The organism is Corynebacterium incognita, from assembly GCF_014217255.1.
GTDB classification, from domain to species: Bacteria; Actinomycetota; Actinomycetes; order Mycobacteriales; family Mycobacteriaceae; genus Corynebacterium; species Corynebacterium incognitum.
This window is the reverse complement of sequence record NZ_CP059404.1, coordinates 1,321,117-1,547,926: the sequence shown is the minus strand read 5'-3', so window position 1 is coordinate 1,547,926 and position 226,810 is coordinate 1,321,117. Positions and strand designations below refer to the sequence as shown.

The following is a 226,810-nucleotide window of genomic DNA, read 5'->3' as shown; positions in this document are numbered from 1 at the left end:
TGACCATCGCGTCGCGCCAGGAGGCGCGCTTTAAGCAGACCGACGCCGACGTCGGCTCCTTTGACGCCGGTTACGGTTCCGCCTACCTGGCCAAGATGGTGGGGCAAAAGTACGCCCGCGAGATCTTCTTCCTCGGCCGCACCTACGACGCCGAGCGCATGCAGCAGATGGGCGCGGTCAACGAGGTGGCCGATCACGGCGATCTGGAGAAGGCAGCCATCCAGATGGCCCGGGAGATCAATACCAAGTCCCCCACCGCGCAACGCATGCTGAAGTTCGCTTTCAACCTCACCGATGACGGGCTCATGGGCCAGCAGGTCTTCGCCGGCGAGGCCACCCGCCTGGCCTACATGACCGACGAGGCCGTCGAGGGCAAGGAGTCCTTCCTGGAAAAGCGCGAGCCCAACTGGGACCAGTTCCCGTACTACTACTAGGCCCGCGGCCGCCACACCCCACTGCGCCCCACCAACCTTGTGCTGACCACAAGGATAAGCAACGCCACGACGAACTGGAGGGAAAGTTTCCACGGGACCGCCTCCAGCCAGCCAGGCGTGAACGGGTCGCCGGTGAGGAAACCTGTGGTGACCAGGATGCCGGTCAACGTCACCGCCGCAACCAAAATGACAATGAAGGCACAGATACCGCTGGCCTCCGCTACGGCGGCACGCCACACGAATCCGGGTGGGGCACCCGCCATCACCAACGCGCGATCATCTCCGCGCACTCGCGGGAGGATAACCAGTGTGCTGAAAAGCCCGGCGACGATATTCGGTACCAGCGCCGGCGCGATCAGAAGCAGCACGAGTTCGGACTCGCTTGTCGACGCCCCTTCCATCCAACGGTCGCCTACAAGGATCACCGCCCACGTGCTCACCACGAACACTCCCGTCACCACCCACGGGAGAATGACGGCGCGACTAAAGAGCGAATAGCGGCGCAGATTAGCGAGAGCGACGAGCACCGGTACCGGTAGGCGCCACTTCGCAGGCACACCCCCAACGGCTACGGTGGCTACGATCAACCAATCCATAAGGAACAGAACAGCGCACACCAGCAGCATGTGCATACCGAAAACGCTGGACGCTAGCTCGTCACCGGCATCAAAATTGCCGCGGCGCGCGGTTTCAAACAGCGCGATATAACCGCCGAGTGCGCCTAAGCCGCACGCGGTGGACCAGAAGCCGGGCTTCGCGCGCGGCAAGGTAGCCTCCCGCAATGCGCGCAGCGGGTGCAGGCGATACACCCGCCAGAGCTGAGGCAAGGCGGAACCCAGTGTGGCCGCCAGCACCGTCCCCAGCGCCCAGGCCACCGCCGGTATGCCGTAACTCGGGTCGATAGCAAGTAGCGCATCATCGAGAACCTTTTTCGTTGGTCTCAGCAGGATGGGCGCTACAAGGAGTCCAGCCACCGCTCCTAGGCTTACTGCGCTCAGCACCTGTGCCAGCATCAACAGCGAACACAGCGCGTCGGGCATTCCCGCGAGTTTCCACTTCGCCAACGTGCTGCGGCGTTCGCTTACGACCAGTCCACTCAGCGTCCCCACGGCGGTGAGCACACCGATCACCGCAAAACCGATGACCGTGCCGGTCAAAGACTCAATGCCCTCCACGGTGCTTTCGCCGAGCAGAAAAGCATAGGCCACAGCGAGGCAGCCACTGGCGACGAAAGAAGTAGCAACCAGCGCGGCCCACGCGACCCGAGTGGACCACATGTCTGTTCCCGCGATCGACACTGCGCTCCACAACGCCCGTAAGGCACTTCCGCGAGACCTCTTCCCCTGCAGGGAAACCGGCGTGTACACCTGCTTCTTCACCCTCTTACCCTCATGCTGCATGGGCACCCCCTAATGCCACGCGGGCATCCGCGTAGTCGAGCGCTTGCGCATCGTGGCTGATGAGCACCACTGCGGTTCCGGTATCGGCCGCACTGCGGAGGGCACCCATGACGATGCGAGCGCTCGTCCGGTCCAGCGCGCCTGTGGGCTCATCCGCGAAGATATACGGGGTCCGCGCGAGCAACACTCGCGCCACGGCGACTCTCTGTTGTTGTCCGCCCGACAGCTGGTGCGGCAGCAGCTTTTCTAGCCCGTCAATGTTGAGGTAGGCAAAGGTATCTTGCACCGCGGCGATGGTTGGGCTCTTCCCTAATAGACGTGCGGTCAGCAACGCATTCTCCACCGCGGTCATCGTGCCGACGAGGTTGTAGTTTTGAAAAATAACACCACGTTGCGTGCGGCCAGGTGCCTCCACGACGCCCTGGGAGGGCTTATCAATACCGGCTAGCAAGGACATCAACGTCGACTTACCCGAACCGCTGGGGCCGGTAAGAGCCACTATGCTGCCGGTGGGGACGCGAACATCAAGCCCGGAGAATACGGTCTTACGACCAAACTTCTTGGCCACCCCAGTAGCCACGATGTCCTCGCCGCTTTTCAGGGTGCGAATCTTGTTCTTTGTCATGCTTCTCATTGCACGCGACGTGCCTGCTGAAAGAAATGCACTCAGCTGCCCACTAGTGGTGGAGCTAGCTCTACTGTGTTTCCGGTGCCGTTCGCCTTAAGCTGAAGTCATCATGACGCCCACACGAGCCTCCGCCACGGAATCCGCAGCAGCACCAACGCGCTATTGGCCCAGTGGATTCTCCCGCAACCCGTTGCGGTTGCTGCGGCGCCGCCAGCATTGGCGGGTGATGGCTTGGTCCTTCGTCTTGGCGTTGTTGTGCATTCCGACTGTTGTGGTTTCCCTTGTTCTTTTAGCATGGGTGCCGTGGGTGGCCCGCGTAGTGGACAACGTCGCGGTCTCTGGCGCCTCCTTTGTGGGCGTTTCCTGTGCGGAGCGTCGGGCCATTAAAATTTTCGATGGCCCGCAGGCCCTCAATCTCCTGGCCCACATCATCCTCATGTTGCTCGCGCTGATCGCTTGGACGGTGGCCCTCATCGTGTTTGTCGTCTGGATGGCCACCCCGATCCTCGCTGTCACCGATCCCGATTTTTCGGCGAATTTTGGCAACTACCGAACCAACAACATCGGGATCATCTGCGCGTTGTGCCTTCCTTCCGCCGCGATCCTGGTCACTATCCACAGCTACTTTTGTTGGCTGATTACCGGGGCGAGCACCGCAGCCACGGTCGCCGCGCACGGCGCCAACGCACACAAGGTTCAGGAACTGGAATCTTCTCGTGCCACGATCATCGACGCGTTTTCCGGTGAGCGCCGCCGTATCGAGAGGGAGCTTCATGACGGCGTGCAGCAGTATCTCACCGCGGTCCAGCTCAACATCGCTGCAGCACAACTACATGCCGCCAACAATCCCGAGCACATGGCAGATTCGTTGGAACAAGCCCGCCAGAATTCCAACAAGGCCCTGGAAGCACTCCGGTCCACGGTGCGGGGCATTTACCCCCAGGTTCTCCAAGACCATGGTCTAGTAGAAGCCATCAATGAACTAGTGCATTCTTCCGGCCTCGCCGGCGATGTGGAGGTAGACGCAGCTGCTGAGACCAATGCTCTGACCGACACCCAGGCCTTGCTGCTCTACCACGCGGTATCCGAAGCCCTCACGAATGCCTCTAAGCATGGCCATGCCTCCCACGTCCTGGTTCGCGTACACGGCCGTAGCCGTGACTACAGCAACGACAAGAGCACCAGCGCCATAACCGTCACCATCAGTGACGACGGAACGGGCCCCGACCTGCAACGCAGCGTTGCCGCATCGCCATCCCAGCCCGCAGTCCCGGACTTGAACGCCGAACAGTCCTCGGGTACTGGAATCGCGGGCTTGCGCGAACGAGCGCGCAGCTTGGGCGGCGATGTTGAATTTGGCAGCAGCAACGAATTCTCCGGTGCGCAGCTCACCATCTCACTTCCACAGAAAGGGGCACGATGAAGATCATCCTCGCAGAAGACTCCGCACTGTTGCTTGCGGGTCTCAGCGAAGTACTCCGCGCCGCTGGCCACAACGTCGCTAAAGCACGCGACGCCGACGAATTACGGAGTCTTGCGGAACAAGCACCCGTGGATCTCGTGATCAGTGACGTGCGCATGCCGCCGGATATGACCGATGACGGTGTCCGCGCAGTACGGGATATTCGTAGTAACGGCACCAACCGAGGCGTGCCGTCTATCATCCTGTCACAGTATGTTGCCGCCGCCTACCTCGACGAGTTCTTGGACCAGGGTGGATTCGGCTACTTGCTCAAGCAACGCGTCAGCGACATCCAAGAATTCCTCCACGCTATGGACAAGGTGGCAAGCGGGGACACCGTCGTTGACCCGGAGGTCGTGTCCTCGCTCCTACGCCGTCAGCACAACGAGCTCTCCCAGCTCACATCCCGCGAGAAGGAAGTGCTTCAGCTCATGGCGGAAGGCATGTCCAATTCGGACATTGGACAAAGACTTTTTCTCACCGCCGGAGCTGTGAGTAAACACATCGCCAATATCTTCCTCAAACTCGGCTTCACGCCGCAGGATGACAACCGCCGCGTCCGCGCCGTGCTGACCTGGCTGCGCCACCACGCCCACAACCCCTAGTATCTAATGGCGTGAACACCATCCTGCGACCGCTGCACGTTGACCCGCACGACCCGGCCGGTATCCTGCCCGCGCTGGAGGAGGCCATCGCGGGTAACTACGCTTACCTGCCTGTCCCCGGCAACGGTCCGGCTAAGGCAGAACTCTTGCGCGCCTCGCAGCGCGCGGGCGCGGACATCGACAGCGACGTCGCACTGGTGGTGCCCACGTCCGGGTCCACAGGCACGCCGAAGGGTGCGATGCTCACCGCCGTAAACCTCGTGTCCAGCGCTGACGCCACCCACCAGGTGCTCGGCGGGCCGGGACAATGGTTGCTGGCCATGCCCGCCCACCACATCGCCGGCATCCAGGTGCTTATCCGCTCGCTTATCGCGGGCGTAGATCCGTTGTGTGTGGATGTCTCCCAAGGCTTTAACGTCGCCGCCTTCGGCGCCGCGGCCTTCGAGCTGGACAAGACCGGCGACCGCACCTATACCTCGCTCGCGCCGATGCAGCTGGCCAAGGCGATGGACACCATGCAGGGCATCGACGCCCTGCGCACCTTTGATGCCGTGCTCGTCGGCGGTGCCGCGATCAACCCGCAGCTGCGCGCAGCCGCCGCGGAACTGGGCATCACCGTCGTGGCCACGTACGGCTCCTCGGAAACCTCCGGCGGGTGCGTCTACGACGGCCGCCCCCTCCCCGGCGCGCAGGTCAAGCTTGTCGACGGCCGCGTCCACCTCGGCGGCCCCATGATCGCGCGCGGCTATCGCAACGCCCCCGACCACGAGGCGTTTGCGGAACCCGGGTGGTTCATCACCTCCGACGGCGGGCAGCTGCGCGACGGCACGCTCACCATCACCGGCCGCCTGGACAACATCATCAACTCCGGCGGACTGAAGCTCCACCCGGAAAACTTGGAGCAGCACCTCCTGGCGGTGAAGGGCGTGCGCGGCGCCTGCGTCGTCGGTCTACCCGATGCGCGCCTGGGTCACATGATCGTCGCTGCCTACGAGGGAGACGCCGACCCCGGCGACATCCTCATCGCCCTCGACGACGCCGCCCTCCCCCGTTGGCAACGCCCCAAGAATCTCCTCCACGTCGACGCCCTGCCACTCACCGGCCCAGGCAAAGTGGACCGGCAAGCCGTGAAGACCCTTTTCACTCAGTAACCAGCACCGTGTCGACTGTGGAGAACGTCGCGCCCCGAGAGCTCTTGCCCGGCCAGTCCTTGCGCCCAGTGTTCGGGCATGGGTTTCAGCAGCTAGTCCTCCACAAATGACAGGTGTTTGTCCGTGTAGCGCTTGCCAGCGATGGTGGCGGCGTCGAAAAGCTGATTGACGTGGTCGACCTCGTCGGGGCGCAGCGCGGTGGTCTCGGCGTTGGCAATGATGCGGCCGGGGTTGGTGGAACCAGCCACGGGGAAGACGAAGTGGCGTTGGGCCAGCAACCACCCCAAGGCCAGCTGCGCCGGGGTGCGGTCGAGGGTCGCGGCGTAGTCCGCGAGCTGTTGGGCAAAGCGCTGGTTGGTGGCAAAGTTCGCCGAGTGCAGGCGCGGTGAGGAGGCGTCGTCGTTGGCCTGGGCCGTGCCCGCCAGCATGCCCTTGCCCAGCGGGGAATACGCCATGAACGCGATGCCGAGTTCGTCGCAAAGATCGAGGAGCTCTTTCTCCGGCTCGCGGGACCAGATGGAGTACTCGTACTGCACCGCCGACACCGGGTGCACGGCGTGCGCGCGGCGGATGGTGTCAGGCGAAGCCTCGCACAGGCCCAGGCGTGCGACCTTGCCCTCCGCGACGAGTTCGCCGACGGTGCCCGCGACGTCCTCGATGGGGACTTCCGGGTCCACGCGGTGCTGCATGAGGACGTCGAGACGCTCGCGCTGCAGGCGCCGCAAGGAGCCCTCGGCGCTGGCGCGGATGACCTCCGGACGGGAGTTTAAGTTGCCCGTCGGGGTGCCGTCGGCAATCTCCCAGCCGAACTTGGTGCACACGACGCCGCGGTTGCCCAGGGCGTCGCCAAGCATCTGCTCGCCGGTGTGCGGACCTTGGATCTCCGAGGTGTCGAAGAAGTTCACGCCGGCGTCGAACACCGTGCGCAGCGTCCGGATCATCTCCTCGCGCCGCGGGGAGTCCGGGTAGGAATGCGGCGTCATCGACGTGCAGCCCAGCGCTACCGCATTCACGGTGGCAGCGACGTGCTCGTCACCACCGGGACTGGCTGTGGTGAGGTGTTCTGACAGCGTGCGACGTTCCATGCCCACCAGAGTAAACTCAATCCCCATGACTGATCCACGCCACTACCCCGCAACCTACAAAGACTGGCTCGACGGCGCCCGCCCGCACACGTGGGCCAATGCCTTCGCCCCCGTGGTGGCGGGCACTGGCGCGGCCGCGGCTATCGACGGCGCGCACCTGGGCCGGGCACTGCTCGCCCTGGTGGTGGCGTGGGCGCTCATCTGTGGCGTGAACTATGCCAATGACTACTCCGACGGCATCCGCGGCACTGACGACGATCGCACCGGCCCGCAGCGGCTCACCGGCGGCGGGCTAGCCAAGCCCGCACACGTGAAATACGCGGCGTTCGCGTGCTTTGGCGTGGCGGGGATTGCGGGCATCGCGCTGTCGCTGCTGTCCGCATGGTGGTTCATCCTCGTGGGCGCGGTATGCATCGCGGGCGCGTGGTTTTATACCGGCGGCAAGAACCCCTACGGCTACCGCGGACTGGGTGAGATCGCCGTGTTCGTGTTCTTCGGCCTCGTGGCCGTTCTCGGCACACAGTTCACACAGGCCGGCCGGGTCACCTGGGTGGGCCTGGCGCTGGCCGTGGGCGTGGGCGCGATGTCCGCGGGTGTGAACCTGGTGAACAACATCCGCGATATCCCCTCGGACTCACAGACGGGCAAGATCACCCTTGCGGTGCGCCTGGGCGACGCGAAGGCCCGCAACCTCTTCACCGCGCTGGCGCTGCTGCCGTTCGCGCTCACCATCGCCGTGGCGCTGACGGCGTGGCCAGCGTTGATTTCACTGTTGGCGTTCCCCCTGGCACTCATGGCGGTGCGCACCGTCAACTCTGGTGCCCAGGCCGGCGCGCTCATCCCGGTGCTGGGTCTCACGGGCCGCGCGATGCTCATCTGGGCCGTGCTCATGGCCGCGGGGCTCGTGTTCGCCTCGTGATGTAAGTGCCGGGTCCCGGGCGCGTTAGCGGCCGGACAGCTCTGCCTGAATCCATTCCTTGCGCGCCTTGCGCTGGCGGGATAGCTCCGCCACGGAGTTAGTGGCTTCCAGACGCCACTTCGTGAACACCAGCATGGACAGCGGGAAGGCCACGATGAGCGCCAGTAGCGCGGACATCATGAGCGGCACCATCGCGCCGATAGCCACGGCGAGAAAGTGGATGACCGCCGTCAGCACTAGAAACAGCCCGAACCGGGCAGCACCGTACTTGAAGATGGCCACACGGGTCTTGCGCTTGAGCGCCGGATCCGGCTCCGGCGGGGCGGTCTGCTTGTCATTCACGCTGGTCAATTGTACTCCCTCACTATGGACGTTTTAAACTGATGGACATGGGTCGCCTGCTTCTAATCTTGCTTGTCCTTCTTGCCATCTACTTGGTGTGGAAGGCCTTCGGCCCGTCCTCGTGGGCGAAGAACCAACCCGCCGAGCCCGAGCCCCGCGCCATCAAGGGACCCGATGATGACGAGGAATTCCTGTGGAACCTGGAGAAGGAACGCTTCAAAGCCGAGCGCGAGAAGCAGCGCCGCGAACAGCAGGCACGCGACAAGAAGCACCGCGACAACCCTGGCGAGCAATCCGACGAGAACTGATAAGGGTGCGCGCCTGCGTTCTTAGTCCTTGGGCGTAAAGGACATCTCCATACCTAAGGCGTCGGCCACAGCAGCGACCTTTTCCCACCGCACGCCGCTACCGCCGTGCTCGATGGTGTGCAACGTCGAGCGGGACACCCCCGCCTTGGATGCCAGGTCCTGCTGCAGGACGCCGAGCTCGCGGCGTCGAGAAGCAAGGGCCTCCCCCAGCGCCACAATCATCGGATTATCGCTGGCTGGCTTGCCCTGCTTGTTCCGCGTGCGGTTCGGGGCGTTCGTCTCATCGCTCATGCGGGGTGGCCTCCACTTCTAGTGCGTGCGTTGTGGTGCATGCGGTGCGCTGCACATGGTGTGCTGTGTGCGTGATGCGTGGCGGCCTAGTTCAGGCCCGCGTAGGAGTGTAGGCCGGAGACCACCATGTTGATGAAGAATAGGTTGAAGATCATCGTGGCCAGGGCCAGGATGTTGATCCACGGCGCGGCCTTGCGGAACATCGGCGTCGCGCGCGCGTGCAGGTACGCGGCGTAGAGCACCCAGGTGGCAAAGGACACGGTTTCCTTCGGGTCCCAGCCCCAGAAGCGGCCCCACGCGGACTCGGCCCAAATGGCGCCCAGGACGATGCCGACGCCGAGAACCGGCAGGGTGATCACGGCGGTACGGTAGGCCAACTGGTCCAGCTTCACTGCCGACGGCAGCGGGCGCGCGATGGCGCCGAAAAACCCGGACTCGCGCCCCTTCGGCTGCCATACACGGAGCATGTGCAGCAGCGAGGCGATACCGGAGACGATGCCGATGGACGCACCAGTGGAGACCACGGAGACGTGGATCGGCATCCAGTGGGACTGCAGCGCCGGGACCACGGGCGCGGACTCAGCGTAGAGCTTCGTGCCGCCGTAGAACATCAGCACCAGGATCGGGGTGAGCAGCCACGGCCACAGCGTGCGCCATTCCTTGCGCTGGATGGCAATCGACGCCGCCACCATGGTGATGCCGGTGACCATGAGGACGTACTCGTAAAGGTTGCCGAATGGGAAGCGGCTGGTGGCCAGGCCGCGCAGCACAATCGCAGTGAAGTGCAAGATGATGCCCAGCCAGATCACCGACTGGGTCATGCCGCCCCACTTGTCCGCCTTGGCCTCGTCGGCCGCGAGCGCCTGCTTATCGACGCCCGCGTCCGTGGCGTGGCCGATGCCGGCGGGGAGGTCAGTGGCGCCGTCGGAACCAGCAAAGGCTGTGGTATCGACGTCCGCGCCGGCGCCGCCAACGGTGACGAGTTCCTTCGCGGAGCTCTCAGCCGTAGCGTCAGCCTGCAGTGCACGGCGGCGCGCCACAATGCCCTGCACGCGGCCGTAGTAGACCAGCGACAAGATCAACGCGATGACGTAGATGATGAACGCGGTCTGGAAGGAGATGTCCGAAAAATTGGACAGGGACTGATTGACCAGCATCTTGGTTCAAACCTCACATACTGTACTGAGTACGACAAAACGTGCGCATTTCACGGCGGCCACGTGGGGGCAAGTGCCCATTAGGCTACTACTGACCGCTGGGTTATCCAACTTTTTATTGATACACGGCGGCGGCTGAGTACCACCGGCGGCTGGGCCGGGTGCCCCGGCTAGTCGTCGGTGTAGATCTCGTCTTCCTCCACCTCGTCCGGATCGGGGAGGTCGTGGAGACGGCGGTGCAGCTCGTCGAATTCCTCGCCCCAGCCGGCGGAATCGGTGCGCGCCAGACCGGCCATCTCCACGACGGTAGCGGTCGCGATGCTGGTGTTGGCACCAGCACCGTCGGTGACCGGGCGCAGGCGCACCCAGATGCGGCGGCGCTTGATCACCAGGGAGCCCACGAGCGAGGCCAACATGATGACGGTGGAGACCAACACCCACTTCTGCATTGGGTCGTGCGAGATCTGGTAGTTCGCGTACTCGCTGGCGCCCTCGAACGTGATCTTGGTGCCGTCATCGAGCGTGACCTTGTCGCCCTGCTCCAGGTTGACGCGCTCAATCTTCTGCAGCTGACCGGAATGGATGAGCGACTGATCCAGGGAGAAGATGCTCTGGGCCGTGCCGGTGTCCAGTCCCGCGTCGCCGCGATAAATGTCCACCGCGAGCGCCGGGTTGTTCATCGCCGGGTGCGAAGAAGCCAGGATGTTTTCGTTCTCACCCGTCCACTGTGCGGTGGGCGCGAACAGTCCTTGGATGGCCAGCTGGTTTTGGCGGCGCTCGTACAAATCTGGGTGCATGCCCGCCGGCGGGTCGAAGCGCATGACGCCCGAGGACAAGAAGAAGGTCAGATCATCCGGGCGGAACTGCATGGTCTGCGTGCGCTTTTCCCGGTTGGGCCACTCCACCGTGATGGTCGGGGCGTAGCCATGACCCTGCAGGTACACGCGGTCGCCGGCCAGGCGCAGCGGGTGGTTCACCTTCAGCTCGTAGTCTTCCCACGACTCGGAATCGGTGTAGATGTCATCGCCCTCAGCAAAGGAAACGTTGGAGGTGAACATCTTCGCCTGACCATTGGGCAGGTATTCCGCAGCGAAGTCATGCGCAACGAAGCAGAAGGGGTTGAGCCCCGTGCCGTCGAAAAGCGCGCCGGCGCGGAAGGAGTCGAAGTTGGAGGTAGACGTGTTGCAGAATTCCTTGGACTGGTCCACATCCACGGCGTGATCGTAGGAACCGGACTCGGTGACCACGATGACCTGGCCCTCGTAGTGCAACAGCTTGCCTGCGGCGATGGTGAGCAGCATGGCCACCAACGCGATGTGGAAGATGAGGTTGCACAGCTCGCGGGCATAGCCGCGCTCCGCGGACAGGCTCACCGCGCCCGCGCGATCCTCTTCTGCCGAGTATTCCGCCACGCGCCAACCCTTGAGCAGGGTGCGCACCTGGGCCTTCGCGCCGTCGAGGTCGGTGTCCAGGGTTTCCTCCGCGTGCTGCGGCATGCGCGCCAGGTAGCGCGGGGCGCGGGTGGGCTTGGTACGCCAGGCCTTGTAGTGCTCCCAGGAACGCGGGATGATGCAGCCCACGAGCGAGATGGTGAGCAGGGTGAAGATGGCGGCGAACCAGCTGGACTCGAAGACGTCAAAGAGCTGGAGTTTGTCGTAGATCTCCGCCACCTTGCCGTTATTGGCCAGGTACTCGTTCACGTTGGTTTCGTTGAGCGAGCGCTGCGGCAGCAATGATCCCGGGATGGCGGCAATGGCGAGCAAGAACAGCAACGCCAACGCAGTGCGCATGCTGGTCAGCCAGCGCCACGACTTCTTCAGCCACGTCCACACAACAGACAAGTAAGACTCCTTATATAAATGTCGCGCCGTAGTCGACGGTCCACTGGCGAATCCAGTTAATGAAATAGCCCCACGCGCCAGAGAGCAAGGCCACGCCGACGAGGATCATGAGCACGCCGCCGGTGATCTGCACCGCGCGGGAGTGCTTGCGCAGCCACTCCACGGTGCGCATGGCGCGGGCGGAGCCGAAAGCTACGAGAATAAATGGCAGGCCCAGCCCCAGGCAATAGCCGACGATGAGCAGCGCGCCACGCAGCGCGGTCATGCCCTCAGTGCCGGCGGAGACGGAGATAATGGCCGCCAGTGTAGGCCCCAAGCAGGGGGTCCAGCCCAGGGCGAAGACCCCACCAAGCAGCGGCGCGCCCAGCCAGGTGGTCCAGCGCTTCGGCGCCATGCGGGTATCACGCTGTAGGGCGGGCACCATGCCCATGAACACTACGCCCATGAGGATGGTGATCACTCCGCCGATGCGCATGAGCAGGTCCGCGTTGAGCGTCAGCGCGGAAATCGCGCCGAAGATCGACACGGTGGCCAGCAAGAACACCACAGTGAATCCGAGGACAAACAGCAGCGCGGAACCCACCACGGCCCACTGGCGACGCTTGCCGACGCCCCCGTCGGCCCCGGCCTCGTCTACCTCGCCCCCGGCGTTCGTTGCGGTGCCGTAACCGGCCTCGCCACCGACGATGGAAGCAAGGTAGGAGATATAGCCGGGCACCAGCGGCACGACGCAGGGCGAGGCGAAAGACACCAGCCCCGCCGCGGCGGCGGCGAGCATGCCGAGCAGCAGCGGGCCGCTGACGGCGGCGTTGGCGAAGGTGTCGCCGATGCTGGCGAGCATCATGGTCTCGGCGCTCGCCAGATTGAAGGTTTGCGGTGCGAGAAGGGACTCGGAGGTCATGGCTGCCTAGCTTTCCTGCGCGAGCTTGTCGGTGACCTCAAGGACGTCCTTGGCTGTGACCTCGCGGAGGAACACCGCCGCGGGGCGGTGCTGCGTGTCCAAGACGATGGTGGTGGGCACCACGGACGTCGGCACGCCGCCCAGCGCCGCGGCCGTCTTGAACGGCGGATCGTAGATGGACGGGTATTCCAGGCCGTTGTCTTTGAGGAAGTCTTGGGAGATTGTCTTGTTGAAGTCACGCACGTTGATGCCCAGTACCGTGCCGGTGCCATCGTTTTGCAGCGACTCGTGGATCTCCTGGAGATCATCGGACTCAGAGCGGCACGGCGCGCACCACTGCCCCCACGAGTTGAGCACGACGATCTGGCCCTTGAAGTCGTCCAAAGCGATCGTCTTGCCGTCCTCGCGGACGGACTCTCCACTAAATCCCTTGAGTGGCTTGCGCTCGGACTCGTCGTAGGTGATGGTCTTTTCACCGCCGGGGGTGTGGAACTCAAACTGGCCGCCAGACGCCACGGCGTTCTGGGAGCTTTCTTTGTCCAGTCCGCAGGCGCTCATGAACAGCGCGGCGGTGGCCAAGACCGCGGCGAGCGCGGCCCGGGCGGGGCGGTTGTTGTTCATAGTTGAGCTAAATCTCTCGTGCTGGGGTGGAATAGGCAATATCGGTGATCTCATCGGGCGCGGCCCCGTCCGCACCGAAAACGATGGACGTCACGGACGCCAGGTCGCACTCGCGATCCCACGGCGCGTGAGCCAGGCGCAGATCCATGACGGTGCGCTGCACGGTCACGATGGGAAGCTGGTGGCTGACCAGGATGGCCTCGTGTCCCTCCGCGGCGGCGCGGGCGCGCTCCACGGCGTCCATCATGCGGCTGGCGATCTCGGTAAAGGGCTCACCCCAAGACGGCTCAAGCGGGTTGCGCATGAGCGGCCACCGCACCGGGTTCCACAGCTGGGAGCGCCAGCCCTTGGTGCGCAGCCCCTCGAAGCGGTTGCCGGACTCGATGAGGAAGCGATCCTCCTGCACGTCCAGCCCCGTGACCTTGGCGATGGGCAGCGCGGTTTCCTGGGCGCGCTGCAGCGGCGACGCCGCGAGGTAGGTGACGTCATGATCCCGGAAGGATTCCGCGGTGCGCGCGGCTTGCGAGTGGCCGCGGGAGGACAGGTGGTAGCCCGGGATGCGTCCATAGAGGATCTTGTCCGGGTTGTGCACCTCGCCGTGGCGCACCAGGTGAACGATGGTGGTCATGAATGCTCCTATGTTGTCCGGGTTTTGGGGTGTGCGGATCGTGGAAGTGCGGGCCTAAGCGGTGGCCTGTGCTGCGGCGGCCGCCGCAGGCTTGAGGGCCTTCTCGATGACCTCAAAATCATCGTCCGTCAGCGCGTCGGAGACAAACCAGGTCTCGAAAGCGCTTGGTGGGACGTACACGCCGCCGTCGAGAAGCGCCGCGAAGAAGGGCGCAAAGCGGAAGGTGTCCGCGGCCTGCATGTCCGCGAAGTTGCGGCCCTCGCCCTCGGCGAAGCGGATGGAGAACATGGTGGCGGCGCGCTGGATGTGATGCGCCACCCCGGCGCCGGTCAGCGCTTCGGAGATGAGGCCGCTGAGCTGGTCCGCGCGCTGCATGAGGCGGGGGTACAGGGACTCGTCGGCCAGGCGCAGGGACGCCAGGCCCGAAGCCATGGCCACCGGGTTACCGGACAGTGTGCCCGCCTGGTAAACGGGGCCCTGCGGGGCGAGGTAGTCCATGACGTCCGCGCGGCCGCCGAACGCGGCGGCGGGAAGCCCGCCGGAGACGACCTTGCCGAAGGTGGTGAGGTCGCCCGCCACGCCGTCGACGCCAAACCAACCCTTGTGCGAGGTGCGGAAGCCCGTCATCACCTCATCCAGGATGAGCAGGGCACCGTTGGCGTGCGCAATGTCCTTGAGGGCCTGGTTGAAACCCTCCGCGGGCGCGACGGTGCCCATGTTGCCCGCGGCGGCCTCAGCAATGATGCAGGCGATCTCGCCGTCGTTGTCCGCGAAGGCCTCGCGCACCGCGTCTAGGTCGTTGTAGGGCAACACGATGGTGTCTTGGGCCTGCGCGCCGGTCACGCCCGGCGAATCCGGGAGGCCCAGGGTGGCCACGCCGGAACCAGCGGCGGCGAGCAGCGCGTCCACGTGGCCGTGATAGCAGCCGTCGAACTTAATCACCTTGGAGCGACCCGTAAAACCGCGGGCCAAGCGCACGGCAGACATCGTGGCCTCGGTGCCGGAGTTGACCAGGCGGATCTTCTCCACCGAGGTGCGCGCGATGATGGCCTCGGCCAGCTCGGTCTCGGCGGTGGTGGGTGCGCCGAAAGACAGGCCATCGACGGCCGCCTTCTGCACGGCCTCCACAATCTCCGGGTGGGCGTTGCCGTGAATCATGGGCCCGTAGGAGCTCACCAGGTCCACGTATTCGTTGCCGTCCACGTCCCACAGGCGCGAGCCCTGGCCGCGGGCGATGACCCTCGGGTGGCCGCCGACGGAGCCGAAGGCACGCACCGGGGAGTTCACGCCGCCCGGCGTGGACTGCTGCGCGCGCTCGAACCAGGAATCGGAGGAAAGGTGAGACGAAGCGGAAGACCCAGAAATAGACATGGTCTACATTGTACGGATTCCCGCCCTATACAAAAGTTTGAGTCCTTCAGGGGCGTGGCGGGCGGCCGCGCGGCACGATGACGGGAGACACCGCGTCGTCCCAGACCTCGGCGTCCATGCCGTAAACCTCTTTAAGGTTCGTCGGCGTGAGCACGTCTTTCGGGGCGCCGGTGGCGTGGATGAACCCGTCGTGCATGAGCACGAGCTCGTCGGAATATTGGCCCGCCAGCATCACATCATGCAGCACCATGATGACGGTGCGCCCGGCGCGCGCCTGCGCGCGGGCTAACTCCAGCATGTCCATGGCGTGCGCCGGGTCAAGGTAGGTGGTGGGCTCGTCCAGCAGCAGCACGGGGGCTTCTTGCGCCAGTGCCATGGCCAGCCACACGCGCTGGCGTTGCCCGCCGGACAGCTGCTCGACGGGGGTCTCCGCCAACAGTGCGGTATCCGTGGCGTCCAGCGCGGCTTCGATGGCCGCAAGGTCCTGCGGGCCGTTGCCACCGAACCGTCCACGATGCGGGTGCCGCCCGCGCGAGACCAGCTCGTAGACCAACAGGCCCTCGGGCGCCACGGGGCTTTGCGGCAACAGCGCCACGTGTTGCGCGATCTCCCGCGGCTTCATCGCCGCTACGGCCTTCTCCCCCACCCGGACCTCGCCTGCCGACGGCGCGAGGAGGTGGTTCACGGTTTTAAGCAGCGTGGACTTGCCACAACCATTGGGTCCGAGCAGGCAGGTGACGGTGCCGGGTTGTGCGTGCAGGGTGACGGGATCGTGCTTGCCGACGATCGTGGGTCCGCCGCGGTATCCGGCACGCACGGCGTCGATGGCAACGGGCAGGCCGGAGGTCATTCCGGAGGGCTTTCCGGAGCGGGTTTCTGCGGCGACGGCAGCGTTCTTCTGATTCATCACGTGTTTCCTCATGCCCTATTTCAGGCGGGTTCGGCGGGCTTGGTGAAGGACAATGGCAACGAGTACGGCGCCACCGATGACGGAGCTGACCAGCCCCACCGGCGCGAGGCGCCCCACGTTACCGGCGATGACGGCGCATCCCGTCAGTAATGCGGCGCCGGCGGCGGCAGAAGCCAGCGGTGGCGGCATTGGCGCGCCGGCCACCAGCCGTGCAAGGTGCGGGGCGATAAGCGCGACGAAGCCGATGGGGCCGACTACTGACACCGTGACCGCGACCAGCCCAGTGGCCGCGACAAGCAACTGCACTCGGCGGGCGCCGAGGTTGACGCCGAGGGAGCGCGCGGTGGCATCGTCATGCGCCAGAAGGTCCAGGTCCCGGTGGGCGAAGGCGCCGAGAAGTGCGAAAGGTAGCAACGCGAGCCCGAGCGGGGGGATGGCTTCCCAGCGCACCATGCCGGTGTTGCCCGCCAGCCAGGTCTGCGCCTCGGCCACACTGCGGATGTCGGCCTTGAGCAGCAGCCACGACACCGCGGCAACGCACAGCTGAGACAGCGCGAAGCCGATGAGCACCACCTTGTTGGTAGTTCGTCCGCCTGAGAGCACCAACAGCAGTGCCACGATAGCGGCCGCGCCTATGGCTGCCAGCCCGGCGCGCCACCACCACTCGGGGATACTGTCCGCGAACGCGGGTGGCGCGAGCACCGTCCCGGCCACCACGGCCAGCGACGCGCCACTGCTGACACCTAGGAAGTCCGGGGAGGCCAGCGGGTTGCGGGTCATGGTCTGTGTCCAGGCCCCGGCGGTGCCCAGCGCCGCGCCGATGAGCAGCGTGGCGATGGCGACTGGAAGGCGCAGGTCCCACACGATGCTGATTTCTTGTGCGGTGCCGCCACCGCTGAGCACCGACAGTACCTTCGCCGGGCTCAGCTCCACCGCGCCCTGCCCCAGCAGCAGGCAATACGCGAGTGCGGCCAGGGCTACGAATATGACAAGCGTCACGACGCCGCGAGTCCGGCGGCGGCGCAGCGCAGAAGGCAGGGCCATCATGCCGGCGCCTTCCTAACCACCCACATGAGCAACGGCGCGCCCACGACGGCGAGGATAATCGACATCTCCAATTCGCCGGGATACAGCACGAGACGCCCGAGAATGTCCGCGAGCAAGGTGAGCGCGCTGCCCAGCAGAGCCGTCGGCACCACTGTGGTGCGAACGTCGGGGCCGAGCACGAGCCGGATGGCGTTGGGCGCGGCGAAGCCGACGAACGCCACGGGCCCCACCGCCGCGGTGGCGGTACCGGCCAGCACGATAACGGCGAGGGCGGCCAGGCTCCGCGTGCGGGAGGGTGAAGAGCCCAGCGCTATCGCGGTGGTCTCCCCCATGGCCAACAGATCCAGCCCGCGGGCGCAGAGCAGGGCGACGCCCATTCCGAGAACGAGTCCGGCGGCGGCGATGCCCACCTCGGTGTAGCCACGCCCGAAGGTGGAACCAACCGTCCACTGCCGCAGGCCGTCGAGTACAGCGGTGGCGTTGAGGGATAACAGGGTGGTCACCGCCTGGAGGCACGCAGTAATACCGACGCCGGCCAGCACCAACGTGGTGGCGTCCGGGGCGACGCGAGCGAGGAGGAAGACCAGCGCAGTGGCCGCGGCGGCGCCCAGCATAGCCAGCGTCGTCACGCCCAGTGCCCCGAGAGTGGAGCCCGCTGCGATGGCGATGGCCACCGCGAAGGCCGCGCCCGCGGTGATACCAATGAAACCCGGATCCGCCAGCGGGTTGCGGGTCAGTGTTTGGGTAATCGCGCCCGCCACCGCCACATTGGCGCCCGCCGTCACAGCCAACACGGTGCGCGGCAGGCGCAGCTGCCACAGGATGTGGTTGGCCTCGGAGTCGGTAGCGGAATCTGCGGCGCCGCTAGCCACGGGACCGTCGAGAAGCTGCGCCCACACCTCCCCAATGCCAAGCCGGTGGGAGCCCAGGAACAGCGACGCTGCGGCCACCACCAGTAGCGCGACGGCGAGGCCGCCGGTAAGGGCGGCACCGCTGAGGCGCTGCGGGGCGGGGGTGGGTCGCAAAATCGTCATTAGTTTCGTCTGTTGGGGGTGATGTGCTGTGGTGCGGGCTTAGAGTGCGGCGTCGACCTTATCAACGGCCCACGGGATGGTCACGGGGTTCGGCATGGACATGGCGTTGCCGGTGTCAGTGTCGAGGTAGCGAACGCGGCCGTCCTTGACGATGTCGAGGCCGGTGAAGGTCTTGTCCTTCTTCAGCTCGTCCACGGCGCCGTTGTAGTCGAGGACGAAGAGGTAATCGACGTCGTTGAGCTTGCTGTAGTTTTCGGGCGCGAGGTCCACGAAGAAGGAATTACCGTCGCCCTCGAGCTCGTCGGGGATCTCGAAGCCGAGGTTCTCAATGAACTGGCCCCGGCCGTCCCCGGAGGTGTACAGGCCCAGCTTGCCGGAATACGGCATGACCATGGCGGCGGTTTTACCCTGGACGTCCTTGTGATTATTGCGGAATTCCTCGAAGGCTTCCTCGGTCTTGGTGATAAGTTCCTCCCCTTCGGATTCCTTGCCCACCGCCTTCGCGATGGCTTTGACCTGGTCCTTCCACGGGATCTGCCAGTCGGTGGTGCCCTCTGGTTTCACTGTGGTCGGCGCGATAGCTTCCAGCTCTTCCTTGGCCTTGGCGTCGATGGCCTGGTTGACTGCGATGATCTTGTCCGGGTTGGTCGCGGTCACCTGCTCAACGATGTCAGCGGACACACCCTGCGCAACGTTGAAGATCTTCTCCGGCTGGGCGTCGCCCAGCATCTCCGTCGCCCATGGGCCCACGCCCGACGGATCGGTGTCCGCCTCAGCGCCCCACGGCGCGACGGCCACCGGGGTGATGCCCAGCGCCAGCAGGGTATCGGCGTCGCCCCAGCCCAGTGCGGCGATGCGTTCGTCCGCCACCTGCGCGCTTGTCGACGCCCCGTCTGCCGCACCGTTGCTGTCTCCGCCATCACCCCGGGAGCACCCGGTGAGGACGAGGGAACCGGCGAGGACGGCCACGCCAACGCGCAGGAGATTGTTTTTCATGCTGGTAAGCGCCTTTCAGTTTTACAATTCCAACCTAGTAAGGCTAACCTTACAACAAACATTTTTAATTAAGCAACATTCGCATTGCGTAAATCAACCCGTCGTGAGGGGAGTTAACCCTAGCATGCACAGTCTGTTCCGCGTCACCGTGCAGACCACGGAATCCCTAGCACCCCACCTGCAACGACTCACTCTCCACGCCCCGGAGTTTGCCGACTTTCAGCTCACGGGGCCCGATGAATTCTTCGGCCTAGTGATGCCCCAGCTCGGCGAAAACTTTGCCCCCTTCGATACCGCGGGCACGAATATCCGCGCCGCGGTCACCGCCATCCCCGAGCCACAGCGCCCAGGCCTGCGCTGGTACACGATTCGCGGGCACCAACCAGAACGCGCCACCGTGACGATGGATGCGGTCACCCACGGCGACAACGGCCCCGGCTCCGCATGGATCCGCCGCGCGCAGCCCGGCCAAGAGGCGGGCTTCTTCCGTTGCCAGGCATTATGGGTGCCGCCGCAGACTCACGACGGCACTCAACACGGACGCCCAGGTGCGCGACAGCTGCTCGTCGCCGATGCCTCCGCGCTCCCCGCGCTGCGCCACATCCTGGAATGCCACGCCGCGGGCCGCCCCACGGATCTCGGCCAGGCAGACCCTGCGGACTTGGCACGCACCGACGTCATCGCAGTGGTGAGCTCAGAAGACGAAGTCGAACCGGGCCTGATCCAGGAATGGGAGGCGCAGGTGGGAGGCCTGCGCGTTGTGACGGCACCTGCGGAAGTGGGCCGCGCGATGGATGAGCTGTACGCGGAGGGACCTGAATTGCTGGGTAGCGTATGGGCCAGCGGCGAGGGCGGTATGACCAAGGCTGTGCGCTACCACGCGATGCAGCGCTACGACCTGGACAGCGACGCCATATTCTGGTGCCCCTACTGGTTCGTAGGCAAGGCGCGGCCCTAGTTAATAGCGGTTTACCAGCCGCGCTCGGCCATGCGCATCGGCTCCGGGATGGCGTCGACGTTGATACCCACCATGGCCTCGCCCAGGCCGCGGGAGACGCGAGCGATAACGTCCGGATCGTTGTAATTCTTGGTGGCCTCCACGATGGCCTTGGCACGCTGCTCCGGGTTGCCAGATTTGAAGATGCCGGAACCGACGAAGACGCCGTCGGCGCCCAGCTGCATCATCATCGCGGCGTCGGCAGGCGTGGCGATGCCACCGGCAGTCAGCAAACCGACGGGCAGCTTGCCGGTCTCCGCAACTTCCTTGACCAGCTCGTACGGGGCCTGCAGTTCCTTGGCGGCGACGAAGAGTTCGTCCTCCGGCAGCGCGGACAGGCGCGCAATCTCGGCGCGGATGGTGCGCATGTGGGTGACCGCGTTAGAAACGTCGCCGGTGCCGGCTTCACCCTTGGAGCGGATCATGGCCGCACCCTCATTAATGCGGCGCAGGGCCTCGCCCAGGTTGGTGGCGCCGCAGACGAACGGGGCGTCGAAAGCAAACTTGTCAATGTGGTGGGTGTAGTCCGCCGGGGTGAGGACCTCGGACTCGTCAATGAAATCGATGCCCAGGGACTGCAGAACCTGCGCCTCGACGAAGTGCCCGATGCGCGCCTTGGCCATGACTGGGATGTCCACGGCGTTGATGATGCCCTCGATCATGTCCGGATCGGACATGCGGGAAACTCCGCCCTCGGCGCGGATGTCCGCGGGCACCCGCTCGAGCGCCATGACGGCGGACGCCCCGGCGTCGGCGGCAATCTTTGCCTGCTCCGGGTTGACGACGTCCATGATGACGCCGCCGAAAAACTGCTCCGACACACCGCGCTTGACGCGGATTGCCTGGGTTCCTGACTCCTGTGACACTGGTGAATCTCCTTCCACATCGAATTGCTATATGGATTAAGAGGTTACCGTTATTGCAGGTGGGGCGGGGCGTTTTATTCAACGACGTTCAATTATCTGAGGGGACTGGGGGTGGGTAGACTCCCCCAACGTGTCTGAATCTGAAGAAATTACCTCATCAACGCTGACCTCCCGCGCCCGCACCATCGTGACCGTGGTGGCACTCATCAACCTCGTCGGCTGCTTAGGCGAGGTCGTGGTGGCGTCCATCATTGGTTCGGCGTCGCTATTCGCAGACGCGGCGGACTTCCTCGAGGACTTCCTCATCAACCTGCTCGTGGTCACGGCGCTCGGCTGGTCCGTTGCTAGCCGACGGAAAGCCAGCTACCTGCTGGCCGGACTGATCTTGATTCCGGCGGTGGCAGCACTGGGTATGGCGGCGTGGAAAGTGGTGAGCGGCGAGATCCCAGAACCGATGACGCTGTCCGCGACGGCGTTCGTGGCGATGGTGCTCAACTTCATATGCGCAGTGCTGTTGCTGCAGCTGCGCGCGGGCAACGCCCTCATGCGTGGCGCGTGGCTGGCGGCACGCAACGACGTGGCGGCAAACCTGCTCATCCTGGGCGCGGGCGTGCTCATGATGTTCTGGGCCAGCGTGTGGCCGGACGTTATTGTGGGCGTGGCAATTGGCATCATCAACCTCTCCGCAGCGAAAGAAGTGTTTGAGCAGGCGAATGCGGAGGATCCAGAGCTGGAAGACTAGCTGCGCGCGCTGACAGTGCGGATGCCTGGGGGTCGGGCTATGCTGTGAGCGAGAGATTGTTGATCGGGGGATGACAATGGGGAAATACTTGGGCTGCGCGGGGGCGTGTGTGGCGCTGTCGCTACTACTTGTTGGGTGCGAGGACGCGGAGTCTGCTGTGGCGCCGGTTCCGGAGGTGAGCGCTGGGGCGAAGTCGGCGACTTCAGCTGCTTCGGTGCCACCGTGGGTGCCGCGGGCAGCGCCGAGGCCCGTGCGTGCGGAGAAGCCAACGCCGGTGACGACGGCGCGCCAATCGACACCCGCTGCGCCATCACCGACTCCCGGGACTTCTGCCCCACCGACACCCCATACTCAGGCACCTACGCGGGACCGAGTAGCGGCGGTACCCGCGCCGCCGAAGCGACGGCAACCGGCGGCGGCTCCGACGGTGAGGAAGAACAAGGGTGGGACTCAAGGGGCGTCGAGAAGCAAGGGCGTGTTCCGCGGGCCTGTGGTGGACGGCAAACTTATCTTGCCGCCCGGGGTGCCGACGCTACCTTCGCGCGCACCGAATCTGGCGCAGGAGGCGCTGGATGAACTGGAGAAACACCTGGGTTAGGCAGTGAATTTCAGGCCAATGATGCCGCCGATAATCATGAGGAGGAAGAGGATTTTTAGCGCGCTGGCGGCTTCCTCGCCAGTTATGAAGGAGTAGAGGATGGTGGCGGTGGCGCCGACGCCAACCCAGACGGCGTATGAGGTGCCGACGGGGAGGGACTTCATGGCCCACGCGAGGCCACCCATGGAAATAGCGCAGGAGATGACGAATACGAGGCTCGGCATGAGGCGCGTGAAGCCGACGGAGCGATCGAGGGCGATGGCCCACACGGCCTCGAAGGCGCCGGAGAGAACAAGGATAAGCCAGGGCATGGTGATGCTTTCCGGCCGTCTTGTCATCGTTCCGGGTACGGCTCCCTCGTCCGGGCCCGCGCTACTGGCGGGTCTGAGGCTTGATATTAATTCGCACAGGGCACGTTTTCAAGTGTCGAAATCTTTTTCTAAAAAGGTGTTGACAGGTGCTGGTTTAGGTGTATTATCGAACATGTAAGCGATGGAATATCAGGGTTCGGACACTTTCATGAGACTGTGGAAAGGGGGAAGCCATGAACCAAGTCACCAGGCTGGTTGCCGCGATGTCAGCAGCGATGGCGGAGCTGCGCTCGGTCATGGCGGACCCGGACGCGGTACGTTTCTCGGACGTGCACGAGGCGTTCATTGAGCTGGAGCGCGTGTGGGCAGGAAAAGCTGCTGTGGACGCCGCTTTTGCCTACGTCGCGGACCGTGATGACGCCGGCCGCCTAGTGGGTTCCTCGCAGGCGCAGGACTACCTGGTGAAGAAGCTACGCCTTTCTCAGGCGGACGCGCACGCCCGAGTGCGCGAAGGTCGAGAGCTTTTTGCCCCGCGGAAGGCGGAGCCAGGTCTGCTCGGTGGGCTGGAAGCGGTGCGCCGCGAGGAGGCTGAGCGACAGGCGGCTGCTGACAACAAGTCGGCGATTGCGCGGGGCGCGCAGGTGTCCTTCGCGGTGCTCAATATGATCGCGGCGGAACTACAGCACCTCAATGAGCACGCGGTACCAGGGCGCGAGCAGCTCAAGAAGATGGCACTGGACAAGCAGGAAGAACTGCCGCTGGATGAGCTGCGGGCGTGGCTACGCAATGAGATTTCAGCTGCGAATAAGAAGGCGCTGCGCCCGGACGGTACCAAGGACGAATACGCGGCGGTAAAGAAGCGCCGGTTGAGCATCAGCCGACCTGACGCGGACGGCGGTGTGCACCTACACGGTTACGTGGACGCGGCAACGGCGGCACTGCTGAAGGCTGCCTTCTCCCCTGCGCGACATTCCGGAAGCGCGGGCCTGACTCCGGAAGAGGATAAGCGGACGTACCCGCAGCGTATGGCTGACCAGCTGGCGGCGATTGTGGGGAACTACTTGGGATCGCAACAGGCGGCGCGCTACGGACTGGGCTCGGTGATGATCGCGACCACGCTGGAAGAACTGGAATCGTTGACGCCGTCGAGCCGGTTGGCCACCACGGTGGGCGTGGAGCTGCGTCCGCTGGATGTGCTTCGGCTGGGCGCGGCGCAGCATGACTTGCTGTGCGTCGTGAACGAACAGGGCCAGCCGCTAGAGCTAGCTCGGGCGGCGCGCACAGCGACGCTGTGGCAAAAAGTAGCACTGGCAGCCTCCGAACTGGTGTGCACGCACCCAGGATGTGACCGTTCGTGGCAGGACTGCGATGTTCACCACCTGCAGGCGTGGGCGCACGGCGGGGCGACGGACCTGAAAAACCTCACGCTGCTGTGCCGGCGTCACCATGTGGACAACAATGACCGGCGCGATGGGGTGCGAAACATGGGGTATGCGGAACGATGTCGCGAGACAGGACGGGTGGGGCTCAAGAGACCGGGAAGCCACCGGCTGAAATTCAACGATCACCCGGCGGCGGCGCGGGCGCCGGGGCGGAAACTGGCGCGGGCGGCGAATGATCCGCCGGACGTGACGCTGGCCGGTTAAGGCTAGTGATGGTGGGGATTGATGTGCGGGAATGCGCGGTGCCGCCCGCGGGTTGTGGCGCGCCCGCAGGCGGCATTGGGGTGCCTGGGTGAAAATGTGGGCATGGTCTTAGCACCGGATTCGTGGCACGCTAGAGATATGAAAATCGCATTCTTGGGAACCGGACGCATGGGAACCGAACTGGCGCGACACCTGCTTCGCGACCACGAGGTCACAGTATGGAACCGCACGGCAGCAAAGGCGCAGCCCCTGTTGGACGAGGGCGCGGCATGGGCCGACAGCCCCGCAGCGGCCGTGGCGGCCGGGGATATCGTGTTCACGAGCCTGTTCGGCCCAGATGACGTACGCGAGGTGATCATGGAGCCGGAGCTCATCCCGGAGGGCATGACGTGGGTGGACACCACGACCGTGTCGCCGGCGGCGGCCGCGGAGTTTGCGGCGGTGCCAGGCTACGTGCACGCCCCGGTCGTCGGGTCGTTGGGCCCGGCGCGCGCGGGCGAGCTAGGCGTGTACGTGGGCACCCCGGACGCGTCGCGTCGCGAGACCGTGCTGGACCTAGTGCGGCCGTGGGCGGGCGCCGAAAAACTCATCGGGGTGGATTCGGCCCCGAAGGCCGCCACGGGCAAACTGCTGGCCAACCTCGCCCTGGCGGTGACCGCCGAAGGTGTACTGGAGGCCCTGCGCCTGGGCACCTCGAACGACCTGAGCGAGGGAGAGGTCTTGGACATGCTCTCCATCACGGGCCTGGCCTTCATGAAGAACATGAAGGAGCCGTTCATCCGCGGCGAGCGACCGACGGCGCCGGGCGACTTCACCGTGGACGCCCTGTGCAAGGACTCCAAGCTCATGGTGGACTCCACCGCGGGCGGGGCGGAGGCGCTGCCAGCGGTGGCGGCAGCCATCGGCGAATTTGAGAAGCAGCAAGACCTCGGCCACGGCAACGAGGACTTCTCCTCCATCTTCGTGTACCGCGAGGACTGACTATGCACGCGGTGGAGCGCAGCTAGCCGACGAAACCCTCGCCCGCGCGCCAGGTCTTCGTCACTGCGACCTGGGTCACGGACTCCTTGTGCTCGACGTTGGCCACGCGGACGAAGTCGGCACGCACCTCGTCGCGGCGCAGGGTGGCGCGGGTGTAGCCGTGCGCATCGAAGTCGAGGTGCTTGACCCAGGGGTTGGCGTCGCGAAGCAGGCGCTCCACGAGCCGCGAGGTGCCGTTGTTGGGCGTGTGCTCGATGCCGGTCCTTTGGGTGAGCAGGTCGTCGACGTTGGGCGAGGTCACCGACGTGCAGACCAGCTCGAGGCCGATCTCTTTGCGGCCATGGTAGAGGGAATTGGCCCACTCCGAGTGGATGTCGCCGGTGAGGAACAGGACGTTGGATCCGTGGTCGGCAAGCAGCTTGAGCAGGCGGTCGCGCTCGGCGTCGTAGCCGTCCCACTGGTCGGAGTTCAACGCCACCCCGGACGCCTGTTGCTTGAGGAAGGCCAGGGCCTCGTTGGCGTCGCGGTTGTCCGGGGTATCCGGCAAGGTGAGCAGCTTGAACGGCGAGACCATGACCGAGTTGCCCAGCAGGTTCCACCTGGCCGTCGACCGGCCCACCGTGGCGCCCACCCAGTTGAACTGCTCCGCGCCCAGCATGGTGCGGTCAGGGTCGCCGAAGTTGGCGGTCGAGGTCTCAGCGTCGCGGTAGGTGCGCAGGTCCATCATGGTCAACTCAGCGAGGTTGCCGAAGGTGAAGGTGCGATAGAGCCGCCCCTGCTCCGAGGCGGTGGTGCGCCGCATGGGCTGCCACTCGAAGTAAGCCTGCATGGCCGCCGCGCGGCGGGCGTCCCAGGGGCCCTCGCCGGAGCCGTGGTTCTCCGCGCCGCCGCGCCAGGAGTTGTTGGCGGTCTCGTGGTCGTCCCACATGACGATCCAGGGCGCGGCAGCGTGTGCGTCCTGCAGGTTCTGGTCGGTGCGGTACTGGCCGTAGCGGATGCGGTAGTCCTCGAGGGTCAGGATCTCGCGCTCCGGGTGGCAGGCTCGCACCACGCCGTGCTTGCCGGCGTACTCGCCGGTGCCGTATTCGTAGATGTAGTCACCGAGGAAGGCGACGAAGTCCAGGTCGGCGCCGTGATCGGCCATGTGCCGGTAGGCGGAGAAATAGCCGGCCTCCCAATTCGCGCAGGAGGCGAGGGCAAAATTGAGCTTGTCGACGTCCGCGTCCTTGGCCGGCGCCGTCTTGGTGCGCCCCACAGGCGAGACTGCACCCGCATGCGGGCCATCGGTGACGGTGAAGCGGTAGTAGTACTCGGTGCCGGGCCGGAGGCCGCCGGCGTCGATATGGAGGGTGTGGTCTGACTCGGCGCTGGTGGTGGCCTCGCCGCTGGCGGCGACGGCGGTGAAGGCGCGGTCGGCGGCCAACTCCCAGCGCACCGCGGTGGCGGCGCCCAGGGTGGATCCGGGCAGCGCGTCGCGATCCGGGGTGACGCGGGTCCACAGGATGACGGAGGTGGGCAACGGGTCGCCGGAGGCCACGCCGTGCAGGAAGGGCAAGTCGCCGGCGGGTTGGCTCTGTGCCCCAGTGGCTGCGGCAGGAAGGGCCACCGCGGTGGTGGCGGCCGTGGCGGTGGTGGCGGCGAGGCCGCGGAGCAGGCTGCGTCGGGAAAGTTCGTGAGACATAGCTTCGATGGTCTGCTCGGGCGGGCACGTGCGCAATCGAAGGGCGCGGGGGTTCACCAAGGTTTTACTTTCTCGAAACAACTACTTCAGGTGGTTCTCTCTTTTTTAACCGCGCGTGCACACAGGCGTTACCCGCGGGTGGTTTCATGGCCGGGTACTTCAGGCAAAATTTAAATCAGTTAAGGACAACTCCACAATGCTCAAGAAGGTCGCGCTCACCGCCGCACTGACCACCGCGCTCGCCCTCACCCCCGCCGCGGCCACGGCCGCCGACTCCCCCATCTACCGTCTTGTACTCGGCGTGGGCGCCACCGCGAGCGACGCCACCTTCTCCTGGCGCACCCACCACCGCGGGGCGGAGGCCGTGGAGATCTGGGAGACCACCAACCCCGAGTCCCGCCGCCGCATCGAGGCCCGCGAGCAGGACAACGGCGCCCTGCTCTACGTCTCCAAGGAGGCGAACGTGGGGGAACTGGAGGCGTCGACTAGCTATACCTACCGCGTGGGATCCGAGGCCGGGGGCTGGTCGCAGGAACAGACCTTCACCACCGGCGACGGCGACGACACCTGGGACTTCCTGGCGCTGGCCGACGCCCAAATCGGCGTGAACCTAGACAACGCCACGCAGGGGAAGAACTGGCGCAACGCCGTGGCCGCCGCCACCGCTGCGCGCCCCGAGGCGGAGATGCTGCTCAGTCTCGGCGACCAGGTAGACGGATGGGGCGCCATCCAGCCGCAGTACGACCAGTTCTTCTCCGCCCCGCAGCTGCGCACCCTTCCCACCGCGGCCATCCCGGGCAACCATGAGACCTATGTGTCCGGCATGAAGCACTTTAGCGAGCACTTCTCCCTGCCCAACGAGCAGCGCGGCACGGGCAACTACTTCTACGAGCGCAACAACGTGCTGTTTATTTCGCTGAACTCCAACGAGTCTGACCCCGCGGACATCGCGAACCACAAGGAGTTCATCCGCGCGACGGCCGCCAAGCACGGCGCGGACAAGGACTGGATCGTGGCCACCTACCACCACGGCCCCTTCGCGCAGGGATCGCATACGGCGGACGCGGACGTCGAGGCGCTGCGCCGCGAGCTGACCCCGGTGCTCTCCGAGGCCGGGGTGGACGTGGTGCTCTCGGGCCACGACCACATCTACAGCCGCTCGCACCTCATGCGCGGGACGGAGCCGGTGGTGCCGGACAAGCGCGCGGAGCGCGGCGATCGCCTGCGCCCGCAGGACGGCGAGGTTTTGTACATGACGGCCACGACGGCGGGCGCAGGCAAGTTCTACGACTTCCACGATCGCTTCGGCACCAAGCACCCGGACGCGCGCCGCGAGCTCATCGACCAAGACCTGGAGCAGCCGTGGACCGCGTATTGGAATCAGGACTACACCCCGGACTACACGGCGGTGTCGGTGAGCCCCACCGAGCTGACGTTGACCACCTACAACGTGAACACGCCGTACGTGGTGGATAAGGTGACGCTGGAGAAGTAACCCCCGAATCCACACGGTGGTTATTACCACCTGGCGTGCGCGGCGGGTTAAGCTGGATCCATGTCGAAGTCGAGCGAGAAGAAGCACTCCAAGAAACCCAAGAAGCTAGACCGCGAGGCCTACGAGGACGAGCTCAAGCGCCTGCAGGCCGAGCTCGTCGAGATGCAGCAGTGGGTGGTGGAAACCGGCGCCCGCGTGGTCATCATCATGGAAGGCCGCGACGCCGCCGGGAAGGGTTCCGCCATCAAGCGCATCACCCAGTACCTCAACCCGCGTACCTGCCGCATCGAGGCGCTCCCCGCCCCCACCGAACGCGAGCAGGGTCAGTGGTACTTCCAGCGCTACGTGGAAAAGCTCCCCACCGCGGGAGAGATCGTCATCTTTGACCGCTCCTGGTACAACCGCGCCGGCGTCGAGCGCGTCATGGGCTTTTGCACCTCCGAGGAATACCGCCGCTTCTTAAAGCAGGCGCCGATCTTCGAGCGCTTGCTTATCGACGACGGCATCATGTTGCGCAAGTACTGGTTCTCCGTCTCGGACGAGGAGCAGCTCAAGCGCTTCAAGTCCCGCCGCAACGATCCCCTGCGCCGCTGGAAGCTCTCCCCGATGGACATGGAGTCCATCCACCGCTGGGAGGACTACTCACGCGCCAAGGACGCCATGTTCGTGCACACCGACATCCCCGAATCCCCGTGGTACACGGTGGAATCCGAGGACAAGAAGCGCTCGCGCATCAACGTGATCAGCCACCTGTTGGAGACCATCCCCTACGAGCACATTACCCAGGACGTGCCGGAGATCCCGAAGCGCCCCGAGGGCAACGGCTACACCCGCCCGCCCCGCGATCTGTTCAACTACGTGCCAGATCGGGCGGCGAAGCTGGAGAAGCAGGACTAACTCTCAGCGAGGCGCTGCGCCGCCGCGCGGGCGTCCGCGATGACGGCGGGCACCCCCACGCCGCCGGCCCAGGCGCCGGTGACGTCGATGCCGGGGGCGTCGGCAAGCAGGGTGCGGACGGTAGCCACGGTGTCTAAGTGGGTGGCATCGAAGCGCGGGATGCCACCGAACCAGCGCTGGGTGTAAATCTCAGCGACGCCCGCGTCACGGCCATCGAAGCCCGTGATGGTCTGGAGATCATCGAGGGCGTAGTCCACGAGATCGTCCTCCTCGGCGCGCACGATGGCGTCGTCGCCGAAGCGGCCGAAGCTAGCGCGCACGATGAGCCCCTGCTCCGCGAGATGGGGCCACTTGCGGGAGGCGAAGGTAAACGCCTTGGTTTTTAGGCCGGGCTCGTCCAGGGCGACGAGCACGCCGGAGTTGTCCGGAATCGTGTTGCCGTGGGAGTCTTGGTCGTTGTCAAAGCGCAGCGCCACCACCGCGGAGCTGGCCAGTTTGACCTGCTTGAGCGCGGCCGCGGCCTCCGGGGCGACCTGGGGCAGCAGTCGCGCCGTGGTGGGCGCCGGGGTGGCCAGCAGCACGCGATCGAAGGGGGCCTCGCCCTTATCGCCGCTGCCAGCGAGCGTGAAGCCCTGCTCGGTGCGCGCGATACCGGAGATGAACGAGTCGATATGGATGGCGGCGCCGGATTTCTCCGCGAGGGTTTCGTAGAGCTCGGCGTAGCCGCCGCGGAAGGCGCCGAACACGGGCGCAGGCTTGGCGGTGGAAGGGTTCGCGTCACGCTGCTGCGCGCGGTGCTGTTCTACATTGCGCACCGCGGCCGACAACGTGACGGGCTCCCCCGCCTCGGCGAGGTCGTCGAGGGCCTCCGCCAGGTGCGGCACCGTGGCGCGCAGGCCAAGGTCTGCGGCCGCGCAGGAGTACACGCCGCCGAGCAGCGCGGACACGACGCGGTCGGAGACCTCCTGACCGTAGCGCTGCGACACCAGCTCGCCAACAGAGACGTCCTGGCCCACCTTCCAGTCGATAGGCGTGGCGGTGGACTCGGCGTCGATAAGCGCCTGGGTGTCGGCGGACACCAGGTCCGCGAGCGCCTCTGAAGAGGACGGGATACCCATGACGCCGGTGGCCGGAATGGGGTGCGCGGCGCCCTGGGAGTAGATGAGCGAGCGCAGGCCGGAGGGCGCCACGACCTGCTCGGACAGGCCCAGCTCCGCGAAGAATTCCTGCGCCGCGCTATGGCGAGCGAGGAAGGCCTCCGCACCCACATCCACGCGGCCATGCTGAAAGGGCACGGTGTGTAGCTTGCCGCCGATGCGGTCGGCGGCCTCGAAGACCTCGACGTCGTGGTCGCGCAGCTCGTAGGCGGCGGTCAGCCCCGCCAGGCCCGCGCCGATGATAGCGATGCGCATGGTTTTATCCTTCCTCGTGGATGATGGCCACGGCTCGGGTAATGGCCTCAGCGTCGGTGGTGGGCAGCACGCCGTGGCCCAGATTCCAGATGTGGGAGGTGACTTCGCCGGCCTGGCGGGCGGCGTCGACCTGCGCGCGGATGGCGCGCACGGCAGAACGCACGGCGTCGTCGCCGGCAAACAGCAGCGCCGGATCCAGGTTGCCCTGCAGGACCTGGGCCTGCACGCGGGTGGCGGCGGCGTCCATGCGTACGCGGTAATCCACGCCCATGACCTCGGATCCGGCCTCGGACATGGCGCCGAGCAGCTCGCCGGTGCCGACGCCGAAGTGGATGCGCGGGATCTCCCCGGCCACGGTCTCCAGGATTTCGGTGGAATACGGCAGGACGAACTCGCGGTAGTCGGCCTCGTTGAGGTAGCCGGCCCAGGAATCGAACAGCTGCATGGCGTCGATGCCCGCGTCGACCTGGGTGCGCAGGAACGCGGTGATGGTGGGCACCAGGCGACGCATGAGCTTGTGCCAGGTCTCCGGCTCGGCGTGCATGAGGGCCTTGGTGCGCTCGTGGTTCTTGGACGGGCCGCCCTCAACGAGGTAGCTGGCCAAGGTGAACGGCGCACCCACGAAGCCGATGAGCGCCTGGGCGTCGGTGAGCTCGTCCAGGATGATCCCGATGCCCTGGGTGACCTCGGTGATGTCGCGCTCGAGCACGGGAAGCTTGTCGACGTCGCTGGCGGTACGGATGGCATGCTCCATCACGGGGCCACGGCCGGGGACGATGTCTACCTTGACGCCGGCGGCCTTGAGCGGCACGACGATGTCGGAGAACAAGATGGCGGCGTCGACGTCGTGGCGGCGCACGGGCTGCATGGTGATCTCGGCGAGCAGATCGGGATCAAAGCAGCTGTCCAGCATGCTGATGCCCTCGCGGACCCGCTTGTACTCCGGTAGGGAACGACCCGCCTGGCGCATGAACCACACGGGTGGGCGGGATGGTGCCATAGGCCGCGTCCACGATGGGCAGAGTGCAGTGAGCGTCGTGACATGCCCTCCATTATGAATCAAAAGTTTGATCAACGGGTAATGCCGGGCCTAGCGGGGCGCGGGCAGCTCCGGGTCAAAGAGGTCTTCGATGGCGCAGCCGAACTCGCGGGCCAACAGGAACGCGAGTGGCAGGGAGGGGTCGAAGCGCCCCTTTTCCAGGCTGATGACGGTCTGGCGGGAGACGCCGAGGGCGTCGGCAAGCTTTTGTTGTGAGAGCCCCCGCTGTTCACGGTGGAGGCGGATGCTATTTTTCACGGCGCTTCACTACTTGGTAGCAAATACCGAAGACGACCATCATGGTGGCGGCCACGATCATGGCGGCGGTGGCCGCGGAGATCTGGACGTCGACCCAGGTAAAGATCATGCACGCGGCGCCGCTCGCTACCAACATGAAGTGGAACGTGCTACTCACCGCTTGGTCGTACCACTGGGATTCGACGGACAGCTCCGGTTCGGGGGTGGCGCCGTCGATGGTGTCACGATCCACGAGCACTAGCCACCCGGCCATGATGCTCATAGGGAGGGTGCAGGCGAGGAACACGCCGACGAAGAGCGCGACCTCATCGGGCTGGCACACCCAATAGGAGATACCGGTGATAGTCAGGGAGAGCGCGAGCCCGATGCCGATGGACTCCGCCACGAGCGCGGCGGTGCCGCCACCGTGGCGCGGGCGCCCGACCTGTCCGGCAATCTTGTGTGCGAGAGTCATGACGACCCCTTCCTTAGTCAAGCAAACTTTACATACGGAATCATATGTCAAGCACGCTTGACTGTCAAGGTTGCTTTACAGGTGGTGCTTTAGCGCCAGGAGATCTCGTCGTGCTCGCGGATAAAAGCACTGGATGCTGGGCGGTACATAAACAGGCCCGCCAGCGCGGCAAGCACCACGATGAGAAGGAGGGTAAGCCCGCCCACGCGCAGCAGAACGGCCACGATATTGACGAAGGCGACCAGTGCAATCACGGCCGCGAGCACGCGTCGGGAGGCACGGTGACCACGGGAGAGCTGCGGCGCGAACAGCCCGATAAGGACGGCGCCGACCACATTCACCCCGGCCACCACCAGGCGGTTGCGGGTGAAGAATTCCCAGCCCGCACTCCCCCTCGTCTCAGCGGGGACCTCAGGGGCGAAGAAGCCCAACAAGGCGCTGACCACCATGAGCACGGACGCCGCGAGCAGCAGGTAATACGACCACTGCAACTGCTGCGGCCACGCCGCGCCGGCGGCCGTGGAGGCCTCACGGCCTGCGGAGGAACGGTTGTAGTCCACCGGGCCGGGGCGGCCGTCGGGGGTCTCGCGGCGCTTATCCGGATGACCGTGCCCGGGGAACATGCTGGTCATTTTTTGTCAGCCTTTTCTTTTTCTTTCTCGGCCTCTTCCTTCTCCAGCTGCTTCTGGCGCATCTCTTCCTCGAGCTTGCGCATCTCCTCCATCTCGCCGGTGTAATCCAGGGTCTCCTGCTTCATGGAGAAGATGAGGCCCATGACGGCAGCGACGCCGATGAGGATCTGGAGGGCACCGTCGAGGAGGTAGAGCGCGTCCGGGACGTCGCTGGCGCCCACCTGGGCGGCAAACAACAGGCCCGCACGGATGCCGTAATAGATGGAGAACGCGAACCACATGCGGCGCCCGTTGCCGGCCCACTTGGTCTTGCGGGCCAGGCAGTTAAGCATCCACGCCAGCAGACCCAGAATGGCGAAGGCCAGCAGCGTCATGACGATGATGCCACCGGTGGCGCCGATGGTGGCCAGCGCGTCGTTCATGGGCCCACCGGACTCCTCGGCCTGCTTCGCAGCCGCCGCCTTGAGCACCTCGATGTCCATGAACGACATGGTGGTGCTGAGAATCTGGTGCAGAACCTCGCCCGCCAGCACGCCAGCCCAGAGCAGGAGCATGTAGCGCACCGCTTCCGGCCACTCCGGCTGGTGCTTGGTAGATGTCGAGGCAGATTGAGTGTGAGTAGTCATGAGTATGGCCAGTCTATCCTCTAGCGCTGGTTCAGCAGGCGCGCGGCGTCCACCGCGAAGTACGTGAGGATCTGATCCGCGCCCGCGCGCTTGATAGCGGTCAGCGATTCCATCATCACGCGCTCCTGATCCACCCAGCCGTTAGCGCCGGCCGCCGCGATCATCGCGTACTCGCCGGACACCTGGTACGCGGCCACCGGGACCGGCGAGGACTCCGCGATCGCGGACAGCACGTCCAGGTACGGCAGGGCCGGCTTCACCATGACGAAGTCCGCGCCCTCCTCGATATCCAACTGCGCCTCCAACAGGGACTCGCGAAGGTTCGCCGGATTCTGCTGGTAGGTGCGACGATCGCCCTGCAGCGAGGACCCCACGGCCTCGCGGAAAGGCCCGTAGAACGCCGAGGCGTACTTGGCGGAGTACGCCATGATGGCGACGTCCGTGTACCCGGCGTCGTCAAGCGCGGCGCGGATGGCGGCCACCTGGCCGTCCATCATGCCTGAGGGCGAGACAATGTGGGCGCCGGCGCGAGCCTGGGCCACGGCCATCTGCTCGTACAGCGGGAGGGTCTCGTCGTTAAGCACGTGGCCGGAGTCATCCACCACGCCACAGTGCCCGTGATCGGTGAACTCGTCGAGGCAGGTATCGACCATGACGAGCACGTCGTCACCGAAGCGCTGGCGCACCGCCGCCACCCCGCGGTTCAAGATGCCGTCCTCCTTGAGGGAGACGGAGCCGGTCGCGTCCTTATCGGAGTCCAGCGGCACGCCGAAGAGATCGACCACGCGCACGCCCTCGTTGGCGGCTTCCTCCACCGCGCGCAGCAGGGAGTCCTCGGTGTGCTGGTACACGCCCGGCATGGAGGTGATCGGGTTGGGCTCAGTGAGCCCGTCGGCGATGAACATGGGCAGAATGAAGTCCTGCGGGCGCAGGGCAGTTTCCGCCACCACCTCCCGCATCACCGGATTCTGACGGAGGCGACGGGGGCGGCGCTGGGGGAAGGTACTCACTGCTCTAATTCACTCCTGGTTAGTTTGCCTAGGCGGTCTTCTTGCGGCTACGGCGCTTCTTGCGTGGAGCCGGGAGGTTGCCGGCCGCACGCAAGGCGGCGACGTGGGCCGCGAGGGCGTCGATAAGCGATGGTACATCGGCCTGCTCGGGGACAACATCGACGCGCAGGCCCATCTCCTCGGCGGCGGCCTTGGCCATGGGGCCGATGCACGCGATGATGGTGCGCTGGTGCGGCTTGCCCGCGATGCCCACGAGGTTGCGGACGGTGGACGCGGACGTGAACGCCACGGCGTCGAAACCGCCGGTCTTGATCATGTCGCGCACCTCCGCTGACGGCGGGGCGGCACGCACGGTGCGATAAGCGACGACGTCGTCGACCTCCCAGCCCAGCTCCTCCAGGCCGTCCACGAGGACATCGGTGGCGATGTCGGCACGCGGCAACAGGACGCGGGAGACGGCGTCGATGTCCTCAACATAGTTGGGGAAGACCTCCACCAAGCCGGCGGCGTTCTGCTTGCGCACGTCCGGCAAAAGTTCCGGGATCATGCCCTTTTCCCGGATGGCGTCGGCGGTCTTGGTGCCCACGGCGGCCAAGTGCACGCCAGCGAAGTCGCGGGCGTCCAGGCCCAGCTCGGCGATCTTGTCCCACACCGCCCGCACCGCGTTGGTGGAGGTGAACACGACCCATTTGTAGCGCCCCTCCACGATGCCCTTGATGGCACGGTCCATCTGCGCCGGGTTGCGCGGCGGCTCCACCGAGATGGTGGGCACAGACTGCGGGATGGCACCGTAGCCGGCCAGGTGCGCGGACATCGCCGCGGCCTGTTCCTTGGTGCGCGGCACGAGCACGCGCCAGCCGTACAGCGGCCGGTTTTCCCACCAGGAGTACTTGGAGCGATCGTCGATACTGCGGCCCAGGGTGACCACCAAGTGGCCGGGGAGCTCCGCGTCGAGCTTGCTCAGGGTACCCAGGGTGGCCTCGTGGGTGCGCTGCAGGCGCGTGGTGCCGTGCACCGTGACGTACGCGGGGGTCTCCGCAGGCATGCCGCGGCTGCCGAGCTCTTCCGCGATGACCGCCAAGTGCTCCGCGGTGGCCTGCAGCACGATGGGCTGGGTGGCCACGGCGAGCTGATCCCAGTTGACCTCGCCGGAGGTGATGTCCGCCTCGGTGTAGGTAGACCCCAACGCCAGGCCCGCGAAGGAAGGGACGGTGGACGGCAGGGACATGCCCGGCACGACCTGGAATTCCACGCCCGAGGCGGCCACCGCGGAAATCTCCGCCTTAATGGACTCGCGGTTGAGCGGGTTACCGGCCACGAGGCGGATGACGTCTTCGCCTTCGGCCTCCGCGAGGGCGGCCAAGACCTGTGCCACGGGTTCCTCGGTGGCGGCGCGCACGTCGCCCGCGGTGGGGGCCGCCGGGCGCGGCGGCTTGCGGCGGGCGCCCTGCTCCTTGGCGCGGGCGCACATCTCGGCGTATTCGGCCTCGGCGGCCTCGAGCTTCTCCTGCGGGACCGGGAGCGCGGAACCGACGATATCGCGCACCCCCATCAGGACCTCGGAATCCGTAATAGAGATCGCGGTGTGAGCTAAAACTTCCCGGGCCCGGACCGTCAACAGGTCAGGGTTTCCCGGGCCGGCGCCGACAAAGACGACTTTCCCCTGCATGTCCTTCGGCTGCGAATCGGGGGCCTCCCCGGAAGTCGGCGTCGAAGGTGCGGGCACAGCTTTGCTCATAAGGTTCTTTTCTAATGTGGAGAGTCTAAGGCGGTGGACCCCTAAAGGGGGACCACATTATTGTCAGAAAAATCTCGTGTGGTAGTTACACCTTAAATTAGAATGTCAGGGAAACAAAAAATCCCGTTGCCTATCCCAGAAGCTCGGTGGCGCCGGCGGCGAACAGGGCCTCGGCCACGGCGTCGCCGATAGCGAGGGCAGCGGAAAGCGGGCCCGTGGATTCCTTGACGATCTGGCGGGAGCCGTCGAGGGCGAACACGCCGCCGCGCACCGTCAGCTCATCGCCGTCCACCACCGAGGTGGCGGCCACCGGGGCGGTGCAACCAGCCTCCAGGCGAGACAGCACGCGGCGCTCGGCGCCGGCCGCGGATTGGGCGACCTCGTCGCGGATGGAACGGATGGCCGCCACGGCGTCGGCGTCCGCGACATTAGCCTCGATAGCCAGCGCGCCCTGGGCGGGAGCCGGCATGAACTCCTCCGGGTCAAAGACCTGCGTGGCGCGCGCCGCGTAGCCCTCTCCCGCGCGCACCAGGCCGGCGTACGCCAACACGACGGCGTCGAGCTCGCCAGAGGTCACCTTGCCCATGCGGGTATCAATGTTGCCGCGCAGCGGACGGATGTCCAGATCGGGGCGCATGGCCTTGAGCTGCGAGATGCGGCGCGGCGCGGAGGTACCCACGCGCGCGCCCTCGGGCAGCTCGGCCAGGGTGAGGCCGTCGCGGGCCACCAGCGCCTCGCGGGAGTCCTGGCGCTGCGGCACGATGAGCTCGAAGCGCTCGTCAGCCGCAGTGGGTAGGTCCTTGAACGAGTGCACCGCCACCCGGCACTGACCGGCCTGCAGCGCCTCGCGCAGCGCCTGGGTGAACACGCCAACGCCGATGCGCTCCACGGGCGCCATGTTCACGTCACCGGCGGTGGTCACGATTTCCAACTCGGCGGGATAGCCCTGCTCCTCCAGCCACGACTTCACGTGCCCGGTCTGCGTGCGCGCGAGGACGGATCCGCGGGTGCCAAGTTTCAATGTCTCGTTCGGGGCAGTCACTGTTATTCGGAGTCCTTTCCGGTGGCGCTCATCGCGATCATGTCTGTTTCTTCGGGCAGCTGCTCAACATCTACTGAGACTGAAGTGCCCTCCAGCTGCAGGCCAAAGAGCTCCTGTAGGGCGGTCTCATGGCTTACCGTACGCGAATCCGCGGCGAGCTTCTTCGCGCGCACCGTTGGCTCGTGGAGGAGCTTGTCGACGACCCGTTTGAGGGCGTGGCGCACCTCCTTGACCTCGGCGCCGGAAAGCTCGGGCGCCTTGTGCTGCAGGCGGCCCATCTCGCAGTCGACGAGATCGTTGGCGCGCTTGTGCAGCGCGGAAACCGCGGGGACGATATCGCGCACACGCTGTTCAGAGGCGAAGCGCTGCACCTCCTCGTTGACGATGGCGCGGGCCTCAGCATGGCCGGAGCCCTCCTGGTCTTCCAACGACTTGTGCAGGCGCTCAATGTTGACGAGGTGGACGCCCTCGCGCTCGGCGGTGGCGTCGTCGATGTCGCGCGGGAGGGAGAGATCCACCAGTGTGAGGGGGCGCTGCGCCGTGCTGGCGGGAAGATCGGCAGCGGTGATGGTGAAGTTGTCTGCGCCGGTGGCGGAGATAGCGATGTCCACCTCGGCGAGCTTCGCGGCGCGGTCCTCGAACGGGACGGCCTCGGCAGGAACCCCGGCCTCCAGGGAGTGCTCCACCACGCGCTCGGCGCGCTCGAAGGTGCGGTTGGCGATGATGAGCTTGTCCACGCCCAGCTTGCCCGCGTGCGTGGCGGCGAGCGACGCCATGGCGCCGGCGCCCAGCACGAGGGCCGTCTTGCCCTGCAGGCTGTCGGTCCCCATGTGTTCTAGGGCCTTGCCCATGGCGAAGGTGACCATGGAGCCGCCAGCCTCGTCGATGGAGGTCTCGGAATGGACGCGCTTGCCGGTGTGCAGCGCCGCCTGCGCCAGGGCGTGCAGGCGCGGGCCCACGGTCCCCTGCTGGCTGGCCTTGTCGTAGGAGCTGCGCACTTGACCGATGATCTGTTGCTCACCGACGACCATGGAATCCAGGCCGGAGGCCACGACCATCATGTGCTCGGCGCCGGCATCTGCGTAACGGACATAAAGGTAGCCGCGCAGCTCGTCTTTATCCACGCCGGACACGTCGCTCAGTACGTCCACAACGTCGCGCACGCCGGAGTGGAAGGAATTAGTCACGGAGTAGACTTCGAGGCGATTGCAGGTGGATACAATCATGGCCTCGGAGAGCGAGGGCGTGTCCACGAGCTTGAAGCACGTCGTGTTCTGCACGGTTTCATCCATGCTCAGCCGCTCAAGTAGCGCCACCGGCGCCGACCTGTGGGACATCCCTACGACAAGCACACTCACGAATTAAACACTTCCTCCGATTTGGGACGCGTGGCTCCACCGATCGAACGATGGCAAATCAACCAAAAGGATAGCCCGTCCACAGACAATTTACGAAACGGCTAGCTCCGCAGCCAGCTCGTCGTTATCCACTTCCCAGCACGCGAACTCTTCGCCGTCGATCACCACAACAGGAACCCGGTCCCCGTATTCCATGGCCAGCTCCGCGTCCTCGTCCACGTTACGCACCTGAAACTCGGCGCCCGCCGCCGCGACCACCGGCCGGATCTGCTCCCGCACTCGCTCGCACGATCCGCACGTGGTGCGCACCATCAGCTCCACCACGGGTGCCGCCTGTGCCGATTGTTCAGACACGCTGTCCTGCCTCCTGTCTGTGACACGTTTACTATTGAACACGTTACCCCGACCCCTAGCGATTCCAGGAAGGCTGCACGCTTCAACCGTGGCGACTCTACCTGACGGCATGCCCGACTCCCCGCACGAGTTCCTCGCCTACTGGGCGACGACCCGGGGCAACCTGCGCAACTTCATCGAGAAGGCGGCGCTGCCCCCGCTGGACGAGCAGGCCCAACGCGCCGCCGGCGAGGCCGCCGCGGAGGCCGCCGTGGCCGAGGTGTTCGGCCTGGAGCTCAAAGATTTCAGCTCCGGCGTGGACTCCGTCTCCGGCGCCATCAACAACGCGGGCGGCTTCCGCATCACCGCTCCGGAGCCGCACGTACCCCAAGATGTGGGCGCGGCCGCGTTCTTCGACGTGGACAACACGCTGATCCAGGGCTCGTCCATCGTGTTGTTCGCGATGGGTCTATTCAAGCGCCGCTTCTTCCGCGTGCGGGAGATCCTCCCCATCGCGTGGAAGCAACTGAAATACCGGCTGTCGGGCTCGGAGAACGCTGCCGACGTGGCCGCGGGGCGCGTGCAGGCGCTCGAGTTCATCAAGGGCCGCCGCGTGGACGAACTAGTGGACATCTGCGAGGAGATCGTCGCCACCCAGATGCAGCACCGCGCCTACCCCGGCACACGCGAGCTGGCGCAGATGCACCTCGACGCCGGACACCAGGTCTGGCTGGTCTCCGCCACGCCGGTACAAATCGCGCAGCTGTTGGCCAAGCGCTTCGGCTTCACCGGGGCTCTCGGTACGGTGGCGGAGGTGGAAGACGGCCGGTTTACCGGGCGCCTAGTGGGCGACATCCTGCACGGCCCGGGCAAGAAGCACGCGGTGGCGGCGCTCGCGGCCGTCGAGAAGCTGGACCTTAAGAGGTGCACCGCGTACTCGGACTCCGCGAACGACGTCCCCATGCTCTCCATGGTGGGTACCGCGGTGGCCATCAACCCCGACCGCCGATTGAAGAAGCTAGCGACGCAGCGCGGCTGGCTGGTGCGCGACTATCGCAGTGTGCGCAAGGCTGTGCGGACCTATGGGCTACCGACGCTCGTCACCACAGCGTTGTCCGCACGGGCCTGGATGCGGTGGCGCCGCCAAACACAACACCCCACCGGCTGACCTGGGGCCAGCGGGTGGGGTGGAGGGCGAAGAGGCTTACTTGCCGAGCTTACGACGCTGCACGCGGGTGCGGCGCAGCATCTTGCGGTGCTTCTTCTTGGACATGCGCTTGCGGCGCTTCTTGATAACAGAACCCATAGTAGGTTTCCTCGCTTTCGAGCTTTTAAAGGTTAGTACGTACTAGACCTGCCGGCGCACGTGGGAGCTAACGCCCCAAGGGCGCAGCTGTTGGTGCACTTCAACGCTGCGCGCACAAGCCGACACGAATGGTGACCATCATACCGAGGACGGTGGTGATCCCAAAAATTCCACGGCGCTGCTCACCTGAAATGCGCAACGCCCATCGGAAGCGACCAGAACTGATCGACACCGATGGGCGCTGCTGCGCATTCGAGTCCCTAAAGAGGTCTCCTAGCCTACGTTGTAGGTGGAGTCATTCAGGTACTCGTCCACGGCGGACTCGTGAACCCGGAAAGAACGGCCAACACGGACGGCTGGCAGCTCACCGGAGTGAACCAGACGGTAAACGGTCATCTTGGACACGCGCATAATCTCCGCGACCTCAGCAACCGTGAGAAAGGTTCCCTTTTCTTCATTAGCCATATCTTTATCTAACCTTTCAGCCCGTGGCGCGCTGTAGGCTTCCCCTCCCACAGGACGAACACGCACGTGCTTGAACAAGCCTATCGTGAAACCTGTGACTAATGCGACTTGAGTGCAAAAATTTTCGCCCTTGTTGCGGCCTTGTCCCCAATGCCCGCGCAAAACTCCCATGCAACTTCCCCACCACCCGCCACAGGCGGCCCTCCCCTACCCCCGCGTGGGGGGGAGTAAACCGGTAAGAGAACTAGTCGCCGAGTTCCCTGGAGCGATCCGCGCAGGCCTGCGCGGCCCGGAAGAAGGCACCGCGAATGCCCGACTCCTCCAGCTCGCGCAGCGCGGCCACGGTCGTGCCACCCGGCGAAGACACGTTGGCCCGCAGCGTGACAGGATCCTTGCCGGAGTCCTTGAGCATGGCGCCCGCGCCCGCCGCGGCGGAGGTTGCCAGCTGCTGCGCCACGTCGCGGGTAAGACCGAGGTTCACGCCGGCGTCGATAAGCGCCTCGGTAACGAGGAAGAAGTATGCGGGCGAAGAACCCGACAACGCCGTAACCGCGTCCATGTCCTTCTCCGCCACCACGACGACGTCGCCCACGGCGCCCAGCAGCTCCGCCACGCCGTCCATATCCTCCTGGGAGGCCGCGGTGCCCGGCACGCAGGCGTTCATGCCAGCGCCAACGAGCATCGGCGTATTAGGCATGACACGAACCACGGCGGTATCGGCGGGCAGGGCTCCCTCCAGCGCCGTGAGGGTTAGGCCGGCGGCCATGGAGACCACCACGGCGTTCGGCTCGAGGTGCTCGCCGACCTCTCGCAGGAGATCCTCGATGGCATAAGGCTTTACGCAGGCGAAGACCACCCCGGCCCCCTTCACGGCGGCGGTGTTGTCTGCGGTGGTGGGCACGCCGTAGGTGTCGGCAAAGTAGTTCTGCTTCTCGACGGACCTGTTGGTCACCGTCAGCGTCTGCGGATCGCGGCCCCCGGCCAGCACACCGGCGATGAGGGCCTCGCCGATCTGTCCCCCTCCGAGGACGGCAATGTTGGTTGCATCAAAAGTGGAATTCTTTGCGTCAGTCATGCTCTCCACACTGCCACAGCGGCCGCGGGCGTACCACGACGAAAGGCGCCGCCCCCGGAGGGGCGACGCCTGTTGCGAATGCAGGTACGGCGGCTGTTACATGACGATAAGCAAAGGCTACATGACGATAAGCAAAGGCCCAAAGGTAAGTACGAGGCCGACGATACCGGCGAGCACCATGGAGAAGGTGTCGCGCTCGGTGCGCAGGGCGTGCACGATACCCACCATGATGCCGGTGACGGCAACGGCCAGGACGCTGACGACGGGGACAGTCATGCGCTCCCACAGGAGCTCGAAGCCCTTGAACACCACTGCGCCGAGCACGATGCCAACGACGGCCAGGAGGATGACAGCCATGACGTTGACCTTCTCGCCGTCGTCCTCGCCCTCTTCGGTGCCGGTGGTACCAGCGGCGTCGGGGTTGTCGGTGTTGTCGCTGGCGCGGAGAGCCTTAGCAGAGTCCTGCGGTGGCATCTGCTGAACCGGGCGATCCTGCGTGGATGCCGACTTCCCTGCGCCAGGGGTCGCGGCCTTGTCAGCGGCCCCTGTGGTGGTCGCGCCTGCGGCAGCAGCGCCCGCGGTGCCTGCGGCGGCGCCAACGGTGGGGATGACACCGGTCTCGTCCGGTTTCGCTGCGGACTTCGCAGCTGGCTTAGCCTGCGGCTTCGGCTTAGGCGCGGTGGTCGTCGGCGTGGCTGCCGGGGCCGTTGACGCGGCGGGCTTGGGAGTGGACTTGGACTTAGGTGTGGGCGCCGGGGCGTCCTTGACCTTGTCGATGACCGAGGTGTCCTCATTGTCCTGAGCAGACTCAGCCTTCTTCGCTGGCTCAGCCTTCTTTGCGGGCTGGACCGCGGCCTCCGGGGCCTGTCCCTCCTCGTCGGGCTTCTTCGGCGCGGGGATGACGGGGGCGGTCTCGTCGATGTCCACGCTGGAGTGGCGGGACTGCTCCGGGGTGGCGTCCACCCGACGGATGGAGCCGGTCAGCTCCGCGACGGAGATACCGCCGTCGTCGAGGCTGCGGCGGCGCCGGCGGCGCGGGCGATCCTTCGCGGCGCCGCCACCGCTTTGTGCCAGCAGCTCAGCCACTGTCAACTGTTTGTCTTCAGCCATGATCCGTCCTATTCCAGTCCTTTGTCGATGCGCCGCAGGATAACACCTTCGCGCAAAGCCCACGGGCAGATTTCCAGCTTCTCAATACCCAACGCACGCATGGACGCCTCCGCGACCAATGCGCCCGCCACAATCTGATGCGAGCGATCCGAGCTCACGCCCTCAAGCTCCGCGCGATCGGAAGCTGTCATGCGTGAGATAAAGTTTATAATCTGTCGCAAACCGGGCGCCGTCAAGGTGCGCTTGACGTACGGGCCCGCCGACGACGGCGCCGCACCGGTCAGACGCGCCAGGGTGCGGAAGGTCTTTGAGGTACCCACTGCCAGACCCGCAGGGCCCAGGGCCTTCATCTGCTCCGTGGCGTCGACAAGCTCAGCGTCGATGTAGTCGCGCAGCAGGTTGACCTTCTTCTTCCCCGGAGGATCGGTGTCGAACCAGTTGTAGGTTAACCGGCCCGCGCCCAGATCGAGAGAAAACGCGACGTCCGGTTCCTCATCCGTGCCCGAGGAGAGTTCGAGGGAACCGCCACCAATGTCCAGGTTGGTGATGCGACCCGCGGACCAGCCGTACCAGCGACGCACCGCCAGGAAGGTCAGGCGCGCCTCTTCCTCTCCGGAGAGGATCTGCAGGCGCACGCCCGTTTCCCTCTCCACCTCATCCAGGACCTCTTCCGAGTTGGACGCCGAACGCACCGCCGACGTGGCGATGGGGAGGAATTCCACGCACCCGAGCTTCTCGCCCAGCTCCGCGGCCTCGCTCCCCGCCGAGATGAGCTTCTTACGGCCCTTGGAATGGATCGCGCCGTCGTCATCAAGCTGCTCAACCAGCCGCAGCGGCGTCTTCCAATCGCTCATCGGGGTCGGCTTACCGCCACTGGCGGCATCCACCGCCACCAGATGGACGGTATTGCTGCCTACGTCTAATACACCTAATCGCACACCTACAGGGTAGTAGGTCTACGGTGGGTTAGTGTGAATCGCCCACAATCCCATCCCCACAACGACCCCGGGCGCAAACCCGTGCATTTGGGTTTCCCAGCGTCCTCACCTGCGGGACAATCCATTTCCTCTGGGCGCGAAGTGGCCCCAGATTTCCCCCGCGAATGGTTCGAGTTCACCAACCCGGACGATCCCCTGCATGTGTTTTCCATTGATCTCACCTGGGTGGAATCGCACTATTCCTGCGCCTTCGGCACCAGCGCCTGCCCCGGCATCGACGCATCGCAGCCCGACGTGGGGTGCTGCGTACACGGCGCCTACATGGCCGATGAACAAGACCGAGACCAGCTTTGCGACGCCGTGGCATCCATGCCGGCGAAGTACTGGCAGCACCGCCCCGACTCGGTGGACTCCTACCTGGCCGCCGCGGATCCTGTGGAATTGGAACCGTGGCTGGCCTGGGACGAGCTAGACGGCGATGACGGCGAGCCAGAGCCCGCACTGAAGACCCCGGTAGTGGGTGGCGCATGCATCTTCGCTAATCGCGAAGGCTGGCCCACCGGAGCGGGCTGCGCACTGCACCAGTGGGCGCTCGACGCCGGGGAGGAGCTGACAGTAGTCAAGCCCGAGGTGTGTTGGCAGCTGCCGCTGCGCCGCCACGAGGAGTACGAGGAGCGCCCCGACGGCCAAGAGATTCTGCGCACCACCATCGGCGAGTACGACCGCCGCGGCTGGGGTGGGGGCGGCGAGGACTTCGACTGGTACTGCACCGGCGATTCCGCGTGCCATTCCAACCCGGAGCCAGTCTGGAGCTCGCACCGCGCCGAACTCGTGGCCCTGTTAGGCCAAGAGTGCTACGAAATCTTGGCGGAGCACTGCGCGGCGCGCGAGCAGGCCCGACAGGCCGGGGTGGCGTTCCCGCAGCACCCGGCGACGGTGAAGGCCCGCGAGAACTAGAGGTCGAACTTATAGCCCAAGCCACGCACCGTGACTAGGTGCTGGGGGCGGGAGGGCTCGGCCTCAATCTTGGAGCGCAGGCGCTTGACGTGGACGTCGAGGGTCTTGGTGTCACCGACGTAGTCGGCGCCCCAGATGCGATCGATGAGCTGCCCGCGGGTGAGCACGCGACCCGCGTTGCGCAACAGATACTCCAAAAGGTCGAATTCCTTGAGCGGCATCGGCACCGGCTCGCCATCCACGGAAACGGTGTGGCGCTCGACGTCCATGCGCACGCGGCCGCCCTCGAGGATCTGATCGTCGGGCTCGTCCGCGGTAGCGTCCTGTGATTGGTCACTGCCGCGGCGCAGCACAGCGCGGATACGGGCGATGAGCTCGCGGGAGGAATATGGCTTAGTCACGTAGTCGTCCGCACCGAGCTCGAGGCCCACGACCTTATCGATCTCCGAGTCGCGGGCGGTCACCATGATGATGGGCACCGAAGAAGTGGAGCGGATCTGCTTGCACACGTCCGTGCCGGACATGCCGGGCAGCATGAGGTCAAGGAGGACAATATCAATGTCGTTGCGCTCGAATTCCCGCAGCGCCGTCTGCCCGTCGGGGGCGAGGATCGGATCGAAGCCCTCCTTCCGGAGCAAGAAGGCGAGGGGGTCCGCCAACGACTCTTCGTCTTCGACGAGCAGGATGGTGGTCATGATGCTTTGTCCTTTCGACGTGCTGCAACCCGCCCCACGGCAGTGCGCAGGGCAGGCGCCTTCGGCGCCTCAGTATCAGTGTCGGCCACGCCCGCAGTCGGAGTGGGCTCCTTTTCATGATAGATCGGCAGTTCAATCGTGAACGTCGACCCCGTGCCTGGGCGCGACCATAATTTGATATTACCGCCATGGTTGGCCACCACGTGCTTGACTATGGCCAAGCCCAGCCCCGTTCCGCCCGTCTGGCGGGAACGCGCCTTGTCCACGCGGAAGAAACGCTCGAACACGCGCTCCTGATCCTCCGGGGCGATACCGATGCCGCGGTCGGTCACACGGATGAGCACGATGTCCGCGCCGACCTGCTTCTGCGAGATGGACACGGGGGTGGCATTCGGCGAATAGTTGATGGCGTTGGCGATGAGGTTGGAAATCGCGGTCACCAACAAGGGCTTGTCCGCCCGCACGAGAATGTCAGTAGGTTCGGAGACGGTGAGCTCGATGCCGTGGGTATCGGCGGCCACCTTGTTACGGGAGACGGCCTCGCCGATGATGTCGTCGATGGGAACCGGCTCCGTGTCCGGCAGCGCCTCAGCGCCCTGCAGCTTGGACAACGCGATGAGCTCGTTAACCATGTCCGCCATGCGGTGCGCTTCCTTCTGCAGCTTGGTGCCGAAGTAGTTGACGTGCTCCTGGTCGTCCGGGGAATCCAGCAGCGCCTCGGCCAACAGCGCAATGCCGCCCACCGGGGTCTTGAGCTCGTGCGAGACGTTGGCCACGAAGTCGCGGCGCGCAGATTCCATCCGCACGTGCTCACTTTGGTCGGTGCCGTAGACGATGACGAAGCGATCGTCGACGAGCGTGAGGGGTTTGATGACGGCCTGGACGTGGCTCACACGGTTGCCGGTCCGTCGCTTAGCGATGGACGTGTCCAGGGTGCGCGTCTCCTTGTCCTCAAAAACCGCGTTGGCCACCCGGCGAATGTCCGGGTTGATCGCGCGGTCGTGCACGAGCGCCATCTCGTGGGCGGACTGATTGGACAAGATGACCTCGCCTGCCCGGTCAATGACGGTGATGCCCGTGGGCGATCCCTGGATGGCCAGGTGCAACACTTGGGACACGGTGTTGACCTGGTTCGCCTCAATGGTCGCGGAGGCGCGGCGCCGCTGGATGCGGGCGCGGATGCCACGGATCGCCAACAAGGCGAGGCCACAAAAAGCCACGCCTGCAAGAAAAGCGAGTGCGGAGGACAAAAACTACTTGTTCCCGCCCTGCGCCGCCACGGCTGCGGCGCCTGCCGCCGCCGCTTCCGGATCCAGGTAGGTGCCACCTGGGTTCACCACGGTGCCCGCGGCATCAATCTCGTAGACCAGCGGGATGCCGGTCGGGATGTTCAGGCCCGCGATGTCCTCGTCGGAAATGCTATCCAAGTGCTTGACCAGGGCGCGCAGGGAGTTGCCGTGCGCGGCCACCAGGACCGTCTGGCCATCCTTGACGCGCGGCAGGATCTCCTCTTCGAAGTACGGAACCAGGCGCTTGACGACGTCGAGAAGGCACTCGGTGCGCGGCACTTCATCCAAGTCAGCGTAGCGAGGGTCGCCCACCTGGGAGTACTCGGAGGAGTCCTCGAGCGCTGGCGGCGGGGTGTCGTAAGAACGACGCCACGCCATGAACTGCTCCTCGCCGTACTTATCGCGGGTCTCGGCCTTGTTCAGGCCCTGCAGCGCGCCGTAGTGGCGCTCGTTGAGGCGCCAGTCGCGCACGACCGGGATCCAGTGGCGGTCCGCCGCGTTGAGTGCGATGTTGGCGGTGCGAATCGCGCGGCGCAGGAGCGAGGTGTAGAGCACCTCAGGCAGCAGGTCGTTCTCGGCGAGCAACTCGCCGCCGCGCTTGGCCTCGGCCTCGCCCTTGGCGGTCAGATCGCAGTCCACCCAGCCTGTGAACTGGTTGGATTCGTTCCACTGGGACTGGCCATGTCGAAGGAGAATGAGCTTTCCGTTAGTCATACCTCTAAGTGTGCCATTATCCACGCGGTCGCGCGCTATATCCCCCGAATGAGTAAACACCGCGCGAGCTCCCCCTGTGGCGTTTAGACTTTCCCACGTTATGAAAAAGATTCTCGCTTCACTCGTCGCCGCCTGCGCCCTCGTGTCCACCGCCGTCGTCCCCGGCACGTACGAGGCTGAGGCCGTAGGTACGTTCCGCACCAACCCGCACTACCCCGCCACCCGCGCCCTGGCCGCGCCCGGCGCGCCCATCCACGTCACGGAAGTCAACCCGTCCCCATATCGCCGCGCGGACGGCTCGGTGATGGAGCTACCCGCCAACTTCTACGTCTCCACCTGCTCCCAGGGCCCCGTGGGCACCGTGTATCGCAAGGGCAAGAAACCGCGGCGCGTCATGTTCACCGCGGGGCACTGCCTGCAAAACCTGGAGAAGGACACCGCGATGCGCGGCGAGGTTTATGCCCCGACCCGCAGCGGCGAGTTCTACATCGGCTACCGGGATCGCCTGGGTTACGACGATTTGCTTGCCGACGACGAGCCGCTGGTCCGCACCCTTCACGACGCGTTTAACGCCGCCGACTGGGCGTCGGTGAAACTCGATCCGCGGGTGCGGACGACCAACAAGTCCTTCAGCCGCGACGAAAACGGCAAGGCCCGCGGCCGCGCCGTCACCCTGAAGGGCGTCGACGATCGCACGCGCCTCTACCCCTTCCAGGTCTCAACCGATAACTTCGGCGACCCCATCTGCAAGGACGGGGCGCGCACCGGCCGCTCCTGTGGCTACCAGATGTTCCGCACCGCGCACGGCGTGTGGAGCTGGGGCATGAACATCCAAAAGGGTGACTCGGGCGGCATCAACTACAATCCGCGCACCAAGAAGGTTGTGGGCATCTCGTCCATGAGCATGGGGCCGGTCAGCCGCACCCAGCCGGCCGACCGTGCTATTGAGGACGCCTACGGCATCAAGTCCGGGACGGTCAACCGTCACTTCAAGGTGACCAACGAGGCCACCCCGCGCGCCCGCTTCTCCACGGGCAAGGAGTCCCGCGAGAAGCTGGAGGGCTATATTGATGCCCACTCCGGCCCCGGCACCAAGGCCACCAAGGCCACCGCGCAGACCGCGCGCCCGGGCGCGAGCATGCAGGCGGCAGACACCGCGCAGACTTCACAGAACGCGCAAGCCCCGAGCCTCGAGCAGGCCGCGCACAAGGTGGCAGCGTCCGCCGACAAGACCGCGCGCGCCGCGCACGGCATCCCGCAGGGCGACACCACCGCCTTCTACGAGGCGTCGACGCAGTTCCACAAGGACGTCGCCGCCGCGCAGAAACTGGCCGAGCGCGAGATCAATAACGTCGTCTCCGCGGCGATGACGCCGCACCGCAGCCGCTAGCTACACGCCCGCGGGCTTGCGGTCGTGACACTCGGGCACCGCGATAGCACGCGCCCGGTCGTAAATCTCCATGAGCTTGGTCGCGGCGGCGTCCCACGAGAACTTCGCCGCGTGCCCCACCGCGGCCTCGCCCATGGCGATGCGCTGGGCGTCGTCGTCCAGCAATTCCGCCAGGGCGTCTGCCCACGCGGCGTCATCGTGGCCGTCGACAAGCAATCCCGTCTCCCCTTCGGCGACCGCAACAGGCAAGCCGCCCACGCGCGCCGCCACCACCGGGGTGCCGGTGGCCTGGGCCTCCAACGCCACCAGCCCGAAGGACTCGTTGTAGCTGGGCACCGCCACGATGTCCGCGGCCTGGTAGACCGCCACGAGCTCCTCCGGCGGGCGGGGCTGCAGGAAGCGCACGTGCCGGTCGACGCCCAGCTCCCGCGCCAGGTCGCGGTACGTCTCCGGGGTGGTGTTCGCCCCCGACGGCCCGCCGCAGATCACCACGCGCAGGTTGCGGTACGGGTCGCGGCACAGCAGCTCCGCGGTGGCGCGGATGAGAACGTCCGGGCCCTTGAACTTCTGGAGGCGCCCCACGAATGCCACGACCTTGGTGTGCTGCGGCAGCCCCAAGAGGCGCCGGGACATCTCCGTGTTGCGGTTGGTGCCCGGGCAAAACAGCTCGACGTCGGCGCCGGGGTTGACCACCACGATGCGGGAGGCGTCGGCGTCGTAATGCTCCACAAGGTCTTGGGTCTCGGCGTCAGTGTTGACCACAAGGAGGTCGGCGTTGTCCACCAGCTGCTGCTCGCAGATGCGGCGCGCCTCAGATTCTTGGGTGTCCTCCGCCGTGCGGTGCAAGTTCTTCACCGCCGCCAACGTGTGAGCGGTATGCACGAGTGGAATCTCCCACAGGTCCTTGAGCAGCCACCCCACCTGGCCGGACAGCCAGTAGTGGGAGTGGATGAGGTCGTAGCTCACATGGTGACACTTGACGTACTGGACGATGCCGCCCGCGAACGCCGCGAGCTGCGTGGGCAGCTCCTCTTTGTCCAGGCCCTCGTAGGGGCCGGCCTCGATGTTGATGACCCGCAGGTGCGGCTCCACGTCCACCACCTGCCGCAGGCTGCTGGTGGCGCGGGTATAGATATCCACGTCGATGCCGTGGCGCGCCAGATGGGTGGCGATGTTGAGGATGTAGACGTTCATGCCGCCCGCGTCGCCGGACCCTGGTTGCTGGATGGGCGAGGTGTGCATGGAGATCATCGCGATTTTCATGCCCCAAGTCTAGCGACTTACGGAAGGCGTATAGTTGCACTACGAAACAAACCTACGCGCGCGAAACTTACGGGAAGGTAATGATGTCCGCTTTCGAAACCAAGGCCTGGCTGCAGTATTACCCGGACTGGGCAGACGCGCAGTTGCCGTACGGTGAGACCACGCTGTTGGACGTCTACGAGGAGAACCTCACCCGCAACGCGGACAAGCCAGCCACCTATTTCTTCGGCCGCCAAATGACCTTCGGCGACATCGACGTCCAGGTGCGCCGCGCCGCCGCCGGCCTGAAGGCTTTCGGCGTGCGCCCCGGCGACCGCGTGGCCATCTTGCTCCCCAACTGCCCACAACACATCATCGCGTTCTATGCGGTGCTCAAGCTCGGCGCCATCGTCGTGGAGCACAACCCGCTATACACCGCGCACGAGCTCGAAGGGCCCTTCCGCAACCATGGGGCCCGCATTGCGATTGTGTGGGACAAGGCGGCACCGACCGTCGAGAAGCTTCGTGAGGACACTGCACTGGAGACCATCGTCTCCGTCAACATGGTGGACGCGATGCCCCGCCTGCAGCGCGTTGCCCTGCGCCTGCCGGTGCCACAGCTGCGCAAGATGCGCGCGCAATTAACTGGCGACGCCCCGAACACCGTGCCGTGGGACGCCCTCACCTCGCAGGCCATCGGCGGCCTGGGCCGCAACCTGGCCTCCCCGGAGGACATCACCAAGGACACCACCGCGGTCATCCTGTATACCTCCGGCACCACCGGCGCACCGAAGGGCGCGGAGCTCAGTCACGGCAACCTGTACGCCAACATCGTGCAGGGTAAGGCCTGGGTCAAGGGGCTGGGCGATCAGCCCGAGCGGATGCTGGCGGCCCTGCCGCTGTTCCACGCCTACGGGCTCACATTCTCTGCCACCCTGGCTTTCCTCATCGGCGGCGAGCTCATTTTGCTGCCCGCACCGAAGATGGACCTGGTCATGAACGTGCAGAAGAAGCACCCGATTACCTGGATCCCGGGTGTTCCCACCTTGTACGAGAAGATCATTGAGGCCGCGCGCGAGAAGAACGTGGATCTCTCCAGCGTCCGCAACTCCTTCTCCGGCGCCGCGTCCCTGCCGGAGGCCACCGTGGCGGACTGGGAATCCATGGCCGGCGGGCTCCTGGTGGAGGGCTACGGCCTCACGGAGTGCTCCCCGATCCTGGTGGGCAACCCCATGACCACCGACCGCCGCCCGGGCTATATCGGCGTGCCCTTCCCGGATACCGAAGTGCGGATCGCCAACCCGGAGAACCTGGACGAGACCATGCCGGACGGCGAGGCCGGCGAGCTGGTGGCGCGCGCCCCGCAGATTTCCAAGGGCTACTTCAATGACCCGGAGGCCACGGCGGAGGTCTTCCACAACGGCTGGTTCCGCACCGGCGACATGGCGATCATGGAGCCGGACGGCTACATCAAGATCGTCTCCCGCATCAAGGAGCTCATCATCACCGGCGGCTTTAATGTCTACCCCGGCGAGGTGGAATCCGCGATGCTGGCGCACCCGGACATTGAGGAAATCGCCGTGGTGGGCCGCCCCCGCAAGGACGGTTCCGAGGACGTCGTGGCGTGCGTGACGCTTCGCGACGGCGCGGCTCTGGACCCGGAGGCCTTGAAGGATTACGCCCGCGAGAAGCTCACCCGCTACAAGGTGCCGCGCACCTTCTACCACTTCGAATCCCTGGCCAAGGACCAGTTGGGCAAGATCCGCCGCCGCGAGGTGCAGGCGGACTTGCTGGAGCGCATGGGCGAAAACTAGCGCCTTATCGTGGGCTCGGTCCCCGATTGTGGATAAACTTTGTTTGGATAACGAAATTTCTTGTATCGGAGGCACCCCATGACGAGCCCAGCAGAATCTGGCGCACACCCTAGCCACGCGGCGTCGACCAAGGCCTGGCTAGAGCACTACGCCGAATGGACCCCACACACCCTGGACTACGGCGACAACACACTTCTCGACGTCTATGACCAGAACCTGGTCAAGAACGCCGACAAGCCGGCCACGTGGTTCTTTGGCCGCCGCCAGACCTACCGCGAGCTGGACCAGCAGGTCCGCGCTGCCGCGGCGGGCCTACGCGCCTTCGGTATCCGCCCGGGCGACAAGGTAGCCATCGTGCTGCCGAACTGCCCGCAGCACATCGCGGCGTTCTACGCGGTGCAGAAGCTCGGCGCGGTCGTCGTGGAGCACAATCCGCTCTACACCGCACCGGAGCTGGAGGGCCTGTTCAAGGACCACGGCGCGCGGGTGGCGATTTCCTGGGACAAGACCGCGCCGACGTTGGAGAAGCTGCGCGGCGTCACGAACCTGGAGACCATCATCTCCGTCAACATGATTGAGGCGATGCCGCGCATGCAGCAGCTCCTGCTGCGCATCCCGGTCCCGCAGATTACTGAAAAGCGCGACCAGCTCACGGGCAAGGCGCCGAACACGGTGAGCTGGAACTCGCTCATCTCCCCCGCGATCGGCGGCGACGGCGAGGGCTTCCAGCCGGCAGCGGACATCACGCCGGACGACACCGCGATCATCATGTACACCTCGGGCACCACGGGCAAACCCAAGGGCGCGGAGCTCAGCCACGGCAACGTCTTTGCCAACGCCCACATGGGCAAGCACTGGGTCCCGGGCCTGGGCACGACCGACGAGCGCATGCTGGGCGCCCTGCCGATGTTCCACGCCTACGGGCTCACGCTCATCGGCGTGCTCGCGGTCTACATCGGCGGCGAGATCATCTTGCTGCCGGCACCGAAGATGGAGCTCATCATGCCGGTCATGAAGAAGCACACCCCGACCTGGGTGCCGGGCGTGCCCACCTTGTACAACAAGATCATCGAAGCCGCCCAGGAGAAGGGCGTGGAGCTCAAGGGCATCCGCAACGCCCTGTCCGGCGCGGCGACGCTGCCGGTGTCCACGGTGGAGGAATGGGAGGCACTCACCCACGGCAACCTGGTGGAAGGCTACGGCCTGACGGAGACGTCCCCGGTGGCCATTGGGAACCCGATGGACGGCGGGCGCCGCCCGGGCTATATTGGCCTGCCCTTCCCGGATACCGAGGTACGCATCGTGGACCCGAAGGACCCGGACACGGTCATGCCGGACGGCACGGAGGGCGAGCTGCTCATCCGCGGCCCGCAGGTATTCAAGGGCTATCTCAACAACCCGGAGGCCACCGCGGAGTCCTTCCACAAGAACTGGTTCCGCACGGGCGACATGGCGGTTATGGAAGAAGATGGCTTCATTCGCCTGGTCTCCCGCCTCAAGGAGGTCATCATCACCGGCGGCTTCAACGTCTACCCGGCGGAGGTGGAAGAGGTCATGCGAACACACCCGGACATCGTGGACGTGGCCGTGGTGGGCCGCCCGCGCGAGGATGGTTCGGAGGACGTGGTCGCCTGCATTACGCTGCGCGACGGCGCGGCGCTGGAGCCGGAGAAGATGAAGGAATTCGCGCGCAACAATCTGACCCGCTACAAGGTCCCGCGCACCTTCTACCACTTCGAGCACCTCGCCCAGGATCAGCTGGGCAAGATCCGCCGCCGCGAGGTGCAGGCGGAGCTGCTCGAGCTACTCAAGGACGGCAACGGGCACCAGGCGCAGGCTTAAATACTCCACATCCTCACCGAGGAGCACAGCTTGTTACCCACTGCGGCGTGATGACACCGATGACCATCGCGCCTCTCTGCGCAGGACGGACAGCGGCGCAAATCCGCGCGGAATCACTACTATGCATACCGCTCACAATGCGGGCGCTCACGGCACGAGCAACAAGGCGCCTACCTGGTTCAGCCCAGATATCACAACTGTGGATTTATGAAAATGAAATTAGCCTCAGATTGGCTCAAAGAATTTCTATACATCGTAGTCGAAGTAGAAACGCCCAGCGGGACATCCCTCGCAGGGTTTGAAACCATCTTTCAGCCTTAGGGAACTTTCCAAAAATACTCGGTCGAATATGAAAATGTCCACGACTTATGGGTATACGACATTGCTGGCGAATCAATTCTTGACAAACTGGATTTTGAGAATTCGGATCACATCACGTGGTTACGAGAAAATCGGGAAAATTTCGCGCCCTCTACCTGCCGGGACTTGCTCGTTTTCACTTCTGGATCAGATCACATATGGGTGCGTGACCAAAGGTAGACCGTTAAGACACGGTGATATAGGAACTTGTCCGGAGATAGCCCGAACTCACCAACAAGCCGCGGAAAACAATGGCTCGGAGCTCGAGAAACAGCACGCATAATCGCTTGATATTGATGAACCATTCCGCTTCTTTGACACGTGATCCAAGGTTCAAGCTGGAGTAGATGTTCCTCTCCCTGGCGCAGTCGCGCAGCTCGCCTGCCCCGGCCGGGGGCAGCGAGAAAAATTCTTACCTCGCCACAACCTACTGAGCCGTAACTTACTGTATCGTAGGTCGGGTATGTGTTTGTCCTAGAAACTATCTGCCGGATGGTGAGTTCTGGGGCGGCGCTTCGCACGTAACCGACGTACACGTAAAAAGGTGACCTAAGAAATCATGACTCTGACACCGCTCACGCAGCTCTCCTCCGCCGGCTCCGCGCCGGCCATCCTGTTCGCGGGACAAGGCTCGGCCTGGCAGCGCGCCATCGTCGACGGCGCCGCCACCAACCGCGGCGCAGCCGACCTCACCGCACTGCTCACACAGGCCCGCACTACCACCGGACCGGTGGCACGCACGATCGCCTCCACCACGCCGGGCGTGTTCGAGCGCCTGGAGGAGCTCGCCGGCACCAGCGCCGACAAGAACCCGGAGGCCACAGTGGCCGACACCTTCCCCGCGATCTCTATCCCGGGCATCGTCTTGGGGCAGATCGCCGCGCTCAACCAGCTGCGCGAGCTCGGCCTCAAGGTCGAGGACGCCGAGCTCATCGGACACTCCCAGGGCGTGCTCGGCGTCTTCGCGGCCACCGCGCCAGACAAAGCGCTGAGCCTCGCCGTACTCATGGGCACCGCCGCCGCGGTCGTCCACGGCGCGAGCGACAACCGCTCCCACATGCTGGCGGTGCGCGGCCTGGACCGCGAGGACGTCGAGAAGCACCTGGCCGGCGACGCCGCCATCGCCGTCACCAACGGCCGCCGCGCCTTCGTCGTGGCCGGCGCCCCGGAGTCCCTGGAGCGCACCCAGTCCGCGCTGCAGAACTTCGCCGAGGCCCACAACGAGGCCCTCGAGTCCGCCGAATTCGGCGGTTCCGATCTCAGCCCGCGTTTCGACTCCCTGCCCGTCGCGCTGCCCTTCCACCACAAGAGCCTGCGCGCCGCCGCGGACCTCACCGTGGACTACGCACAGCGCTGCGGCCTGGACACCACCCGTGCCCGCGAGCTTGCCGACGCCGTGCTGGTCAACCACCACGACTGGCTCGCGGTCGTCGCCACGCTGGACGCCGAGTACCTGCTCGCGCTCGATAGCTCCCTGGCGCGGTTGACCTCCCCGCTGCTCGTAGGCACCGCGAAGGCGCTCGTGCCCGCGGCCACCGCCGCCGAGCGCGACGAGCTGGCCACCCCCGGCGCGCAACTGCCCGAGCGCCGCGACTGGTCCCGCTTCGCCCCGCGCCTGGTCACCCTGCCGGACGGCAAGACCTACACCCAGACCCGCTTCTCCGCGGCCACGGGCTTCTCCCCCATCATGCTCGGCGGCATGACGCCGACCACCGCGGACGCCGACATCGTCGCCGCGGCAGCCAACGCCGGCTACTGGACCGAGCTGGCCGGCGGCGGCATGTACTCCGACGAGGTGTTCACCGGGCACAAGGATCGTCTAGAAGCCCAGCTGGAGCCGGGCCGCACCGCGCAGTTCAACACCATGTTCTTCGACCGCTTCCTGTGGAACCTGCAGTTCGGCCAGGCCCGCATCGTACCCAAGGCGCGCGCGGCCGGGGCGTCGTTGAGCGGCGTCACCGTCTCCGCCGGCATCCCGGAGGTCGACGAGGCCACGGAGCTGCTGGCGCAGCTGCACGAGGACGGTTTCCCCTATATTGCCTTCAAGCCGGGCACGTCCAAGCAGATCCGCGACACCCTGAAGATCGCGGCGGCCAACCCGGAGACGCTCATCATCATGCAGGTCGAGGACGGCCATGCGGGCGGCCACCACTCCTGGACCGAACTTGATGACATGCTGCAGGACACCTACGCGGAGGTCCGCGAGCACGACAACATCCTGCTCACCGTAGGCGGCGGCATCTACTCCCCGGAGCGCGCGGCCACCTACATCACCGGCTCCTGGGCGCATAAGTACGGCCTGCCGGATACGCCTGTCGACGCCGTGTTCATCGGCACCGTCGCCATGGCCGCCAAGGAGGCCAAGGCCACCGATTCCGTCAAGGAGCTGCTGGTGAACACCCCGGGTATCTCCTACGACGACAACAACGGCTGGGTAGGCCGCGGCACCGGCAAAAACGGCGTCGCCTCCTCCCAGTCGCACCTGCTGGCTGATATCCACGACCTGGACAACTCTTTCGCGGCGGCGTCCCGCCTGATTACGTCCATGCCTTTAGAGGACTACGAGCCGCGCCGCGACGAGATCATCGCCGCGCTGGCCAAGACCTCGAAGCCATTCTTCGGCGACGTGGAGACCATGACGTACGCCGAGTGGGTCAACAAGTTCGTGGAGTTGGCTTATCCGTTCGCCGATCCGACGTGGGATGACCGCTTCCTGGACCTGCTGCACCGCGTGGAGGCCCGCCTGGCGGACGCCGACCACGGCGAGATCGAGACGCTGTTCGCCTCCGTGGACGAGGTGGCCGACGCCCCGGCCGCGGCCGCCCGCCTGCTAGAGGCCTACCCGGAGGCGCACCGCCTCACCGTCTCCCCGCGCGACGCCGCGTGGTGGATCAAGCTGCACTACAAGCACGTCAAGCCCATGCCGTGGGTCCCTGCCATCGACGGTGATCTGAAGACCTGGTTTGGCAAGGACACCCTGTGGCAGGCGCAGGACGAGCGCTACACCGCGGACCAGGTGCGCATCATCCCGGGCCCGGTGGCCGTCGCGGGTATCACGAAGAAGAACGAGCCCATCGCGGAGCTGTTGGGGCGCTTCGAGTCCGGTGCCACCCAGGCGCTTGCCGACGCCGGGGTGCAGCCGGAGTCGCGCTACTCCCGCCTGGCAGACGCCGCGGACGAGGAGGCCTTCATTCGCAACAGCCCGCACATCGTGTGGCACGGCCACCTCATGGCCAACCCTGCGCACGTGATGGAAAGCGACGCCTTTGACCTGGTGCGCGACGAATCCGGCTGGTCCATCCGCATCAACGCCGACTCCTACTGGGACAACCTGCCCGAAGACCAGCGCCCGTTCTACGTGCGCGAGGTGACCGTGCCGCTGGATCTGCCATCAGGCGCGGGCACCGGCGCCTGCCCGGTGGTCTCCGACGAGCGCCTCCCCGATTCCGTCTTTGCGCTGCTCGAGGGCCTGGCGGGCGTGGGTTCGGTGAGCGAGAACGGCGACCACATCGAGTCCATGCCGCGCATCATCGAAGGCTCCCAGTCTGCGGACGCGCCGTTCGGCGTGGCCGAGTACTCGTTCACCTTCCCGGCATCCCTGCTGTCCGCCCACACCAACGTCACCGGCGCGGGCCTGGGCGAGTCCGTGAGCGAGAAGGCCGGCGACCTACCGGTGGGCACCCCTGACGTGCTGGTGGGCCCATGCTGGCCGGCCATCTACACCGCACTCGGCTCCGGCTTGCTGGAGGACGGCTACCCCGTCATCGAGGGCCTGCTCAACGCGGTGCACCTCAACCACGTGGTGGACGTGCGCGTGCCGCTGCACGAGCTTGCCGACGGCCGCACCATCGACGTCACCTCCAAGTGCACCGCCATCGACGAGTCTGTCTCCGGGCGCATCGTCACCGTGGAACTGGAGCTGCGTAGCGGGGACGAGATCGTCGCCACGCAGATGCAGCGCTTCGCCATCCGCGGCCGTGCCCAGGGCACCGCGGTGCCGACCCCGGCCCCGGAGTTCGGCGGCGGTAAGTCCTCGACCAAGATCGTGGACACCCCGCGCTCCTTCATCGACCGCGCCGAGGTCACCGCGCCGAGCGACATGACGCCGTTCGCGCTAGTCTCCGGCGACTACAACCCGATCCACACCTCCACCAACGCCGCGCAGCTGGTGAACCTGTCCGCGCCGCTGGTCCACGGCATGTGGCTGTCCGCCACCGCCCAGCACCTGGCCGCCAAGCACGGCACCGTGGTGGGCTGGACCTACTCCATGTACGGCATGGTGCAACTGAACGACGTCGTGGAGATCACCGTCGAGCGCGTTGGCCGCAAGGGCATCCACGCGGCCCTGGAGGTCACCTGCCGCATCGACGGCGAGGTCGTCTCCGTCGGCCAGGCGCTGCTCGCACAGCCCAAGACCGCCTACATCTACCCAGGCCAGGGCATCCAGGCCGAGGGCATGGGCGCGGGCGACCGCGACGCTTCCGCTGCAGCGCGCGAAATCTGGCGCCGCGCGGACGCGCACACCCGGGACGCTTTGGGCTTCTCCATCCGCCAGATCATCGACGAGAACCCGACCGAACTCACCGTGCGCGGCACCACCTTCCGCCACCCGAACGGCGTGCTGCACCTGACGCAATTCACGCAGGTGGCGCTGGCTGTCGTGGCGTACGCGCAGACCGAGCGCCTGCGAGAAGCTGACGCAATCGCTTCCGGGGCCATGTACGCCGGCCACTCGCTGGGTGAGTACACCGCGCTGGCATCGCTAGCGAATATCTTTGACCTGGAAGCGGTCATCGACGTGGTCTACTCCCGCGGTTCCGCCATGGGCTCCCTGGTACCACGCGACGAGCACGGCAACTCCAACTACGCCATGGGCGCGCTGCGTCCGAACATGATCGGCGTGGGCGCGGACGACGTGCAGGGCTACGTCGACGGCGTGGCCGCCGAGACCGGTGAGTTCCTGGAAATCGTCAACTACAACATCCCGGGCCAGCAGTACTCCATCGCGGGTACCAAGGCAGGGCTTAAGGCCCTGCAGGCCAAGGCCGCGGCGGTGCACGAGCGCGCGTTCGTCATGGTGCCGGGCATCGACGTGCCGTTCCACTCCGCGGTCCTGCACCCCGGCGTGGAGGACTTCGCGGGCAAGCTGGACGCCCTGCTGCCGCGCGAGTTGGACCTGGATGCACTCGTCGGCCGCTACGTGCCGAACCTGGTGGCCCGCCCGTTCGAGCTGACCCAAGACTTCATCGACGCCATCCTGGAGGTCGCGCCGTCCGAGCGCCTGCGCGGCGTCACCGCCACCGACATGGACGACCAAGAACTGGCCCGTCTCCTCATGATCGAGCTGCTGTCCTGGCAGTTCGCGTCCCCGGTGCGCTGGATTGAGACCCAGAAGGTGCTTCTCGACGCCGTGGATCAGCTCGTCGAGGTCGGCCTCGCCGCCTCCCCGACGCTGACCAACATGGCCAAGCGCACCATGTCCGCATTGCGCTCGACGAACGGCTCGCAGGCCGGGGTCGAGCTGCCGGTGTTCAACGTCGAGCGCGACCAAGACCAGGTCATGCTCGCCGACGTCACCGCCGCACCCGCCGCTCCAGAAGCAGCGGCCGACGGCGACTCCGAGGCCGGGGACACCCCGAACGCCCCAGAAACCCCAGACAACCCAGAAGCGGGTGGGGTGACCGAGGCCACTGCCCCGGCGGAGCCTGCGGCTACTCCAGCGGCTGCGTCGGCTCCCGCGGCCGGCGGCTCCGGCGCTGACGCCCCAGCCCTGCCGTTCAAGGCGGCGCAGGCCATCATGGTGCTGTTTGCCTTCCAGAACAAGATCCGCATCGAGCAGATCGCGGACTCCGATACCGTCGAAGAGCTCACCAACGGTGTGTCCTCGCGCCGCAACCAGCTGCTCATGGACATGTCAGCCGAGCTCGGCGTCTCCGCTATTGATGGCGCCGCGGACGCGGACGTTGCCACGCTGCGCGAGCGCGTCAACGCCGCCGCCCCGAGCTACGCGCCGTTCGGCAGCGTGCTGGGCGAGGCCATCACCGCACGCCTGCGCCAGCTCACCGGCCCGACCGGCGTCAAGCCCGCCCACATCGGCGAGCGCGTCACCGGCGCCTGGGGCCTAGACGCGTCCTGGGTCTCCCACGTCGAGGCCGAGATCCTGTTGGGCACCCGCGACGAGGACTCCGTCCGCGGCGGCAGCCTCGCCACCATCCCGACCGGCGCCACCAGCAAGAAGGACCTCGACGCGCTCATCGACGCCGCCGTCGAGCAGGTCGCGGCCGCCCACGGCGTGTCTGTCTCCCTCAACGCCGGCGGTTCCGGCGCAGGCGGTGCCGTCGTGGACTCCGCGGCCCTCGACGCCTTCGCCGCCACCGTCACCGGCGAGGACGGCGTGCTGGCCACCGCGGCCCGCACCGTCCTGGACCAGCTCGGCCTGACCCCCGAGGTCCCGGAGCAGGAGCTGCCGGACACCGAACTCTTCGACGCCGTCGAAGCCGAACTCGGCGCCGGCTGGCTGAAGACGGTCACCCCGTCCTTCGACGCCAAGCGCGCCGTGCTGTTCGACGACCGCTGGGCCTCCGCCCGCGAGGACCTCGCCCGCGTCGCCCTGGGTGAGACCGAGCTGCCCGCCACCCGCTTCACTGGCACCGGCGACACCATCGCCCGCCAGGCGCAATGGTGGGCGACGCAACGCCCCGAGCAGGCCACCGCACTCAACGAGATTGCTGCCGCCGCGCAGCAGACCCCGGGCCTGGAATTCGTCGACGACGTCGCACTGGTCACCGGTGCAGCCCCGGGTTCCATCGCCACCGCGTTGGTCGAGCGCCTGCTCGAAGGCGGCGCGACCGTCATCATGACCGCCTCCCGCGTCAGCCAGTCGCGGAAGGAATTCGCCCGCACGCTCTACGCCCGCCACGCCGCCCCCGGCGCGGCCCTGTGGCTGGTGCCCGCCAACCTCACCAGCTTCCGCGACGTCGACGCGCTCATCGACTGGATCGGCACCGAGCAGAAGGAATCCGTGGGCAACGAGGTGAAGATCCTCAAGCCGGCGCTCACCCCGACACTCGCCTTCCCATTCGCCGCCCCGAGCGTGTCCGGCGCACTTGCCGACGCCGGCCCCGCCGCCGAGAACCAGGCCCGCCTGCTGCTCTGGTCCGTCGAGCGCACCATCGCGGGTCTCTCCGAGCTGGCGCAACGCGACGTCGACACGCGCTGCCACGTGGTGCTGCCGGGTTCCCCGAACCGCGGCATGTTCGGCGGCGACGGCGCCTACGGCGAGACCAAGGCCGCCCTCGACGCCATCCTGGCCAAGTGGTCCGCCGAAGCCGGCTGGCCGCAGGGCGTCACCCTGGCCCAAGCCACCATCGGCTGGGTCGCCGGTACCAACCTCATGGGCGGCAACGACGCCCTCATCCCAGCCGCCGAGCAGGCCGGCATCCACGTCTGGGACCCGGAAGAAATCTCCGACAAGCTCATCTCCCTGGCTTCCCGACGCTCCCGTGAGGCCGCCGCCACCGAGCCCCTCACCCTGGATCTCACTGGCGGCCTCGGCAGCAGCCCGGTCTCCATCTCTGCGCTCGCCGCGTCGCTCGATGAGGCGGACGCTGCGGCAGAAGAGGCGTCGGAAAGCCCGGCGCAGATCCGCGCCCTGCCGAGCCCGGTCCAGCCGGTACAACCAGAACGCATCGAGGTGGGCGAGGTCACCACGAAGCTTGCGGACATGGTGGTCATCGCCGGTGTCGGCGAGGTGTCCTCCTGGGGCTCCGGCCGCACCCGCTTCGAGGCCGAGCACGGCCTGCAACGCGACGGCACCGTGGAACTCACCGCCGCCGGCGTGCTCGAGCTGGCCTGGATGACCGGACTCATCACCTGGGCCGAGGATCCGCAGCCGGGTTGGTACGACGCCGAAGGCACCGAGATCGCCGAGGAAGACATCTACGACCGCTTCCGCGACGAGGTCGTCGCCCGCGCCGGCGTGCGCCCCCTCACCGACAAGTACCACCTCGTGGACCAGGGCTCAATCGACCTGACCACCGTGTTCCTGGACCGCGACATCACCTTCACCGTGGCCACCGAGGCCGAGGCGCGCGACATCCTCGACGCCGACCCGGAGATGACGCGCATCCACGAAGAAGACGGCGAATGGGTAGTCACCCGACTTCAGGGCGCGACCGCCAAGGTGCCGCGCAAGGCAACGCTCACCCGCACCGTGGCCGCGCAGATGCCGGACGACTTCGACGCCTCCAAGTGGGGCATCCCCGCCAATATGCTCGACTCGCTCGACCGCATGGCGGTGTGGAACCTCGTCACGGCCGTCGATGCGTTCACCCAGGCTGGCTTCAGCCCCGTGGAACTGCTGCAGGCCATCCACCCGGGCCAGGTGGCAACCACCCAGGGCACCGGCATCGGCGGCATGGAATCCCTGCACAAGGTGTTCGTGACCCGCTTCCTCGGTGAGGAACGCCCGTCCGACATCCTGCAGGAAGCGCTGCCAAACGTCATCGCGGCGCACACCATGCAGTCCCTGGTGGGCGGCTACGGCTCCATGATCCACCCGATTGGCGCCTGCGCGACCGCCGCGGTCTCCATCGAGGAGGGCGTAGACAAGATTGCCCTGGGCAAGGCCGACGTCGTGGTCGCCGGCGGCATCGACGACGTCCAGGTGGAATCCCTGACCGGCTTCGGCGACATGAACGCCACCGCCGAGACGAAGAAGATGACCGACCAGGGCATCGACGACCGCTTCATCTCGCGCGCCAACGACCGCCGCCGCGGCGGCTTCCTCGAAGGCGAAGGCGGCGGCACCGTGCTGCTGGTGCGTGGCTCCCTGGCCGCCGATTTGAGCCTGCCGGTCTACGGCGTGGTGGCGCACGCGGCATCGTATGGCGACGGCGCGCACACCTCCATCCCGGCGCCGGGCCTCGGCGCGCTCGGGGCCGGACGCGGCCGCGAGAACTCCCCGCTGGCCCGTGGCCTGCGCGGGCTGGGGCTGACGCCAAACGACGTCTCGGTCCTGTCCAAGCACGACACCTCCACCAACGCCAACGACCCGAACGAGTCCGAGCTGCACTCCATCCTGTGGCCGGCCATCGGGCGGGACGCTGACCAGCCAATGTTCGTGGTCTCCCAGAAGACGCTGACCGGCCACTCCAAGGCGGGTGCGGCGCTGTTCCAGACGGGCGGCATCATCGACATCTTCCGCACCGGCGTGGTGCCGGCGAACGTGTCGCTGGACTGCGTGGACCCGCTCATCGAGCCGAAGGCCAAGAATCTCGTTTGGCTGCGCAGCCCGCTCAACCTCGGCGCAGCAGGCAAGCCGGTGAAGGCGGCGGCGCTGACGTCGCTGGGCTTCGGCCACGTCTCGGCGCTCATCGCCTACGCGCACCCGGGCGTCTTTGAGGCCGCCGTCGCGCAGCAGCGCGGCGAGGACGCAGCACAGACCTGGCGCGAGCAGGCCAACGAGCGACTGCGCCGCGGCGCGGCCCGCTTCGAGGCCGGCATGGTGGGCCGCACGGCACTGTTCGAGACCATCGAATCCCGTCGCCTGCCCGCCGCCAGCGGCACGGTGACCATCGACGGCTATGGCGCCGTGGACGCCGACAAAGCAGCGGAAATCAACATGCTCCTCGGCGACGACGTCCGCCTGACCGCCGACGGAACGTACCCCGCTATCGACTAAACCCCATAGCGGGTGGGACGCCGCCGCCCCCGGCGCCTTCGCTTCGCGCGGTGGTGCCGGGGGCAGCGTACTTGTCTAGTGTGCTGTGCTCGAGGGGTCTAGGCAGCGTGCAGCGGGAAACGCACCCACGGCGAATTCTGCGCCAGCAGGGCGGTTTCCAGATCGCTTGCGAACGTGCCCATGTCGGCGAGGTACTCCTCCATCGTGTCCTCGTCGCTAGCCCAGATGGCGCGGCCGTACCAGAAGCTCGCCGCGTAATCCGCCCAGCTGGTGAAGTACTTGCGTGTCTCCACGAGCGCGCGGCGTTGGATGTCAGCCAGCTCCTCCGGCTTGATCATGTCCCCAGCACCGCCAAGGACGAAATATTGACGCCACGCGCGATGTCCCAGGCGCGGGTGGTGCGCGGAATCATCGGCGCCATCGCGAGAAAGCGCTCATCGTTGTAGCGTTCCAGCCACTTCGCGAAGAATGTCGGCCTGTCACCGGTAAACAGCGCCGTCGGGTTTTCTAGCGCCGCGTTTTGCACCATTTCATTCTCGTAGGCGAGCCACTGCGAGAGCTGATCATCGGTCATCTGCCCCGCCCAATCCAGCCGCGACGCCTCCCGGGCGCATTCCGTCAGCCCGAGGATGAGATCAAAGCCGGGCGTGTGCATGTCGCCGGCCAGGAGCTTGTTCACGGTGTCGCGAAGCTCCTCAGCGATGGAAATCCCCCACTGCGCCTGCAAAGACTTCCGCGCCAACCCTGCAATCAATTTGTTGCGCGCCGGCGGGCCGCCGCATTCGTTGACTGCCGACGCACCAATTCAGGATCTAGCCCCCTTTTCGCCCACGTGTATCAACCTTCCAGGGCGACGCCATAAAAGGCATTCAGCACTTGAATCATGGGAAACAGACGACGAAAAGTTAACGGCGTCCGCAGAGTTTCCCACAAACACAGCGAAATATATTGGATATTGCTGGCCTACAATTTTATGACTAGCTCCACTTCACAGGAGTTCCTCGACGGCGCCCTCGACAGGGCAGGAAACAGCGACGTCCTCCACAGTTTCACCACAACTGTGCTCCCCATCCTCGCCGCCAACGAGGTCATCCTCGAAGCAGCCGAGACCACGGGCCTTTTGTCACCAACCAGAGCCTGCTTTTGGTGGAGAACCTGCAGACCTGCGTCTCGACGCCCTGACCCTCACCAGCCCCAACTTCGAGGACGGTTCGCCGTCGTTGCAGGTTTTGGGCAAGACGGTCACCTGGCGCGGCTTCGGCGAACGTGGGATCGAGCGCGTGCGCCACGGACTGTCGTGGGCGCTGACACAGTACAACCCGAACCGTGTGCGCCTGGAACCCGAAATCCGCGTCGGGGGCCTACTCATGCAGTACATGGAGGTCCGCCCCCAAAAAACGGCGAGGATCCCGAGACCATTCGTAACGTCCTCAGCAACAAACGGTGGTGGTAGACATGACTTTCCCGCTTCTCGACGACGGCCACGGTTACCCACCCGCTCCCCCTACCGGCCCATGGGCGCGACGTACTCAGTGAACCGCCCGCGGACCGTGCCGGGCAGTACCGCGCCAACACCGCAGCTCCGGCTGCGGCACCGACACCTTCACCTACATGAAAGTAGACACCACGCCCGAGATCGTGGAGAAACTCCGCAACAAGGACTTCATCACCGGAGAAGAAATCGAGCTGAACGTGAAGCCGGGCCCCGGCCACAAGCTCGTTGCGGTGGAGGTGGGAGGAGTCGCGTCGGTTTTTGGCCTCATCAACGACGACACCGTCGCCCAGAACATGCTCACCTCTGACCCCGACTCCGCGCCGGCGGTGCTCAAGACTCTCACAATCGCCTAAAGGTTCCTCCACAGGACACCTGTTCTAAAGCGCAGGTAGTAGCCCCGTGCGCCCGGCACAGAGGCGCCGCGGCCCCGCAACAGCCTAAGTTATCCACAGGCCGTGACACTCGCCCTTTTGGCACCCGCTATTGCGATATCCCGTGAGCGCCATGGACATCTTCGACGTGCTCCCGCAGCTCTCCCGCCACGGCGTCGCCGTGCTGCGGGCCTGTCGTGAGCGCTCGCCGTACGACGTCGCCTCGACGCTCGGCATCTCCCGCAACCAGGCGAAGGCCTGGGCTCGGGTGGCAGATGCCTTCCTCGGCCCCGCTGACTCCCCGCGCAAACAAGCGGAAGCGATTCGGCATAGTGAGGCTGCGGGCCACAGCGTCGAAAGGCTGGTGATGATCGACCGCCACGCCCGCAAACTCCCCGGCCGGGGGCTGGCGTGGGCCCTACGCGCCGAGCTAGTGGCGATGGAGGGCACCTTCGAGGAAGTGAACAAGCATGGGCACAAGCGGGTGGCGGAAATCTTGCGCGAGGATGCCCCGCAGCCCCCGCGACCGAGCGTGCGCATCAGCGCCACTCACGATGGCATGCGCACCATGTTCATCTGCGATACCGAGCGGCGTATCACGGACCTGGAAAAGACCCTCGACGCACTCCGTAACCCCGAGCTCCCCCGCGCCGCGGGAATGTCAGAAGCGTTTTGGAATGCGCTGTCTGACGGCACCACCATCACGCCGCAGTACCGCACCGTCATAGCCGTAGAGCTTTCCGACGCCGCCGCCATCTGGCGCGGCGAGGGCGACGACGTGCGGCTCGGGCTTTCCGACGGCACGACCATGACCGGCCGCGAATACCTGGAGGCTGCCGCCAAGAAGCAGCTGGGCGACGATATTTTTGCGGGCCTGTTCCACCCGGAGCGCGGGCCGGTGAATTTGTACCGGGAGCGGCTGGCGTCGTTTAAGCAGCGAGTGCTGGCGATGGCGGAAAACCTCATCTGCCCGTGGCCTGACTGCAAGGTGCCGGCGGACCGCTGCCACATCCACCACATCACGGCCCACCACCACGGAGGGCTGACGGAGCCGACTAACCTCACCCCGCTCTGCCCGCATCACAATAGCGCCAACGATGATGACCCCAACGCCCCGCCGCGGCGCGGTCGCATCACGCGGGATGGCGGGCACGTGAGATACCGTTCCCCGGGAGGACGAAATTTCCGCAACGAAAGGGACGTCGCCGAGCTAGGAGCCATGGAGATTATTAAGCGGCTAGAATAAGCGGCGATGGAACCCGCTCCCGATATTCGAGTCAGTGACCACGACCGCGCCCACGCCATGGATCGTCTGGGCGCATACTTCGCCGACGGCTACCTTGACATGCCCGAATTCGAGGAGCGCACCTCCGCGGCAATGGTGGCCACCTACCGCAGCGATCTTGCGCGACTTTTTGCGGATCTCCCCGAGGAATCTGAGCAGCTGCCCGTGGACCGCACCTTCACTGGTGCCGGCGCTCCCCCAGGGGCGATGGAGCTCGAAGACTACGAGGCCCAACTCGAGTTGGAGCGCGCCATGGATAACGCCAGGATGGTGACGGCGATTGACTCGATCGTCGCTATCGGCGCCACAACGTTCTTTTTGGGATCCCTTTTCATCTATGACATCCCCTACGCCTGGCTGGCGTTCTTCCTTATCCCCATCGCTTCCGGCATAGCCCGCATGGTGTTCCGCGTCAACGACGAAGACGAGGAGCTCTACAACGAGCTCAAGGGCGACCTCGCCGAGACCCGCAAGGCGCGCCTGCGCCAGGCCGCCAAACGCCGCAAGGAGCTCGGCGGCTAGCGGCTTGAGTTAGAGCCAGGGGCTTAGTCGATAGCGCACCCTACCCACACTGGCTCCGGCACAAGCGCTATGCCAAAAGCGTCCCGCACTCCGTCGCGGATGGTGCGCGCCAGCTTCACGACGTCCGCGGTCCCCGCCCCACCCCGGTTAGTCAGCGCGAGCGTATGCTTCGTCGACAGTCCAGCAGGCTCCCCGGCGCTCACCCGATAGCCCCTGGGGAAGCCCGCGCGTTCAATCAGCCACGCCGCCGACAGCTTCGCCGCCGGCTCCCCGGCGCTATCGACGGCGTCGAATAGCGGCATCCGGTCCGCATCGGCATCGCCGCGCAGCCCGCGCACGGTCTCCCGCACCCGCTCCGCGTCCGCCAGCGGCACCACGGGATTGGTGAAGAACGATCCCGCCGACCACGTGTCGTGATCGCTGTCATCCAGCACCATCCCCTTCGACGCGCGCAGCTCCAGTACCTTCTCACGCACCTGCGCCACCGGCAGCCGCTCCCCCGGATTTTGCGTCAGCTGCCCGAACCGCAACGGCTTGGACAAACCATCCGTGCTCAGTGTCAGCTCAATCTCCAGCACCACGGCCCGGTTGGTGAACTTCAAATTCGAGTACCGATACGCCAACTCCAGGTCGCTCGCCGGCACCCATTCGTCCACCCCGCTCTCGCGGTCGTACAGACGCACCCGGGTGAGCACCTCCGAAATCTCCGCCCCGTACGCACCGACATTCTGCACCGGCACCGCCCCCGCCGATCCGGGAATCCCTGCCAGGCACTCGATCCCGCCCAGGTCTGCCTCCACGGCCTGCTTGACGACGTCGTCCCACACCGCACCCGCTTCCGCGCGCACGATCCCTTCTTCCGCGTCGATGTCTACGCCGTCGCATTCCATCACCACCGCAACAAGGTCCAACTCCCCGGCCCCCAGCGTGTCATCCGCGATGACCAGGTTGGAACCGCCACCAATGACGAGCAGTGGGACGCCCGCGGCGTCGAGAAGCTCCACCACGGATGCCGCGGCTTCCGGTGTCGCGCACCGCGCAGCTAAGCGCGGGGCTCCTCCCACGCGCAGGGTGGTCATCTCCGCAAACGTCACCGAATGGTCCACGCGCACACCGCCGATAGCGGCCAACTTCTCCGTCACAAGTTCATTCATCACATTAACCAAGGTAGTCTGTTTGGTATGTCAACCCGTAGTGAAAACACCGTAACGATCAACCAGCCCGCAGAAAAGGTCCACGAGGCGTACTTGAGCGCTGATTACTGGACTTTCATCGTCAAGAACCTTTCCCCGGAGCCCGGCGAGGTTCACGAGTTTGCCGACAACACCGCCACCCTCTACGAGGTTTTGCCCACCACCCTGCTGCCGGAGGCCGTGCGCGCCATGGTGTCTCAGGCGCTGAAGGTCAAGCGCGTGGTCAAGATCGGCGAGCTGGAGGGCAACGCCGCCGACATCAACTACACCGCCGATGTTAAGGGCACCCCTGTGGATTTCAAGGGCGACATCGCTATGACCGGCGAAGGCGAGATGACCAAGCTGAGCTACATCAACGAGGTGTCCGTGAACATCCCAATGATGGGCGCCGCGATCGAGCCGAAGGTGGGCGAGGCTTTGGGCGAGCTGTTCGCCAACGAGGGCAAGCTCACTGAGCAGTGGATCTCTGAAAACCTCTAGTCCCACCCGCTATTAATGGCCGATCACGCGCATAACCTGAAGGCTCAGGCCGGCGCGGGTCGGCCTTTTGGCGTTGTTACCCGCGGGACAACGAACACCAACCGCCTCCGCCGCTGCGACCGCTGGGCCGTAGCGCACCCCGCTATCCGCTCAACCTTAAAGCGGGTTGGTGAGCCCCTCGCCCTCGACGTAGGCTACGGCGCCGCCCATTTCACCACCGTCGAGTGGGCGCGCTGGCTCCGTACCGTCAACCCCCGCGTCCAGGTCAAGGGCCTGGAAATCTCGCCGGAGCGGGTGCTCCCGCCCCGCGATGGTGTCACCTTTGAACTCGGCGGCTTCGAGCTCGCCGGCTACCGTCCGCAGCTGGTCCGCGCGTTTAACGTGCTGCGTCAATACGACGTCTCGCAGGTTCGCGATGCGTGGGAGACTGTCTGTTCGCGTCTGGCACCCGGGGGCTACTTCATCGAGGGCACCTGCGACGAGCTGGGGCGTCGTTCCGCATGGCTGCTTCTCGACGCAGCGGGCCCCCGCACGCTGTCGCTGGCGTGGGATCCCATGGACGTCGAGAAGCCTTCGGACGTGGCGGAGCGCCTGCCGAAGATCCTCATCAACCGCAACGTCCCCGGGGAGGCAATCCATGCTTTGCTTTCCGACGCCGACGACGCCTGGGCCCGCGCCGCCGGCTGGGCGCCGCACGGGCCGCGGGTGCGGTGGCGGCACGCACACGAGGACTTGCGGCAGCGGGGGTGGCCGCTCGACAGGCAGCATAGGCGCTTTCGCGATAGCGGGTTCACCGTTGCGTGGGAGGCGGTTGCACCCCCTACAATCGAAGGTTCATGACTACGAAGGGAAACTCATGGCTGTGAAAACTCGCTCGGCTGCGTCGACGGCGTGGAAAATCGTGGTGGGCGTGCTGGTCGCACTGCTCATCCTGGTGCTCCTCGTGGAGTTCGGGCTGCGTTGGTTCCTGTCCAAGCAGATGGTGGACCAGTTCCACGCCCAGGCGCAGGAGCAGGGCGTGACGGCCCCGGCGGACCCAGAGGTTTCTTTCGGCTCGGTGCCCCTGGTGGTGGGTTTGGCCCAGGGCGAGCTCAACGAGATGACCATGAAGACCCCGTCGACGCTGCAGATTAACGGCACGGAGATTAAGGGCCAGCCGGAGTCGGAGATCCTCATGGAGGGGATGACGGTGTCCAAGGACCCGGTGGCGCGCCGACTGGTGGCCACCACGAACGTTCCGGATGATTTCCTGCTGGCCACGGTCCAGGCGGGTATCACGCAAGAGTCTGGGATGGAGGCCCTGGGCAATAACGTGATCACCGATATTCACGCCGCCGGCGCGACGTCCACGCTGGACGTGCAGTTCGCGGGCGGGCTGGCCACGCTGTCGCTGCTGCCGTCGATGGTGGACGGCGCACTGCAATTCGAAGCGGCGAAGGCGGAGATTTTCGGCTTCGAGCTGCCGGAGCAAGCCACGGCCGCGATCACGGAATCGCTCACCAAGGGTATGAAGGACCAGTTCGTGACCGGCAACATGAAGATCCAAGAATTCACCGTGAACGACGGCTCGTTGCGCATCACGATGGTGGGAAACGACGTCAAGCTCAGCGAAGCTGGCCAGGTGGCCTAGTCCACCGCGATGACGTCGAGCGGTGCGTCGCTGATATCGCCGAGCATCGCAGCTGGCGCTGCCACCGCGTCACAGCCCGCGCGCCGCGCCACGACCGCCGCGGCGGCCCACCCCCGCTTCGGCGCCAACTCAATAGCGGGGGTGAAAAGGACCAGGCGCGCCGGCGCCGGGATGGCCTCGCGCAGCGTCACCACGTCGCCGAGCAAAGCGTTATCCGCTTCCTCCGGATCCGAATAGCGGGTGTGATCTACGCACGCCCACACCTCGTGGGCGCCGGATTGGACGGCGAGCCGCCCTTCGGTGGCGGTGACGAGGGGGTGGTGGCGGCCCGTCGGGTAGCCTGCGAGCGCCGCGAGCACCACCCCGTCAGCGACGTGGGGCGCCACCGCGTCCACGTAGGACGGCGGCACGACTATCCGCCCGCTGGTTGTCGAGCGGGCGGATGTGAGGACGTCGGCAAGCGTTTGTTGCGCTGTTCCCAGCAGGTGGGTTTTACCAGCCGCCATTGCCGTCCATCAGGGATTTCACTTCGGGCCGTACGTCGAACCAGAACAGCCCGATGACCACGACGCCGATAATGGCGAGCATGGATACCATCGGGTAGCCCACGCACGCGATGGCGGAGACGAACAGCATCGCCGCCCAGGCTAATTTGGGCTGCCGGTTGTTGAAGTCGAAGGCCTGGTCGTTCATCGTCAGCGCTATCCCGGCGCCGACGATCCCCGCCACAGCCACGAGCAGAAACAGACCGTATTCAAACCATCCTACGAGATTTAACAGAATGAATAGGTCCATGTCTCACGCTGCTTTCTACTGCGGGTTGTCGGGGTTGATGACTTCTCCGTCGATAATATCGTTGTCCTGTGGCGGCGTGGTATTCGGCGCGTCCTTCTTCTTTACCTTCTCCTCGACGGTGGACTTGGCCTCGGTAAATGCGGTGCCAATCTTGTCCTTGGCGTCTGCAAAAGCAGGGGTTGCCCTAGTTGCTTCTGCCGCGCGGCTCACGGAGCCTGCCATGTCTTTAACGAATTCGGTAGCGCGGTCAACCAGGTTGCCGGTCTGCTCCGTGGTGCCATAGTTGGCGGCGGTCGACGGGGTCGTCGCGGCGCGGTCTTCGCGGAAGCGAGTAGCAAATTCCTCAACGACCTCGCGCGCGCTCAGGCCCGCGCCCTTCAGCATCGCGACAAGAGCCTTGTTGTTGTTTTCGGTGGTCATTGTTGCCCCCTTCACTCATCGTTTTTGTTTATCCGTCCCCCAAAGTACACAAAAGTCAGAAGAGCACGTTGGCCACCGTGTAAATCACGAGTCCCGCCAGCGCGCCCACGATCGTGCCGTTGAGGCGGATAAACTGCAGGTCCTTGCCCACCATCAGTTCAATTTTTTCTGATGCTTCCGCGGCGTCCCAGCGTTCGATTGTTTCCGAAATGATATCGGTGACGTCGCTGGCGTGGTTCTCCGCGATGAACCCGACGACGGCCATGATGCGCTCGTCGAGTTTGGCGCGCAACTCCGGGTCGCGCTGTAGGTTGGTCCCCCAGTCAATGCAGAGTTGTTGGAGTTTGGTGCGGAGGAAGGATTCTTCGTCCGCCGCGGCATTGCTTATCGACGCCTCGATGGTTGCCCACGCTGCCTCCGCGGCGCCTTGGACTTGGGTGGAGCCGAGGATGTCGGCCTTGAGCCCCTCGACGCGGTCGTGCATGGCGGGGTCGTGTTGCAGGTCGTCGGCAAGCGAGACAAGGGTGCGCCGGATGGCGCGGCGCGCCTCGTGATCGGGTTGGGTGTGGATTTCTTCCATGAAGCCGACGAGTTCGGCGTAGACCTTTTCGCCCACAAGGCTGCGGGCGAAGCGGGGCGCCCAGCCGGGCATACGCTCGTCAATGAGCTCGACGACGGCGTCTTCCATGGTGAGGACCTTGCGGTAGGCCCATTCGATGAGGTCATCGACGACGGGGTCGACTTTGCCGTCGTCGATGAGGTTGGCCAGCAGTCGGCCCAGCGGCGGCGCCCAGTCGGGTTGCCCGATGCGGTCGATGACCTGTGTGTTGATGAAGGCGATGGCTACGTCGTCGTCGAGCGCGCGGGCGGCGTTGGCGATGAACTTTGACACCTCTCGCGAGGCCAGGTGGGCGTTGCTGGGCTGTGCCAACCAGGCGGCGATGCGCTCAGGAACGTTGGCGGCGGCGACCTTGGAGGTGATGAGCTGCGGGTTGAGGAAGTTCTCACCCACGAATTCACTGAGCGCGTCGCCTACTTGATCCTTCTTCTTTGGCAGCAAGGCCGTGTGGGGGATCGGGATGCCGAGCGGGTGACGGAAGAGCGCTGTGACCGCGAACCAGTCTGCCAGCCCACCCACCATGCCGGCTTCGGCTGCGGCGCGGACGTACCCTACCCAGGCGGCGTCGGGGTGCCGGGATTGCCACCAGGTGCAGGCGATGAAAATGGCGGCCGCCAGCACCAGGAGGGCGGTGACGAAGAACTTGTATTTCCGCAGCGTTGCGCGGCGCTGGATGTCGGGATCGAGGTGCACCTGGGTTGTCCTTTAGGGGTTGCTAGAAAAAGCGCTAAGCCTTGCTGCACTAAGGATAGTCCCTAGCCCAGCAAGGCTTAGTGATGCTTCACGCGGCGTTAGTTCACGCGGCCGGTTTCCGCCTTGTACTTGCGGTAGTTCGCACGACCGGAGTGGATCATGCCGAAGCCAACGACGAGGCACACCACAGCAGCGATGGCGCCGATGACAATGAACCACATGGGGTCAGCGCCGACGGTGCCGTCGCCCCACAGCAGCACGCCCAGGCCCCAGATGAGGGTGCCAAAGCCCGGCAGGGAGCCCAGCACGACGCCCATTCCAGTCCACGTGGAGGTGCGGATGAGGGAGGAGTGCGGCGCGTGGAGGGATACAGGATCGTAGCCGTCAATGTAGCCGTCCTGGATCTTCGCCTCATAGGCCGGGTGAGTTTCAGACGCGAAGTCTGCAACTGCCGAGGAGTGGTCGCTCATAGTGGGTGAACTCGCTTTCGTCGATCTGCGTTGATCTGAGTTGATTATAGCCTAGTCAGCCTTACCGCGGAAAGCAGCGCGGGCGCGCTCGCGGGTGACTGCACCAACGGCGGTCAGCGGGACGCCTGCCGGGCAGACGTCGGCGCACTCGCCGTATAGGGAGCAGTGGCCGAAGTTGGTCTCCAGGTCGTCGACCATCTTGCGGGCACGCTCGCCGCGCTCGTGCTTGCCCAGCGGCATGAGCGACAGGTGCACCAGCTTGGCGCCGGTGAACAGGTGCGCTGCGCCGTTCGGGCAGGCCGCGACGCAGGCGCCGCAGCCGATGCAGGCGGCGTGGTCCAGGGCGTACTCTGCGGTCTCGTGGTTGAGGGTCAGGTGGTCAGCGTCCGGCGCGTTACCGGCGTTGATGGAGACGAAGCCACCTTGTTCCATGACGTGGTCGAGAGCGGAGCGGTCGACGACCATGTCCTTAATGACCGGGTATGCCGCGGAGCGGAATGGCTCGATCTTCAGGGTGTCGCCGTCCTTGACCTGGGTGAGGCGCTGCTGGCAGGCCGGGGTGTTCTGACCAGGTCCGTGCGGGCGGCCGTTGACCATCAGGCCACAGGTGCCACAGATGCCCTCGCGGCAGTCGGAGGCGAATGCGAATGGCTCCTTGCCGGCTTCGACCAGGCCGGAGTTGACGTGGTCGAGGAGCTCGAGGATGGACATCTGCTCTACGGCGTCGTCCACCTGAACGGTTTCAAACTTGCCTTCTTGGGTGGGTCCGGCCTGACGCCAGATCTCAAGTGTCAGCTTCATTACTTGTAGTTCCTTGTCATCAGCGGGATCGAATCAAATTCCAGTGGCTCTGCGTGGCGAATGAACTCGCCCTCTGCGGCACCCGGCTCCCACGCGGATACGAAGCACCAGTTCTCGTCGTCGCGCTCTGCCTCGCCGTCCTCGGAGAGGTGGTCCTCGCGGTAGTGAGCGCCACAGGACTCGTCGCGGTCGGCGGCGTCCACGCACATGAGCTCGCCCAGGTCCAGGTAGTCGGCGACACGGAGGCCGTACTCGAGTACCTGGTTCATATCATCGGCTGCGCCGGTGATGCGGACGTTAGCCCAGAACTCACGACGCAGCTCGCGGATCTTCTGGATAGCGACCTTGAGGTCTTCCACGTTACGGGAAACACCACAGCCCCAGTAGAGGATGTCGCCGAGCTGGCGGTGGTAGTACTCCGGGCCGTGCGGGTCGTTGCCGCGCACGCTCATGAGGCGGTCGATGCGTGCCTGCGCGCGCTCAACAGCTGCTGCTGCCTCAGCGGAGTCCTCGGCCAGCTTGTCCTGCCCCAGCTTGCCGGCCAGGTAGTTCGGCACGGTGAACGGCAGGGTGAACCAGCCGTCGACGGATGCGGACAGCAGCGAGTTTGCACCCAGGCGGTTAGCGCCGTGGTAGGTCCAGGAGCACTCGCCAGCGGCGAACAGGCCCTCGATGGAGGTCATCTCGTTGAAGTCGGTCCACAGGCCGCCCATGGTGAAGTGGCAGGTTGGCGCGATGCGCATCGGTGCGGAGTAAGGGTCCTCACCGATGGCCTCTTCGTACATCTCGAAGAGGTTGGAGTAACGCTCCTCGATGGTCTCCTTGCCCACGTGCTGGATGGAGTCGCGGAAGTCGAGGTACACGGAGTTGTGCAGCGGTCCTACGCCCAGGCCCTTGTTGATCTGCTGGGAGATGGCGCGGGACGCGACGTCGCGAGGCACCAGGTTGCCGAACGCCGGGTAGCGGCGCTCGAGGAAGTAGTCGCGCTCCTCCTCCGGGATGGAGTTCGGGTCGCGGTCGTCCTTCGGCTCGATGGGCGACCAAATGCGGCCGTCGTTACGCAGGGACTCGGACATCAGAATGGTCTTGGACTGCCATTCGGAGTTGACCGGAAGGCCCGTCGGGTGGAACTGGATGAAGGACGGGGACGCAAGGAATGCACCCAGGTCGTAGGCGCGCATCATGGCCGAGGCGTTGGAGTTCTTCGCCAGGGTGGACATGTGGTAGACGTTGCCGTAACCACCGGTGGCCAGGATGGTGGCGTGGCCGGTGAAGGCGCGCAGTTCGCCGGTGATCAGGTTGCGGGTCACGATGCCGTCGCAAACCTTCTTGCCGTCTTCCACGCGAGTGATGAAGTCCTGCAGATCGTGGTGCGAGAACAGCTCCACGTTACCCAGGCCGATCTGGCGGTACAGCGCAGAGGTCATGGACAGCTGCAGCTGCTGGCCGGTCTGGCCGCGGGTGTAGAACGTACGGGACACCTGCACGCCGCCGAAGGAACGGGTGGCCAGGGTGCCGCCGTACTCGCGGGCGAAGGGGGCGCCGATAGCGTTCATGTGGTCGATGACGCGGACGGATTCCACGGCCAGGCGCCAGCAGTCGGACTCGCGGCAGCGGAAGTCGCCGCCCTTGACGGTGTCCTTGGTGTGGCGGGACGCGCCGTCGTTGTCCATCTTGCGGGCACGGGAAGCGTTGACGCCACCCTGTGCGGCGATGGAGTGCGCGCGGCGTGGGGAGTCATGGTAGGTGAATACCTTGACGTTGTAGCCGAGCTCGCCGAGAGCTGCCGCGGCGGCGCCACCAGACAGGCCGGTGCCGACAACGAGAACCTCGAACTTGCGGCGGTTCAGCGGGGACACCAGCTCCATGTGGTCCTTCTGGTAGTCCCACATCTCACGCATGGGAACGCCCTTGGGCTCGTGGGAGTCAAGGACTGCACCGGCGGTCACACCTTCGACGACGGACTGCGGGTGGTTGAAAGCAGTTTCAGTGTTAGTCATGGTCACTCTTTTCACTCAGTCCTGCGGTTAGCTTACCCAGCCGAAGAGGATGGACAGTGGCATCACGATGTTGCCGATGACGACGATGGCCGGGATAGCGTAGGCCAGGATCAGGAATACCTGGCGCCACTTCTTACCGGTGATACCGAGGTCGAAGGCAGCGAGACGGATGCCGTGGGTCAGGTGCATAAACAGGCACAGCATGGCCAGGACGTAGAACAGGGTTACAGGCCAGCGGCTAAACGACGCCAGCATGTTCGCGCGCACTTCACCGTGGACGAAGGCGTCCGGAGCGGCCGGGGCAACGCCCATGGTCAGGTCCAGGATGTGGAACACCACGAAGAACAGCAGCACCAGGCCGGTGACGATCATCGTGCGGGTGGCGAAAGAGTCCATGCCGCCCATCAGGTTGGTGCGGGCGAACTTGCCGCGGGACTGCTTGGCACGACCAGTGAGCACAATCGCACCCCAGACGTGGCCAATCAGCGCGGCCAGCATGACCAGGCGGAAGGCCCACAGGAATGCGCCGTGCGGGAGCAGTGGCTCACCGAAGGAACGCAGGAACTCGCCGTAGACGTCGAGCGCGGGCTCGCCGTCATGGTCCGGCAGGTAAAGCTTCAGGTTGCCGGCCATGTGGCCGAGAACGAATACTGCGAACAGCAGGCCGGAGACGGCCATTACAAGTTTGAGCACCCACGTCGGCGTGGATGGCTTCGGGCGAAGCGGTTGATCGGTAATACGGCCGTGAGCGATTGCCTCACGGTCTGGATTTTTTACAGTCATGACACCTCCATTGTCGCTATTACCATACGACTAATCCACGCCCCGTGGCCATCTAATTCACAACCTCTATGCAGGCATATTGGAGCACATGCCAGATAGGTCACACCTACAGAGGTTAGCGTTACCTAAGTCCCATTTTGCAAAACTAGCCACATGCACGTGCTGCAGTTTTTACGCAACATCAATGTTTCCAAAAGAATCCCTGTTGTGAAGTTGGTCACCAGGGGTCCATGATTCCCCCAATTTCACCCCATAATGCGTCAAACTTTCGCTTTCGACCCCGTAGAAAATCTTCACACGGACCACCTCACCTCGGCATTCACACCCGGGCAAATATCCTTCACACAAAGTTTGCAAAACTCGTGTTATAGGCCCGATCCACACGGTAATCTAGCGCGCATGGGTAAAACTTACGTAGGCTCCCGGCTGCGGCAGCTCCGACGCGAACGCGATCTCAGCCAGGCATCGCTGGCCACCACGTTGGGTCTTTCCGCTAGTTACGTCAACCAGATCGAGCACGACGTCCGGCCGCTGACCGTGCCGGTGCTCATGCGCATCACCGAGGTATTCGGCGTCGACGCCACGTTCTTTTCACGCGACGACGACTCCCGCCTGCTCGCCGAGCTCCAAGACGTCATCTCCGATCAGGAACTGTGCCCCTCCCCCGTTGAGCTCCAGGAACTCTCGGAGCTGGTGTACAACCACCCCACTGTGGCGCGCACCCTGGTGGACATTCATCGCCGCTACCGCAACGTGCGCGACAAGCTCTCGCTGGCCACGGACACCCGCCGCATCGCACCCGGCGCGCAGGCGCTGTCCATGCCCCACGACGAAGTGCGGGACTTCTTCTACGAACGGCAGAACTACCTTGATGCCCTCGACCACCACGGCGAAGCCCTGTCGCAGGAACTCGGCGTCGCACAGTTCGGCATCCGCGATACCCAGCGCGCGCTCGCCGAGCGCCTGCGCGACAAGCACAACGTGCTGATTCTCACCACCGATCAGATGGACGGCACCCTGCACCGTTTCGATCAGGAATCTGGAGAGCTACACCTAGCCTCCCGCCTCACGGAGGGCCAACGCGCCTTCCGCATGGCCGCGGAGCTCGCGATGTTGGAGGCCGACGAGGAGATCACCGCGCTCACCCGCGACGAACGCTTCACGTCGGATGCCTCACGTAACCTCGCGCGCCGCGGCATCGCCAGCTATTTCGCCGCCGCGACCGTGCTGCCCTACGACATGATCCACTCTGAGGCCGAGCAATCCGGCTACGACGTGGAGTACCTGTGCCATGTCTTCGGCGTCGGCTACGAAACGGTGGCTTCGCGCTTGTCGACGCTCCAGCGCACCAACCAGCGCGGCATCCCCTTCACCTTCGTTCGCGTGGACCGCGCCGGCAATATGTCCAAGCGGCAGTCCGCCACAGGCGTGCACTTTTCCAACTCCGGCGGCACCTGCCCGCTCTGGAATATTTACGAGGCGTTTAGCCGCCCCGGCATCATGACCCGGCAGCTGGCGCAGATGCCGGATGGCCGGAACTATTTGTGGGTAGCCCGCGCGGTGCGCCACCACCGCGGTCGCTACGGTGACACGAACAAGCTGTTTTCCATCGGGCTGGGTTGTGAGGCCCGCCATGCTGATCGCACGGTGTACGCCGAGGGCCTCGACCTGGGCGATATGTCCGCCGCGACTCCGATTGGTGCCGGCTGTCGCATTTGCCCGCGCGAGAATTGCGCGCAGCGTGCGTTCCCGCCGATTAACGAGGATCTGGACATCGACGCACACCGCTCCGCCGTCGCGCCGTACTAACAAACACAACAAAAAGTCCCCAACCGCGACAGCGGCTGGGGACAGTCATGCGCAACCTAAAGGTTAATCATGTGACCTTCAATGCCTTCGGCGGCTTCCTTCATCGCCTCGGACAGGGTCGGGTGCGTGTGCACGTTACGGCCAATCTCACCAGCGGTGAGGTCGAAGCGCTGCGCCAGGGTCAGCTCCGGCAGCAGCTCGGAGACGTTGGCGCCCACCATGTGACCGCCGAGCAGCTCGCCGAACTCGCCGTCGGCCACGAGCTTGACGAAGCCCGCGGTCTCGGCCAGACCAGCCGCCTTACCGTTCGCGGAGAACGGGAAGGTCGCCACCTTGATCTCGCGATCCGGGAACTTCTCCTTGGCCTGCTCCTCGGTGTAGCCGAAGGAGGCGACCTGCGGGTTGCAGAAGGTCGCGCGGGGCATCATCATGTAGTCGCCCAGCTCCTGGGTCTCGGCGCCCGCGATGGTCTCCGCAGCAACGACACCCTGTGCCTCGGCCACGTGCGCCAGCTGCAGTTTGGCGGTGACGTCGCCGATAGCGTAGATGCCATCGACGTTGGTGCGCATGCGGTCGTCGATAGCAATAGCGCCACGCTCAGTGAGCTCCACGCCGGTGTTCTCCAGACCAAAGCCCTCAGTACGCGGAGCGAAGCCGATGGACACCATGCAGCGATCCACGGTCAGGGTGTCGGTCTTGGAGCCGTCCTTGGACTCGACCTCAACGGTGACGTTGTCGCCGTTGTCCTTGATGGCGGTGGTCTTGTAACCGGTAAGCAGCTTAACGCCGAGCTTCTTGTACTGCTTGGCGATTTCCTTGGACACGTCCTTATCCTCGTTCGGAAGGACGCGGTCCATGAACTCCACGATAGTGACGTCCACCCCGTAGTTAGCCAGGACGTAGGCGAACTCCATGCCGATAGCGCCAGCGCCGACGATAACCATGGACTCTGGAGCATCCTCCTTGAGGATCTGCTCCTCGAAGGAGACGATGTTGCCGCCGATTTCGACGCCCGGCAGGGAGCGCACTACGGAGCCGGTGGCGATGATGCAGTTATCAAAGGACAACACCTTGCCCTTGTCATCGCCATCGGCGATCTCAATGGTCTTGGCGTCCTTGAAGGAGCCGAGGCCGTTGATTTCCGTAATCTTGTTCTTCTTCATCAGGTAGTGAACGCCCTTGACGATGCCTGCGGACACCTGGCGGGAGCGCTTGTGCGCAGCGCCAAAATCGAAGGACACGTCACCGGAGATGCCGAAAGTCTTGGCTTCGTGGTTAAAGATGTGGGCAACCTCGGCGTTCTTCAGCAGTGCCTTGGAAGGAATGCAGCCAACGTTGAGGCAGACGCCGCCCCAGTACTGCTTCTCCACAACGGCTACCTTCTGGCCGAGCTGTGCTGCGCGGATGGCGGCGACATAGCCACCAGGGCCAGCGCCGAGTACTACGAGATCAAAATGTTCATTAGTCACGCCACTAAGGATACGGATCTTTACCCACGCTGTCTCGCATAGGGCGCAACGAATTCACGGGCGTCGACAAGCATGCACAACAAAAGCCCGCACCGAGGACACTCGATGCGGGCTTTTGCGGACGGTACTTAGAACATGCCCAGCGCCAGAGCGGCGTTGGAGGACATGGAGGAACCCTGGTGAATGAAACCACCCAGGAACTCGTTGAAGGCGACGATCAGCATTTCGATGGGGCTCATAGTTAAATCTCTTTCCAGTAGCTTTAGTGGGTTTATCCGTATCTCCCACAGCGGGCGTTACGCGGCATAAGCCTAACCCATGGCGCGTTTGTTGTGGAAGTCTGAACGATAACATTTTGGATTATGACACAGAAGTCACTTGCGCACCATCTTTAACATCTGTAACTTTGTCCGTGGCTTTTGCTATATACACATGAAGAAAGTCGCGTGCTCCACTCTCCCCGCCACTAAGCTGACGGAAAGAATGCCCACAGGCACACTCGAAACTGCGAAGGAAACCCATGAACATTCGCCGCACTGCATCCTCAGCCGCCGCCGCCATCGCTGTGGCACTGGGCGCGAGCCTAACCCCCGTGGCCGCGATTGCCGCCGACGTCACCCCGGCCCAGGTCGCTGGCGACGCCGCGCTCTCCACGGTCTCCGAGTTCGATCCGGCGGCGTCCGAGTACGCATCCAAGCCCTGGTACAAAAAGACCGCCAGCAACCCAAAGGTGAAGTACTTCGAAGCCACCTCGCCATCCATGGACATCACCGTCCCACTGCAGGTCATTACCCCGACCGGAAACTTTGACGAGTCCCGCCCGACCCTCTACCTACTCAACGGCGCCGGCGGCGCGGAGCAAGACATGGACTGGGTGACCATGTCCAAGGTCGTGAGCTTCTACTCCGACAAGGACGTCAACGTGGTAATCCCGCAGGCGGGCGCGTTCAGCTACTACACCGACTGGCAGGAATCCCCACGCTCGGGATACCTCAAGCAGGACAAGATTAAGTGGGAGACCTTCCTCACTAAAGAACTGCCGGGTCCCTTGGAGGAAGCGCTGAACGGTAACGGTAAGCGCGCCATCGCAGGCATGTCGATGTCCGCGACATCATCGCTGCTGCTGGCGGAGCACAACCCGGGCTTTTACGACGCCGTGGGTTCCTACTCCGGATGCGCCGCAACTTCGACTCCGTTGCCACGCCTGTACACGCAGCTCACTGTAAACCGCGGTGGCGGCAACGCTAACCAGATGTGGGGCCCTATGGGCGGCGAGGTCAACCGCTACAACGACGCCCTGGTAAACGCGGAGAAACTACGCGGGACAGAGCTCTACATCTCCACGAACTCCGGCCTGGCGGGCGACAACGACCTGCTGAGTTCCCAGCTAGAATCCAAGGGCCTGCTGGGTGCCTCCTCTGCGTCTTCTGAGCTGGTGGTTTCCGGTGGCATCATCGAGGCCGCGATGAACTCCTGCACCCACGACTTGAAGGCGAAACTGGACCACGAGGACATTGACGCCACGTACAAGTTCCGCAACACCGGCACCCACGCCTGGTCGGGCTGGCGCCAGGACCTTATCGATTCCTGGCCGACCTACGCCCGGGCGTTTGGGCTCGCCGAATAAACACACTAAACTTATACGCTGACCGACTCTACGCTGAATGGGAATGTATAAAACCATGAAGATTTTCCGTAACCTTGCGGCCTCCGTTGCTGTGGCCACCGCCGTTGTCGCGGCACCCATCGTTGCCTCTGACGACGCCGGTATTCAGGCCACCGCCGAAGCGGCAACCCGCAAGTCCACCATTTCTCCAATGAAGGTGACCTCGGACATCGCCAACAAGAAGTGGTACAAGAAGGCTAAGGCGGACCGCCGCGTTAAGCTGCTGCAAGCTTCTTCCCCGGCGATGAATGGCCGCCAGGTCCCGCTGGTTGTCATCCCGGCGAAGTCCGCCAACCGCCCGACGGTGTACCTGCTCAACGGCGCAGGCTCCGGCGACCAGGACACGGACTGGGTCAGCAACTCTGGTGTCGTGGACTTCTACTCCAAGAAGAACGTCAACGTGGTCATTCCCATGACGGGCGCATTCTCCTACTTCACTAACTGGAAGCACACCCCGAACGGCACCTACTTGAAGGGCCCGCAGAAGTGGGAGACCTTCATGACCCGCGAGTTGCCGGGCCCGATTGAGGACAAGCTCAACGCCAACGACAAGCGTGCGGTGGCGGGCATGTCGATGTCCGCCACCTCCGCGCTGCTCTACGCCCAGCACAAGCCGGGCTTCTACGACGCCGTAGGTTCTTTCGCCGGCTGCGCTGAGACCTCCTCCCCGCTGGGCTACACCGCCCTGCGTGTGACGACGCAGCGTGGCGGCTCCACCCCGGAGAAGATGTGGGGCCCCATGGGCTCGCGCACTAACCGCTACAACGATGCACTGCTCAACGCGAAGAAGCTGCGTGGCCACAAGCTGTATGTCTCCTCCGCTTCTGGCCTCGCAGACGAGTACAGCATGCCGGGCTACTGGATGTCCCGCGGTGTCCCGCCGGTCCAAGCTTCCTCCGGCGTGATTGCTCCGACCATCGAAGGCGGTGCTATCGAGGCAGTGGTGAACGTCTGCACCCACAACCTGAAGGCGAAGCTGGATAAGTACGGCATCAAGGCGAACTACAACTTCCGCAACGCCGGCACCCACTCCTGGCCGGGCTGGCGCGAGGACCTGGAGAAGTCCTGGCCGACTTTCGCTGCTGCGTTCCGCTAAAAATCCTCCTCACTCCCCCAACCTCCCGCTTGAGGTTGGGGGTTTGTTGATCTATTTACCGCTGCTAGGGATAGGATGACTATTCGTTATGTTTAAGCTGAGCTCTTTGAACCCGTTTTCACACCCCGACCGCGATGCCTACACCGGCATCGACTTCAACTACGGGTTTTCGGTATCCCACTACAATTTGGAGCTCACTTACCGGGTAGAGCCTAACCTCCTACAAGGCCAGGCGACGCTCACGCTGACCACTGTTGATGAGCCGCTCCGGCAATTGACCTTGGACCTGGCAAATAACATGGTGGCGCGCCGAGTCACTTGTTCCGGGGCGCCACGGGTAACGAAGTTCCGCCAATCGAACAACAAACTGCGCCTGAACTTCGCAGACGACATTCCGCCCGAGACGGAGTTCACGCTGGTCATCCGCTACGGCGGCAACCCGCAGCCGCTTCGAACCCCGTGGGGCGATATTGGCTGGGAAGAAACCGAGTCTGGTGCGCTGGTGGCTTCCCAACCAAACGGTGCGCCTAGCTGGTTCCCTTGCGATGACACGCCTGGCGAAAAGGCGTGGTACGACATCACCATCACTGCTGATAATCCTTTCACTGTGGTGAGCAACGGCGAGCTCGAGTCTCGTAAATCTCAGGGCGCGACGACCCGCTGGCACTATCGCCCGACTGCCCCGATGGCGACGTACCTGGCTACGGTTCAAGTCGGCGAATTTACACAATCTGCGCTGGGCGACAACACGCGCGCGTGGTACCCGGCGGAGCTGAGCGCTCCGGTCCGCGAGGAATTTTCACGGCAGCAAGAAATGCTGGAGTTCTTGGAATCACGCTTTGGCGAGTACCCCTTCCCCCACTACGGCGTTGTGGTGACCGCTGACGAGCTGGAAATCCCCCTCGAGGCCCAGGGCCTGTCGATCTTTGGCTCCAACCACGTGAGGGGCGACCACGCGTTTGAGCGCCTGATCGTTCACGAGCTGTCCCACCAGTGGTTCGGCAATGCCTGCGGCATCGATGATTGGCAGAATATCTGGCTCAACGAGGGCTTCGCGTGCTACTCCGAATGGCTGTGGCTCGAACACTCCACCGGCACCCCGGCGCACGACACGGCGCGCTCGCACTACAACGTCCTCCGCCACAAAGCCCAGGACATTGAGGTGGGCAATCCCGGGCCTCGGGACATGTTCGACGACCGCGTGTACAAGCGCGGCGCCCTCACGGTGCATTCCCTGCGACGATTGCTTGGCGACGCCGCGTTCTTCCCCGCCATCCAGGCCTACCTGGCGCAGGGCCGGCACGGGACGGTATCACCCGCGGGACTAACCAAGCATCTGCACACCGCGGCGGACCAGGTCGGGGTGCCCCACGAGAGCGTCGACAAGCTCCTCGAAGCATGGCTTGACGCCAAGGAACTACCGGAGTTCCCGGCCTAGAACCGCCATGAAAACGCGGAATCACCGCTGGCCGGGCCGCGACGAAGCGAAGGCGCGGTGGGGGCATACTGAGGAATGGGAGCAGTCCCGCGAGCAGGTTGCGCGCATGACGGACGAAGAGTTGAAGTCTGTGCGTCAGGAACATGAAGATTTTGCCTCTGTTGTACTGAAGGCTGCCGAGGCCGGTACTACACCTGGTTCCCCGGAAGCGACGGACCTGGTCGAACGGCATCGCACACTCATTGCGCGATGGTATGAAGTTTCGCGCGCCCAACAGGTTTTGCTAGCGCGCATGTACGTAGACGATGCGAGATTCGGACGGCTATACCGCGGACAAGCTAACTATTTACTGGAACTCGTGGAGGCCCAAGCCTCAAAGGAATGCCTTGATCTTGATTCTCTAACGTGGAAATAGGTCGGTCGAAAAGACTTTCGGTCCCCCCTTGACAACGTTTGTAGCACAGCTATACTTGGCCATGCAAGTCGAACACATTATCGGGGAGGTGAATCATGGACCGTACTAGCGAAGCGATTGGTAGAGAGGTGGCGAACGTCGTTGCGGCCATGAATCGCCTACGCACACTCGTACAAAACGTCGATGGCGTTGAGTTTTCCACCACGCATCAACATTTCGAAGAATTAGAACGGACACTCGACACAAAGGCGACTATCGACGCCGCGTTCGCTTTCGTCGCGGACCGCGCAGATGCCGGGCGCATGGTGAGCTCCTCGCGGACAATTGACTACCTTATGAAGCGGCTCCGGCTCACCCACCATGAAGCGACTGCGCGACTGAGCAATGGCAACCGGCTGTTTGCTCCCGCACCAGAGCCGGAACCGGAAGACGACGCTGCCGTGGAAGAGCACACGGCGCTGCTCGAGCTGCGGCTGAAGGCCTCCAAGGGTGACGCCGTACCCGAGAAGATGGCCACGATGATTGAACGTGAACTGAAAAACCTCAGCCCGAAAGCGCAGCCCGGCCCCCACCGATTGCGGGTGCGGGCAACCGACCTCGGCAAAGAGAAGTCCTATACATTCGTGAGAGACTGGCTCCGTCGCCAGATTAGGCAGGCCAATGAGTCAGCCAGGGAGAACAATCCTTTCTCAGCACTTGCTAAGCGACGTCTCGCGTTCTCGCGCCCGGACGCCGACGGCGGGATCTTCATTAATGGCTACGTGGACGCGGCGACCGCTGCAATGCTCAAGTCGGCTTTCGCACCAGCACGGAATGCGGGCAGCGCGGATCTATCGCCAGCCGAGGACTGCCGAACTTTTGAGCAGCGGATGGCGGACCAGCTCGCGCACATTGTGGGGTCGTTCCTATCTGCCAGCCAGAACCCACAGCACGGTATCGGTTCCGTAGTCATGACGACAACGCTTGAGGATGTGGAGAACCTGAGCCCGAGCACTCGCTTGGCGACGTCCGCTGGCGTCGAGCTCAACCCGCTGGACGCCCTCCGCATCGGGGCGGCCCGCCACGATTTCCTGTGTGTGGTTGATGAGCAGGGCGTTCCACTGGATTTGCGCCGCACAAAACGTACGGCCTCCGTATGGCAGAAACTGGCACTAGCGGCGTCGGAGTTGGTATGTACGCATCCGGATTGCTCGAGACCGTGGGTGGAGTGCGATGTCCACCATCTACAGGCCTGGAGTTTCGGCGGGATGACGGACTTAAAGAACCTCACACTGCTATGCCGGGCGCACCACGTCAACAACAATGACCGACGGAACGGGGCGAACAATATGGGACATGCGGAGCGATGTCCGATCACCGGACGGGTGGGCTTCCGGGATCCCACAACCGGCAGAATCTTGCTTAACGATCACCCGGCCGCGAAGGACGCGGCGGGGCAACGGGCTGTGCGCCGCATAGCTTAAACTGGGGTGCCATGATGAAGACAATGGTGGTGACGGGCGGTGCCGGGTTCATCGGCACCAATTTCGTGCGCCTCGTGGCGGCGACGCGGCCAGAGTACCGGCTGGTAGTCCTGGACAAGCTCACGTACGCGGGCAACGAGGCGAACCTCGCGGGTGTGGACGTGGAGTTAGTGCGTGGCGACGTCGCGGACGCCGGCACCGTCGAACCATTGGTTGCTGGGGCCGATGTGGTCGTTCACTTCGCCGCAGAGTCACATAACGACAACTCGCTGCGCGATCCCTCGCCGTTTGTGATGACCAACGTCGTGGGCACTTACACGCTTTTGGAAGCGGTGCGCAAGCACGATGTGCACTTCCATCACGTGTCCACGGACGAGGTGTTTGGGGACCTCGAGTTGGGGGCTAACACCAAATTCACGGAGTCCACGGCCTACCAGCCGTCGAGCCCCTATTCCGCAACAAAGGCGAGCTCGGATCACCTGGTGCGAGCATGGGTGCGTTCCTTTGGTATTCGGGCGACGCTGTCCAACTGCTCCAACAACTACGGCCCCTACCAGCACATTGAGAAGTTCATCCCGCGGCAAATTACGAATATTCTGGACGGCCGTACGCCAAAGCTATACGGGACGGGCGAACAGGTTCGTGATTGGATCCACGTGGATGACCACAACCGGGCGGTGTTGGACATCATCGCGCGCGGGCGCATCGGCGAGACTTATAACATTGGCGCGGACCAGCCGGAGGTCAACAACAAACAGGTCATGGAGTTAATCTGTGAGCTCATGGGCGCAGGCGGCTACGAGCACGTGGCAGACCGCCCCGGACACGACCAGCGCTACGCCATGGATGCCAGCAAGCTGCGCCAGGAACTGGGATGGGAACCCCAGTTCACGGATTTGCGTGCCGGCTTGGCGGATACTATCGAGTGGTACCGCGCCAACGAGGACTGGTGGCGCGCCGACAAAGATTCTGTGGAAACCGCTTACGCGGAAAGGGGCCAGTAATGCAGGTGGACAACACTACCATCCCCGGGCTATTGATTGTTCGCCTGGACGTCCACGGCGACAACCGCGGTTGGTTTAAGGAGAACTGGCAGCGGGAGAAGATGGTCGCGGCCGGGCTTCCTGATTTTCATCCGGTGCAACAGAACATCTCGTTTAACGCGGAGAAGGGCGTTACGCGTGGGCTGCACGCGGAGCCGTGGGACAAGCTAGTCTCCGTGGCCCACGGCCGCGTGCACGGCGGGTGGTGCGATCTGAGAGAAGGTTCAGAGACTTACTGCGAGACTTTCGCGCTGGAACTCGATGAGTCGGTGGCCGTGTTCGTGCCGCGGGGTGTCGCCAACGGTTTCCAAGCCCTCGAACCTAATACGAGCTACGCCTACCTGGTCAACGCGCACTGGTCTCCGGACGCGGAGTATGCGGCGGCCAGCCTGGATCTCATCGACTGGCCCTTGGAGCCCACCGAGGTGTCGGAGAAGGACGCGGCGAAGCCGGAGCCCACGCCGATGGCGCCGCGTAAGATCCTCGTCACGGGTGCAAACGGTCAGCTGGGGCGCGCGCTGCGTACGATCCTCACCGGCGCTCATGTGGAGTTCTGCACCCGGGAGGAATTCGACATCACGAGCTCCGAGCGTGACTGGAGCCAATACAGCATCATCATCAACACCGCGGCGTACAACGACGTCAACGGTGCGGAGTCGGACCGGGCTGGGGCGTGGGCGGTCAATGCGGCCGCGCCGGCGCGGCTGGCGCGCATCGCGGCGGAGCACAACCTCACGCTCGTGCACGTGTCCAGCGACTATATCTTCGACGGGGAGCACTGCACCGCCAAGGTTGGCGGCGTCCCGGCGCACACGGAGGAGGAGCTACCGAGTCCACTGTCTGCTTACGGTGCGTCGAAGGCAGCCGGAGACACCGCCGCGCAGACGGCGCCCAAGCACTACGTCATCCGCACCGCGTGGGTGTTCGGGGAGGGCAGCAACTTCATGGCCACCATGCGGGATCTTGCGCTGCGCGGGGTGGAGCCGTCCGTGGTTCACGACCAACGCGGCCGCCCCACCCACGCCGCCGACCTGGCCGGGGCCATCAAACACCTGCTGGACACCCAGGCGCCATACGGCGTCTATAACGTCACCTCCGGCGGCGACGCCGTGGGGCGCGACGAGATCGCGATGGCCGTGTTCATCGCGATGGGCAAGGACCCTTCCGCGGTCACACCGGTATCCACGGAGCAATACGGCCAAGACGCGGCAGCGCGGCCCGCGGAGTCCACTCTGGACCTGAGCAAACTGGAGGCCACCGGCTTTAAGCCCCGCAACTGGCGCGCCGCCCTCGCGCTGTACCTGGCCTAGTCCTCGGGGTCGGAGGGTGGTGGTCCATGTTGACCACGCCGAGCTCCTTGAGGAAGCGGCGGGCAGGGCGGATGAGGTCGCGCTCGCCCGCCACCCACACGAAGCCTTCCGTGTCCGGGAAGGCGTGTGCCGCCAACGCCTCCGCGAGGGTAAGCCAGTGGACGTCGAGAAGCGCGGCGGTCGGCAGCGGGTAGTCGCGGGATTCGCCCACGATGTACGCCGTCGCTTTGACGCCCGCGCGCAGTCCCTCAAGCCAGCGACCCAACGCCGCCTCGTCCACCGCGAACACGTCGCGCACGTGCCGGGATCCTCGCAGTCCCACGCAGCCCACCTTGGCACGCAGCGCCCAGGATCCCGCTACCCCGTGCTCGTGGGTCACGAAGTCTACGTCCACGACCGTGAGCGTCCGGGGCGTCAGCCCGAAGAAGTAGGCTCCCCGCGTATCAGTAATTTCCTTGGGTTCAGAGCCAGTCTGCAGCCAGCCTCGTGGTTCACTGTTAATCAGCTAGCATAGACAACATGAAGGGAATCATTCTCGCGGGAGGCTCAGGGACCCGGCTTTACCCCATCACCAAGGGCATTTCCAAGCAGCTCATGCCTGTCTACGACAAACCGATGGTCTACTATCCTCTTTCCACCCTTATTGAGGCGGGCATCCGCGAGATCCTGATCATCACTACCCCGGAGGACGCCGCGTCGTTCCAGCGCCTGCTGGGAGACGGCTCCCAGTGGGGCATCATGCTGGATTACGCCGTGCAACCCCGCCCGGAAGGGCTAGCGCAGGCTTTCATCATCGGAGCGGACTTCATTGGCGATGATGACGTCGCGCTGGTGCTCGGCGACAACATCTTCGACGGCCATGGCTTCTCCACCGCGCTCACGGAGTGCAATCGCCCTGATGGCGGCATCATTTTTGCCTACGAGGTCTCCGATCCGCAGCGCTACGGCGTGGTCGAGTTCGCCGACGATGGCACCGCGCTGAGCATTGAGGAAAAGCCCGAGCGACCGCGCTCTAGCCACGCCGTGGTGGGCCTGTATTTCTACGACAATTCGGTGGTGGAGATCGCGCGGTCGATTACGCCGTCGGCACGCGGGGAACTAGAGATCACCGCAGTGAACGAGGCGTATCTGCGTGAGGGCCGCCTGAGCGTGAAACGGCTCCAGCGCGGCGACGTGTGGCTGGACACCGGCACCATCGATTCCATGAGTGAGGCCTCCGCGTACGTCGAGGTGCTGCAGAAACGCACCGGCACCGTGATTGGCTCCCCCGAGGTCGCCGCGTTCGAGCAGGGGCTTATCGACGCCCCGGCCCTGCGGGCGCTCGCTGAGCCGTTGCGCAAGTCCGGCTATGGTAGTTACTTGCTCACCGCGGCTGAAACGGAGGAGTACTAATGCCTCGCAAGTCGGTGTTGGAGAGCATTCCTGCCATCGTGTGGGTGCTCATCACCGTGATTGCCGCACTGGCGATGCTGGTGGGCTACCTGTTGGCTAGTCCCCGGGAGATCGCCGCGCCGGAGCAGGCCCCCTCCCCGTCTGCCGCGGCGCCGGGCACGAACTTCCAGAAGCCCACCACCAACAACGCTCTCATCGGCGCGCCCGACAAGCCGGTCACCAAGGCCTCCGATGTGCACCGCCGCCGCGCGGATGATCCGTTCGCCATCGGCGCCCTGGACGCGCCCGTGGTCATCGCCGAGTTCTCGGATCTGGAGTGCCCGTTCTGTTCCCGGCACGCCAACAACACCGAACCGCAAATCATTAAGAACTACGTAGACAAGGGCCTGGTGCGCCTCGAGTGGAACGACCTGCCCATCAACGGGCCGAAGGCGGTCGCGGGGGCGAAGGCGGGGCGCGCCGCCGCGGAGCAGGGCAAGTTCTTTGAGTTCAAGGCGGCGGCGTACGCGGCGTCGGCAAGCGTGAGTGGCCACCCGGAGCACGATCTGGAGGATTATATGCGCTTCGCCGAAGAGGCCGGGGTGCCGGATCTGAAGAAGTTCAAGGCCGATGCCACGAGCACCAAGTACGACGCTACGGTGCAGGGCGCGAAGCTGTACGGTTCCGCCATCGGGATTAACGGCACCCCGGGCTTTATCATCGGCGAGCAGTTTGTGGCCGGCGCCCAGCCGTGGTCGGTGTTCCAGCAGGTTATCGAGCAGGAGTTGCAGAATGGATAAGCGCGCCTGGCCGTTGCTCATCTTGATTGTGGTGTCCGCGTTCTTGGGCGGTTTGGTGGTGGGCGGCGCATGACTATTGGTATGTTTGGCGCGCTGGTCGCAGGCGTGCTGTCCCTGTTGAGCCCGTGCTCGGCGCTGCTGCTCCCGGCGTTTTTTGCTTATGCGTTTACGTCCCTACGCCAGCTGGCTACCAAGACGCTGTTCTTCTTTCTGGGTCTGGCCACGGTGCTGGTGCCCATCGGCACGGGGCTGGGCGCGATTGCCGCACACCGCGATACGGTGATCATGGTGGGCGGCTGGGTGATGATTGCGCTGGGCGTGTTTACGTTTTTCGGCGGCGGGTTCTCCATCCCGGGCCTATCCGCGCTCAGTGCTAAGGCGCGCGGACACGTGTTTTTGCTGGGCACGGTGTACGGCTTCGCGGGCTTCTGCGCGGGCCCCATGCTGGGCGCAGTACTGACCACCGCGACGGTGAGCGGCTCGGCTCTGTACGGCGCGGCCATCATGGCGTTGTACGCGCTGGGGATGACGCTGCCGCTGTTTGTGCTTGCGCTGCTGTGGGACCGCTTCAACTTGGCGGACGCGGCGTGGCTGCGCGGGAAGTTCGCGCAGCGCGCGGCGGGCGTGCTCTTTGTGGTTATCGGCGTGCTGTTCCTCACCACGCACGGCACGTCCGCCCTGCCAGGCATCCTGAGTACGGACACCCAGTTCGCTATTCAGGAGTGGGCGCAGCGGATGTCCACGGGGCTTTCCGACGCCACATTATGGTTCATCGTCTCCGTGACTGCGACGTTCCTGCTGGCCATCAAGCTGGCGCGGACTAGTAGCCGCGCTTGATGTACTCGTCCATGCGCGCCTTCTCGGCGCCCACGGTGGTCTCGTCGCCGTGGCCGGGCAAGACGCGGACGCCTTCGGGCAGGGTCATGACCTTGGTCTGGAGGGACTCCACGATGACATCAAAGTCCGAGTACTTGCGGCCAGTGGCGCCGGGGCCGCCGGAGAACAAGGTGTCGCCGGAGAGCAGGACGCCCTCGTCCGCGGCGTAGAGCACCACGCAGCCCGGGGAGTGACCTGGGGTGTGCAGGACCTCGAGCTCGCCGAAAGTCATGCCCTCAGCCAGTTCCTCGTAGGGGGCGTCGCCGTTGGACTCGCGCCAGAGCATATCGTCTTCCGGGTGCAGGTACATCGCCACGCCAAAGTGGTCGGCGACCTGCGGGGCGATGTCCACGTGGTCGCTGTGGCCGTGAGTGAGCAGGATGCCGTCGACCTGCGTGTCACCGACAGCCTCGACCACGGCGTCGAGATCGTGGGAAGGATCCACGATGTAGCAGTGTTTGTTCTGGTCGTCGGCGACGATGTAGACGTTGTTGTCCACGTCCCACTCGCCGCCGTCAAGCTTGAATTTGCCGGAGGTAACAATCTTCGTGAGTTTCATGTTTTACAGCTCCACTACGGATCGAAGGTTGGTGTGCATGGAGGCGAATGCGCTCTCGACGTCGCCAAGCCCGATGCGGTTGGTCACGAAGTCCTGCAGCGGCAGGCGGCCCTGGAGTGAGAGGTCCACGTACATAGGAAAGTCGCGCTCCGGGAGGCAGTCGCCATACCAAGAGGACTTCAGGGCGCCGCCGCGGCTGAAGAAGTCGATGGCAGGAATATCAAAGCGGTCGGTGAGGTTGGGCACGCCCACCATGACCATGCGGCCGGCCAGATCCCGGGCGTAGAAGGCCTGCTCGATGGTGGTGGGAATGCCCACGGCGTCGATAGTGACGTCGGTGCCGAATTCGGTGATCTCGCGGATGGCTTCCACGGGGTCCTGGTTCTTGGAGTTGAGGGTGTGGGTCGCGCCGAATTTCTTGGCTGTTTCGAGTTTGGCGTCGTCGATGTCCACGGCGATGATGGTGGTGGCTCCGGCGAGCCGGGCGCCCGCGATGGCCGCCATGCCGACGCCACCGACGCCGAAGACGGCGACGGACTCGCCGCGCTTGAGCTCCGCGGTGTTCAGCGCGGCACCCAGGCCGGCCATGACGCCGCAGCCCAAAAGGCCCGCGACGGCCGGGTCAGCGTCAGGGTTGACCTTGGTGCACTGGCCCTCGTGAACCAGGGTCTTTTCGGCGAAGGCACCAATGCCCAGTGCGGGCGTGAGCTCGGTACCGTCCTCCAGGGTCATCTTCGCGGAGGCGTTGTGGGTGTTGAAGCAGTACTTGGGCTCGCCTTTGAGGCAGGCGCGGCACTCGCCGCACACGGCGCGCCAGTTCAGCACCACGAAGTCGCCTGGGGCCACGTGGGTCACTGCCTCGCCCACTTCTTCGACGACGCCCGCGGCCTCATGCCCCAGCAAGAACGGGTACGCGTCCTCGATGTCGCCGTCGCGGTACGCCATATCTGTGTGGCACACGCCGCAGGCCTGGATGCGCACGACAACATCGTGGGCACCCGGATCGGGGACAACGATGGTGGCCTGCTCTACTGGGGCGGCTTTGGTTCGGGCAATGATGGCATTTACTTTGTGCATGCCCCTAGTCTACGAGCGGGCAATGACATTGGCCACGTGCTCGTGGCCGCGCTTGTTGATGTGCACCGGCAGATTGCCTGGTCCGGCGTAGAAATCAATGAGTCCCGCCCAGTAGCGCTTGTGGTCCGGGGCGCACATGTTGTTGTCGCGGGTGGAGCGCTTCAGGTCCAAAAACTCGGTGCCGGTCGCACGGGCAAGTCCGATCTGCATGGACTGGGCGCGCGCCTCCCACTGGCCGATCTGCGGGAAGTGGGTGCGGTCGTAGACGTTCGGCGCGACGTGGAACAGGCACACCTTGTCGCCGGCGGCGATGTCCGGGTAGCCCACGATCTGAATGCGGGCATTGGGGGCCTTGGCCTTGATGCGGCGGATCTGCGGGGCGGTGTAGCGCACCCAGCGCTTGGTCAGCTGAGATTTGCTGAGGTGGCGGTTGTTGTAGGTGTCGTTGAAACCGGTGGACACCACGACGCGGCGGGTGGAGCGGTTGAGCGCACCAGAGCCGATGGCGGCGGAGACCTGCTCGGCCAGCTGCGGACCCTTGGACATGGACACGGCGCCGGCGCAAGAGAAGTCGCGGACACGCAGACCCATCTTGCGACCGGCGCGCTTGCCAAAGTTGTCAGGAGAGCTCGGGCAGTTGGTGCCGCGGGTCTCAGAGCTGCCGGAGGCGACGCGACCTAGGAGGTAGGCGGGCGACGAGGGGTCCGCCAGGACGGAGTCCCCGAACAACACGAGGTTGCGCTCGGCGGCTGCCGCCTGCGGAGCACCTACGATGGCGATGGACAAAGCGGCAACTAAGCTAACAAACTTCCGGAACACGCAAACCCTCCAACTATATTACTGGACAAAACTACACTATATTGTCACTCCAGAAACAATCGCAACAATCCCAAGGAACATTTCATGAAAAAGTCCCTCAACGCCCTGGCCTTTAACGCCAAGGCGCTCGCCAACTTTGTTCCTTCCCTTTTTAAGGCGGGCATCGTCGGGCCGCAAGCCCCGCTCGCCACTGCGGCCGCCCTCGCCCGCTACCGCTTCACCACCGCCCGCGAGGTCGAGCAGGGTTACACCGTCTGCCCCGAGCGCATCGCGCTTATCGACGACGAGGGCACCCTCTCCTACCGCCAGTTGCGCGAGGACTCCCGCAGCTTCGCGCAGTACCTCCGCGACCTCGAACTGCCCGAGCTTCGCCTGGGCATCATGGCCCGCAACGGCCGCGGCATGCTCATCCCGCTGGCCGCCAAGGGCTACGCCGGCGGCACCGTCTTCCTCCTCAATGTGGGCTCCTCCCCCGAGCAGCTGGCGGGCTGCATCGCGGAGAACAAGATCAACGTGTTGGTTTTGGACAGCGAGTTCATCGACCGCCTCCCGGACCTGGAGGACCTGCACGTGGTGGTGGGTCACGGGGCGTCGGAAAGCTTGCCCACGCTGGAGGGCATCCTCAAAAGCCCACGGCAGGTCGCGCTGCCGTACTGGCCTCAGCACGGCCACATCGTGCTGATGTCCTCGGGCACCACGGGCATCCCGAAGGGCATCATGCGCCCCGAACCCACGCTGCCGCTGGTGCTGGCCAGCATCATCCAAACGATGCCCTGGCGCGCGGACCAGAAGATCCAGCTCACTGCCTCGATGTTCCACACCTGGGGCTGGGCGGCGCTCAACATCGCGCTCGGCGCGCGCAACACGATTGTCACCCGACGCGTCTTTGACGCTGAGGCTGCGCTCGACGACATCCAGCGCTACACACTCGACGGCCTCATTTCCTCGCCGGTGTTCTTCAAGCAGATGGTGGACGTGGACCCGGGCAAGCGCTATGACACCTCCAGCCTGCAGTTCATTGCCTCAGCGGGCCACGCGCTGACCCCGCACATCGTGGCGGAGACCCACAAGCGCTTCGGCCCGATCCTCTGCAACGTCTACGGCTCCACGGAGCTCGCCTTGGCGACGGCCGCGTCCATGGAGGAGATCACCGCCGAACCGACGGTGGCGGGCAAGATCGCCTCGGGCACGGTGCTCAAGATTTTCGACGGGGACCACAACGAGGTCCCGCGCGGCCAGGTGGGCGAGATCTTCATGACCAACTCCACCGCCCTCATCGGCTACACCAACCCGGACATCCCGCTGCGCAAGGTCGACGGCCTGATTTCCATCGGCGACCTGGGCTACATCGACAACAACGACCGCCTGCACGTGGTGGGCCGCGCGGACGACATGATTATCGTCGGCGGCGAGAACGTGCACCCGCGCTCGGTGGCGGAGGTCCTGGAGACCATGCCGGGCGTCGCTGACGTGCATGCCGGCGGCGTGGAGGATGAGGACGTGTTCCAGCGCGTGGCGGTGTGGGTGGTGCGCACTGCCGACGCCGTGGGCGCCGCCGTGACTGCGGACTCCGTGCGCGAGTGGGTGCGCGACCGCCTGGCGGACCACTCCATCCCGCGCGACGTGCACTTCCGCGAGGAGCTGCCGCGCAACGCGACGGGCAAGGTCGTACCGCGGATGTTGTAGAAAAATTGGAGCCGCCTGTGGGAATCGAACCCACGACCTTCTCATTACGAGTGAGACGCTCTACCGACTGAGCTAAGGCGGCGCTGCGTTAATAGATACTAGCCCAGCGGGCGCGGGGGATAAAAATCACCCCGCCGATAGCTGACGCAGGCGCCCCACCATGCCGTCGAAGGCGATCTGCGGCGCCACTGAATACGAGATGTGCTCGCGGCACGTCTTGATGGCCTCCTGCGCCGCCACGAGCTGCGCGTCGCCCATGCGGCCCGCGAGCTCCTGTGCCAGGCCTGCGAAGTCCGGGTGGGTCGGCGCGATGTCCGTTCCCGCGAGCAGCGCGTCGCGGTAGATGCCCGCCAAATCCACCAGCGCGAGGTCCAGCAAGTCCCGCAGGCGCCGGGTCTCCCGCTTCTTCTGCGTCTTCTGGAGCTCCTTGACCGCGGCCTCCATACCCTGGGTGGCCTTGCCCGCGCCTTTGCCCTTGCCGCCGGCGCCCCACGACTGCCGCAGGCGCTCCACCTCATCCTCGTCTTGTTCCTTGAAGCCGTCCTTCGCCAGCTTGGTCACGGCCTTGAGCAGGTTGCTTACGGCGTGGAAGCCACCGGAGCCCTGGAAGACGTCCTCGGCGAGGTTCACGCTCATCGCGCGCAGCTTCTGGCTGTCCGCGTTGAACACCAGGTGGCGCGCCCGCCCCACGTTCCGCATGGAGGCCTGGGCCGCCAGTCGCGCGTGGTCCTCCGAGGCGCCTTCGGCCACGAGGATGCGCACGATCTCCTCCACCGACGGCGACGGGATATAAAGGTGCCGGCACCGCGAGCGCAGGGTCTGCGAGAAGTCCTCCGGGTCCGCCGAGGGCGCGCACATAATGATCACGGTGCGCTCCGGTGGCTCCTCCACCGTCTTGAGCAAGGCGTTCGACGCCGAGTCCACCATGCGATCGGCGTTGTCGAAGATCACCACGCGCCACGGCGCCACCGTCGGGTACGTGGCCGCACGCCGGATCACCTCGCGCGCGGTATCGACGGTGATCGAGAGTTCCTGCGGCTGGATAAACACCAGGTCGGTGTGGGAGCGCGCCTCCAGCACCGCGCGGCAGTTCGCGCACTTCCCGCACCCCAGCTCGTCGCCGTCGCACATGAGCAGCGCGGCGAAGGCCAGCGCCACATGAGACCGGCCCGAGCCCGGCGGGCCGGTGAACAGCCAGGAGTGGGACATGGCGGACGTGGGGGCGTCGGAAAGCCCACGCGCGGAGCGGGCGGCGGCAAACAAGGCGTCACGAACGTCGGGGACGTCGGCAAGGCGCTGGTAAATGCTCACCTGTCCTAGCTTAGCGGTTAAAGTATGAGGCATGGATAGAGTGGTGCGCGCCATCAAGTGGCTCTGGGGAACCTCCTGGCCGCTGTATTCGACGATGGTGCTGGGCGCCAACATTTCCGCCGCCGTAGCCGTCATGTTGTTCGTGCGGTTCTTCCTTCCCATGCCGGAGATCGCGGAGCTCTCCCGCAGCACCGTCAACCTGCCGGCCATCGGCGTGGCGTACGTGGCCTTCGCCGTCATCGTGGGCGTGCTGGTCACGCTCATGTTGTTCCGCCCCGTGCTGGATTGGCAGCGCAGCCCGGACGACCACGACCCGAATATGGTGCGCAACCTGGTACTCCGCATCCCCGTCTACCAGGCCGGGGTGGCGGCTTTCGTGTGGCTCGTCGGCATCGTCATCGCCGTGGTGATCGCCGCGAATATCTCCGGGCGCCTCGCCCTGGTGGTCGCGGTATCCACGGGCCTGACTGGCGCGCTCACCGTGCTCATTACCTACCTCCAGGCCGAGCGCCTCGTACGGCCCGTGGCCGCCACCGCGCTGGCGCGGCGGTTCGAGGACTCCCCCCTGGAACCGCCAATCAAGCAGCGGCTTATCTTCACGTGGCTCATGAGCTCCGGCGTGCCGCTGGTGGGCATCGTGCTGGTGCTGTTGGCCCAGCGCTCCGGGTTCTTCTCCACGGACGCGGACCTCACCCCGGCGCTGCTGGCGCTGGCGATCACCGCTATCGGCACCGGACTCATCGGTACCTTGTTCGCCGTGATGAGCGTGGTGGATCCCATCCTCGAGCTCCAAGACGCCATCAATCGTGTGCGCAAGGGTGAGGCCAACGTGGAGGTAGACATCTACGACGGCTCCGAGCTCGGCGTGCTGCAGGCCGGCTTCAACGAGATGATGCGCGGGCTGCGCGAGCGCCAGCGCGTGCGCGATCTGTTTGGCCGTTACGTGGGCACGGAGGTCGCCCAGCGCGCGCTCGAGGAGCGTCCGGAGCTCGGCGGCGAGGACCGCAAGGTGGCCGTGCTCTTCATCGACGTCATCGGCTCCACCAACTTCGCCGTGGACAACTCCCCGGAGCGTGTGGTGGAGGAGCTCAACCGCTTCTTCGAGCACGTCGTGGAGGTGGTGCACCGCAACAAGGGCATCATCAACAAGTTCCAGGGCGATGCCGCCCTGGCAGTATTCGGCGCGCCCCTGCAGGTGACAGACTCGACCTCCCTGGCACTCCAGGCGGCGCGCGAACTGCGCATCGAACTCCAGGGCCTGGAGCTGCAGGCCGGCATCGGCGTGGCCGCGGGGCACGTGGTGGCAGGCCACATCGGCGGCGCGGATCGCTTCGAGTACACGGTCATCGGCGACGCCGTCAATGAGGCCGCCCGCCTCACCGAGCTGGCCAAGGATACCCCCGGCGGAGTGCTCACCAACGCCTCCACGCTCAAGGGAGCTAACGAGGTTGAGCAGCGGCGATGGACGTTCATGAAGTCCATCGAGCTGCGCGGGCGCCGCAAGATGACGCAGCTGGCACGCCCCATCAGGCCTACGATGGCCGACCGTGCCTAGCCCGGCTATTATTCTCGTTCATGACAACGTTTTCCAACGAACTGACCTCGCAGGGCACACCCCGCCTCATCGCCCCCGACGTCGCCCGGGGACTCGCACTCCTGGGGATCTCCGCCGCGAACGCCACCACCGCCTGGTTCACCAACACCGAGATGGACCAGGCGGCAATGTTGGGCGGCATCAGCGCGGCTCACCCGGCGCTGGACAAGGTCGTCGCTATGCTCGCCGCGCTGTTCGTGCACAACCGCGGCCTGCCCATGTTCTCCACGCTGCTGGGCGTGGGCGTGGGCTTCATCGCGTTGAGCCTGTGGCGCCGCGGTTACCCGTTGGCTGCGGCGCGCGGGAGGCTCATCCGCCGGTACCTGTTCCTGGCGCTGTTCGGCGCCATCCACATGGTGTTCTTGTTCTACGGTGACATCATGCTCTTCTACGGCTTCGCCGGCGTGCTCCTAGCGTGCATGCTGGGGTGGAAGGACTCCACGCTGCTCAAGGTGGCCTACTGGCTCCTCGGCGCGGTGTGCACCGTCGGCCTACTGTTGGCGGCGGCCATGGCCTTCCTCTTCACTGACCCGGCCGTAGCGGAAGGGATCGCGCAATCAATGAACCCGTCGGCGTCCATGGAGGGCATGCCCGGCGCGGAGATGACGAACACCTACCCCGGCCTCGTACTATTCCAGGCATTCATGCTGCTGTTCACGTTGTTCTCCCTGCCCTTCATCGGCCTGGCCTACATGCCGCTGATGATGATTGGCTTCGTGTGGGCCCGCCAGGGCCGAATGGCCAACGTGGCCCAGTACCGCAAGTCCTTCCAGACGTGGGCCGCCATCGGCATCGCAGTGATGATCCTGGTGGGCCTGCCGTGGGGACTGAGCGCCATCGGGGTGCTGCCCACCCGCCTCGAGCCAGTATTTGCGATTATGAACTTCAGCGTGGGCATCCTCACCGGCCCGGCGATTCTGGCCATCTTCGTATTGCTTCTCGACGCCGTCCCCCACCCCGCTCCCCTATGGTTGCGGGTCCCGGCCGCGCTGGGCAAGCGCTCCATGAGCGGCTACCTGTTCCAGTCGGTGGTCTACCTCATCCTGGTCAGCCCGTTCGCACTGAACGTCGGCCATAACACCGGCGCCGCCGTGCAGCTGGGCATCGCGTTCACCATCTGGGCGGCGTCCCTGGCGCTGGCCTGGGCGCTAGAGATGGCAAACAAGCCGGGGCCGTTCGAGTGGCTGCACCGCCGGCTGAGCTACCCTACTTCTTCTTCGCCCCAGCCTTTACCACGCGCTTAGTGCGCGGGCTGGGCTTCTTCGCCGTCTTCTTGGTGGCCTTCTTCGGCTGCCCGGCCTCCTTGGCGCGGCGCTCCGAAAGAAGCTCGTTGGCGCGCGCGTCCGTCATGGCCTCTGGCTTATCGCCCTTGCGTAGCGAGGCATTGGTGACGCCGTCGGTGACGTACGGCCCGAAGCGGCCGTCCTTGACGGTCATGGGCTTGCCGGAAACGTCGTTATCGCCCAGCTGCTTCAGCGGCGGCTGCGCGGCCTGGCGGCCGCGGCGCTTCGGCTCCGCATAGATGCGGCGCGCCTCGTCCAAGGTGACCGTGAAGATCTGCTCCTCGCTAGCCAGCGAGCGCGAGTCCGAGCCCTTCTTCAAGTACGGGCCATAGCGACCGTTCTGGGCGGTGATGACCTCGCCGTCGGAAGGATCCACACCCACCTCACGTGGCAGGGACAAAAGCTTGAGCGCCTCCTCCAAGGTGACCGAGGAGGGCTCCATTCCCTTGAACAGTGACGCCGTCTTGGGCTTGAGCTTGTCCTCGACGTACTCGGCGATGCGCTTATCCTTTTGCTTCTCCGCCGTCTTGGTCTCCCAGTTCTTTTTGCGCTTGCCCTCGGCGGCGCGCTGCTCGTCCTCGGCGGCGCGCTCGCGGGCGACGACCTCGAGGGCCTCGGCCTCAGCCTTTTCGCGTTCGTCGTCACGCACCTGCTCGGTAACGTACGGGCCGAAGCGCCCCTCCTTGGCCACGATCATACGACCGTTGTCTGGGTTCTCGCCCAGCTCGCGCCCACCCTGCGGGGTGGCGAACAGCTTCTCCGCCACCTCCAGGGTGAGCTCGTCCGGGGTGGTGGCCTCGGAGATGTTGGCGCGCTGGTACTCCGGCTCGCCGTCCTTCACACCCACCTGGCGCTCGATGTAGGGCCCATAGCGGCCGACACGAACGAAGACGGGGCGGCCCTCGGCGTCGTCGAAAAGCTTCAGCGAGTTCACCGCGCGGGCGTCGATCTGCTCGAGGTTGACGTCAATGAGCGACTTCAGGCCGCCGTGGCGCGCAATCGACGCCGCCTTGTGATCGTTGTGCAGCTCCGCGTTGCCGAAGTAGAAGCCGTTGAGCCACTGCGTACGGTCCTCGTTGCCGGCGGCGATGGCGTCCAGCTCATCCTCCATGGACGAGGTGAAGTCGTAGTCCACGAGCTCGGTGAAGCTGTTTTCCAGCAGGCCCACCACGGCGAACGCCACCCAACTGGGCACGAGTGCGTTGCCACGCGAGAGCACGTAGCCGCGATCCTGAATGGTCTTGATAATCGAGGCGTAGGTGGACGGTCGCCCGATGCCGAGGTCCTCCATCTTCTTCACCAGGGTCGCCTCGGTGTAGCGCGCCGGCGGGTTGGTGGTGTGGCCGTCCGCGGTGATCTTCTCCACGTCCAGCGCGTCACCTTGAGCCAGCTGCGGCAGGCGCGCCTCACCCTTGTTGTCCTGCTTGCCGTCCTCGTAGGCACGCAGGAAGCCGGGGAAGTCAATGGTGCGGCCAGTGGCGGAGAACTCCGCCTTCTCGCTGGTGATGGTGACCTTCATGGAGGTGCCCTTCGCGTCCTCCATCTGGGAGGCAACGGTGCGCTTCCAGATGAGGTCGTAGAGCTTGTACTCCTCGGTGTCCAACTGGCTGGACAGCTGCCCCGGGGTGGCAAAGGACTCGCCCGCGGGACGGATGGCCTCGTGAGCCTCTTGGGAGTTCTTCACCTTGCGGTCGTAGGTGCGTGGCGACGCCGCGACAAACTCCTCGCCGTAGATATCCCGCGCCGCCGAACGAGCCGCGTTGAGGCCCTGCTTGGACAGCGAAGTGGAGTCCGTACGCATATAAGTAATGTGGCCGTTTTCGTACAAACGCTGCGCGATGCGCATCGTACGCTCGGAGGTAAAGTGCAGGCGCTTGCCCGCCTCCTGCTGCAGCGTGGAGGTCATAAATGGCGCGTAGGGGCGGCGGGTGTATGGCTTCTGCTCGACGGCCGCCACCTGCATCGGCTTGCCCTTAAGCTCTGCCGCCAGCGACTCGGCGCGCGCCTGATCCAACACCACTGCGTCGCCCTTGAGCTGGCCGTCGTCGCCGAAGTCGCGGCCCTGGGCCACGCGGCGGCCCTCCAGGCCCACCAGGCGCGCCTCGAAGGAGGTGGCCTCCTTGAGCAGCTCTGCGGACAGGTCCCAATACTCGGCGCGACGGAAGGCCATGCGCTCGCGCTCCCGCTCCACGATGACGCGGGTGGCCACGGACTGCACGCGGCCGGCGGACAGGCGCGGCATGACCTTTTTCCACAGCACGGGCGAGACCTCGTAGCCGTACAGGCGGTCCAGGATGCGGCGGGTCTCCTGGGCGTCGATGAGGTTCTCATCCAGCTCGCGGGTATTCGCCGCGGCCTCCAGGATCGCAGACTTGGTGATCTCGTTGAACACCATGCGACGCACCGGCACCTTGGGCTTGAGGACCTCGAGCAGGTGCCACGCGATGGCCTCGCCCTCGCGGTCGGGGTCTGTTGCGAGGTAGAGCTGATCGCACTGCTTCAGCTTGGCCTTGAGGTCCGCGACCTTCTTCTTTTTGTCGGCGCTCACCACGTACAGGGGCTCGAAGTCCTTCTCCGGGTTCACGCCCAAGCGCGCCCACGACTCCTTCTTGTACTTGGCAGGCACGTCGGCAGCCCCGCGTGGCAGATCCCGGATATGGCCTACGGAGGCCTCCACGATGTACCCATCGCCCAGATAAGGCTGAATCTTCTTCGCCTTGGTAGCCGACTCTACGATGACCAGGGTTTTTCCCTGACCGTTTGTACCTGCCACTGTGAGTTTCCCGACCTTTCGCCGTTGCGCGGTGATTGAAAGATTCCTGTATATATCATGACATCCTCGCACCCCGGAGGTCACAGATGCCACTTTCGTTGACACTAGCCTACATACTCCGCCGATTTTTATTGAATGGCATTATTTAATAGGAGTACCGACAGCAAAGGAGGCAAGGCCATGGTGGACCAGATCACCGCCTGGGTGGAATCGATGATGTCCACTCCGCTCATCTACCCGCTCGTCGGCTTCTTGGTGTTCATGGACTCGCTCATCCCGGCATTCCCCAGCGAAACTGTCCTCAACATGGTGGGCGCCTGGTCCGGTGCCCGCGGTATCCCCGACGTGCGCGCCATCATGGCGATAGCGGTGACGGCGGCCATCGTGGGCGACAACATTGCGTTCTTCTTGGGCACCAAGCTGGTGGGCTTCATCGAGCGCACGCCTAAGGGCACCAAGCGTTACGACGCCCTGTTGTGGGTCAGGCGCAACATGCGGCGCGGCGCCGGCGCGGCGATCATCATCGCGCGTTTCATCCCGTCCGGTCGGTGGTTCATGACGATCCTGCTGGGATCGGTGCGCTATCCGTGGCTGGCGTTCTTCTTCTTTGACTCCATCGGCGTACTGCTGTGGGCGGCACAGGCGGTGTTCATCGGCTACGTGGGCGGCATGCTCTTTTCGTCCAACCCGCTCATCGGCATGCTCTTTGGCCTGCTCGGCGCCTTCGTCATCGGTTTTGGCATCCAGTGGCTGCAGAATAAATACACCGAGTGGAGCAATATCCGGCACGGGTATGCGGAGACGCCCTAAAGGATCGCAAAAGCCGCGCCCCCGAACTGGGGAACGCGGCCTTATTTATATGAAAGCTTTAGAGAGCGGTCACGCCCTGAGCCTGCGGCCCCTTGGCGCCCTCGCCGATCTCGAACTCGACCTTCTGGTTCTCCTCGAGGGTACGGAAGCCGTTGCCCTGAATCTCGGAGTAGTGAACGAAGACGTCTGCGGAACCGTCGTCCGGAGCGATGAAGCCGAAGCCCTTTTCAGCGTTGAACCACTTAACGGTACCTTGTGCCATGATGTAAAACCTTTGCTTGAATATGTTGAAAACAACGGCCAACGTTGTGCTGGACGCTGGGCCGCCAATTTCGAACTATCCCGAAGATTTCACTCTTGGGCGCCCGCTTGTCTATCCTTTGCGAGCGCAAACACACTGCGCTAAGAACCACGTCAAACTGTGCGACCATGACCCAGTGTGTCACGTATTTTCCCCGTGCGGTACCCTGAGGGGATTTTCTTATAAAATCAGAGTGCTTCCTAACCACATACGGGGGTAGATCATGAGCGCGACCAACCCACTCGGCGACGAACTTTTAGGGTTCATCCAGCGCCGCCTGCCGGAATCGACGCTCACCCACGCCACCACCATCCCCGCCCGCCAGTCCCAGCATGCCCCCTGGCCGGAATGGGTCTTACCGGCGCTGCGCGAGCGGCTTATCGACGCCGGGATCACCTCCCCCTTCATCCACCAGGCGGCGGTGGCCAATGCTGCCTGGCAGGGGAATGACGTGGTGGTGGCCACCGGGACGTCGTCAGGCAAATCCTTGGGCTACCAACTGCCGATTCTCACAGCCCTGGCCGCGGACCCGAAGGCCTGCGCGCTGTACCTGACGCCCACGAAGGCACTGGGCAACGACCAACTGCTGGCGGTGGAGCGCTTTATCCGCGACATCGAAGAGCTGCGCGGGGTCCACCCCTCCCCCTATGACGGGGATACGCCGCAGGAGGCGCGCGCCGGGATTCGGGAGCGCTCGCGGTTCATTTTCACCAACCCGGACATGCTGCACATGTCGGTACTGGCGGCGCATGAGCGCTGGCCGCGGCTGCTGCGCAACCTGAAATACGTGGTCATCGACGAGTGTCACTCGTACCGCGGGGTGTTCGGCGCACACGTGTCACTGGTGGTGCGCCGCCTGCTGCGGCTGTGCGAGCTCTACGGTTCGCATCCGGTAGTCATCTCGGCGTCGGCGACGATGCACGACCCGGCCGTGCACGCCCGGCGGCTGACCGGGCGCGGCCACATCACGGCGGTGACCGAGGACGGCGCCCCCACCGGCGCGCGCACGATTGCGCTGTGGGAGCCGGGCTTTATCGAGGGCGCGGAGGGCCACGACGGTGCGCCGGTGCGCCGCGGTGCAACGTCCGAGGCGGCGGAGATCATGGCCAGTTTTGTTGCCGAGGGTGCCCGGACGCTGACGTTCGTACGTTCCCGGCGCGCCGCGGAGGTGGTGGCGCTGCGCGCGGCAGAAGACCTGGTGAGCATGGGTCGGCGCGACTTTTCTGCCCGCATTGCCTCCTACCGCGCGGGTTACCTGGCGGAGGACCGGCGGCGCCTCGAGCAGGCGCTGGATGACGGTTCGCTGCTTGGCGTGGCGACGACCTCGGCGCTGGAGCTAGGCATCGACGTGGGCGGGCTGGACGCGGTGGTAACCGCCGGCTTCCCGGGCACGGTGGCGAGCTTTTGGCAGCAGGCCGGGCGCGCGGGACGACGCGGCCAAGGCTCCGTCGTGGTGTTGGTGGCCCGCGACGAGCCGATGGACACCTACCTCGTCCACCACCCGGAGGCATTGCTGGGACGGCCGGTCGAGGCCAGCGTGTTCAACCCGGAAAACCCGTATATCCTGCACGATCACCTGTATTGCGCGGTGGTTGAGGCCCCGCTGACCGAGGAGGACTTCACCCGCTTCGGCGAACCGGATCACGTAGCAGCGCTGCTGCAGCAACTCCAGGAGGAGGGCCTGGTGCGGAAACGGCCGCGGGGCTGGTTCCCGGTCCCCCTGCTCGGCGCGTCGGACACCCCGCACTCTCAGGTAGCGCTGCGCGGCGGCACGGGCGATGACGTGATGATCGTCGACGGCACCGACGGTCGCCTGCTGGGCACCGTGGACGCGGGCCGGGCGTGCGGGCAGGTCCACGGCGGCGCGGTACACCTGCACCAGGGCGACAGCTACGTCATTGACCAACTGGACCTGGAACAGGGCGTGGCCGTGGGCCACCCGGAGGCCCCGGAATATACGACGATGGCCACTTCGTCCACGGACATCCGCATCCTCGCGGCGGCCGAGCTGCAGAACCTAGTGAACTACGCCCCGGGCCTGTGGGTCTCCTATATCGACGTCGAAGTCCTCGACCAGGTGACCGGCTACAGCAAACGCTATCCGGACGGATCCACGGGCGAGCAGGTCCCGCTGAATCTCCCCGAGCAGCGCCTAGTGACCAAGGCCGTCGCCTACACCATCGATCCGCTGATCCTGCGCGAGCTCGGCATCCCGCTGGGCGACGTCCCCGGTACCCTTCACGCCGCCGAGCACGCCGCCATCGGATTGCTCCCGCTGCTGGCGACCTGCGACCGCTGGGACATCGGCGGGGTATCGACCGCCTTGCACGGCGACACCCAGCTGCCCACCGTCTTTGTCTACGACGGCCACCCGGGTGGCGCCGGCTTTGCCGAGGAGGGTTTCCGGCGCTTCCACGAGTGGATGAACGCGACGTTTGAGGCCGTGCGCTCGTGCCCGTGCGCCACCGGCTGCCCCTCGTGCATTCAGTCCCCTAAGTGCGGCAACGGCAACAATCCGTTGGATAAGGCCGGGGCCATCACGTTGCTCGGGGCGCTGGTGGCCATGACCGCCTAGATTGGCCCGGCACGGGCAGTGACCTCCACCCCGCGCACCTGCGCGTGTACCACGACGTCCTCGCCCTCCGGGGTGCAGGCGGCGACGCTCCCGCCGTTGTGCGTGGCGACGTCCCGGGCCACGGCGCAGGGATCGCTGTCGCCATGAGCGAGCGCGGTGGCCGCTGCCACGGCGGCAAGATCCGCGGCAACTTGGGCTTCGTGCCGCGCGGCGACGCGGGAGAATATCGCGGTGACCGCTAGCGCCACGGCGACGACCGCCACGATGATCCCCAACGCCGCGATGGTGGCGTAACCGTCGTCATATGAAATTGTGCGACGCACCCGCTGCCAGCGTCTCATTGCTGTCCCCGTTCTTGGGGAAAGACGGCTTGCGCGCTGCGGGTGCCGAAAGTGGCGGGAACCGTCGCGGTGACAGTCACCAATCCCCCGGACTCCCGGACGCTTAACTCCACGTCCGGATTGTCGGGCACGAACTCCACGCCGATAGCGTGCGAGCGCGCCGCCGCGCCCGCGATATCGACGGCGGAAAGGTGCGCCGCCATCGTGGCCACGGCGGTGATAATGCCGCCGGCCACGAGGACAAGTACCGACAACGCCAGCGCGGCTTCAATGGTGACCGAACCCCGATCGTTTCCCATGATGTTTCTCCTTTTTAACGGGCTGTTTTAGCCCGGGGTGTTGGACAGGGCGTCGCTGATGATAGACTCCATCGCCTCAGAGACGTTGCCGCCGTTGATGACCATGTAGAGCACCGCCGCTAGCGCTGCTGCCGCTAGTGATCCCATGGCGTATTCGATGGTGGACATGCCGTTGTCGTTGTCCACGCTCGCCTGGGCGCGGGACAGGAGGTTGATGAGTTGGGTGTTCATGATTGTCCTTTCAGGATTAGTTGAGGTTGTTGGTGTCGGGGGCTCACAGCATCTGTGAGCCCACACTGATAACGATGGGCACCAGGCCCAGGATGATGAACGCCGGCAGGAAGCACACCGCCAGCGGCAGTGAGATGAGGACCCCGGCGCGCTCCGCACGCGCCGTTGCCTGCGCCTGCGCATCCTCGCGGAGTGTGTCTGTCAGGCGCGCACACCCGGCCGCGATGGCCGCGCCGGAATCTTCCGTGCGCACCACCAGGCGAGCTATCTCTGCGAGCCCGGCGACGTTCTTCATTCCTCCCCACGCCCTGTCGGCCCGCGCCCCGACCCCCAGCAGGGAGGCAGTCTCAGACCAGTAGCGTCGGGTATCCGGTCCCGCCACGCTCGCCACGGCCTCCGCCGCAGCGTGGGTGGACAGTCCCGAACTCAAACACGCCGCAAACAAATCGATGTCCGCGGCCACCTGCACCGCGTCGATGGCAGGTGGGGTGCCGCGCCACCAGGAGCGAGGAGGACTCCCGGTGGCCGGCGATGTCTCCGCGGTCGGGAATGAGGGGTGGGGCCCGTCCCGCGGAGACTGTCCCAACCGCTCCCGAGGCGCGCATCCGGCGACCACCAGCGCCCCGGCCAACAACAGCAATGCCACCATCACGCCGCTCCCTTCGCGGCGCCGGAGATGATCGCGGACGACCACACGAATCCCCCGCAGCTGAGACACACGCCCACCACCAACAAGACGCCGCCCAGTCCGCCGCCGAGCAAGAACTCCAGGGGCGCGGCTCCCATGAGCGTGCCCATTCCAATCCCGGCTCCGGGCAGCAAGGTGAGCACCACGGCCGTGGCGTGCGGGCCCTGCAGGCTGGCGGTGATGGAGGCTGCGTGACGACGTCGCGTGTCCAGCCGCGCCTGTGCTTGTTCCAGCAGGCCCGCGAGCGGGATGCCATAGCGCGCGCCAATAGCCCACATGCGCACGAGTACCGCGGTGGGATCGGTATCACGAGATTCCGGCAGCGCGGGTTGCCTGCCGTTATTCGCCGCTGCCATCACTGCACGCAGCCTCCCTTGTAGTGATTCCGGGATGGTGTCATCGAGCGCGTAAGCCAGGGCACGCGGGAGGGGTGATCCGGCCCGGACATCCGCGACGACCGCACCGTAGTAGTGCGCCATCGCCTCGGATTCTTTCTTGAGTCGGCGCGCCTGCCGGGCGCGTTGCACCGCGCGCGCCGCCGTGGCGAGCACGACAGCCCCGGCCACGGCGGTAGTGACCGTCCCGATGGACAGCAGCAGCGCGGCGCCTCCCACAGCGGCCACGCCCGCAACCAGCACCTTGGGCGGCAGACTGCGACCGCGCGGGCGGGTACGCGGGGGCCGCCCCGCAGCACACACGGCCCCGGCGAGCAGCAGCAACGAGAGGCTCGCATCAGTCAGCATGGCCCGCCACCACCTCGTCGTAGAAGGGGTAGTCCCACTCTGATGTCTCGCTGTCGCGCAGCGCGTGGCGGGGTGCAGCGCCCATACCGAGACGCTCTGTGAATGCCTCGAAGCCTTCCTGCGGGCCGCCGTCCGCGGACCACACCACGGTGGCGGACACGGGATTACCTTGTAAGAGCCCCACCTGCTGGAGGCGACGCTGCCCGCTGGCGTCGCGTTTCATGCATAGCACCACGTCCACGGCGGCAGCAAGCTGCGAGTGGAGGGCGTCCCGGCCCATGCCGCCAAGCGCGGCGAGGGCCTCCATCCGGGCAGGAACCTCCGCGATCGAGTTGGCGTGCAAGGTACCCGCGCCGCCGTCATGGCCGGTGTTGAGCGCGGCCAGCAGGTCCACGACCTCGCCGCCGCGGATTTCGCCCACCACGATGCGATCCGGGCGCATGCGCAGGGATTGCTGCAGCAGCGCTGACATAGTGATGTCGCCCGTTCCCTCGGCGTTCGCGCGCCGGGCGACCATCGTGACTACGTGCGGGTGCTGGGGCTTGAGCTCCGCAGTGTCTTCAATGACCACGATGCGCTCCGTGGCAGGCACCTGCGCCAGCAGCGCGGACAGCAGCGTCGTCTTGCCCGAGCCAGTACCCCCAATCACCACAAATGACACGCGCTGGGCGACCATGGCGCGCAACAGCTCCGCGATATCCGCGGGGATGGTACCGCCGGCCACCAGGTCGGGCAGTGACGTAGTGGCCTGGCGCAGCACGCGGATGCTCAAGCACGTGCCGTTTTCCGCCGGTGGTGCCAACAACGCGTGGATGCGCAGGCTGGTGCCGTCGTCGCGATGCAGGCGCCCGTCGGCGAAGGGCTGTGCGTCGTCAAGGCGCTGCCCGCTGGCGATGATGAGCCGCGTGGCGAGGCGACGCACCTGCTCCTCATCGCCGAGATTCACCTCCACCGGTTGCAAACCCTGGCCAGAGTCCACGAACACCGCGCCGGGCCCATTGACTACGACGTCTGTGACGCCGGGGCGCGCCAGCAAGGTCTCGAGCGCTCCGAGCCCGGTGGTTTCGTTGCGCAGGCGGCGCAGCAGGTCCATGACCGCCACGTCGCTAATAACGCCCGCGTGTTCGCGGATGCGGCGCACGAGCGCGGCTGGGTCCTGCGCTAAATCGGGGTGGTGCGCGATCTCATCTTGCAGCACCTCGAGGGTGTTATCAGTCATCGTGGTTCACCCGCTTCCGCAAGGATCGCGGCGCACGCCGTGCGCAGAGGCTTGGGCAGCCGGGCAGGTAACCCGCCGAGTTCCCCAGCGCGCGCGAGTCGGGCCACAGTGCCCACCTCCGCGAGCACGTCCGAGCGCGTCATGCGCTCGACGTCGGCAGCCTCTAACCCCGACCAATCGCGGTGGCGCAGAATGATCCCCGCAGGAGTGCCGCGTTGTCGCAGCTTCGCCAAGGTTGCAGCGGCGCACCCCACTGGTCTCACTTGGGCCGCGGTGACGACCGCGACGAAATCCGCCTGCTCGGGAATCTCGTGGCGCAGGCAATCCACGACGGTGGTGCCCTCTCCTGCCCGGGCGCCGTTGAGCACGGTGTCCAGCACCGTCCGCGACAGCGCGTCGGTGGCGATATTGCTGCGCTCGCAGGTGAGCACGGACACTCCCCCGGTGGTGGTCGGCACTGCGGCGCGCACGTCCCCGGCGTCCAATAGGCCGCCATCGGCCTGGATGTCTGGCCAGCGCGCGCCGGGGTGGTCCTCTAGCCCGAAAATCAGGTCCGCTCCGCCGGAATCGGCCACAGCGTCGACGAACAACGCGCCGCCTTCTCGTTCCGCGACGGTGGCAACCAGCGCGGCGGCCACCGTGGTGGTTCCCACCCCACCGCCGGCGCCGGTGACTGCGATGATGCGCCCGCGACCGCGGCCCGGCGCAGTCTCTTCAGGTCCCCGCAGCGCTGCGCCGAGCGCCGCGAGCAGCTCGCGGGATTGGGCGGGAAGCACGAAAGAGACCCCGGCGCCTGGTTCCGGTGCCACCACAAAGACGTCGTGGCGGTGTGCGAGTGCGCTGAGCTGCGGCGCGGTCTGCGCGTCTGCAATGACCGCGGTGGCCTGCGCCGCGTGGCGCGCGATGAGGCGCGGGTCCGTGGCGGAGACCAGCGCGCAGCCAGTAGCGGCCGCGGCGTGTTCCGCCTCGGCGTGCAAGGCCGTATTGTTCACCGCGATGAGGACGAGGCCCTCAGGCGAATTGGTGGTGAGTAGGTTGTGGTTCATGGCCCCTACTCTCGCCCGCCCACGACGTCAACGAAAGCGCTACGCCACCCCTCCTGTGGATAACTTAGCTCCGGCGCGCGGCGTCTGTGGATAACTCGGGTCTTGTGCCAACACCCTCTTGCGCGGACAAGGATTTTCGACTATAGGGGGCGGAAGAAAAATAGGTGTGACCCGCGCCTCGGGGGGGTGTGCGCGGGTCACGGTAACCCGGCCTCGGGGGGGTGAGCCGGGGCAGGCCACGCACATATCAAAGATACGGGGGCCTTGCACGAATCATTATGGCACGTGTTAGCGACAAGGACAATACCGGCCTAAGATTTTTCTGCTTTCGCCCGTCGGCACGCTACCGCGGGACGGGATACACTGGGCCAGTATGACAAACCGTGATGCAGCCGAGGAGCGCGCCCGCCGGGGTGGCAGCCTCGTGCCTACACACACGACGGCCGCGTTCTTCGATCTGGATAAGACGATCATCGCCACGTCCTCAGCGTTCGCCTTCGGCCGCGAGTTCCTCAACAACGGGCTCATCTCCCCCACCGAGGCCCTGCAGTTGTCTCTGGCCAAGGCCAGCTACATGGTCGCCGGGCAGACCAGCCAACAGATGGACTCCACTCGAGATCAACTCACGGACATGATCCGGGGCTGGTCCGTGGACGAGGTCAAAGACATCGCCCGGGAGACCATGAACTCCGTGGTGACCCCGGCGATCTACGCTGAGGCCCGCGAGCTCATCCGCTACCACCGCGCCGCGGGACACGAAATCGTCATCGTCTCCGCCTCGGCCGCGCCGCTGGTAGAGCTCATCGCCGAGGAACTGGGCATCGACAACGTCGTGGCCACCGAGTTAGAGGTCGTCGATGGCAGGTTCACTGGGCAGATCACCCGCTACCTCAAGGGCGCCGAGAAGGCCGCCGCCGTCCTCGATATCACTGCGTCCCACAACATCGACCTCGGCGCCAGTTTCGCATATTCGGACTCGGCCACAGACATCCCCATGCTCGAGCTCGTCGGTAATCCCGTGGCCGTCAACCCAGACCGCGGTCTCAAGAAGCATGCCGCCGACCACGGCTGGGATGTCCGCGCTTTTAAGAACCCGGTGCCGCTTTTCGTCATGCCGGGAGCCAAAGAGGTGGGCATCGGCGCGAGCGTGGTCGCCGGGGTGGCCGCGTGCATCGCCGGTGGCCTGTGGCTGGCGCAGCACCACGGCCTGCTGAAGCTCCCGAAACCCTAGACGGCCTGGGTAATCCCGTCGGCTTCCTTGGCCCCGGCCACGAGAGCGCGCAGGAGAAACCGCAGGGCGTCACCAGGCTGACCGGCGGCAAAGTCCCGCAGCGCCGCCTGGTACTGCGCCTTGTGTCGCAACAGGTAGGGCTCTGGTACCGCGAAGCCGCGCGGATCCAGGCCGGTGTGCACGGCCGCGGTGCGTAAGACGACGCGGCCGAGGGCTTCGCTGCGCTCCCCAAACAACTCCCGCGAAGCAATCTCTGCGTGCACCAGCACCGGCAGCAACGCATCGCGGCCCGGAACGTGCCCGGGGGCGTCGGCAAGCAACGCCCCCAGCCCACTGACGCGCGGGCCAGCCCCAGCAGCCGGGGTACCATCGCCACCGAGGACCACATCCAGGCGCGAGAAGAGGTGCAGCGGCGCGCGGGCGAAGTCGCGCACGGTCGCCTCATCAACCGCTGGCGCCAGCACCGAATAAGCACTCAGGAGCTTGTCGACGCCGCCTCCCGACACAGTTGCAGAATTGATATCTTCCGCCGATGCCACGCCCAAAAACAGCGCCGTCGAGCGCGCGCCGCGGGCCAAAGACTCGGCTGATATGACGTCATATTTCCGCAAACCAGCAGGTCTGCGGTGCACGCGCGCGATAGCGGCGGTCGCAGATTCAACGAGGTCCGCCACCCCATCCAGGGCCAATAACGCGGGGAACAGGTCGGTTCTCGGCATATCAACTACAATAGCCTGCGTAAAAAGTGGCACTATGGATAGTGTGCCCCAGAGCAACCTCGGGGCACGGAATAAGATTTAGACCAACAAAAGATTTTCGCGAAGCAGAAAGGTTTCCACTGTGAGCAACGACGGCCTGTACACGGACGGCTCCAACCAGTTCGGCGGGAAGGTGAACTCCATCCCGCTCTCTGATGCGGACGCTACCCACGCTGGCGCTTCCCTGGGCACCCTGGTGTCCAACGCCACGGAGCAGATGTCCAGCCTCATTCGCTCCGAGGTGGAGTTGGCGAAGACGGAGCTCGCGGATTCCGCGAAGAAGGGCGCCATCGGCGGTGGTATGTTCGGCGTGGCCGGCACCATCGCCCTGTACTCTTCCTTCTTCTTCTTTTTCTTCCTCGCGGAGCTGCTGGATCTGTGGCTGGACCGCTGGGCAGCCTTCCTTATCGTCTTCTTGATCATGGTGGTCTTGGCCGCCATCATCGGCTTCATTGGCTTTAAGAACATCAAGAAGGTGAAGAAGCCGGAGAAGACCATCAAGTCCGTCTCTGAGATGAAGAAGCTTGTCCCGGGTTCCGCTACCAAGCGCGTGAACGGCAACAACGGCCTGTACACCTAGTCTTCTCCATGCCTGCACAACCGCCGGTATCGCCAAATGTGGTAGAGCTGGACGGGCCGTTTGAGCACGAGATGCTCCACGCCCGCGGCATTCGCCTGCACGCAGCGGTGGCGGGGTCCCCGGAGGATCCCCTCATCGTGCTACTTCATGACGCGTACGGCGGTTGGCACGATTTTCGGGACTGTATCGCGCCTCTAGCTCAGGCCGGGTTCCATGTCGCCGCGCTGGATCTGCGCGGCTTCGGTATGTCTGACAAGCCCCCGGGGGAATCGGGGCAGGACATCCGCACGTTTATCGGGGACGTCGTGGGCGCCATCCGGGCGCTGGGACACGACGACGCCGTTTTGGTGGGCGCAGACTCGGGCGCGGCGCTGGCGTGGGGCGTGGCCTTGCAACACCCGGCGATGACGCGGGGGTTGATGTCCGTGTCCGGCGCTTTCCCAGTGGATATGCGCCGGGCTATTGCGGCGCGCCCCTGGGACTTTGGCTGGATCATCCTCCGCGCGCTGTGGTTCCGGATGCCGTCGCGCTTGGTCCGCCTCAAGCCGGGGTTTAATGAGGGCGCGATTCACCGCCATCTGCTCCTGAATACTGCGTCGCGCTACCACGGGACGGAGCACTGTGCGCGGACGCTGCGATTGCGTGCCGACGCCGCGCTCATCCCCCACGCTGCCCGGGGCATCATGTGGCATAACCGCCTGCTCACCGCCGTGGTGCCGGTGCAGTGGTTCAACCTCAAGGTGCAGTGCCCTACCCTGTTTATCCACGCCGACCAGGGGCTGTGGCGGCCGGTGGTGCGCCGCGCTGCGGCGCGTGTGGAGGCGCCGTTTTCCTCCCGCCATATCCGCGGGACCAAGAATCTGCCTCACGTGGAGGCGCCGGGGGATTTTGTGGACACGCTGTTGGGCTGGCTGCGCCAACACTAGTGACCACCCCCCATTTTGGGGCAATTATGTGCGAGCGGTCACTTTAAATATTCATTTTATGCACACCACAAATAGTGATGACCCCTAGGTTAACGACAGGTAAACCCCTATCAACCTGCATTTTTGCTGAAATGCCTACGCAAACCGCCCGATGAATAATGGGAACCGTTTTCTGAATTTTAGAAAACTGCTTGTATGTTAGCTCGCACACAGGGTAATTTTACCGTTAACCGATTCACACTTGATCGGGAGTTTGTACATCATCTCTCCGGAAGGTCCCTCAATGAAGGCTGTAAATACGGCGAAGAAGGCTCTAGCATGCACCTCTGCACTTGCATTAGCGCTAGGCCTGGTTTCCTGCTCCGACTCCAGCGATTCCGCGTCTGGGGGCGGCGACAACTACGTCTTGGCTAACGGCTCCGAGCCACAGAACCCACTGGTCCCCGCCAATACCAACGAGACCGGCGGCGGCCGCATCGTGGACATGATCTACTCCGGTCTCGTCTACTACGACACCGAGGGCAAGATCCACAACGAGGTCGCCGAGTCCATCGAGAAGAAGGGCGACACCACCTACGAGGTGAAGCTGAAGGACTGGAAGTTCTCCGACGGCTCCCCGGTGACTGCCAACTCCTTCGTGGACGCTTGGAACTTCGCGGTGGAGAAGTCCATGATGTCCTCTTACTTCTTCGAACCCATCAAGGGCTACAAAGACGGCGCCAAGGAAATGGAAGGCCTGAAGGTCATCGATGATAAGACCTTCACCATCGAGCTGAACCAGCCGACCGCGGACTTCGAGACCCGCCTGGGCTACTCTGCGTTCTTCCCGCTGCCCGAGGTCGCCTTCGACGACATCGAGGCCTTCGGCGAGAATCCGGTCTCCAACGGCCCTTACAAGTTGGAAGAGTGGGCACACAACCAGTCCGCCACCATCGTTGCCAACGAAAACTACGACGGCCAGCGCAAGGCGCAGAACGACGGCGTGAACTTCGCCTTCTACGCGCAGCAAGACGCCGCCTACACCGACCTGTTGGCCGGCAACCTGGACGTCCTCGACGCCGTTCCAGACTCCGCGTTCTCCACCTTCGAGGAGGAGCTGGGCGACCGCGCTGTCAACCAGCCAGCAGCCGTATTCCAGTCGTTCACCATCCCGAACACCTTCGACCACTTCAAGGGCGAGGAAGGCAAGCTGCGTCGTCAGGCCATCTCCATGGCCGTCAACCGCAAGGAGATCACTGACACCATCTTCCAGGGCACCCGCACCCCGGCTACCGACTTCACCACCCCGGTCCTCCCGGGCTACTCCGAGGACCTCGAGGGCAACGAGGTTCTGGAATACAACCCAGAAAAGGCCAAGGAGCTGTGGGAGAAGGCCGAGAAGATGGGCAAGTACGAAGGCCCGCTGGAGATCGCCTACAACGCCGACGGCGGCCACAAGGCATGGGCTGACGCCACCGCGAACTCCATCAAGAACACCCTGGGCATCGAGGTCACCGGCAAGCCTTACCCGGATTTCAAGTCCCTGCGTGACGAGGTCACCAACCGCACCATCAAGTCCGCTTTCCGTACCGGCTGGCAAGCAGACTACCCAGGCCTAGGCAACTTCCTCGAGCCGCTGTACGCTACCGGCGCCTCCTCCAACGACGGCGACTACTCCAACAAGGAATTCGACGCCAAGTTGAAGGAAGCGGCGAAGGCCGACGACGCCGAGAAGGCCAACGAGATCTACCTCGAGGCACAGGAAGTCCTTCTCGAGGATCTCCCGGCCATCCCACTGTGGTACTCCAACGTCACCGGCGGCTCCGCGGAGACCGTGTCCAACGTGACCTTCAACTGGAAGTCCGTGCCGGAGTACTACTCCATCACCAAGGAATAATTTCCAGGCATAGTATGCGGCCCCTCCCCGCATCTCACTGCGCGAAACCCCGGATGCTCACCAGAAATGAGCGACCGGGGTTTTGGCCCGTTTAGCAAACTTTGCTAATTTTATACTTGACACTCATTTTATAACACTAAAGGACTCTTTATGTTGCGCTATATTGGCCGACGCGTCCTCCAAATGATCCCAGTATTTTTGGGAGCCACGCTGCTGATCTACGCGATGGTCTTCCTCATGCCCGGCGATCCCGTGGAGGCCCTGGGCGGTGACCGCGGGCTTTCCGACGCCGCCCGCGAACGAATCATGGTCGAGTACAACCTGGACAAGCCCTTCCTGGTGCAGTACCTCCTCTACCTCAAGGGCATCCTCACCCTAGACTTCGGTAAAACCTTCTCCGGCGTGGCCGTCACCAAGGTGATGGCGTCCGCCTTCCCCGTGACCATCAAGCTCGCCCTCATGGCGATCGTCTTCGAAATCTTCTTTGGCATCCTCTTCGGCGTGTACGCCGGCATCAAGCGCGGCGGCTTCTTCGACTCCACCGTGCTGGTGATGTCCCTGCTCATCATCGCCGTGCCGTCTTTCGTTATTGGCTTCGTCTTCCAGTACGTCGTGGGCGTGAAGTGGGAGTTGCTGCCGGTGACCGTGGGACCGAAGGAAAGCTTCGTGTCCCTGCTCATGCCCGCCATGGTGCTAGGAGCGGTGTCGCTGGCCTACGTCATCCGCCTGACCCGCCAGTCCGTCAGTGAGAACATGCGCGCGGACTACGTGCGCACCGCGCGCGCCAAAGGCCTGTCCGGCAACACCGTGATGGGCCGCCACGTGCTGCGTAACTCGCTCATCCCCGTGGTCACCTTCATCGGCGCCGACCTGGGCACCCTCATGGGCGGCGCGATTGTCACCGAGGGCATCTTCGGTATCAACGGCGTCGGCGGCACCATGTACCAGGCCATCTTGAAGGGTGAGCCCACCACCGTCGTGTCGTTTACCACCGTCTTGGTGCTCGTCTACATCATCGCCAACCTGTTGGTAGACCTGCTCTATGCCGTACTGGATCCGAGGATTCGCTATGCCTAATACAGAATCGAACTTCACCGCCGCTTCCGCCTTCCCAGGCCAGGAGCACTTCATCGCCGAGACGGACGAGACCGGCCTCGGCGCCGTCGACGCCGTCAAGGACGACTCCGCACCTGCCTCCCAGTGGGCCGAGGCATGGCGCTACCTGCGCCGCCGCCCGCTGTTCTGGGTCTCCGCGGTGCTCATCGTGTTTGCACTGGCCATGGCGCTCGTTCCGCAACTGTTCACCAGCACGGACCCGCGCCTGTGCGAGCTGTCCAACTCGCTGGGCGATCCGCGCTCGGGCCACCCCTTCGGCTTCGACCGCCAGGGCTGCGACATCTACGCGCGCACCATTTACGGCGCCCGTGCCTCCGTGGCAGTCGGCGTTTTGGCCACCGCTCTCGTCGTGGTGCTGGGCGCCACCATCGGCTCCATCGCCGGCTATTTCGGCGGCTGGGTGGACTCCATCCTGAGCCGCCTCACCGACGTCTTCTACGCCATCCCGCTGGTGCTGGCCGCGATCGTCGTCATGCAGATGTTCAAGGAGCACCGCACCATCGCGACCGTGGTCTTGGTCCTGGGCCTGTTCGGCTGGGTCAACATCGCGCGCATCACCCGCGGCGCCGTGATGAGCATCAAGAATGAAGAATTCGTCACCGCCGCCCGCTCCGTGGGTGCCAGCACGTGGCAGATCATCACCAAGCACATCCTGCCCAATGCGGCCGCCCCCATCATCGTCTACGCCACCGTGGCGCTGGGTACCTTCATCGTCGCGGAGGCCACGCTGTCCTTCCTGGGCATCGGCCTCCCGCCGACCATCGTGTCTTGGGGCGGCGATATCTCCGCCGCTCAGGCCTCTCTGCGCACCCGCCCCGGCGTGCTCTTCTACCCCGCGGGCGCACTGGCTTTGACCGTGTTGAGCTTTATCATGATGGGCGACGCCGTGCGCGACGCCCTCGATCCGAAGGCGAGGAAGCGTTAAATGAATCAACCACACACGCCTACCCCATTGCTCGAGATGAAGGATCTGAAAATCTCCTTCACCTCGTCCACCGGCGTGGTTGAGGCCGTCCGCGGCGTCAACCTCTCCATCTACCCCGGCCAGTCCGTAGCCATCGTGGGCGAGTCCGGCTCGGGCAAGTCCACCACCGCCATGAGCATCCTGGGCCTGTTGCCAGGCACTGGCAAGGTCACCGGCGGCCAGATTTTCTTCGACGGCAAGGACATCACCAACCTCAGCGACAAGGACTACGAGGCGCTGCGCGGCTCCGAGATCGGTTTGGTCCCGCAGGACCCGATGTCCAACCTCAACCCGGTGTGGAAGATCGGCACCCAGGTCGAGGAGTCGCTCAAGGCCAACAACGTGGTGCCGGGCTCCGAGCGCCACCAGCGCGTGGTGGAGCTGCTGGAGGAGGCCGGGCTTCCCGACGCCGAGCGCCGCGCCAAGCAGTACCCCCACGAGTTCTCCGGCGGCATGCGCCAGCGCGCACTGATTGCCATCGGCCTCGCCGCGCGCCCGAAGCTGCTCATCGCTGACGAGCCGACCTCCGCTCTGGACGTCACCGTGCAAAAGCAGATCCTGGACCACCTGGGGACACTCACCAAGCAGCTGGGCAACGCCGTCCTGTTCATCACCCACGACCTGGGTCTGGCCGCCGAGCGCGCCGATCACCTCATTGTGATGCACCGCGGCCGCGTCGTGGAGTCCGGCCCGTCCCGAGCCATCCTGGACGATCCCCAGCACCCCTACACCCAGCGTCTCGTGGGCGCCGCCCCGTCCCTGACGTCCACGCGTATCTCCGCAGACCACTCGGACGCAGTGAAAACGGGCAAGGAGATCATTCGAGTCGAGAACCTCACCAAGCGCTTTGACATCCGCGGCTACCGCGGGGAGAAGAAGGAGCTCATCGCGGTCAACAACGTGAGCTTCGGCCTGCGCAAAGGCACCACCCTGGCGCTGGTGGGCGAGTCCGGTTCGGGCAAGTCCACCGTGGCGAATATGGTGCTGGGCCTGCTCGAGCCGTCGGAAGGCAAGATCTTCTACGGCAACACCGACATGACCACGTTGAACAAGAAGCAGATGTTCGACATGCGCCGCACGATGCAGGTGGTTTTCCAGAACCCCTACGGCTCCCTGGACCCGATGTACTCGATTTACCGTTGCATCGAGGAGCCGCTGGCCGTGCACAAGGTGGGCACCCGCAAGGAGCGCGAGGCCCGCGTAGCGGAGCTGCTGGACATGGTGGCCATGCCGCGCTCCGCGATGCGCCGCTACCCCAACGAGCTCTCCGGTGGCCAGCGCCAGCGCATCGCCATCGCGCGCGCCTTGGCTCTCAAGCCGGAGATCCTCGTGCTGGATGAGGCGGTGTCCGCCCTCGACGTGCTGGTGCAGAACCAGGTGCTGAAGCTCATGGCCGAACTGCAGGAGGAGCTCGGCCTGACCTACTTGTTCATCACCCACGACCTCGCGGTGGTCCGCCAGACCGCTGACGACGTCGTCGTGATGCGCAAGGGCTCCCTGGTGGAGCACGGGACCACGGAGGAAATCTTCAGCAACCCGAAGGAAGATTACACCCGCAACCTCATCGAATCCGTCCCTGGTCTGGGCTGGATGGAGCAGGCAGGCCGCGCCTAAACTGCCCCGCTACGTGGCGACGCACTTCCCGGTATCGACCTTCTCGGTCAGGGAGGTGTAGTCGCCAACATGCTTTTTCACCTCGGCGGCGGTCAGCGCATAGCCGGTCTCGGTCTCGTCCACGGACGCACCGAAGACCAAGCCGAGCACATCACCTTCGGGGTTCATCATGGGCCCGCCCGAATTACCTTGACGGATGCTGCCGCGCACGGGATAGGCCTCGCGCTCCACACGCCCCTTGGCGTAAATGTCCGGGCCGGCGATGATGAGGCGCTCGCGGATGCGCACGGGGGTGGCCCGGAAAGGTCCGGAGTTGGGGAAGCCCATGACGATGGCGTCATCGCCCGTCTCTGCGGTGCGCTCCGCCCACGGCAGGGCAGGCAGGTTGAGATCCGGACTGTGCAAGACCGCGATGTCCACGTCAGGGTTGTAGTAGACCACCTTGGCCGACTTCATCCCCAGCACTGTGTCCAGGTAGACCTTGTCCGTGCCGGCCACCACGTGGGCATTAGTGAACACGTAGTCTTTGTCCGCCACGAAGCCGGAGCCCATGAGGCGGCGGCGGCAGCCGTCGGCGTCGCCCAGCACATGGATGACCGAGGGGCGCACCCGATCCAGCATCTCCTTGTCCGCGACGTCCTCGGCGGGAGCGTCCACCTCGGCGGCGGCCTGGGTGCCGTCGAAAGGCGCAACCAGCGGCGGCAACCCGGACTCCGTGAGCTGCGCGGCGATGCCGGTGGGCAAGTCCGCCAGCGCGGGCGGGGCCATTGAGTTGAGGCGTGAAAGGATCTCCGAGCCACGCAACCCACGGCCGGCTTCCCCCGGCAACCCGGAGGCCAGCGGGATGGATACGAGCCACACCACCAGCAGGGTGGAAATGGTCTGGAAGATGGCGCCGAGCACCGAGTCCACGCGCTGAGAGTCGCGCTGTTTCATCCGGTCGCGTAGGCTCGCGCCCACCGCGGACCCCGCCATTTGTCCCAAACCTACAAACAGTACCAACACAGCGACGGCCAGGATGAAGCGTATGGCCACGTCCTCAGTCAGCCGCATGAGCAGCGGTGCGGTCACCATGCCGATGATCAGGCCCGCAAGGATGCCCACCACGGACAGGATGGAGGCGATGGCTCCTTGGCGCCAACCCGTCCACAATCCCAGTGCGACGATGAGCAGAATCAACCCGTCCACCACGAGTGACGACGTCACGGTGTCCCCTACTTTCTCATCGCTGTACAGTCTTCACAGTTTTCACTATCGAATCACTTCATTATTGCGCGAGCGCCCGACAATTTCCGTCACATCCGCCACCGTGTCCCGATCCCAGGGATCTTCCCAGCCTGCGTACTCGATGAGGCTGGACAGCACCACCCCCGTGAAACCCCAGATGAGGTAGCCGCGGTGCCAGAACGCCGGCCCCGCCCAGCCGCCGTAACCCACCATGAGTCGGTTCGTGGGCGCTATGAGATCGGGCAGCGGCGCCAAGAATACGTCGTCAGTTTCGTCGGGGCTGGCCACACCCACCTCGGCCGGGGTGTGCCAGTGGGCCAGGACCGGGTAGACGGGGTTGCCCGTCACCGCGATATACAGTTCCTCGAACGTCACCAGCGGCGTGACGGCCGCGCGGTCCAGGCCGGTTTCCTCGGTGGCTTCCCGCAGCGCCGCGTCCACCGGGCCAGTGTCCCTGGGATCGATGCGCCCGCCCGGGAAGGCAATCTGCCCCGAGTGCGATCGCATGCTCGGCGAGCGATGGGTGAGCAAGACCTCGGCCTCATCTAGCGAGTCGCCCGTCATGGCGATGAGCACCGCGGCCGCCCTCTTCGCGCCCGCGCGCGGTCCCCGCCCCCGTAACAGCTCATTCATGTCTGATCCGGCAGCGCCCAGCGCGGGCCGCAGCCAGTCCGGCGCCGCACTCGGGCGCAGCGTCGTGTTCTCGCCTGCCATCAGGCCTTCCCCACGGCAGCGCGCACGGCGCCCTCGAGCTCCGCCACGCTCTCAAAAGTCTTGGGGTACATCTTCACCATCTCCCCGTCCACGGCCACCACGGTCACCGGGATCACCCCCGGCAGCCCGAGCTGCCCCGCGAACGTCCCGGAATCATCCTGGTAACTGGGCAGGTCCGCCCCCACCTCAGACAGGAACACCGCGCCGGAGTTGCGATTGGGATCCGCATGCACGCCCACGACGGTCCACTCGGGGTGCTGCGCACGCAGCTCGGCCACCAGTGGAAGCTCGTCCCGGCAAGGCCCGCACCACCAAGCCCACACGTTGACCACGGTCACGGACTTCTTCTCAGTATCATCGGTCTCCCCCAGGCACGGCAGCTCCACCCCGGCCACCGGGCCCGCCGGGCACCGTTTCAGTCCCGCAGCAAGCTGCGGGTCCACGCTTTCCGACGCCCGCTGCTCCGCAGCGTTGTCTTCCGCCGGCGCAGGATCGCGCAACACGAACACGGCCGCGGCCACGACGGCGATAGTCAGCACCACGGCCGCCACGACGCTGCCGATGACCATGCGGCGCATCCCCGGATCCACGTTGTCCCCTGCTTCCATAATGCGTCTCATCTTAGTCCGCGCTTGGACACAGACTCGCGAGCACGCATTCCCCGCAGCGTGGCGAGCGCGCCGTGCACACCCTCCGCCCGTGAAGAATGACCCGGTGCGACCACACGGTCCACTCCTCCCGGTCCACCAGTGCGCACAGGTCCTTTTCAATGCGCAGCGGAGTGCTGCCCGAGCTCAGCCCGAGCCGCCCGGCCAGCCGGGTGACGTGCGTGTCCACCGTAATGCCGGGCTGCCCGAAGGCGTTGCCCAGCACCACCAGCGCGGTTTTGCGCCCCACGCCAGGCAGCGCCACGAGCGCGTCTAGATCCGCGGGCACCTCGCCGTCGTGGTGGGCGGTGAGCTGCTCGCCGATGCCGAGGAGGTGCCCGGCCTTCGCGCGCTGAAACCCCAGCGGGCGCACGATCTGCTCGAGGTCGCCACGCTCGGCGCGAGCGAGGTCACGGGACGTCGGAAAGCGGCGAAACAGCTCCGGCGTGACCTGGTTGACCCGGGCGTCGGTGCACTGGGCCGACAAGACGGTGGCCACCAGCAGCTCCAGCGGCGTGGAAAAATCCAGCTCACAGCGCGCATCCGGGTACTCCGCAGCCAGGCGGGCGGAGATCTCACGGGCTCGTTCTACGGTAGTGGGCATAGGCCACCATGATAGTGCGCTAGAATGAAACTTATGATTTCGGTAGTGGTACTCTTCCCCGTTGGCCTGGCACTTTTTGCCATGTGGATGGAAAAGCTCGAGACCAAAGTCCTCAACTAACGTGGCGCAAAACTTCTCAGTGTAAGTGAAGTATCGGCACTGAAGTACCAATCGTGATGAATTACACTGTAGAATAAAAGTCGTTATCTTGCTGCACACGTTTGTTCAAAGGAGTGACAAGTGGAAGGCGTTCAGGACATCCTCTCCCGCGCAGGCATTTTCCAGGGAGTAGACCCGGTTGCCGTCAACAATCTCATCGAGCAGATGGAGTCGGTGCGCTTCCCGCGCGGTACCACCATCTTCGAAGAGGGTGAGCCGGGCGACCGCCTCTACATCATCACTTCCGGCAAGATTAAGCTGGCTCGCCACGCCCCGGACGGTCGTGAGAACCTGCTGACCGTGATGGGCCCGTCCGATATGTTCGGCGAGCTATCCATCTTCGATCCGGGCCCCCGCACCTCCTCCGCCGTGTGCGTGACCGAGGTTCAGGCCGCCACGATGAACTCCGACATGCTCAAGCAGTGGGTCGAGGATCACCCTTCCATCGCCCAGCAGCTGCTGCGCGTGCTCGCTCGTCGTCTGCGTCGCACCAACGCTAACCTGGCGGACCTCATCTTCACCGACGTCCCGGGCCGCGTGGCCAAGACCCTGCTGCAGCTAGCCAACCGCTTCGGTGTGCAGGAGGGCGGCGCGCTGCGCGTCAACCACGACCTCACCCAGGAGGAAATCGCCCAGCTGGTCGGCGCTTCCCGCGAGACCGTAAACAAGGCGCTGGCGACCTTCGCCCACCGCGGCTGGATCCGCCTGGAGGGCAAGTCCGTGCTCATCGTGGACACCGAGCACCTGGCCAAGCGCGCCCGCTAACCGCACCCTGAACGCAACAAAACCCGCCCTCGGGCGGGTTTTTGCTTATTCCGGCAGGAGCGCGCGGGCTTAAGCCTGCGCCTCCAGGTACTTCAGCGCGGTGCGGGTGGACTGCTCGGCAGCGTGGCGCAGCACCGGGTCGACGTCGTCGTACATCTCGTCCACCAGAGTCTTCACATCCACGTCCTCGCCGTGCTTCGCACGCAGCTCCCGGATCTGGGAGAGGCGGAACTCGCGGCGGTCCAGATATTTGCGTGCCAAGACCGACACATCATCGGTGTCTGGGCCGTGGCCCGGCAGCAGGGTGATGTCCTTGCCGCGCTCTTCCAGCATCGTCAGCGACTCCAGGTACTGGCCCAGGTCGCCGTCGGTTTCAGAGAGCAGCGTGGTGTGGCGGCCGGCGATGGTGTCGCCGGTGACGATGCCCTCCAGCTGGGACTGCTCCGGCTCGCCGCTCCACACGAAGAAGGAGGCGGAATCCGCGGTGTGGCCCGGGGTGAGCGCCACGGTCAGGCGCGGGGTAATGCCCTCGACCGCGATGACCTCGCCGTCCTGCAGGGCCTCGGCGCCGTTGCAGTAGCTGGCGTCCACCGCGCGGATGGGGGCGCCGGTGAGCTGGCGCAGGCGCTGCGCGCCGTCGGCGTGGTCGTCGTGGCGGTGCGTGAGCAGAATCAGCGCCACCTCGCCGGCCTTGGCGTGGACGACGTTGAGGTGCCCCTCATCCTCAGGGCCCGGATCCACTACGATGGCGCGGGAGTCTTCCCCCGCGCGGACGATCCACGTGTTAGTGCCCTCGAGGGCGGTGTACGAAGGGTTATCGCACAGCACCACGCCCACCGAGCGGGTAACTGGACGAAGCTGACTATATGCAGGATGCTCCATGACCTCTAGCCTATCCGATTAACGCGAAAACTCCACGTTAACTTCGATCTCCACCGGTGTGCCCATCGGCAGCTCAGCGACACCCACCGCGGAACGCGCGTGCACGCCACCCAGGACTTCCTTGATGAGTTCCGACGCTCCATTAACCACGGCCGGCTGACCGGTGAAGCCCGGCGCGGAAGCCACGAAGCCCACGATCTTGAATGCGCGGGTGACATTGTCTAGGCCCACCTCGGCATCGATGGCGGCCAGAGCGTTGAGCGCTGCGGTGCGCGCCAGGTCGGCGGCGTCCTCCGGGGAGACCTCGGCGCCGACTTTGCCGACCTGGGGCAAGGAGCCGTCGACAAGCGGGAGTTGGCCGGAGGTCCACACCTGGTTCCCCACCACGACGGCGGGCACGTAGGCGGCCAAAGGCTTGGCGACGTCCGGGAGGGTCAGGCCGAGAGCGGCCAGGCGCTCACCGGGGGTTGCGGACATGGTTTATTCCACCTCTCGTTTGAAGTAAGCCACCAAATTTTCCGGGTTCGGGCCGGGGGTCAAGGTGACGAGTTCCCAGCCGTCTTCGCCCCAGTTATCCAGGATCTGCTTCGCGGCGTGAGTCAGGACAGGTACTACGGAGTATTCCCATTTCTTCATGGGGACAATCCTAGTCACATTTGCAGCCGCTAGATACCGTGCAGCTCTCCACCGGAAGCGAGGTATTCCGCCCAGTTGGTGATGTGGGGGTTCTTGCGCAGCAGTGCGCGGCGCTGACGCTCCGTCAGGCCACCCCACACACCGAATTCGACGCGGTTGTCCAGGGCGTCGGCACGGCACTCGGTGAGCACCGGGCAGTGGCGGCAGATGGCGGCGGCGCGACGCTGTTCGGCACCGCGCACAAACAATGCGTCCGGATCCCCTTTACGGCACACGGCCTGCGTTACCCACTCCCCGCGCTCAATGGTGGTGGATGAGGAACGCGCTGAGGAATGCTTAGCACCTGCTGCTGGTGTGTCACGGACGGGGGCAACTAGCGCTGAAGTCATCAAACACTCCTCATAAACAAAAATGACGCGAAATAAATGCATAATCCCTGGCTGTAGGCTTAACAGCAAGGGAACGTGTGTAAGTATATTCACCGATTTCACAAATAGTCGAATAGGTCACACTTTAGGGGGGAGTTTGCTGTTTCATAGACGGGAAAAGTCCCCTAGTGTATGAGTGGTGACTGTTTCAAAAGCCCTGGGAAGACTGATCCTCGCCACCCTTGCCGTGGCTGCGCTCATCGCGCTGACCCTCACCCCGGTCTCCGCTGTCGCGGGAGTCGGCATCGGCCGTGCCGACGAAGCCATGGCCACCGAGTTAGAGAACATCGAGGACGGAAAAGCTCCCGGCGTGACCGTGATCAAGGACGCGCACGGCAAGAACCTGGCGTACCTATACAAGCACCGCCGCCACCCCGTGACCGGCGACAAAATCTCGCAGCCGATGAAAGACGCCATCGTGGCCATCGAGGACCGCCGGTTCTACGAGCACAACGGCGTGGACTTCCAGGGCAACTTCCGCGCCCTCGTCTCCAACCTCGCGGCCGGCGGCGTCACCCAGGGCGCGTCCACGCTCCACCAGCAGTACGTGAAGAACTACCTGCTGCTCGTGGCCGCGGACTCCGACGAGGAACGCGCCGCCGCCACCGAGCAGTCCATCGGCCGCAAGCTCCGCGAGATCCGCATGGCGGCCAAACTGGATAAGTCGCTGTCCAAGGACGAGGTGCTCACCAACTACCTCAACCTCGTGCCGTGGGGCAACCACGCTTACGGGGTGGAGGCCGCCGCCCGCACCTATTTCGGCACCTCCGCCTCTAAGCTCGACGTCAAGCAGTCCGCTATGCTGGCCGGAATGGTGCAGTCCTCGGAGTACCTCAACCCCTGGACCAACACCGACGCCGTGGTCAAGCGCCGCAACCAGGTACTGAACGCGATGGCCTCAACCGGCGCCATCTCCAAAGAAGAAGCGACCAAGCTCTCCGAGGAAAGCCTCGGCATCCTCAAGAAGCCTGCGACCTTGCCCAACGGTTGCATCGGTGCGGGCAACAAAGGATTCTTCTGTGACTACGCCATCGATTACTTGGAGCAAAAGGGCGTGGATCGCAGCCTGCTAGAAAACGGCGCCTACACCATCAAGACCACCCTGGACCCGCAGGTGCAGAAGCAAGCCGAGGCCGCCGTCACCCAGCACACCAGCCCCGACGCTGCGGGCGTCGCTGAGGTGATGAACGTCGTAGAACCGAGCGCCTCGGACCGCAAGGTCTTGGCCATGGTGTCCTCACGCCAGTACGGCCTAGATTTGAAGTCCAACGAGACCATCCTGCCGCAGCCCCATTCCATGGTGGGCAACGGCGCAGGCTCCATTTTTAAGATCTTCACCGCTGCGGCCGCCATCAACGCCGGCTACGGCCTGGACAACACCCTGCCCGTACCCAAACGCTACGAGGCCGAGGGCCTCGGTGCCGGCGGCGCGGAGAACTGTCCACCTAACCACTACTGCGTGGAAAACGCGGCGTCCTACAAGGGCTCCATGACGCTCAAAGAGGCGCTGGCGCACTCCCCGAACACCACCTTCATCCAGTTGCTGGAGGAGGTCGGCGTCCCGGCCGTCGTGGATATGTCGGTCAAGCTGGGCCTGCGCAGCTACGCCAACAAGGGAACGCATGGCGAGGATGATTCCATCGCGAATTTCAACAAGGAGGCCAACCTCGGCTCCTACACCCTGGGCCCCACGCCGGTGAACCCGCTGGAGCTATCCAACGTGGGCGCCACCATCGCTTCCGGTGGCATGTGGTGCGAGCCTAACCCCGTTACCTCGGTCACTGACCGCAACGGCAACGACGTCTACCTCGAGCGCCCCGACTGCGAGCGGGCCATGGGCAAGCCGCAGGCCGACGCCCTGGCTAACGCCATGTCCGAGGACGCCACCAAGGGCACCGCGTCAGGCGCGGCCAACGCCGCCGGCTGGAGCACCCCGCTGGCAGCCAAGACCGGCACCACTGAGTCCCACCAGTCCGCGGCCTTCCTGGGCTTCAACTCCGGCTTCGCCGCCGCCCCCTACATCTACAACGACGGCACCTCCACCAAGCCGCTGTGCACCGCCCCGGTGCGCCAGTGTGGCGAAGGTAGTCTCTTCGGCGGCAAGGAGCCCGCGGCCACCTTCTTCCGCCTGGCCACCCAGATCCCCGAAGCCACCTCAGGCAAGCTGGCACCCGTGGAGGATCGCTTCCTCAAAGGCTCCGCGGGCGGCATCTTGGACGAGGTCCGCAACTTGAGTGAGGGCGAGGCCCGCAAGAAGCTCGAGGGTGCAGGCTACAAGGTCAAGGTGGTCAAGGTCGGCGGCAACAACGTCCCCGCCGGCCAGGTGGTGCGCGCGCTACGCCCCAAGGGCGGTATGAAGCCGGGCGCCGAGGTCACCCTGCAGGTCTCCGACGGTTCCGGCTATTCCGCCCCTGCACCCGCGCCGTCGGGCTCCGGTCAGTCGGCACCGGCCCCTGCCGCGTCGCCGAGCAACCGGTCAAACAACGGGGGCAACGGATCCCCCTCGCGCGGCAACAACGGCAGCCGCAGCAACCCTTCCCCGCGTGACGTGCAGCGCGACGTCGAAAGGATCGCCGAGGACATCGCCGACGCGTTCGGGCTCTAGGCCTGCAGGCGCTCCTTGACGGCCGCGGACAGGCGTTTGCCGTCTGCGCGGCCGGCGGCGAGTGCGTTGGCCTTCGCCATGACCTGCCCCATCTGCTTCATGGTCACCTCGGCGCCGGTCTCCTCAGCCACCGCGGCGACGGCCTGATCCACGAGCTGCGCCACCCCGGCGTCATCAAGCTGCTCGGGCTGGTAGGACTCGAAGAACGGGACGTCGACAAGCTCGGCCTCCGCCAGCTCCGGGCGGCCGTTGGACTCGTACATCTCCGCGGCCTCCTTGCGCTTTTTAATTTCGCGGGCGACGACCTTGAGGATCTCGTCATCGCTGAGCTCGTGGCGCCCGCCGTTGGTCTCCTCGGCCTGGATGGCCGCGAGCAAGGCACGGATGGCGGCGGTACGCTCCTTCTCGCGGGCCTTCATGGCCGTCTTGAGGTCGGCGCGCATGGTCTCTTTCAGGGATTCTTGTGCTTGAGTCATGCTCCCAAACTTACCCGCACTCCCAGGTAGGCTGGGAGCCGTGAAAAAATCTTCTATTGCACTCCTTGCAAGCGCGGCCGTGGGCGCCGCTGGCGTGGCGACGCTCGCGTGGGCCAACGCCCAGACCCGCCGCTTCCGGCTCAAGCAGGTCACCGTCCCCCTCCTGGAGCCGGGCAGCCTGCGCGGTCGGGAGGAGTTCCGACTGTTGCACGTCAGCGATTTGCATATGATCCCCGGCCAGGAGGACAAAGTGGCGTGGGTCTCCGCGCTGGATTCACTCAACCCCGACCTAGTGGTCAACACCGGCGACAACCTGTCTGATTTCGGCGGCGTGCCGGACGTGCTGCGCGCCCTGGATCCGCTGCTCAACCGCCCGGGGCTGTTTGTGTTTGGCACCAATGACTACTGGGCGCCTCGCCCGGCGAACCCGTTCAATTACCTGCTGGGCAAGAAGCGGGCGCCGTCGTACCAGGACCTGCCGTGGCAGGGCATGCGGGCGGCGTTTATCGAGCGCGGCTGGCAGGACGCGAACCAGAATCGCCTGGAGTTTAAGGTCGGCGACGTGCGCCTAGCGGTGGCCGGCGTGGACGATCCGCACCACGACCTGGACAACTATTCCGAGGTGGCCGGCGCCCCCAACCCGGATGCGGACCTCGCGTTGGCGCTGCTGCACGCGCCCGAGCCGCGGGTGCTGGAGAAGTTCGCGGCGGACGGTTACCAGCTCTCACTGTCCGGGCACACCCACGGCGGGCAGCTGTGCCTGCCCGGGGAGAAGGCGATCGTCACCAACTGCGGCATCGACCGCGCCCGGGCGAATGGCTTGAGTGATTTCGGCGCCATGAAGATGCACGTGTCCAACGGGCTGGGCGCGTCCAAGTTCGTGCCCTTCCGCGTTTTCTGCCGCCCGTCTGCCACCCTGATCCGCATCACTGAGCGGGAACGCTAAAGGCGACTAGCTGGCGTTTTGGCCATATCCGGCGGGGGCCCTAATATAGAAGGGCACCACGGGATATGGCGCAGCTTGGTAGCGCGCCTCGTTCGGGACGAGGAGGTCGCAGGTTCAAATCCTGTTATCCCGACCACAAACCCGCAGTTTTTACACTGCGGGTTTCGTCATTTTTCAGCGCCTAGCTGTGCGACGCCTTGTACGCCTCGCGCAGGCGCGCACCCAGGGTTTCGTCGACCTGGCTCCAGTAGGCGTAGACGCGCTCTTCGGTCTCCGTGGAGACGCCCTGCATGGCGCCCACCACGTTGGTGATGAAGCGCTCGCGCTGTGCGTCGTCGAAGACCTCGCGGTAGAGCTTGCCTGCCTGGACGAAGTCGCCGTCCTCCGGGTGCTGCACGTAGGCCGCGCGGGTGAGGTCCGTGCCGTGCGGGTCCGGGTTCACGTACAGGTCGCCCGCCGCGCCGAGGTCGCGGCCCGAGCCGGAGGTGCGACCGTCGTCGAGGTAGCCGGCGCCCTTGGAGTAGCGGTTCGGCGAGTAGGTGGGGTCGGCAGCGCCGTTGAAGTGGTACTGCATGTGGCCCTCATGCTCGTAAGTGTTCACCGGGTTGACGGACTGGTTGACCGGCAGGTGGCGGTAGTTTGCGCCGATGCGGGCGCGCTGGGCGTCGGCGTAGGCGAAGGCGCGCGCCATGAGCATGCGGTCCGGGGACAGGCCGGTGCCGGGCACGATGTTGCCCGGATCCAGGGCCAGCTGCTCAATCTGGGCGAAGAAGTTCTCCGGGTTGCGATTGAGCACAAAGTAGCCCACCGGGATGAGCGGGTAGTCCTCCTGGTACCAGACCTTGGTGAGGTCGAAGGGGTTGAAACGGTACCCCTCGGCCTCGTCGAAAGGCATGATCTGCACCTTGACGTCCCAGATCGGGTAGTCGCCCGACTCGATGGCATTGTAGAGGTCCTCGCGCTGGTAGTCGGCGTTCTTGCCCGCCATCTCCTGAGCTTCGGCGTCGGTGAAGGTCTCCCAGCCCTGGCGGGTCTTGAAGTGGTACTTCACCCAGAAAGCCTCGCCGGCCTCGTTAACCCACTGGAAGGTGTGGGAGCCGAATCCGTCCTGGTGGCGGGAGGTCTTCGGGGTGCCGCGGTCGCCCATGAGGTAGGTGACCTGGTGCGCGGACTCCGGGGTGCGGGTCCAGAAGTCCCACTGCATGTCGGCGTCGCGCAGGCCGTTGCGACCCAAGCGCTTCTGGGAGTGGATGAAGTCCGGGAACTTCATGCCGTCGCGCAGGAAGAAGGTCGGGGTGTTGTTGCCCACGATATCGAAGTTGCCCTCGGTGGTGTAGAAGCGCAGGGCGAAACCGTGGACGTCGCGCCAGGTGTCCGGGGAACCCTGCTCGCCCGCGACCGTCGAGAAGCGGGCCACCATGGGGGTCACGGCACCCTTCTGGAAAACGGCGGCCTTGGTGTAGGCGGAAACATCCTCGGTGATGTGCAGCTCACCGAAGGCGCCGTGGCCCTTGGCGTGGGGGTTACGCTCGGGCACGCGCTCGCGGTTGAAGTGGGCCAGCTTTTCAATGAGGTGCAGATCATTGAGGACGTTGGGGCCCTGGGGGCCGGCGGTAATGGAGACGTTTTCGCTCGGTACCGGCTGGCCGCCCTCGCGGGTGGTGGGGCCGACGCCGGGTTCGCGCTTGCCCTTGTTGATGATGCTGTCGGGGGTCATCGTTCCTCCTCGATGTAAGGATTAGGTTATCAATCTCTAACAACCTATAGTTTACACTGAACAAAATCCGTTGGCTAGTAAGTGACGATTATTAATTCATCGGGGCTGGTAATCTCACATGGGTGGCACACCATTCCGAGGCAGACGACGCGTACGTCACCGAGCTGGCACTCAAGGCCGGCCGCGGTGACCACACCGCGCTGACGGAATTCATCCGCCGCACCCACGACGACGTCTGGCGCCTGCTCGCCCACCTCGGCGGCCGCGACATCGCCGACGACCTCACCCAGGAGACCTACCTGCGCGTCATGAGCGCGCTGCCGCGGTTCGCCGCACGATCCTCCGCCCGCACCTGGCTCCTCTCACTAGCCCGACGCGTCTGGGTGGACAACGTGCGCCACGACATGGCGCGGCCGCGCAAGTCCGCGGTGGAATACGAGGACGCGGCCGCCACCACCCCCTCCCAGGGTAGCGATCCCGGCGCATGGAGCGAGTGGATCGACGCCCGCGCGCTTATCGACGCCCTGGACCCCGCCCGGCGCGAGGCCCTCATCCTCACCCAGGTGCTGGGCTACACCTACGAGGAGGCCGCCAAGATCGCCGGGGTCCGGGTGGGCACGATCCGCTCACGGGTAGCACGGGCGCGCAAGGACCTAGTGGACAAGACCCCGCCACGTTAATTGTTACCAACCCTTAACTTCCGGTCAGTATTTGCATAATTAGCTGTCCAAATGCGGCGGCGCGGCGCGCGCCGCGGGACAGACACGCTCCCGTGAGGTGAGTCTCATATCTCAGGTTTCATTAGGGTGGATAACAGTTACACGTGATAAATCGAACGTCGACCCGGGTCCCCCGCCTCCACTGGATGAAGAAGTTCGGGGGACTCGGCGCGTGTAGATTGGGAGAATTTTTAACCACCATGTTCAAACGCGCAATAGCAATTGCCATGGCGTTTATCGGCGTGATTGTGGGCGCCGGCTTCGCCTCAGGACAGGAGGCGATGCAGTACTTCGTGGCCTTCGGCAACGAAGGCCTGTGGGGCGTGGCCGTGGCGGCCACGCTCATGATGGTCGCAGGCATCGCGATGCTGCAGCTGGGTAGCTACTTCCAGGCGGACGAGCACACGGCGGTCTACGGGAAGGTATCCGGACCGTTCATCTCGCGGGTGCTGGACTGGTCCACACTGCTTACCTTGTTCAGCATCGGCTTCGTCATGTTCGCCGGCGGCGGCTCGAACCTCAACCAGGGCTTCGGCATCCCGACGGCGGTAGGCGGCGTCATCATCCTGGCGCTCGTGTTGCTGACCGGCCTGCTGGACGTGGACAAGGTGACCACTGTCATCGGACTGATTACGCCGTTCATCATCGTCTTCATCGTGGGTGCCACGGTGTACTCCATCGCCTCCGCAGACGTGAGCCTCACCGCGGCTCACACTTATGCCACCGAGAATGTGGAGACCACCCTGCCTAACTGGTGGATCTCCTCGCTGAACTACACCGGTCTCAACGCCATCTGTGCGGTGTCTATGTCAATTGTCATCGGCGGCAACTTCCTAGACTCTCGCTCCGTGGGCTGGGGCGGCGTGCTCGGCGGCCTGGTGTACCTGCTTCTGCTCTCGCTGCTGGTGGTATCCCTGTACTTCATGGCGCCGCAGGTCAACGGTACTGACCTGCCGGTGCTGGAGCTCATCAAACAGATCAACCCCGCGCTGGCCAACGTCATGACCATCATTGTCTTCGGCATGATCTTCAACACCGCGGTGGGTATGTTCTACGCCATGGCCAAGCGCCTGACCCGCAACAAGAAGGAGCACTTCTACAAGGTGTACGCGGCCGCCTGCATCATCGGTTTCGTGCTGTCCTTCGCGGGCTTCCAGACACTGGTGAGCTGGGTCTACCCCATCCTGGGCTACCTCGGCGTGCTGCTCATCATCGTGATGGCCTGGGGCTGGATCAGCAACCGAACTAAGCTCTCCGAAGAATCCGACCGTCGCGAGCGCGCCCGCGTGCTCGTGCAGCGCAAGCTGGATCCCCGCGAGCGCTTCACCAAAAAGAACCAGCGCGAGCTGCGTCGCTTGGCCAAGGCCTCCAACATGTCCTCCGCAGAGTTCGTGGAGGCCGTCGCCGAGGAAATCCACGACGAGCTCGAACAGGACGACGAGCTCGAGGATTACGACCGCGAGGATCCGGATCCGTCCGTGGTGTACGTCGAACACACCAAGCCGGAATAAACTCCGGCCTGAAACTAAACGAGCAGCTCCGCGATCTGGATCGTATTCAACGCCGCGCCCTTGCGCAGGTTGTCGCCCGAGACAACCAGCACGAGGCCGCGGTTGTTGTCTAGGGACTGGTCCTGGCGAATGCGGCCCACCAGGGACTCGTCGACGCCCGCCGCCGCGCGCGGGGTGGGAACGTCCACGAGCTTGACGCCCGGGGCGTCGGCAAGCAGTGCCTGGGCCTGCTCCGGGGTGATGTCGCGGGCAAACTCCGCGTGGATGGTCAGCGTGTGGCCGGTGAACACCGGGACGCGCACGCAGGTGCCGGACACCCGCAGATCGGGTAAGCCGAGTATCTTGCGGGACTCGTTGCGCAGCTTCTGTTCCTCGTCGGTCTCGCCGGAACCGTCGTCCACCAGCGCGCCCGCCAGCGGCAGGGCGTTGTAGACGATGGGATCCGCGTAAGGCCCCAGGTCATCGCTATTTACGCGGGTGTTGTCGGTCTCGGAGTGCACCAGGTCTATGTTGTGCTCGCCGATATGATCGGTCTGTTTGACCAGTGCCTCCACCCCGGCCAGGCCGGACCCGGACACGGCCTGGTAGGAGGAGATGTTGAGGCGTACGAGCCCCGCGGCGTCGTGAAGCACCTTGAGCACCGGCATGGCAGCCATGGTGGTGCAGTTCGGATTCGCGATGATGCCCTGAGGAGTCTCGCGCGCCGCCTCCGGGTTCACCTCGGACACCACCAGGGGGACCTCGGGGTCCTTGCGGTAGGCGGAAGAATTGTCCACCACGGTGGCCCCGGCCGCCGCGAACACCGGCGCCCACTCGCGCGAGGTGGAACCGCCGGCGGAGAACAAGGCAATGTCCACGTCCGCCACGGACTCCGCCGTGATCTGGGTGAGATCCTCAACGGTGATGGACTCGCCGCGGAAGGTCAGCTCCGTGCCCGCGGATCGCGGGGAAGCGAAGAAGCGCACCTTATCCGCCGGGAAGTTGCGCTCCTCCAGGATGGAGCGCATGACGCGGCCCACCTGTCCAGTGGCGCCCACAACAGCGATGGTAGTCATTCTCAGATGTCCTTCCTCAACAAAAATTAACGGCCCGTGCCGGCGTAAACGACGGCCTCTTCCTCGCCGCCGAGCTGGAACTTATCGTGCAGAGCGTGGGCGGCCTTGTCCAGGTCGGCCTCGCGGATGAGCACGGAGATGCGGATCTCCGAGGTGGAGATGAGCTCCATGTTCACGTCCACGTCACGCAGCGCCTCGGTGAAGTCCGCGGTAACACCCGGGTGGGACTTCATGCCGGCGCCGACGAGGGAGACCTTGCCCACCTGGTCGTCGTACAACACCTTGTGAGAGCCCAGGCCGGTGAGCAACTCCACGGCGCGGGGGCCGTCGGCACGGGGGCAGGTGAAGGTGATGTCGGTGGTGCCGTCGTCCAGCGAGGAGACGTTCTGAAGCACCATGTCGATGTTGATCTCGGCGTCCGCGACGGCGCGGAAGACCTTGGCGGCCTCCCCCGGCTTATCGGGGATGCCCAAGATGGTGACCTTGGCCTCGGACTTATCGGTGGCCACGCCGGTGAGTACTGCTTCTTCCACGGGGATATCCTCCATCGACCCGGCCACGAGGGTGCCGGTGTCATTGCTATAAGACGAACGAACACGGATTGGGACATTGAACGCGCGGGCGTATTCCACGCTGCGCAACACCAGGATTTTGGACCCGACGGCCGCGAGCTCCAGCATCTCCTCGAAGCACAACTTGTCCAGCTTGCGGGCATTGGGCACGATGCGCGGGTCGGCGGTGTAGACACCATCGACGTCGGAGTAGATTTCGCACTCGTCGGCGCCCAGGGCGGCGGCCAGGGCCACGGCCGTGGTGTCGGAGCCGCCGCGGCCCAAGGTGGTAACGTCGCGCGTTTCCTTGTTCACGCCCTGGAAGCCGGCCACGATGCAGATATGCCCCTCGTCCAGCGCGTCCTGGATGCGGCCGGGGGTCACGTCCACGATGCGGGCGTTGCCGTGGCGCTCGGTGGTGAGGACGCCTGCCTGGGAACCAGTGAACGATCGCGCGGTGGCGCCGTAGGATTCCACGGCCATGGCCACCAGGGCATTAGAGATGCGCTCGCCAGCGGTGAGCAGCATGTCCAGCTCGCGGCGCGGCGGCACGGGGTTGACCTGCTTGGCCAGGTCCAGCAGCTCGTCGGTGGTGTCGCCCATGGCGGAGCACACCGCCACGACATCGTGACCCGCCTTCTTGGTGGCCACGATGCGCTCGGCCACGGCCCGGATCCGCTCCGCGGACTCGAGCGAGGAGCCTCCAAATTTCTGCACAATCAGCGCCACGCGTGTCTCATTCCTTTCCGGTGCTCACCCTCGGTGTGTTGAGTTGTGTCCTAACCTACACCCTACTGCGCCGCCGGACGGTGATTTTCGTGCACTCACCCGCAAATTATCCACGGTATCCACTACGGTGGTACGGGTGACGAGCAATGCTTTAGCGGTAGTTTTTGCCCTGCTGTCCGCGCTGACGATCGCGTGGGGCACAGTGGTCCGTCACCGCATCGCAGAAGACGCCCCGCGCGACGTGTTGGCCACCGCTATCCGACGCCCCCTGTGGTGGGCCGGCACCGCCACCGCCGTCGTGGGCTACGCCCTGCAGGTGGTGGCGCTGGGTTTTGGCACCCTGCTCATCGTACAGCCAGTGCTGGTGCTGTCGCTGATGTTTACGCTGCCGCTGTCCGCGTGGTACGTGGGCAAGCGCATGTCCTCGTCAGAGGTGGCGTGGTCCCTGGCGCTGACGGGGGCGGTGGCCGTGTTGGTGACGCTGGGCCGCCCGTCACACGGCGTGGTGCGCCCGGCGTTGCACGACTGGGTGACAGCACTGTCGGTGGGCTTGGCGACGATCGCTACCCTCGCCGGCCTGTCCTATTTCCTGCGCCGCGAACGAGCCGTGCTGCTCGGGTGCGTGACGGGCATTGTGTACGGCTACGTGGCCGTACTATCCAAGGCGGTGGTGGATATTTTCACCAGCGAGGGGCTCGGCGTGCTGGTGGGTTCGTGGGAGTTCTGGGCGCTGGTGTGCGGGGCAGGAACGGGCACGATTGTGCAGCAATATTCCTTCCACGCGGGCCCTCTAACCCACTCGCTGCCGGCCATGACCATCGTGGAGCCCATCGTGGCCTTCGCGCTGGGCTACGCCATCTTGTACGAGAAGTTCCAAGTCAGCTCGGCCCTGGGGTGGGGCGTGATGGCGGCGTCGCTCATCATCATGTTCGCGGCCACCGTCATTTTGTCCCGCAGCCCGCTGGGCACACCCACGACCCGCCTAGATGGCCCAGTCGAACACGGCGAGCAGGTGGCCGGAGAACCACGCACCACACAGCAGCCATCCGGCCACTAGGGCCACGTAACCCCAGCGCGGCAGCTGGCGCTCCCACCGCACCACGAGCGGGATGAGCAGCATGGCGACCGGCAGCAGGAGGCGGGGGCGGGAGTGCATGATGCCGTCGGCAAGCAGGACGTTGGCGGCCAGCAACACCGAGAACGCCCACACGGGCCAAGCTCGGTGCCCGGCGAAGTCCCGGAAGGTGGCCACGAGGAGCACCGGCACGACCAGGATGGCGAGCGTGCTGAGCCCGTAACCCAGGTTGTCGCCGGTGATGAGGATCTCCCACACCCATTTCGCGGTGGCCACGCCAAAGTCGAAGCCGGAGTTCCAGTGCTCGTCTTGGTTGCCGAAGTACCCTCCGACGTGCTCCAGGTGGCTCGACGCCCAGGCGATGTAGCCGAGCAACGGCCACGGCGAGACAACAAGCGCGGCCCAGGCCCGCCAGTCTTTGCGCCCCGTGAGCACCACCATGACGAACAGCGTGAGGATCATGCCCACGGCGGTGAGCCGGACGAAGCCGAGCGCCACGATGAGCCCGCCAGCGAGGAGCCAGCGCCGGTCCATGATAGCGATGAGCGACCAGATCACCAGGGCCCCGAAGAGGGCTTCGGTGTACGGCATGGAGAACACGATGGCCATGGGCGCGCCGGTGACTGCGGCGGCGGCCCCGGCTTGAGCCCAGCGACCCGCGCCGAAGCGCTGCGCCACCACGATGGCACCCCACGCCAGGGCGACGGTGGCCAGGAAGTTCACCACGTAGGCCGCGGTGAGCGCCTCCAGCCCGGTGACCGTGGAGACCGCGCGGATGAGTATGGGGAAGCCGGGGAAGAAGGCCAGAGCGACCTCATGGTCCGGGGTGTCCCCGCTGGGCACATGGGCACCCGTGTAGCCGTGGCGCGCGATCTCGAGGTAGTACACCGAGTCCCACGACTGCATTTCCTTGGCCAGGGTGCTTTCGTTGGCTGTGGCCATGACGGAGAGGGTGCCAAGGCGTAGGAGCACTCCCACCGCGGTGACGGCGAGTGCCAGGAGTCCGGACCAGAGAGTGCTTTGGCCTCGTGTCGATGTTTGCGCCTCAGTTTTTGCCACGCCGAACATCCTAGCGTGTCCACTAGACTTCAACCCGCCTCCGCAAAAAATTCCACCAAGTGGTTGCGACATCTCACACGATGCAACTAGGCTGGTGGGCATGTTCGTGAATTCGATGATTCTAGGCCTGCTAACACGCGGCGGGCTCTAAGCACCTCCCAGGCCGGCAAGCCCGTCGCGCTCCCCAGCGGGTTGAGCCACGCCTCGATGCCCCGCTCGCCGGCCACACACACGAACACCCCAAGGAGCCCCACACCATGTCCGGCCACCCGCACGCATCCTGGAACAAGCAGCAGCCCTCCGGCATGCCCGTCCACCGCTACCGCCCCTTCGCCGAGAAGGTCGAGCCCATCGCTCTCCCCGACCGCACCTGGCCCAGCAAGGTCCACGAGCACGCCCCACAGTGGTGTTCAGTAGACCTGCGCGACGGCAACCAGGCGCTCATCGATCCCATGGGCCCCGAACGCAAACGACGCATGTTCCAGCTCCTGGTGAACATGGGCTACAAGGAAATCGAGGTCGGCTTCCCGTCCGCCTCCCAAACCGACTTCGACTTCGTGCGACTGCTCATCGAAGAAGACCTCATCCCCGACGATGTCACCATCCAGGTCCTGGTGCAGGCCCGCGAGCACCTCATCCGTCGCACCTTCGAGGCCTGCGCGGGCGCCAAGAACGTCATCGTGCACTTTTATAATTCCACCTCCAAGCTGCAGCGTCGCGTGGTATTCAACAAGGACAAGGAAGCCATCAAGGTTTTAGCCACTAACGCCGCCAGACTGGTCAGCACCATCGCCCGCGACTACCCCGGCACGAACTGGCGCTGGGAGTACTCCCCGGAGTCCTTCACCGGCACCGAACTCGCCTTCGCCAAGGAGGTATGCGACGCCGTGACCGCCGAAGTCGGCGCCACCCCGGATCACCCCATCATCATCAATCTGCCCGCCACCGTGGAGATGACCACGCCGAACGTCTACGCGGACTCCATCGAGTGGATGAGCCGGCACCTGGACAACCGTGAGTCCGTTATTCTGTCCATCCACCCCCACAACGACCGCGGTGAGGGTATCGCCGCGGCCGAACTGGGCATGCTGGCCGGGGCGCAGCGCGTGGAAGGCTGCCTGTTCGGTAACGGCGAGCGCACCGGCAACGTGGACCTGGTCACGCTCGGGCTCAACCTGTTTACCCAGGGCGTCGACCCGCAGATCGACTTCTCCGACCTGCCCGGCATCCGCCGCACAGTGGAATACTGCAACCAGCTGGCCGTGCCCGAACGCCACCCCTACGGCGGCGATCTCGTGTTCACCGCCTTCTCCGGATCGCATCAGGACGCCATCAACAAGGGCCTGGACGCGCTCGCGCGCACCATCGACCCGGAGGCCTCGCACTACCAGGTCAGCACGGACGAGCTGCGCGACCTCGAATGGGACGTGCCTTACCTGCCCATCGACCCCGACGATGTGGGCCGGGACTACCAGGCCGTCATCCGCGTCAACTCCCAGTCCGGCAAGGGCGGGGTGGCCTACCTGCTCAAGACGGACCACGGCGTCGACATGCCCAAGCCTCTCCAGGCGGAGTTCTCCGCGCAGGTCCAGGCCGTCACGGATGCGGAGGGCCGCGAGGTCAACACCAAGGAAATCTGGGACATTTTCGCCACCGAGTACCTGGATCGCTCCGCGCCGCTGGAGCTCAAGTCCATCACGGCAGACACCTCCGGGGTGGGCGACGCCGCGGTCGACGGCGTGGCGCTCAAGGGCACCGTCGCGCTGCGCGGGACCGATCACGCGGTCAAGGGATTTGGCAACGGCCCCATCGCGGCCTTCGCCAAGTGCCTGGAGCCGCTGGGCATCGATCTGGAGGTCGTGGAATACTCGCAGCGCTCCCGCAGCGCCGGCGACGACGCCGAGGCCGCCTGTTATATCCTCGCCGACATCAACGGCTCCCGCGCCTGGGGCGTGGGCATCGCCGGTTCGACCACCCGCGCCTCTCTCAACGCGCTGGTGTCTGCCATCAACCGCACCGATGCGTCCGTGGCGATCTAACGTGCATTAGGCTGGGTGGTGATGTCTGATAATTCCGAGGCTGAGAAGCTTCACCCCCGCGAAGCCGCGCGCCTGGAACAGGTGGAGCGGTTCCCCAACGTGGCCGTCACCATTCAGGCCACGGGCATCCACCCGGCCAGTGCCCGCATCGTCACCATTGACGCCGTGACCTTTGATGACGCCGGCAATACCGACCAGGAATTCCACGCCGTCATTAACCCCGACGGTGACCCAGGCCCCTTCCACCAGCACGGCCTTAACAGGGAGGAGATCGCGGCGTCCCCCGCCTTCGCCAAGGTGCTCAAGCCCCTGGACAGGCTTCTCGACGACCGCGTCCTCGTCCTCCACAACACCAGCCGGTACTGGGGCTTCATCGTCTCCGAGGCGCGCCGCGCCATGACGGCGGCCGCGCGCGCCAACCGGGCCCGCAGCCGCAACAAGTCCCGCAACCGGCGCCGCCAGAAGGTGGGCCACGTGCCGCGGCCGGTACGGATTGTGGATACCTTGGGCACCGCGCGTCGCCAAGCCTTGCCTCTGAGCGACACCCGCCTGGCAGCCGTGGCCCGGCACGCCGGCATCGCCGCCCCCAGCCCGCAGGCCACCGTCGAGCGTGCCCGCAGGCCGGAGGCCGAGGTTTCGCGCGCGGAAACCCTACTGCTCATCGAGCTGTACCGCACGCTCACCGCACGCGCCGAAACCTCCGAGCAGGTAGCCACCGCGACGCCGGACGATCTGGCAGCAGACCGCTTTGGCCTCCAGCGATCGCACGTGCGCCTGGAGGCCACCCGCGCGGAGCGGGTACACCACAACCCCGGCAAGCTGCAGCCAGGCGGCAACCTGGTGCGCGGTATGGAGGTGGTGATCGCGCCGGAGATTACGGTCCACCCGGACATCATCATTGAGGGCATCATCCGCGAGGAACTCAACTATTCCGAAAAGCTCACCCGTGAGACCTCCGTGGTGGTGTGTAACGACCTCGAGGCCGGGCACGGCAAGGCCATGCATGCGGCACGCAAGGGCATCCCTTTGCTAACCGACGAACAGTTCCTCGCCGCCTTAGACACCATCGAGGACGCGGACCCCGAGGCCGACCGCCTGGCCGCCGAGAAAGCCTCCCGGCAGGAAGCGCGGGCGGCGCAGGCCAAGCGCGACCGTGAGCGCCGTTCCCGCGGCCAGGGCGCGACCAACCAGGGCAAGTCGGGTAACCGGAAGCGCTCGCGGCGCCGGGGTGGGCGCAAGCGCAACCCCAACTCGACCGGCGAGTCCGCAGCGCCCCAGGCTGCGCAGTCTTCCCAACCGAGCCAGCACCAGCCGGACCAGAATTCCAAGCCCAAGGGCCGATCCCGGCGCCGCGGGGGCAGGCGACGCCGCAGCAACCGCAGCCAAGGCGGTCAGGGCGGTCAGGGCAGCCAAACCCAGAGTTAGCCGGGTAATTGCTGGGAAAATCCCGGCGCTCCGGCAGGGGTCCTGCAGTGAGTCGGGTGGCGGGACTACGCTGGTGGCATGAGTTTTAGACTGCCCGGTGCGCTGAGCAAGCTGCGCACCACCGCCGCCACCACCGCAGCCTCCCTCGCTACCACCGCCTCCCGGGCCACGGGCCGGGGCGCGGGCGGAATGATCGGCGGGCTCGTCGCGGCCGCCATCGACCCGAACATCATGGAGCACGTGGGCAAGAACCGCCCGGCGGTCCTAGTCACGGGCACCAATGGCAAGTCCACCACCACCCGGATGCTGGCGGCAGCAATGCGTTCGCGCTACACCGTGGCGACTAACGACGGCGGCGACAACATGGACGCCGGCCTCATCTCCGCGTTGCTGGCTTCCCCGGACGCGTCCCACCTCGTGCTGGAGGTGGACGAGCTGCACGTGCCCAAGGTGGCCGAGGCGCTCAACACCCAGGCCTTGGTTCTGCTCAACCTCTCGCGCGATCAGCTGGACCGCGTGGGCGAGATCAACAAGATTGAGCGGGCCCTGCGCGGCGCGGTGGAGGCGAACTCGGACATGACCGTCATCGCCAACTGCGACGACGTCCTCATGACCTCCGTGGCCTACGATGCCAAAAACGTCATCTGGGTCTCGGCTGGCGCCGGGTGGCTCGGCGACTCGGTGTCGTGCCCGCGCACTGGCGGCCACGTGGTGCGCACGGCCACTGACTGGTACGCCGTGAAGAAGCTTCCCGACGGCCGCGAGTTCCGCCGCCCCACCCCCACCTGGACCGTCACCGAAGACGGCCTGGTCACCCCGCACGGCGACCACGACCTCAACCTCACCCTGCCCGGCCGCGCGAACCGCGGCAACGCAGCGCAGGCGGTGGCGGCGGCGGTGGAAGCCTTCGGCGCGGACCTGGACTCGGCGTTGGCGGCGACCGAAGCCATCGACGACGTCGCGGGCCGCTACTCCACTGTGCAGTGGGGTAACCGCCAGATCCGCCTGCTGCTGGCCAAGAACCCGGCGGGCTGGCAAGAGGCGCTGTCTATGGTGGACCGCACCGCGGACGGCCTGGTCATCGCCACGAACGGGCAGGTGGCCGACGGCGTGGACATGTCGTGGCTGTGGGACGTGCGCTTCGAAGACTTCGGCGATCTGGCCGTCAAGGCGGCCGGCGAGCGCGGCACCGACCTTGCGGTGCGCCTGGTGTACGCCGACATTGAACACGAGCTCATCGCCAACCCCCTGGATGCCATCAAGGCGTGCCCGGAGGGCCGCATCGAGGTACTGGCCAATTACACCGCGTTCCGGGATCTGAAGAAGGCGCTGGCTAAAGAACAGGCCAAGGAGGCTTAAGACACCCATGACTGACAAGCTCACCATCGGCCTCGTGCTCCCTGACGTGCTGGGCACCTACGGCGACGACGGCAACGCCCTCGTGCTGCGCCAGCGCGCCCGCATGCGGGGTATCGCCGCTGAGGTCAAGCCCATCATGCTCGGCGAGGGCGTCCCCGACGACCTCGACGTCTACACCCTCGGCGGCGGCGAGGACACCGCCCAGATCCTGGCGGCGGATCACCTCATCACGGACGGCGGGCTCACCCGCGCGGCGCTGGCGGGACGCCCGGTGCTGGCCATTTGCGCCGGCCTGCAGGTGCTCGGCGAGTCCTTCCGCGCCTCCGGCCGCGTGGTGGACGGGGTCGGGCTCATCGACGCCACCACCACCCCACTCACCGAGCGCGCCATCGGCGAGGTGGCCACCCAGCCCACCAAGGAGGGCATCACGGCTGAGCTGACGGAGCCGCTGACCGGCTTTGAAAACCACATGGGCGCCACCATCTTGGGTCCCACGGCCCAGCCCCTGGGCACGGTGACCACGGGCACCGGCAACGCCGATACGGCCGCCACCGCCGACCTCGTTGATCCGTCCGACGCCACCAAGCAGCGCAGCGCCGAGGGCGCCGTGCAGGGCAGCGTCATCGCCACCTACATGCACGGCCCCGTGCTGGCCCGCAACCCCCAGCTGGCCGATCTCCTCCTCGCCAAGGCCCTCGGCAAGCGCCTGCAGGACCTGGAACCGTTGGACATCGCGGCCGTCGACAAGCTGCGGCTCGAGCGCCTCAACGCGCGCTAAGAACTTAGACCGCCAGGCGGCCTGACAGGGCGCGCGAGAGCGTCAGCTCGTCCACGAACTCCAGGTCCCCACCCAGCGGCATGCCGGAGGCCAGGCGAGTAATTTTCAGGTCCGGGAAGTCCCGCAGCAGGCGCACCAGGTACGCCGCCGTGGCCTCGCCCTCCGTGTTCGGGTCCGTGGCCAAGATGACTTCGGAGATCTCCGGGGTGTCGTCGTACAGTGGCGCCTCCGGCGTCGAGTCCGCCAACTCGCGGTCCGGCAAGACTCCGCCGATGCGCTGCAACAGCGACGAGATATTCAAATCCTTCGGCCCCACGTTTGCCAGTGGGTCCAGCGCCCCACCCAAAACGTGGTAGCGGCCCGAGTACTCCCCCGTCCGCTCGATAACCTGGATGTCCTTCGGCTCCTCCACCACGCAGATGGTGGTCTTGTCGCGTCCCGAATCCGCGCACACGCGGCACACGCTGCCGCGGGAGATGTTGTAGCAAATCCTGCAGAACGTCACGCCGTCGCGCACCGCGCCCAGCGCTTTCTGCAGGCGGTCCACGTCCTCTGGGTCCATGTGCAGCACGTGGAACGCGATGCGCTGCGCGCTCTTCGGCCCCACGCCGGGCAGCCTCGAGAACTCATCGATGAGATCTTGCAGCGGTCCTTCAAACACGTTTCTACCCCACGATTCCACTTCTCGCGCCGCCCCCATCCATTCCGAGGCGACCATCCCTAGCAGCTTAACGCACCGCCCCCGCACTAACGCACACCTAGCTTACGCGCGCCCGCGTTTCCCCCTGGGCGCCCGAAGCACCTCCACTGCCGCCGTCCACACAGCACACTTCAACCGCCCCCGTATCCGGCGGCACCGCTAACTCGCGCCGCACCTGCCGCGCCTCCGCCAACACCCGTGCCCCGGGCGCCCGTTCTCGCATCACCGTCGTGTTATACATCCGCGGGTTATTGCCGGGCGGTTGCCATCCCACCACCCCGGTGCCCGGGTCCCTCTCGTAATGCCCCAGTCCCCCGGTGCCGTCTCTTTTGTCGTTATTATCTGTGTGGTGGTTACGACATAACAGCGTCAGGTTTTCTATATCCGTCCGCCCGCCGGCAATAAAGGCCTGCACATGGTGCGCATCGCATTCCGCCGCCGGCACCTCGCAGCCCGGGCAGGAGCACACCAGCTCCATCGCCGCCAAGACCATACGCTGTTCGAACGTCGCCGTCCGCTTCCGCTGCGCGAAAGCCAGCGGCAGCTTCTTTGCATCGTTCATCACCAGTGCGTAGTCCGTGCCGCGCCAGCCCGCGATGAGCACCTCCAGCGAGTTGAGCTCGTGGCCCGTGTTAGTCAGGAACCTCGAGTTTTCGTCCAGCTCCGCAAAGTCCCGAGCCGTGCCAGTGATCACCAGGCTCGCCCGCCCAGTGCGCACGCGCTCCGGCCGGTCCACGTACTCCTGCGCCAGCGCCACCAGCTGGTCCGCTCGACGCTGGGGCAGGCTCCGCCTGTCCTCCGCCGGATCGGCGTCCGTGTTCACGCCCGCGTTGCGCCCTGGCGCCAGCGCCGCCGACAATACCGCGGCGCCACCGGCAGACAAGTAGCCACCGAACTTCACGCCACCATCCGAGTCCGGGCGCGACATCCAGAACTCCCGCTTCTTATACGCCGCGAGGTGGTCCCGCTTACCCGCCGGCGTTCGCCCATTCTTGTTGGCCGCCCGCACCGCCTGCCGGACCCATTGCCGCAGGTCCTCCGGGGTACGCTTCTTCGCCTCAGCCAGCGCCGTCGCCCCCAGCGCAGCCCGGCCGGGGTTGGAGTGCTCATTCAGGCGCTTGAGCTCCTGCTCCACAACGCGCTGCTTTTCCAGAGCCACCTGCGCCGCCAGCTGCCGCGCCTCGGCCTGTTTACGGCACTCCTCCTCTTGGCGGCGCTGTTCCTTGCGCTGCGCCTCCAGAACTGCCGCTTCTGGGTCTTCCTGGCCCAGGAAGTCCGCCACCTTGATCTCCCGCGGGGCAATCGCTCCATACAACGTCTCCGCACTCCGCAGGCGTTGGCTAGCCTCCTGCCCGGAGATACCCAGCACGCGCATCAGATAGTCACGCGGAGAGGTTGTCCCCCTGCGTCGGCCGGCCTCCTGTTCCCCGGCCAGCCAGGCAAAGCGCGCGTCAATGGCCGCCTTGAGGGCCATCGCTTCCTCCAGGTGCAGCGCAATAGGTTCCAGCTCCGCAATCGTCGCAGATTCATCGCGGAAGGCACGTTCGAGAGCAACGAGCGCAGCCGTCACGCGCGCCGCGTGTTCATGCAGGGACATTGCCCCTCCTTCCCGATGGAACCTCAGACACCCGCCCCGGCGTCTAAACCTGTATCAACCTTCACTCACCAACATAATCAAACACGCGTACGAACTCAACACTGTGCAACACATTTAACCCAAAATTAACCAAACATGCGTTCTCCTCCCACAATGGCAAAAGAAAAGGCCAGGCCCACACGGCCTGGCCTCACATCACTACATTCCCGGCATACCCTGCATGCCCTGGGACAGCGGGCCCAGCTTCTGCTGCGCCAGGTCACCAGCCTTCTGATGGCCGTCCTGGAACGCACCCAGAACCAGGTCCTGCAGCGTCTCCACATCCTCCGGATCCACAACCTGCGGGTCAATCTCAATCGACTTCACTTCTGCGCCGCCGGTCATGGTGACCTTCACCAGGCCGTTGCCCGCGGTACCCTCCACGGTGGTGGCCAGGATTTCGTCCTGCGCCTTCTGCAGGTCTGCCTGCATCTGCGCGGCCTGGGCAAGAAGTTCGTTCATATCTGGCTGAGACATGGGTGTCCTTTCGTCGGTATCTTATCCCCCTAAAGTGTACCGACCATCACCTACAGCCGCCGCGCGCCCAGCTCCTGGGTCAGCAGCTCCATCGCCACTTCCATAGAGTTTCGGCGGTCGCGCTCACCAGGCTCCTGCGCCGCGTCCGCCATCATCTCCTCTTCCTCATTCCAGTTCGCAGTGCTTTCCGACGCCCTTGCGACCGGCGTCCCCTCAACCACCGGCGCCGCAACTGGCGCCGCCGCAGGTTCGTCCACCGGCACGTCCGGCATATCCGGCTCGTCGGGTTCCGGTGGCAACGGGACCCCGTCCGAGAATGAGTGCGTCGCTTGCTCCGCCTGGCGCTGGCGTGCCAGTGCCATCGCGCGCTCTGCTGCAGCCCGGGCCCCACCACTCGCAGAGGCACTGGCAGGGCGTTCCGGCACCACGGGAGCAGGCGCAGTCTCCGGCGCGCGCTCCTCCGTCCCCGCTATCTTTCGCGGGGCGCCCCAGCCATCGTCAGTACCTGGACTCTCAGGCTCCTGTTCGTCATCCGCCGTCTCCCGCGGTGCCGCCTGCGGCGCGGCCGGCGCGGCCTGCGGAGCCTGCTGCCCTGGGTTCCACGTCTGCGGAGCCTTCTTGGGGCTAAAGCCCATGGCCTGCGGGTCGGTGCCCACGGTGACCTGGACGGGCAGGGACGTCGAGAAGCGCTCCTCGAGCACCTTCCGAATGGTGTCATTGTGCCCGGGCGCGTTGAGCCGCTCCGCGAGCGCGCCCGTGTTGTGCCCGAGGTACAGCGTGCCATCCTTGATGCCCAGCACTCGCGCCTCGGCGAGCATAATCGCCGCTACCTTGTTCTTCGCACCAATGTCCGCGCGCACCTGCGCCCAGTCCTTGCGCAGGGTTTCCACCAGGTCGCCCGCGCTTTCCGACGCCCCCTGCGGCTCCGACGTGCGCTCTGGCTCACTCTCCAGCTGGCGCTCTGTCTCACGCTCCGGCTCGCGCTCCGGGGCAGGCTGACGCTGCGGCTCCGGCTCGGCCTTAGCTTCCGGCTTCGCCTGCGCCCGCCGGCGCTCCTGCATCTCCGCGATCTTCGCAGCCGCCGCCGCGGCCCCGGACACGCCACCTTGTGGCGCCTGCTGCGTGGCTTGCGTCTGGCCCGGCGCGCCCGGCACCGCCGCCGCGTTCGTCGCACCCACTGGCCCTGGCGCAGGCGGCGCGGAGACCAACAGCCGCGCGCACAGCACCTCCAGGAGCAGGCGCGGGGACGTCGCGCCGCGCAGGTTCGGGATCTCCGCGGACACCACGGACGCATACTGCGTCAGCTGCGGGCCGCTGAACTGCTGCGCCTGCGCCGCGAGCACTTCCGCGCGGTTCGTCGGGGCGTCCACCAGGCCGTCCGAGAACGCGCTCGGCACCGCCTGCAGCACCATGAGGTCGCGCATCCGGTCGAGCAGGTCCGCCGCGAAGCGCTTGGGCTCATGCCCCGCTTCAATCACCCGATCCACAATGCGGAACAGCTCAGGCTTGTCACCCGCGGCGAGCGCGGCGACGGTGTCGTCGAGAAGCGTCAGGTCCGTCACGCCCAGCAAGGGCCGCGCCAGCTCGTAGGTCAGCCCCTGTTCGCCCGCGCCGGCGAGCATCTGGTCCAAGATGGACAACGTGTCACGCGGCGATCCGCCGCCAGCCTGGATGACCAGCGGGTACACCGAGTCTTCCACCTGCACGCCCTCCGCGGCCACGGTGCGTTCCAGCAACCCCTTCATCGCGGGAGGAGTGAGCAGGCGGAACGGGTAGTGGTGGGTGCGCGAGCGGATGGTGCCGATGATTTTGTCCGGCTCCGTCGTCGCGAAGATGAAGATGAGGTGCTCCGGCGGCTCCTCCACGATCTTGAGCAGCGCGTTGGCGCCGGAGGAGGAGATCATGTGCGCCTCGTCGATGATGAAGACGCGGTAGCGGGATTCCGCTGGGGCGTAGTAGGCGCGGTCGCGCAGCTCGCGCATGTCATCCACGCCGTTGTGCGAAGCCGCGTCCAGCTCCGTGACGTCCAGGTTGCCCGGGCCGCCCGGCGCCAGGGACACGCACGAGGGACACTTCCCACACGGCGTCGAGGTGGGACCTTCCACGCAGTTGAGCGAGCGCGCCATGATGCGCGCCGAGGAGGTCTTGCCGCAGCCTCGCGGACCGGAAAACAGGTAGGCATGGTTAATGCGCCCGGCGTCCAGAGCAGCGGACAAAGGCGTGGTCACCTGCTCCTGGCCGACGAGTTCAGCAAACGATGCGGGACGGTACTTCCGGTATAGAGCCACGGTTAAATACTAGCCGTCCTTCCGGGACCATTCCAGGAGGTCGATCTCCTGCTCGGCCATCGCGTCCTGCATCGCCGAGATCCCCTCGTCGAGGGCGTAGGCGTACTCGGTGTCGGTGAGCAACAACAGCTGCAGGACCAGGGTCTGGCGCCGCTTCTCGACGACCTGTGGAACCTCACCGCCCCACAGATACGGCGAAATCAGCAGGCCGTGGCGCACGGTCACCTGGCCCTCCAGCTCCGTGCCGTCGATGAGGTCCGGCAGGAAGACGCCCGGCTGCGCCGGGATGATCCCTTGCGCCACATGGAGTTTGTCGGCGGCGGCCTTGACCGCGGCGGCCACCTCGGCCTCTCCGGTGCGCGCTACGGCCAGCAGCTCGCAGCGCACGTTGAGCCCGGAGTCGTTGGCAGTGAGCCCGGTGTCGACGTCGCCGAAGTTGGCAGTCACGGCCAGGGACTGCCCGGCAGCCACCCCGGCCGCACCGAGGTCCGCGGTGCCCAGCTTCCACTCGGCCACCGTGCGAAACTCCAGCGGCGCGGGGACCACCTGGTCCAGCCAATAAGCAGTCTCTTTGAAATCCATACCGTCCTCAGTGGTGAAAGGCCTTGCGCTACTTAAGCAGCGTTGAGTTTCTCGATGGCCGCGTACAGCACGCAGGTGGCCACGCCCTCCATCGCTACCTCCAGGTCGCTCACGGGCGGCAAAGAGGGCGCCAGGCGGATGTTGCGGTCGTTCGGGTCGTCGCCAAGCGGGAAGGAGGAACCGGCCTTGGTGAGCACGATGCCTGCGTCCTTAGCCAGCTGCCATACCCGGGACGCGGTGCCGTCCACCACGTCCAAGGAGATGAAGTAGCCGCCCTGGGGCTTGGTCCACCGCGCCACGTCGAACTCGGAGAGGCGCTCGTTGAGAATCCGGAGAACCACCTCGAAGCGCGGCGCCAGGATGGAAGCGTGGCGCCGCATGATGGCCTTGAGCCCCTGCGCGGAACCGAAGTACTCCTTGTGCGCGAGCTGGTTGATCTTGTTTGGGCCGATGCCGCGCACGCCGGCGATCTGCAGGTACCACTCCAGGTTGGCCAGCGAGGACGCGAAGAACGCCACGCCCGAGCCGGCGTGGGTGATCTTGGAGGTCGAGGACAGCACCCAGAAGCGGTTCGGGTTTCCCGCGGCCTCGGACATCGTCAAGACGTTGTAGTTCTCCGGGAACTCGTCGGTGAGTGTGTGCACCGCGTAGGCGTTGTCCCACATGATGCGGAAGTCCGGGGCGGCGGTCTCCATCTCGGCCAGCGCGCGCACAACTTCCTCACTGAAGGTCACGCCCGTCGGGTTGGAGAAGACCGGCACGGCCCACATGCCGAGCACCTCCGGGTCCTTGACCAGTTCCTGGATGGCGGCGACATCGGGGCCGTCGTCAAGCATGGGGACCGGGATCATCTCGAAGCCGAACTTCTCCGTGATGGTGTGGTGGCGGTCGTATCCGGGCACGGGGCAGATCCACTTGCGGCCCTCCACCTGGGACCACGGCGTCGCGGAATCGTTGGTGCCAAAGCTATACGCCCACGAGATGAGGTCGAACTCGATGTTCAGCGAGGAGGAATCTGCGGCCAGCACGTTGCGGACGTCGAAGCCGAGCACGTTGGCCCACAGCTCACGCATGTCGATGATGCCCTCGGCGATGCCGTAGTTGCGCAGGTCATTGCCCAAGGAGTCGGTGTAGTTGTGGCGGCCGGGAAGCTCCAGCAGATCCTCGGCCAGGCCGAGCTGCTCGGCGGAGGGCTTGCCGCGCGTGATGTCGAGCTTCAGCCCCTTGGCCTTGAGATCCTCGTAGTCCTTGGCGACCTTTTCCGTGAGCTCCTTGAGCTCCTCCGGCGACATGTCATACAGCGACATTCCTTGCCCCTGCCTTTCAGCTAGTCCAGCGATGCATTGCGGTAGTGACCCCATCGTAACGTCTCCACCACTACAACAGACCGCCTGCCCCGAAAAACAAGGGGACCTCGCGCACCCGTCAGAGCCTGCTGACCCTTGCTGCATTCCTGCCCTGGGGGAGTTCGCAGGATGTACGCCACGCGAGATCCTGCCCACCACCTTAGCCGATGCCACCCCGCAAACACCAAACCGAACCCTTTATCGCCCAGCTCACCCGCGCGATTTGGGAACTTTTAGATGGTGCTGCTAAAGTTCTTCCACGGAGCTAACGCCCCTATGGAGGATTCGACTAGCGGCCTATGTCACACGCCTGGAACGCGTGCGGGGTTCACGCCCCTCGTGGGTTCAAATCCCACATCCTCCGCAGAAAAACACCGGCTCACCTGCATTTCAAGGTGAGCCGGTGTTGTGCTTTTCCGCAGCGACCCTGGACACCGCCCCGCGAAAATCAGTGAACCAGGAACTTATTGGTCGCCCCAGCGGCCAGCGGCCCCTAGCTAAACAAACCCCACACCGCCGAGCCGATGGCCACACAGCCCGCGACCACCACGAAAGCATTAGACAGCCGCCCGCGGTATTCCTTGAGCGCATCCACCTTGTGGATCGCGTACATCGGCAGCAGATAAAGGATGGCGGCGATAAACGGCCCGCCTATGGACTCGATGAGCGACAGGATCGACGGATCAACAATCGCGGCAATCCACGTGGTCACAAAGATGAACGCGTGCACAATCCTCGTCAGCTGCTTCTTACTCCCCCGCCGCGCCAGGCTTGGCGACGCCGTGGCCAACAAGTAGCGCGCACCCTCCGTCGTCCCCAGCACGTGACCGAAGTACGAAGAGACGATGGCGGCCATCGCGATGATCGGCGACACGAACGCCAGCACCGGCACGCCCGTCTCATTAGCAAGGTAGGACAGCACGGGGAGGTTCTGCTCGCGGGCCTCCTGCAGGCCTTCTGCGCCAAGCGCCAGGGTGCAGGACCATACGAAGAACATCGTGAACACCGTCAGCAACGCCGCAGTGATGACCAGGCTGCGCGAGGCGTTTGTCGCGGCGTGCTTCTTGCCGTAGGCGCGCTGCATCGCCAGGGAGAACTGGGAGATCGCCGGTGAGTGGTTAAAGGAGAACACGAGCACCGGAACGATGGCCACCACCGCCGGGATGATCGCCCAGCCGCCGCTGCCCACCTGCATAAACGACCCAAAGTCCCACCGCGGGATCAGGTACAGCGACAGCGCACCCAGGGCGAAGATCAGCGGATACACGATGAACTGGGTAATCCGCAGCATCAGCCGCTGGCTGAACGCGAACACCAGCGTCATGCCCGCCACCAACAAAAACGACAGCACGACGCGGTTGAGCTCCGGCCCGCCCAGCTGGTTCACGATGAAGCTGTTCACCGTATTCGTAATGGACACGCCGTAAATCAGCACGATCGGGTAGATGGCCAGGAAGTACAGCAAGGAGATGAGCGTGCCCGCGCCCTTGCCAAAGTAGTCCGTGGCCACCTCCGTGATGTCCAGGCCCTGGCGTGGCGCGGCGCAGATCATCCGGGACATGCCACGGTGCGAGAAGTACGTCATCGGCGCGATGAGCAGGGTGGCGATCAGCAGTGGCCAGAACCCGAAGCTGCCCGCGTTAATGGGCAGGAAGAGGATTCCGGCGCCCACGGCGGTGCCGAAGAGGCTCACCGCCCACTGGATGTTGAGGGCCGTATCTTTTTCCCCGCGGGGTCCGTTGTCGTCAACATTCGTCACGTCGGGTGCGGTGGCTTGCGTCATGGCGATCCTTATAAGTGTGAGCATCACAGTCGTTCAGATGTTAACGCTAGCAACAAAAATTGTTGAACACACCAAAAATACAAAGAAAAGTGTCGTAGGTTTCACACACCTGTAAAGACACTTGCCGCTCGTGGCAGCGCCGCCATGCTAAACCCTTCCAGCAAGTCCGCCGCCGTGCGTACACCCGCGCCGTCCATGCCGAGCGACGCCGCCATCGACCCCAGCACCTCTGGCACCGTCGCGGTCTCCAGCATCTCCCGCAGTGTCACCGCGCCGTCGCGCTTGGCCAGTCGCTCCCCGCGCTCGTTGAGCACCAGCGGCACGTGCACGTACTCCGGCACGGCGTAGCCGAGCAGCCCCGCCAGGTAGGCCTGCCGCGGCGCGGACGGCAGCAGGTCATCGCCGCGCACGACCTGGTCCACGCCTTGCTCGCCGTCGTCGACCACCACGGCCAGGTTGTACGCCCAATCCGGCCCTTGCGGCCCAATCTGCGCTGCGTTGCCGCCGCGCCGCAGGATGAAATCATCCACGTCGCCCACGTACTCGCCCGCCAACGCGTCGCGCACCCCGACACTGCGCAGCCCCGACCGCAGGCGCAGCGCCGGCACGCGCCCCTGGGCCACCAGTGCTTCTCGACGCTCCCGTCGCTCCCCCTCCGTCAGATCCCTGCAGGTTCCCGGGTAGTGCCCCGGGATCGAGTGCGGCGCCCGGGAGGCCTCCTGGATGTCCTTGCGGGAGCAGTAGCATTCGAACACCAACCCACGATCGCGCAGGCGCGCCAGCGCGGCGTCGTACAGCTCGTAGCGCTGCGACTGATAAACGACCTCCCGGCCCCAGTCGATGCCCAGCGCCGCCAGGTCCTCCAGCTGGCGCTGCGCTGATTCCATTGATGAGCGCTGCGTATCAATGTCTTCCACTCGCACCACGAACGAGCGTCCCGACGACCGCGCGCATAACCACGCCAGCATCGCCGTGCGGAGGTTGCCAAAATGCAGATCGCCGCTCGGGCTAGGCGCGTAGCGGCCACAGCCAGACTTTTTAACTAAGTTCATGTCTTCCATCATGCCCTCCTGAGTCAATCCGCAACCCATTTGGAATTAAAGAGATCTTTATCACAGTAGGCAGTAAAGATAACTATGAGAATTTTTTAATATTTACGCCCGTAACCCTGGTTGCGGGTGTTCAATTAGCTGTACATAAAAATTACAACCTTCACCCTAAAGGGGGTAGAGCTCCTGTCAACAAACTTAAAACATGCAGCGTATGGGGTACCTTTTCGCAAATTGAGCACTAGACAGCCAGTCAAAGATTCAGAAGCTTCCGCTTGCCTGACACACATAAGCTTTTTATAATCTTCTCAGCTTCATGCTTGTTACAACCTCAAGGAAAGAAAAAGTGAAAAGAGATATCTCACGGATCACTGCGACACTTAGCGCAGGAATCGTAGCCCTCGGAATTGCTTCCACCCCAGCGGTGACTGCTGGCGCACAAGAAACGCCTGACTACAACGGGTTCAGCGTCTCCTCAGTTCAAGACCGTTTGGAAAACTCCGGCGAAATCCAAGCCAACACTGGCGATGATGCTCCCGCAAGTCGCTTCATTGTCACCTTCAACGAGATAACAACTCTCGATCAAGATCGTCGCATGGAAATCCTCGACGAAATTGTCAAGGAACATTCCTCTGACGCTTCCTTCAAGCGTGAGATGTACGACGGTTCATACGTGGTCAATTTGGATCCACCAGTGCCTGCGGACAAGATCCCATCTCTCCGCGGGCACCTGGAGTCCAAGGCTGAGATCGCCTACGCTGACATCGACCGAATTCAGTTCTCCACTGCGAACACGAATGACCCCCTCCTTCAGGACCAGTGGCATGTCCTTGATAAGGATCATGGAGTCGATGCCACGAACGCGTGGGACACCGGCGCAACCGGCGAAGGCACCACCATCGCCGTAGTCGACTCGGGTATCACCGACCACCCAGACCTCAACGACAAAGTTGTCACTGGCTACGACTTCATCTCTGATCCATGGATTTCTCGCGATGGCAACGGCCGCGACGACGATCCCGCTGACAACGGCGACTTCAACACCACCACTCGCTGCCACCAGTCTGCATCTTCTTGGCACGGCAGCCACGTAGCCGGCATTGCTGCTGCTGACACCAATAACAATATTGGCGGCGCAGGTATCGCTCCGGATGCCGACATCTTGCCCATCCGTGCTCTCGGCCGCTGCGGTGGCTACACCTCTGACATCATCGACGCAATTGTTTGGGCTTCTGGTGAAGACGTGCCAGGCACTCCTCGCAACAACAACCCAGCTGACGTGATCAATTTGTCGCTTGGCGGCGGTGGACAGTGTGCGAACACCCCTTACCAGGACGCAATCAACATTGCTATCCGCAACGGTTCCACTATTGCAGTCGCGGCCGGCAATGAAGACAGCTGGACTGACCAGGTCACCCCTGCTTCCTGTGACGGCGTCATCACGGTTGGTGCAACCGGCCCTCACGGCCACCGCTCCAGCTACTCCAACTACGGTGACCATGTTGATCTTGGTGCACCAGGTGGTGACATGATGCCAGTTACAGGCGGCCACTTCCCTGAGCACAGCATTCTTTCCACCGTCAACGAAGGAGACCACGATCCAACGACTGCCGGATTTGGTTACATGGACGGCACTTCCATGGCAACGCCAGTAGTTTCCGGCATCATCGCCCTCATGAAATCCGTTGATGATTCACTCACCAACGACGAGATTGAGCGCATCCTCACCGAAACTGCGAGCCCCTACACCAACGAGCCATACTCCGCGTGGAAGACTTCCGACGAACTCGGTGCCGGTATCGCCAACGCTCGTGCGGCCGTTGACGCTGTACGTGGCGTCGACGCACCTGAACCAAGTGAGCCAGCTGAACCAACCGAGCCTGCAGAGCCGGCAGAGCCAACTGAGCCTGCTGAGCCAACTGAGCCTGCTGAACCAGCTCCTAATGATGACGAAAAGTGCAAGGAAGCAAAGTCCGTCTTTGAAAAACTAACGCCTGGCAATTGGTGCTAAGCCTCTAAGTTCTATCATTTAGCCCAATGTGGCCAACAACCATGTGCGGTTGTTGGCCACATTGGGCTTCAACGTTTCTTGAACGTTACTATTCAAGCCACTACCTAAGGTTCTGGTTCTGGGTTGTGGTACTGCTGCACATGCGGGAAACGATTATCAAGAAAAATGCAATGCCGACGCCGCTACTTATCTTGACAAGTACAAAAATTGTTATGGACCCGATCCTTTGGCATGCTTAACGTCATGACAACTCAATCGGCAACCGCAACCACGGTTAATTCAGACAATCGTGGCGAGAGCATCCGATTCATCCCGGTACAGTCAACGCTGTACCCGTGGCTGGTCACGGTGTTCGTCGTCACATTCCTTATTTCGAACATCAACGCCACGAAGGGCGTTCAGATTGGCCCATTGGTCACTGACGGCGCATTCTTCCTCTTTCCACTGGCTTATATCATCGGTGACGTCCTGTCCGAATGCTACGGCTTCAAGTCCACCCGCCGCGCCATCTGGATCGGTTTTGCAATGGCCATCTTGGCCGTCACGGCCTTCTACATCGCCATCCATCTACCAGCAGCTGATTTCTACGAAGGCCAAGAAGCCTTCGCTGCGACTCTGGGGCTTGTTCCACAAATTGTTCTTGCATCGCTATGCGGCTATCTGGTCGGCCAACTACTCAACGCCTGGGTCATGACACTGATGAAAAAGCGCGCCGGCGAAAAGCAACTCCCGCTGCGCTTGGTGGCCTCCACAATTGTCGGCGAATTCGGCGATACCCTATTGTTCTGTGCCATCGCGGCCACCGCCATTGGCATCTCCACCGCCCTTGACTTCATCAACTACGTCATCGTCGGCTTCCTCTGGAAAACCATCATCGAGATCGTCCTACTTCCCATCACCACTAAAGTGATTAAATGGGTCAAGGTGAAGGAAGATTATTGATGAAATCTCCTACGCTGCTGCACTAATCAACACATTCTTTGATGTAACACACCGTTTCAACAATCAGTAACTCTACTAATGTTCTTCCTGACCATATAATAAGCCTCAAACAGCACTACGCCATTAGCCTGCGTGGTGACGCGCACAGTCCGCGACCACACTTCTACCGTATGCACGATCTGTAAATGGTGATCCTTCAACGCTGCGCAGGGTACTAGATCACTAGAAGTACTTCGCCAGGGATTCTAACTCACCCAATAGTGATACTGATGACTTACGCGATTTGCTAGGTGTGTTTCGTACCCCAGACCTCCCATAGCAAAGAGCGGTGCAGTGATCTACCGAACTTTATTCGAGGGTTAAGTAGCAAAAAGTGTGTCTGCTTTTGACGGTTGTTGCTGGTTAGGCTCTCAAAATCGGCTTGGAATAGCTTTCAAGGTGTTATTCCAAGCCGATTCTGCTTCAATATCGGGATCTGACACGAACGTGTGGTACAGGTGTGCTGTTTGCTTAGTCAGTGACCACAAACAGACCCCGGTGCCCTGGTTGTGCAGGGCCAATGAAGAAAAACGGCACAACGACCGCCGGTACAACACGATGGCGATGCACCAACCCCAACTGCCGACAATCCCACACCCGAAAACGCACCGATATCCACCAAGCCACTGCCTTCAACGACTTCTACAGCTACGTCACCGGCCACCAAACGCTCGCTGACATCGCTGCACGCCGTGGAGTCAGTAGATGGACCTTAGACCGCAGGTTCAGAACCTTTTGGTACATCGATGTGCCCAATACCCCAGACCCGCATCGCATTTACGATCAAGTTTTTATCGACGGTACCTACACTTCCGCCGGATGCCTTCTGATAGCTTCTACACGCAGCCACGTCCTGTGCTGGCATTGGGCCACAAGCGAATCAACCTACGCATACACCCAATTACTCAAGCACTTAGCGCCACCGTTATGCGTTGTTCTAGACGGCGGTCAAGGAGCCTACAGTGCGATCAAATCATGCTGGCCCACCACTCGAATTCAACGCTGCCTTGTCCATGCTCAACGTGTTGTCCGCCGGTACACCACCAGCCGACCACGCACCCCAGCCGGGCACACCATCTACGCCCTAGCGTTAAAACTGACTCAGATAACCAACACCGAACAAGCCGCTGAATGGGTGATCAACCTGCATGAATTCGGCGAAGTCTACAAATCGTTCCTCAACGAACAGACACCCCTACCGAAAGAACGACGCACGGCTACCCGAACCTGGGAATACACCCACGTCAGAGTCCGCAAGGCCTACAACTCACTACTTCATCTCAGCACACAAGGATACCTATTTACCTACCTCGAACCCTCATCAGAATCGACAGATACTTCGTGGGCATCAACCACAAATAGCCTGGAAGGCGGCATCAACTCCCAACTGAAGCTCTTAGCAAGAATGCACCGAGGGCGAAGCGGAGAACGGCAACGCAAAATGCTGGAATGGTGGCTCAATGCTAAAACACAACTGCCTGACGACCCACTACAGATCGCCAGGCAGTGCAATTTTGGACTAGATCAACTCGCCAAAGTTACCGATCTAGAACCAGAAGACCTCAACGCCGCCGATAACGAAACCGGACGCCCAGCCCTCTATGACAAGGCTATCGGAGACGAATACCAACACAACATCGGCATCAGAAAAGGCCCCCTCCGATAAAAGAAGTGTGTCTACCGACGACACGCCGAGAGACACACTTTTTGCTACTTAACCCTTATTCGACGTACATCAAGTCTTTTAAGAAAAGCAAAATCCTCCTCACCCAATTCCATTGGATGAGGAGGATTTCTAATTAGGCAGTGAAACTATTTATGCTTCGCGACGATTACGAGCAATCAGTACACCGCCAGTAGCAAGCATAAGCAAAGCAACAAGTCCAAGCATCCACACATCAGCACCGGTGTTAGCCAAGACACCGCCACCCTGCTGCGCAGGTGCCGCATTATCTACGGTTTCTTCCGCCTCAGCTGCTGCGGTCTTGGCACCAGACTTGGCACCAGACTTTACTTCAGACTTCGTGCCAGCTTCTGCGTTTGCACTCGCCTTGGAACCATTATCAACATCTACATCAACATTGACGTCGCCCTTGTCAGCAGTGGAAGAACCGTTAGAGGAACCGCCACCTACAAGGCCGCCCAGGCCAATAAGTCCAATTGCGCCACCCAGGATTGGCAACCATGGAATGCCCTCAGAAGAACCATCCTTGTCATCATCGCCGCCATCGATAGGCTGCTCAGTTTCCGAAGTGGTTGTGGTTGGCTGCTCAGTTACAGTCTCCGTAATTGGAGCTTCAGTAACGGTAACGGTGGGCTGGGTTTCAGTCACGGTCACTGCAGGAAGGGTTTCCGTGGTGGTCACGGCTGGAGCAGTTTCAGTAACAGTTGAACCTGGCTCAGTCTCAGTAACATCCGGCTGAGTTTCAGTAACAGTTGAACCTGGCTCAGTCTCAGTAACGTCTGGCTGAGTCTCGGTCACAGTAGCACCTGGCTCAGTCTCAGTAACATCCGGCTGAGTTTCAGTAACAGTTGAACCTGGCTCAGTCTCAGTAACATCTGGCTGAGTCTCGGTCACAGTTGAACCTGGCTCAGTCTCAGTAACGTCTGGCTGAGTCTCAGTCACAGTAGCACCTGGCTCAGTCTCAGTAACGTCTGGCTGAGTCTCAGTCACAGTAGCACCTGGCTCAGTCTCAGTAACGTCTGGCTGAGTCTCAGTCACAGTAGCACCTGGCTCAGTCTCAGTAACGTCTGGCTGAGTCTCAGTCACAGTAGCACCTGGCTCAGTCTCAGTAACGTCTGGCTGAGTCTCAGTCACGGTTGCTACTGGCTCAGTTACAGTTTCGGTGGTTCCGCCTACAGTCGTTGTTTCAGCAGGCAAAGTTTCAGTGACCGTTTCGGTGGGGGTCACGGTTACGGTCTCAGTAACTGGTACATCTGTAGTAGTCGTAGTTGAGGTAGTCGGAGTAGGCGTAACCTCGGTAATTGGAGTGCCATCTGAATTAACAAATGTAACACCCAACAAATCCTGGACGTCTCCGTCGTTGGACTGGTAGAGCTCAAGCGTAGAATCAGCAGGGTAATCTTCCATCGCAGGTGGCTGTACCGTCGCACCCGTTACCGACGTTCCAATGAGGTAGTTGTACGCCTCCCACATTAGGGTTTTCCGCTCCGGATAAGAGTCAAAAGTTGACTTTCGAAAAGCCATGTCATCGGTGTACTTGTACAACGCCAGCTGGGTTACTGCGTTATACTCCAGATCAGTCAGCCCGTAAGCTTGCTGTATACCAGCCGCATCATTTGGGTAACCGTTATAAAGGACGCGAAGTACGTTGTCCTTTAACTCCTCGGGACTAAGAGCTTCACCGTCTGCACGCTCTGCAAATAGTTCAGCGTCACCAATGGTCTTTGTATAGAGATCACCAGTTCCCGCACCTGTTGGCTCGGGTTTGTTCTCGTTGAAGCAGTAGACCAGTTCGGCAGGCTGGACTTTGTTTTCCTGACCAACGTAGAGAACTCGCTTCCACCAACGGTCAGGAGAGCTTGCTCCGGGTGGCGTCCATGCCTCAAGCAGACTGTTATCCGACCATCCATAGTATTGATCGGTCGTTTGAGCATGAGAGGCTACTGGACTAATGGTAGCTACTCCCAAAATCATTGCAACACTAAGTAATGTTGCCCAGATTGTTTTAATCTTTTCCATTTTTCTCCTCAAAGGATACATTTTTCACCCAACAAAGACGGGCGACCGCCAAGCCAAATTGATTCGACCCACTTATCCCTTGACGGCATTCACGCACAAAGGTCGATAAGCCTAGTTCCTTGGCAATCGCAAAAATCTTATCACGTTCATACGTTCCTGTCTAGTTATAATTAGAAACAGCGTAAAGAAAGTTTAAAATCCCTTAGTTGCACGAAACAGATTATGAACATATTCATTTTCTCCGCTAATTAACGGGTCACCACACATTAAAAATGCATAAATGGATATTTCCATCACCTTAATTTTAACTGTTAAACATATCACAATACGCTAATTCCGCTGGCTGTAATACCGCCCCATAAACTCATCGCGGTACGCCTCGTAGTAGCCACCGTCGATGGAGTCGCGGATATTGTCCACGAGGCGAATCATGAACTCGAGGTTGTGGATCGTGCACAGGGTGCCGGCGAGGAATTCGTTGGCCTTGAGTAGGTGACGGATGTAGGCGCGGGAGTAGTTGTTGGAAACGTAGCCGCCGAACTCCTCGTCAATGCCGCGGAAGTCGCGCTTGAATGTGGCGCCCATGAGGTTGAGGCGGCCGTCGAGGGTGTAAACGCCGCCGCGGCGGCCGAGGCGGGTGGGGGCGACGCAGTCGAAGGTGTCGGCGCCGGCCTCAATAGCGGTGAAGAGATCGTCGGGTTCCGAGATACCCAGTAGGTGGCGGGGCTTGTCCTCCGGGAGCTCGTCGCAGACCCAGCCGACGATGGTGCCCAGGTTTTCCTTTTCTAGTGCCCCACCGATGCCGAAGCCACCGAAAGGGCGCATGCCCTTATCTTCTTGTTGTTTGGACAGCTCGATGAGCCCGCGGGTGGCCTGGCGGCGCAGGTCCTCATATTGCGCGCCTTGCACCACGCCCCACAGGGACTGCTTCGGGCGGTGGGAACGTTCCTTGGTGAGGCGGTCGTGCTCATCCAGGCAGCGCTGCGCCCAGCGGTGAGTGCGGGCCACGGACTGCTCCTGGTACTGGCGGGTGTCCACCAGCGTGGTGAGTTCGTCGAAGGCAAAGATGATGTCCGCACCCAGTTCGTGCTGGATCTGCATGGACTTCTCCGGGGTGAAGCGGCGCTTGGAACCGTCGATGATAGAACGGAAGTCCACGCCGTCCTCATCCACGATGGCCATGCGGTCTTTCTTCGCCGCGCGGATGTCTTGTTCCGTGAGGTTCGCGGTGTCCATGGCGAGGACCTTCTTGAAGCCCACGCCCAAGCTCATGACCTGGAATCCGCCGGAGTCGGTGTAGGTCGGGCCGTGCCAATTTTCAAACGCGGCCACGCCGCCGGCCTCATCCACGATGTCCGCGCCGGGCTGCAGGTAGAGGTGATAAGCGTTGGACAGGATGGCCTGCGCGCCCGTGGCACGGACCTGCTCCGGGGTGAGGGTCTTCACCGTGGCCTTGGTGGCCACCGGAATGAACGCCGGGGTCTGAATGTCGCCGTGCGGCGTGTGGATGACGCCGGTGCGGCCGTGCTTGCCCGGCGCGCCGTCGCCCAGCCGGGTCTTGACCTCGAAGGAAAGGTCCTTGTTCAAGATATCGGCGTCAGGTGCGGGGCGGCCAGCGGGTTCAGTCATGCGCCCCAGTCTAGTGCGTAGCCACCACGGTCCCGGCGGTGGCTGGCGCTGTGTGGTGCGCTGCGCTGTTCGGCCGGTGGTCCGGGGCGCTGGAGCTTAGTCGCGCGGCAGGCGCGAGGTAAAGACGGCCGGGGCGCTGAAGGTTGTGGGCACGCTGTGGTCGGCGTCGGCGGTGGGAAGGACCGCGGTGGCTGTGTGCGGTTCGGCGCTCGCGGCCTCGGGGATGTCGTTGTGGCGGGCCCACTCTTCTTCGAGAGCGGTGCCTTCGATGTCGATGTTGGGCAGGATCTTGTCCAGCCACTTGGGCATCCACCAGGTGGCATGCCCCATGAGGAACATGGTGGCGGGAACCAAGGTCATGCGGACGAAGAAGGCGTCGAAAAGCACGCCGGCGGCCAGGGCGAAGCCGAAGATCTGGATAAACGGGATGGGCTGGTTAATAAACGCCACGAACACCGAGATCATGATGATGGCAGCGGCCGTGACCACGCGGGCGCCCTGCCCGAAGCCAATGATGGTGGATTCCTCCACCGCGTTGTACTTGCTGGTCAGCGTGACCTTCTGCCCCGACTGTATGTAGTGCTCACGCATGCGGGTGACCAGGAAGACCTGGTAGTCCATGGCCAGGCCGAAGGTCACGCCGATGAGGAAGATAGGCAGGAAAGAAATCAGCGGCGCCGGGGACGGCACCAGGCCCCACAGGCCCTCCTGCCAGAACAGGACGGTGACACCGAAGGCCGCGCCCACCGAGAGTAGGAAACCGATACCCGCCACCAGTGGCACGAGGATGGAGCGGAAGACCAACAGCAACAAGAAGATGGCCAGGCCAACGACCACGGCGAGGTAGGGGCCCATGGCGGATTCGAGGCGCTCAGTAATGTCCACCTGCACCGCGGTGAGACCCGTGGTGCCCACGGTGGTACCGGTGGCGTCCTCAATTTCGTCGGCGAAGGACCGCAGGGCGTGGGCGACCTGGACGGTGCGCTCATCCGCCGGGCCCGTTTCCGGGGTCACCATGATCTGCGCGGCGGTGCCCTCCTGGTTCGCGCCGACGAGCTGCGCGTGCTTAATGCCCTGAATGGACTTGAGTTGGTTCGTCGCGTACAGGAAGGAGGACAGCCGGGCCATGTCTTCCTTCGATTGCGGCTTTGCTTGATCGGTGTCTTGCTCGGCGGCGGAGGCCTGGGCGTCGACAAGCGGCTGGAGGGCGGGGGCGTCGGGGTTGATATCGGTGGCGTCGACGAGCACGAGGAACGGGCCGTTGACGCCGGCGCCGAAGCCCTCGGTCAGCAGATCCGCGGCCTTGCGCTGCGTGGTGTCGGGGTTGGACGTGACGTCGGAAGGCAGGGCCAGCTGCATGTTCATCGCGGGCGCGGTGAGCAAGCCCAGGGTGAGGACCACGAAAGCCATGGCCACGCCGGGGCCGCGCTGCACCAGGGTGGCCCAGCGGTGACCCATCGTCTTGCCGCGGCGCTTCTTGCCCCTGCGGTTGGGGTTGCCCGCGATGCCGGGGATGCGGCCGGCGAAGACCTTGTCGCCGAACACGCCGAGCAGCGCCGGGATGAGCGTGAGCGCCACCAGCACCGAGATAGCTACGGTGGCAGCCGCGGCGATTCCCATGACGGTGAGGAACTCAATCTTGGCGATGACGAGCGCGAACAGCGCGATAAACACCGTGGCGCCCGCGAACACCACGGACGAGCCCGCCGTGCCCACCGCCATACCGGCGGCCTCATCGGGTTTCATATGTGCGCGCTCGCTGCGGTAGCGGGACATGATGAACAACGCGTAATCAATGCCCACGGCCAGTCCGATCATGACCGCCAAGACCGGGGTGATGTCGTTCATCGTCAGCCAATGCGTGGAGATGAACAGGCCAAGCACACCGGTACCCACGCCCACCACGGCGGTAATGAGCGGCAGGATAGAGGACACCAGCGAGCCGAAGGTGACCACCAGGACGATGAACGCCACGCCCAGGCCAATAACCTCCGACGTGGAGTTAATGGTGATGGGGCCGCCGTAGCCCGCGCCGCCGGCTTCGACCTGAATGCCCATCTCACGGCCGATATCCATGGCGTCGGCGACGGTCTGGAACTGCTCCTCCGTCACCGAATAGGGGCTCTCGGCGTCAAAGTTAAAGGTGGTGTAGGCGATGGTCTCGTCCTCGTTGACCATGCCGAGGTTCGCGGCGTCTTCCTTGGCTTGCGCCTCCGGCAGGCCCATGTCCGTCATTTGCTTTTCGACGTCGCGCTGCAACTGCGGCGAGACCTCCAAGGGGTTGCCGAAGCGCAGCTCGTCCTCGGAAATGACGAGGTTGTCCTCCAGATGCTGGATGACGGCCTCGACGGCCTTCTCGTTGTCCGGATCGCTGAGCTTCTCCCCCTCCGGCGCCTTGAACGCGAGGTTCACTCCGGGAGCGTTGGCGGGGTTGCCCTCGCCGGGGAACAACTCGACCACGCGACGGGTGGCGTCGATGCTCGGGGTGCCGTCGATGGAGAACTCGCTCGTGAAGGGCTTCATGAGCGAAAACGCACTGCCACCTACTGCGAGCAGCAGCAACAGCCACGTGATGATCACGGTCCACTTCTTGTTGAAGCACCAGCGACCAAGCTTGAACAACACTTTTGCCACGGTAGTCAGTGACCCCTTCTCGTAAGTTCTGTGTCGGTTGTTGTCGGAGGCGGTGGTTGTCGGTGGTTTCACACCCGAGCCAGCGATAAATATTCCCCTAGTGTAGGCCACCATGATTAAAACTCCCTAGATGTCTTGCCCACCCCCGAAAGAAGTAAGTCCGCGATAGAAGTTCCCTGTGAGCCCTAGACGGTGCCTCGCGGGCTGGGCTAGGGTGGCTGCCACAGTTCTTAGTTCGTTTCTGGAAAGGTATGGGATCTGAGGTGAACGCACCGATGACTCTGATGAAGCATCATCACGCAACCGGCGGAGCCGCGTTGCGACATCGGCATTCCCACCGCGCCTAGAGGCTGCCTCATCAGGCACAGCCCACGCGCTACCTTCCACGCAACGCCCTCCCGCCACAGTTTCGGCGGGAGGGCGTGTCGCGTTTTCTCCCCTCCTCCTTCTTCTGACTTCTAAGGACTTCTCCCCTCATGGACACCACCACTTCTACGACGACGCCCGCGGCCGGTATGACTTCTGCCGCGGGGACTGTCGCGACGGCGACACCCGCAATCTCCACGCCCGGACAGTGGCGCTTCTTCCTCTACAGCGGCATCGGCGTCTTCGCCTTCATGGTGCCGTTCCCCATCGCGGGCGATAACACGATTCTGCTCGATCACATCGGCACCTTCCTCAAGGAGGCCGCGGGCCCGGCGGCACAATTCTTCGCCCTTACGCTGATTCTGGTGGGCACGGTGCGGCCGTTCGTCACGGGCACCTGGCGCAGCTCGGTGCCGCGGAGGATCTTCTCCTTCCTCAATATCTTCGCCTCGGTGCTCGCACTGGCGCTGATTTTCGGGTTCGGCCCGGCATTCATTTTCCGCGAGGACCTGGGACCGTTCCTCTTCGAGGGCCTCGTGGTGAAGCTGGCGTTCCTGGTGCCGGTGGGCGCACCGTTTTTGGGGCTGCTGATTAGCTACGGACTGATGGAATTCTTCGGCGTGCTCATGCGCCCGATCATGCGGCCGCTGTTCCGCGTGCCGGGCCGCGCGGCGATTGACGCGATGACCTCCTTTGTGGGCAGCGATTCGCTGGCCATGCTGGTGACCAACCGCGTGTACAAGTCCGGTGCTTACACCACCCGTGAGGCCGTGACAATTGCCGCGGGCTTCACCACGTGCTCCATGACGTTCATGATCATCCTCGCGGAGACCCTCGGCCTCATGAACGTGTGGGGCCTGTACGTGGGCGCCACCATGCTGGTCACTTTCGCGGTCACCGCAGTCATCGTGCGGCTGCGCCCAATTAAGAACTACTCGGAGGACTACTACCCCGGCGCCACCCCGCGCCCGGAAAAGGTATTCACCCAGGACCGCTTCCGCTCCGCGTGGAACGAGGCCAACCTGGTGCTGCGCCGCGTGCCGTCGCTGCCGAAGGTGCTGTGGGACAACACCCGTGACGGCCTGTTCATGGTCATGCAGGTGCTGCCGGGCATCATGTCCGTGGGCTTCATCGGTCTGGCGCTGTCGCTGTACACCCCGCTGTTTAGCTGGCTGGGCCTGCTCTTCGTGCCACTGCTGACGCTGCTGCGCATTCCCGACGCTCAGCTGGCAGCGGAGGCCATGGCCTCCGGCCTGGCGGAAATCTACCTCCCGGCGCTCATCGCGGAGGGCAATCCGTCGCTGGTCACGCGCCTGTTGGTGGGCATCGTGGCAGTGTCCCAGGTGTTCTTCTTCTCCAGTCCGGTGCCGGACATCTTGGCCACGGACATCCCGATCACAATCCGCGACATCGTGATCGTCTGGTTCCTGCGCGTGTTCTTCTCCATCCTCATCGGCGCCCCGCTGGCCTACGGCATCACCGCGCTCGTGTAGGGCCGCTTCGCGGGTGCGCCCGCGCCTTGGGCGCTGAAGGTCGGGATACAAAGGTCGGAATCGCGCGCCTGACGCCCTATTTCCGGCTTTTGGATCCCGACCTTTGCGCAAAAAGAAGTCTCGCGGCATCGAATAAGAAACGATGCCGCGAGACTTCACATTGGCGGTGGCGGCGGGGTTTGAACCCGCGGTTGGGGGTTACCCAACAAACGCTTTCGAGGCGTTCACCTTCGGCCGCTCGGACACGCCACCGCCGATCAGATTACGGGAGGGCGAGCCCGCGCACCAAATCGGCCCCTGCTGGATGGGTCCTGCTCGGCGGAGCCTGCTGGGGAGGCTCTAGTTGTCGGCGTTGTCCTTGAGGCCGCCGAGGACCTCATCGGACTTGTCCTTAATGGCGTCGCCGGCCTGCTCGGCCTTCTGCTTGGCGCCGGACTTCACCTGATCGGCCTTGCCCTCATTGGCCAAATCCTCGTTACCGGTGGCCTCGCCGAGGCCCTCCTTGGCCTTGCCCAAGAGCTCGTCCTTCTTGTTTTCTACTCCAGACATAGTCGTGATTCCTTTCGCTACTCATCGCTTATCGCTGACGGGATCCACTATAGGGGCGCCACCTTGGAATTACCTGTCCGTGCGCAGGCTCGCAAAGAAGTCCGTGAGCAGCGCGGCGGTGTCCGCGGCGAGCACCCCGGCGCGCACCTGCGGGGTGTGGAGGGCGCCGGGGGCGCGCAGGGCGTCGATAAGCGAGCCACAGGCGCCGGTCTTTGGCTCGTCCGCACCGAAGACCACGGAGCCCAGGCGTGCGCCGACGATGGCGCCCGCGCACATGAGGCAGGGTTCGAGGGTGACCACGAGCTCGCAGCCGGTCAGGCGCCAGCCGTCGCCGAACCGGGTGACGGCCTCGCGGATGGCGACAACTTCGGCGTGGGCGGTGGGATCCTGGTCGGCCTCGCGGCGGTTGGTGCCGGTGGCTAATGCGCGGCCGTCGGGGGCAAAGATGACGGCGCCCACCGGGATATCGCCGGGCGGGGTCGTGCGCGCGACGGCGATGGCGCGGCGCATGCGCCCCTCCGCGCGGGAGAGACCTTCGGGCTGCGGGAGCACGTTACTCGTCGCCGCCGTGGACGATCTCCTCCAGCTCGTCACCGAAGCCGAGCTCGCCCGCGATGCGCAGGAGCATGTCGGAGGGCCAGTCCTCCTGGTTGTCGGTGATGACGCCGAGAACCTCGCCGGTCATGCCGAGGTCCTCCAGGATCCCAAAATCACCGTCGGCGTAGCCATCCACGTCGTCCAGATCCGCCGGATCGATGTCCGGGATGTCCAGACCCTGGCGCTCTAGAACGTCGGCAGCGAAATCATCGTCGACGGCCATGGTGGCGTCCGAGAGGAACAGGCGCACATTCCCCGGCACAGGGCGGACGATGACGAAGTAGTCGTCGTCCACGCACAGCAGGGCGAAGGCCGCGGACTCCGCGCGCAGGCCGCGAACCTTATTGATCGCGGTATCCACGGAGGAGAAATCGTCGCGATACTCGCGGACCTGCCACGCGCCGTCCACCGCCGTCGCGGTGACGGCGAATGCGCCCGCGCCCTCGTCCTCAAAATAATCCTGGCTCATATCAGGAGATGCTAGTCGGGTTGTGCCAAGATTGTCACTGTGAGTATGCACGACGTAAATCGCCCCATTTGTATTATCGGACTCGGCCTTATCGGCGGCTCTTTGCTGCGCGATCTGGAGTACCGCGACCAGGAGGTTTTTGGCTATAACCGCTCCACGTCCGCGGCACGATCCGCCATCAAACAGGGCTACGACGTCTCCGACGATCTGGACACGGTGCTGCGCCGCGCCGAGGAGCGCGGGGCCCTCATCGTAGTGGCCGTGCCCATGCACGCAGTCGGGGAAATCCTGGACCGCATCGTGGAGCTCGCGCCGTCTTGCGGCATCACCGACGTCGTGTCCGTGAAGACCCACGTGCTGGACATGATCCGCGAGCGCGGCCTGGAGTCCCGCTACGTGGGCGGGCACCCCATGGCGGGTACCTCGGAATCCGGGTGGGAGAACTCGCGGCGGGATCTGTTCCACCGCGCGGCCTGGGCGATTACCTTTGACTACGCCCAAGAACTCGACGCCCGTGGTGAGCGCGTGCCGCAGTCGTGGATCGACGTGTTCACGGACGTCACCAAGATGGCCAAGTTGACGTCCGCCGAGGTCGTGCCGGTGCGCGTGGAGGCGCACGACGGCGCAGTTGCACGCGTGTCCCACCTACCCCACGTGTTCGCCGAGGTGCTCGCCGTGGTGGGCGATAACGGTGGCATCCTGGCGCAGTCCCTGTCCGCGGGCTCGTTTAAAGATTCCACCCGCGTGGCGAGCACGGACCCGGACCTCGTGCGGCAGATGCTTGAGCCCAACGCCCCCGCGCTTGTCGACGCCCTGGACGAGGCCCTGGCCCTGCTCCAGGAGACCCGGGAGAAACTGGCGTCCGCGCACCCCGACGTCTCCGAGCTCACCGACGCCGGGTTCCGCGCCCGCACCCGGCTGGAGGCGCGCTCCGGCGCGCGCAAAGAATCAGTGAGCCCGGTGAAGATTTCTTCCCGTCCTGTCATCCGGCTGCACGTCGGTGCCCCGCGCTGGGTGGCGCAGCTGCGCCAGGCGGAGTCGCTGGGAGGACGCATCGACGTCTTTTAACCGTGTTCGTGGGCAGCGACACGAAAGTGACTGTGCCCACAAATAGGGGGAGGCGCGCCACGAACCGCAACAGTCGGGCGCGCCCTTTTTGTGACTCTGACCACTGCATTTAGCGCGAAATTTTTATGTAATTCCGAGCTGGAAATTTTATATAAATGGCCTAGGTCACAGTGTTTTCTGAAAAATTGCTAAGCTCTACTGCGTCCAAAGTTCGATCAAGAACTCTCCGAACAGAAAGTTGACGCACATGACGGAAAGCAACCCGGCCCCCACGGGCCAGGTCCCGCACGAGGCGGAACGCAACGTTTACGCCGCTGAGGACCACGGCCTGCAAAAGGGAATGGGCAGCCGCCAGCTTCAGATGATCGCTATCGGCTCCGCCATCGGCACCGGCCTTCTCCTGGGCACCGGCTCCCGGCTCCAGACCGCCGGCCCCTTCCTTGCAGTCCTCTACCTCATCTGTGGCTTCTTCGGCTACATCATCCTCCGCTCCCTAGGCGAGCTCATCGTCTACCGCCCCAGCTCCGGCTCCTTCGTCTCCTACGCCCGCGAGTTCTACGGCGAGAAGGCAGCCTTCGTCACCGGCTGGCTCTACTGGGGTAACTGGGCCATGACGCTGGTGGCCGATGCCACCGCCGTCGCGCTGTATATCAAGTGGTTTAGCCAGTACACCACCTGGTTGGACAACATCCCGCAGTGGGTCTTGGCCCTCGGTGTGGTGGCCTTCATCCTGCTGTTCAACATGATGTCCGTGAAGATCTTCGGCGAACTCGAGTACTGGTTCTCCATGATCAAGGTCGTCGCGCTCATCATCTTCATGCTCGTGGCCATCGGCGTGATCATCTTCGGCCACCCGTCCGGCGACCCCACCGGTTTCTCCCTCATCAGCGACTCCGGCGGCTGGCTGCCTAACGGCCTGCTGCCCGCCATCATCGTCATCCAGGGCGTCGTCTTCGCCTACGCCGGTATCGAGCTGGTAGGCACCACCTCCGGCGAGACCAAGGACGTCGAGAAGCACATCCCGAAGGCCGTCAACACCGTGCTCATCCGCATCCTGGTGTTCTACTTCGGCTCCGTGCTGCTGCTCACCATGGTGCTGCCGTACACCGAGTACGTCGCCGAGGTCTCGCCGTTCGTGACGTTCTTCGAGTCCCTGGGCATCGCCGCGGCCGCCCCGATCTTCCAGATCGTGGTCATCACCGCCGCCATCTCCTCGCTCAACGCCGGCCTCTACTCCACCGGCCGCATCATGTACAACATGTCCCTGGCCGGATCCGGCCCGAAGTTCGGTGCCCGTATGTCTCAGTCCGGCGTGCCGTACGGCGGCATCGTCATGGCTGCTGGCGTGGCCCTGGTGGGCGTGTTCTTGAACTTCATCGTCCCGGAGATGGCGTTCGAAATCGTGCTGAACCTGGCTGCTCTGGGCACCATCGCCTCGTGGGCCGCCATCGCGCTGGCCCACCTCAAGTTCGTGCGCTTGGCCGAGCAGGGCCGCTACACCCGCCCGGGCTACCGCTCCCCCTTCGGCGTGTGGGGCGACTGGGCAACGCTCATCTTCATCGGCGGCGTCATCGTGCTCATGGCCTTCGACTACCCGATTGGCTCCTACGCGCTGCTGGCCACCCTGGCGCTCATCCCGGTGTTCATGGGCATGTGGTTCGCGTGGCGCGACCGCATCCGCACCATCGCCGACGAGCGCAAGGCCAAGCACCTGCCGACCTCGTCCTTCCCCGCCGCGCCGCAGACCGACCTGCACCCGCGCGACCGGCGCTAGGTTTTCGACCAAACGGCAAGCACACAGACATCCGTATACTGGCGTGCGGCTAAATTTCAATCCGCACGCCGCGGACCGCGGCCCCGCCGCTGCCCGCGCAGACGAAAGGAAAATATTTTATGGTCACAGTGAAATTCGTAGACGTCCAGAACATGGCGCGCTGGATCCAGCGCGAGGGCGTGGAGTCCATCATCACCGGCATGGTGGACTACCTCGAGTCCGATTACAAGCGCTGGGAGCGCTTTGACAAGATCCCGCGCATCGCCTCCCACACCCCGTTCGGTGTCATCGAGCTCATGCCGACCTCCGACGGCGAGGAGTACTCCTTCAAGTACGTCAACGGCCACCCCTCCAACCCGGCCCGCGGTTTCCAGACCGTCACCGCCTTCGGCGTGCTGGCCGACGTGGACAACGGCTACCCCACCTTCGAGGCAGAGATGACGCTGCTCACCGCCCTGCGCACCGCAGCCACCTCCGCGATGGTGGCGAAGCACCTGGCCCGCAAGGACTCCAAGCGCATGGCCATGATCGGCGCTGGCTCCCAGTCCGAGTTCCAGGCGCTGGGCTTCCGCGGTGTCATGGGCATCGAGGACCTCACCATCTACGACATCGACCCAGCCGCCGTGGAGAAGTTCAAGCGCAACCTGGAGCCACTCGGCTTCAACATCACCGTGTGCAACAGCGTCGACGAGGCCGTGCTCGGCGCGGACATCATCACCACCTGCACCGCTGACAAGGCACAGAACCAGATCCTGGCCACCCGCCATGTGGCCCCGGGCGTGCACCTCAACGCCGTGGGCGGCGACTGCCCGGGCAAGACCGAGCTCGAAGAGGGCATCCTGGACATGTCCAAGGTCTTCGTGGAGTTCCCGGAGCAAACCCGCATCGAGGGCGAAATCCAGCAGAAGCCTGCGGACTTCCCCGTCGTGGAGTTCTGGAAGGTGCTGACCGGCGACGAGACCGGCCGCGACAACGACGAGCAGATCACCCTGTTCGACGACGTCGGATTCGCCATCAACGACTTCTCCGCGCTGCGCTACCTGCGCGACTCGGTAAAGGGCTCCGAGCTGGAGACTGACATCGACCTGGTGGCCAACCCGGACGACCCGAAGGACCTCTTCTCCCTCGTCGTGAACGTGCCGTCGCTCATCTAAGCTGTCCGACGCCGCGCTACGCGCCCCACCGTCATCGGTGCGGGCGCGTTTTTATGTGATGAACAACAGTCCCCAAAGCAGGCCGAGAACCCCCGGCGCGAGGTACAGCGTGAACAGCGCCACGGCTATCGCTGCGGAGCCCGCGGCGAGCCACCACCACGTGGTCGCGCCGTGAAGCGGTACGCGGACGCCCGCCCCGATGGCGCGGGCGTCGCGCTGGCGGTAGTCCCGCACACACGCGTGCAGGCCGTGCGCGAAGGCGCCGACGCTGCTCACGGCGGCCAAGAACCCGGCCGTCACGACTGGCCAGTAATCCTCCCAACTTCCCTCCGCAACCCCGCGAGCGACCTCCACGTCGCCGGGGAGGAGGTTAACTGTCCCCAGCCCCCACGCAAAGATGGCAGCTAACATCGCGGCGAAACCGACGAACACGGCCGCGATAATCAAGTGCGTTGTGACTAACAGAACCTCCCCCCCGTTCACAACACCCCAATAATCATTGATTGCTAATAGATTGGTTCATAAAGGTTAACACCGCAGACAGGCGCAGTAAATAATGCGCCCAATATTTCTCATAGAAAACTGGTGAACTTTCGCCGGGCACGATGAACAGTTACGGCAATTCGAAGTCCACTGCCCCCAAGCCTACTCTTTACTAGCCATAAGGATTGCGGTTATACATTTCGAGAATTGGCCACCGCCACGGCCACGTTAGGCGCCCAGCTACTACACATAAAGGCATTAAAAGTCGGCAAATCGATTGCAGTTACCTGAATACCTATTTACAGTTAGGTGTATTGGATGAGGTTCATGCCATATTCTTGCTTCAGTCATCTTTACCCCGTTGATTTGGACACCTGATTTCGCTAGTGAGGCTGTCTACCCAGTCGCATTGGTTTCCGAAGTACCCCTACCCCGAAAGCATTCAAACTCAATGAGCATCGATCAATCGATTTACGCCCTTGCTTCCAAAGTTAAAGAGCTTAAGCCAATCATCGAAACAGAGGAGGCAACCAAAACTGCCTTCATCATTCCCTTCATAAGCTCCGTACTTGGTTACGACGTCACCGATCCCCGAGAAGTAATCCCTGAATACACGGCAGACGTTGGAGTAAAAAAGGGCGAAAAGGTCGACTTTGCGATCAAATCTGGCGATGATTTTCGCTTTTTGATTGAGTGTAAGAAAATTGGTGAGCCGCTAAAGCTCGACCATGCAAACCAACTAATTCGCTACTTCAATGTCACCGACACCGAGTTTGCCATCCTCACAAATGGCGAAGTTTACGAATTCTATGCCCAACTTGATGCAGCCAATCGAATGGATGAAAAACCATTCATGACCATCGACTTAGCAAATATCGATGCTCGTGTCTTTCCACACCTTGAGATGTGCACGAAGTCGCAATTCGACTCCGAAACAATCGCGGCAAGCGCGGAACAGCTGAAGTATGTTTCTGAAATACGAAAAGTACTCGCTGCCCAATTCAAAGAACCCGATTCTGATTGGGTAAAGCTGATCGCGTCTCGAGTCACCTCGCGACGCATGACCGCACAAAACCTCGATGTATTTTCAAAACTCGTTGAAACTGCGCAGTCCCAATTCCTAAAAGACGAAGTTAATCGACGTCTAAGGTCCGCACAAGACTTCGATGAAATTCAACCTGCTGACAAAATTCAACCCGAGGATGAAACTTCTCCCACAGCTCCCGTCGATGACAACGGCATCGTAACTACAGATGAGGAACTTGCTGCTTTCACCATCATCAAAGCTATTTGTTGCGCAGAAGTTCCAATAGCTGACGTGACACTCAGAGATGCTAAAAGCTACTGTGCAATTCTCTACCAGGACAACAACCGCAAGCCAATTGCTCGACTATACTTTGACCGCCAAACCCCGCGCATCGGTATTTTCGATGGCGAGAAACAGGAGCAGCTGTTCGATCTCGACGCGATTGAAGATATTTACCAGCACGCCTCGTTACTTCGCGAGCGCTGTGTGGCTCTTCGGTCAAGCTAAAGGTAGCGTTGCACCGCAAACGCCGAAACCCCGCAATTGCGGGGTTTTCGTGCGTCTAGGGCCAAATTCGGGTTAAGTAGCAAAAAGTGTGGGCTATGCGACAAAAAGTGTGTCTCTCGGCGTGTCGTCGGTAGACACACCTTTTGTCGCATAGGCCCTACTTAACCCCTGATTCGCCCGCACATAAAAAGCCCACAAACCCCCGGACCATTCGGCTTTCAGCCGTGTGACCCGGGGGTTTAAACTGTGCGCCCGAAGGGATTCGAACCCCTAACCTTCTGATCCGTAGTCAGATGCTCTATCCGTTGAGCTACGGGCGCAGTGTCGCTGGCGTTTCGCTTTCACGCTTCGCTGTGCAACGAAGAATTACTATACCCAGTACCGTGCAATGTTCCAAAACGGCAGGTAAATTAGTGTTTTTGCCCGCCGTTTACCTTATGCTTTGAGCGGGCGTTTCCACACGGTCGCGCGAGCGCTAGAGCACGATGCCGAACACCGGCACGGCAATGAGGTACGCAGCCGCAGTAATGAGCACCAGTGAGATGACGTTGAGCCAGACACCGCCGCGCAACATCTCGTTGATCTTCACGTAGCCCGAACCATAAGCAATAGCGTTCGGCGGGGTGGCCACCGGCATCATGAACGCGCACGTTGCGGCCAGCGCCACCGGAATGGTGAGCAGAAGGACGTTCTGCGGGCCGCCGTCGGCAAGCCCAATACCCACCGCGACGCCGCCCATGATCGGCAGGAACGTCGCGGCCGTCGCCGTATTAGACGTGAACTCCGTGAGCACCAGCACCAGCGCCGCCACCGCGGCAATGAGGAAGACGAGCGGCAAAGCGTCCAGCCCCTTGGCCATCTCACCGATCCACAGCGACAGTCCGGACTCGCTAAACATCGCAGACAAGGACAGTCCGCCGCCGAACAACAACAGCACGTCCCATGGCAGCTCGTTCGCCGTTTTCCAGTCCAGCAACCGCACGCCGGTCCGGGCGTCGGCAGGCAACAGGAACATCAGCACACCTGCGGCGATACCCACGATGGCATCGTCGTAGTTGGATTCCACGCCGGTGGCGTCCAGGATGAGCGGAATCGCCACCCAGCACACGGCCGCGGTCACGAAGATGATGGTCACCATGACCTGCGGAGCAGTCCACTTGCCCATCGCCCTGATCTCGTCACGGATCATCTCTCGGCCGCCAGGGATGTGGTCAATCTCCGGCTTGAACACATTGATGAGCACCAGCCACGCGATGACAGTGAAGATCACGGCAATCGGCAGGCCCACCAGCATCCACTGGCCGAAGCCAATATTGAGCCCGTGGGCGTCCGCCATGTAGGCGGCCAACAGAGTATTCGGTGGTGTACCGATGAGCGTGCCCAACGAGCCTATCGACGCCGAGTAAGCAATCGCCAGCATCAGCGCGGTGGCAAAGTTCTTCTGCTTCTTCATGCCACCAACGGTCTCAGCGGTCAGCTTCAGAACCGACATACCGATGGGCAGCATGACCACCGCGGTGGCGGTGTTGGACACCCACATGGACAAAATGCCGGTGGCAATCATGAAGCCCAGAATGAGGCGCTTCGGGCTCGTACCGACGACCGCGACCACCATCAGCGCAAAGCGACGGTGCACGTTCCACCGCTGCAGGCCCAACGCAATGAGGAAGCCGCCCATGAACAGGAAGATGGTGGGCGAAGCATAAGGTGACGCCACCTCCTTCAGTGGCGCGACGTTCATCAGCGGGAAGAGCACCAAGGGCAGCAGTGCGGTGGCGGCCAGCGGAATAGCCTCGGTCATCCACCACGCGCCCATGAGAATCGTGATCGCCGCGGTGACGCGCAGAGCCTGATTGGAATACTCAGCCCCCTCCTCCGCGCCGGAGGAATTCAGCACGGTGTCCGCGGCGTTGCCCGGGAACAGAAAGTACACGGCCAAGGCAAGCACCAGTCCGCCGATAATGCCGATGATCTGGCGTTTCCATACACCTACATTGGGGGCAGCGGCATCCTCGCCCTCGGCATGGGCGGTGGACTCATGGGTGTTAATATCTGTCACGGTGCGGCACCTTTCCAGGGAGAAACTGGAGTTAGCTAACTCACTACATGTGCAGGAAACCTTACAAGTCACCCTTCACAAACGCCACAATAGCCCCACAAACACCGCGATGTTAACCCTGTATGAGGGTAAAAACCCTAAATTCCCAATACTGCCTTGGCGATGAGGAAGTAAATGATCAGCCCCGTCGCGTCACAGAAGGTGGAAATGAACGGGTTAGAAAATACGGCCGGATCCGCACCGATGGCTTTCGCGATGATCGGCATGAGACCACCCACCGTCGCCGACATCGCGCACACCAACAGCAACGTGATGCCGATGACGATGCCGATGTTCAGCCCATACACCAGTGACGCCAGCGTGAAACCCAAGGTGCCCAGCACCGAACCGAGGAGGAGTCCCACGCGCAGCTCACGCCACAGGACTTGTGCAAGGTCCTCCTTGCGGACGTCGCCAAGCGCGAGCGCACGGGTGACCGTGGTGGCGGCCTGATTGCCAGTGTTGCCGCCCGTGCCCGTGAGCAACGGAATAAACAGGCTCAGCACCACCGCGGAGGCCAGGGTGCCTTCGAAAGCGTCAAGGACCTGGACAGTAAGCAGCGCGGAGACCGCCAACACCAACAGCCAGACGATGCGCGAGCGCACCAACTTCAGCAACGGCGTGGACATATAAGGCTGTTGCAGCGCTTCCGTACCGCCGGCGCGCGCGGAGTCCTCAGAATCCTCTTCCTCCACGATGTCCGTGGCGTCGTCCCAGGTGAGGATACCCACAAGACGCTGCGATTCGTCGACGATCGGGATGGCCAGCAGGTCCAGCGGCAAGAACCAGCGCGCGGTCTCCTCGGCGTCGTCGTGCGCGCGGGCGAAGACGGGCTCGCTCATCAGATCCTCGACCAGGCGGTTGCCGCGGGCCATGAACAGCTCGCGGAAACCCACGACGCCCACGAGGCGACGATCCTTGCGGATGACGGGGATGGTGTAGATGGTCTCCACCCGATCGGCGTCCTCGCGCAGCCTTGCGATGGCCTCGTCCACCGTCATCTCCCGGTAAATCTCGGGGACCTCCGGCGACATGCGGCGGCCAATGGAACCCTTCGGGTAGCCGAGCACCACGCCCGTGACGTCGCGCTCGGTTTTGTCCAGGCTGCGTAGGAGCCGGTCGGCGATCTCGGCGGGGAGCTCATCCAGCAGGGAGACGCGGTCGTCGGGGTCGAGCTCGTCGAAATAGTCGTAGACGTCCGCGTTGCCGAGCTCGTCGATGATATCGGCCTGATGCGCGGCGTCGAGAGCCTCGAATACCTCGATGGAGCGCTGCCGTTTTAAAAGGCGCAACACCACCGCGCCGCGGATGGAGTTCTGGCGCTCCACCAGCGCGATGACGTCCTGGATAGGCGTGTCATGGAGAAGCTCCTGCATGCGGGGCGCGTTCTTCGGGTCGATATTCCCCTCAACCTTGAGCATCTCTTCCAAGATGCCCACGTTTTCTTCAGTCACATTGCTCATGCGCCACCTCCTGCGTGCCTCATCGCGCCGGCCAGTTACTCGCACGAGTCTAATGTGTTGGGCGCGAAACTGAGTACTTCACACAAAGGGAGGCAAGCGAATCTAGGTCTGCGAGCTGGTGGGTTGCCATGATGCATATACGCAAGAGGGGCTCATCGCGAGGCACCGTAGGGTACCTGATAGGCGTAACCATGAACCCGGCGTCGGCAAGCTCACTCGCTGCGCGCATAACCTGCGCCGTGTTGACGCAGTGAATAGGAATAATGGGACTTGGTGACGCTCCCGCCCCCACTACACCGCGAAACCTCGCCACCCGTTCACGCAATAGAGGCTCCCTTTCGGGAATTAGTCCCAGTGCTGCGATGATGGCAGCAGGAATCGCGGGCGACGGTGCGGTGGAAAACACGTACCCACGAGCCTGATGACGCAAAAACCGCCCCAGCGCCGCCGAGCAACACGCAAATCCCCCTTCCGCGCCGAGGGCTTTGCTAGCCGTACCGATAAGGATGTCAGGAAGTGGATAGCCACTGGTCACCCCGCGCCCCAGCGAGCCAACACCGTGAGCATCATCCACCAATAACCACGCGCCGAATTCCGCAGCCAACGCCCGCAATGCGGGATAATCTACGAGATCTCCGTCCATTGAGAACACACCATCGGTGACGACAAGGGGTTGCTGTCCTGAGGGGCACGCCTCAAGTCGGGCCCGCAGGTCTCCGAGGTCAAGGTGAGCGTAAATTTCCTTTTCTTCTCGACGGACACCATCAATAAGGCTTGCGTGATTCTTTTCATCCGAAAAAACACGCACCGGAGTGCCCGCCTGCTTTGCAAGCTTGGCGAGTGCGCCCACAACAGAAACATTGGCCTGATAACCAGACGGAAACAAGACGGCGTCTTCTGTGCGAAAGTACGCCGCGAGTGCACGTTCAGCTTTTTGATGCAGATCTAAATTTCCCGTTGTAAGCCGCGAGCCGCCTGCGCCAACGCCGTAATTTTCAATGGCGTCTCGCGCCGCACCAATAACCGCCGGGTGGTGGGCGAGCCCTAGGTAGTTGGACGAAGAGAACAATGTCATTTCTTTGCCGTCAACAACCGCTCGAGGACGCTGTGCAGAAGACAAAGTTCGGGGCGCTCTTTCTAACTCGCGCGCGGCCCAGTCTTCCATCGCGTCGTGCGCTAAGTTATCGACGCTATGCATGAGGAACCTCGACGAGCACGGGGGCATTTTCCAGCCACTCAATGGTCGCAGCTACCTCGGCATCTGGACCGCTGTAAAGGAACACTCGCGTCCCCACCGTGCTGCCAACTTCCTTAATATGGGGCACGATGCAGTATTCATGAGAAGTTGTGACGTAGCCAGTGGTGTAGTCAGGATCGTCCGACATACAGATTTCCCCCACAATATTCGGGTGCGCTACCACTTTGCTCGCCAAAACCAGCGCCTCAGCTCGGTGGTTTTTCACTGACTTCGTAGTGTGCGAAACAGCATCCACGACGCTTACGCGCACTCCCCGAGCGCGATCAGGCTCTAGACGACGCCCAGTCCGGGCACAGACCAACATCGCGCCACGTAGCCCCGAAACGGTGCGGAACCACGAGATAACCTGCGCGCGGAGATTCGCGTCAAGAGCAGTGATCTGCGATAGGTGTTGATCAATGAACGCGTCGGCAGCTTCTGGGTGATTGTTGTCGTGCTGCGAAATCCGCAAGGCGGGGATACGGCGGATGGCGTCTTCCGCGATGGGCTCAATGCACAGGTGGACGTCATCGGGCTCACCTTTGGGGTGATTCAAGGCTCGTTCGATGAGCGGGCGCACTGCGTCGTCAATGTTGTCACGAGACACCAGGCGTTCTGCCCCGGAGATGTGTAGCCCCCGCTGACTCGCCCTCATCCTAATGCTAAAAGTCCGGCTCATACCCCAACTTTAACACTGTTCAATTGAGTTCAAATCAGTTTCCTTCGTGCAATCCGATTGGTAGATGAACGCACATCCGGTTGCTAGAATTACACAAATTCAACCCAGCCACCGCAGCCCTGGCGCTGAGTCCGCTCAGCAACAACGATTCCCCCAACGGGCTGCTGCTCCTCGACGAATGGCAGCACGAACCACAATTGTGGAACCTCGTTCGTCGTTGGCCGTTTTTCGCGCGAGATACCTCGGCTCGGGGAACTTTCTGGTCGTTCCCGAGCCCACCACCCTGCCGCTGCGCCGCTCAACGCAAAAGCCTGCCAGCCGACAAGGCTGACAGGCAGGTGGCGGAGACGAGAGGATTTGAACCTCCGGACCTGCGCAAGCAAGTCAACTCCTTAGCAGGGAGCCCCATTCGGCCGCTCTGGCACGTCTCCAGTGTCCAGCGCTACTGGACTACGGGGCGATTTTACCCGCTGGTAAAAACAATTCCAAACTGCCCCCTCAGCAGAGCAGGCTTTTCCTATACTTCACAGTATGATTCGCGCAGATTTAGCCCAACTGAAGGCATACGTCCCCGGAAAGAAGCTCGAAAACGCCATCAAGCTCTCCTCCAACGAGAACTTTAACGGCCCGCTGCCTGCTGCCGTCGAGGCGATGACCGAGGCCGCCGGCCAGGTCAACCGCTACCCCGACGCCGCCATGGTGGAGCTGCGCGAGGCGCTGGCCGCGCACCTCGGGCTGTCCTTTGAGCAGATCACCGTCGGCGCGGGCTCGTCCGCGCTGTGCCAGCAGCTCGTGCAGATCACCTGCCTCGAGCGCACCGACGAGGTCATCTTCCCCTGGCCGAGCTTCGAGGCCTACCCGCTGTTCGTGCACGTGGTCGGCGGCACCAACCGCATGATCCCGCTCACCGCGGATTACCGCCTAGATCTGGATGCCATGGCGGAGGCCATCAATGACAACACGCGCCTGATTTTCGTGTGCAACCCGAACAACCCGACCAGCACCACCATCACCCAGGCCGAGTTTGACGAGTTCATGGCCAAGGTGCCGGACAACGTGCTGGTGGGCCTTGACGAGGCTTATTTCGAGTACAACCTGGCGGGCGACACCCCAATTGCCACCGAGGCCATTGAAAAGTACCCGAACGTGGTGGGCCTGCGCACCTTCTCCAAGGCGTTTGGCTTGGCGGATCTCCGTGTCGGCTATGCGTTCGGCGCGCCGGAGATCATCGAGGCCATGGCTAAGGTCGCGGCCCCGTTCGCCGTGTCTACTATCGCCCAGAAGGGCGCGCTGGCGTCTCTGAAGGCCGTGGACCAGCTGCTTGAGCACGTGGAGGACACCGCCGCACAGCGTGACCGCGCCACCGCAGCGCTGTCCGAATTTGGCGCGCTGAAGTCCCAGTCCAACTTCATTTTCCTGCCCGCGGCGAAGCTCCCGCTCACGCCGCACGAGGTCGCTGCGAAGCTCGCGGATCAGGGCATCGTGGTACGCCCGTCTGATTTCGGCGTCCGCATCTCCATCACCAACCAGGAAGAGACCGACGCCCTGCTCAAGGCGTGGGACGCGGCCGGTTTCTAGCCCCCGGCGAACGGCGGCAGCACGTCCACTCGGCTGACCCCGGCCAGCGACACGTCGGCCGGGTCGGCGGTAGTGGTGGTGCCGTCAATGAGGAACGAGCAGCGCGGGAAGATTTCCGCCAGGCTCATCCCGGCGTCGGTGGTGCCGGTGTGCGCCCCGGCGAGCGCATCCATGAGCTCGGCGAGGGTGGCGGGGGCGTCGACACGCTCGCTGGCTACCCCGGCGGCGGCGCGGGCGGCGGCGAAGTAGTGGATGTCCAACATGCCTTCACTATATTGTCCGATTGATTGACACGGTAATTCCCAGGCAATTTCGGCGAGGTAGACTGATGTGCATTCCGCCCCAACTTAAGGAGCCTTCGCTGATGCGCACCCCCGAGGACCACGTCGCCGCCATCGCCGCCACCCTGGGCGAGCGCCGCACCGAGCTCACCCCGCTTGCCGACGCCCTGGGGCGGACCCTCGCCGAGCCCGTCACGGCGGCGTTCGATTCGCCGCGCTTCGATAACTCGCAGATGGACGGCTACGCCCTCGGCCAGGAGCACCTGGACAACCCCGGTTTTCACCTGACCGGCGCGACGCTGGCCGCGGGCACGGACCCGCAGGACTACTACCCCAACGGCATTAAGGGCACGATCGTGCCAATCATGACCGGCGCGCGACTGCCGGAAGGCACCGTAGCCGTGGTGCCGGTGGAGGCCTGCGACCCGCCGGAGTTCACCGTGGTGGGCGAGACCGTGAGCGTCCCGCCCGCGGACCCGGGCCAGTTCGTCCGCCGCGCGGGCTCGGACATCACCGCCGGCGAGCTACTCTTGGATAAGGGCACGGTGCTCACCCCGGCCGCCATTGGCACGCTGGCCAGCCAGGGCATCGAGGAGGTCACCTGCTTCGCCCCGGCACGGCTGGTGATCTGCACCGGCGGCAAAGAGATCGGCGAGCCCGGCGCCGCGAGCATCCCGGACTCCAACGGGCCCATGCTGCGTGCGCAGGCGCGGGCGTATGGGATGGAGGTCGTGGCGTCGCTACGCACCAACGACGAGCCAGAGGCCCTGCGCAAGGATCTTGAGGACGCCGTGGCGGAGCACGCCCCGGACGCCATCGTGACCTCCGGCGGCATCTCCCATGGCAAGTTCGAGGTGGTGCGCCAAGTGCTGGAGGCTAACGGCTGGTTCGGCCACGTGGATCAACAACCGGGCGGGCCGCAGGGCATCGCCGCGTTCCAAGGCACCCCAGTCATCTGTGTGCCGGGCAACCCGGTGTCCACACTGGTGAGCTTCCGGCTATTTGTCGCGCCGCTGCTGGGCACGGTGCCCACGGGGCCGGAGTCGGCGCAGGTGGACCGCGAGATGGTGGGCCTGGACAACCGGGACCAGTTCTTGCGCGGCACGCTGCGTTATCTGGACGGCCGCGTCACCGCGTCGCCGACCGGTGGCGCGGGCTCGCACCTGTTGGCCCAGGCCGCGGAGGCCACCGCGCTGCTGCGCATCCCGGCCGGGGCACGCCTGGCCGCGGGCGAGGCCATCGACGTGTATCCCCTGTAAGAAAGAAAGGCTACAGCCATGAAGCGCACCGGATTGGTGATCGTGGCGTCCACGCGGGCGTCGGCAGGCATTTATGAGGACCGTTCGGGCCCTATCGCCGTGGAGTTTCTGCAGGGCTTGGGCTTTGACACCCCGGACCCGATTGTGGTGCCGGATGCAGACATTAAGGCCGCGGTGGACGAGGCCTTTGCGCAGGCCCCGCACGTGATCTTGACTTCCGGCGGCACGGGGATCACCGCTGACGATCGCACGGTGGAGGCCGTGACCCCGCACCTGGAGCGGCAGTTGCCGGGCATCGTGCAGGAGTTCTGGCGCGTCGGTGCGGAGAATATCGCGACCGCGGTGGTCTCGCGCGCGGTGGCGGGCGTGACGGACAAGACTTTCGCCATGACGCTGCCCGGTTCCACCGGCGGGGTCAAGGACGGTTGCGCGGTACTCAAGCCGCTGCTGGTTCCGATCATTGACATGCTGGAGGGAGTCCATGAGCACTAAAGAGCACCATTCCTGCGGCTCCGCAGCCACCGATCCTGCTTACGTCGCGGAGCAGACGGGCGTGCTTCTCGACGCCCTGATGACCACCGCACCCCTGGAGTCACTCGTGGATAATGCTCGCGAACAGGTGGTCACCGACGCGATGGGCGCTCTCGTGGTCTTCGACGGCATCGTCCGCGACCACGACGGCGGGGCCCGCGTGCTGGACTTGGACTACACCGCGCACCCGAGTGCGGACGAGGAAATCAAGAAGGTGGCCACCAGCGTGCTGGCCGCGCACCCGAAGGTGCGGCTGTGGTGCGCGCACCGCACGGGGCTGCTGCGTATTGGCGAGTCCGCGTTCGTCGTGATGGCCGCCGCCGCGCACCGCCGTGAGGCCTTCGAGGCGGCCAGCGAGCTGGCGGACCGCGTCAAGGCGGAGGTGCCCATCTGGAAGGAACAAACGCGCGCGGACGGCTCCGCGCAGTGGGTGGGGCTCGAGTGATGGATCCACAGGAAACCTCGCGCTACCGGCGCCAACTCTCCCTCGCCGGCTTTGGCCCGGTGGCGCAGAACAAGCTCAAGGAAGCGCACGTGGCGGTCATCGGCGCGGGTGGGCTGGGTTCCCCGGCGCTGCTGTATCTAGCCGGCGCGGGCGTGGGCACGGTGACCATCATCGACGACGACGTGGTCTCCGTGTCTAACCTGCACCGCCAGGTCATCCACACCACGGACGGCGTGGGCACGGCGAAAGCGGACTCGGCGCGGGCGGCGATGTTGGCGCTCAACCCGCTTATCGACGTCGCCGTGGTGGGAGCCCGGCTGACCGGCGCTAACGCCCGCGACATCCTCGCCGACGCGGACGTGGTGTTGGACGGCTCGGATAACTTTGGCACCCGCTACCTGGCGTCGTGGGCGTGCGCGCACCTCAATATCCCGCACGTGTGGGCGTCCATCCTGGGCTTTGACGCGCAGCTTACCGTCTTCCACGCCGATAATGGCCCCATCTACGAGGACCTCTTCCCCACCCCGCCCCCGGCGGGCAGCGTGCCTAGCTGCTCGCAGGCGGGCGTGCTGGGCCCGGTGGTTGGCGTGGTCGGCTCCGCCATGGCGCTAGAGGCCATGAAGCTGATCACCGACGTGGGCACGCCGCTCATTGGGCGGCTGGCCTACTACTCCGCGCTTGACGGCACGTGGGAGTACATCCCGCTGCAGGCCGCGGCTGGCACGGTGCGGCGCGTGATAGAGGAAGGCCCGATCGCGGCCGCGACGTTTGAGGAACCGGCGGCGACCAGCGTCACCACTCACGACGCGAGTATCCCGGAGGTGACCACCATCCCGGAGGGGGCTCTGGTCATCGACGTGCGCGAGCCCCACGAGCACTACCAGTTCTCCATCCCCGGGGCGCTGCTTTTCCCCCTCGGGCGCATCGTCGACCACGACGAATACCCGCCCGAGATCCCCGAGGCCCTTGCTCAGGGCCGCCCGGTGGTCATGCAGTGTGCGGGCGGGGTGCGCTCGGCGCGCGCCGTCGACAAGCTCGACACCCTCGGCGTCACCGGCACCGTATCCCTGGCCGGCGGCATCGACGCCTGGCTGGACGCCCAAGGGACCTGAGCATTCCTGGCTGGATGCACTCCCCGAGGTGCCCAGAACGCTTTCTTCTCAGGTTCGACCTGGCCAAGCAGTTGTTTGAACTGGTCTTTTCTTCGCGCAAGCGCTTGAGTTATCGAGCTTCGGAGCGGCTCATATAGCCGTAGGTGCTTTGCCAGCGATTCAAGGTCGCTTCACCGATACCTGATTCGGTGAGGATCTGGGCTTGGGTCGAGCCGGCTTCCTTTAGTTTCTTGGCCTTCTCGAGCCTCTCAACGATCTGCGTGGGGTGTGCTTCGAAAATTCTTTATCGGTTGACCATTTTCCCCACTTGCCGACGGGGGCCAATGGCCACCACTCAAGACATGTGGACCGACAATCAAGGATCGATTCGGCGCCTCCACATCCATGGCCTTTACAGGACGATACTTTCGTGTCAATATCCTTCCTGGCGGAATAAGAACATTGAAGAGACGCAATCTTTCCATCAGACTTGGTGACGGGCAGCCTGAAAGCTGCTGTCTTGCTCCTGGCTCTATTGTCCGAAAGGTATCCCTTTATGCGTTTGAAGAAAACTCTAGTATTCCCTCTAGCTGCTTCTACGGCTCTCGTCGCATTCCCTGTTGCGACGGCCGGAGCAGCTCCTGCCGCACAGGAGAAGGAATGCGTCGAGACTTACCAAGTTCCCACAACTTCCGGTGCAGAACGAGAGACTGTTTCGGAAGATGACGTCAAACAAATCAATGAAGATATCGAGTCCGCAGGTGGTTCCCCCTTGCCTGCAGGAACAGTTGAGTACGGGTTCAACGATAATGGTGACGCTGTAGCCATTGACTCTAATGGTCAGGAAACAATCTTGTCTCCAGCAAAGACGATGGATGCTGAGCTTAATTCAGAATCAATCCAGACTAGGGCGGCAGAGGAACAGCAAGATAAGGGAGTTCTTAGCGCAGCTGCCGCAACCATTGCTGGTTGCGCTGGTGGCGTCATTGGTTACGACACCATCCTGTCTATTCTAGAGAAGAGGGTTTCCTATTGGGCCTTAGTAAAGTTCCTCGCTAAGAAAATTGGACCAGGACTTGCGATCAGCTGTATTGCCGGTGCGGGTGGTGGCCTTGCCACCTACATGGGGTGGTAAAACATGCGCTTAGCGGTGACTCTTTGCGGATTTTTAGTGACACTTGGCATATTTCATTTCTCCACTGATATGGCCTGGTTCCCTGCCGTGTTCTTTGCCGGAATCGCTGGGCTTATCGCAGGTGTAGCACTGACAGAATCTGGGCGGCAAGCAGCCCGTCGAATTCTGTATAACCTTCCTCGGGGATGGTCCTAGCTCCAAGGGCCAGAATTAAAATCAAGATGCGATGCAAGCATTCGCATTATGATGAATCGCCCTGGGTTTGTGGAGGGCGGCGTTTAAGCCGCTTGGGCTTCGATCGTATTGAAGTGCCCCGGGTTTTGTTCCTAGGCATGTGCCTTGATTTCCACTAACTCGCGGCCCGGACTACCGGTCAAAAACACGCCCTCAAGCGTAACCGGCGTACGGTCGTCCAGCACCTGGTAAAGACTTTGCGTGTTCTTCCACGAGCCCCACCCACACGTCGCAATCTCAAAGCCAGCCAAGTCAGCCCACGACCGCCTACGAATCGCTTTTCAGAAATTGATGCAGCCCCTGGCATTTAAGGCTGGGAAGGTTTAAGTTCAAAATAGACCAACAGCATCCAACCAATGGATAATACGTATATCACAATCCACGCGTAGCTTGTATCAATCAGCGCGAGTCCAAACAAACAAAGCGCGACTATCGCATCCCTGAATCCCGGAAACTTAATCTTAGGGGGAGAAGTTGTTGTATGGACGTGATTAACCCTTCGCGAAGCGAAGCACAGAACTAACGCTGCAATGAGAAGCACACCAAAAAATAACCAAAAAACCTTTGGGGCAGTATCCGCCAGTCCGGTGCGGTAACTTGCATGCATGCCAAGAGTCATACCGCCTATTGCAAAGGGAACTATACGACGCAGAATTAGTTGTTTATCGGCCATTGTCCTTCCTTTTACTCAATTGCGGACTTCAATGGAGGGAACGCCCATTGTGGGTAGAGTGCCACACCTTTGCCCTGTACCAAGGCTCCAATGATTTTGGCAGCGAGATCAACAAAGAACCCAATGCCGAGTAGCGCAATACCACCGGAAATTGCAGTGCCCACGGGGCCACCCATCATTCCTGAAACAGCGGTGAATGCTGCAGCAAGTGCACAAGGGCCTGCTTCAGCAGCAGTAGCTACTGCTACAAACGCACCGGTGGTGAGTGCCTCGTTAGAAATATAGTAGCGTGGTCCAGCATTCGCGGTCGTCGCCATTCCCTGGACGCCGGTTGAGCTTTCTATAGTGGTAGTTGGCGTATATTTTCCTGCGAGAATATCGCGGAAATCAGACACCTGCTCGTCGTTAAAACTATAATCGCTTTTGAGTTCGGCATCAGTGAGATCTGATTCGAGCTTCTTGCCATTATTGGTTGTACTGAAGCGATCATTGTCTAGCTGCGCAATCTTGCACGCCAGGGCAATATCTTCGTTCTGTGAAGCGTTTGCATCAGGTACCTCCGCACAGTTGGCGGTGTCGTTCTGAACTGGTGTTGCAGCAGCTACTGCAACACTTGTCGCGGACAACGTTGTTGCTGCCACTAAAGTAGCTGCTAGCTTTTTGATGATTGCCAGGAGTTTCCTTTCAAGGGCACTGAATCTATGGGGAGGATGAGGAAATTTCCTCAAACATAATATAGATCAAATATAGATCCACTAGAACCTCGGCGGGATCGTCAAGAGGCAAAAGTGATACGAAAGTATCGAATTTCAGCTCTCGGGAGCTAGTTCAAAAACCCGGAGCTTGACATACCGCCGCGCCACAGTGCGGACCACCGTTGCTGACCCTGATGCGCCGAACAGGCGTGATCTCCTCTGTCGCAGCTTCACCCCTCCGGTGCCGACATGAAGCGTCCTGGGTTTAGTTCCGCTTCTTTTACTACCCCGTATTGACGGGCTGGGTGAGATGGTACTCGATTTCTACTTCCTGCGGTGTGGCGTAGTCCAATGCTTCGTGAAGGCGCTTGGTGTTCCACCAATGCACCCACCGCAAGGTCGCCAACTCAACTTCCCCCACTGACTGGGCGATGTCCCGAAACATCTGTAGGCGATGTCTCAACTCATCACATGGCGGAGACGGCGGGATTTGAACCCGCGGTGAGTTTCCCCACGCTGGTTTTCAAGACCAGTGCATTCGGCCGCTCTGCCACGTCTCCATCGTGCGCGTGCGCACGGGCTTAGGTTACCGGATGCGTGCGCCCGCACGGAAACCGCACCCCAATGTCTGTGATTCCAATAGGGTGGATCCCATGACTCAGACAGCTGATAACACGCAGACCATGAAGGCCATGAAGGCCATTGTGCAGAAGGACCCCGAGGATCCCGCCTCGCTGGTGCTCGAGGACGTCGCCATGCCGGAACTTGCCGACGGCGAGGTGCTAGTGAAGGTCGCCGCCGCGGGCGTGAACCGGGCGGACCTACTGCAGGCGCGCGGGCACTACCCGCCGCCGGCGGGGGCGTCGGAAATTATCGGCCTGGAGTGCGCGGGCACCATCGCGGACGCGGGCACCACCGGGCGCGAGGTCGGCGAGGAGGTCGGGTGCCTGTTGGCCGGCGGCGGTTATGCGGAGTACGTCGCGGTGCCGGAGGGCCAACTGCTACCCATCCCGAAGGGTTATTCGCTTGTCGACGCCGCCTCGGTCATCGAGGTCGCCTGCACCGTGTGGTCCAACCTGGTCATGGAGGCCGGGCTGGGCCGCGACCAGACGGTGCTCATCCACGGCGGCGGCGGAGGCATCGGCACCTTTGCCATCCAGGTGGCCAAGTCCTTAGGAGCCAAGGTGGCGGTCACGGCGGGCAGCGCGGAGAAGCTGGAGACCTGCATGCGTTACGGCGCGGACGTGCTCATCAACTACAAGGAGCAGGACTTCGCCGAGGAGCTCAAGGGCCAGTGCGACGTCATCTTGGACATCATCGGCGCGAAGTACCTGAAGCAGAACATGAAGTCGCTGAAGAAGGATGGCCACATGGTCATCATCGGCATGCAGGGCGGCACCAAGGCAGAGATCAACCTCGGCGCGCTGGTGGCCAATCGCCTGACCCTCCAGGGCACCACGCTGCGCGCGCGGGATACCGAGGCCAAGGCGGCGATTGTGGCCGAGACCGTGAAGAACGTGTGGCCGCTGCTGGAGTCCGGGCGCATCAAGCACCACCGCCACGCCACGTTCCCGCTGGCCGACGCCGCGAAGGCACACGCGGCCCTGGATTCCGGCGACGTCACCGGCACGTTGGTGTTGACGGTCTAGGCTTAGGCTAACGAGGCCACCACGCGGACCAGGTGCTCCACGTCCGCGTGGGTGTTGAACGGGCTCAGCGACACCGTCACCGCGCCGCCGAGATCCGCGATGCCCATCTCCTGCAGCAGCGGGGTCTGCGGCGTGATGGTGGTGACCAGGCCGTTATCGAACAGGCGCTGGTGCACGAGCTCCGCGGGGACACCGCGGACGGCGAAGGTCAGCGCGGGCAGGCGCTCGCTGCTGGCGTGCGCCGCGGCCTCACCGGTCACGCCGAGGATGTGCACGGCGGGCAGCGTGGACATGAAAGTATAAAGGTCGTCGGCCAGATCGCCCAGGTAGTCCGAGGTAGCGAACATGGAGGTCACCAGCCGCTGGCGGCGGGTGCCCTTGCTGTCCACCATCGCGGCCAGGTGATCGACCAGCGGCGAGACCGCGCCCGCCAGCCCGGCCGAGACCGGGGTCTCCAGCTTGGAGGCCGCGGGCCCGGAGTAGGCCGGGTGCAGCGCGTCCACGCGGTTGAACATAGCCACGTCCCGGAAGACTAGCGCCGCCATTTGCGGGCCGCCGAGCCGCCCAAGATCCACGGCCACGATATCCGCGCCCAGCGCGTCGATGTCAATGACCTGGTGCGGGGCCAGCGCCGTGACGTCGATAAGCGTCCACGCCCGCGAGCGCGCCCGGACCTTTTCCACTACGTCCTCCACCGGGGCGAGGGTGCCCAGCAGGTCGTCCGCGGCGGAAAACGCCACCAAGCGCGTGGAGCCGTCCACGATCTCGTCGTACTGGTACGCCGGCAGCTCGCCGGTGCCCAGGTCCGGCTGCGCCCACCGCACCTCAGCGTCCACACCCTCGAGCGCGCTGGTGAGTAGGGGGTCGTCGAGGCGCGACAACACGATGGACGAGGAATAGCGCACCAGCGGGCCCAGCGAGCGCGCCACAGACTGATACAACGCCGGCAGGCTAGGGCCTAAGACGACGGACTCGGCGCTACCACCCACCAGGTCCGCGATCGCGGTGCGCGCGGCAGCCAGGTGCGTGGCGGCCTCCAAACGCCCGGGAGTCGCGGGCGCGGAGTGGGAACCCGTCGGGGCGTCGAGAAGCGCGACGGAGGAACGAAACGCGCGGGCGACACCGGAAATGACGCGCTCCGGGAGCTGCGGCGCCTCGTGAGCGTTCAGGTACGTCCAGCCATCACCCAGGGCGGTGTACGCACCCCGCACGCTGGCCACATCAAACTCGTGGTAAGACGTTTGACCTGTGTCCAAGACACCCACCTTTCGCCATTGCTGTCCCGATCGTGCCACGAGCCGTGTCACCGATCGCACCCCACTGTATACCGTTCGCGATACCCCGCCACTATAGCCAAAAACCGTATGGGGCAAACACACTTTAACCCCATAAGGGACTAGGGTAAGGAAACGTGCACGACAACGATAAGCTGCTCAAAGACATTGAGCGCATGACGGAGACCCCCGAGCAAGGCGAGACCCCGCCCTCGCATTCGCAGACCTTCGCGGCCGCCTTCGCCGACCTTACGCAGGGCGCCCGCCAGCGCGAGCTCTGGTGGATGCTCGGCCTGCAAGACATCAAGCAGCGCTACCGCCGCTCGGTGTTGGGACCGTTCTGGATCACCATCGCCACGGGCGTCATGGCCTTGGCGCTCGGCCTGTTGTACTCCATGCTCTTCCAGATCCCCGTGGCGGAGTTCCTGCCGCACGTCACGGTGGGTCTTATCATGTGGAACTTCATCTCGGGCGCCATCAAGGAAGGCTCGACGATCTTCATTGATAACGAGGGCCTCATCAAGCAGCTGCCGGCGCCACTCTCGGTACATGTGTACCGCCTGGTGTGGCGGCAAATGCTGTTCCTGGGCCACAACCTCATCATCTGGCTTATCTTGATCGTCATCTTCCCGCGGCCGCTGGGGTGGGAGTTCTTCCTGTTCATCCCGGCGCTCTTGCTGCTCATGGTCAACGGCGTGTGGGTGGCCATGTTCTTCGGCATGGTGGCCACCCGCTTCCGCGACGTCGCCCCGCTGCTGGAGGCGCTGACCCAGCTGCTGTTCTACGTCACCCCGATCGTGTGGACCACCTCTACCCTGGAAAACCAGGGCGGTGAGGTGGCCCAACGCGCCAAGATCGCGGAGCTCAACCCGCTGTTCCATTACCTGGAAATCGTGCGCGCCCCCATGATCGGCGCCCCGGTGGAGGCCTACCACTGGTGGATCGTGCTGGGCTGCACCGTCGTCGGCCTCGGCCTGGCCCTGCTGGCCATGCGCCAGTGGCGTTTCCGCGTGAGCTACTGGGTATAAGGAGAAGCAACCATGGTTTCCATTGATACGTACAACGCTTGCGTGGACTTCCCCATCTTTGACGCCAAGTCCCGCTCGCTGAAGAAGGCGATGCTGTCCACCGCCGGCGGCGCGATTGGCAAGAACGCGGACAACACCGTGGTGGTGGAGGCGCTCAAAGACATCAACCTGCACCTGCGCGAGGGCGACCGAGTAGGGCTGGTCGGGCACAACGGCGCCGGCAAGTCCACACTGTTGCGCTTGCTCTCCGGCATCTACGAGCCCACGCGCGGCTCGGCCGACGTGCGCGGCCGCGTGGCGCCCGTGTTTGACCTAGGCGTGGGCATGGACCCGGAGGTCTCCGGTTACGACAACATCATCATCCGCGGGCTGTTTTTAGGCCAGACCATCAAGCAGATGAAAAAGAAAATGGACGAGATCGCCGAGTTCACCGAGCTGGGCGACTACCTGGCCATGCCACTGCGCACCTACTCCACCGGCATGCGCGTGCGCCTGGCGTTGGGTGTGGTGACCTCCATTGAGCCGGAGATTTTGCTTCTCGACGAAGGCATTGGCGCCGTCGATGCGGCATTCATGGCCAAGGCCAGGGTCCGGCTCCAGGAGATGGTGGAGCGTTCCGGCATTCTGGTCTTCGCGTCCCACTCCAATGATTTCTTGGCCCAGCTGTGCAACACCGCGCTGTGGGTTGACCACGGGCACATCCGTGAGGCCGGCCTGGTAGCCGACGTGGTGGAGGCCTACGAGGGCCCCGGCGCGGGCGACTACGTGCGTGACCTGCTCGAGCGCTTCGATACCGAAGAGGAGAACTAACCGATGCCAGCTTCCACCCAGCCCGCAGCCTCCACCCCGGTGCTCGATCCTCACGGCAGCACCGCCGCGGTCATCGTGACCCACAATCGCGTGCAGCTGCTGCGCGCCTCTCTGGAGCAGGTGGCGCGGCAAACCCACCCGGTGCAGTGGGTGATCGTGGTGGACAACGGCGCGGACGACGCGGTGCGCGACCTGGTCACTGAGCTGGCGGGCGAGCGCGCGGTGTACGTGCCGTCGAAGACGAACCTGGGAGGCGCGGGCGGCTTCGCCCTGGGCTTCCTCACCGCCCTCTCGCTGGGCGCGGACGCGGTGTGGTGCGCGGACGACGACGGCCGCCCCGCCGACGAGAACGTGTTGGCGGAGCTCTACCGCGTGGCGGCAGCACACCAGTTGCACGAGGTGTCCCCCGCGGTGTGCAACATCGACGATCCCGGTAGGCTGGCGTTCCCCTTGCGCCAGGGCCTGGTGTGGCGCCGTCGCATGGATGAGCTGGAGGGCGACTTCCTGCCGGACATCGCCTCGCTGTTTAACGGCGCGCTGATTTCTGCAGCCGCGATGGAGATTATCGGTGTGCCGGACTACCGCCTGTTTATCCGCGGCGACGAGGTGGAATACCACCGCCGCTTGGCGGGCTCCGGTCTGTCTTTCGGCACCGCGCTGACGTGCTCTTACCTGCACCCGGACGGCTCCGACGAGTTCAAGCCCATCCTGGGCGGCACGATGCACACCCAGTACCCGGAGGGCGAGTTCAAGCGCTTCTTCACCTACCGTAACCGCGGCTACCTGCTGTACCAGCGCGGCATGCGCAAGCTGCTGCCGCAGGAGTTCGCACGGTTTGGCTGGTTCTTCCTAGTGCAGCGCCGCGACCCTAAGGGCTTCGCCGAATGGCTGCGCCTGCACAACCAGGGCCGCCGCGAGGACTTCCACCGCCCGGCCTAGTTACGGACCCCCATCCGCTGCGCCGGGGCGGTGTCGTGCCCCTTCCCCTTGTATTTCTCTATTTTCTTATGTCCCCGAGGCCTTCATTGCTCTGTCGTGTGATGTGGCCAAGCAGCTATCCCCTCCCCCTGTTGTGTGTGCCTCACTGTGTCTGACGTCATGTTTAGACTGCCACAGTTTCCCCACGGGTTCCGGCCAATATTCTCCAATAATCGCGCCAAGCAATGCTGTACAAGCACTCTAAAATTGTTAATAAATCTTAGGCGTGCGAAAACACATTGATGTAAGAGGTCACGACGCCGCCGCCAGCGCGATAATTCTTATGTTTACCACAGGGGCATGTCAGCGATCTCTAATACTTTGGCGGCGTCAGCTGTCGTCTAACCCACAAACTCCAGCTTCCGGTGCGTGGTGCGGAAGATGAGAAAGCGCTGCACGAGGAAGTTGATGAGAGAGGCCACCAACTGCGCCACCACGAACGTGGCCACCAGCGCCACCGTGGAGGGCCACCCCAACGTGTCATCGAAGTACGCGAAGCCCCACCGCGTCAACAAGATATTGACCATGTACGTCACGCCGTAGGTCAGGGCCACGGCCACGAAGCGGCGCTTCGACGGCGCTGCCCGGAACGTCCAGCGGCGGTTCAGGATATAGGCCGCCAAGGTGCCAGCCACGAAACCGACGGTGCGCGCCTCCGTGGGCGCCAACAGGTCCAGCGCGATCTGGAACAACCACGTCAGGCTCAGGTCAATGACCGCGGAGATGCCGCCAGTAATGAGAAACTTGATGGATTGGGCGCTGAGCGTCTGGGACTCGGAAAGCTCAGACACGCTCATGAGGCTAGACGCCTCGACCTCCTCTACGGGTGGCTGGCTTTCCATGTCGTCGCCTCCTTCAACGCCGGGACTAGCGAGCCTTAAAAATAAACGCCCGCTGAATAGCGAAATTGGTGATGGTCGCCACGCCCTGCGCGATAACATAGGACACGGTGTTCATCACTCCGCCTTCCAAGCCTAGTGCCACCAGGGGCGCCTCGGTGATACGGAACATGATGTTTTGCACCAAGAACGTGGACAGGTACAGCAACCCCACGGCCACAGCGGTCCGACCGCTGACCTTGGACCCGAAGGTGAACCGCGCGTTAGCGAGGTACGCGGCGATGGTGCCAAAGACCCAGCCCACTGCCTTCGCGCTGCCGCGCGGCACGCCGAAGTTGATGAGCAGCATGGTCAGCCCCCAGTCCAGGAGCGCGGTGAAAATACCCACCCCGACAAAGCGCGTCAATTGCGTGCGCAGGCTGGTACCTTTTACTTCCACGTCCGGTTCAGTCACGTCTGGACACTCTACCGCACCCCCAACGGCGCCCCGCTGTTTACGCGCCGCGCAAGAGTGCTCGGTAAACGTCCAGCCGATCCACCGGGGGCAGGGCGCTGGGGCCGGCGCCCCCGACGTCGGACAGCACCTGCAACGAGGAGCTGCACAGGTCGCGCACCTCGGCGGCGCTCAAAGGCTTGCCGGATTCGTCGTGCCAGCCCAAAGCATCCATCGTGGTTTCCGCCACGGTGTTGGTAGTCTCGTCGTCGCTCATGCAGGCAAGCCCCAAGACGGTAGACCAGAACGCGTCGGTTCCTTCCGTGGTGACCTCCCGGGGCAGACTCGCCAGCTGCCTTGCGACGCCCGCATCCACCTCCGGCTCGCGGTTGAGGTCCATGGCCTGCAGCAAAGGCACGAAGTCGAAGAGCTTGGAGCGACTGATCACGCTGCGCACGCCCCCGGCGACGGTGCCCAACACGGCGTCGATAGTATCCTGCCCGGTAAGCCGGGAGTTGATCTCGGTGAGGTCGAAGTTGCGGCCCGGGAACGCGCCCGAACCACCGATGCACAGTGCTTGAGGGGTATCCGCGTCACGCGGGTAGATGTCGGCGGCCTGGATGGTGAAGTCCCACAACCCCCAGGTGTAATCGAGCTGATCACCCACGCGGGTGATAAATTCCCGTAAGTTATGCCCCGGGTCGATGCGCTCGCCGCGGGCGTGGACGTGCACGAAAAACGCCCAGGGGGAGCTTTCCGCGCCGAGACCAAAACAGGTGGTCAGGACTCCATGCAGCTCGTGGAAGGTCAAGGCATCATTGACGCCAACGTGGCGGTGCACCTCGCCGTCAGAACGAACGTTGGACACCTGCAGAATAATGGTGTGGGGACGGCGGGCTTGGAAATCCGCGAGGTCCGACACCGATGCGAGCCCCGCGGCCCGGCGGGCGCCGGGGCGTTGACTGTGCTGGCTCATCATGACCCCCAGGGTAGCGACTTCCCTGTGCCCCTACCGTTATCCCAGTTCAGCAGCCGAAATGGGCTACTCGGCGCCCTTAGCGCGGGCGTCGCACTCGGAAGAAATAAAGACAATGAGCGCCACCGCGGCGCCGATGAGAGAAAACGGTTTGCGCACCCCCTTCTTCCGCAGCTTGCGCGCCATCCAGGACACGCACACCTTGTCCCACCACAGGCTCAGACCGAACAGGCCCAGCACCCCGCCGAGCACGCCGTAAATCTGGGCAGTGCTGGCGTTGTCGAACCACTGCTTCACGTGGTTGCCGGCGTCGTCTGCGGCGGACTTTTCAGCGGGGCCCTCTGCCGCGACCTCGGCAGGTTCGCGGACTTCCTCCAGGTTCTCGTCTTCATCACGGTCATCGCGGCGCGCGTTGGCCACGCCGATGGCGGTGATTCCCGCGACAATAACGCCACCGAAGCCCACAACGCGAGCCAGGGTGCTCTTGGCAAAATCCGGCACCGCGTACAGCGCGCCCAGCGTCAGCGCCTGGACCGCGCGGCCTGCCATGGTGTCATCGAGTGCGTAATTGTCTTCTGGCGCCACCGCACTATCGGCTGCGCCGTTGGAGTTCATGCTGTTGGTGGAGTTGTGTGCAGTCATGGCCCCCACTATATCGACGCACCGGACACCAGCGTTGGCACGTGCTCCGGCTCCTCGTGCCACAGCATGATGGGAGCAGTATGACGGTGACCACTTCCTGTTGTTGTTGAGCAATCGCACAGCTGTCCCGCAGATCGTGCGGGGTAGGCTGGGGACATGTTTGGTTTCGGGAAGAAGCGCTACAACGCGGAAGAAGACAAGCGCAACGGTGTGCACATGGCGGCGCAACACACCAACGTGCCACTCAACGACTTCATGACCCGCCTGATGGCCGAGGAAATCCCTTTCCTCGACACCGCGGAGCGCCAGGAAATCTACGCTCTCCTGGAAGAACACCGCGCCGCGGGGAAACCGGACATCACCTCCCAGGACGAACTCCCGCCACGGATCCGCGAGATCATGGATCTCTAGGTCCCCCGTCGCCTCACGTCGCGCCAATCGTCATGTCCGCACCGGACGTACTATTGGTTACCGAAGACCATTAAAGAAATTGAGGGAATGTCTCACATGACCATGGAACTGCACACCGAAGAAAAATCCCTACACGGTTGGGGGCGCACCGCGCCGTCCACCGCGCACGTGCTTCGCACCTCCAATGTCGAAGAAATCCAGAAGGCCGTGGCTCTGGTGGCCGATGACAATGCGGACAAGCCCGCGCACCTGCGCCGTGGCGTGATTGCCCGAGGCATGGGCCGCTCCTACGGCGACCCGGCGCAAAACGGCGGCGGTCTCGTCGTCGATATGCAGGCGCTCAACCACATCCACTCCATCGACCCGGATTCCGGCATCGTGGACGTAGACGGTGGCGTCACCCTGGACCAGCTCATGAAGGCAGCGCTGCCGTTCGGCCTGTGGGTCCCGGTCCTGCCCGGCACCCGCCAGGTCACCATCGGTGGCGCCATCTGCCCAGATATCCACGGCAAGAACCACCACTCCGCCGGTTCCTTCGGCGACCACGTGGTGTCCATGGAGCTGCTGGTGGCCGACGGCCGCGTCCTGCACTTGGCGCCTGAAGGCTCCGACGACGATCCGTCCGGTGACCTGTTCTGGGCCACTGTCGGCGGCATGGGCCTGACCGGCATCATCTTGCGGGCGCGCATCCAGATGACCAAGACGGAGACCGCCTACTTCATCGCGGACACCGACCGCACGGAAAACCTGGACGAGACCGTGGCTTTCCACTCGGACGGCTCGGAGAAGAACTACACCTACTCCTCCGCGTGGTTCGACGTCATCTCCCCAGAGCCCAAGCTCGGCCGCTCCACCATCTCCCGCGGCTCCCTAGCCACCCTGGATCAGCTCAAGGAGTTTGCCCCGAAGCTGGCCAAGGACCCGCTGAAGTTTCATGCCCCGCAGCTGATGACCGTGCCGGACGTCTTCCCGTCCTGGACCATGAACAAGCTGACGCTGTCCGCCATCGGCGAGGCCTACTACATGATGGGCGCCCCGGCGCGGAACCAGGTGAAGAACCTGACGCAGTTCTACCAGCCGCTGGATCTCATCGGTGAGTGGAACCGCGGTTACGGTTCCAAGGGCTTCCTGCAGTACCAGTTCGTGGTGCCGATGGACGCCGTGGAGCCGTTCAAGCAGATCATCCGCGACATGCAGTCCTCCGGCCACTACTCCGCGCTGAACGTGTTCAAGCTCTTCGGCCCGGGCAACCGCGCACCGCTGTCCTACCCGATGCCGGGCTGGAACGTGTGCGTGGACTTCCCGATCCGTCCGGGCCTGGGCCAGTTCCTCGATGAGCTGGACAAGCGCGTCCTGGAGTTCGGCGGCCGCCTCTACTTGGCCAAGGAGTCGCGCGCTTCTGCGGAGGACTTCCACAAGATGTACCCGGGCCTAGACGGCTGGCTGCGTACCCGCAACGAGATTGACCCCACCGGCGTCTTCGCCTCCGACATGTCCCGCCGCCTCGAGCTGCACTAGTCGCGTAACCACTGACTTTTTGAAAGGTTTAACTTCATGCTTAACGCTGTAGGCCAAGCCCAGCACATCGTCTTGTTCGGCGGCACCAGTGAGATTGGTCAGGGTATCGTCTCTGAGTTCCTCACCAAGGGTCCCGCCAAGGTCACCCTGGCCGCCCGCGCTGATTCCCCGCGTATCGACGCCGCCGCGGAGTCCCTCCGCCAGGCTGGCGCCAGCGCCGTTGAGGTCGTGGACTTCGACGCCACCGATTTCGACTCCCACCCCGACGTCGTGGAGCGCGTCTTCGCCGGCGGCGACGTCGACGTCGCCATCGTCGCCTTCGGCACCCTGGGCGACCAGGAGCAGCTGTGGCAGGAGCACGCCGCGGCCGTCGCCAGCGCACAGGTCAACTACACCGGCCCAGTTTCCCTGGGTGTGCTGCTGGGCCAACGCTTCAAGCAGCAGGGCCACGGCACCATCGTCGCTCTGTCCTCTGTGGCGGGCATGCGCGTGCGCCGCTCCAACTTTGTCTACGGTGCGTCCAAGGCGGGCGTCGACGGCTTCTTCATCAACCTGGGCGAGGCGCTGCGCGGCTCCGGCGCCAAGGTCTTGGTTGTCCGCCCGGGCCAGGTGCGCACCAAGATGTCCGCCGAGGCCGGTGAGGCGCCGCTGACCGTAAACGTCGAGGACGTCGCCAAGGCCACCGTGGACGCGGTGCTGTCTGGCAAGCAGTCCATCTTCGTGCACCCACTGTTTGAGTACGTGTCCTTGGCCTTCAAGTTCATCCCGCAGGCCATCTTCCGCCGCCTCCCGTTCTAGGAGGCCGAGCCGGTACCGGAGGAATTGTGCGACAATGTTCCTCCGGTACCCGTTTCACCCGCAACCTGTGCGAAACTGATGCGTATGAGCATTGCAGATTCCGCCACGGGTATACCCTCGGCCATTGGTCTTGAGGGCGAATCCGGATCCATCGTGCGGCCCCAGCTGCGCGAAAAGGCCTACGCGTCTGACCTTCCCACGCTGAAGCGGACCGTTTTCGGCATCCTCCTCGCTATCTTCGGCGGCAGCGCCGTGACGTTGCTGGCCTGGAAGATTCTCAAGGCCACGTCGCTGCCCGCGTTCAACACCTCGATGGTGACGCGCGCACTGAGCACCTTTGCGCTGGCAATCTTCCTCGTGGCTCTGGCCGTGCTCCTGTTCTTCTGGCTTCGCGACGAATCCCACGCAGCAAAAAGTGAATCCACGCTGTCTCGGCCGCGGTGGCGCATCTGGCTGACCTACGCCTTGTCGTATCTTTCCCCGGCGTTCCTTACCATCACCACGCTGGGCATCCCGTTGTCCGCCTCCCGCCTCTGGCTGGACGGCATTCAGGTAGACCAGGTGTTCCGCACCCAGTTCCTCACCCGCATGACGGAAACGGCCGCCAACCAGGACATGGCGTATATCGACATGCCTACCTACTACCCCATCGGTTGGTTCTGGCTCGGCGGACGCCTAGCAAACCTGCTGGGTATGCCGGGCTGGGAGGTCTACCAGCCGTGGGCTCTCGTCTCCCTGGCCGCCGCGGGTTGCCTGCTCGTCCCGGTATGGCAGCGCCTCACCGGTTCCCTGCCTGTGGCCACCGCCATTGCGCTGACCACCATGGCTATCTGCCTCACACTCAACGCTGAGGAACCCTACGGCGCCGTCGTGGCCATGGGCATCCCTGCCGCCGCCGTCATGGCGCGCCGCGCGCTGCTCGGCCGCTGGTCGGCCAGCCTTGCGCTAGCACTTTACCTGGGTCTTTCTGCCACGTTCTACACGCTGTTTACCGGCGTCGCAGCGCTCGCGGTGGCCACGCTCATCGCCCTAGTCCTCGCCATCACCCACCACACCTGGCAGCCCATCCTGCACCTGGTGGTCATTGGCGTGACCTCACTGGCGATCGCGGCTATCGCGTGGGCGCCTTACCTGCTGGCGTCGTGGCGCAGCGCCGACCCTGTACAGTCCGCGGCGCAGTCCTACCTGCCTGGCGAGGGCACGGAGACCCCGTTCCCATTCCTGGCGCCGTCAATTATTGGCGTGCTGTGCTTTCTCGGCGTGGTCTACATCGTCTTCCGCTTCCGCGATCCGGACGTCAAGGTGATGACTGCCGCACTGCTCGGCGTTTATGCTTGGACCCTGGCGTCGATGGCGTTCACCGTCGCGGGCACCACCTTGTTGGGCTTCCGCACCACCGTCATCATCGTTATGCAGCTAGCCACCCTTGGTGTCCTCGCGCTTGCCGACGCCCGCCTCGTGGGCATCCACCGCTTCTACCCCGAACGGTTCAGCCCCGAGGTCAGCGCGCGCGTCACCGCGCTGTTCCTCATCCTGTGCACCGCGGGCGGCATTTTCTATGCCCAGTCCATCCCCAAGGAGAACCAGACCGCGATCGACCACGCCTACTCTGACACCGACGGCTACGGCGAGCGCGCGGACCGCTACGCGCCGGACTCCACCAAGTACTATGCGGAGATCGTCGATCGCCTGCACGAGTGGGGCCACCCCTTCGAGGACACCGTGGTGCTGGCCGATGAGACCCACTTCATGGGTTACTACCCGTACTACGGCTTCAATGCGTTCACCAACCACTACGCCAACCCGCTGGGCAACTACAACGCCCGTGCGTCGCATATCAGCGACTGGGGCAACCGCTCCTGGGGCGATCTGAAGAATCCGCAGAAGTTCCTCGACGAGCTCGACGCGGCGCCGTGGCACGCCCCGGACGTCATGCTGTTCCGCGGCGATCTGGAGAATAAGGAAGAGGGTTTCAAGACCCACATCGCCGAGGACATCTACCCCAACCAGCCGAATAACCGCTACGTGTCCGTGCTGTTTAACCCAGCCGTCTTCAGCGAGGAGTTGTGGCATGTCGAACAGTTCGGCCCGTTCGTCGTGGTCGCACGCAAATAACCAGGGGTGACCCATTAGACTGCCTCAGTGTGTCAACATCTGAGCCAACCGTAGATAATCCCGCGCCCGCCTCGCGCCCGGTCGCGACGTCGCCACGCCCGCAGGCCCCCGCCTGGCTGAAGAACCTAGCCATCATCTCGGGTCTGTTGGGCTTCCTATTTTTCGTGGCCACGCCGCTGCTACCGGTCAACCAGACCCAGTCCTCGCTGAGCTGGCCACAAAACGACTCGCTGAGCTCCGTCAACGCGCCACTCATTTCCGTGGCGCCGGAGTCCCTGGAGCTGTCCATCCCGGCCGCCGCCGCGGACGAACTCAACGAGGGCGAGTCTGTCCTGTTGTCCACGGTGCCCCCGGATTCCACGGAGGCCACCAACCGTGGCCTGTTCGTGGACACCTCCGACGACGGCCTGGCCGTCACCTCGCTGGAGAAGGTGCTGCTCGATCTGTCGCCGAAGGAGCTCAAGGAGCTTCCCGACGACGCCGTGCTCACCATCCGCGCCGACGGTGAGGGCACCACCGTGACCATCGGCGACATCACCGAGGAGACCAAGGAGGATCTGCGCCCGCAGGTCACCGGCATCTACTCCGAGCTGAGCGACAACCCCGACACCGCCTCCCAGCTCATCGACGCCGGGTTGCAGGCCGACGTGGAGATCAACTCCCGGTTTACCTCCACCCCGTCCGCGATCAAGCAGGTGGCGATGTGGGGTGGCATCGTGTTCACGCTCATTGCCTTGTTCTGCCTCTACCGCATCGACCGCCTCGACGGCCGCCGCGGCTCGTTTATGCCCGCCTCGTGGAAGCAGGTCCGCCCGCTGGACGGCGTGGTGGCCGCCATCCTCGGCTACTGGCACATCTTCGGCGCCAACACCTCCGACGACGGCTTCTTGCTCACCATGGCGCGCGTGTCCGAGAACTCCGGCTACATGGCCAACTACTACCGCTGGTACGGCGTGCCCGAGTCCCCGTTCGGCTCCCCCTACTACGACATCCTGGCGCTGTTCGCCCAGGTCTCCACGTCCTCGGTGTGGATGCGCATCCCGGCGCTCATCTCCGCGCTGTGTATCTGGTTCATCCTCTCGCGCGAGATCCTCCCGCGCCTGGGCGCGAATATCGACGGCCGCCGCGTGGCCCACTGGACGGCCGCGTTCATGTTCCTGGCGTTCTGGCTCCCCTACAACAACGGCACCCGCCCGGAGCCCGTCGTGGCCCTCGGCGTGCTGTTTACCTGGGCGTCCTTTGAGCGCGCCATTGCTACTCGACGCCTCCTGCCCGCCGCCGTGGGCACCATCGCCGCCACCTTGACCCTGGGCGCCGGCCCCACCGGCCTGTTCGCGGTGGGCGCGTTCCTGGTCTCACTGCCGCAACTGTTTCAGATCATGGGCGCCCGCGCGGCGTCGATAAGCACCAAGCCCGCCGTGGCCTGGACGGCCATGATCGCACCATTCCTAGCCACCGGCACCGCCATCCTGGTAGCCGTATTCGCGGACCAGACCTTCGCCGGCGTGATGGAATCCATCCGCGTGCGCGGCGAGGTGGGCCCGGCCCTGCCGTGGTACTCCGAGTACCTGCGCTACACCACCTTGTTCCAGCAGACCGTCGACGGCTCCTTTACCCGCCGGTTTGCCATGTTCACCATGCTGTTCTGCCTGGGTCTGGTCATCTTCTCCATGATGAAATACCACCGGGTGCGCGGCGCGGCTCTGGGCCCGACGCAGCGCCTGCTGCTCATCGTGTTCTTCTCCATGTTCTTCCTCATGTTCACGCCGACCAAGTGGACCCACCACTTCGGCATCTACGCCGGTATCGCCGGCGCTATCGCGGCGCTGGGCGCGGTGGTGCTGTCCCAGATCGCTGTGAAGTCGCCGCGCGCGCGGACCTTCTCCATCGCGGGCGTGCTCTTCCTGCTGGCGTTGTGCCTGGCCGGCTGGAACGCCTGGTGGTACGTTTCTTCCTTCGGCATCCCGTGGTGGGACCGCACCATCCAGTTCAAGGCCATCGAGGCCAACACGGTGATGCTGGCCCTGGCGCTGCTCACCGCAGGTATCGGCGTGGTGCAGTCCCTGCGCTACAGCATGCGCGCGGAGCGTACCGATGCCGCGACAGAGGCCGCGAAGGTCTCCCGCTGGGCACCGATCATGTCCGCGCCCATCGCTATTGCGTGCGTGGCCGTGGTGGTCTTTTCCATGCTGTCTCTGGGCAAGGGTTTCCTCTCCCAGTCCCCGGCGTACTCCGTGGGCAAGGGCAACGTGCGCTCCCTGGCGGGTAATACCTGCGCCATGGCCAACGACGTCATGGTGGAGGCCAACCCCAACGACGCCTTCCTCACCCCGGTCGGCGACGTGACACTCGGCGACTCGTTGGAGGCCCCAGAAGAAGATTCGACCGGCTTCGACCCGAACTCCATCCCGGGGTACATTGAGCCGGATAACCCGGGCTCGGCGTCGGTCGGCGCCATCGGCGGCCAGGGCAACGAGTCCGCGGCGGCGCCGGGCTCCACCAGCACTGGCTCCTCGGACGCGGACTCCGCCACGGGCGGGGCGACGGACGCGGATTCCGGCTCCTCCGAAGGTATGGAGGCGACCTCCGACTCCGCCAAGGAAAAGAAAGAGGGCTCCGAGAACGAGGAGACCACCGCGGAGGAAACCTCCGAGGGCGGCACCCGCACGGTCAAGGGCGTCAACGGCTCTACCATCAACTTGCCGTTCAACCTGGACTTCCGCAAGGTACCCGTCCTCGGCTCCTACAACGAAGAGCAGCGCGCCTCCGCCGAGGTGACCACCTCGTGGTACAACCTGCCGGAGCGCCGCGATAACGCGCCGCTCATCACCGTGTCCGTGGCCGGGCGCATCAAACACCACGACGTCAACGGCATCGAGCAGGAGGGTGAGCAGCTCAGCCTGGAATACGGCACCGTGGACGCCGCGGGCAACGTGACCAACACCGGCGAGGCTGAGCTTCTCGACGCCGGCGCGACCCCGGACTGGCGCAACATGCGCTTCCCGCTGGACGAGCTGCCGGACGAGGCCAACGTGGTGCGCCTGGTGGCTAAGGACGATTCCCTGGATCCGGAGGACTGGATCGCGTTTACCCCGCCGCGCGTGCCGGAGCTGACCTCCCTCAACGAGCGCTTCGACCGCCAGACCCCGGCGCTGCTGGACTGGTCCACGGCGCTGCAGTTCCCGTGCCAGCGCACCTTCGATCACTACGCCGGCGTCACCGAGATCCCGGAGTACCGGGTGCTCCCGGATGCGAAAGCACGCGCCTCGCTGTCGGGCTTCCAAGCCTTTGAGTTCGGCGGCGCAATGGCCACGGCGGAGGCGGTCAACTGGTCGTACGAGATCCCGAGTTACCTCAACAATGACTGGGCGCGCGACTGGGGCGCGGTGAAGAAGTACGAGCTGCGCACCAACTCCAAGGGCGACGCCCCGCGCCTGGCCGATATCAAGCACGAGGAGATCTCACGCTCGGGCCTGTGGATGCCGTCCGAGATGAAGATCAAGGACGTTCCCAAGGCCGGATAGCTCCTAGCCCGCCGGGGCGCGATCAACGCGTCCCATGTACACAGCGAGCGCAACTGGACCGGAAAAACACCTTCCGGAGCACCAGTTGCGCTCGCTGTGTACATTGTCGGCGGTCGTGAACTAGCTCAGCCAAGCGGCGACGTCGCTCACCCGCTGGCGGCTCAGCTCAGGCGTGGCGACGCGGTGGTGGGAGACGTAATCCTTTGCCGTCACGGTGGCGCCACCGAGCACCGGGCCCGCGACGTCCGCGCGCGCGGCGATCTCGTCTTCCGTGGCCACCTGCAGCAGCACCGGCATCCCCGCCGGCAGCGCGCTGAGCTCCGCGCCAGATCGAATATCGTCGGGCAGTCCCGCCACGGAGTTAAGATCCGGGAAAGTAAGCACCAGCGCGTCGGCGAGCGGGGCGTTAAGCAACGCTAACGCGCCGCCAGACGAATAGCCCCACAGCACCACCCGGCGCGCTCCGCGCCCGCGCGCGAACTCCACGGCAGAAGCTACTGCGGCGTTCATCTCCGCCACGGTGTGCTCAGGCGCCAAGGGGTAGTCCAGGTCCATGCAGTTCACGCCGGTCAGCGAGGCGACCGCCGCGACCTCGGGGCGCCACTGGTTGTCCAGAGCGCTGCCGCCGCCGCGCCACCACCCGCCGGAGTGCAGCGAGATGACCCACGTGTCCTCCGCTGAGGCGTCTGCGGCGGCGCCTGCCTTGACCGCAGTGTAGATCTGCGCGCCCGGAACATCCTCCACCCGCAGCGCTGGGTCGGCGAAGGCCACGCCCGGCATGGACTGGTCCAGCCCGGTGCCCAGCTGCAACATGGCGGCGTGGGTGATACGGTCCGGCAGCCGCGCGCAGTAATCGTCCGCCTCGCGGCGGGCCGCCTCAATCGCTCCACCGTCGCTGTCGTCCTGACCGTCCCACTTCCACGGCGGCGTGAAGTCCGGGGCGGCGTAGTGCGCGTCCAGGTAGGAGGCGATCTGCTCCAGCTGCAGTGTCGGCGAGAGCTGCTCTACTGCGTCGTCCTGTTCTTTGTTCGTCATGACTACCGGCTACCAGATGGTCACGCGCTGCTCGGGCGCCAGGTACATCGGGGAATCCTCCGGTACGTCGAAGGCCTCGTAGAACTCCGCGATATTGGACGCGATCTGGTTGCAGCGGAACTCCGCGGGCGAGTGCGGGTCGATGGCCAGGTACTGCTGCGCCATCTCCGGGCGGATCGCCGTGCGCCACACGCTGGCCCAGGAGAGGAACAGCCGCTGCAGGCCGTTGTACTCCTGTTCGTAGAGCGCCGGGTCGGCGTCTTCTACCTCGAAGGCGTGCACCGGCGACGTCGCAAAGTCCAGGCCCTTGTCCGCCAGGTAGTTGCGGTACGCCACCACCGCGATGCCTAGGCCGCCGAGGTCGCCGATGTTTTCGCCCAGGGTGAACTCGCCGTTCACGCCCGCGGACTCGATGCCGTTGTCCTTGAGCACGCTCGGCACCAGCCCCTTGTACTGCTCCACCAGCTTGCTCGTCAGCTCCTCGAACGCCGCGCGGTCCTCGTCGGTCCACCAGCTATTGAGGTTGCCGGTGCCGTCGTACTGCGAGCCCTGGTCGTCGAAACCGTGGCCAATCTCGTGGCCGATGACCGCGCCGATGGCGCCGAAATTCTCCGCCGCGTCCGCCTCTGGGCTGTAGAACGGCGGGCGCAGAATGGCCGCCGGGAAGGTGATGTCATTGACCACCGGGTTGTAGAAGGCGTTGACGGTCTGCGGGGTGCTAAACCACTCCTCGCGATCCGCGGGCTTGCCGATCTTGCCCAGCTCGTAATCGTGAAGGAACGCCCAGCCCTTGCGTACGTTGTCCAGCAGATCCGCGCCGGCGGCGGAGAACTCCAGGCCGGAGTAGTCGCGCCAGGTGTCCGGGTAACCGATCTTGGCCTGAAACTTGCCCAGCTTCTCCAGCGCGCGCTCGCGGGTGGCAGGCGTCATCCACTCCAGCTGGGAGATGCGCTCGCGGTAGGCCGCGGTGAGGTAGTCCACCAGCTCCAGCATCTCCTTTTTGGACGATGCCGGGAAGTGCTTGTCCACGAAGATCTTGCCCACTTCCTGGCCCACCATGGACTCCGCCAGGCCGACGCCGCGCTTCCAGCGGTCGCGCTGCTGCGTCGCGCCGGAAAGCGTGGTGCCGTAGAACTCGAAGTTCTTGGCGCCGACCTCCTCCGGCAGGACTCCGGCGCGCGAGCGCAGGATGTGCCAGGTGGCCCACAACTGCCAGTCCGCGATGCGCTCGCCGGTCAGCAGCCCAGCGAGGTGCTCGAGGTAGCTGGGCATCATGTTCACCACGCGGTGCTCCGGCAGCCCGCCGCCGCGCAGCGCCACCTGCACCAGCTCCGGCAGCTCGCTGAACTCCGCCGGGTTGTACGTTTTCACCGCGTCGCGGGTGCTCACCACGTCCCAGTGCCCGGCCGCGATCTCCTTTTCCAGGCCCACGATGCGCTCCGCCGCCACGTCGGCGGGCAGGCCGAACAGGCGTGCCGGATCCAAAAAGCCCAGCATCTCCTCCACGTGCTTGACGTAGGCCGCCAGGGTCTCGGCGTGTGCTTCGTCGCGGTAATAGGCCTCGTCCGGAAGCCCCAGGCCCGACTGCACGATATAAGCCAGCGCGGCCTCGGAACCGGAGTCCTTTTCCACCCAGAACGTCACCGGCGCGCCCACGCCCTCGCGCTCCAGGGCGCCGAGAACCGCCACCAGCTCCTCGATGTCGGCGACGGCGAGGCGGTCCAAGTCGGCGTCGAGAGGCGCCATGCCCGCACCGTTGACACCCTCGGTATCCATGAAGGATGCATACAGCGCGCCCGCGCGGCCGTCGTCGGCCTTCACGATCTCGTGGACGTCGGCCTCCGCGGCGTCGCGAAGCGCGTGAAAGGTGCCGTCTACCCCGCGATCATCCGGGATGACGTGGGAGGTGAGCCAGGGTCCGTTAACAAATTGGTACAAGTCTTTCATGCCCTCCCACCTTACTGACATCCCCTGACACGAGGGCCTGGTTTAGGGTGGTAACTATGCCGTCCTATCGTTTCGAGCCCGCGCCGGCGGGCTCCCACTTCGCCGCACTGAGCGCCTTCGCACTGGCGGTGTTCCTCGCGCCGTCGATGGTGTGGGTTGCCCTGCCGGATAAGAACCCGGACATCGAACAGGTCACGCTGAGTTCCCCGGCGCAGGGCTGGGAGGTGCCGGTGGACGAGGAATGTGCGTTCACCGCGCAATCCCAAACGGGCTGGGGTTATACCTGCGACGGCGTGGTGGTCTCCTCCATGGTCACGGGCCCGCCGGCCGATATGGAAAAGGGCCTGCGTCGGGCGGCGCGGGCGTTTGCGCGCATGGATGGGCAGCTTTCCGACGGCGCGTTTTTCCGCGTCGGCGACACCGCCGCGCTCGTGGACGAATCAGCCTCCGCGCTGGTCATCGCCCAGCCCGGCACCGGCGAGCAGGAGGGCAAGCTCATGCTCGCGATCCTGCAGGGCGGGGGCCAGGACGTCACGCCGGTGGCCAAGGACACGTGGTCGGCACTGACCGGGAAGCCGCTGCCGGACGACGTTGCCCGCGCGGTGGCGAAGCTGCCGCGACCGTTCCTCGCACCACCAACCAGGGAGGCGTGATTGTTATGAGTCGGATTTTTCGCACCACGATGTGGGTCCTCATCGGCCTCGGCCTCCTAGTCACACTGGTAGTCGGCGGCGCCACCGTCATGCTCAGCCCCGCCACCGGCGCGATCAGCGCCGTATTCTCCGCACTCTATATCGCGGCGGTGATCTGGCTACTACGCCTGTTCCGCCCCGCCTTCCCCGACGCGGGCACAGGCTGGATCATCGCCTCACTACTATGGGGCGCAGCCGCCAGCCTGGTATTCGTCTTCCCCTCCGCCATGTCCGTCATGGCGCTCAGCGAATACACCGGCTGGTACGACGCCGTCGCCTCCTGGGGCGGCGCCTACCCCGAAGAAGCCGCCAAAGCACTCGGCATCATCTTCGTGCTCTTTTCCTACCAACAACTCAACCGCCCCTGGCACGCAGTCATCGTCGGCGCAGTCATCGGCCTCGGCTTCGAAACCTTCGAAAACATCCTCTACGGCGTCACCGGCGGCATGATGGACCTCGAATCAGACATGCGCGGCATGCTCATCACCTGGGCCCAACGCGTCTTCGTCGGCCCCTTCCTCCACATCACCTTCACCGCCATCGCCGGCTGGGGCATCGGCTGGGCCATCTACGCCGCCCGCCGCGGAATCCTCTGGCGCCTTGCCACCGGACTATCCTGGCTAGCCCTGGCCTTTACCCTCCACTTCGCCTGGAACTACATGACCGACACCGACGTCACCTTCATCATCAAAAACATCATCGTCTGCGCCATCATGTACCCCGTCCTCGGCTGGATACTCACCCGCTCAAAAAACCTCGCCGCCGCCGACCACAGCTACAGCTACCAGGAGGGATTCGTGATTAGACCTTGAGCGCTGGTGCGTCGAGAAAATGACCGACAGTACCAGCTCCTCGTAAAGCGATACAAAATGGGTCTACTGGTTCTTTCGACCTTTAATTCGTTTCACTAAGTAGACAGCGAGTGCCACGAGCGCAATCAGCACAAGAAATGGAAGCAATTCGAGAATTCCGAAGCTCATTAAACCCTCCTATGGTTTCAGCTTTACACATGCCCACGGCGACGACTCACCGTTTAGTGTGTAGCGGCCACACACATTCGTATTCGCTTTAAACGTTTCACTATTCAGGTCAAACGAAATATAATGACCAGGCCAGTTGAATAATGGTGGGGTCATACAATTGGGTGACTTCCCATGACGCTCTTGATGCCTACCTCGGGCATCCGTCCATTGCATACGTTCGGAGGCCATGGAGTTTTCGGATTAAAGTACCCACGCCACCCAACCTGAGCATAATTGGCATGCAGCCCTTTACCATTCACATAGATTGTGTCCTTTAGTGTGGTGTATCTTTAGCCCGCGGTAAGCCTTGTGCCGCTTTCCTGCAAGAGCATGACGAGGTCAGGAATATTGATTGCACCCATGCCCAAAGTATATTACACCCGTAACGAAGATTCATTACACTTTCGTTGCAGTTGTAATATACTTTGCGAACTGCAACGGAATCAGCGGGTTAAGTCGAGTTCGCTGCACGCCTTTTTCGTCAGGGTATAGCGCAGTGGCCTCTGTGATACAGCTTGAACAAGTCCCTCGTCTTCGAGGTGGGCGATGTCTTTGCGCAGCGTCCTGGGAGACTCGCTGAAATACGGCAGCACGTCGTCTTGGGCAATCACCCGGGTGTCATCGAAAAGCCACACCTGCCCCAGCAGGAAAAGGATTTGGGCACGGCGTTGCTCTTTCTTCGACCCCGAGGGCAGGTTCTCAATACGCCGCTTGAGCCCATCGAAGAGATACTTGCGAGCAATGAGGTCTTGCAGCATCTCAGCCTGCGCCGTCGCGATGAGTGCGAGCATGTCGTTGACGAATCCCGTCAACTCCGCACGGTTAAGCGGGTTCTCGGCGGTTTCGAAGGCCTTATAGTAGCGCGACTTGTATTCGTTGATCGTCGGTGACAACGCGATGGCTGTCGGTAGTGAAAGCACCCGCTGCAACTTCTGAGCCAGGAGAAACCGACCAGTGCGCCCGTTGCCGTCGTAAAACGGGTGAACATACTCAAACATAAAGTGGGTAACCACCGCCGTGATAAGTCCTGAGGTTTCCTTTTCATGAAGTAACTCCAGCATCATTTGAATCCGCGGCTCGATCTCGTGAGCAGGAACAGCCTTATGGATCACCTTTGTCCCGCCCATTACATTCGTGGTCTCGGCACGGAACAGTGGCCCCTCAATTTCAGCTCCGTCTTCCAGTTCGCCATCGGTTACAGCGTCGTAAATCTCCCGAACATCGGCGAAGTTTTTGGGCAACTCCAACCATTCAAAGGCCAGGCCATTGTATAACCGCGCGAGTTCGCGGAATCGCTTGTACGGACCGCCATCTCCACGTTTCGCCCGAAGCGCTTCATCAATCTCCTGCCGTGTGGACCTAATGTCTTCAATGCCGTTCGTTGCCTCGATTTCCCGGAGCAATAGAGTCTGCACATAACCCCGCGACGCCCCAACCGGAATCTCATGCCAAAGGCTGGAGATTCTCCGCTCTCGGCTCATGATTTGTTCTAATCGCGTGACGATATCCACGGTGAGCACACAAAATGCGGGGTCTTCCCCGATACGGAAGTCCCAACGCAACGCACTGTCAGACGTGATTCGCTTCTGGTAAAGCTCCTCGGCTGCTGCCTTTCCGTTCGCATGAAACTCCGTTTTGAGCATCCGATACGCCATTCCACCAACCGCCTTATTTCCCAAAACCCGCCTTTTAGGGAAATAGTACTTCACATTCTGGAGCCTTATTTCCCAAAACCCTGGTTTTCTTCCAATAAGGATGGGTGGCCGCGGGGCGTCGAGAGGCCGCCGAGACCGACTCGCACCGCGCGGCGCCCGGGGCATCTCTGCAACAATAGGATGTGTGAATGACATCCCGAGCACACCGTACAAGGCCGTAGAACAGTTGCGGGACGCGCTGGCGTCCGCGACGTTCGTGACCAATGACGAGGCCGCCGCCCGCGCCGAGGCCGCCGTCGCGCAGATCGATGACTACATCCTGCCGCGGCTCAACAACGCGGACGCGCCACTACTTGGCGTGGTGGGCGGCTCCACGGGAAGCGGTAAATCCACGCTGGTCAACGGGATCGTCGGCACGCCGGTGACCACCCCGGGCGTCATCCGCCCCACCACCCGCCAGCCGGTGCTCGTGGCCCACCCCGACGACACCGACTGGTTCAACTCCGGCGAGGTCCTGCCCGGGTTGGCGCGCGAGCAGGGTGATCCCGGTGCTAACCCGTCGGCGACGTCGCTGCGCGTGGTGAGCACCGATTCCATCACGCCCGGCCTGGCGCTTCTCGACGCCCCGGACTTCGACTCCATCGACGACCGCAACCGCGAACTCGCCGGCCAGCTACTCGCCGCCGCGGACCTGTGGTTGTTCGTCACCACGCCCGCGCGCTACGCCGACAACCTTGTCTGGAACTTCCTCAACGACGCCGCGGCCCGCAACATCGAGGTCATCGTTGTGCTCAACCGCGTGGACGAGGACGCCATGGCCACCGTGCCGGATGACCTGCGCCGCATGATGAGCGAGGCCGGGCTGGGCGAGGCCTCCTTCTTCGTGGTCCCTCACTCCGAGCTTGTCGACGGCCAGCTGCCCGCCGCCGCAGTCACCGACCTGCAGGCGCACCTTCAGGCCCTGGCGGCCGACGCCGCCGCCCGCCGCGAGATGGCGGCGAAGACGGTGGCAGGCGCCGTCGAGAAGCTGGGGCGCAGCGTGAGCGAGCTCAGCGCGGAGAAGCAGCGCGAGGAAGAGCGCGCCGCGCAGCTCGCAGAGGCCTTTGATAACGCGTTCGCCCGCGCCGGCGAGCAGGTCATCGATGCCACGAGCGACGGCAACCTGCTGCGCAAGGAGGTCATGCAGCGCTGGCAGGACTTCGTGGGCACCTCGGACGCGTTCCGCGCCATCGAGCGCTGGTACTCGTTGGCGTTGGACAAGATTGGCTCGTTCATCACGGGCAAACCCGCGCCGGTGCGTGAGGTCGAGACCGAGATCGAGGAGGGCCTGCACGCCGTTATCGTGGACGCCGCGCAGACCGCCGCGGCCCGCAGCTGGGGCAACCTGGGCACCCTCGCCCCGCGCCTGCGCGACGAAGCCGACCCCGCATTGTCCGAGGCCAGCACGGACATCGAGGAGCAGGCCGCGCAGCTGGTGCGCGACTGGCAGTCCGGCCTCATGGACTACATCCAAGACAATGCTGCGGACAAGCGCATGAAGGCCCGCGTGCTGTCCGCCGGGCTCAACGTGCTCACCGTGGCGCTCATGGTGGTGGTCTTCGCGTCCACCGCCGGGCTCACCGGCGGCGAGGTGGCCATCGCTGGCGGTTCCGCGGTGGTGGGCCAGAAGTTGTTGGAGACCATCTTCGGCGAAGACAACGTCCGCCGCATGGCCAAGAAGGCGCGCCAGGATCTTAACGAGCGCATCACGGAGCTCTTCGGCGCCGAACGCGCCCGCTTTGATGCCGTGACCGGCCGACTCACCGGCGGCACCGCTTCCACGGAGCTGGACGCCGCGCTCGAGCGCGCGGTCACCGCAGCAAAGGAGCAGGCATAACATGGCGCTGCTAGGAAAGAAGACCCCACTCAACGATCGGCTGGCCGCGCTGCGGGACGCCGCCCAGCTCGGCGAGGGCTATCTCACCGATGAACAGCACGCGAAGATCGAGCGCGTGGCGCGCGAGGCCAGCGAGCGCCGCGAACTCTCCGGCGACCACACGGTGGTCGGCTTCTTCGGCGCCACCGGCTCGGGCAAGACCTCCCTGTTCAACGCCGTCGTCGGCGAGGACCTGGGCAAGGCCGCCGCGCGCCGGCCCACCACCTCCTCCCCGCTGGCCGCAGTGTGGCACCCGGACGGCTCCGAAGAACTCCTCGACTGGCTCGAGGTGGAGGATCGCCGCTCACGCTCCGGCGACTTTGCCAAAAACGCCGGCCCGCTCATCCTGCTGGACCTGCCGGACTTCGACTCGGTGGAGCTATCCAACCGCGACACCGCGGCCAAGCTCGTGGGCAAGGTGGACGTCCTCGTGTGGGTCACGGACCCGGAGAAATACGCGGACTCCGTCATCCACAATGACTTCATCCGCCCGCACGCCTCCCACGGCACGGTGACGCTCGCGGTGCTCAACAAGGCTGACAAGCTTGCCGACGCCGACGTGGACCAGGTCGCCGACTCCCTCCGCGGCCTGCTGGTAGAGGACGGCCTAGCCAAGGCGAACGTGATCCCGACGAGCGCGAAGACAGGCATGGGCGTCGATACGCTGCGCACAGCGATTGCCAAGGTGGCCTCGAGCCACAACGCCCAACAGCAACGCATCGAAGCCGACCTCACCGCGGTGTCCGCGGACTGGGTAGACAACGCCCCGGCGCACAAGGTGCCATCCGGCGCGAAGAAAGAGATGGACACGCTGCTCGCGCAGGCCGCGGGCGCAGATACCATCGCGGACGCGACGGCGGCGGCCTACCGCAAGCGCCTGGGCAAGAAGACGGGCTGGGTGGTGACGTCGTGGATGCTCAATCTGCGGGCGGACCCGCTGCGCCGCTTAGGCCTGCGGGAGGAATCGGACGAGACCGGCGTGCACCGCACCTCGATGCCCGAGCTGGACGCGTCCTCGAAGGCCGTGGCCAACCGGGGCGTGCGCGGCTACGCGCAGGCGATCTCCGGCGACCTGCCCACGGGGTGGAAGAGCGCGGTGGCCACGGAGACCGAGGAGATCCTGGAGAAGGTGCCGCAGCACCTCGACCGCGCAGTGGCCAAGACGAAGCTGCCCGCGCAGCCCTCGGCGGCGTGGAACGTGTTCGCGGTGCTGCAGTGGCTCGCGCTGCTGGCGGCGCTGGTGGGCGTGGGCTGGTACCTCGTCGCGGCATTTCTGCCGGGGGTGCTGGAGCCGTTCATGGATGACATCACCCCGGAGATCGAGGGCTGGCCGTACCCGACGCTGCTCATCGCGGGCGGCGTGCTGTTGGGCATCGTGCTGGGGCTGTTTACCGGCGCGTTTGGCTTCGCCATCGGCTCCGGCGTGCGGCGCCGTACCCGCCGCGCGCTGCGCCGCGAGGTGGCGGCAGTGTCCGCGGAGAAGGTGGAGCAACCGCTGCTTGCGGTGCGTGACAGCTACCTGGATTTCATCGCGAAGATGCGGGTGGCCGCGGGGCGCTAGGCCTGCGCGTTGCTCGGCTTTTGCGTGAGCTCGTGGGAATCCAGCGCCGCACGTTCCATGGCCACGCGCTCTCCTGCCCGGCCCGCGCGCGGGATGCCTTCGCGGTCCCAGTGCGCCGCGGCCCGGTCGAGGTCATGGGAGCTGCCGTCCACGCGGACCACGCGCCACCACGCGACGGTATCCCCGCGCTCGCGCAGCACGCGGCCGACGTAGCGCGCGCCCACCCCCGCGGCCTTGGCCACCTCGCCGTAGGAGGAGACGTTGCCTGGCGGGATGCGCCCGACCACGTCCAGCACGCGCCGCACCGCCTCCTCGTCCACCGGAAAGCCTAGAGGTTCAGCAGGTCGTCGGACTCGCGCGGCTCTTCCTCCGGGGCGTCCTCGACCTCGCATACCGTCACGGTCGCGCCCGTGGAGTCGGCCAGGATGCACATGCGGCCGAACGGCGAATCCCACGGCTCGCGGATGACCTCGCCGCCGAGTTCCTGCGCGGTCTTCGCGGCCTGCGCCACGTCGCGTACGCCCAGATAGGTCTGCCAAAAACTCGGCACCTGCGGCGGGAAGTTGCCCTTCGCGTTCCACATGCCCGCGAATGCCGCGCCCTCGGCCATGGCGGTGGCGTACTCGAAATCCTCGTCGGCAGCGCTGTCCATGGTGGCGATCTCCCAGTCAAAGAGCTCGCCGTAGAAGTCCACGGCCGCCTTGTGGTTCGTCGTCGCGGTCAGCTCATGCCATACCGGGCAGCCGGGCTCGCCGGCGGCTACGAACTTCTCATCAACCGTGGGCTGAATGAGCCCAAACATCGCGCCCGCCGGGTCCGCGAGCAGCGCCATCATGCCCATCTCCACCTGGCGCGGCTCGGAGAGCACGCGGCCGCCCAGGTTCACCGCGCGCTCGCAGTCGCCCGCAACGTCCGCGGCGAGGAAGTAGGTGATCCAGGTGTCAGGGAACGGGGCGTCGGCAGGCTGCGGGATGAAACCGGCCAGGGGCAGGCCCTGGATACGCGCCATGCGGTAGCCGTTGCCGCCCTCGACGTCTGAGACCTCCCAGCCCATCACCTTGGAGTAGAAGTACGCCGACTTACGTGTGTCGGAGGTGGTCAGGTCAATCCAGTAGGGCATTCCTACCTCGGCCATGAAAGCGGGCATGGTGTTAGAGGTTCCTCCATTGTTCGGGATCAAAATCGTCGTCGGCGGTGGCTTCGTCGAAGAAGTCATCGTCCGCATCATCGTCAGCAACGCCGCCGACGATGGCGGTCATTCCCCCGAGGCTCACCGCATCCCCTACCACCAGGGTGCGGCCGCGGCGGGTGTCCACCTCACCGTTGACGGTGACCAGGCCTTCGGCGATCGCCTCTTTGGCTTCCCCGCCGGTGGCGGTGAGGCTCGCAAGCTTGATGAACTGCCCGAGCTTGATGGACTCGCCCGAGATGGGCACGGTGAATTCACTCATGGTGGCCAGTCTAGGCCACGGCCCGAGCGCCTAGTTCGCGGGAGCCAGCTTCACGGCGGTGCCGGTGACCGACACCATGAGCAGTGCGCCCTGCGCGCCCACGGTGGAATAGTCCACGGCGACGCCCACGACGGCGTCGGCGCCCAGCTCGGAGGCGCGCTGCCACATCTCGTTGAGCGCCTGCTCGCGGGCCTTCACGGTCTCCTGCTCGTAGGACTCGGAGCGCCCGCCCACGAGGTTACGGAAGCCCGCGCCCAGGTCCTTGAAGGCGTTGATGCCGGTGATGGTCTCGCCGGCGACGATGCGCATGTACTCGGTAATGCGGTGGCCGTCGACGGTGTTGGTGGTAGTGAAAATCATAAGCTCAGCATAAGAGAGGCTAGGTAGCCCGCGCTAGGGCTTTGATGCCTTCGCCCAGAATCACGCCGCCGAGTGCAGCCAGGATGGCGCCCGCCACGGCGTCGACAGCCAGGTGGTAGCGCATAAGCCAGCGCGAGACCGCGCGTACCATGATGGCGAAGAACATCACCCACGCGATGGTTTCCACCAGCAGCACTGCGATGACGGCCAGGGTCCACTCGGCGGTCATGTCGGGGGTGAAGAACTGTGCGAACACGGCGCCGAAGAAGACCACGGTCTTCGGGTTCGCCAGGTCAGACAGCAGGCCCATGCGGAAGGCCTTGAACTTGCCCAGCTCCCCGGCCTCGGCGTCGGCGCTCTGTTCGCGGTCGTCCTCGGCCTCGTCGCTAAAGCCCGGATCCACCACGCCGCCGCCGGCGCGAGTGGCGTCCGTGGTCGCGATGCCTTTGACCTCGCCGCCGCGGGACCGCGTGCGCCACACTCCCCAGAGGGCGGACAGTCCCATGTAGACGAGGTAGCAGCCGCCCACGATCTGCAGGCCGACGAGGATGGAGGGGTTCGCCGCGATGACGGCGGACATGCCCGCGATAGACAGCAGCAGCCAGATGGTGATGCCCGTGGTCACGCCCAGGGCGCAGTAGACGCCCGCGGTCGTCGAGCGCATGCCTGCCCGCAGAATCTGTACCAAGTCCGGTCCCGGAACCACGATGGTCACCAGCCACACGCCGGCTAGTGCGGCGAGTGCACCCACAGTCATTGCTGCCCCTCCTTTTTTATTTTTCACTCGTGCTCAACAAGGGGACATCCTATCCTGTGAGACAGATTTACTCGACCGCAGGTGCCCGGCCCTTTTTTGCGCCCCTATTTCTGGGTGCGCGGCGTGCAGGTCATGGTGTCAATGTTGACGTGCGGCGGCAGCGACGCCACCCAGCGGATGGCCTCCGCGATATCCCCGGCCACCAGGTTGACCTCGCCGTCGTAGACCGCGGCGGCGCGTTCGGCATCGCCGCCGAAACGCACGAGCGAGAATTCCTCGGTGGCCACGCGCCCCGGATCGATCTCGGTGACGCGGATGTTCTGCGTCTCCAGGCGCAGCACGCGGGTCAGCGCGCGCACGCCGAACTTCGCGGCGTTGTATCCGGACCCGCCCTCGTACGGCCTCCAGCCCGCGATGGAGCCCAGGTTGACCACCAGCCCGGAATTATCCGGCGCGGCTTCCAGCTTGCCCAGCAGCGCCTGAATCATGCGCACCGTGCCCAGCACGTTCGTGTCATACATCCACTGCCAGTCCTCGATCTTGGTCTCGACCAGCGGTTCCAGGCCCTTGGCGCCGCCGGCGTTGTTGACCAGCAGGTCCACGCGATCCAGCTGCGCGGCCAGTGCGTCCACGCTGCCTTGGTCGGTGACGTCCACGACCACGGCCGCGCCGCCGATCTCGCCCGCGAGCTCCGTGATGGGCTCCTCGCGTCGCGCGACCGCCACCACGAACCAGCCGTCACCTGCCAGCGCCCGGGCCGTCGCGGCGCCAATGCCTGACGACGCCCCCGTGACCACCGCTACCTTCTTACCTTCCGGAATCTGGATGCTCATGGCGCCCATCTTAAGCCCGCGCTTAGTCCGCCACCTGCCGAATCGTGATATTTATCCGCCCTTCTTCCAGACCGCAGCCCGCCGGGGTGGTGTCCGGGATGAGCTTGGGCACCCCGTGGTAAGCGAACCGCGACGGCCCGCCGAAGACCACCAAGTCCCCGGACGCGAGCAGCACGTCCGTCCACGGCTTGGCGCGGGTTTCGGTATTGCCCATGCGAAACACCGCCTCCTGCCCGATGGACAGCGACACCACGGGCGCGCTCGCGGTCTCGTTGGCGTCGACGTGCATGCCCATCTTCGCCTCCGGCGGGTAGAAGTTCACCAGCGCGGTCTCCGCCCGGAACCCGCCCGCCCAGGGTTGTAGTTCTTCGGCCACCTCCGCCGCGGCCCGCACCGCCTCGTTGGCCAGCTCCTGGAGGTTCCCCGGCACCGGCGGCACGCGCACCCCGGCCACCTGGTCCACGTACGCGTACGGCCGGGTCTGCCAGTACTTGCCCAGCTGCAGCATCCACACGCTCATCTGCCCTGATGCCAGCTGAGGGCGCCGCATGGCCACCGGGGTTCCCGCCAGCCCCCGCGCCACCTCACGCATCTGCTCCACGAGGCCTCTTTGCTTCTCGACGTCCAGCCACCCCGGCAGGTGCGCCACCCCCGGCGCGACCTTAACTGCGGGGCGGGGCAAAGGGGCGTCGAAAAGCATGGCTTACAGGATAGTCTGACAACGCCAAACCTCTAAGGACAAACCTCTGCATGGCCCGTCACGGGGCCCATTTTTGGGCGTGCGGTTGTTTTTTGAGACCTTACGCAGCGGGGTGGATGGGGTTTGCTGCGGCGGTGCCACCCGCACGTACACTCGGTGACCATGACAACGAGGGACGAACTTAACCAGTACGGCACGTGGGGCAAGCAGGTCTCCGGAGAGTGGCACCTACCCGGGCTGCCGGGCACGGCCGAGGAACACCGGCGGACGTTTGCGCTCGTAAAAAAGCTCAATGACCTCGGCAATACGGATCCGGACGCCGCCCACGCCATCTGGCGCGAGCTGCTTCCGCAAGACTCCCACGTCCCCGGCTCCAACGCGCCGATGAACCTGGAGTACGCCACCAACATTCACTTCGGCGAGCGCTGCTTCGTGAACTTCAACGCGGTTATCCTCGCGCAGGCAGCGGTGCGCTTCGGGGACCGCTGCATGATTGGCCCCAACTGCTCGTTCATCACCATCACGCACCCGGTCAATGACCACGAGATGCGCAAGGGCGGCTGGGAGCAGGCCAAGCCGATCACGGTGGGTGGGAACACCTGGTTCGGTTCGAATTGCACGGTGCTACCCGGGGTGACCATTGGCAAGCACTGCGTCATCGGCGCGGGCGCCCTGATGACCAAGGACGTGCCGGACTATTCGCTGGTGCTGGGCAGCCCGGGCCGCGTCGTGCGCACCCTTTCCCCGGACAACGCAGAGACCTTCGAGCGCAAGGACCTTGACGGCCCGGTCGAGGGATTCGGCACCCTAGATTCCGAATAGAGAAAGGCCCACGAACAGCAGCAACGGCCACGCTACGGCGGTCAGCAACGCTGCTGCCACCAGCCACCACCGCCGCGTGCGCAGCGCCACGAACAGCGCCCACAACACCGCCACCGCCGTGTAGGTCCAGAACACCGGCTCCGCCCACACGGGCCGGTCACTGACAAACGGCGCTGCCACCCACACCAGCACTAACGCCAGCGCCGCGATGGGAACCAGCGGTGCCCCTGTCTGCTTCATCTCAGCGGTCTTGTTCATTACTCCTCCTCGCAACTTCATCCCGCCTGTGGCCTCGCCATTCAAGCTTAACCACCCATGCCTAACAGAGCCGCGTAGTGAACACACCGGGTACCTAAGTACCCGCAGTACCCGCGCGCGGTGTGGCCCCTGCATAGTATTGAAAGGGCAAACAAGACAGAGTGGTACATTTAGTCACCATTGAACTAGAGGGACTAGTTGAAGAAAGGACTCCATGGCTTCCGCGCTGCTGCTCCAGGCCCAGGCCCAACTCGATACGATCCTGGCCAACATCATGGAGCTCGTGCGCGTGGAGACCGTCAGCTATGACAAGCCCGCCCTCGATCGCGGCGCGGACGTCGTCATTGGGCTCGTGGAGGGCCACCTCGGCCACCCGGACTTCTTCCACCGCTTCGACGGCGGCGAGCAGGGCGACTGCCTGCACTTTGTCTACGAAGGCAACACCGACAAGGCCGTGATGTTCCTCGGCCACTACGACACCGTGTGGCCCCTCGGCACCCTCGCCGACTGGGATACCGAATCCGGACAGGACGAGGACGGCAACACGTTCATCTCCGCGCCGGGCATCCACGACATGAAGGGCGGGCTCGTCCAAGCCATCTGGGCCGCGAAGCTCGCCCGCGAATACGGCACTGATGTGCCCACCATCCACCTGCTCATCAACGGCGACGAGGAGATCGGGTCCTTGTCCTCGCGGGGTCATATCGAGGACGTTGCCAGGCTTGCCGACGCCGCGTTCTGCTTCGAGGCCACCCACCACGGCAAGGTGAAGATTGGGCGCAAGGGCGTGGGCGTCATCAAGGTGGAGGCCACGGGCGTCGAGTCGCACGCAGGCGTGAACCCGGAGGACGGCGCCAGCGCGATCACCGCCGTCATCGACTACTGCACCGCCGTGGCCGCCCAGGCGCGCCCGGAGGCGGGCACCACGGTCAACATCGGGCTCATCAACGGCGGCTCCAGCTCCAACGTCATCCCCGGTCACGCCACCGCGCAGCTGGATATCCGCATCACCAGCGCCGCGGAGATGCAGCGCATGGACCAGGTCTTGGACACCACCGAGTGGTCCGACCCGCGCGTACAAGTGGCTGTGCACAAGGACTGGAACCGCCCGCCACTGGAGTTCACCCCGGCGAACCAGTGGCTGTACTCAGTGATGGAGGAACGCTCCCGCGAGCTGGGCTGGGACTTGGAGGCCACCGCCGTGGGCGGGGCCAGCGACGCGAACTTCGTCTCCGCGCTGGGCACTCCCGTGATGTGCGGCGTGGGCACGGTGGGCACCGGCGCGCACGCGCGCCACGAGGCCATCTACCCCACCGCCATCCCGCACTACATCGCGCTCGTCGCCGAAACCGTGCTGGCCATCCCCCACTCCCCGCGGGCTTAAGCGCCCTGCTTAAATGGCCGGTATGGACTTCAACCTTTCGGCCATTGGCGCCGGCCTGCCGGTGGCAGAGCGCATCGGCGCGCTGCCGGGATTGTTGGAGGACGCCAACACCCTGGTGGTCCAGGCCCCGCCCGGCACCGGTAAAACCACGCTGGTGCCGCCCGCTTTGGCCAATGCGTTGGGTAGCGGTGGCAAGGTGATCGTCACCGCGCCACGGCGCGTGGCGGTGCGGGCCGCGGCGCGTCGTCTAGCGCAGCTGGACGGCACGCGTGTGGGCGAGCGCGTGGGGTATTCCATCCGCGGCGAGCACAAGCCCGGCCAGCTCGTGGAGTTTGTCACCCCGGGCGTGCTGCTGCGGCGCTTGTTGTCCGATCCCGCTCTTGACGGCGTGGCCGCCGTGGCCATCGACGAGGTGCACGAGCGGCAGCTGGATTCCGATCTGGTACTCGCCATGGCATTGGAGGTGGCGCAGCTGCGCGAGGACTTCGCGCTGGTGGCGATGTCCGCCACGCTCAACGCCGCGGCGTTTGCCGAGCACCTCGGCGCGCAGGTCCTCTCCACCCCGGCGGTCACGCACCCGCTCGACGTCCGCTACTCCCCGCACCCGGAGCGCGGTACGCGTGGCCGCGCCTACTACGAGCACCTGGCCGCGCTCGCCGCCGCCGAGGTGCGCGCGCAGGGCCACTCGGCGCTCGTGTTCGTGCCCGGTGTGCGCGAAGTCGAGGACACTCTGGCCGCCGTCCCCGCGGACATCCCGGCGCTGCCGCTGCACGGCCGCCTGGACAGCGAGGCACAAGACGCGGCGCTTAACGACGACGGCACCCCGCGCATCGTGGTGGCCACGTCCATCGCGGAGTCCTCGCTCACCGTGCCCGACGTGCGCATCGTCGTGGATTCGGGTCTCTCGCGCGTGCCGCGCCGCGACGCCGCCCGCGGCATGACCGGCCTGGTCACCATCACCGGCGCGAAGTCCACCATGGATCAGCGCGCCGGCCGCGCCGGCCGTGAGGGCCCCGGTACCGTCGTGCGCGCCTTCGCCGCCGCTGACTACGCCAACGCCGCCCCGGACATCACCCCGGACATCGCCACGTCGGATCTCACGCAGGCCTGCCTGCAGCTCGCGTGCTGGGGCACCCCACGCGGCGAGGGCCTCCCGCTGGTCACTCCCCCACCGCCACCCGCGCTTGCCGACGCCCAGTCCACCTTGCGCACCCTAGGCGCCGTGGCGGAGGACGGGACGGTGACGGAGATGGGGCGTCGCCTAGCAACCCTGCCCGCCGACCCCCGCCTGGGCCGCGCGCTGCTGGAGTGCGGGCCCGCCGCGGCGGAGGTGGTAGCGGTGCTCGCGGACTCGCCGTCCGGAGACATCGCCCGGGCGCAGGCGCCGAAGCGCGAGGTAGAGCGCCTGCGCTCACTGGTGAGCGGCGGTACCGGCTGCGCCGAGGCGGGCGTGGTGACGGGCCTGGCGTTCCCGCAGCGCATCGCAAGAAGACAGGGCGACAACGACTGTTTGTTAGTCTCCGGAACACGCGCGTACCTGCCGCCGGACTCGGCGCTGCGGGGCCGAGAGTGGTTGGCGATCGCGGAGGTCACTCGGGCGTCGGCACGCGAAGGCCGGGCGGGCGCGACGATCCGGGCCGCGGCAGCCATTGACGAAGCCGCGGCGCTGGAGATTATCGGCGTCACCGAGGAGTTGCGTGCACACCTTGTCGACGGCGCGGTGCGCGGCAAGAAGGTGCGCCGCGCGGGTGCCATCGAGCTGTCCGCAACCCCGGTGGCGGTGCCCCCGGAACACGCCGCGCAGGCGCTGGCGGCCGGGATCCGCGAGGAGGGACTGGGGCTATTTACCTGGTCAGATAAGGCGACGGCGCTGCGCGAGCGGCTCGATTTCCTGCACGCGCAGCTCGGCGAGCCGTGGCCGGATGTGGCCGCCGCGGACCCGGCGCTGTGGCTGGGGCCGGAGCTGGACGCCATGGCGCACGGCACCCCGGCGAAGAAGGTGGACCTGTACCCCGCGTTGCAGCGCCTGTTGCCGTGGCCGGAGGCGTCGCGCCTGGACGAGCTCGCGCCCGAGCGGCTGGAGGTGCCATCCGGCTCGCGCCCGCGGATCTCCTACGGCGAGGGCCGCCCGGTGGTGCGGGTCAAGCTGCAGGAGTGCTTCGGGCTGGAGGAATCGCCGCGCTGTGCGGGAATCGCTGTCCAGTTTCACCTGCTCTCGCCCGCGGGAAGGCCGCTGGCGGTGACCGATGACCTGCGCAGCTTCTGGTCCGGGCCGTATGCCGGGGTACGCGCGGAGATGCGCGGGCGCTACCCCAAGCACCCGTGGCCGGAGGACCCGTGGACCGCGCCGGCGACGGCACGGACAAAGAACCGGATGTGAGTGCTCATGTCGGGCCAAGCTTAAGGCTCGAGGCAACCCAGCGGAAGCACCCACACGCCGGAATCCAGCTGGAAGGCCCGGCCCGACGGAATGATGATGGCAAGGAAACGTGGCGGCTGGGCAATCTTGCCTGCTACTCGCAAAAGGTTGCTCTCAGCTGCCGCTACCTGAGTGTGCGAGAGCTTAACCTCCATCCCCGCCCACTGTCCGGAGCGGTCCTCAACAACGACGTCGATCTCGTCGCGTCCTTTGGCGTCCCGGTAATGGAAGACGCCACGAGCGCGCATCGCCTGCGCCGCCACGGTGAGGTCATGGACGACCAATGATTCAAAGAAGAACCCCAAGGTCTCCATATCCGCCAGCAGCTGCCCCGGCCGCGCACCTAGCAAGGATGCGGCAAGGCTGACGTCGGCGAGGTGCCGCTTTGGTGCCTGCAGCAAGGCGGTTTTGGAACGCAGCTTCGGTGACCAGGCAGGTTGGTCCTCCACCATGAACAGCCGGGCGGCAAAGTCATGGAGCTGCGCAACGGAATCCGGCGCGGGCATCCGATCCAGAAACTCCGCCATGCGTTTGCGGATCGTCACCATTTGCGTGGGTTGGGCGACAACGTGGGAGTAGGCGGTGAGGAAAGCGCGGAACAGGCGCGGATCGCGGCGGCGGCCGCCTATCTCCGGGAAGTCATGCTCAACCATTTCCGTGAGGTAGGAATCGATGGCTTCCTGCGCGTCCAACGGATCGAGATCTTGCAAACCGGGCCACCCGCCCTGCACCATAAGATCGACGTAGTCGGCGACGCTCAACTCCCAACTCACGTCGCGGGGCGCGGCGGCCGGATCCTCAAAGAGTTGGCTCAGCGATACCCCGCCGGTGTCCACGTGGGGGCGCTCCCACAACGCCATCGTGCGCATGTCCAGACTCATAATGCGCCCGGCGCCCGGGTGTCGCTGGGCGTCATCATCTGGGTTGGACGAACCGGTGAGAATAAACTGGCCTTTGGCTTGCCGATCGTCGACTTCGTGGCGGATGACGTTCCACAAGGAAGGAACGACCTGCCATTCGTCAATCAATCTCGGGGTATCGCCCATCATCACCTGACTCGGCGACAGCTGCGCAAGTGCGAGCAGTTCTCGGTCACGGTCGAGGCGAACTTCGGATGCGGCCTGCTGACGGGCAGTCGACGTCTTGCCGCACGCACGAGGACCACGGACATGGACGGCCCCGTTGATGCGGAGGTACCTCTCGAGCTGCTGATCCACAGTGCGGGCAACATAATTACTCATATCCCAAGGATAGCGCTAGGTGGAGTAATCCACTAGCCAGAAGTGGAGTACTCCACTGCTGGCTAGTGGATTACTCCAGTCCTGTCTAGAGCAGGTGCGCTACTGCCTCGCGCTCAGCCTGGAGTTCAGCGACGTTGGCGGCGATGCGCTCGCGCTGAAAATCGCTAAGCTCCAACCCCTCCACCGGGCGCCACTGTCCGCCCTCCGCGGTCACGGGCACACCGAAGATCAGGCCCTCCGGGACGTCGTAAGCGCCGGTCGACGGCACGGCCGCGGTCACCCAGCCGTCGGTGCCGTGGATCCAGTCGTGCATGTGATCCACCGCCGCGGATGCCGCGGACGCCGCCGAGGAATGCCCGCGCACCTCGATGATCTCCGCGCCGCGCTTGGCCACGCGCGGGATGAGCTCGTCGGTGTACCAGTCCTTATCCACCTGCTCGAGCACAGACGTGCCCCGCAGCGTCGCAAAGCTCAGATCAGGGAACTGGGTGGCCGAGTGGTTGCCCCACACCGCTACCTTCTCAAACTCGGTGGAGTCCGCGCCGAGCTTGTCCGCCAGCTGCGACAGGGTGCGGTTATGATCCAGGCGCATGAGCGCGTTGAAGCGCTCCGCCGGGACGTCCGGTGCCGCGTTCGCCGCGATGAGCGCGTTGGTGTTCGCCGGGTTGCCGACCACCACGACGCGGACGTCGTCAGCCGCGTGATCGTTGATGGCCTTGCCCTGCGGGCCGAAGATCTTGCCGTTCTCGGTGAGCAGATCCGCGCGTTCCATGCCCTTGCCGCGCGGCTTAGCGCCCACCAGGAAGGCGGCGGAGGCGCCGTCGAAGGCCTGCGCCGGGTCCGCGGTGATGGTGATGTTTTTGACCAGCGGGAACGCGGAGTCGAACAGCTCCATGGCCACGCCCTCGGTGGCGTGTAGTGCCGGTTCGATCTCCAGCAGGTTGAGGTTCACGGGCACGTCCTTGCCGTAGACGTCGCCGTTGGCGATGCGCCACAGCAACGAATACGCGATATTCCCGGCGGCTCCCGTGACGGTGATGGTTGTGGCTGAAGCGGACATGGTGCTCACCTTTCCCTAGCGAAGACGTGAATT

206 protein-coding genes, 7 tRNA genes, 1 other RNA gene, 1 pseudogene and 1 riboswitch (1 of these 216 cut by a window edge) are annotated in these 226,810 nt (G+C 64.4%); of the genes and pseudogenes, 90 read left to right on the top strand and 125 right to left on the bottom strand.

Annotated elements, in window-relative coordinates; all coding sequences use genetic code 11:
• Positions 1-434, top strand: the end of a protein-coding gene (locus H0194_RS07185; RefSeq protein WP_185175256.1) for a 1,4-dihydroxy-2-naphthoyl-CoA synthase. Its footprint begins 535 nt before the window's first position; the window shows 434 of its 969 coding nt (coding positions 536-969); its start codon lies beyond the left edge, outside the window; the stop codon is at positions 432-434.
• Here the strand turns inward: H0194_RS07185 and H0194_RS07180 are convergent.
• Both H0194_RS07180 and H0194_RS07175 read right to left on the bottom strand, forming a co-directional pair.
• Positions 431-1,711 carry a hypothetical protein gene (locus tag H0194_RS07180; RefSeq protein WP_185175255.1) on the bottom strand — a complete coding sequence of 427 codons (1,281 nt, stop codon included), beginning with the start codon at positions 1,709-1,711 and terminating at the stop codon, positions 431-433. The genes H0194_RS07185 and H0194_RS07180 overlap by 4 nt on opposite strands.
• A gap of 112 nt (positions 1,712-1,823) precedes the next feature.
• Complete coding sequence (locus tag H0194_RS07175; protein ID WP_185175254.1) at positions 1,824-2,459, bottom strand: ABC transporter ATP-binding protein; 636 nt, start codon at positions 2,457-2,459, stop codon at positions 1,824-1,826.
• Between the two features lie 112 nt (positions 2,460-2,571).
• On the opposite strand from H0194_RS07175, the gene H0194_RS07170 reads away from it, so the two are divergent.
• Genes H0194_RS07170 through menE form a run of 3 tightly spaced genes read left to right on the top strand, consistent with a single transcriptional unit; the run spans position 2,572 to position 5,680 of the window.
• Positions 2,572-3,885 (top strand): sensor histidine kinase, encoded by a 1,314-nt coding sequence (locus tag H0194_RS07170; protein ID WP_185175253.1) that lies wholly within the window; start codon positions 2,572-2,574, stop codon positions 3,883-3,885.
• Complete coding sequence (locus tag H0194_RS07165; protein WP_185175252.1) at positions 3,882-4,529, top strand: response regulator transcription factor; 648 nt, start codon at positions 3,882-3,884, stop codon at positions 4,527-4,529. Before H0194_RS07170 ends, H0194_RS07165 begins: the two co-directional genes overlap by 4 nt.
• A gap of 11 nt (positions 4,530-4,540) precedes the next feature.
• Positions 4,541-5,680: an o-succinylbenzoate--CoA ligase gene (menE, locus tag H0194_RS07160; protein WP_185175251.1), complete on the top strand. Its 1,140-nt coding sequence runs from the start codon at positions 4,541-4,543 to the stop codon at positions 5,678-5,680.
• A 92-nt stretch (positions 5,681-5,772) separates the two neighbouring features.
• Here menE and H0194_RS07155 read toward each other — a convergent pair whose 3' ends face one another.
• Positions 5,773-6,765, bottom strand: a complete 993-nt coding sequence (locus tag H0194_RS07155) for an aldo/keto reductase (RefSeq protein WP_185175250.1) — start codon at positions 6,763-6,765, stop codon at positions 5,773-5,775.
• A 25-nt stretch (positions 6,766-6,790) separates the two neighbouring features.
• Here H0194_RS07155 and H0194_RS07150 point away from each other — a divergent pair, with 25 nt between their 5' ends.
• Positions 6,791-7,684 (top strand): 1,4-dihydroxy-2-naphthoate polyprenyltransferase, encoded by an 894-nt coding sequence (locus H0194_RS07150; protein ID WP_185175249.1) that lies wholly within the window; start codon positions 6,791-6,793, stop codon positions 7,682-7,684.
• 24 nt (positions 7,685-7,708) lie between these two features.
• Here the strand turns inward: H0194_RS07150 and H0194_RS07145 are convergent, their stop codons facing one another.
• Positions 7,709-8,026: a DUF4229 domain-containing protein gene (locus H0194_RS07145; protein WP_185175248.1), complete on the bottom strand. Its 318-nt coding sequence runs from the start codon at positions 8,024-8,026 to the stop codon at positions 7,709-7,711.
• Between the two features lie 47 nt (positions 8,027-8,073).
• Here H0194_RS07145 and H0194_RS07140 point away from each other — a divergent pair, with 47 nt between their 5' ends.
• Entirely contained in the window at positions 8,074-8,334 is a 261-nt protein-coding gene (locus tag H0194_RS07140; RefSeq protein WP_185175247.1) for a hypothetical protein, read from the top strand.
• A gap of 21 nt (positions 8,335-8,355) precedes the next feature.
• Here H0194_RS07140 and H0194_RS07135 read toward each other — a convergent pair whose 3' ends face one another.
• From H0194_RS07135 to H0194_RS07085, 11 genes are all read right to left on the bottom strand, one after another.
• Complete coding sequence (locus tag H0194_RS07135; RefSeq protein WP_185175246.1) at positions 8,356-8,625, bottom strand: helix-turn-helix domain-containing protein; 270 nt, start codon at positions 8,623-8,625, stop codon at positions 8,356-8,358.
• An 86-nt stretch (positions 8,626-8,711) separates the two neighbouring features.
• On the bottom strand, positions 8,712-9,782 hold the full coding sequence (ccsB, locus tag H0194_RS07130; RefSeq protein ID WP_185175245.1) for a c-type cytochrome biogenesis protein CcsB: 1,071 nt from the start codon (positions 9,780-9,782) through the stop codon (positions 8,712-8,714).
• Positions 9,783-9,952: 170 nt separating this feature from the next.
• Positions 9,953-11,572, bottom strand: coding sequence for a cytochrome c biogenesis protein ResB (locus tag H0194_RS07125; protein WP_185176941.1), 1,620 nt, complete (start codon positions 11,570-11,572; stop codon positions 9,953-9,955).
• Positions 11,573-11,633: 61 nt separating this feature from the next.
• Positions 11,634-12,467, bottom strand: coding sequence for a cytochrome c biogenesis CcdA family protein (locus tag H0194_RS07120; RefSeq protein WP_185176940.1), 834 nt, complete (start codon positions 12,465-12,467; stop codon positions 11,634-11,636).
• 63 nt (positions 12,468-12,530) lie between these two features.
• Positions 12,531-13,145, bottom strand: a complete 615-nt coding sequence (locus H0194_RS07115) for a TlpA disulfide reductase family protein (RefSeq protein ID WP_185175244.1) — start codon at positions 13,143-13,145, stop codon at positions 12,531-12,533.
• Positions 13,146-13,152: 7 nt separating this feature from the next.
• Entirely contained in the window at positions 13,153-13,773 is a 621-nt protein-coding gene (locus H0194_RS07110) for a histidine phosphatase family protein (protein ID WP_185175243.1), read from the bottom strand.
• Between the two features lie 54 nt (positions 13,774-13,827).
• Positions 13,828-15,144: a glutamate-1-semialdehyde 2,1-aminomutase gene (gene hemL / locus H0194_RS07105; RefSeq protein ID WP_185175242.1), complete on the bottom strand. Its 1,317-nt coding sequence runs from the start codon at positions 15,142-15,144 to the stop codon at positions 13,828-13,830.
• Between the two features lie 46 nt (positions 15,145-15,190).
• Positions 15,191-16,051 carry an ABC transporter ATP-binding protein gene (locus tag H0194_RS07100; protein ID WP_246388836.1) on the bottom strand — a complete coding sequence of 287 codons (861 nt, stop codon included), beginning with the start codon at positions 16,049-16,051 and terminating at the stop codon, positions 15,191-15,193.
• Positions 16,052-16,069: 18 nt separating this feature from the next.
• Complete coding sequence (locus H0194_RS07095) at positions 16,070-17,098, bottom strand: FecCD family ABC transporter permease (RefSeq protein WP_246389157.1); 1,029 nt, start codon at positions 17,096-17,098, stop codon at positions 16,070-16,072.
• The gene (locus tag H0194_RS07090; protein WP_185175240.1) at positions 17,098-18,135 is read right to left on the bottom strand and encodes a FecCD family ABC transporter permease; all 1,038 of its coding nucleotides are present in this window, start codon (positions 18,133-18,135) and stop codon (positions 17,098-17,100) included. Before H0194_RS07090 ends, H0194_RS07095 begins: the two co-directional genes overlap by 1 nt.
• A gap of 39 nt (positions 18,136-18,174) precedes the next feature.
• A complete protein-coding gene (locus H0194_RS07085; protein ID WP_185175239.1) occupies positions 18,175-19,131 on the bottom strand; it encodes an iron-siderophore ABC transporter substrate-binding protein in 957 nt (318 codons plus the stop codon).
• A gap of 124 nt (positions 19,132-19,255) precedes the next feature.
• On the opposite strand from H0194_RS07085, the gene H0194_RS07080 reads away from it, so the two are divergent.
• The gene (locus tag H0194_RS07080; protein WP_185175238.1) at positions 19,256-20,089 is read left to right on the top strand and encodes a siderophore-interacting protein; all 834 of its coding nucleotides are present in this window, start codon (positions 19,256-19,258) and stop codon (positions 20,087-20,089) included.
• An 11-nt stretch (positions 20,090-20,100) separates the two neighbouring features.
• Here the strand turns inward: H0194_RS07080 and pdxS are convergent, their stop codons facing one another.
• Positions 20,101-20,994 carry a pyridoxal 5'-phosphate synthase lyase subunit PdxS gene (gene pdxS, locus H0194_RS07075; RefSeq protein ID WP_185175237.1) on the bottom strand — a complete coding sequence of 298 codons (894 nt, stop codon included), beginning with the start codon at positions 20,992-20,994 and terminating at the stop codon, positions 20,101-20,103.
• A gap of 130 nt (positions 20,995-21,124) precedes the next feature.
• Here pdxS and H0194_RS07070 point away from each other — a divergent pair, with 130 nt between their 5' ends.
• Together H0194_RS07070 and H0194_RS07065 are read left to right on the top strand one after the other, a co-directional pair.
• Positions 21,125-21,736 carry a cation transporter gene (locus H0194_RS07070; RefSeq protein WP_185175236.1) on the top strand — a complete coding sequence of 204 codons (612 nt, stop codon included), beginning with the start codon at positions 21,125-21,127 and terminating at the stop codon, positions 21,734-21,736.
• Positions 21,737-21,871: 135 nt separating this feature from the next.
• On the top strand, positions 21,872-22,312 hold the full coding sequence (locus H0194_RS07065) for a hypothetical protein (RefSeq protein ID WP_185175235.1): 441 nt from the start codon (positions 21,872-21,874) through the stop codon (positions 22,310-22,312).
• A gap of 18 nt (positions 22,313-22,330) precedes the next feature.
• Here H0194_RS07065 and H0194_RS07060 read toward each other — a convergent pair whose 3' ends face one another.
• Positions 22,331-22,645, bottom strand: a complete 315-nt coding sequence (locus H0194_RS07060) for a DMT family transporter (protein ID WP_185176938.1) — start codon at positions 22,643-22,645, stop codon at positions 22,331-22,333.
• 10 nt (positions 22,646-22,655) lie between these two features.
• A riboswitch (guanidine-III (ykkC-III) riboswitch) is annotated at positions 22,656-22,722 on the bottom strand.
• 156 nt (positions 22,723-22,878) lie between these two features.
• On the opposite strand from H0194_RS07060, the gene H0194_RS07055 reads away from it, so the two are divergent.
• Together H0194_RS07055 and H0194_RS07050 are read left to right on the top strand one after the other, a co-directional pair.
• Positions 22,879-24,291, top strand: a complete 1,413-nt coding sequence (locus H0194_RS07055) for an HNH endonuclease signature motif containing protein (protein ID WP_185175234.1) — start codon at positions 22,879-22,881, stop codon at positions 24,289-24,291.
• A gap of 138 nt (positions 24,292-24,429) precedes the next feature.
• Positions 24,430-25,272 carry an NAD(P)-dependent oxidoreductase gene (locus H0194_RS07050; protein ID WP_185175233.1) on the top strand — a complete coding sequence of 281 codons (843 nt, stop codon included), beginning with the start codon at positions 24,430-24,432 and terminating at the stop codon, positions 25,270-25,272.
• 22 nt (positions 25,273-25,294) lie between these two features.
• On the opposite strand, the gene H0194_RS07045 is transcribed toward H0194_RS07050, so the two are convergent.
• Positions 25,295-26,953, bottom strand: coding sequence for an alkaline phosphatase D family protein (locus H0194_RS07045; protein ID WP_185175232.1), 1,659 nt, complete (start codon positions 26,951-26,953; stop codon positions 25,295-25,297).
• A gap of 196 nt (positions 26,954-27,149) precedes the next feature.
• Here H0194_RS07045 and H0194_RS07040 point away from each other — a divergent pair, with 196 nt between their 5' ends.
• Together H0194_RS07040 and ppk2 are read left to right on the top strand one after the other, a co-directional pair.
• Positions 27,150-28,448, top strand: a complete 1,299-nt coding sequence (locus H0194_RS07040; RefSeq protein WP_185175231.1) for a purple acid phosphatase family protein — start codon at positions 27,150-27,152, stop codon at positions 28,446-28,448.
• Between the two features lie 60 nt (positions 28,449-28,508).
• The gene (ppk2, locus tag H0194_RS07035; RefSeq protein WP_185175230.1) at positions 28,509-29,345 is read left to right on the top strand and encodes a polyphosphate kinase 2; all 837 of its coding nucleotides are present in this window, start codon (positions 28,509-28,511) and stop codon (positions 29,343-29,345) included.
• Here ppk2 and H0194_RS07030 read toward each other — a convergent pair.
• From H0194_RS07030 to H0194_RS06980, 11 genes are all read right to left on the bottom strand, one after another.
• Complete coding sequence (locus H0194_RS07030) at positions 29,342-30,757, bottom strand: protoporphyrinogen oxidase (protein ID WP_185175229.1); 1,416 nt, start codon at positions 30,755-30,757, stop codon at positions 29,342-29,344. The genes ppk2 and H0194_RS07030 overlap by 4 nt on opposite strands.
• A gap of 4 nt (positions 30,758-30,761) precedes the next feature.
• On the bottom strand, positions 30,762-31,757 hold the full coding sequence (gene hemE, locus H0194_RS07025; RefSeq protein ID WP_185175228.1) for a uroporphyrinogen decarboxylase: 996 nt from the start codon (positions 31,755-31,757) through the stop codon (positions 30,762-30,764).
• A gap of 90 nt (positions 31,758-31,847) precedes the next feature.
• Positions 31,848-32,054 (bottom strand): helix-turn-helix transcriptional regulator, encoded by a 207-nt coding sequence (locus tag H0194_RS07020; RefSeq protein WP_185175227.1) that lies wholly within the window; start codon positions 32,052-32,054, stop codon positions 31,848-31,850.
• Complete coding sequence (locus H0194_RS07015) at positions 32,044-32,508, bottom strand: hypothetical protein (protein ID WP_185175226.1); 465 nt, start codon at positions 32,506-32,508, stop codon at positions 32,044-32,046. The genes H0194_RS07020 and H0194_RS07015 overlap by 11 nt, the downstream gene beginning before the upstream one ends.
• A gap of 89 nt (positions 32,509-32,597) precedes the next feature.
• Positions 32,598-33,140, bottom strand: a complete 543-nt coding sequence (locus tag H0194_RS07010) for a tellurium resistance protein TerC (protein ID WP_185175225.1) — start codon at positions 33,138-33,140, stop codon at positions 32,598-32,600.
• Complete coding sequence (locus H0194_RS07005; protein WP_185175224.1) at positions 33,137-33,766, bottom strand: hypothetical protein; 630 nt, start codon at positions 33,764-33,766, stop codon at positions 33,137-33,139. Before H0194_RS07005 ends, H0194_RS07010 begins: the two co-directional genes overlap by 4 nt.
• A 20-nt stretch (positions 33,767-33,786) precedes the next feature.
• Positions 33,787-34,776, bottom strand: a complete 990-nt coding sequence (gene hemB / locus H0194_RS07000; RefSeq protein ID WP_185175223.1) for a porphobilinogen synthase — start codon at positions 34,774-34,776, stop codon at positions 33,787-33,789.
• A gap of 28 nt (positions 34,777-34,804) precedes the next feature.
• A complete protein-coding gene (locus tag H0194_RS06995) occupies positions 34,805-36,514 on the bottom strand; it encodes a bifunctional uroporphyrinogen-III C-methyltransferase/uroporphyrinogen-III synthase (protein ID WP_185175222.1) in 1,710 nt (569 codons plus the stop codon).
• 130 nt (positions 36,515-36,644) lie between these two features.
• Positions 36,645-37,556, bottom strand: a complete 912-nt coding sequence (gene hemC / locus H0194_RS06990; RefSeq protein WP_425486424.1) for a hydroxymethylbilane synthase — start codon at positions 37,554-37,556, stop codon at positions 36,645-36,647.
• 2 nt (positions 37,557-37,558) lie between these two features.
• Positions 37,559-38,914 (bottom strand): glutamyl-tRNA reductase, encoded by a 1,356-nt coding sequence (locus H0194_RS06985; RefSeq protein WP_185175221.1) that lies wholly within the window; start codon positions 38,912-38,914, stop codon positions 37,559-37,561.
• A 90-nt stretch (positions 38,915-39,004) separates the two neighbouring features.
• Positions 39,005-39,226 carry a glutaredoxin family protein gene (locus H0194_RS06980; protein WP_185176936.1) on the bottom strand — a complete coding sequence of 74 codons (222 nt, stop codon included), beginning with the start codon at positions 39,224-39,226 and terminating at the stop codon, positions 39,005-39,007.
• 151 nt (positions 39,227-39,377) lie between these two features.
• Here H0194_RS06980 and H0194_RS06975 point away from each other — a divergent pair, with 151 nt between their 5' ends.
• The gene (locus tag H0194_RS06975; RefSeq protein ID WP_185176935.1) at positions 39,378-40,415 is read left to right on the top strand and encodes an HAD-IB family hydrolase; all 1,038 of its coding nucleotides are present in this window, start codon (positions 39,378-39,380) and stop codon (positions 40,413-40,415) included.
• Positions 40,416-40,451: 36 nt separating this feature from the next.
• Here the strand turns inward: H0194_RS06975 and H0194_RS06970 are convergent, their stop codons facing one another.
• From H0194_RS06970 to H0194_RS06950, 5 genes are all read right to left on the bottom strand, one after another.
• Positions 40,452-40,553: a 30S ribosomal protein bS22 gene (locus H0194_RS06970; protein WP_003855542.1), complete on the bottom strand. Its 102-nt coding sequence runs from the start codon at positions 40,551-40,553 to the stop codon at positions 40,452-40,454.
• A gap of 273 nt (positions 40,554-40,826) precedes the next feature.
• Positions 40,827-41,018: a helix-turn-helix domain-containing protein gene (locus H0194_RS06965; protein WP_185175220.1), complete on the bottom strand. Its 192-nt coding sequence runs from the start codon at positions 41,016-41,018 to the stop codon at positions 40,827-40,829.
• Between the two features lie 244 nt (positions 41,019-41,262).
• Positions 41,263-42,093, bottom strand: a complete 831-nt coding sequence (gene proC / locus H0194_RS06960; protein ID WP_185175219.1) for a pyrroline-5-carboxylate reductase — start codon at positions 42,091-42,093, stop codon at positions 41,263-41,265.
• Between the two features lie 117 nt (positions 42,094-42,210).
• A complete protein-coding gene (locus H0194_RS06955) occupies positions 42,211-43,203 on the bottom strand; it encodes a hypothetical protein (protein WP_185175218.1) in 993 nt (330 codons plus the stop codon).
• A gap of 8 nt (positions 43,204-43,211) precedes the next feature.
• Positions 43,212-44,141 (bottom strand): Ppx/GppA family phosphatase, encoded by a 930-nt coding sequence (locus H0194_RS06950; RefSeq protein ID WP_185175217.1) that lies wholly within the window; start codon positions 44,139-44,141, stop codon positions 43,212-43,214.
• Between the two features lie 33 nt (positions 44,142-44,174).
• Between H0194_RS06950 and H0194_RS06945 the strand changes: the two genes are divergently transcribed.
• Positions 44,175-45,098 (top strand): DUF3109 family protein, encoded by a 924-nt coding sequence (locus tag H0194_RS06945; RefSeq protein ID WP_185175216.1) that lies wholly within the window; start codon positions 44,175-44,177, stop codon positions 45,096-45,098.
• Here the strand turns inward: H0194_RS06945 and H0194_RS06940 are convergent.
• Genes H0194_RS06940 through H0194_RS06930 form a run of 3 tightly spaced genes read right to left on the bottom strand, consistent with a single transcriptional unit; the run spans position 45,095 to position 47,796 of the window.
• Positions 45,095-45,793 carry a response regulator transcription factor gene (locus H0194_RS06940; protein ID WP_185175215.1) on the bottom strand — a complete coding sequence of 233 codons (699 nt, stop codon included), beginning with the start codon at positions 45,791-45,793 and terminating at the stop codon, positions 45,095-45,097. The two genes, H0194_RS06945 and H0194_RS06940, sit on opposite strands and share 4 nt — an antisense overlap.
• Positions 45,790-47,043 carry a sensor histidine kinase gene (locus tag H0194_RS06935; RefSeq protein WP_185175214.1) on the bottom strand — a complete coding sequence of 418 codons (1,254 nt, stop codon included), beginning with the start codon at positions 47,041-47,043 and terminating at the stop codon, positions 45,790-45,792. The genes H0194_RS06940 and H0194_RS06935 overlap by 4 nt, the downstream gene beginning before the upstream one ends.
• 3 nt (positions 47,044-47,046) lie before the next feature.
• Positions 47,047-47,796, bottom strand: coding sequence for a phosphoglyceromutase (locus H0194_RS06930; RefSeq protein WP_185175213.1), 750 nt, complete (start codon positions 47,794-47,796; stop codon positions 47,047-47,049).
• A gap of 100 nt (positions 47,797-47,896) precedes the next feature.
• Between H0194_RS06930 and H0194_RS06925 the strand changes: the two genes are divergently transcribed.
• Entirely contained in the window at positions 47,897-49,186 is a 1,290-nt protein-coding gene (locus H0194_RS06925) for a chymotrypsin family serine protease (RefSeq protein ID WP_185175212.1), read from the top strand.
• Here the strand turns inward: H0194_RS06925 and mshA are convergent, their stop codons facing one another.
• A complete protein-coding gene (gene mshA, locus H0194_RS06920) occupies positions 49,187-50,449 on the bottom strand; it encodes a D-inositol-3-phosphate glycosyltransferase (protein ID WP_185175211.1) in 1,263 nt (420 codons plus the stop codon).
• An 83-nt stretch (positions 50,450-50,532) separates the two neighbouring features.
• Here mshA and H0194_RS06915 point away from each other — a divergent pair, with 83 nt between their 5' ends.
• The 3 genes from H0194_RS06915 to H0194_RS06905 all read left to right on the top strand — a co-directional run bounded on the left by H0194_RS06915 (position 50,533) and on the right by H0194_RS06905 (position 64,126).
• Positions 50,533-52,242, top strand: coding sequence for a long-chain-fatty-acid--CoA ligase (locus tag H0194_RS06915; RefSeq protein ID WP_185175210.1), 1,710 nt, complete (start codon positions 50,533-50,535; stop codon positions 52,240-52,242).
• 78 nt (positions 52,243-52,320) lie between these two features.
• Positions 52,321-54,084 carry a long-chain-fatty-acid--CoA ligase gene (locus tag H0194_RS06910; RefSeq protein ID WP_185175209.1) on the top strand — a complete coding sequence of 588 codons (1,764 nt, stop codon included), beginning with the start codon at positions 52,321-52,323 and terminating at the stop codon, positions 54,082-54,084.
• Positions 54,085-55,003: 919 nt separating this feature from the next.
• The gene (locus H0194_RS06905) at positions 55,004-64,126 is read left to right on the top strand and encodes a type I polyketide synthase (protein ID WP_185175208.1); all 9,123 of its coding nucleotides are present in this window, start codon (positions 55,004-55,006) and stop codon (positions 64,124-64,126) included.
• A 98-nt stretch (positions 64,127-64,224) separates the two neighbouring features.
• Here the strand turns inward: H0194_RS06905 and H0194_RS11070 are convergent, their stop codons facing one another.
• Both H0194_RS11070 and H0194_RS11065 read right to left on the bottom strand, forming a co-directional pair.
• On the bottom strand, positions 64,225-64,464 hold the full coding sequence (locus tag H0194_RS11070) for a DUF1266 domain-containing protein (RefSeq protein WP_185175207.1): 240 nt from the start codon (positions 64,462-64,464) through the stop codon (positions 64,225-64,227).
• On the bottom strand, positions 64,461-64,868 hold the full coding sequence (locus H0194_RS11065; protein WP_185175206.1) for a DUF1266 domain-containing protein: 408 nt from the start codon (positions 64,866-64,868) through the stop codon (positions 64,461-64,463). Before H0194_RS11065 ends, H0194_RS11070 begins: the two co-directional genes overlap by 4 nt.
• An 869-nt stretch (positions 64,869-65,737) precedes the next feature.
• Between H0194_RS11065 and H0194_RS06890 the strand changes: the two genes are divergently transcribed.
• The 3 genes from H0194_RS06890 (at position 65,738) to H0194_RS06880 (ending at position 67,799) form a co-directional block, all read left to right on the top strand.
• On the top strand, positions 65,738-65,974 hold the full coding sequence (locus H0194_RS06890; RefSeq protein WP_185175205.1) for a hypothetical protein: 237 nt from the start codon (positions 65,738-65,740) through the stop codon (positions 65,972-65,974).
• 151 nt (positions 65,975-66,125) lie between these two features.
• On the top strand, positions 66,126-67,238 hold the full coding sequence (locus H0194_RS06885; RefSeq protein WP_185176934.1) for an HNH endonuclease: 1,113 nt from the start codon (positions 66,126-66,128) through the stop codon (positions 67,236-67,238).
• Between the two features lie 6 nt (positions 67,239-67,244).
• Positions 67,245-67,799, top strand: coding sequence for a DUF1707 SHOCT-like domain-containing protein (locus H0194_RS06880; protein WP_185175204.1), 555 nt, complete (start codon positions 67,245-67,247; stop codon positions 67,797-67,799).
• A 23-nt stretch (positions 67,800-67,822) separates the two neighbouring features.
• Here H0194_RS06880 and H0194_RS06875 read toward each other — a convergent pair whose 3' ends face one another.
• Positions 67,823-68,956, bottom strand: a complete 1,134-nt coding sequence (locus H0194_RS06875; protein ID WP_185175203.1) for a UDP-N-acetylmuramate dehydrogenase — start codon at positions 68,954-68,956, stop codon at positions 67,823-67,825.
• A 24-nt stretch (positions 68,957-68,980) separates the two neighbouring features.
• Here H0194_RS06875 and H0194_RS06870 point away from each other — a divergent pair, with 24 nt between their 5' ends.
• From H0194_RS06870 to H0194_RS06860, 3 genes are read left to right on the top strand one after another with little or no spacing between them, the layout of a single operon-like run.
• A complete protein-coding gene (locus tag H0194_RS06870) occupies positions 68,981-69,472 on the top strand; it encodes a DUF2505 domain-containing protein (protein ID WP_185175202.1) in 492 nt (163 codons plus the stop codon).
• A 15-nt stretch (positions 69,473-69,487) separates the two neighbouring features.
• Complete coding sequence (locus H0194_RS06865; RefSeq protein ID WP_185175201.1) at positions 69,488-70,312, top strand: class I SAM-dependent methyltransferase; 825 nt, start codon at positions 69,488-69,490, stop codon at positions 70,310-70,312.
• A gap of 16 nt (positions 70,313-70,328) precedes the next feature.
• Positions 70,329-71,102, top strand: coding sequence for an LmeA family phospholipid-binding protein (locus H0194_RS06860; RefSeq protein ID WP_185175200.1), 774 nt, complete (start codon positions 70,329-70,331; stop codon positions 71,100-71,102).
• Here H0194_RS06860 and H0194_RS06855 read toward each other — a convergent pair.
• The 8 genes from H0194_RS06855 to H0194_RS06820 all read right to left on the bottom strand — a co-directional run bounded on the left by H0194_RS06855 (position 71,099) and on the right by H0194_RS06820 (position 77,683).
• Positions 71,099-71,608 carry a deoxyribose-phosphate aldolase gene (locus H0194_RS06855; protein ID WP_185175199.1) on the bottom strand — a complete coding sequence of 170 codons (510 nt, stop codon included), beginning with the start codon at positions 71,606-71,608 and terminating at the stop codon, positions 71,099-71,101. The two genes, H0194_RS06860 and H0194_RS06855, sit on opposite strands and share 4 nt — an antisense overlap.
• Positions 71,595-71,897 carry a DUF2516 family protein gene (locus tag H0194_RS06850; RefSeq protein ID WP_185175198.1) on the bottom strand — a complete coding sequence of 101 codons (303 nt, stop codon included), beginning with the start codon at positions 71,895-71,897 and terminating at the stop codon, positions 71,595-71,597. Before H0194_RS06850 ends, H0194_RS06855 begins: the two co-directional genes overlap by 14 nt.
• Positions 71,898-71,912: 15 nt before the next feature.
• Positions 71,913-72,317, bottom strand: coding sequence for a CGLAU_01105 family protein (locus tag H0194_RS06845; protein WP_185175197.1), 405 nt, complete (start codon positions 72,315-72,317; stop codon positions 71,913-71,915).
• 55 nt (positions 72,318-72,372) lie between these two features.
• Positions 72,373-73,629, bottom strand: a complete 1,257-nt coding sequence (locus tag H0194_RS06840) for a DUF445 domain-containing protein (RefSeq protein ID WP_246388835.1) — start codon at positions 73,627-73,629, stop codon at positions 72,373-72,375.
• A 98-nt stretch (positions 73,630-73,727) separates the two neighbouring features.
• Positions 73,728-74,099: a hypothetical protein gene (locus tag H0194_RS06835; protein ID WP_185175196.1), complete on the bottom strand. Its 372-nt coding sequence runs from the start codon at positions 74,097-74,099 to the stop codon at positions 73,728-73,730.
• A gap of 51 nt (positions 74,100-74,150) precedes the next feature.
• The gene (locus tag H0194_RS06830; protein ID WP_185175195.1) at positions 74,151-74,900 is read right to left on the bottom strand and encodes a succinate dehydrogenase/fumarate reductase iron-sulfur subunit; all 750 of its coding nucleotides are present in this window, start codon (positions 74,898-74,900) and stop codon (positions 74,151-74,153) included.
• Positions 74,900-76,900, bottom strand: coding sequence for a fumarate reductase/succinate dehydrogenase flavoprotein subunit (locus H0194_RS06825; RefSeq protein ID WP_185175194.1), 2,001 nt, complete (start codon positions 76,898-76,900; stop codon positions 74,900-74,902). Before H0194_RS06825 ends, H0194_RS06830 begins: the two co-directional genes overlap by 1 nt.
• Positions 76,901-76,927: 27 nt before the next feature.
• Entirely contained in the window at positions 76,928-77,683 is a 756-nt protein-coding gene (locus H0194_RS06820) for a succinate dehydrogenase cytochrome b subunit (protein WP_185175193.1), read from the bottom strand.
• 399 nt (positions 77,684-78,082) lie between these two features.
• On the opposite strand from H0194_RS06820, the gene ramB reads away from it, so the two are divergent.
• Positions 78,083-79,492, top strand: coding sequence for an acetate metabolism transcriptional regulator RamB (ramB, locus tag H0194_RS06815; RefSeq protein WP_185175192.1), 1,410 nt, complete (start codon positions 78,083-78,085; stop codon positions 79,490-79,492).
• Positions 79,493-79,548: 56 nt separating this feature from the next.
• Here the strand turns inward: ramB and lpdA are convergent, their stop codons facing one another.
• Positions 79,549-80,961, bottom strand: coding sequence for a dihydrolipoyl dehydrogenase (lpdA, locus tag H0194_RS06810; RefSeq protein WP_185175191.1), 1,413 nt, complete (start codon positions 80,959-80,961; stop codon positions 79,549-79,551).
• 520 nt (positions 80,962-81,481) lie between these two features.
• Between lpdA and H0194_RS06805 the strand changes: the two genes are divergently transcribed.
• From H0194_RS06805 to H0194_RS06775, 7 genes are all read left to right on the top strand, one after another.
• Entirely contained in the window at positions 81,482-82,588 is a 1,107-nt protein-coding gene (locus H0194_RS06805) for an alpha/beta hydrolase (protein ID WP_185175190.1), read from the top strand.
• 55 nt (positions 82,589-82,643) lie between these two features.
• Positions 82,644-83,723, top strand: coding sequence for an alpha/beta hydrolase (locus H0194_RS06800; RefSeq protein WP_185175189.1), 1,080 nt, complete (start codon positions 82,644-82,646; stop codon positions 83,721-83,723).
• A gap of 88 nt (positions 83,724-83,811) precedes the next feature.
• Complete coding sequence (locus tag H0194_RS06795; protein ID WP_185175188.1) at positions 83,812-85,161, top strand: M1 family metallopeptidase; 1,350 nt, start codon at positions 83,812-83,814, stop codon at positions 85,159-85,161.
• 7 nt (positions 85,162-85,168) lie between these two features.
• Positions 85,169-85,576, top strand: coding sequence for a TipAS antibiotic-recognition domain-containing protein (locus tag H0194_RS06790; RefSeq protein WP_185175187.1), 408 nt, complete (start codon positions 85,169-85,171; stop codon positions 85,574-85,576).
• Positions 85,577-85,671: 95 nt separating this feature from the next.
• Complete coding sequence (locus tag H0194_RS06785) at positions 85,672-87,039, top strand: HNH endonuclease signature motif containing protein (RefSeq protein ID WP_185175186.1); 1,368 nt, start codon at positions 85,672-85,674, stop codon at positions 87,037-87,039.
• 11 nt (positions 87,040-87,050) lie between these two features.
• Positions 87,051-88,043: a dTDP-glucose 4,6-dehydratase gene (gene rfbB / locus H0194_RS06780; protein ID WP_185175185.1), complete on the top strand. Its 993-nt coding sequence runs from the start codon at positions 87,051-87,053 to the stop codon at positions 88,041-88,043.
• Complete coding sequence (locus H0194_RS06775; RefSeq protein WP_185175184.1) at positions 88,043-89,392, top strand: sugar nucleotide-binding protein; 1,350 nt, start codon at positions 88,043-88,045, stop codon at positions 89,390-89,392. Before rfbB ends, H0194_RS06775 begins: the two co-directional genes overlap by 1 nt.
• Here H0194_RS06775 and H0194_RS06770 read toward each other — a convergent pair.
• Positions 89,346-89,786: a siderophore-interacting protein gene (locus H0194_RS06770; RefSeq protein ID WP_185176932.1), complete on the bottom strand. Its 441-nt coding sequence runs from the start codon at positions 89,784-89,786 to the stop codon at positions 89,346-89,348. The two genes, H0194_RS06775 and H0194_RS06770, sit on opposite strands and share 47 nt — an antisense overlap.
• Positions 89,787-89,911: 125 nt before the next feature.
• On the opposite strand from H0194_RS06770, the gene rfbA reads away from it, so the two are divergent.
• From rfbA to H0194_RS06755, 3 genes are all read left to right on the top strand, one after another.
• On the top strand, positions 89,912-90,784 hold the full coding sequence (rfbA, locus tag H0194_RS06765; protein WP_185175183.1) for a glucose-1-phosphate thymidylyltransferase RfbA: 873 nt from the start codon (positions 89,912-89,914) through the stop codon (positions 90,782-90,784).
• Positions 90,784-91,563 carry a DsbA family protein gene (locus H0194_RS06760; protein WP_185175182.1) on the top strand — a complete coding sequence of 260 codons (780 nt, stop codon included), beginning with the start codon at positions 90,784-90,786 and terminating at the stop codon, positions 91,561-91,563. Before rfbA ends, H0194_RS06760 begins: the two co-directional genes overlap by 1 nt.
• Positions 91,564-91,632: 69 nt before the next feature.
• Positions 91,633-92,400 carry a cytochrome c biogenesis CcdA family protein gene (locus tag H0194_RS06755; RefSeq protein ID WP_185175181.1) on the top strand — a complete coding sequence of 256 codons (768 nt, stop codon included), beginning with the start codon at positions 91,633-91,635 and terminating at the stop codon, positions 92,398-92,400.
• On the opposite strand, the gene H0194_RS06750 is transcribed toward H0194_RS06755, so the two are convergent.
• From H0194_RS06750 to H0194_RS06740, 3 genes are read right to left on the bottom strand one after another with little or no spacing between them, the layout of a single operon-like run.
• The gene (locus tag H0194_RS06750) at positions 92,384-92,998 is read right to left on the bottom strand and encodes an MBL fold metallo-hydrolase (protein WP_185175180.1); all 615 of its coding nucleotides are present in this window, start codon (positions 92,996-92,998) and stop codon (positions 92,384-92,386) included. The two genes, H0194_RS06755 and H0194_RS06750, sit on opposite strands and share 17 nt — an antisense overlap.
• 3 nt (positions 92,999-93,001) lie before the next feature.
• Positions 93,002-94,075: an S-(hydroxymethyl)mycothiol dehydrogenase gene (locus tag H0194_RS06745; protein ID WP_185175179.1), complete on the bottom strand. Its 1,074-nt coding sequence runs from the start codon at positions 94,073-94,075 to the stop codon at positions 93,002-93,004.
• 9 nt (positions 94,076-94,084) lie between these two features.
• Positions 94,085-94,861, bottom strand: a complete 777-nt coding sequence (locus H0194_RS06740; RefSeq protein ID WP_246388834.1) for a GDSL-type esterase/lipase family protein — start codon at positions 94,859-94,861, stop codon at positions 94,085-94,087.
• Positions 94,862-94,978: 117 nt separating this feature from the next.
• Between H0194_RS06740 and H0194_RS06735 the strand changes: the two genes are divergently transcribed.
• The gene (locus H0194_RS06735; RefSeq protein WP_185175177.1) at positions 94,979-96,580 is read left to right on the top strand and encodes an AMP-binding protein; all 1,602 of its coding nucleotides are present in this window, start codon (positions 94,979-94,981) and stop codon (positions 96,578-96,580) included.
• 6 nt (positions 96,581-96,586) lie between these two features.
• Here the strand turns inward: H0194_RS06735 and H0194_RS06730 are convergent.
• Together H0194_RS06730 and H0194_RS06725 are read right to left on the bottom strand one after the other, a co-directional pair.
• Positions 96,587-96,662 (bottom strand) — tRNA-Thr (locus H0194_RS06730).
• 44 nt (positions 96,663-96,706) lie between these two features.
• On the bottom strand, positions 96,707-97,924 hold the full coding sequence (locus H0194_RS06725) for a DNA polymerase III subunit delta' (protein ID WP_185175176.1): 1,218 nt from the start codon (positions 97,922-97,924) through the stop codon (positions 96,707-96,709).
• Here H0194_RS06725 and H0194_RS06720 point away from each other — a divergent pair.
• Both H0194_RS06720 and H0194_RS06715 read left to right on the top strand, forming a co-directional pair.
• Entirely contained in the window at positions 97,923-99,446 is a 1,524-nt protein-coding gene (locus tag H0194_RS06720) for an adenylate/guanylate cyclase domain-containing protein (RefSeq protein WP_185175175.1), read from the top strand. The two genes, H0194_RS06725 and H0194_RS06720, sit on opposite strands and share 2 nt — an antisense overlap.
• Positions 99,447-99,466: 20 nt before the next feature.
• Complete coding sequence (locus tag H0194_RS06715; protein ID WP_185175174.1) at positions 99,467-100,729, top strand: DUF418 domain-containing protein; 1,263 nt, start codon at positions 99,467-99,469, stop codon at positions 100,727-100,729.
• Here the strand turns inward: H0194_RS06715 and topA are convergent.
• Positions 100,692-103,541 (bottom strand): type I DNA topoisomerase, encoded by a 2,850-nt coding sequence (topA, locus tag H0194_RS06710; RefSeq protein WP_185175173.1) that lies wholly within the window; start codon positions 103,539-103,541, stop codon positions 100,692-100,694. The two genes, H0194_RS06715 and topA, sit on opposite strands and share 38 nt — an antisense overlap.
• A gap of 180 nt (positions 103,542-103,721) precedes the next feature.
• On the opposite strand from topA, the gene H0194_RS06705 reads away from it, so the two are divergent.
• Positions 103,722-104,351, top strand: a complete 630-nt coding sequence (locus H0194_RS06705) for a DedA family protein (RefSeq protein ID WP_185175172.1) — start codon at positions 103,722-103,724, stop codon at positions 104,349-104,351.
• A 58-nt stretch (positions 104,352-104,409) separates the two neighbouring features.
• Here H0194_RS06705 and H0194_RS06700 read toward each other — a convergent pair whose 3' ends face one another.
• Positions 104,410-104,613 (bottom strand): cold-shock protein, encoded by a 204-nt coding sequence (locus H0194_RS06700; protein WP_185175171.1) that lies wholly within the window; start codon positions 104,611-104,613, stop codon positions 104,410-104,412.
• A 262-nt stretch (positions 104,614-104,875) separates the two neighbouring features.
• On the opposite strand from H0194_RS06700, the gene H0194_RS06695 reads away from it, so the two are divergent.
• On the top strand, positions 104,876-107,227 hold the full coding sequence (locus H0194_RS06695; protein ID WP_185175170.1) for a DEAD/DEAH box helicase: 2,352 nt from the start codon (positions 104,876-104,878) through the stop codon (positions 107,225-107,227).
• Here the strand turns inward: H0194_RS06695 and H0194_RS06690 are convergent.
• From H0194_RS06690 to H0194_RS06660, 7 genes are read right to left on the bottom strand one after another with little or no spacing between them, the layout of a single operon-like run.
• Complete coding sequence (locus tag H0194_RS06690; RefSeq protein WP_185175169.1) at positions 107,224-107,568, bottom strand: Rv3654c family TadE-like protein; 345 nt, start codon at positions 107,566-107,568, stop codon at positions 107,224-107,226. The two genes, H0194_RS06695 and H0194_RS06690, sit on opposite strands and share 4 nt — an antisense overlap.
• Positions 107,565-107,867: a hypothetical protein gene (locus H0194_RS06685; RefSeq protein ID WP_185175168.1), complete on the bottom strand. Its 303-nt coding sequence runs from the start codon at positions 107,865-107,867 to the stop codon at positions 107,565-107,567. The genes H0194_RS06690 and H0194_RS06685 overlap by 4 nt, the downstream gene beginning before the upstream one ends.
• Positions 107,868-107,894: 27 nt before the next feature.
• Positions 107,895-108,098, bottom strand: coding sequence for a DUF4244 domain-containing protein (locus H0194_RS06680; RefSeq protein WP_185175167.1), 204 nt, complete (start codon positions 108,096-108,098; stop codon positions 107,895-107,897).
• 43 nt (positions 108,099-108,141) lie between these two features.
• Positions 108,142-108,747 carry a type II secretion system F family protein gene (locus H0194_RS06675; RefSeq protein ID WP_185176931.1) on the bottom strand — a complete coding sequence of 202 codons (606 nt, stop codon included), beginning with the start codon at positions 108,745-108,747 and terminating at the stop codon, positions 108,142-108,144.
• On the bottom strand, positions 108,747-109,529 hold the full coding sequence (locus H0194_RS06670) for a type II secretion system F family protein (RefSeq protein ID WP_185175166.1): 783 nt from the start codon (positions 109,527-109,529) through the stop codon (positions 108,747-108,749). The genes H0194_RS06675 and H0194_RS06670 overlap by 1 nt, the downstream gene beginning before the upstream one ends.
• Entirely contained in the window at positions 109,519-110,748 is a 1,230-nt protein-coding gene (locus H0194_RS06665; RefSeq protein WP_185175165.1) for a TadA family conjugal transfer-associated ATPase, read from the bottom strand. The genes H0194_RS06670 and H0194_RS06665 overlap by 11 nt, the downstream gene beginning before the upstream one ends.
• A complete protein-coding gene (locus tag H0194_RS06660; protein ID WP_185175164.1) occupies positions 110,745-111,794 on the bottom strand; it encodes a CpaE-like family protein in 1,050 nt (349 codons plus the stop codon). The genes H0194_RS06665 and H0194_RS06660 overlap by 4 nt, the downstream gene beginning before the upstream one ends.
• A 373-nt stretch (positions 111,795-112,167) precedes the next feature.
• Between H0194_RS06660 and H0194_RS06655 the strand changes: the two genes are divergently transcribed.
• On the top strand, positions 112,168-113,025 hold the full coding sequence (locus tag H0194_RS06655) for an HAD family hydrolase (RefSeq protein ID WP_185175163.1): 858 nt from the start codon (positions 112,168-112,170) through the stop codon (positions 113,023-113,025).
• Here H0194_RS06655 and H0194_RS06650 read toward each other — a convergent pair.
• Positions 113,022-113,744, bottom strand: a complete 723-nt coding sequence (locus tag H0194_RS06650; protein WP_185175162.1) for an oxidoreductase — start codon at positions 113,742-113,744, stop codon at positions 113,022-113,024. The two genes, H0194_RS06655 and H0194_RS06650, sit on opposite strands and share 4 nt — an antisense overlap.
• Before the next feature lie 121 nt (positions 113,745-113,865).
• Here H0194_RS06650 and H0194_RS06645 point away from each other — a divergent pair, with 121 nt between their 5' ends.
• The 6 genes from H0194_RS06645 to H0194_RS06620 all read left to right on the top strand — a co-directional run bounded on the left by H0194_RS06645 (position 113,866) and on the right by H0194_RS06620 (position 120,859).
• On the top strand, positions 113,866-114,363 hold the full coding sequence (locus H0194_RS06645; protein ID WP_185175161.1) for a phage holin family protein: 498 nt from the start codon (positions 113,866-113,868) through the stop codon (positions 114,361-114,363).
• 8 nt (positions 114,364-114,371) lie between these two features.
• Positions 114,372-115,289 (top strand): alpha/beta fold hydrolase, encoded by a 918-nt coding sequence (locus H0194_RS06640; RefSeq protein WP_185175160.1) that lies wholly within the window; start codon positions 114,372-114,374, stop codon positions 115,287-115,289.
• A gap of 283 nt (positions 115,290-115,572) precedes the next feature.
• Positions 115,573-117,165, top strand: a complete 1,593-nt coding sequence (locus tag H0194_RS06635) for a peptide ABC transporter substrate-binding protein (RefSeq protein ID WP_185175159.1) — start codon at positions 115,573-115,575, stop codon at positions 117,163-117,165.
• Between the two features lie 150 nt (positions 117,166-117,315).
• A complete protein-coding gene (locus H0194_RS06630) occupies positions 117,316-118,242 on the top strand; it encodes an ABC transporter permease (protein ID WP_185175158.1) in 927 nt (308 codons plus the stop codon).
• Positions 118,235-119,206 (top strand): ABC transporter permease, encoded by a 972-nt coding sequence (locus tag H0194_RS06625; protein ID WP_185175157.1) that lies wholly within the window; start codon positions 118,235-118,237, stop codon positions 119,204-119,206. The genes H0194_RS06630 and H0194_RS06625 overlap by 8 nt, the downstream gene beginning before the upstream one ends.
• Positions 119,207-120,859 carry an ABC transporter ATP-binding protein gene (locus H0194_RS06620; protein WP_185175156.1) on the top strand — a complete coding sequence of 551 codons (1,653 nt, stop codon included), beginning with the start codon at positions 119,207-119,209 and terminating at the stop codon, positions 120,857-120,859.
• A gap of 9 nt (positions 120,860-120,868) precedes the next feature.
• Here the strand turns inward: H0194_RS06620 and H0194_RS06615 are convergent, their stop codons facing one another.
• From H0194_RS06615 to nth, 4 genes are read right to left on the bottom strand one after another with little or no spacing between them, the layout of a single operon-like run.
• A complete protein-coding gene (locus H0194_RS06615) occupies positions 120,869-122,065 on the bottom strand; it encodes a MarP family serine protease (protein WP_185175155.1) in 1,197 nt (398 codons plus the stop codon).
• Positions 122,066-122,110: 45 nt separating this feature from the next.
• Entirely contained in the window at positions 122,111-122,800 is a 690-nt protein-coding gene (locus H0194_RS06610; RefSeq protein ID WP_185175154.1) for an NUDIX hydrolase, read from the bottom strand.
• On the bottom strand, positions 122,800-123,408 hold the full coding sequence (locus H0194_RS06605; RefSeq protein ID WP_246388832.1) for a TlpA family protein disulfide reductase: 609 nt from the start codon (positions 123,406-123,408) through the stop codon (positions 122,800-122,802). Before H0194_RS06605 ends, H0194_RS06610 begins: the two co-directional genes overlap by 1 nt.
• 13 nt (positions 123,409-123,421) lie before the next feature.
• Positions 123,422-124,051 (bottom strand): endonuclease III, encoded by a 630-nt coding sequence (gene nth, locus H0194_RS06600; protein WP_185175153.1) that lies wholly within the window; start codon positions 124,049-124,051, stop codon positions 123,422-123,424.
• 240 nt (positions 124,052-124,291) lie between these two features.
• Between nth and glxR the strand changes: the two genes are divergently transcribed.
• Positions 124,292-124,975, top strand: coding sequence for a CRP-like cAMP-activated global transcriptional regulator GlxR (gene glxR, locus H0194_RS06595; RefSeq protein ID WP_185175152.1), 684 nt, complete (start codon positions 124,292-124,294; stop codon positions 124,973-124,975).
• A 69-nt stretch (positions 124,976-125,044) separates the two neighbouring features.
• Here glxR and H0194_RS06590 read toward each other — a convergent pair whose 3' ends face one another.
• Genes H0194_RS06590 through H0194_RS06575 form a run of 4 tightly spaced genes read right to left on the bottom strand, consistent with a single transcriptional unit; the run spans position 125,045 to position 126,882 of the window.
• Positions 125,045-125,857 carry an MBL fold metallo-hydrolase gene (locus tag H0194_RS06590; protein ID WP_185175151.1) on the bottom strand — a complete coding sequence of 271 codons (813 nt, stop codon included), beginning with the start codon at positions 125,855-125,857 and terminating at the stop codon, positions 125,045-125,047.
• Between the two features lie 18 nt (positions 125,858-125,875).
• Positions 125,876-126,334, bottom strand: a complete 459-nt coding sequence (locus tag H0194_RS06585) for a RidA family protein (protein ID WP_185175150.1) — start codon at positions 126,332-126,334, stop codon at positions 125,876-125,878.
• Between the two features lie 3 nt (positions 126,335-126,337).
• The gene (gene sp36, locus H0194_RS06580) at positions 126,338-126,493 is read right to left on the bottom strand and encodes a Sp36 family protein (RefSeq protein ID WP_185175149.1); all 156 of its coding nucleotides are present in this window, start codon (positions 126,491-126,493) and stop codon (positions 126,338-126,340) included.
• A 29-nt stretch (positions 126,494-126,522) separates the two neighbouring features.
• Complete coding sequence (locus H0194_RS06575; protein ID WP_185175148.1) at positions 126,523-126,882, bottom strand: WhiB family transcriptional regulator; 360 nt, start codon at positions 126,880-126,882, stop codon at positions 126,523-126,525.
• A gap of 178 nt (positions 126,883-127,060) precedes the next feature.
• Between H0194_RS06575 and H0194_RS06570 the strand changes: the two genes are divergently transcribed.
• On the top strand, positions 127,061-129,526 hold the full coding sequence (locus H0194_RS06570) for a penicillin-binding protein (RefSeq protein WP_185175147.1): 2,466 nt from the start codon (positions 127,061-127,063) through the stop codon (positions 129,524-129,526).
• Here H0194_RS06570 and H0194_RS06565 read toward each other — a convergent pair.
• On the bottom strand, positions 129,523-130,002 hold the full coding sequence (locus tag H0194_RS06565; protein WP_185175146.1) for a GatB/YqeY domain-containing protein: 480 nt from the start codon (positions 130,000-130,002) through the stop codon (positions 129,523-129,525). The genes H0194_RS06570 and H0194_RS06565 overlap by 4 nt on opposite strands.
• Here H0194_RS06565 and H0194_RS06560 point away from each other — a divergent pair.
• Both H0194_RS06560 and H0194_RS06555 read left to right on the top strand, forming a co-directional pair.
• The gene (locus H0194_RS06560; RefSeq protein ID WP_185175145.1) at positions 130,001-130,948 is read left to right on the top strand and encodes a metallophosphoesterase; all 948 of its coding nucleotides are present in this window, start codon (positions 130,001-130,003) and stop codon (positions 130,946-130,948) included. The two genes, H0194_RS06565 and H0194_RS06560, sit on opposite strands and share 2 nt — an antisense overlap.
• A gap of 59 nt (positions 130,949-131,007) precedes the next feature.
• Positions 131,008-131,084, top strand: a tRNA-Pro gene (locus tag H0194_RS06555).
• 45 nt (positions 131,085-131,129) lie between these two features.
• Here H0194_RS06555 and H0194_RS06550 read toward each other — a convergent pair.
• Positions 131,130-132,665, bottom strand: a complete 1,536-nt coding sequence (locus H0194_RS06550) for a catalase (RefSeq protein ID WP_185175144.1) — start codon at positions 132,663-132,665, stop codon at positions 131,130-131,132.
• 122 nt (positions 132,666-132,787) lie between these two features.
• On the opposite strand from H0194_RS06550, the gene H0194_RS06545 reads away from it, so the two are divergent.
• On the top strand, positions 132,788-133,345 hold the full coding sequence (locus H0194_RS06545) for an RNA polymerase sigma factor (RefSeq protein WP_185175143.1): 558 nt from the start codon (positions 132,788-132,790) through the stop codon (positions 133,343-133,345).
• Positions 133,346-133,584: 239 nt separating this feature from the next.
• Positions 133,585-134,895 carry a hypothetical protein gene (locus H0194_RS06540; RefSeq protein WP_185175142.1) on the top strand — a complete coding sequence of 437 codons (1,311 nt, stop codon included), beginning with the start codon at positions 133,585-133,587 and terminating at the stop codon, positions 134,893-134,895.
• A gap of 14 nt (positions 134,896-134,909) precedes the next feature.
• Here the strand turns inward: H0194_RS06540 and H0194_RS06535 are convergent, their stop codons facing one another.
• Together H0194_RS06535 and H0194_RS06530 are read right to left on the bottom strand one after the other, a co-directional pair.
• Complete coding sequence (locus H0194_RS06535) at positions 134,910-135,950, bottom strand: aspartate-semialdehyde dehydrogenase (protein WP_185175141.1); 1,041 nt, start codon at positions 135,948-135,950, stop codon at positions 134,910-134,912.
• 26 nt (positions 135,951-135,976) lie between these two features.
• A complete protein-coding gene (locus H0194_RS06530) occupies positions 135,977-137,230 on the bottom strand; it encodes an aspartate kinase (protein ID WP_185175140.1) in 1,254 nt (417 codons plus the stop codon).
• A 136-nt stretch (positions 137,231-137,366) separates the two neighbouring features.
• Here H0194_RS06530 and H0194_RS06525 point away from each other — a divergent pair, with 136 nt between their 5' ends.
• A complete protein-coding gene (locus tag H0194_RS06525) occupies positions 137,367-138,287 on the top strand; it encodes a DMT family transporter (protein WP_246388829.1) in 921 nt (306 codons plus the stop codon).
• Here the strand turns inward: H0194_RS06525 and H0194_RS06520 are convergent.
• Positions 138,213-139,364: a hypothetical protein gene (locus H0194_RS06520; RefSeq protein WP_246388825.1), complete on the bottom strand. Its 1,152-nt coding sequence runs from the start codon at positions 139,362-139,364 to the stop codon at positions 138,213-138,215. The two genes, H0194_RS06525 and H0194_RS06520, sit on opposite strands and share 75 nt — an antisense overlap.
• 257 nt (positions 139,365-139,621) lie before the next feature.
• Between H0194_RS06520 and leuA the strand changes: the two genes are divergently transcribed.
• The 4 genes from leuA (at position 139,622) to H0194_RS06500 (ending at position 144,965) form a co-directional block, all read left to right on the top strand.
• Entirely contained in the window at positions 139,622-141,403 is a 1,782-nt protein-coding gene (gene leuA, locus H0194_RS06515) for a 2-isopropylmalate synthase (RefSeq protein WP_185175138.1), read from the top strand.
• A gap of 21 nt (positions 141,404-141,424) precedes the next feature.
• Positions 141,425-142,828, top strand: coding sequence for a DNA polymerase III subunit epsilon (locus tag H0194_RS06510; protein ID WP_246388822.1), 1,404 nt, complete (start codon positions 141,425-141,427; stop codon positions 142,826-142,828).
• 78 nt (positions 142,829-142,906) lie between these two features.
• A complete protein-coding gene (locus H0194_RS06505; protein WP_185175137.1) occupies positions 142,907-144,187 on the top strand; it encodes a Mur ligase family protein in 1,281 nt (426 codons plus the stop codon).
• Positions 144,188-144,194: 7 nt separating this feature from the next.
• Positions 144,195-144,965 (top strand): type 1 glutamine amidotransferase, encoded by a 771-nt coding sequence (locus H0194_RS06500; protein ID WP_185175136.1) that lies wholly within the window; start codon positions 144,195-144,197, stop codon positions 144,963-144,965.
• 4 nt (positions 144,966-144,969) lie between these two features.
• On the opposite strand, the gene H0194_RS06495 is transcribed toward H0194_RS06500, so the two are convergent.
• From H0194_RS06495 to ffs, 7 genes are all read right to left on the bottom strand, one after another.
• Positions 144,970-145,626, bottom strand: a complete 657-nt coding sequence (locus tag H0194_RS06495) for a recombination mediator RecR (protein ID WP_185175135.1) — start codon at positions 145,624-145,626, stop codon at positions 144,970-144,972.
• 97 nt (positions 145,627-145,723) lie between these two features.
• Positions 145,724-147,262: an HNH endonuclease signature motif containing protein gene (locus H0194_RS06490; protein WP_185177016.1), complete on the bottom strand. Its 1,539-nt coding sequence runs from the start codon at positions 147,260-147,262 to the stop codon at positions 145,724-145,726.
• Between the two features lie 198 nt (positions 147,263-147,460).
• Positions 147,461-147,778: a YbaB/EbfC family nucleoid-associated protein gene (locus H0194_RS06485; RefSeq protein WP_185175134.1), complete on the bottom strand. Its 318-nt coding sequence runs from the start codon at positions 147,776-147,778 to the stop codon at positions 147,461-147,463.
• 50 nt (positions 147,779-147,828) lie between these two features.
• Complete coding sequence (locus H0194_RS06480; RefSeq protein WP_185175133.1) at positions 147,829-150,066, bottom strand: DNA polymerase III subunit gamma and tau; 2,238 nt, start codon at positions 150,064-150,066, stop codon at positions 147,829-147,831.
• Between the two features lie 9 nt (positions 150,067-150,075).
• A complete protein-coding gene (locus H0194_RS06475) occupies positions 150,076-150,648 on the bottom strand; it encodes a suppressor of fused domain protein (protein ID WP_185175132.1) in 573 nt (190 codons plus the stop codon).
• A gap of 32 nt (positions 150,649-150,680) precedes the next feature.
• Positions 150,681-151,955, bottom strand: a complete 1,275-nt coding sequence (locus H0194_RS06470) for an aspartate aminotransferase type Ic (protein WP_185175131.1) — start codon at positions 151,953-151,955, stop codon at positions 150,681-150,683.
• Between the two features lie 93 nt (positions 151,956-152,048).
• Positions 152,049-152,147: signal recognition particle sRNA small type (ffs, locus tag H0194_RS06465), an RNA gene on the bottom strand.
• 125 nt (positions 152,148-152,272) lie between these two features.
• Here ffs and H0194_RS06460 point away from each other — a divergent pair.
• A tRNA-Ser gene (locus H0194_RS06460) sits at positions 152,273-152,358 on the top strand.
• 129 nt (positions 152,359-152,487) lie between these two features.
• Here H0194_RS06460 and H0194_RS06455 read toward each other — a convergent pair.
• Both H0194_RS06455 and gluQRS read right to left on the bottom strand, forming a co-directional pair.
• A complete protein-coding gene (locus tag H0194_RS06455; protein WP_185175130.1) occupies positions 152,488-153,777 on the bottom strand; it encodes an SLC5/6 family protein in 1,290 nt (429 codons plus the stop codon).
• A gap of 101 nt (positions 153,778-153,878) precedes the next feature.
• Positions 153,879-154,829 carry a tRNA glutamyl-Q(34) synthetase GluQRS gene (gluQRS, locus tag H0194_RS06450; RefSeq protein WP_185175129.1) on the bottom strand — a complete coding sequence of 317 codons (951 nt, stop codon included), beginning with the start codon at positions 154,827-154,829 and terminating at the stop codon, positions 153,879-153,881.
• Positions 154,830-155,172: 343 nt separating this feature from the next.
• Between gluQRS and H0194_RS06445 the strand changes: the two genes are divergently transcribed.
• From H0194_RS06445 to H0194_RS06435, 3 genes are all read left to right on the top strand, one after another.
• Entirely contained in the window at positions 155,173-156,837 is a 1,665-nt protein-coding gene (locus tag H0194_RS06445; protein WP_246388819.1) for a S8 family peptidase, read from the top strand.
• Between the two features lie 243 nt (positions 156,838-157,080).
• A complete protein-coding gene (locus H0194_RS06440; protein ID WP_185175127.1) occupies positions 157,081-157,779 on the top strand; it encodes a queuosine precursor transporter in 699 nt (232 codons plus the stop codon).
• A 517-nt stretch (positions 157,780-158,296) separates the two neighbouring features.
• Entirely contained in the window at positions 158,297-159,484 is a 1,188-nt protein-coding gene (locus tag H0194_RS06435) for an IS1249 family transposase (protein WP_185175126.1), read from the top strand.
• Between the two features lie 150 nt (positions 159,485-159,634).
• Here the strand turns inward: H0194_RS06435 and H0194_RS06430 are convergent, their stop codons facing one another.
• From H0194_RS06430 to H0194_RS06420, 3 genes are all read right to left on the bottom strand, one after another.
• Positions 159,635-161,542: a thioester-forming surface-anchored protein gene (locus H0194_RS06430; protein WP_211996052.1), complete on the bottom strand. Its 1,908-nt coding sequence runs from the start codon at positions 161,540-161,542 to the stop codon at positions 159,635-159,637.
• A 309-nt stretch (positions 161,543-161,851) separates the two neighbouring features.
• Positions 161,852-163,150 carry a tRNA guanosine(34) transglycosylase Tgt gene (gene tgt / locus H0194_RS06425; RefSeq protein ID WP_185175124.1) on the bottom strand — a complete coding sequence of 433 codons (1,299 nt, stop codon included), beginning with the start codon at positions 163,148-163,150 and terminating at the stop codon, positions 161,852-161,854.
• 96 nt (positions 163,151-163,246) lie between these two features.
• Positions 163,247-165,784 (bottom strand): MMPL family transporter, encoded by a 2,538-nt coding sequence (locus H0194_RS06420; protein ID WP_185175123.1) that lies wholly within the window; start codon positions 165,782-165,784, stop codon positions 163,247-163,249.
• Between the two features lie 476 nt (positions 165,785-166,260).
• On the opposite strand from H0194_RS06420, the gene H0194_RS06415 reads away from it, so the two are divergent.
• On the top strand, positions 166,261-167,643 hold the full coding sequence (locus H0194_RS06415; protein ID WP_211996045.1) for a YjiH family protein: 1,383 nt from the start codon (positions 166,261-166,263) through the stop codon (positions 167,641-167,643).
• 161 nt (positions 167,644-167,804) lie between these two features.
• Here the strand turns inward: H0194_RS06415 and H0194_RS06410 are convergent.
• From H0194_RS06410 to H0194_RS06395, 4 genes are all read right to left on the bottom strand, one after another.
• Positions 167,805-167,895 (bottom strand) — tRNA-Ser (locus tag H0194_RS06410).
• 87 nt (positions 167,896-167,982) lie between these two features.
• Positions 167,983-168,192, bottom strand: a complete 210-nt coding sequence (locus H0194_RS06405) for a CsbD family protein (RefSeq protein WP_185175122.1) — start codon at positions 168,190-168,192, stop codon at positions 167,983-167,985.
• Positions 168,193-168,261: 69 nt separating this feature from the next.
• Positions 168,262-168,702 (bottom strand): nucleoside deaminase, encoded by a 441-nt coding sequence (locus tag H0194_RS06400; RefSeq protein ID WP_185176926.1) that lies wholly within the window; start codon positions 168,700-168,702, stop codon positions 168,262-168,264.
• Positions 168,703-168,745: 43 nt separating this feature from the next.
• Positions 168,746-169,258, bottom strand: coding sequence for a tRNA adenosine deaminase-associated protein (locus H0194_RS06395; protein ID WP_185175121.1), 513 nt, complete (start codon positions 169,256-169,258; stop codon positions 168,746-168,748).
• A 39-nt stretch (positions 169,259-169,297) separates the two neighbouring features.
• Here H0194_RS06395 and H0194_RS06390 point away from each other — a divergent pair, with 39 nt between their 5' ends.
• The 3 genes from H0194_RS06390 (at position 169,298) to H0194_RS06380 (ending at position 173,254) form a co-directional block, all read left to right on the top strand.
• On the top strand, positions 169,298-170,326 hold the full coding sequence (locus H0194_RS06390; RefSeq protein ID WP_185175120.1) for a prephenate dehydrogenase: 1,029 nt from the start codon (positions 169,298-169,300) through the stop codon (positions 170,324-170,326).
• Positions 170,327-170,573: 247 nt separating this feature from the next.
• Positions 170,574-172,100 carry an amino acid permease gene (locus tag H0194_RS06385; RefSeq protein ID WP_185175119.1) on the top strand — a complete coding sequence of 509 codons (1,527 nt, stop codon included), beginning with the start codon at positions 170,574-170,576 and terminating at the stop codon, positions 172,098-172,100.
• A gap of 119 nt (positions 172,101-172,219) precedes the next feature.
• The gene (locus H0194_RS06380; protein WP_185175118.1) at positions 172,220-173,254 is read left to right on the top strand and encodes an ornithine cyclodeaminase; all 1,035 of its coding nucleotides are present in this window, start codon (positions 172,220-172,222) and stop codon (positions 173,252-173,254) included.
• 51 nt (positions 173,255-173,305) lie between these two features.
• Here H0194_RS06380 and H0194_RS06375 read toward each other — a convergent pair whose 3' ends face one another.
• Positions 173,306-173,701, bottom strand: coding sequence for a hypothetical protein (locus H0194_RS06375; protein WP_185175117.1), 396 nt, complete (start codon positions 173,699-173,701; stop codon positions 173,306-173,308).
• Between the two features lie 487 nt (positions 173,702-174,188).
• On the opposite strand from H0194_RS06375, the gene H0194_RS06370 reads away from it, so the two are divergent.
• The gene (locus H0194_RS06370) at positions 174,189-175,271 is read left to right on the top strand and encodes a type I restriction enzyme HsdR N-terminal domain-containing protein (RefSeq protein WP_185175116.1); all 1,083 of its coding nucleotides are present in this window, start codon (positions 174,189-174,191) and stop codon (positions 175,269-175,271) included.
• Between the two features lie 247 nt (positions 175,272-175,518).
• On the opposite strand, the gene H0194_RS06365 is transcribed toward H0194_RS06370, so the two are convergent.
• The 6 genes from H0194_RS06365 to H0194_RS06340 all read right to left on the bottom strand — a co-directional run bounded on the left by H0194_RS06365 (position 175,519) and on the right by H0194_RS06340 (position 181,179).
• Positions 175,519-175,591, bottom strand: a tRNA-Arg gene (locus tag H0194_RS06365).
• Positions 175,592-175,746: 155 nt separating this feature from the next.
• On the bottom strand, positions 175,747-177,330 hold the full coding sequence (locus tag H0194_RS06360) for an SLC13 family permease (RefSeq protein ID WP_185175115.1): 1,584 nt from the start codon (positions 177,328-177,330) through the stop codon (positions 175,747-175,749).
• A 137-nt stretch (positions 177,331-177,467) separates the two neighbouring features.
• Positions 177,468-178,832 carry a magnesium transporter gene (gene mgtE / locus H0194_RS06355; protein WP_185175114.1) on the bottom strand — a complete coding sequence of 455 codons (1,365 nt, stop codon included), beginning with the start codon at positions 178,830-178,832 and terminating at the stop codon, positions 177,468-177,470.
• 49 nt (positions 178,833-178,881) lie between these two features.
• A complete protein-coding gene (locus H0194_RS06350) occupies positions 178,882-180,030 on the bottom strand; it encodes an aminotransferase class I/II-fold pyridoxal phosphate-dependent enzyme (RefSeq protein WP_185175113.1) in 1,149 nt (382 codons plus the stop codon).
• On the bottom strand, positions 180,023-180,748 hold the full coding sequence (locus H0194_RS06345; RefSeq protein WP_281382514.1) for a 6-carboxyhexanoate--CoA ligase: 726 nt from the start codon (positions 180,746-180,748) through the stop codon (positions 180,023-180,025). The genes H0194_RS06350 and H0194_RS06345 overlap by 8 nt, the downstream gene beginning before the upstream one ends.
• 339 nt (positions 180,749-181,087) lie before the next feature.
• Positions 181,088-181,179: transfer RNA gene (locus H0194_RS06340), tRNA-Ser, on the bottom strand.
• A 100-nt stretch (positions 181,180-181,279) separates the two neighbouring features.
• Here H0194_RS06340 and hisC point away from each other — a divergent pair.
• Positions 181,280-182,326: a histidinol-phosphate transaminase gene (gene hisC / locus H0194_RS06335; RefSeq protein ID WP_185175111.1), complete on the top strand. Its 1,047-nt coding sequence runs from the start codon at positions 181,280-181,282 to the stop codon at positions 182,324-182,326.
• Here the strand turns inward: hisC and H0194_RS06330 are convergent.
• A complete protein-coding gene (locus H0194_RS06330) occupies positions 182,323-182,589 on the bottom strand; it encodes a MoaD/ThiS family protein (protein ID WP_185175110.1) in 267 nt (88 codons plus the stop codon). The two genes, hisC and H0194_RS06330, sit on opposite strands and share 4 nt — an antisense overlap.
• A gap of 101 nt (positions 182,590-182,690) precedes the next feature.
• On the opposite strand from H0194_RS06330, the gene H0194_RS06325 reads away from it, so the two are divergent.
• The 5 genes from H0194_RS06325 (at position 182,691) to H0194_RS06305 (ending at position 187,068) form a co-directional block, all read left to right on the top strand.
• A complete protein-coding gene (locus tag H0194_RS06325; RefSeq protein ID WP_185175109.1) occupies positions 182,691-183,866 on the top strand; it encodes a molybdopterin molybdotransferase MoeA in 1,176 nt (391 codons plus the stop codon).
• A gap of 18 nt (positions 183,867-183,884) precedes the next feature.
• Entirely contained in the window at positions 183,885-184,358 is a 474-nt protein-coding gene (locus tag H0194_RS06320; protein WP_185175108.1) for a MogA/MoaB family molybdenum cofactor biosynthesis protein, read from the top strand.
• Complete coding sequence (locus tag H0194_RS06315; RefSeq protein ID WP_185175107.1) at positions 184,348-184,842, top strand: molybdenum cofactor biosynthesis protein MoaE; 495 nt, start codon at positions 184,348-184,350, stop codon at positions 184,840-184,842. The genes H0194_RS06320 and H0194_RS06315 overlap by 11 nt, the downstream gene beginning before the upstream one ends.
• Positions 184,842-185,954 (top strand): ThiF family adenylyltransferase, encoded by a 1,113-nt coding sequence (locus H0194_RS06310; RefSeq protein WP_185175106.1) that lies wholly within the window; start codon positions 184,842-184,844, stop codon positions 185,952-185,954. The genes H0194_RS06315 and H0194_RS06310 overlap by 1 nt, the downstream gene beginning before the upstream one ends.
• A 535-nt stretch (positions 185,955-186,489) precedes the next feature.
• Positions 186,490-187,068: a hypothetical protein gene (locus H0194_RS06305; RefSeq protein ID WP_185175105.1), complete on the top strand. Its 579-nt coding sequence runs from the start codon at positions 186,490-186,492 to the stop codon at positions 187,066-187,068.
• 541 nt (positions 187,069-187,609) lie between these two features.
• On the opposite strand, the gene H0194_RS06300 is transcribed toward H0194_RS06305, so the two are convergent.
• The 4 genes and pseudogenes from H0194_RS06300 to H0194_RS06285 form a co-directional block, all read right to left on the bottom strand.
• The gene (locus H0194_RS06300) at positions 187,610-187,975 is read right to left on the bottom strand and encodes a hypothetical protein (protein WP_185175104.1); all 366 of its coding nucleotides are present in this window, start codon (positions 187,973-187,975) and stop codon (positions 187,610-187,612) included.
• Between the two features lie 11 nt (positions 187,976-187,986).
• Positions 187,987-188,616, bottom strand: a complete 630-nt coding sequence (locus H0194_RS06295; protein ID WP_185175103.1) for a hypothetical protein — start codon at positions 188,614-188,616, stop codon at positions 187,987-187,989.
• Between the two features lie 337 nt (positions 188,617-188,953).
• Positions 188,954-189,094: pseudogene (locus H0194_RS06290) on the bottom strand (integrase core domain-containing protein); the annotation flags it as partial.
• Positions 189,095-189,142: 48 nt separating this feature from the next.
• A tRNA-Ser gene (locus H0194_RS06285) sits at positions 189,143-189,230 on the bottom strand.
• A gap of 132 nt (positions 189,231-189,362) precedes the next feature.
• Here H0194_RS06285 and H0194_RS06280 point away from each other — a divergent pair.
• Entirely contained in the window at positions 189,363-190,319 is a 957-nt protein-coding gene (locus H0194_RS06280) for an NAD(P)H-quinone oxidoreductase (protein ID WP_185176925.1), read from the top strand.
• Positions 190,320-190,321: 2 nt separating this feature from the next.
• Here the strand turns inward: H0194_RS06280 and H0194_RS06275 are convergent, their stop codons facing one another.
• On the bottom strand, positions 190,322-191,575 hold the full coding sequence (locus tag H0194_RS06275) for an aminotransferase class V-fold PLP-dependent enzyme (RefSeq protein WP_185175102.1): 1,254 nt from the start codon (positions 191,573-191,575) through the stop codon (positions 190,322-190,324).
• 194 nt (positions 191,576-191,769) lie between these two features.
• Between H0194_RS06275 and wzm the strand changes: the two genes are divergently transcribed.
• The 3 genes from wzm to glfT1 are packed head-to-tail and all read left to right on the top strand — an operon-like array spanning position 191,770 to position 194,370.
• A complete protein-coding gene (wzm, locus tag H0194_RS06270; protein ID WP_185176924.1) occupies positions 191,770-192,621 on the top strand; it encodes a galactan export ABC transporter permease subunit Wzm/RfbD in 852 nt (283 codons plus the stop codon).
• Between the two features lie 12 nt (positions 192,622-192,633).
• Positions 192,634-193,431 carry a galactan export ABC transporter ATP-binding subunit Wzt/RfbE gene (gene wzt, locus H0194_RS06265; protein ID WP_185175101.1) on the top strand — a complete coding sequence of 266 codons (798 nt, stop codon included), beginning with the start codon at positions 192,634-192,636 and terminating at the stop codon, positions 193,429-193,431.
• 3 nt (positions 193,432-193,434) lie between these two features.
• Positions 193,435-194,370, top strand: coding sequence for a galactofuranosyltransferase GlfT1 (gene glfT1 / locus H0194_RS06260; protein WP_185175100.1), 936 nt, complete (start codon positions 193,435-193,437; stop codon positions 194,368-194,370).
• A 380-nt stretch (positions 194,371-194,750) separates the two neighbouring features.
• On the opposite strand, the gene H0194_RS06255 is transcribed toward glfT1, so the two are convergent.
• The 4 genes from H0194_RS06255 to H0194_RS06240 all read right to left on the bottom strand — a co-directional run bounded on the left by H0194_RS06255 (position 194,751) and on the right by H0194_RS06240 (position 197,299).
• Positions 194,751-195,251 (bottom strand): GtrA family protein, encoded by a 501-nt coding sequence (locus tag H0194_RS06255; RefSeq protein ID WP_343061254.1) that lies wholly within the window; start codon positions 195,249-195,251, stop codon positions 194,751-194,753.
• Positions 195,252-195,276: 25 nt separating this feature from the next.
• Positions 195,277-195,702 carry a GtrA family protein gene (locus H0194_RS06250; protein WP_246388816.1) on the bottom strand — a complete coding sequence of 142 codons (426 nt, stop codon included), beginning with the start codon at positions 195,700-195,702 and terminating at the stop codon, positions 195,277-195,279.
• A 40-nt stretch (positions 195,703-195,742) separates the two neighbouring features.
• Positions 195,743-196,660, bottom strand: coding sequence for an IS1096 element passenger TnpR family protein (locus H0194_RS06245; RefSeq protein ID WP_246388813.1), 918 nt, complete (start codon positions 196,658-196,660; stop codon positions 195,743-195,745).
• A 63-nt stretch (positions 196,661-196,723) separates the two neighbouring features.
• Entirely contained in the window at positions 196,724-197,299 is a 576-nt protein-coding gene (locus H0194_RS06240) for a hypothetical protein (RefSeq protein WP_185175099.1), read from the bottom strand.
• A gap of 156 nt (positions 197,300-197,455) precedes the next feature.
• Here H0194_RS06240 and H0194_RS06235 point away from each other — a divergent pair, with 156 nt between their 5' ends.
• The 5 genes from H0194_RS06235 to H0194_RS06215 all read left to right on the top strand — a co-directional run bounded on the left by H0194_RS06235 (position 197,456) and on the right by H0194_RS06215 (position 205,665).
• Entirely contained in the window at positions 197,456-197,710 is a 255-nt protein-coding gene (locus tag H0194_RS06235) for a hypothetical protein (protein ID WP_185175098.1), read from the top strand.
• Between the two features lie 102 nt (positions 197,711-197,812).
• Positions 197,813-199,228, top strand: a complete 1,416-nt coding sequence (gene dprE1 / locus H0194_RS06230) for a decaprenylphosphoryl-beta-D-ribose oxidase (RefSeq protein WP_185176920.1) — start codon at positions 197,813-197,815, stop codon at positions 199,226-199,228.
• Positions 199,229-199,264: 36 nt separating this feature from the next.
• Positions 199,265-200,026: a decaprenylphospho-beta-D-erythro-pentofuranosid-2-ulose 2-reductase gene (dprE2, locus tag H0194_RS06225; protein WP_185175097.1), complete on the top strand. Its 762-nt coding sequence runs from the start codon at positions 199,265-199,267 to the stop codon at positions 200,024-200,026.
• Between the two features lie 84 nt (positions 200,027-200,110).
• Positions 200,111-202,141: a galactan 5-O-arabinofuranosyltransferase gene (locus tag H0194_RS06220; RefSeq protein WP_185175096.1), complete on the top strand. Its 2,031-nt coding sequence runs from the start codon at positions 200,111-200,113 to the stop codon at positions 202,139-202,141.
• Positions 202,142-202,170: 29 nt separating this feature from the next.
• Positions 202,171-205,665 (top strand): arabinosyltransferase domain-containing protein, encoded by a 3,495-nt coding sequence (locus H0194_RS06215; protein WP_185175095.1) that lies wholly within the window; start codon positions 202,171-202,173, stop codon positions 205,663-205,665.
• Positions 205,666-205,785: 120 nt separating this feature from the next.
• Here the strand turns inward: H0194_RS06215 and H0194_RS06210 are convergent, their stop codons facing one another.
• Together H0194_RS06210 and H0194_RS06205 are read right to left on the bottom strand one after the other, a co-directional pair.
• Positions 205,786-206,700 carry an alpha/beta hydrolase fold domain-containing protein gene (locus tag H0194_RS06210; RefSeq protein ID WP_185175094.1) on the bottom strand — a complete coding sequence of 305 codons (915 nt, stop codon included), beginning with the start codon at positions 206,698-206,700 and terminating at the stop codon, positions 205,786-205,788.
• Positions 206,701-206,709: 9 nt separating this feature from the next.
• Positions 206,710-208,647, bottom strand: a complete 1,938-nt coding sequence (locus H0194_RS06205; protein WP_185175093.1) for a M13 family metallopeptidase — start codon at positions 208,645-208,647, stop codon at positions 206,710-206,712.
• A gap of 56 nt (positions 208,648-208,703) precedes the next feature.
• On the opposite strand from H0194_RS06205, the gene H0194_RS06200 reads away from it, so the two are divergent.
• The gene (locus H0194_RS06200; protein WP_185175092.1) at positions 208,704-209,300 is read left to right on the top strand and encodes a hypothetical protein; all 597 of its coding nucleotides are present in this window, start codon (positions 208,704-208,706) and stop codon (positions 209,298-209,300) included.
• A gap of 5 nt (positions 209,301-209,305) precedes the next feature.
• Positions 209,306-210,151 carry a PrsW family intramembrane metalloprotease gene (locus tag H0194_RS06195; protein WP_185175091.1) on the top strand — a complete coding sequence of 282 codons (846 nt, stop codon included), beginning with the start codon at positions 209,306-209,308 and terminating at the stop codon, positions 210,149-210,151.
• Positions 210,152-210,804: 653 nt separating this feature from the next.
• Here H0194_RS06195 and H0194_RS06190 read toward each other — a convergent pair.
• On the bottom strand, positions 210,805-212,070 hold the full coding sequence (locus tag H0194_RS06190; RefSeq protein ID WP_185175090.1) for a Fic family protein: 1,266 nt from the start codon (positions 212,068-212,070) through the stop codon (positions 210,805-210,807).
• A 130-nt stretch (positions 212,071-212,200) separates the two neighbouring features.
• Here H0194_RS06190 and H0194_RS06185 point away from each other — a divergent pair, with 130 nt between their 5' ends.
• A complete protein-coding gene (locus H0194_RS06185) occupies positions 212,201-213,892 on the top strand; it encodes a GTPase family protein (RefSeq protein WP_246388810.1) in 1,692 nt (563 codons plus the stop codon).
• A 1-nt stretch (position 213,893) separates the two neighbouring features.
• Positions 213,894-215,492 (top strand): GTPase, encoded by a 1,599-nt coding sequence (locus H0194_RS06180; protein WP_185175089.1) that lies wholly within the window; start codon positions 213,894-213,896, stop codon positions 215,490-215,492.
• On the opposite strand, the gene H0194_RS06175 is transcribed toward H0194_RS06180, so the two are convergent.
• The 7 genes from H0194_RS06175 to H0194_RS06145 form a co-directional block, all read right to left on the bottom strand.
• Positions 215,489-215,788, bottom strand: a complete 300-nt coding sequence (locus H0194_RS06175; protein ID WP_343061253.1) for an MGMT family protein — start codon at positions 215,786-215,788, stop codon at positions 215,489-215,491. The two genes, H0194_RS06180 and H0194_RS06175, sit on opposite strands and share 4 nt — an antisense overlap.
• A 32-nt stretch (positions 215,789-215,820) precedes the next feature.
• Positions 215,821-216,639: a VOC family protein gene (locus H0194_RS06170; RefSeq protein ID WP_185175087.1), complete on the bottom strand. Its 819-nt coding sequence runs from the start codon at positions 216,637-216,639 to the stop codon at positions 215,821-215,823.
• A 4-nt stretch (positions 216,640-216,643) separates the two neighbouring features.
• Positions 216,644-216,943 carry an RNA-binding S4 domain-containing protein gene (locus tag H0194_RS06165; protein WP_185175086.1) on the bottom strand — a complete coding sequence of 100 codons (300 nt, stop codon included), beginning with the start codon at positions 216,941-216,943 and terminating at the stop codon, positions 216,644-216,646.
• 30 nt (positions 216,944-216,973) lie between these two features.
• The gene (locus tag H0194_RS06160; protein ID WP_185175085.1) at positions 216,974-217,303 is read right to left on the bottom strand and encodes a YbjQ family protein; all 330 of its coding nucleotides are present in this window, start codon (positions 217,301-217,303) and stop codon (positions 216,974-216,976) included.
• A gap of 19 nt (positions 217,304-217,322) precedes the next feature.
• On the bottom strand, positions 217,323-218,060 hold the full coding sequence (locus H0194_RS06155; protein ID WP_185175084.1) for a LysE family translocator: 738 nt from the start codon (positions 218,058-218,060) through the stop codon (positions 217,323-217,325).
• A gap of 104 nt (positions 218,061-218,164) precedes the next feature.
• Positions 218,165-218,902, bottom strand: coding sequence for an SDR family oxidoreductase (locus H0194_RS06150; protein WP_185175083.1), 738 nt, complete (start codon positions 218,900-218,902; stop codon positions 218,165-218,167).
• 13 nt (positions 218,903-218,915) lie between these two features.
• Entirely contained in the window at positions 218,916-219,593 is a 678-nt protein-coding gene (locus H0194_RS06145; protein WP_185175082.1) for an alpha-ketoglutarate-dependent dioxygenase AlkB family protein, read from the bottom strand.
• Positions 219,594-219,755: 162 nt separating this feature from the next.
• On the opposite strand from H0194_RS06145, the gene H0194_RS06140 reads away from it, so the two are divergent.
• Positions 219,756-220,415 (top strand): sugar O-acetyltransferase, encoded by a 660-nt coding sequence (locus H0194_RS06140; RefSeq protein ID WP_185175081.1) that lies wholly within the window; start codon positions 219,756-219,758, stop codon positions 220,413-220,415.
• Here H0194_RS06140 and H0194_RS06135 read toward each other — a convergent pair.
• On the bottom strand, positions 220,401-220,673 hold the full coding sequence (locus tag H0194_RS06135; RefSeq protein ID WP_185175080.1) for a hypothetical protein: 273 nt from the start codon (positions 220,671-220,673) through the stop codon (positions 220,401-220,403). The genes H0194_RS06140 and H0194_RS06135 overlap by 15 nt on opposite strands.
• A gap of 214 nt (positions 220,674-220,887) precedes the next feature.
• Here H0194_RS06135 and H0194_RS06130 point away from each other — a divergent pair, with 214 nt between their 5' ends.
• Positions 220,888-222,057, top strand: coding sequence for a M20/M25/M40 family metallo-hydrolase (locus H0194_RS06130; protein WP_185175079.1), 1,170 nt, complete (start codon positions 220,888-220,890; stop codon positions 222,055-222,057).
• A gap of 22 nt (positions 222,058-222,079) precedes the next feature.
• The gene (locus H0194_RS06125) at positions 222,080-224,437 is read left to right on the top strand and encodes an ATP-dependent RNA helicase (RefSeq protein WP_185175078.1); all 2,358 of its coding nucleotides are present in this window, start codon (positions 222,080-222,082) and stop codon (positions 224,435-224,437) included.
• 20 nt (positions 224,438-224,457) lie between these two features.
• Here the strand turns inward: H0194_RS06125 and H0194_RS06120 are convergent, their stop codons facing one another.
• Positions 224,458-225,717, bottom strand: coding sequence for an ATP-binding protein (locus H0194_RS06120; protein WP_185175077.1), 1,260 nt, complete (start codon positions 225,715-225,717; stop codon positions 224,458-224,460).
• An 85-nt stretch (positions 225,718-225,802) separates the two neighbouring features.
• Positions 225,803-226,777: a malate dehydrogenase gene (locus H0194_RS06115; protein WP_185175076.1), complete on the bottom strand. Its 975-nt coding sequence runs from the start codon at positions 226,775-226,777 to the stop codon at positions 225,803-225,805.
• Positions 226,778-226,810 lie beyond the last annotated feature (33 nt).

What these genes read in the sequence shown, in the direction of transcription:
- H0194_RS06565 (WP_185175146.1), bottom strand. Translation starts at nt 130,002, where the DNA reads ATGACTCAAGCACAAGAATCCCTGAAAGAGACCATGCGCGCCGACCTC.
- mgtE (WP_185175114.1), bottom strand. Translation starts at nt 178,832, where the DNA reads ATGAGCAATGTGACTGAAGAAAACGTGGGCATCTTGGAAGAGATGCTC.
- H0194_RS06790 (WP_185175187.1), top strand. Translation starts at nt 85,169, where the DNA reads ATGAAAACGCGGAATCACCGCTGGCCGGGCCGCGACGAAGCGAAGGCG.
- wzm (WP_185176924.1), top strand. Translation starts at nt 191,770, where the DNA reads ATGACGGAGACCCCCGAGCAAGGCGAGACCCCGCCCTCGCATTCGCAG.
- H0194_RS07110 (WP_185175243.1), bottom strand. Translation starts at nt 13,773, where the DNA reads ATGACCACCATCGTTCACCTGGTGCGCCACGGCGAGGTGCACAACCCG.
- H0194_RS06910 (WP_185175209.1), top strand. Translation starts at nt 52,321, where the DNA reads ATGACGAGCCCAGCAGAATCTGGCGCACACCCTAGCCACGCGGCGTCG.
- H0194_RS06605 (WP_246388832.1), bottom strand. Translation starts at nt 123,408, where the DNA reads ATGGAAGCAGGGGACAACGTGGATCCGGGGATGCGCCGCATGGTCATC.
- H0194_RS06725 (WP_185175176.1), bottom strand. Translation starts at nt 97,924, where the DNA reads ATGCCTCATACTTTAACCGCTAAGCTAGGACAGGTGAGCATTTACCAG.
- H0194_RS06700 (WP_185175171.1), bottom strand. Translation starts at nt 104,613, where the DNA reads ATGGCACAAGGTACCGTTAAGTGGTTCAACGCTGAAAAGGGCTTCGGC.
- H0194_RS07115 (WP_185175244.1), bottom strand. Translation starts at nt 13,145, where the DNA reads ATGAACAACAACCGCCCCGCCCGGGCCGCGCTCGCCGCGGTCTTGGCC.
- H0194_RS06865 (WP_185175201.1), top strand. Translation starts at nt 69,488, where the DNA reads ATGGCCGATCACGCGCATAACCTGAAGGCTCAGGCCGGCGCGGGTCGG.
- H0194_RS06205 (WP_185175093.1), bottom strand. Translation starts at nt 208,647, where the DNA reads ATGAAAGACTTGTACCAATTTGTTAACGGACCCTGGCTCACCTCCCAC.
- H0194_RS06300 (WP_185175104.1), bottom strand. Translation starts at nt 187,975, where the DNA reads ATGGCCGATAAACAACTAATTCTGCGTCGTATAGTTCCCTTTGCAATA.
- proC (WP_185175219.1), bottom strand. Translation starts at nt 42,093, where the DNA reads ATGACTGACGCAAAGAATTCCACTTTTGATGCAACCAACATTGCCGTC.
- H0194_RS07180 (WP_185175255.1), bottom strand. Translation starts at nt 1,711, where the DNA reads ATGTGGTCCACTCGGGTCGCGTGGGCCGCGCTGGTTGCTACTTCTTTC.
- H0194_RS06885 (WP_185176934.1), top strand. Translation starts at nt 66,126, where the DNA reads ATGGACATCTTCGACGTGCTCCCGCAGCTCTCCCGCCACGGCGTCGCC.
- H0194_RS06135 (WP_185175080.1), bottom strand. Translation starts at nt 220,673, where the DNA reads ATGAACAAGACCGCTGAGATGAAGCAGACAGGGGCACCGCTGGTTCCC.
- H0194_RS07085 (WP_185175239.1), bottom strand. Translation starts at nt 19,131, where the DNA reads ATGAAAAACAATCTCCTGCGCGTTGGCGTGGCCGTCCTCGCCGGTTCC.
- H0194_RS06380 (WP_185175118.1), top strand. Translation starts at nt 172,220, where the DNA reads ATGGTCACAGTGAAATTCGTAGACGTCCAGAACATGGCGCGCTGGATC.
- dprE1 (WP_185176920.1), top strand. Translation starts at nt 197,813, where the DNA reads ATGGAACTGCACACCGAAGAAAAATCCCTACACGGTTGGGGGCGCACC.
- H0194_RS06715 (WP_185175174.1), top strand. Translation starts at nt 99,467, where the DNA reads ATGACAACGTTTTCCAACGAACTGACCTCGCAGGGCACACCCCGCCTC.
- H0194_RS06160 (WP_185175085.1), bottom strand. Translation starts at nt 217,303, where the DNA reads ATGATTTTCACTACCACCAACACCGTCGACGGCCACCGCATTACCGAG.
- ccsB (WP_185175245.1), bottom strand. Translation starts at nt 9,782, where the DNA reads ATGCTGGTCAATCAGTCCCTGTCCAATTTTTCGGACATCTCCTTCCAG.
- gluQRS (WP_185175129.1), bottom strand. Translation starts at nt 154,829, where the DNA reads ATGAACTTAGTTAAAAAGTCTGGCTGTGGCCGCTACGCGCCTAGCCCG.
- H0194_RS06405 (WP_185175122.1), bottom strand. Translation starts at nt 168,192, where the DNA reads ATGTCTGGAGTAGAAAACAAGAAGGACGAGCTCTTGGGCAAGGCCAAG.
- H0194_RS06625 (WP_185175157.1), top strand. Translation starts at nt 118,235, where the DNA reads ATGCCTAATACAGAATCGAACTTCACCGCCGCTTCCGCCTTCCCAGGC.
- H0194_RS07150 (WP_185175249.1), top strand. Translation starts at nt 6,791, where the DNA reads ATGACTGATCCACGCCACTACCCCGCAACCTACAAAGACTGGCTCGAC.
- H0194_RS07165 (WP_185175252.1), top strand. Translation starts at nt 3,882, where the DNA reads ATGAAGATCATCCTCGCAGAAGACTCCGCACTGTTGCTTGCGGGTCTC.
- H0194_RS06925 (WP_185175212.1), top strand. Translation starts at nt 47,897, where the DNA reads ATGAAAAAGATTCTCGCTTCACTCGTCGCCGCCTGCGCCCTCGTGTCC.
- H0194_RS06590 (WP_185175151.1), bottom strand. Translation starts at nt 125,857, where the DNA reads ATGGAGCATCCTGCATATAGTCAGCTTCGTCCAGTTACCCGCTCGGTG.
- H0194_RS06890 (WP_185175205.1), top strand. Translation starts at nt 65,738, where the DNA reads ATGAAAGTAGACACCACGCCCGAGATCGTGGAGAAACTCCGCAACAAG.
- H0194_RS06540 (WP_185175142.1), top strand. Translation starts at nt 133,585, where the DNA reads ATGTTCAAACGCGCAATAGCAATTGCCATGGCGTTTATCGGCGTGATT.
- tgt (WP_185175124.1), bottom strand. Translation starts at nt 163,150, where the DNA reads ATGACTGAACCCGCTGGCCGCCCCGCACCTGACGCCGATATCTTGAAC.
- H0194_RS06385 (WP_185175119.1), top strand. Translation starts at nt 170,574, where the DNA reads ATGACGGAAAGCAACCCGGCCCCCACGGGCCAGGTCCCGCACGAGGCG.
- H0194_RS06970 (WP_003855542.1), bottom strand. Translation starts at nt 40,553, where the DNA reads ATGGGTTCTGTTATCAAGAAGCGCCGCAAGCGCATGTCCAAGAAGAAG.
- glfT1 (WP_185175100.1), top strand. Translation starts at nt 193,435, where the DNA reads ATGCCAGCTTCCACCCAGCCCGCAGCCTCCACCCCGGTGCTCGATCCT.
- H0194_RS06195 (WP_185175091.1), top strand. Translation starts at nt 209,306, where the DNA reads ATGAGTCGGATTTTTCGCACCACGATGTGGGTCCTCATCGGCCTCGGC.
- H0194_RS06200 (WP_185175092.1), top strand. Translation starts at nt 208,704, where the DNA reads ATGCCGTCCTATCGTTTCGAGCCCGCGCCGGCGGGCTCCCACTTCGCC.
- H0194_RS06315 (WP_185175107.1), top strand. Translation starts at nt 184,348, where the DNA reads ATGAGCACTAAAGAGCACCATTCCTGCGGCTCCGCAGCCACCGATCCT.
- H0194_RS06855 (WP_185175199.1), bottom strand. Translation starts at nt 71,608, where the DNA reads ATGGCGGCTGGTAAAACCCACCTGCTGGGAACAGCGCAACAAACGCTT.
- hemE (WP_185175228.1), bottom strand. Translation starts at nt 31,757, where the DNA reads ATGGCACCATCCCGCCCACCCGTGTGGTTCATGCGCCAGGCGGGTCGT.
- H0194_RS06475 (WP_185175132.1), bottom strand. Translation starts at nt 150,648, where the DNA reads ATGGATTTCAAAGAGACTGCTTATTGGCTGGACCAGGTGGTCCCCGCG.
- H0194_RS06120 (WP_185175077.1), bottom strand. Translation starts at nt 225,717, where the DNA reads ATGAGTAATTATGTTGCCCGCACTGTGGATCAGCAGCTCGAGAGGTAC.
- H0194_RS06395 (WP_185175121.1), bottom strand. Translation starts at nt 169,258, where the DNA reads ATGAGCCAGGATTATTTTGAGGACGAGGGCGCGGGCGCATTCGCCGTC.
- H0194_RS06760 (WP_185175182.1), top strand. Translation starts at nt 90,784, where the DNA reads ATGCCTCGCAAGTCGGTGTTGGAGAGCATTCCTGCCATCGTGTGGGTG.
- H0194_RS06470 (WP_185175131.1), bottom strand. Translation starts at nt 151,955, where the DNA reads ATGTCGCTGTATGACATGTCGCCGGAGGAGCTCAAGGAGCTCACGGAA.
- H0194_RS07055 (WP_185175234.1), top strand. Translation starts at nt 22,879, where the DNA reads ATGAACCAAGTCACCAGGCTGGTTGCCGCGATGTCAGCAGCGATGGCG.
- H0194_RS06880 (WP_185175204.1), top strand. Translation starts at nt 67,245, where the DNA reads ATGGAACCCGCTCCCGATATTCGAGTCAGTGACCACGACCGCGCCCAC.
- H0194_RS07030 (WP_185175229.1), bottom strand. Translation starts at nt 30,757, where the DNA reads ATGCGCATCGCTATCATCGGCGCGGGCCTGGCGGGGCTGACCGCCGCC.
- H0194_RS11070 (WP_185175207.1), bottom strand. Translation starts at nt 64,464, where the DNA reads ATGATCAAGCCGGAGGAGCTGGCTGACATCCAACGCCGCGCGCTCGTG.
- H0194_RS06805 (WP_185175190.1), top strand. Translation starts at nt 81,482, where the DNA reads ATGAACATTCGCCGCACTGCATCCTCAGCCGCCGCCGCCATCGCTGTG.
- H0194_RS06825 (WP_185175194.1), bottom strand. Translation starts at nt 76,900, where the DNA reads ATGACTAACACTGAAACTGCTTTCAACCACCCGCAGTCCGTCGTCGAA.
- H0194_RS06940 (WP_185175215.1), bottom strand. Translation starts at nt 45,793, where the DNA reads ATGACCACCATCCTGCTCGTCGAAGACGAAGAGTCGTTGGCGGACCCC.
- H0194_RS06500 (WP_185175136.1), top strand. Translation starts at nt 144,195, where the DNA reads ATGACTGACAAGCTCACCATCGGCCTCGTGCTCCCTGACGTGCTGGGC.
- H0194_RS06325 (WP_185175109.1), top strand. Translation starts at nt 182,691, where the DNA reads ATGCGCACCCCCGAGGACCACGTCGCCGCCATCGCCGCCACCCTGGGC.
- H0194_RS06995 (WP_185175222.1), bottom strand. Translation starts at nt 36,514, where the DNA reads ATGAGCAAAGCTGTGCCCGCACCTTCGACGCCGACTTCCGGGGAGGCC.
- H0194_RS06330 (WP_185175110.1), bottom strand. Translation starts at nt 182,589, where the DNA reads ATGTTGGACATCCACTACTTCGCCGCCGCCCGCGCCGCCGCCGGGGTA.
- rfbA (WP_185175183.1), top strand. Translation starts at nt 89,912, where the DNA reads ATGAAGGGAATCATTCTCGCGGGAGGCTCAGGGACCCGGCTTTACCCC.
- H0194_RS07050 (WP_185175233.1), top strand. Translation starts at nt 24,430, where the DNA reads ATGAAAATCGCATTCTTGGGAACCGGACGCATGGGAACCGAACTGGCG.
- H0194_RS06370 (WP_185175116.1), top strand. Translation starts at nt 174,189, where the DNA reads ATGAGCATCGATCAATCGATTTACGCCCTTGCTTCCAAAGTTAAAGAG.
- H0194_RS06795 (WP_185175188.1), top strand. Translation starts at nt 83,812, where the DNA reads ATGTTTAAGCTGAGCTCTTTGAACCCGTTTTCACACCCCGACCGCGAT.
- H0194_RS06845 (WP_185175197.1), bottom strand. Translation starts at nt 72,317, where the DNA reads ATGACCACCGAAAACAACAACAAGGCTCTTGTCGCGATGCTGAAGGGC.
- H0194_RS06235 (WP_185175098.1), top strand. Translation starts at nt 197,456, where the DNA reads ATGTTTGGTTTCGGGAAGAAGCGCTACAACGCGGAAGAAGACAAGCGC.
- H0194_RS06650 (WP_185175162.1), bottom strand. Translation starts at nt 113,744, where the DNA reads ATGCCGAGAACCGACCTGTTCCCCGCGTTATTGGCCCTGGATGGGGTG.
- H0194_RS06860 (WP_185175200.1), top strand. Translation starts at nt 70,329, where the DNA reads ATGGCTGTGAAAACTCGCTCGGCTGCGTCGACGGCGTGGAAAATCGTG.
- H0194_RS06775 (WP_185175184.1), top strand. Translation starts at nt 88,043, where the DNA reads ATGCAGGTGGACAACACTACCATCCCCGGGCTATTGATTGTTCGCCTG.
- H0194_RS06505 (WP_185175137.1), top strand. Translation starts at nt 142,907, where the DNA reads ATGAGTTTTAGACTGCCCGGTGCGCTGAGCAAGCTGCGCACCACCGCC.
- H0194_RS06575 (WP_185175148.1), bottom strand. Translation starts at nt 126,882, where the DNA reads ATGACTTCAGCGCTAGTTGCCCCCGTCCGTGACACACCAGCAGCAGGT.
- H0194_RS06415 (WP_211996045.1), top strand. Translation starts at nt 166,261, where the DNA reads ATGGACACCACCACTTCTACGACGACGCCCGCGGCCGGTATGACTTCT.
- leuA (WP_185175138.1), top strand. Translation starts at nt 139,622, where the DNA reads ATGTCCGGCCACCCGCACGCATCCTGGAACAAGCAGCAGCCCTCCGGC.
- H0194_RS06165 (WP_185175086.1), bottom strand. Translation starts at nt 216,943, where the DNA reads ATGAGTGAATTCACCGTGCCCATCTCGGGCGAGTCCATCAAGCTCGGG.
- H0194_RS06170 (WP_185175087.1), bottom strand. Translation starts at nt 216,639, where the DNA reads ATGCCCGCTTTCATGGCCGAGGTAGGAATGCCCTACTGGATTGACCTG.
- H0194_RS06240 (WP_185175099.1), bottom strand. Translation starts at nt 197,299, where the DNA reads ATGACTGCACACAACTCCACCAACAGCATGAACTCCAACGGCGCAGCC.
- H0194_RS06630 (WP_185175158.1), top strand. Translation starts at nt 117,316, where the DNA reads ATGTTGCGCTATATTGGCCGACGCGTCCTCCAAATGATCCCAGTATTT.
- H0194_RS06220 (WP_185175096.1), top strand. Translation starts at nt 200,111, where the DNA reads ATGAGCATTGCAGATTCCGCCACGGGTATACCCTCGGCCATTGGTCTT.
- H0194_RS06635 (WP_185175159.1), top strand. Translation starts at nt 115,573, where the DNA reads ATGAAGGCTGTAAATACGGCGAAGAAGGCTCTAGCATGCACCTCTGCA.
- H0194_RS06115 (WP_185175076.1), bottom strand. Translation starts at nt 226,777, where the DNA reads ATGTCCGCTTCAGCCACAACCATCACCGTCACGGGAGCCGCCGGGAAT.
- H0194_RS06280 (WP_185176925.1), top strand. Translation starts at nt 189,363, where the DNA reads ATGAAGGCCATTGTGCAGAAGGACCCCGAGGATCCCGCCTCGCTGGTG.
- H0194_RS07120 (WP_185176940.1), bottom strand. Translation starts at nt 12,467, where the DNA reads ATGATGCTCGCCAGCATCGGCGACACCTTCGCCAACGCCGCCGTCAGC.
- H0194_RS06745 (WP_185175179.1), bottom strand. Translation starts at nt 94,075, where the DNA reads ATGCACAAAGTAAATGCCATCATTGCCCGAACCAAAGCCGCCCCAGTA.
- H0194_RS06350 (WP_185175113.1), bottom strand. Translation starts at nt 180,030, where the DNA reads ATGCATAGCGTCGATAACTTAGCGCACGACGCGATGGAAGACTGGGCC.
- H0194_RS07090 (WP_185175240.1), bottom strand. Translation starts at nt 18,135, where the DNA reads ATGACGATTTTGCGACCCACCCCCGCCCCGCAGCGCCTCAGCGGTGCC.
- H0194_RS07080 (WP_185175238.1), top strand. Translation starts at nt 19,256, where the DNA reads ATGCACAGTCTGTTCCGCGTCACCGTGCAGACCACGGAATCCCTAGCA.
- H0194_RS06755 (WP_185175181.1), top strand. Translation starts at nt 91,633, where the DNA reads ATGACTATTGGTATGTTTGGCGCGCTGGTCGCAGGCGTGCTGTCCCTG.
- H0194_RS06490 (WP_185177016.1), bottom strand. Translation starts at nt 147,262, where the DNA reads ATGTCCCTGCATGAACACGCGGCGCGCGTGACGGCTGCGCTCGTTGCT.
- H0194_RS06430 (WP_211996052.1), bottom strand. Translation starts at nt 161,542, where the DNA reads ATGTATCCTTTGAGGAGAAAAATGGAAAAGATTAAAACAATCTGGGCA.
- H0194_RS06455 (WP_185175130.1), bottom strand. Translation starts at nt 153,777, where the DNA reads ATGACGCAAGCCACCGCACCCGACGTGACGAATGTTGACGACAACGGA.
- H0194_RS06820 (WP_185175193.1), bottom strand. Translation starts at nt 77,683, where the DNA reads ATGACTGTAAAAAATCCAGACCGTGAGGCAATCGCTCACGGCCGTATT.
- H0194_RS07015 (WP_185175226.1), bottom strand. Translation starts at nt 32,508, where the DNA reads ATGACTCTCGCACACAAGATTGCCGGACAGGTCGGGCGCCCGCGCCAC.
- H0194_RS06980 (WP_185176936.1), bottom strand. Translation starts at nt 39,226, where the DNA reads ATGGTGCGCACCACGTGCGGATCGTGCGAGCGAGTGCGGGAGCAGATC.
- H0194_RS06155 (WP_185175084.1), bottom strand. Translation starts at nt 218,060, where the DNA reads ATGACTGTGGGTGCACTCGCCGCACTAGCCGGCGTGTGGCTGGTGACC.
- H0194_RS06965 (WP_185175220.1), bottom strand. Translation starts at nt 41,018, where the DNA reads ATGGCTAATGAAGAAAAGGGAACCTTTCTCACGGTTGCTGAGGTCGCG.
- H0194_RS07060 (WP_185176938.1), bottom strand. Translation starts at nt 22,645, where the DNA reads ATGCCCTGGCTTATCCTTGTTCTCTCCGGCGCCTTCGAGGCCGTGTGG.
- H0194_RS07040 (WP_185175231.1), top strand. Translation starts at nt 27,150, where the DNA reads ATGCTCAAGAAGGTCGCGCTCACCGCCGCACTGACCACCGCGCTCGCC.
- H0194_RS07010 (WP_185175225.1), bottom strand. Translation starts at nt 33,140, where the DNA reads ATGACCAGCATGTTCCCCGGGCACGGTCATCCGGATAAGCGCCGCGAG.
- H0194_RS06870 (WP_185175202.1), top strand. Translation starts at nt 68,981, where the DNA reads ATGTCAACCCGTAGTGAAAACACCGTAACGATCAACCAGCCCGCAGAA.
- H0194_RS07045 (WP_185175232.1), bottom strand. Translation starts at nt 26,953, where the DNA reads ATGTCTCACGAACTTTCCCGACGCAGCCTGCTCCGCGGCCTCGCCGCC.
- H0194_RS06585 (WP_185175150.1), bottom strand. Translation starts at nt 126,334, where the DNA reads ATGTCCGCAACCCCCGGTGAGCGCCTGGCCGCTCTCGGCCTGACCCTC.
- H0194_RS06735 (WP_185175177.1), top strand. Translation starts at nt 94,979, where the DNA reads ATGAAAAAGTCCCTCAACGCCCTGGCCTTTAACGCCAAGGCGCTCGCC.
- H0194_RS06835 (WP_185175196.1), bottom strand. Translation starts at nt 74,099, where the DNA reads ATGAGCGACCACTCCTCGGCAGTTGCAGACTTCGCGTCTGAAACTCAC.
- H0194_RS06670 (WP_185175166.1), bottom strand. Translation starts at nt 109,529, where the DNA reads ATGCTGACTGATGCGAGCCTCTCGTTGCTGCTGCTCGCCGGGGCCGTG.
- H0194_RS06440 (WP_185175127.1), top strand. Translation starts at nt 157,081, where the DNA reads ATGACAACTCAATCGGCAACCGCAACCACGGTTAATTCAGACAATCGT.
- H0194_RS07095 (WP_246389157.1), bottom strand. Translation starts at nt 17,098, where the DNA reads ATGGCCCTGCCTTCTGCGCTGCGCCGCCGCCGGACTCGCGGCGTCGTG.
- H0194_RS06915 (WP_185175210.1), top strand. Translation starts at nt 50,533, where the DNA reads ATGTCCGCTTTCGAAACCAAGGCCTGGCTGCAGTATTACCCGGACTGG.
- hisC (WP_185175111.1), top strand. Translation starts at nt 181,280, where the DNA reads ATGATTCGCGCAGATTTAGCCCAACTGAAGGCATACGTCCCCGGAAAG.
- rfbB (WP_185175185.1), top strand. Translation starts at nt 87,051, where the DNA reads ATGATGAAGACAATGGTGGTGACGGGCGGTGCCGGGTTCATCGGCACC.
- H0194_RS06510 (WP_246388822.1), top strand. Translation starts at nt 141,425, where the DNA reads ATGTCTGATAATTCCGAGGCTGAGAAGCTTCACCCCCGCGAAGCCGCG.
- H0194_RS06675 (WP_185176931.1), bottom strand. Translation starts at nt 108,747, where the DNA reads ATGGTGGCATTGCTGTTGTTGGCCGGGGCGCTGGTGGTCGCCGGATGC.
- H0194_RS06680 (WP_185175167.1), bottom strand. Translation starts at nt 108,098, where the DNA reads ATGAACACCCAACTCATCAACCTCCTGTCCCGCGCCCAGGCGAGCGTG.
- H0194_RS06210 (WP_185175094.1), bottom strand. Translation starts at nt 206,700, where the DNA reads ATGACGAACAAAGAACAGGACGACGCAGTAGAGCAGCTCTCGCCGACA.
- H0194_RS06685 (WP_185175168.1), bottom strand. Translation starts at nt 107,867, where the DNA reads ATGGGAAACGATCGGGGTTCGGTCACCATTGAAGCCGCGCTGGCGTTG.
- H0194_RS06850 (WP_185175198.1), bottom strand. Translation starts at nt 71,897, where the DNA reads ATGGACCTATTCATTCTGTTAAATCTCGTAGGATGGTTTGAATACGGT.
- H0194_RS06695 (WP_185175170.1), top strand. Translation starts at nt 104,876, where the DNA reads ATGAGCGCGACCAACCCACTCGGCGACGAACTTTTAGGGTTCATCCAG.
- H0194_RS06620 (WP_185175156.1), top strand. Translation starts at nt 119,207, where the DNA reads ATGAATCAACCACACACGCCTACCCCATTGCTCGAGATGAAGGATCTG.
- H0194_RS06485 (WP_185175134.1), bottom strand. Translation starts at nt 147,778, where the DNA reads ATGTCTCAGCCAGATATGAACGAACTTCTTGCCCAGGCCGCGCAGATG.
- H0194_RS06150 (WP_185175083.1), bottom strand. Translation starts at nt 218,902, where the DNA reads ATGGGCGCCATGAGCATCCAGATTCCGGAAGGTAAGAAGGTAGCGGTG.
- H0194_RS07135 (WP_185175246.1), bottom strand. Translation starts at nt 8,625, where the DNA reads ATGAGCGATGAGACGAACGCCCCGAACCGCACGCGGAACAAGCAGGGC.
- H0194_RS06550 (WP_185175144.1), bottom strand. Translation starts at nt 132,665, where the DNA reads ATGACCCCCGACAGCATCATCAACAAGGGCAAGCGCGAACCCGGCGTC.
- nth (WP_185175153.1), bottom strand. Translation starts at nt 124,051, where the DNA reads ATGCCCACTACCGTAGAACGAGCCCGTGAGATCTCCGCCCGCCTGGCT.
- H0194_RS07170 (WP_185175253.1), top strand. Translation starts at nt 2,572, where the DNA reads ATGACGCCCACACGAGCCTCCGCCACGGAATCCGCAGCAGCACCAACG.
- H0194_RS06125 (WP_185175078.1), top strand. Translation starts at nt 222,080, where the DNA reads ATGGACTTCAACCTTTCGGCCATTGGCGCCGGCCTGCCGGTGGCAGAG.
- H0194_RS06800 (WP_185175189.1), top strand. Translation starts at nt 82,644, where the DNA reads ATGAAGATTTTCCGTAACCTTGCGGCCTCCGTTGCTGTGGCCACCGCC.
- dprE2 (WP_185175097.1), top strand. Translation starts at nt 199,265, where the DNA reads ATGCTTAACGCTGTAGGCCAAGCCCAGCACATCGTCTTGTTCGGCGGC.
- H0194_RS07100 (WP_246388836.1), bottom strand. Translation starts at nt 16,051, where the DNA reads ATGAATCAGAAGAACGCTGCCGTCGCCGCAGAAACCCGCTCCGGAAAG.
- H0194_RS06720 (WP_185175175.1), top strand. Translation starts at nt 97,923, where the DNA reads ATGGATAGAGTGGTGCGCGCCATCAAGTGGCTCTGGGGAACCTCCTGG.
- H0194_RS06345 (WP_281382514.1), bottom strand. Translation starts at nt 180,748, where the DNA reads ATGAGCCGGACTTTTAGCATTAGGATGAGGGCGAGTCAGCGGGGGCTA.
- H0194_RS06560 (WP_185175145.1), top strand. Translation starts at nt 130,001, where the DNA reads ATGCTCCCAAACTTACCCGCACTCCCAGGTAGGCTGGGAGCCGTGAAA.
- H0194_RS06665 (WP_185175165.1), bottom strand. Translation starts at nt 110,748, where the DNA reads ATGACTGATAACACCCTCGAGGTGCTGCAAGATGAGATCGCGCACCAC.
- hemL (WP_185175242.1), bottom strand. Translation starts at nt 15,144, where the DNA reads ATGTCTATTTCTGGGTCTTCCGCTTCGTCTCACCTTTCCTCCGATTCC.
- H0194_RS07125 (WP_185176941.1), bottom strand. Translation starts at nt 11,572, where the DNA reads ATGCGCACTGCGTTGGCGTTGCTGTTCTTGCTCGCCATTGCCGCCATC.
- H0194_RS06180 (WP_185175089.1), top strand. Translation starts at nt 213,894, where the DNA reads ATGGCGCTGCTAGGAAAGAAGACCCCACTCAACGATCGGCTGGCCGCG.
- H0194_RS06660 (WP_185175164.1), bottom strand. Translation starts at nt 111,794, where the DNA reads ATGAACCACAACCTACTCACCACCAATTCGCCTGAGGGCCTCGTCCTC.
- H0194_RS06535 (WP_185175141.1), bottom strand. Translation starts at nt 135,950, where the DNA reads ATGACTACCATCGCTGTTGTGGGCGCCACTGGACAGGTGGGCCGCGTC.
- H0194_RS06905 (WP_185175208.1), top strand. Translation starts at nt 55,004, where the DNA reads ATGACTCTGACACCGCTCACGCAGCTCTCCTCCGCCGGCTCCGCGCCG.
- H0194_RS06975 (WP_185176935.1), top strand. Translation starts at nt 39,378, where the DNA reads ATGCCCGACTCCCCGCACGAGTTCCTCGCCTACTGGGCGACGACCCGG.
- H0194_RS07005 (WP_185175224.1), bottom strand. Translation starts at nt 33,766, where the DNA reads ATGACTACTCACACTCAATCTGCCTCGACATCTACCAAGCACCAGCCG.
- H0194_RS06610 (WP_185175154.1), bottom strand. Translation starts at nt 122,800, where the DNA reads ATGGCAGGCGAGAACACGACGCTGCGCCCGAGTGCGGCGCCGGACTGG.
- H0194_RS07155 (WP_185175250.1), bottom strand. Translation starts at nt 6,765, where the DNA reads ATGGAACGTCGCACGCTGTCAGAACACCTCACCACAGCCAGTCCCGGT.
- H0194_RS06690 (WP_185175169.1), bottom strand. Translation starts at nt 107,568, where the DNA reads ATGAGACGCTGGCAGCGGGTGCGTCGCACAATTTCATATGACGACGGT.
- sp36 (WP_185175149.1), bottom strand. Translation starts at nt 126,493, where the DNA reads ATGAAGAAATGGGAATACTCCGTAGTACCTGTCCTGACTCACGCCGCG.
- H0194_RS07175 (WP_185175254.1), bottom strand. Translation starts at nt 2,459, where the DNA reads ATGACAAAGAACAAGATTCGCACCCTGAAAAGCGGCGAGGACATCGTG.
- H0194_RS07140 (WP_185175247.1), top strand. Translation starts at nt 8,074, where the DNA reads ATGGGTCGCCTGCTTCTAATCTTGCTTGTCCTTCTTGCCATCTACTTG.
- ppk2 (WP_185175230.1), top strand. Translation starts at nt 28,509, where the DNA reads ATGTCGAAGTCGAGCGAGAAGAAGCACTCCAAGAAACCCAAGAAGCTA.
- H0194_RS06705 (WP_185175172.1), top strand. Translation starts at nt 103,722, where the DNA reads ATGGTGGACCAGATCACCGCCTGGGTGGAATCGATGATGTCCACTCCG.
- H0194_RS06305 (WP_185175105.1), top strand. Translation starts at nt 186,490, where the DNA reads ATGCGTTTGAAGAAAACTCTAGTATTCCCTCTAGCTGCTTCTACGGCT.
- H0194_RS06320 (WP_185175108.1), top strand. Translation starts at nt 183,885, where the DNA reads ATGAAGCGCACCGGATTGGTGATCGTGGCGTCCACGCGGGCGTCGGCA.
- H0194_RS06640 (WP_185175160.1), top strand. Translation starts at nt 114,372, where the DNA reads ATGCCTGCACAACCGCCGGTATCGCCAAATGTGGTAGAGCTGGACGGG.
- H0194_RS06785 (WP_185175186.1), top strand. Translation starts at nt 85,672, where the DNA reads ATGGACCGTACTAGCGAAGCGATTGGTAGAGAGGTGGCGAACGTCGTT.
- wzt (WP_185175101.1), top strand. Translation starts at nt 192,634, where the DNA reads ATGGTTTCCATTGATACGTACAACGCTTGCGTGGACTTCCCCATCTTT.
- H0194_RS06140 (WP_185175081.1), top strand. Translation starts at nt 219,756, where the DNA reads ATGACAACGAGGGACGAACTTAACCAGTACGGCACGTGGGGCAAGCAG.
- H0194_RS06955 (WP_185175218.1), bottom strand. Translation starts at nt 43,203, where the DNA reads ATGGCTGAAGACAAACAGTTGACAGTGGCTGAGCTGCTGGCACAAAGC.
- H0194_RS06655 (WP_185175163.1), top strand. Translation starts at nt 112,168, where the DNA reads ATGACAAACCGTGATGCAGCCGAGGAGCGCGCCCGCCGGGGTGGCAGC.
- H0194_RS06310 (WP_185175106.1), top strand. Translation starts at nt 184,842, where the DNA reads ATGGATCCACAGGAAACCTCGCGCTACCGGCGCCAACTCTCCCTCGCC.
- H0194_RS06255 (WP_343061254.1), bottom strand. Translation starts at nt 195,251, where the DNA reads ATGGAAAGCCAGCCACCCGTAGAGGAGGTCGAGGCGTCTAGCCTCATG.
- ramB (WP_185175192.1), top strand. Translation starts at nt 78,083, where the DNA reads ATGGGTAAAACTTACGTAGGCTCCCGGCTGCGGCAGCTCCGACGCGAA.
- mshA (WP_185175211.1), bottom strand. Translation starts at nt 50,449, where the DNA reads ATGAAAATCGCGATGATCTCCATGCACACCTCGCCCATCCAGCAACCA.
- H0194_RS06130 (WP_185175079.1), top strand. Translation starts at nt 220,888, where the DNA reads ATGGCTTCCGCGCTGCTGCTCCAGGCCCAGGCCCAACTCGATACGATC.
- H0194_RS06145 (WP_185175082.1), bottom strand. Translation starts at nt 219,593, where the DNA reads ATGCTTTTCGACGCCCCTTTGCCCCGCCCCGCAGTTAAGGTCGCGCCG.
- H0194_RS06400 (WP_185176926.1), bottom strand. Translation starts at nt 168,702, where the DNA reads ATGCGCCGCGCCATCGCCGTCGCGCGCACGACCCCGCCCGGCGATATC.
- H0194_RS06830 (WP_185175195.1), bottom strand. Translation starts at nt 74,900, where the DNA reads ATGAAGCTGACACTTGAGATCTGGCGTCAGGCCGGACCCACCCAAGAA.
- H0194_RS06750 (WP_185175180.1), bottom strand. Translation starts at nt 92,998, where the DNA reads ATGAAACTCACGAAGATTGTTACCTCCGGCAAATTCAAGCTTGACGGC.
- H0194_RS06245 (WP_246388813.1), bottom strand. Translation starts at nt 196,660, where the DNA reads ATGATGAGCCAGCACAGTCAACGCCCCGGCGCCCGCCGGGCCGCGGGG.
- H0194_RS06930 (WP_185175213.1), bottom strand. Translation starts at nt 47,796, where the DNA reads ATGACTAACGGAAAGCTCATTCTCCTTCGACATGGCCAGTCCCAGTGG.